217 protein-coding genes and 4 pseudogenes (2 of these 221 cut by a window edge) are annotated in these 227,757 nt (G+C 71.7%); 123 read left to right on the top strand and 98 right to left on the bottom strand.

Annotated features, from left to right (window positions below; translation table 11 throughout):
• The 4 genes from OU416_RS15655 to OU416_RS15670 form a co-directional block, all read right to left on the bottom strand.
• A protein-coding gene (locus OU416_RS15655) for an AraC family transcriptional regulator (RefSeq protein WP_270927690.1) crosses the window boundary here: on the bottom strand, positions 1-566 show its 5' portion. 304 nt of this gene lie to the left of the window's left edge; the window shows 566 of its 870 coding nt (coding positions 1-566); it begins with the start codon at positions 564-566; the stop codon falls past the left edge of the window.
• 142 nt (positions 567-708) lie between these two features.
• Positions 709-1,788: an SPFH domain-containing protein gene (locus OU416_RS15660; RefSeq protein WP_372907203.1), complete on the bottom strand. Its 1,080-nt coding sequence runs from the start codon at positions 1,786-1,788 to the stop codon at positions 709-711.
• Positions 1,789-1,870: 82 nt separating this feature from the next.
• On the bottom strand, positions 1,871-2,302 hold the full coding sequence (locus tag OU416_RS15665; protein ID WP_093146083.1) for an NfeD family protein: 432 nt from the start codon (positions 2,300-2,302) through the stop codon (positions 1,871-1,873).
• Positions 2,303-2,378: 76 nt separating this feature from the next.
• A complete protein-coding gene (locus tag OU416_RS15670; protein ID WP_270927691.1) occupies positions 2,379-3,194 on the bottom strand; it encodes a DUF3097 domain-containing protein in 816 nt (271 codons plus the stop codon).
• Positions 3,195-3,334: 140 nt separating this feature from the next.
• Here OU416_RS15670 and OU416_RS15675 point away from each other — a divergent pair, with 140 nt between their 5' ends.
• A complete protein-coding gene (locus OU416_RS15675; protein ID WP_270927692.1) occupies positions 3,335-4,108 on the top strand; it encodes a hypothetical protein in 774 nt (257 codons plus the stop codon).
• A gap of 64 nt (positions 4,109-4,172) precedes the next feature.
• Here the strand turns inward: OU416_RS15675 and ilvA are convergent, their stop codons facing one another.
• On the bottom strand, positions 4,173-5,423 hold the full coding sequence (ilvA, locus tag OU416_RS15680) for a threonine ammonia-lyase IlvA (protein WP_270927693.1): 1,251 nt from the start codon (positions 5,421-5,423) through the stop codon (positions 4,173-4,175).
• A 95-nt stretch (positions 5,424-5,518) separates the two neighbouring features.
• On the opposite strand from ilvA, the gene OU416_RS15685 reads away from it, so the two are divergent.
• Positions 5,519-6,322: a universal stress protein gene (locus OU416_RS15685; protein ID WP_270927694.1), complete on the top strand. Its 804-nt coding sequence runs from the start codon at positions 5,519-5,521 to the stop codon at positions 6,320-6,322.
• A 4-nt stretch (positions 6,323-6,326) separates the two neighbouring features.
• Here the strand turns inward: OU416_RS15685 and OU416_RS15690 are convergent, their stop codons facing one another.
• Complete coding sequence (locus tag OU416_RS15690; protein WP_270927695.1) at positions 6,327-6,725, bottom strand: DUF5313 family protein; 399 nt, start codon at positions 6,723-6,725, stop codon at positions 6,327-6,329.
• Positions 6,726-6,870: 145 nt separating this feature from the next.
• Here OU416_RS15690 and OU416_RS15695 point away from each other — a divergent pair, with 145 nt between their 5' ends.
• The 7 genes from OU416_RS15695 to OU416_RS15725 all read left to right on the top strand — a co-directional run bounded on the left by OU416_RS15695 (position 6,871) and on the right by OU416_RS15725 (position 15,632).
• Positions 6,871-8,157 carry a nickel pincer cofactor-dependent isomerase, group 22 gene (locus OU416_RS15695; RefSeq protein WP_270927696.1) on the top strand — a complete coding sequence of 429 codons (1,287 nt, stop codon included), beginning with the start codon at positions 6,871-6,873 and terminating at the stop codon, positions 8,155-8,157.
• 162 nt (positions 8,158-8,319) lie between these two features.
• Positions 8,320-8,859 carry a GNAT family N-acetyltransferase gene (locus tag OU416_RS15700; RefSeq protein ID WP_270927697.1) on the top strand — a complete coding sequence of 180 codons (540 nt, stop codon included), beginning with the start codon at positions 8,320-8,322 and terminating at the stop codon, positions 8,857-8,859.
• Between the two features lie 221 nt (positions 8,860-9,080).
• Positions 9,081-10,487 carry an LCP family protein gene (locus OU416_RS15705; RefSeq protein WP_270927698.1) on the top strand — a complete coding sequence of 469 codons (1,407 nt, stop codon included), beginning with the start codon at positions 9,081-9,083 and terminating at the stop codon, positions 10,485-10,487.
• A 441-nt stretch (positions 10,488-10,928) separates the two neighbouring features.
• The gene (locus OU416_RS15710; protein WP_270927699.1) at positions 10,929-11,558 is read left to right on the top strand and encodes a carbonic anhydrase; all 630 of its coding nucleotides are present in this window, start codon (positions 10,929-10,931) and stop codon (positions 11,556-11,558) included.
• Between the two features lie 86 nt (positions 11,559-11,644).
• Positions 11,645-14,005: an MGDG synthase family glycosyltransferase gene (locus OU416_RS15715; protein ID WP_270927700.1), complete on the top strand. Its 2,361-nt coding sequence runs from the start codon at positions 11,645-11,647 to the stop codon at positions 14,003-14,005.
• Positions 14,002-14,919: a DMT family transporter gene (locus OU416_RS15720; RefSeq protein ID WP_270927701.1), complete on the top strand. Its 918-nt coding sequence runs from the start codon at positions 14,002-14,004 to the stop codon at positions 14,917-14,919. The genes OU416_RS15715 and OU416_RS15720 overlap by 4 nt, the downstream gene beginning before the upstream one ends.
• Positions 14,916-15,632 carry an SDR family NAD(P)-dependent oxidoreductase gene (locus OU416_RS15725; RefSeq protein WP_270927947.1) on the top strand — a complete coding sequence of 239 codons (717 nt, stop codon included), beginning with the start codon at positions 14,916-14,918 and terminating at the stop codon, positions 15,630-15,632. The genes OU416_RS15720 and OU416_RS15725 overlap by 4 nt, the downstream gene beginning before the upstream one ends.
• On the opposite strand, the gene hpnH is transcribed toward OU416_RS15725, so the two are convergent.
• Genes hpnH through hpnC form a run of 7 tightly spaced genes read right to left on the bottom strand, consistent with a single transcriptional unit; the run spans position 15,629 to position 23,270 of the window.
• The gene (gene hpnH / locus OU416_RS15730) at positions 15,629-16,630 is read right to left on the bottom strand and encodes an adenosyl-hopene transferase HpnH (RefSeq protein ID WP_270927702.1); all 1,002 of its coding nucleotides are present in this window, start codon (positions 16,628-16,630) and stop codon (positions 15,629-15,631) included. The two genes, OU416_RS15725 and hpnH, sit on opposite strands and share 4 nt — an antisense overlap.
• Position 16,631: 1 nt before the next feature.
• A complete protein-coding gene (locus OU416_RS15735) occupies positions 16,632-17,225 on the bottom strand; it encodes a phosphorylase family protein (RefSeq protein WP_270927703.1) in 594 nt (197 codons plus the stop codon).
• 1 nt (position 17,226) lies between these two features.
• Complete coding sequence (gene shc, locus OU416_RS15740) at positions 17,227-19,137, bottom strand: squalene--hopene cyclase (RefSeq protein WP_372907199.1); 1,911 nt, start codon at positions 19,135-19,137, stop codon at positions 17,227-17,229.
• On the bottom strand, positions 19,134-20,147 hold the full coding sequence (locus OU416_RS15745) for a polyprenyl synthetase family protein (RefSeq protein ID WP_270927704.1): 1,014 nt from the start codon (positions 20,145-20,147) through the stop codon (positions 19,134-19,136). Before OU416_RS15745 ends, shc begins: the two co-directional genes overlap by 4 nt.
• Entirely contained in the window at positions 20,144-21,505 is a 1,362-nt protein-coding gene (gene hpnE, locus OU416_RS15750) for a hydroxysqualene dehydroxylase HpnE (protein ID WP_270927705.1), read from the bottom strand. The genes OU416_RS15745 and hpnE overlap by 4 nt, the downstream gene beginning before the upstream one ends.
• Positions 21,502-22,398: a presqualene diphosphate synthase HpnD gene (gene hpnD, locus OU416_RS15755; RefSeq protein ID WP_372907198.1), complete on the bottom strand. Its 897-nt coding sequence runs from the start codon at positions 22,396-22,398 to the stop codon at positions 21,502-21,504. The genes hpnE and hpnD overlap by 4 nt, the downstream gene beginning before the upstream one ends.
• Entirely contained in the window at positions 22,362-23,270 is a 909-nt protein-coding gene (gene hpnC / locus OU416_RS15760; protein WP_270927707.1) for a squalene synthase HpnC, read from the bottom strand. The genes hpnD and hpnC overlap by 37 nt, the downstream gene beginning before the upstream one ends.
• 405 nt (positions 23,271-23,675) lie before the next feature.
• Here hpnC and OU416_RS15765 point away from each other — a divergent pair, with 405 nt between their 5' ends.
• Genes OU416_RS15765 through OU416_RS15805 form a run of 9 tightly spaced genes read left to right on the top strand, consistent with a single transcriptional unit; the run spans position 23,676 to position 32,213 of the window.
• Entirely contained in the window at positions 23,676-24,485 is an 810-nt protein-coding gene (locus OU416_RS15765; RefSeq protein WP_270927708.1) for an ABC transporter permease, read from the top strand.
• Entirely contained in the window at positions 24,485-25,309 is an 825-nt protein-coding gene (locus OU416_RS15770) for an MlaE family ABC transporter permease (RefSeq protein ID WP_270927709.1), read from the top strand. Before OU416_RS15765 ends, OU416_RS15770 begins: the two co-directional genes overlap by 1 nt.
• A 1-nt stretch (position 25,310) precedes the next feature.
• The gene (locus OU416_RS15775; RefSeq protein ID WP_270927710.1) at positions 25,311-26,471 is read left to right on the top strand and encodes an MCE family protein; all 1,161 of its coding nucleotides are present in this window, start codon (positions 25,311-25,313) and stop codon (positions 26,469-26,471) included.
• Positions 26,468-27,457 (top strand): MCE family protein, encoded by a 990-nt coding sequence (locus tag OU416_RS15780; protein WP_270927711.1) that lies wholly within the window; start codon positions 26,468-26,470, stop codon positions 27,455-27,457. Before OU416_RS15775 ends, OU416_RS15780 begins: the two co-directional genes overlap by 4 nt.
• Positions 27,454-28,431, top strand: a complete 978-nt coding sequence (locus OU416_RS15785; RefSeq protein WP_270927712.1) for an MCE family protein — start codon at positions 27,454-27,456, stop codon at positions 28,429-28,431. The genes OU416_RS15780 and OU416_RS15785 overlap by 4 nt, the downstream gene beginning before the upstream one ends.
• On the top strand, positions 28,428-29,501 hold the full coding sequence (locus OU416_RS15790; RefSeq protein ID WP_270927713.1) for an MCE family protein: 1,074 nt from the start codon (positions 28,428-28,430) through the stop codon (positions 29,499-29,501). The genes OU416_RS15785 and OU416_RS15790 overlap by 4 nt, the downstream gene beginning before the upstream one ends.
• Positions 29,498-30,514, top strand: coding sequence for an MCE family protein (locus OU416_RS15795; protein WP_270927714.1), 1,017 nt, complete (start codon positions 29,498-29,500; stop codon positions 30,512-30,514). The genes OU416_RS15790 and OU416_RS15795 overlap by 4 nt, the downstream gene beginning before the upstream one ends.
• Complete coding sequence (locus tag OU416_RS15800; RefSeq protein ID WP_270927715.1) at positions 30,511-31,710, top strand: MlaD family protein; 1,200 nt, start codon at positions 30,511-30,513, stop codon at positions 31,708-31,710. Before OU416_RS15795 ends, OU416_RS15800 begins: the two co-directional genes overlap by 4 nt.
• Positions 31,710-32,213: a hypothetical protein gene (locus OU416_RS15805; protein WP_270927716.1), complete on the top strand. Its 504-nt coding sequence runs from the start codon at positions 31,710-31,712 to the stop codon at positions 32,211-32,213. Before OU416_RS15800 ends, OU416_RS15805 begins: the two co-directional genes overlap by 1 nt.
• Here the strand turns inward: OU416_RS15805 and OU416_RS15810 are convergent.
• Positions 32,210-33,532 carry a carboxypeptidase regulatory-like domain-containing protein gene (locus OU416_RS15810; protein WP_270927717.1) on the bottom strand — a complete coding sequence of 441 codons (1,323 nt, stop codon included), beginning with the start codon at positions 33,530-33,532 and terminating at the stop codon, positions 32,210-32,212. The two genes, OU416_RS15805 and OU416_RS15810, sit on opposite strands and share 4 nt — an antisense overlap.
• Positions 33,533-33,703: 171 nt before the next feature.
• Between OU416_RS15810 and OU416_RS15815 the strand changes: the two genes are divergently transcribed.
• The 13 genes from OU416_RS15815 (at position 33,704) to OU416_RS15875 (ending at position 44,308) form a co-directional block, all read left to right on the top strand.
• Positions 33,704-34,312 (top strand): NUDIX hydrolase, encoded by a 609-nt coding sequence (locus OU416_RS15815; protein WP_270927718.1) that lies wholly within the window; start codon positions 33,704-33,706, stop codon positions 34,310-34,312.
• A 34-nt stretch (positions 34,313-34,346) separates the two neighbouring features.
• Positions 34,347-35,246, top strand: a complete 900-nt coding sequence (locus tag OU416_RS15820; protein WP_270927719.1) for a DUF3048 domain-containing protein — start codon at positions 34,347-34,349, stop codon at positions 35,244-35,246.
• Entirely contained in the window at positions 35,243-36,334 is a 1,092-nt protein-coding gene (locus tag OU416_RS15825) for a CapA family protein (RefSeq protein ID WP_270927720.1), read from the top strand. Before OU416_RS15820 ends, OU416_RS15825 begins: the two co-directional genes overlap by 4 nt.
• A gap of 91 nt (positions 36,335-36,425) precedes the next feature.
• Entirely contained in the window at positions 36,426-36,872 is a 447-nt protein-coding gene (locus OU416_RS15830) for a TSCPD domain-containing protein (protein ID WP_270927721.1), read from the top strand.
• 230 nt (positions 36,873-37,102) lie between these two features.
• The gene (locus tag OU416_RS15835) at positions 37,103-37,588 is read left to right on the top strand and encodes an NUDIX domain-containing protein (protein WP_270927722.1); all 486 of its coding nucleotides are present in this window, start codon (positions 37,103-37,105) and stop codon (positions 37,586-37,588) included.
• 176 nt (positions 37,589-37,764) lie between these two features.
• Positions 37,765-38,583 carry a CoA transferase subunit A gene (locus OU416_RS15840; RefSeq protein ID WP_270927723.1) on the top strand — a complete coding sequence of 273 codons (819 nt, stop codon included), beginning with the start codon at positions 37,765-37,767 and terminating at the stop codon, positions 38,581-38,583.
• The gene (locus OU416_RS15845) at positions 38,580-39,338 is read left to right on the top strand and encodes a CoA-transferase subunit beta (RefSeq protein ID WP_270927724.1); all 759 of its coding nucleotides are present in this window, start codon (positions 38,580-38,582) and stop codon (positions 39,336-39,338) included. Before OU416_RS15840 ends, OU416_RS15845 begins: the two co-directional genes overlap by 4 nt.
• A gap of 160 nt (positions 39,339-39,498) precedes the next feature.
• A complete protein-coding gene (gene pcaH / locus OU416_RS15850; protein ID WP_270927725.1) occupies positions 39,499-40,251 on the top strand; it encodes a protocatechuate 3,4-dioxygenase subunit beta in 753 nt (250 codons plus the stop codon).
• Positions 40,252-40,461: 210 nt separating this feature from the next.
• Complete coding sequence (gene pcaG / locus OU416_RS15855) at positions 40,462-41,022, top strand: protocatechuate 3,4-dioxygenase subunit alpha (RefSeq protein ID WP_270927726.1); 561 nt, start codon at positions 40,462-40,464, stop codon at positions 41,020-41,022.
• On the top strand, positions 40,994-42,352 hold the full coding sequence (gene pcaB / locus OU416_RS15860) for a 3-carboxy-cis,cis-muconate cycloisomerase (protein WP_270927727.1): 1,359 nt from the start codon (positions 40,994-40,996) through the stop codon (positions 42,350-42,352). Before pcaG ends, pcaB begins: the two co-directional genes overlap by 29 nt.
• Positions 42,349-43,110 carry a 3-oxoadipate enol-lactonase gene (gene pcaD / locus OU416_RS15865; protein WP_270927728.1) on the top strand — a complete coding sequence of 254 codons (762 nt, stop codon included), beginning with the start codon at positions 42,349-42,351 and terminating at the stop codon, positions 43,108-43,110. Before pcaB ends, pcaD begins: the two co-directional genes overlap by 4 nt.
• Positions 43,110-43,496: a 4-carboxymuconolactone decarboxylase gene (pcaC, locus tag OU416_RS15870; protein ID WP_270927729.1), complete on the top strand. Its 387-nt coding sequence runs from the start codon at positions 43,110-43,112 to the stop codon at positions 43,494-43,496. Before pcaD ends, pcaC begins: the two co-directional genes overlap by 1 nt.
• 14 nt (positions 43,497-43,510) lie before the next feature.
• The gene (locus tag OU416_RS15875; RefSeq protein ID WP_270927730.1) at positions 43,511-44,308 is read left to right on the top strand and encodes an IclR family transcriptional regulator; all 798 of its coding nucleotides are present in this window, start codon (positions 43,511-43,513) and stop codon (positions 44,306-44,308) included.
• A 3-nt stretch (positions 44,309-44,311) separates the two neighbouring features.
• Here the strand turns inward: OU416_RS15875 and OU416_RS15880 are convergent, their stop codons facing one another.
• Positions 44,312-45,064, bottom strand: a complete 753-nt coding sequence (locus OU416_RS15880) for a FadR/GntR family transcriptional regulator (RefSeq protein ID WP_270927731.1) — start codon at positions 45,062-45,064, stop codon at positions 44,312-44,314.
• A gap of 96 nt (positions 45,065-45,160) precedes the next feature.
• On the opposite strand from OU416_RS15880, the gene OU416_RS15885 reads away from it, so the two are divergent.
• From OU416_RS15885 to OU416_RS15910, 6 genes are all read left to right on the top strand, one after another.
• Positions 45,161-46,792 (top strand): L-lactate permease, encoded by a 1,632-nt coding sequence (locus tag OU416_RS15885; RefSeq protein ID WP_270927732.1) that lies wholly within the window; start codon positions 45,161-45,163, stop codon positions 46,790-46,792.
• A 25-nt stretch (positions 46,793-46,817) separates the two neighbouring features.
• Positions 46,818-47,552 carry a (Fe-S)-binding protein gene (locus OU416_RS15890; RefSeq protein WP_270927733.1) on the top strand — a complete coding sequence of 245 codons (735 nt, stop codon included), beginning with the start codon at positions 46,818-46,820 and terminating at the stop codon, positions 47,550-47,552.
• Positions 47,553-47,569: 17 nt separating this feature from the next.
• Positions 47,570-49,000 carry a LutB/LldF family L-lactate oxidation iron-sulfur protein gene (locus OU416_RS15895; RefSeq protein ID WP_270927949.1) on the top strand — a complete coding sequence of 477 codons (1,431 nt, stop codon included), beginning with the start codon at positions 47,570-47,572 and terminating at the stop codon, positions 48,998-49,000.
• Positions 48,997-49,644 carry a LutC/YkgG family protein gene (locus tag OU416_RS15900; RefSeq protein WP_270927734.1) on the top strand — a complete coding sequence of 216 codons (648 nt, stop codon included), beginning with the start codon at positions 48,997-48,999 and terminating at the stop codon, positions 49,642-49,644. The genes OU416_RS15895 and OU416_RS15900 overlap by 4 nt, the downstream gene beginning before the upstream one ends.
• A gap of 73 nt (positions 49,645-49,717) precedes the next feature.
• Positions 49,718-50,896 (top strand): acyl-CoA dehydrogenase family protein, encoded by a 1,179-nt coding sequence (locus OU416_RS15905; RefSeq protein WP_270927735.1) that lies wholly within the window; start codon positions 49,718-49,720, stop codon positions 50,894-50,896.
• A gap of 94 nt (positions 50,897-50,990) precedes the next feature.
• Positions 50,991-51,203, top strand: coding sequence for a hypothetical protein (locus OU416_RS15910; RefSeq protein WP_270927736.1), 213 nt, complete (start codon positions 50,991-50,993; stop codon positions 51,201-51,203).
• Here OU416_RS15910 and OU416_RS15915 read toward each other — a convergent pair.
• The 3 genes from OU416_RS15915 to OU416_RS15925 are packed head-to-tail and all read right to left on the bottom strand — an operon-like array spanning position 51,200 to position 53,946.
• Complete coding sequence (locus tag OU416_RS15915; RefSeq protein WP_270927737.1) at positions 51,200-51,757, bottom strand: GNAT family N-acetyltransferase; 558 nt, start codon at positions 51,755-51,757, stop codon at positions 51,200-51,202. The genes OU416_RS15910 and OU416_RS15915 overlap by 4 nt on opposite strands.
• Complete coding sequence (locus OU416_RS15920; RefSeq protein WP_270927738.1) at positions 51,747-53,225, bottom strand: APC family permease; 1,479 nt, start codon at positions 53,223-53,225, stop codon at positions 51,747-51,749. The genes OU416_RS15915 and OU416_RS15920 overlap by 11 nt, the downstream gene beginning before the upstream one ends.
• 22 nt (positions 53,226-53,247) lie before the next feature.
• Positions 53,248-53,946 (bottom strand): GPP34 family phosphoprotein, encoded by a 699-nt coding sequence (locus OU416_RS15925; RefSeq protein WP_270927739.1) that lies wholly within the window; start codon positions 53,944-53,946, stop codon positions 53,248-53,250.
• A gap of 272 nt (positions 53,947-54,218) precedes the next feature.
• Here OU416_RS15925 and OU416_RS15930 point away from each other — a divergent pair, with 272 nt between their 5' ends.
• Positions 54,219-56,096, top strand: coding sequence for an ABC transporter ATP-binding protein (locus OU416_RS15930; RefSeq protein WP_270927740.1), 1,878 nt, complete (start codon positions 54,219-54,221; stop codon positions 56,094-56,096).
• A 17-nt stretch (positions 56,097-56,113) separates the two neighbouring features.
• Here OU416_RS15930 and OU416_RS15935 read toward each other — a convergent pair whose 3' ends face one another.
• The 3 genes from OU416_RS15935 to OU416_RS15945 all read right to left on the bottom strand — a co-directional run bounded on the left by OU416_RS15935 (position 56,114) and on the right by OU416_RS15945 (position 58,977).
• Complete coding sequence (locus OU416_RS15935; protein ID WP_270927741.1) at positions 56,114-56,605, bottom strand: MarR family winged helix-turn-helix transcriptional regulator; 492 nt, start codon at positions 56,603-56,605, stop codon at positions 56,114-56,116.
• Between the two features lie 51 nt (positions 56,606-56,656).
• Positions 56,657-57,838, bottom strand: a complete 1,182-nt coding sequence (locus tag OU416_RS15940) for an MFS transporter (RefSeq protein ID WP_270927742.1) — start codon at positions 57,836-57,838, stop codon at positions 56,657-56,659.
• A gap of 146 nt (positions 57,839-57,984) precedes the next feature.
• On the bottom strand, positions 57,985-58,977 hold the full coding sequence (locus tag OU416_RS15945; RefSeq protein ID WP_270927743.1) for a PHP domain-containing protein: 993 nt from the start codon (positions 58,975-58,977) through the stop codon (positions 57,985-57,987).
• Positions 58,978-59,101: 124 nt separating this feature from the next.
• Here OU416_RS15945 and OU416_RS15950 point away from each other — a divergent pair, with 124 nt between their 5' ends.
• A complete protein-coding gene (locus tag OU416_RS15950) occupies positions 59,102-60,169 on the top strand; it encodes a tartrate dehydrogenase (RefSeq protein ID WP_270927744.1) in 1,068 nt (355 codons plus the stop codon).
• 30 nt (positions 60,170-60,199) lie between these two features.
• Here OU416_RS15950 and OU416_RS15955 read toward each other — a convergent pair whose 3' ends face one another.
• From OU416_RS15955 to OU416_RS16000, 10 genes are all read right to left on the bottom strand, one after another.
• On the bottom strand, positions 60,200-61,519 hold the full coding sequence (locus tag OU416_RS15955) for an amidase (RefSeq protein ID WP_270927745.1): 1,320 nt from the start codon (positions 61,517-61,519) through the stop codon (positions 60,200-60,202).
• Complete coding sequence (gene cydC, locus OU416_RS15960; protein ID WP_270927746.1) at positions 61,516-63,297, bottom strand: thiol reductant ABC exporter subunit CydC; 1,782 nt, start codon at positions 63,295-63,297, stop codon at positions 61,516-61,518. The genes OU416_RS15955 and cydC overlap by 4 nt, the downstream gene beginning before the upstream one ends.
• On the bottom strand, positions 63,294-64,886 hold the full coding sequence (gene cydD / locus OU416_RS15965; protein ID WP_270927747.1) for a thiol reductant ABC exporter subunit CydD: 1,593 nt from the start codon (positions 64,884-64,886) through the stop codon (positions 63,294-63,296). Before cydD ends, cydC begins: the two co-directional genes overlap by 4 nt.
• The gene (locus OU416_RS15970) at positions 64,883-65,659 is read right to left on the bottom strand and encodes a cytochrome d ubiquinol oxidase subunit II (RefSeq protein WP_270927748.1); all 777 of its coding nucleotides are present in this window, start codon (positions 65,657-65,659) and stop codon (positions 64,883-64,885) included. The genes cydD and OU416_RS15970 overlap by 4 nt, the downstream gene beginning before the upstream one ends.
• 10 nt (positions 65,660-65,669) lie before the next feature.
• Entirely contained in the window at positions 65,670-66,926 is a 1,257-nt protein-coding gene (locus OU416_RS15975) for a cytochrome ubiquinol oxidase subunit I (RefSeq protein WP_270927749.1), read from the bottom strand.
• Positions 66,927-67,039: 113 nt separating this feature from the next.
• Positions 67,040-67,705 carry a response regulator gene (locus tag OU416_RS15980; RefSeq protein WP_270927950.1) on the bottom strand — a complete coding sequence of 222 codons (666 nt, stop codon included), beginning with the start codon at positions 67,703-67,705 and terminating at the stop codon, positions 67,040-67,042.
• Positions 67,702-68,832 (bottom strand): sensor histidine kinase, encoded by a 1,131-nt coding sequence (locus tag OU416_RS15985; protein WP_270927750.1) that lies wholly within the window; start codon positions 68,830-68,832, stop codon positions 67,702-67,704. The genes OU416_RS15980 and OU416_RS15985 overlap by 4 nt, the downstream gene beginning before the upstream one ends.
• Complete coding sequence (locus OU416_RS15990; RefSeq protein ID WP_270927751.1) at positions 68,829-69,596, bottom strand: ABC transporter permease; 768 nt, start codon at positions 69,594-69,596, stop codon at positions 68,829-68,831. Before OU416_RS15990 ends, OU416_RS15985 begins: the two co-directional genes overlap by 4 nt.
• Positions 69,597-69,633: 37 nt before the next feature.
• A complete protein-coding gene (locus tag OU416_RS15995) occupies positions 69,634-70,587 on the bottom strand; it encodes a S1C family serine protease (RefSeq protein ID WP_270927752.1) in 954 nt (317 codons plus the stop codon).
• Between the two features lie 84 nt (positions 70,588-70,671).
• Entirely contained in the window at positions 70,672-71,454 is a 783-nt protein-coding gene (locus OU416_RS16000; protein WP_270927753.1) for a hypothetical protein, read from the bottom strand.
• Between the two features lie 229 nt (positions 71,455-71,683).
• Here OU416_RS16000 and OU416_RS16005 point away from each other — a divergent pair, with 229 nt between their 5' ends.
• The 3 genes from OU416_RS16005 to OU416_RS16015 all read left to right on the top strand — a co-directional run bounded on the left by OU416_RS16005 (position 71,684) and on the right by OU416_RS16015 (position 74,782).
• A complete protein-coding gene (locus OU416_RS16005) occupies positions 71,684-72,367 on the top strand; it encodes a GntR family transcriptional regulator (protein ID WP_270927754.1) in 684 nt (227 codons plus the stop codon).
• A gap of 45 nt (positions 72,368-72,412) precedes the next feature.
• Positions 72,413-72,976 carry a GNAT family N-acetyltransferase gene (locus OU416_RS16010; RefSeq protein ID WP_270927755.1) on the top strand — a complete coding sequence of 188 codons (564 nt, stop codon included), beginning with the start codon at positions 72,413-72,415 and terminating at the stop codon, positions 72,974-72,976.
• A 108-nt stretch (positions 72,977-73,084) separates the two neighbouring features.
• Complete coding sequence (locus OU416_RS16015; RefSeq protein ID WP_270927756.1) at positions 73,085-74,782, top strand: multicopper oxidase family protein; 1,698 nt, start codon at positions 73,085-73,087, stop codon at positions 74,780-74,782.
• A gap of 4 nt (positions 74,783-74,786) precedes the next feature.
• Here the strand turns inward: OU416_RS16015 and OU416_RS16020 are convergent, their stop codons facing one another.
• From OU416_RS16020 to OU416_RS16035, 4 genes are all read right to left on the bottom strand, one after another.
• Positions 74,787-75,917, bottom strand: a complete 1,131-nt coding sequence (locus OU416_RS16020; protein ID WP_270927757.1) for an acyl-CoA dehydrogenase family protein — start codon at positions 75,915-75,917, stop codon at positions 74,787-74,789.
• Entirely contained in the window at positions 75,914-76,846 is a 933-nt protein-coding gene (locus OU416_RS16025) for a 2Fe-2S iron-sulfur cluster-binding protein (protein WP_270927758.1), read from the bottom strand. Before OU416_RS16025 ends, OU416_RS16020 begins: the two co-directional genes overlap by 4 nt.
• On the bottom strand, positions 76,843-78,669 hold the full coding sequence (locus OU416_RS16030) for an NADH-ubiquinone oxidoreductase-F iron-sulfur binding region domain-containing protein (RefSeq protein WP_270927759.1): 1,827 nt from the start codon (positions 78,667-78,669) through the stop codon (positions 76,843-76,845). Before OU416_RS16030 ends, OU416_RS16025 begins: the two co-directional genes overlap by 4 nt.
• Positions 78,670-78,779: 110 nt before the next feature.
• The gene (locus tag OU416_RS16035; RefSeq protein WP_270927760.1) at positions 78,780-80,687 is read right to left on the bottom strand and encodes a molybdopterin oxidoreductase family protein; all 1,908 of its coding nucleotides are present in this window, start codon (positions 80,685-80,687) and stop codon (positions 78,780-78,782) included.
• A 476-nt stretch (positions 80,688-81,163) separates the two neighbouring features.
• Here OU416_RS16035 and OU416_RS16040 point away from each other — a divergent pair, with 476 nt between their 5' ends.
• The 7 genes from OU416_RS16040 to OU416_RS16070 all read left to right on the top strand — a co-directional run bounded on the left by OU416_RS16040 (position 81,164) and on the right by OU416_RS16070 (position 90,627).
• Positions 81,164-82,864, top strand: a complete 1,701-nt coding sequence (locus OU416_RS16040; protein WP_270927762.1) for a thiamine pyrophosphate-binding protein — start codon at positions 81,164-81,166, stop codon at positions 82,862-82,864.
• A 210-nt stretch (positions 82,865-83,074) separates the two neighbouring features.
• Positions 83,075-84,301, top strand: a complete 1,227-nt coding sequence (gene frc / locus OU416_RS16045) for a formyl-CoA transferase (protein ID WP_270927763.1) — start codon at positions 83,075-83,077, stop codon at positions 84,299-84,301.
• A 2-nt stretch (positions 84,302-84,303) separates the two neighbouring features.
• Entirely contained in the window at positions 84,304-86,433 is a 2,130-nt protein-coding gene (locus tag OU416_RS16050) for an acetate--CoA ligase family protein (RefSeq protein WP_270927764.1), read from the top strand.
• Positions 86,434-86,591: 158 nt separating this feature from the next.
• Positions 86,592-88,079: an Nramp family divalent metal transporter gene (locus tag OU416_RS16055; RefSeq protein ID WP_270927766.1), complete on the top strand. Its 1,488-nt coding sequence runs from the start codon at positions 86,592-86,594 to the stop codon at positions 88,077-88,079.
• The gene (locus OU416_RS16060) at positions 88,079-88,480 is read left to right on the top strand and encodes a hypothetical protein (protein WP_270927767.1); all 402 of its coding nucleotides are present in this window, start codon (positions 88,079-88,081) and stop codon (positions 88,478-88,480) included. The genes OU416_RS16055 and OU416_RS16060 overlap by 1 nt, the downstream gene beginning before the upstream one ends.
• Before the next feature lie 6 nt (positions 88,481-88,486).
• Positions 88,487-89,326, top strand: coding sequence for a formate dehydrogenase accessory sulfurtransferase FdhD (gene fdhD, locus OU416_RS16065; protein WP_270927768.1), 840 nt, complete (start codon positions 88,487-88,489; stop codon positions 89,324-89,326).
• Positions 89,323-90,627 (top strand): MFS transporter, encoded by a 1,305-nt coding sequence (locus OU416_RS16070; protein WP_270927769.1) that lies wholly within the window; start codon positions 89,323-89,325, stop codon positions 90,625-90,627. Before fdhD ends, OU416_RS16070 begins: the two co-directional genes overlap by 4 nt.
• Here the strand turns inward: OU416_RS16070 and OU416_RS16075 are convergent.
• A complete protein-coding gene (locus OU416_RS16075) occupies positions 90,586-91,284 on the bottom strand; it encodes an IclR family transcriptional regulator (protein WP_270927770.1) in 699 nt (232 codons plus the stop codon). The genes OU416_RS16070 and OU416_RS16075 overlap by 42 nt on opposite strands.
• Before the next feature lie 100 nt (positions 91,285-91,384).
• Between OU416_RS16075 and OU416_RS16080 the strand changes: the two genes are divergently transcribed.
• From OU416_RS16080 to OU416_RS16090, 3 genes are all read left to right on the top strand, one after another.
• On the top strand, positions 91,385-91,897 hold the full coding sequence (locus tag OU416_RS16080) for a flavin reductase family protein (protein ID WP_270927771.1): 513 nt from the start codon (positions 91,385-91,387) through the stop codon (positions 91,895-91,897).
• Positions 91,898-91,913: 16 nt separating this feature from the next.
• Complete coding sequence (gene hpaB, locus OU416_RS16085) at positions 91,914-93,362, top strand: 4-hydroxyphenylacetate 3-monooxygenase, oxygenase component (RefSeq protein WP_270927772.1); 1,449 nt, start codon at positions 91,914-91,916, stop codon at positions 93,360-93,362.
• 666 nt (positions 93,363-94,028) lie between these two features.
• Complete coding sequence (locus OU416_RS16090) at positions 94,029-95,474, top strand: HNH endonuclease signature motif containing protein (RefSeq protein ID WP_270927773.1); 1,446 nt, start codon at positions 94,029-94,031, stop codon at positions 95,472-95,474.
• A 723-nt stretch (positions 95,475-96,197) separates the two neighbouring features.
• Here the strand turns inward: OU416_RS16090 and OU416_RS16095 are convergent.
• A complete protein-coding gene (locus OU416_RS16095; RefSeq protein WP_270927774.1) occupies positions 96,198-97,376 on the bottom strand; it encodes a four-carbon acid sugar kinase family protein in 1,179 nt (392 codons plus the stop codon).
• A gap of 431 nt (positions 97,377-97,807) precedes the next feature.
• Between OU416_RS16095 and OU416_RS16100 the strand changes: the two genes are divergently transcribed.
• Both OU416_RS16100 and OU416_RS16105 read left to right on the top strand, forming a co-directional pair.
• Positions 97,808-99,376, top strand: coding sequence for a BCCT family transporter (locus OU416_RS16100; protein WP_270927775.1), 1,569 nt, complete (start codon positions 97,808-97,810; stop codon positions 99,374-99,376).
• Positions 99,377-99,538: 162 nt separating this feature from the next.
• Positions 99,539-99,670, top strand: a complete 132-nt coding sequence (locus OU416_RS16105; protein ID WP_270927776.1) for a hypothetical protein — start codon at positions 99,539-99,541, stop codon at positions 99,668-99,670.
• Here the strand turns inward: OU416_RS16105 and OU416_RS16110 are convergent, their stop codons facing one another.
• From OU416_RS16110 to OU416_RS16140, 7 genes are all read right to left on the bottom strand, one after another.
• Positions 99,671-103,603 (bottom strand): HAMP domain-containing protein, encoded by a 3,933-nt coding sequence (locus OU416_RS16110; RefSeq protein ID WP_270927777.1) that lies wholly within the window; start codon positions 103,601-103,603, stop codon positions 99,671-99,673.
• Between the two features lie 22 nt (positions 103,604-103,625).
• Entirely contained in the window at positions 103,626-104,282 is a 657-nt protein-coding gene (locus OU416_RS16115; protein WP_270927778.1) for a response regulator, read from the bottom strand.
• A gap of 129 nt (positions 104,283-104,411) precedes the next feature.
• Entirely contained in the window at positions 104,412-104,831 is a 420-nt protein-coding gene (locus tag OU416_RS16120) for a CBS domain-containing protein (protein ID WP_270927779.1), read from the bottom strand.
• A gap of 93 nt (positions 104,832-104,924) precedes the next feature.
• Complete coding sequence (gene solA, locus OU416_RS16125) at positions 104,925-106,058, bottom strand: N-methyl-L-tryptophan oxidase (RefSeq protein WP_270927780.1); 1,134 nt, start codon at positions 106,056-106,058, stop codon at positions 104,925-104,927.
• 98 nt (positions 106,059-106,156) lie between these two features.
• Positions 106,157-106,393 carry a hypothetical protein gene (locus OU416_RS16130; protein WP_270927781.1) on the bottom strand — a complete coding sequence of 79 codons (237 nt, stop codon included), beginning with the start codon at positions 106,391-106,393 and terminating at the stop codon, positions 106,157-106,159.
• Positions 106,394-106,452: 59 nt separating this feature from the next.
• Complete coding sequence (locus tag OU416_RS16135) at positions 106,453-108,720, bottom strand: heavy metal translocating P-type ATPase (protein ID WP_270927782.1); 2,268 nt, start codon at positions 108,718-108,720, stop codon at positions 106,453-106,455.
• 37 nt (positions 108,721-108,757) lie between these two features.
• Positions 108,758-108,964, bottom strand: coding sequence for a heavy-metal-associated domain-containing protein (locus OU416_RS16140; protein ID WP_093161087.1), 207 nt, complete (start codon positions 108,962-108,964; stop codon positions 108,758-108,760).
• Positions 108,965-109,227: 263 nt separating this feature from the next.
• Between OU416_RS16140 and OU416_RS16145 the strand changes: the two genes are divergently transcribed.
• Positions 109,228-109,383 (top strand): hypothetical protein, encoded by a 156-nt coding sequence (locus tag OU416_RS16145; RefSeq protein WP_093161061.1) that lies wholly within the window; start codon positions 109,228-109,230, stop codon positions 109,381-109,383.
• A gap of 37 nt (positions 109,384-109,420) precedes the next feature.
• Here OU416_RS16145 and OU416_RS16150 read toward each other — a convergent pair whose 3' ends face one another.
• The gene (locus OU416_RS16150) at positions 109,421-109,813 is read right to left on the bottom strand and encodes a cold-shock protein (protein WP_270927784.1); all 393 of its coding nucleotides are present in this window, start codon (positions 109,811-109,813) and stop codon (positions 109,421-109,423) included.
• 187 nt (positions 109,814-110,000) lie between these two features.
• Here OU416_RS16150 and OU416_RS16155 point away from each other — a divergent pair, with 187 nt between their 5' ends.
• Complete coding sequence (locus OU416_RS16155) at positions 110,001-111,302, top strand: flavin monoamine oxidase family protein (RefSeq protein WP_270927785.1); 1,302 nt, start codon at positions 110,001-110,003, stop codon at positions 111,300-111,302.
• 5 nt (positions 111,303-111,307) lie between these two features.
• On the opposite strand, the gene OU416_RS16160 is transcribed toward OU416_RS16155, so the two are convergent.
• Entirely contained in the window at positions 111,308-111,502 is a 195-nt protein-coding gene (locus OU416_RS16160; protein WP_093161066.1) for a hypothetical protein, read from the bottom strand.
• Between the two features lie 289 nt (positions 111,503-111,791).
• Here OU416_RS16160 and OU416_RS16165 point away from each other — a divergent pair, with 289 nt between their 5' ends.
• The 5 genes from OU416_RS16165 to OU416_RS16185 all read left to right on the top strand — a co-directional run bounded on the left by OU416_RS16165 (position 111,792) and on the right by OU416_RS16185 (position 118,440).
• The gene (locus tag OU416_RS16165) at positions 111,792-112,553 is read left to right on the top strand and encodes an enoyl-CoA hydratase/isomerase family protein (RefSeq protein WP_270927786.1); all 762 of its coding nucleotides are present in this window, start codon (positions 111,792-111,794) and stop codon (positions 112,551-112,553) included.
• A 117-nt stretch (positions 112,554-112,670) separates the two neighbouring features.
• Positions 112,671-113,774, top strand: a complete 1,104-nt coding sequence (locus OU416_RS16170) for a sensor histidine kinase (RefSeq protein WP_270927787.1) — start codon at positions 112,671-112,673, stop codon at positions 113,772-113,774.
• Positions 113,771-114,424, top strand: a complete 654-nt coding sequence (locus tag OU416_RS16175) for a response regulator (RefSeq protein WP_270927788.1) — start codon at positions 113,771-113,773, stop codon at positions 114,422-114,424. Before OU416_RS16170 ends, OU416_RS16175 begins: the two co-directional genes overlap by 4 nt.
• A gap of 78 nt (positions 114,425-114,502) precedes the next feature.
• Complete coding sequence (locus OU416_RS16180) at positions 114,503-115,906, top strand: 3' terminal RNA ribose 2'-O-methyltransferase Hen1 (RefSeq protein WP_270927789.1); 1,404 nt, start codon at positions 114,503-114,505, stop codon at positions 115,904-115,906.
• Complete coding sequence (locus tag OU416_RS16185; RefSeq protein ID WP_270927790.1) at positions 115,903-118,440, top strand: polynucleotide kinase-phosphatase; 2,538 nt, start codon at positions 115,903-115,905, stop codon at positions 118,438-118,440. Before OU416_RS16180 ends, OU416_RS16185 begins: the two co-directional genes overlap by 4 nt.
• 4 nt (positions 118,441-118,444) lie before the next feature.
• On the opposite strand, the gene OU416_RS16190 is transcribed toward OU416_RS16185, so the two are convergent.
• Together OU416_RS16190 and OU416_RS16195 are read right to left on the bottom strand one after the other, a co-directional pair.
• Positions 118,445-120,022 carry a FadD3 family acyl-CoA ligase gene (locus OU416_RS16190; RefSeq protein ID WP_270927791.1) on the bottom strand — a complete coding sequence of 526 codons (1,578 nt, stop codon included), beginning with the start codon at positions 120,020-120,022 and terminating at the stop codon, positions 118,445-118,447.
• A gap of 88 nt (positions 120,023-120,110) precedes the next feature.
• The gene (locus tag OU416_RS16195; RefSeq protein WP_270927792.1) at positions 120,111-121,538 is read right to left on the bottom strand and encodes a serine/threonine-protein kinase; all 1,428 of its coding nucleotides are present in this window, start codon (positions 121,536-121,538) and stop codon (positions 120,111-120,113) included.
• Between the two features lie 205 nt (positions 121,539-121,743).
• On the opposite strand from OU416_RS16195, the gene OU416_RS16200 reads away from it, so the two are divergent.
• Positions 121,744-122,931 carry a cytochrome P450 gene (locus OU416_RS16200; protein WP_270927793.1) on the top strand — a complete coding sequence of 396 codons (1,188 nt, stop codon included), beginning with the start codon at positions 121,744-121,746 and terminating at the stop codon, positions 122,929-122,931.
• Positions 122,932-122,976: 45 nt separating this feature from the next.
• Here OU416_RS16200 and OU416_RS16205 read toward each other — a convergent pair whose 3' ends face one another.
• The 7 genes from OU416_RS16205 to OU416_RS16235 form a co-directional block, all read right to left on the bottom strand.
• A complete protein-coding gene (locus OU416_RS16205; protein ID WP_270927794.1) occupies positions 122,977-123,225 on the bottom strand; it encodes a hypothetical protein in 249 nt (82 codons plus the stop codon).
• Positions 123,226-123,239: 14 nt separating this feature from the next.
• Positions 123,240-124,922 carry a sodium:solute symporter family protein gene (locus tag OU416_RS16210; protein ID WP_270927951.1) on the bottom strand — a complete coding sequence of 561 codons (1,683 nt, stop codon included), beginning with the start codon at positions 124,920-124,922 and terminating at the stop codon, positions 123,240-123,242.
• Positions 124,923-125,162: 240 nt separating this feature from the next.
• Complete coding sequence (locus OU416_RS16215; protein ID WP_270927795.1) at positions 125,163-126,341, bottom strand: ROK family transcriptional regulator; 1,179 nt, start codon at positions 126,339-126,341, stop codon at positions 125,163-125,165.
• 87 nt (positions 126,342-126,428) lie between these two features.
• Positions 126,429-127,841 (bottom strand): sugar ABC transporter permease, encoded by a 1,413-nt coding sequence (locus OU416_RS16220; protein WP_270927796.1) that lies wholly within the window; start codon positions 127,839-127,841, stop codon positions 126,429-126,431.
• A gap of 9 nt (positions 127,842-127,850) precedes the next feature.
• A complete protein-coding gene (locus OU416_RS16225; protein ID WP_270927797.1) occupies positions 127,851-128,615 on the bottom strand; it encodes an ATP-binding cassette domain-containing protein in 765 nt (254 codons plus the stop codon).
• 14 nt (positions 128,616-128,629) lie between these two features.
• On the bottom strand, positions 128,630-129,745 hold the full coding sequence (locus OU416_RS16230; RefSeq protein WP_270927798.1) for a sugar ABC transporter substrate-binding protein: 1,116 nt from the start codon (positions 129,743-129,745) through the stop codon (positions 128,630-128,632).
• A 250-nt stretch (positions 129,746-129,995) separates the two neighbouring features.
• A complete protein-coding gene (locus OU416_RS16235; RefSeq protein WP_270927799.1) occupies positions 129,996-130,310 on the bottom strand; it encodes a hypothetical protein in 315 nt (104 codons plus the stop codon).
• 107 nt (positions 130,311-130,417) lie between these two features.
• On the opposite strand from OU416_RS16235, the gene OU416_RS16240 reads away from it, so the two are divergent.
• Positions 130,418-130,681, top strand: coding sequence for a hypothetical protein (locus OU416_RS16240; RefSeq protein ID WP_270927800.1), 264 nt, complete (start codon positions 130,418-130,420; stop codon positions 130,679-130,681).
• Here the strand turns inward: OU416_RS16240 and OU416_RS16245 are convergent.
• From OU416_RS16245 to OU416_RS16255, 3 genes are read right to left on the bottom strand one after another with little or no spacing between them, the layout of a single operon-like run.
• The gene (locus tag OU416_RS16245; RefSeq protein ID WP_270927801.1) at positions 130,660-130,986 is read right to left on the bottom strand and encodes an antibiotic biosynthesis monooxygenase family protein; all 327 of its coding nucleotides are present in this window, start codon (positions 130,984-130,986) and stop codon (positions 130,660-130,662) included. The genes OU416_RS16240 and OU416_RS16245 overlap by 22 nt on opposite strands.
• A gap of 47 nt (positions 130,987-131,033) precedes the next feature.
• Positions 131,034-132,200, bottom strand: coding sequence for a fumarylacetoacetase (fahA, locus tag OU416_RS16250; protein WP_270927802.1), 1,167 nt, complete (start codon positions 132,198-132,200; stop codon positions 131,034-131,036).
• A gap of 7 nt (positions 132,201-132,207) precedes the next feature.
• A complete protein-coding gene (locus OU416_RS16255; protein ID WP_270927803.1) occupies positions 132,208-133,407 on the bottom strand; it encodes a homogentisate 1,2-dioxygenase in 1,200 nt (399 codons plus the stop codon).
• A gap of 175 nt (positions 133,408-133,582) precedes the next feature.
• On the opposite strand from OU416_RS16255, the gene OU416_RS16260 reads away from it, so the two are divergent.
• From OU416_RS16260 to OU416_RS16275, 4 genes are all read left to right on the top strand, one after another.
• On the top strand, positions 133,583-134,599 hold the full coding sequence (locus OU416_RS16260; RefSeq protein ID WP_270927804.1) for a LolA family protein: 1,017 nt from the start codon (positions 133,583-133,585) through the stop codon (positions 134,597-134,599).
• Complete coding sequence (locus OU416_RS16265) at positions 134,596-135,558, top strand: ABC transporter ATP-binding protein (RefSeq protein ID WP_270927805.1); 963 nt, start codon at positions 134,596-134,598, stop codon at positions 135,556-135,558. The genes OU416_RS16260 and OU416_RS16265 overlap by 4 nt, the downstream gene beginning before the upstream one ends.
• Positions 135,555-136,397 (top strand): ABC transporter permease, encoded by an 843-nt coding sequence (locus OU416_RS16270; protein ID WP_270927806.1) that lies wholly within the window; start codon positions 135,555-135,557, stop codon positions 136,395-136,397. The genes OU416_RS16265 and OU416_RS16270 overlap by 4 nt, the downstream gene beginning before the upstream one ends.
• 522 nt (positions 136,398-136,919) lie before the next feature.
• Positions 136,920-137,654 (top strand): class I SAM-dependent methyltransferase, encoded by a 735-nt coding sequence (locus OU416_RS16275; RefSeq protein ID WP_270927807.1) that lies wholly within the window; start codon positions 136,920-136,922, stop codon positions 137,652-137,654.
• 6 nt (positions 137,655-137,660) lie between these two features.
• Here the strand turns inward: OU416_RS16275 and OU416_RS16280 are convergent, their stop codons facing one another.
• Positions 137,661-138,032 carry a MerR family transcriptional regulator gene (locus tag OU416_RS16280; RefSeq protein ID WP_270927808.1) on the bottom strand — a complete coding sequence of 124 codons (372 nt, stop codon included), beginning with the start codon at positions 138,030-138,032 and terminating at the stop codon, positions 137,661-137,663.
• Between the two features lie 102 nt (positions 138,033-138,134).
• Between OU416_RS16280 and OU416_RS16285 the strand changes: the two genes are divergently transcribed.
• A complete protein-coding gene (locus OU416_RS16285) occupies positions 138,135-139,319 on the top strand; it encodes an MFS transporter (RefSeq protein WP_270927809.1) in 1,185 nt (394 codons plus the stop codon).
• Here the strand turns inward: OU416_RS16285 and OU416_RS16290 are convergent.
• Genes OU416_RS16290 through OU416_RS16300 form a run of 3 tightly spaced genes read right to left on the bottom strand, consistent with a single transcriptional unit; the run spans position 139,291 to position 140,875 of the window.
• Positions 139,291-140,133 (bottom strand): helix-turn-helix domain-containing protein, encoded by an 843-nt coding sequence (locus OU416_RS16290; protein ID WP_270927810.1) that lies wholly within the window; start codon positions 140,131-140,133, stop codon positions 139,291-139,293. The genes OU416_RS16285 and OU416_RS16290 overlap by 29 nt on opposite strands.
• The gene (locus OU416_RS16295) at positions 140,130-140,666 is read right to left on the bottom strand and encodes a DUF6879 family protein (protein ID WP_270927811.1); all 537 of its coding nucleotides are present in this window, start codon (positions 140,664-140,666) and stop codon (positions 140,130-140,132) included. The genes OU416_RS16290 and OU416_RS16295 overlap by 4 nt, the downstream gene beginning before the upstream one ends.
• A complete protein-coding gene (locus OU416_RS16300; protein ID WP_235863867.1) occupies positions 140,663-140,875 on the bottom strand; it encodes a hypothetical protein in 213 nt (70 codons plus the stop codon). The genes OU416_RS16295 and OU416_RS16300 overlap by 4 nt, the downstream gene beginning before the upstream one ends.
• 309 nt (positions 140,876-141,184) lie before the next feature.
• On the opposite strand from OU416_RS16300, the gene OU416_RS16305 reads away from it, so the two are divergent.
• Entirely contained in the window at positions 141,185-141,418 is a 234-nt protein-coding gene (locus OU416_RS16305) for a hypothetical protein (protein WP_270927812.1), read from the top strand.
• Positions 141,419-141,599: 181 nt separating this feature from the next.
• Positions 141,600-142,700 (top strand): carboxylate-amine ligase, encoded by a 1,101-nt coding sequence (locus tag OU416_RS16310; RefSeq protein ID WP_270927813.1) that lies wholly within the window; start codon positions 141,600-141,602, stop codon positions 142,698-142,700.
• Here OU416_RS16310 and OU416_RS16315 read toward each other — a convergent pair.
• Complete coding sequence (locus tag OU416_RS16315; protein ID WP_270927814.1) at positions 142,637-143,185, bottom strand: hypothetical protein; 549 nt, start codon at positions 143,183-143,185, stop codon at positions 142,637-142,639. The genes OU416_RS16310 and OU416_RS16315 overlap by 64 nt on opposite strands.
• 176 nt (positions 143,186-143,361) lie before the next feature.
• Here OU416_RS16315 and OU416_RS16320 point away from each other — a divergent pair, with 176 nt between their 5' ends.
• Together OU416_RS16320 and OU416_RS16325 are read left to right on the top strand one after the other, a co-directional pair.
• Positions 143,362-143,943: a CGNR zinc finger domain-containing protein gene (locus OU416_RS16320; protein ID WP_270927815.1), complete on the top strand. Its 582-nt coding sequence runs from the start codon at positions 143,362-143,364 to the stop codon at positions 143,941-143,943.
• Positions 143,944-144,067: 124 nt separating this feature from the next.
• Positions 144,068-145,570, top strand: a complete 1,503-nt coding sequence (locus tag OU416_RS16325; RefSeq protein WP_270927816.1) for an ArnT family glycosyltransferase — start codon at positions 144,068-144,070, stop codon at positions 145,568-145,570.
• Positions 145,571-145,573: 3 nt separating this feature from the next.
• On the opposite strand, the gene OU416_RS16330 is transcribed toward OU416_RS16325, so the two are convergent.
• From OU416_RS16330 to OU416_RS16355, 6 genes are all read right to left on the bottom strand, one after another.
• Positions 145,574-147,064: a PrsW family intramembrane metalloprotease gene (locus OU416_RS16330; protein WP_270927817.1), complete on the bottom strand. Its 1,491-nt coding sequence runs from the start codon at positions 147,062-147,064 to the stop codon at positions 145,574-145,576.
• A gap of 100 nt (positions 147,065-147,164) precedes the next feature.
• Positions 147,165-147,374, bottom strand: coding sequence for a hypothetical protein (locus OU416_RS16335; RefSeq protein ID WP_270927818.1), 210 nt, complete (start codon positions 147,372-147,374; stop codon positions 147,165-147,167).
• Positions 147,375-147,505: 131 nt separating this feature from the next.
• Complete coding sequence (locus OU416_RS16340) at positions 147,506-147,706, bottom strand: hypothetical protein (protein ID WP_270927819.1); 201 nt, start codon at positions 147,704-147,706, stop codon at positions 147,506-147,508.
• Positions 147,707-147,785: 79 nt separating this feature from the next.
• Positions 147,786-148,313, bottom strand: coding sequence for a GNAT family N-acetyltransferase (locus OU416_RS16345; protein ID WP_270927820.1), 528 nt, complete (start codon positions 148,311-148,313; stop codon positions 147,786-147,788).
• A 79-nt stretch (positions 148,314-148,392) separates the two neighbouring features.
• Positions 148,393-149,886 (bottom strand): CoA-acylating methylmalonate-semialdehyde dehydrogenase, encoded by a 1,494-nt coding sequence (locus OU416_RS16350; protein WP_270927821.1) that lies wholly within the window; start codon positions 149,884-149,886, stop codon positions 148,393-148,395.
• Entirely contained in the window at positions 149,883-151,184 is a 1,302-nt protein-coding gene (locus tag OU416_RS16355) for an aspartate aminotransferase family protein (RefSeq protein ID WP_270927822.1), read from the bottom strand. The genes OU416_RS16350 and OU416_RS16355 overlap by 4 nt, the downstream gene beginning before the upstream one ends.
• 120 nt (positions 151,185-151,304) lie before the next feature.
• Between OU416_RS16355 and OU416_RS16360 the strand changes: the two genes are divergently transcribed.
• The 5 genes from OU416_RS16360 (at position 151,305) to OU416_RS16380 (ending at position 155,611) form a co-directional block, all read left to right on the top strand.
• Complete coding sequence (locus OU416_RS16360; protein ID WP_270927823.1) at positions 151,305-152,915, top strand: PucR family transcriptional regulator; 1,611 nt, start codon at positions 151,305-151,307, stop codon at positions 152,913-152,915.
• Positions 152,916-153,078: 163 nt separating this feature from the next.
• Entirely contained in the window at positions 153,079-153,825 is a 747-nt protein-coding gene (locus tag OU416_RS16365) for a transglycosylase SLT domain-containing protein (protein WP_270927824.1), read from the top strand.
• A gap of 15 nt (positions 153,826-153,840) precedes the next feature.
• Positions 153,841-154,914 (top strand): CHAP domain-containing protein, encoded by a 1,074-nt coding sequence (locus tag OU416_RS16370; RefSeq protein ID WP_270927825.1) that lies wholly within the window; start codon positions 153,841-153,843, stop codon positions 154,912-154,914.
• Entirely contained in the window at positions 154,911-155,186 is a 276-nt protein-coding gene (locus tag OU416_RS16375; protein WP_270927826.1) for a YbaB/EbfC family DNA-binding protein, read from the top strand. The genes OU416_RS16370 and OU416_RS16375 overlap by 4 nt, the downstream gene beginning before the upstream one ends.
• Positions 155,186-155,611, top strand: a complete 426-nt coding sequence (locus tag OU416_RS16380) for a hypothetical protein (RefSeq protein ID WP_270927827.1) — start codon at positions 155,186-155,188, stop codon at positions 155,609-155,611. The genes OU416_RS16375 and OU416_RS16380 overlap by 1 nt, the downstream gene beginning before the upstream one ends.
• A gap of 2 nt (positions 155,612-155,613) precedes the next feature.
• On the opposite strand, the gene OU416_RS16385 is transcribed toward OU416_RS16380, so the two are convergent.
• Positions 155,614-157,020: an aminotransferase-like domain-containing protein gene (locus OU416_RS16385; RefSeq protein ID WP_270927828.1), complete on the bottom strand. Its 1,407-nt coding sequence runs from the start codon at positions 157,018-157,020 to the stop codon at positions 155,614-155,616.
• A 25-nt stretch (positions 157,021-157,045) separates the two neighbouring features.
• Here OU416_RS16385 and OU416_RS16390 point away from each other — a divergent pair, with 25 nt between their 5' ends.
• The gene (locus tag OU416_RS16390) at positions 157,046-157,948 is read left to right on the top strand and encodes a DMT family transporter (RefSeq protein ID WP_270927829.1); all 903 of its coding nucleotides are present in this window, start codon (positions 157,046-157,048) and stop codon (positions 157,946-157,948) included.
• A gap of 43 nt (positions 157,949-157,991) precedes the next feature.
• Positions 157,992-158,711: a gamma-glutamylcyclotransferase gene (locus OU416_RS16395; protein WP_270927830.1), complete on the top strand. Its 720-nt coding sequence runs from the start codon at positions 157,992-157,994 to the stop codon at positions 158,709-158,711.
• Here the strand turns inward: OU416_RS16395 and OU416_RS16400 are convergent, their stop codons facing one another.
• Positions 158,712-160,349 (bottom strand): AMP-binding protein, encoded by a 1,638-nt coding sequence (locus OU416_RS16400; protein WP_270927831.1) that lies wholly within the window; start codon positions 160,347-160,349, stop codon positions 158,712-158,714.
• 95 nt (positions 160,350-160,444) lie between these two features.
• Between OU416_RS16400 and OU416_RS16405 the strand changes: the two genes are divergently transcribed.
• From OU416_RS16405 to OU416_RS16415, 3 genes are all read left to right on the top strand, one after another.
• Entirely contained in the window at positions 160,445-161,302 is an 858-nt protein-coding gene (locus OU416_RS16405; RefSeq protein ID WP_270927832.1) for a LuxR C-terminal-related transcriptional regulator, read from the top strand.
• Between the two features lie 91 nt (positions 161,303-161,393).
• The gene (locus OU416_RS16410) at positions 161,394-161,972 is read left to right on the top strand and encodes a TetR/AcrR family transcriptional regulator (RefSeq protein WP_270927833.1); all 579 of its coding nucleotides are present in this window, start codon (positions 161,394-161,396) and stop codon (positions 161,970-161,972) included.
• Entirely contained in the window at positions 161,969-162,808 is an 840-nt protein-coding gene (locus tag OU416_RS16415; RefSeq protein WP_270927834.1) for an alpha/beta fold hydrolase, read from the top strand. The genes OU416_RS16410 and OU416_RS16415 overlap by 4 nt, the downstream gene beginning before the upstream one ends.
• Before the next feature lie 46 nt (positions 162,809-162,854).
• Here OU416_RS16415 and OU416_RS16420 read toward each other — a convergent pair whose 3' ends face one another.
• Positions 162,855-163,688, bottom strand: a complete 834-nt coding sequence (locus OU416_RS16420; RefSeq protein ID WP_270927836.1) for an NAD(P)H-binding protein — start codon at positions 163,686-163,688, stop codon at positions 162,855-162,857.
• 423 nt (positions 163,689-164,111) lie between these two features.
• Here OU416_RS16420 and OU416_RS16425 point away from each other — a divergent pair, with 423 nt between their 5' ends.
• Positions 164,112-164,480: a hypothetical protein gene (locus OU416_RS16425; RefSeq protein ID WP_270927838.1), complete on the top strand. Its 369-nt coding sequence runs from the start codon at positions 164,112-164,114 to the stop codon at positions 164,478-164,480.
• 108 nt (positions 164,481-164,588) lie between these two features.
• Here the strand turns inward: OU416_RS16425 and OU416_RS16430 are convergent, their stop codons facing one another.
• From OU416_RS16430 to OU416_RS16440, 3 genes are all read right to left on the bottom strand, one after another.
• Positions 164,589-165,737, bottom strand: coding sequence for a methyltransferase domain-containing protein (locus tag OU416_RS16430; RefSeq protein WP_270927839.1), 1,149 nt, complete (start codon positions 165,735-165,737; stop codon positions 164,589-164,591).
• The gene (gene tgmB, locus OU416_RS16435) at positions 165,697-166,704 is read right to left on the bottom strand and encodes an ATP-grasp ribosomal peptide maturase (protein WP_270927840.1); all 1,008 of its coding nucleotides are present in this window, start codon (positions 166,702-166,704) and stop codon (positions 165,697-165,699) included. The genes OU416_RS16430 and tgmB overlap by 41 nt, the downstream gene beginning before the upstream one ends.
• 283 nt (positions 166,705-166,987) lie before the next feature.
• Positions 166,988-167,404, bottom strand: a complete 417-nt coding sequence (locus OU416_RS16440; RefSeq protein WP_270927841.1) for a hypothetical protein — start codon at positions 167,402-167,404, stop codon at positions 166,988-166,990.
• Positions 167,405-167,538: 134 nt separating this feature from the next.
• On the opposite strand from OU416_RS16440, the gene OU416_RS16445 reads away from it, so the two are divergent.
• Both OU416_RS16445 and OU416_RS16450 read left to right on the top strand, forming a co-directional pair.
• Positions 167,539-167,958 (top strand): HMG-box domain-containing protein, encoded by a 420-nt coding sequence (locus tag OU416_RS16445; RefSeq protein WP_270927842.1) that lies wholly within the window; start codon positions 167,539-167,541, stop codon positions 167,956-167,958.
• An 11-nt stretch (positions 167,959-167,969) separates the two neighbouring features.
• Positions 167,970-168,344 (top strand): hypothetical protein, encoded by a 375-nt coding sequence (locus OU416_RS16450; protein WP_270927843.1) that lies wholly within the window; start codon positions 167,970-167,972, stop codon positions 168,342-168,344.
• Positions 168,345-168,416: 72 nt separating this feature from the next.
• Here OU416_RS16450 and OU416_RS16455 read toward each other — a convergent pair whose 3' ends face one another.
• The gene (locus tag OU416_RS16455) at positions 168,417-169,790 is read right to left on the bottom strand and encodes a Gfo/Idh/MocA family protein (RefSeq protein ID WP_270927844.1); all 1,374 of its coding nucleotides are present in this window, start codon (positions 169,788-169,790) and stop codon (positions 168,417-168,419) included.
• Positions 169,791-170,013: 223 nt separating this feature from the next.
• Positions 170,014-170,382, bottom strand: a complete 369-nt coding sequence (locus tag OU416_RS16460; RefSeq protein ID WP_270927845.1) for a cupin domain-containing protein — start codon at positions 170,380-170,382, stop codon at positions 170,014-170,016.
• 150 nt (positions 170,383-170,532) lie between these two features.
• On the opposite strand from OU416_RS16460, the gene OU416_RS16465 reads away from it, so the two are divergent.
• Positions 170,533-171,315, top strand: coding sequence for a DeoR/GlpR family DNA-binding transcription regulator (locus tag OU416_RS16465; protein WP_270927846.1), 783 nt, complete (start codon positions 170,533-170,535; stop codon positions 171,313-171,315).
• A gap of 256 nt (positions 171,316-171,571) precedes the next feature.
• Positions 171,572-172,954 (top strand): sugar porter family MFS transporter, encoded by a 1,383-nt coding sequence (locus OU416_RS16470; RefSeq protein WP_270927847.1) that lies wholly within the window; start codon positions 171,572-171,574, stop codon positions 172,952-172,954.
• A gap of 41 nt (positions 172,955-172,995) precedes the next feature.
• Here OU416_RS16470 and OU416_RS16475 read toward each other — a convergent pair whose 3' ends face one another.
• Together OU416_RS16475 and OU416_RS16480 are read right to left on the bottom strand one after the other, a co-directional pair.
• On the bottom strand, positions 172,996-173,757 hold the full coding sequence (locus OU416_RS16475; RefSeq protein ID WP_270927848.1) for an SDR family NAD(P)-dependent oxidoreductase: 762 nt from the start codon (positions 173,755-173,757) through the stop codon (positions 172,996-172,998).
• 106 nt (positions 173,758-173,863) lie between these two features.
• Positions 173,864-174,442 (bottom strand): TetR/AcrR family transcriptional regulator, encoded by a 579-nt coding sequence (locus OU416_RS16480; protein ID WP_270927849.1) that lies wholly within the window; start codon positions 174,440-174,442, stop codon positions 173,864-173,866.
• A gap of 144 nt (positions 174,443-174,586) precedes the next feature.
• On the opposite strand from OU416_RS16480, the gene OU416_RS16485 reads away from it, so the two are divergent.
• The 8 genes from OU416_RS16485 (at position 174,587) to OU416_RS16520 (ending at position 181,147) form a co-directional block, all read left to right on the top strand.
• Positions 174,587-175,132, top strand: a complete 546-nt coding sequence (locus OU416_RS16485) for a type 1 glutamine amidotransferase domain-containing protein (RefSeq protein ID WP_270927850.1) — start codon at positions 174,587-174,589, stop codon at positions 175,130-175,132.
• Between the two features lie 119 nt (positions 175,133-175,251).
• Complete coding sequence (locus OU416_RS16490; RefSeq protein ID WP_270927952.1) at positions 175,252-176,157, top strand: bile acid:sodium symporter; 906 nt, start codon at positions 175,252-175,254, stop codon at positions 176,155-176,157.
• A 65-nt stretch (positions 176,158-176,222) separates the two neighbouring features.
• Positions 176,223-176,762 (top strand): hypothetical protein, encoded by a 540-nt coding sequence (locus OU416_RS16495; RefSeq protein WP_270927851.1) that lies wholly within the window; start codon positions 176,223-176,225, stop codon positions 176,760-176,762.
• A gap of 136 nt (positions 176,763-176,898) precedes the next feature.
• A complete protein-coding gene (locus OU416_RS16500; protein ID WP_270927852.1) occupies positions 176,899-177,585 on the top strand; it encodes a phosphatase PAP2 family protein in 687 nt (228 codons plus the stop codon).
• A gap of 254 nt (positions 177,586-177,839) precedes the next feature.
• Positions 177,840-178,733 (top strand): MIP/aquaporin family protein, encoded by an 894-nt coding sequence (locus OU416_RS16505; protein ID WP_270927853.1) that lies wholly within the window; start codon positions 177,840-177,842, stop codon positions 178,731-178,733.
• A gap of 70 nt (positions 178,734-178,803) precedes the next feature.
• Positions 178,804-179,211: an Hsp20/alpha crystallin family protein gene (locus tag OU416_RS16510; protein ID WP_270927854.1), complete on the top strand. Its 408-nt coding sequence runs from the start codon at positions 178,804-178,806 to the stop codon at positions 179,209-179,211.
• 537 nt (positions 179,212-179,748) lie between these two features.
• On the top strand, positions 179,749-180,156 hold the full coding sequence (locus OU416_RS16515) for a winged helix-turn-helix transcriptional regulator (RefSeq protein ID WP_270927855.1): 408 nt from the start codon (positions 179,749-179,751) through the stop codon (positions 180,154-180,156).
• A gap of 169 nt (positions 180,157-180,325) precedes the next feature.
• Positions 180,326-181,147, top strand: a complete 822-nt coding sequence (locus OU416_RS16520) for a bifunctional allantoicase/(S)-ureidoglycine aminohydrolase (protein WP_270927856.1) — start codon at positions 180,326-180,328, stop codon at positions 181,145-181,147.
• A 39-nt stretch (positions 181,148-181,186) separates the two neighbouring features.
• On the opposite strand, the gene OU416_RS16525 is transcribed toward OU416_RS16520, so the two are convergent.
• The gene (locus OU416_RS16525) at positions 181,187-182,077 is read right to left on the bottom strand and encodes a phosphotransferase family protein (protein WP_270927857.1); all 891 of its coding nucleotides are present in this window, start codon (positions 182,075-182,077) and stop codon (positions 181,187-181,189) included.
• Positions 182,078-182,206: 129 nt separating this feature from the next.
• Here OU416_RS16525 and OU416_RS16530 point away from each other — a divergent pair, with 129 nt between their 5' ends.
• From OU416_RS16530 to OU416_RS16540, 3 genes are all read left to right on the top strand, one after another.
• Positions 182,207-183,133: a GNAT family N-acetyltransferase gene (locus tag OU416_RS16530; RefSeq protein WP_270927858.1), complete on the top strand. Its 927-nt coding sequence runs from the start codon at positions 182,207-182,209 to the stop codon at positions 183,131-183,133.
• Between the two features lie 75 nt (positions 183,134-183,208).
• Positions 183,209-183,901, top strand: a complete 693-nt coding sequence (locus OU416_RS16535; RefSeq protein WP_270927859.1) for a TetR/AcrR family transcriptional regulator — start codon at positions 183,209-183,211, stop codon at positions 183,899-183,901.
• Complete coding sequence (locus tag OU416_RS16540; protein WP_270927860.1) at positions 183,898-184,752, top strand: GNAT family N-acetyltransferase; 855 nt, start codon at positions 183,898-183,900, stop codon at positions 184,750-184,752. The genes OU416_RS16535 and OU416_RS16540 overlap by 4 nt, the downstream gene beginning before the upstream one ends.
• Before the next feature lie 65 nt (positions 184,753-184,817).
• On the opposite strand, the gene mca is transcribed toward OU416_RS16540, so the two are convergent.
• Complete coding sequence (gene mca / locus OU416_RS16545; RefSeq protein ID WP_270927861.1) at positions 184,818-185,678, bottom strand: mycothiol conjugate amidase Mca; 861 nt, start codon at positions 185,676-185,678, stop codon at positions 184,818-184,820.
• Positions 185,675-187,072 carry a DHA2 family efflux MFS transporter permease subunit gene (locus tag OU416_RS16550; RefSeq protein ID WP_270927862.1) on the bottom strand — a complete coding sequence of 466 codons (1,398 nt, stop codon included), beginning with the start codon at positions 187,070-187,072 and terminating at the stop codon, positions 185,675-185,677. The genes mca and OU416_RS16550 overlap by 4 nt, the downstream gene beginning before the upstream one ends.
• A 91-nt stretch (positions 187,073-187,163) precedes the next feature.
• Between OU416_RS16550 and OU416_RS16555 the strand changes: the two genes are divergently transcribed.
• Complete coding sequence (locus OU416_RS16555; protein WP_270927863.1) at positions 187,164-187,763, top strand: TetR/AcrR family transcriptional regulator; 600 nt, start codon at positions 187,164-187,166, stop codon at positions 187,761-187,763.
• Here OU416_RS16555 and OU416_RS16560 read toward each other — a convergent pair.
• The 3 genes from OU416_RS16560 to OU416_RS16570 form a co-directional block, all read right to left on the bottom strand.
• Positions 187,760-188,692 (bottom strand): DivIVA domain-containing protein, encoded by a 933-nt coding sequence (locus OU416_RS16560; RefSeq protein ID WP_270927864.1) that lies wholly within the window; start codon positions 188,690-188,692, stop codon positions 187,760-187,762. The genes OU416_RS16555 and OU416_RS16560 overlap by 4 nt on opposite strands.
• A gap of 160 nt (positions 188,693-188,852) precedes the next feature.
• Entirely contained in the window at positions 188,853-189,566 is a 714-nt protein-coding gene (locus OU416_RS16565; RefSeq protein ID WP_270927865.1) for a zf-HC2 domain-containing protein, read from the bottom strand.
• 34 nt (positions 189,567-189,600) lie between these two features.
• Entirely contained in the window at positions 189,601-190,149 is a 549-nt protein-coding gene (locus OU416_RS16570) for a sigma-70 family RNA polymerase sigma factor (RefSeq protein WP_270927866.1), read from the bottom strand.
• 177 nt (positions 190,150-190,326) lie between these two features.
• On the opposite strand from OU416_RS16570, the gene OU416_RS16575 reads away from it, so the two are divergent.
• Together OU416_RS16575 and OU416_RS16580 are read left to right on the top strand one after the other, a co-directional pair.
• Complete coding sequence (locus tag OU416_RS16575) at positions 190,327-191,664, top strand: PepSY-associated TM helix domain-containing protein (RefSeq protein ID WP_270927867.1); 1,338 nt, start codon at positions 190,327-190,329, stop codon at positions 191,662-191,664.
• 2 nt (positions 191,665-191,666) lie between these two features.
• Positions 191,667-192,344, top strand: a complete 678-nt coding sequence (locus OU416_RS16580; protein WP_270927868.1) for a DUF5134 domain-containing protein — start codon at positions 191,667-191,669, stop codon at positions 192,342-192,344.
• 81 nt (positions 192,345-192,425) lie between these two features.
• Here OU416_RS16580 and OU416_RS16585 read toward each other — a convergent pair whose 3' ends face one another.
• Positions 192,426-193,301 carry a universal stress protein gene (locus OU416_RS16585; protein WP_270927869.1) on the bottom strand — a complete coding sequence of 292 codons (876 nt, stop codon included), beginning with the start codon at positions 193,299-193,301 and terminating at the stop codon, positions 192,426-192,428.
• A gap of 160 nt (positions 193,302-193,461) precedes the next feature.
• On the opposite strand from OU416_RS16585, the gene OU416_RS16590 reads away from it, so the two are divergent.
• The 4 genes and pseudogenes from OU416_RS16590 to OU416_RS16605 all read left to right on the top strand — a co-directional run bounded on the left by OU416_RS16590 (position 193,462) and on the right by OU416_RS16605 (position 199,408).
• Positions 193,462-194,472: an Acg family FMN-binding oxidoreductase gene (locus tag OU416_RS16590; protein ID WP_270927870.1), complete on the top strand. Its 1,011-nt coding sequence runs from the start codon at positions 193,462-193,464 to the stop codon at positions 194,470-194,472.
• A 137-nt stretch (positions 194,473-194,609) separates the two neighbouring features.
• Positions 194,610-196,421, top strand: a complete 1,812-nt coding sequence (locus OU416_RS16595) for a flavin-containing monooxygenase (RefSeq protein ID WP_270927871.1) — start codon at positions 194,610-194,612, stop codon at positions 196,419-196,421.
• Positions 196,369-198,006: pseudogene (locus OU416_RS16600) on the top strand (SMP-30/gluconolactonase/LRE family protein); the annotation flags it as partial. The gene OU416_RS16595 and the pseudogene OU416_RS16600, both read left to right, overlap by 53 nt.
• Positions 198,007-198,187: 181 nt before the next feature.
• On the top strand, positions 198,188-199,408 hold the full coding sequence (locus tag OU416_RS16605; protein ID WP_270927873.1) for a phosphodiester glycosidase family protein: 1,221 nt from the start codon (positions 198,188-198,190) through the stop codon (positions 199,406-199,408).
• A 35-nt stretch (positions 199,409-199,443) separates the two neighbouring features.
• On the opposite strand, the gene OU416_RS16610 is transcribed toward OU416_RS16605, so the two are convergent.
• Positions 199,444-200,244 carry a crotonase/enoyl-CoA hydratase family protein gene (locus OU416_RS16610; protein ID WP_270927874.1) on the bottom strand — a complete coding sequence of 267 codons (801 nt, stop codon included), beginning with the start codon at positions 200,242-200,244 and terminating at the stop codon, positions 199,444-199,446.
• A gap of 227 nt (positions 200,245-200,471) precedes the next feature.
• Between OU416_RS16610 and OU416_RS16615 the strand changes: the two genes are divergently transcribed.
• From OU416_RS16615 to ykgO, 5 genes are all read left to right on the top strand, one after another.
• Positions 200,472-201,119, top strand: a complete 648-nt coding sequence (locus tag OU416_RS16615) for a FadR/GntR family transcriptional regulator (RefSeq protein WP_270927953.1) — start codon at positions 200,472-200,474, stop codon at positions 201,117-201,119.
• Positions 201,120-201,146: 27 nt separating this feature from the next.
• Positions 201,147-202,112, top strand: a complete 966-nt coding sequence (locus OU416_RS16620) for an asparaginase (protein ID WP_270927875.1) — start codon at positions 201,147-201,149, stop codon at positions 202,110-202,112.
• A 119-nt stretch (positions 202,113-202,231) separates the two neighbouring features.
• Positions 202,232-203,422, top strand: coding sequence for an RtcB family protein (locus OU416_RS16625; RefSeq protein ID WP_270927876.1), 1,191 nt, complete (start codon positions 202,232-202,234; stop codon positions 203,420-203,422).
• 111 nt (positions 203,423-203,533) lie between these two features.
• Entirely contained in the window at positions 203,534-204,574 is a 1,041-nt protein-coding gene (locus OU416_RS16630; protein ID WP_270927877.1) for a flavin-containing monooxygenase, read from the top strand.
• An 84-nt stretch (positions 204,575-204,658) separates the two neighbouring features.
• Complete coding sequence (gene ykgO / locus OU416_RS16635; RefSeq protein WP_093146885.1) at positions 204,659-204,781, top strand: type B 50S ribosomal protein L36; 123 nt, start codon at positions 204,659-204,661, stop codon at positions 204,779-204,781.
• Between the two features lie 40 nt (positions 204,782-204,821).
• Here ykgO and OU416_RS16640 read toward each other — a convergent pair.
• Positions 204,822-205,469: pseudogene (locus tag OU416_RS16640) on the bottom strand (aldo/keto reductase); the annotation flags it as partial.
• A 70-nt stretch (positions 205,470-205,539) separates the two neighbouring features.
• Complete coding sequence (locus tag OU416_RS16645; RefSeq protein ID WP_270927878.1) at positions 205,540-206,739, bottom strand: RNA-guided endonuclease InsQ/TnpB family protein; 1,200 nt, start codon at positions 206,737-206,739, stop codon at positions 205,540-205,542.
• A gap of 4 nt (positions 206,740-206,743) precedes the next feature.
• On the opposite strand from OU416_RS16645, the pseudogene OU416_RS16650 reads away from it, so the two are divergent.
• Positions 206,744-206,993, top strand: a pseudogene (locus OU416_RS16650) (IS200/IS605 family transposase); the annotation flags it as partial.
• A 170-nt stretch (positions 206,994-207,163) separates the two neighbouring features.
• Here the strand turns inward: OU416_RS16650 and OU416_RS16655 are convergent.
• Positions 207,164-207,349: an MmyB family transcriptional regulator gene (locus tag OU416_RS16655; RefSeq protein ID WP_408642285.1), complete on the bottom strand. Its 186-nt coding sequence runs from the start codon at positions 207,347-207,349 to the stop codon at positions 207,164-207,166.
• Positions 207,350-207,356: 7 nt separating this feature from the next.
• Here OU416_RS16655 and OU416_RS16660 point away from each other — a divergent pair.
• Positions 207,357-207,470, top strand: a pseudogene (locus OU416_RS16660) (SDR family oxidoreductase); the annotation flags it as partial.
• Positions 207,471-207,578: 108 nt separating this feature from the next.
• Here the strand turns inward: OU416_RS16660 and OU416_RS16665 are convergent.
• The 3 genes from OU416_RS16665 to OU416_RS16675 all read right to left on the bottom strand — a co-directional run bounded on the left by OU416_RS16665 (position 207,579) and on the right by OU416_RS16675 (position 210,013).
• Entirely contained in the window at positions 207,579-208,388 is an 810-nt protein-coding gene (locus tag OU416_RS16665) for a lipase family protein (protein ID WP_270927879.1), read from the bottom strand.
• A 137-nt stretch (positions 208,389-208,525) separates the two neighbouring features.
• Complete coding sequence (locus OU416_RS16670; protein ID WP_270927880.1) at positions 208,526-209,479, bottom strand: nucleoside hydrolase; 954 nt, start codon at positions 209,477-209,479, stop codon at positions 208,526-208,528.
• Between the two features lie 99 nt (positions 209,480-209,578).
• Complete coding sequence (locus OU416_RS16675; protein WP_270927882.1) at positions 209,579-210,013, bottom strand: phosphatase domain-containing protein; 435 nt, start codon at positions 210,011-210,013, stop codon at positions 209,579-209,581.
• Between the two features lie 98 nt (positions 210,014-210,111).
• On the opposite strand from OU416_RS16675, the gene OU416_RS16680 reads away from it, so the two are divergent.
• Together OU416_RS16680 and OU416_RS16685 are read left to right on the top strand one after the other, a co-directional pair.
• A complete protein-coding gene (locus tag OU416_RS16680; RefSeq protein WP_270927883.1) occupies positions 210,112-210,879 on the top strand; it encodes an SDR family NAD(P)-dependent oxidoreductase in 768 nt (255 codons plus the stop codon).
• 13 nt (positions 210,880-210,892) lie between these two features.
• A complete protein-coding gene (locus OU416_RS16685) occupies positions 210,893-211,489 on the top strand; it encodes a cupin domain-containing protein (RefSeq protein WP_270927884.1) in 597 nt (198 codons plus the stop codon).
• A gap of 56 nt (positions 211,490-211,545) precedes the next feature.
• On the opposite strand, the gene OU416_RS16690 is transcribed toward OU416_RS16685, so the two are convergent.
• Positions 211,546-212,388 carry a PhzF family phenazine biosynthesis protein gene (locus tag OU416_RS16690; protein WP_270927885.1) on the bottom strand — a complete coding sequence of 281 codons (843 nt, stop codon included), beginning with the start codon at positions 212,386-212,388 and terminating at the stop codon, positions 211,546-211,548.
• Between the two features lie 100 nt (positions 212,389-212,488).
• Between OU416_RS16690 and OU416_RS16695 the strand changes: the two genes are divergently transcribed.
• Together OU416_RS16695 and OU416_RS16700 are read left to right on the top strand one after the other, a co-directional pair.
• On the top strand, positions 212,489-213,373 hold the full coding sequence (locus tag OU416_RS16695) for a class I SAM-dependent methyltransferase (protein ID WP_270927886.1): 885 nt from the start codon (positions 212,489-212,491) through the stop codon (positions 213,371-213,373).
• 70 nt (positions 213,374-213,443) lie between these two features.
• The gene (locus OU416_RS16700; protein ID WP_270927887.1) at positions 213,444-214,538 is read left to right on the top strand and encodes an AI-2E family transporter; all 1,095 of its coding nucleotides are present in this window, start codon (positions 213,444-213,446) and stop codon (positions 214,536-214,538) included.
• A 38-nt stretch (positions 214,539-214,576) separates the two neighbouring features.
• Here the strand turns inward: OU416_RS16700 and OU416_RS16705 are convergent, their stop codons facing one another.
• Entirely contained in the window at positions 214,577-214,981 is a 405-nt protein-coding gene (locus OU416_RS16705) for a DUF6292 family protein (protein WP_270927888.1), read from the bottom strand.
• 580 nt (positions 214,982-215,561) lie between these two features.
• Here OU416_RS16705 and OU416_RS16710 point away from each other — a divergent pair.
• Positions 215,562-216,626, top strand: coding sequence for a hypothetical protein (locus OU416_RS16710; protein WP_270927889.1), 1,065 nt, complete (start codon positions 215,562-215,564; stop codon positions 216,624-216,626).
• Here OU416_RS16710 and OU416_RS16715 read toward each other — a convergent pair.
• Positions 216,619-218,034 (bottom strand): aromatic amino acid ammonia-lyase, encoded by a 1,416-nt coding sequence (locus OU416_RS16715; protein ID WP_270927890.1) that lies wholly within the window; start codon positions 218,032-218,034, stop codon positions 216,619-216,621. The genes OU416_RS16710 and OU416_RS16715 overlap by 8 nt on opposite strands.
• 54 nt (positions 218,035-218,088) lie before the next feature.
• Positions 218,089-218,661, bottom strand: coding sequence for a cysteine dioxygenase (locus OU416_RS16720; protein ID WP_270927891.1), 573 nt, complete (start codon positions 218,659-218,661; stop codon positions 218,089-218,091).
• Between the two features lie 157 nt (positions 218,662-218,818).
• On the opposite strand from OU416_RS16720, the gene OU416_RS16725 reads away from it, so the two are divergent.
• The 6 genes from OU416_RS16725 (at position 218,819) to OU416_RS16750 (ending at position 227,673) form a co-directional block, all read left to right on the top strand.
• Entirely contained in the window at positions 218,819-219,838 is a 1,020-nt protein-coding gene (locus OU416_RS16725) for a LacI family DNA-binding transcriptional regulator (RefSeq protein ID WP_270927892.1), read from the top strand.
• A 103-nt stretch (positions 219,839-219,941) separates the two neighbouring features.
• Positions 219,942-221,483: an alkaline phosphatase D family protein gene (locus tag OU416_RS16730; RefSeq protein WP_270927893.1), complete on the top strand. Its 1,542-nt coding sequence runs from the start codon at positions 219,942-219,944 to the stop codon at positions 221,481-221,483.
• 6 nt (positions 221,484-221,489) lie between these two features.
• Complete coding sequence (locus OU416_RS16735) at positions 221,490-222,329, top strand: polysaccharide lyase family protein (protein ID WP_270927894.1); 840 nt, start codon at positions 221,490-221,492, stop codon at positions 222,327-222,329.
• A gap of 26 nt (positions 222,330-222,355) precedes the next feature.
• Complete coding sequence (locus tag OU416_RS16740; RefSeq protein WP_270927895.1) at positions 222,356-222,931, top strand: GNAT family N-acetyltransferase; 576 nt, start codon at positions 222,356-222,358, stop codon at positions 222,929-222,931.
• An 84-nt stretch (positions 222,932-223,015) separates the two neighbouring features.
• Positions 223,016-224,347, top strand: coding sequence for a pyroglutamyl peptidase (locus OU416_RS16745; RefSeq protein WP_270927897.1), 1,332 nt, complete (start codon positions 223,016-223,018; stop codon positions 224,345-224,347).
• 131 nt (positions 224,348-224,478) lie between these two features.
• The gene (locus tag OU416_RS16750) at positions 224,479-227,673 is read left to right on the top strand and encodes an ATP-binding protein (RefSeq protein ID WP_270927898.1); all 3,195 of its coding nucleotides are present in this window, start codon (positions 224,479-224,481) and stop codon (positions 227,671-227,673) included.
• A gap of 30 nt (positions 227,674-227,703) precedes the next feature.
• Here OU416_RS16750 and OU416_RS16755 read toward each other — a convergent pair whose 3' ends face one another.
• Positions 227,704-227,757 carry the 3' portion of an ABC transporter permease gene (locus tag OU416_RS16755; protein ID WP_270927899.1) on the bottom strand. 789 nt of this gene lie beyond the right edge of the window, so 54 of the gene's 843 nt are visible here — the last part of the coding sequence; the start codon falls outside the window, past its right edge — the gene reads right to left on this strand; it ends in the stop codon at positions 227,704-227,706.

Genomic DNA, 227,757 nt, shown 5'->3' on the forward strand with positions numbered 1-227,757 from the left:
AGGGAATCGCAGACCTGCAGCAGGCCTCCCGGTTCGGCGTCCCCGAGGGCCTTCAGCCGCGCGTGCTCCTCCTGCGGCAGCGCGGCGATGTGCCGCTGGATGTGCGGGTTGACGCCCCGGTGGATGAGCGGAACCCGGGCTGCGTGCCCGGCGAGCCGGAAGGCGGGGCGGTCGACGATGCGGGTGTCCATGGGGATGCTCCCTTCGACGGTCAGGCGGAACCTGAGCTGCGGTTGTGCGCGAAGGGGACCTCCATCGCGGCGCACGTCGCCGGGACGGACACCGTGGACCGCCCGGAACGCCCGCCCGAACGCCTCCGCCGACCCGTACCCGTGCCGGACGGCGACGCCGAGCAGATCGTCCTCGCCCCGGACGAGGTCGGCGGCGGCGACGGTCATGCGACGCCGCCGCACGTACTCCGACAGCGGCATGCCTGCCAACGACGAGAACATCCGGCGCAGGTGGTGCTCGGTCGTGCCGAGGGTTCTGGCCGCCGCGGCCACGTCGAACTCCTCGGTGAGGTGTTCCTCGACGAGATCGACGAGCCGGTTGAGCGCCGAGATCATGCGGTCCCCCTTCCACATCAACCCTGCCGGAACCCACCCCGGCCGCGCCCGACCATCGCGGTCCGATCCGATCAGCTCCGGCACCCCGGAAACGAGTTGAGGGCACCCGCCGGCGGCGGGTGCCCTCAACGAACTGCAGCTGTCAGCTGGGCTGCTCCGGCGGCGGGAGCTGCCCGGTGCCGAGCGTCGGGCTCGGCACCTCCTTGCGGGCCACCGCCTCAGCGGCGCGCACCGCCTCGGCGACCTCCGGCGTGGTCGAGGTGTCGAACCAGGCCTTGACCGACTCCTCTTCCTCCTCCGGAACGTGGGTCGGCGGCTCCTCCTTCGGCGGCTCGTAGCGGAACACGCCGTCGTCGCCGGGCGCACCGAGCATCCGCGCGAAGCCCTCCAGGGACTTGCCGAACTCGCTGGGCACCACCCACACCTTGTTCGCGTCGCCCTGCGCCATCTGCGGCAGCGTCTGCAGGTACTGGTAGGCCAGCAGCTCCGGAGTGGGCTTGCCGCGCTTGACCGCCGCGAAGACCTTCTCGATCGCCTTGGCCTGCCCCTGCGCCTGCAGGTACCGGCTGGCCCGCTCGCCCTGCGCCCGCAGGATGCTGGACTGCCGGTCCGCCTCCGCGGCCAGGATCGCCGCCTGCTTCTGCCCCTCCGCCGCCAGGATCGCGGCCTGCTTCTGACCTTCCGCCGTCTTGATCGACGACTCCCGGGCACCCTCGGCGTTGAGGATCATCGCGCGCTTCTCCCGGTCGGCGCGCATCTGCTTCTCCATCGAGTCCTGGATCGACGGCGGCGGATCGATCGCCTTCAGCTCGACCCGGGCGACCCGGATGCCCCACCGGCCGGTCTCCTGGTCCAGCACCCCGCGCAGCTGCGTGTTGATCGCATCGCGCGAGGTCAGCGTCTCCTCCAGGCTCATCGCACCGACCACGTTGCGCAGCGTCGTGGTGGTCAGCTGCTCCACCGCGACGATGTAGTTGGAGATCTCGTAGACCGCCGAACGCGAATCCGTGACCTGGAAGTAGACCACGGTGTCGATCGACACCGTCAGGTTGTCCTGGGTGATCACCGGCTGCGGCGGGAACGACACCACCTGCTCGCGCAGGTCGATCTTGGCGCGCACCCGGTCCAGGAACGGCACCAGGAACGTCAGCCCCGGCTCGGCCACCGACCGGAACTTGCCGAGGCGTTCGATCACGGCCGACTGGGCCTGCGGCACCACCATCACCGATTTCACCGCGATGATCAGCACCAGCAGTACGACGACCACCAGTACGATCAGTCCGCCAAACTCCACCCTCATCTCCTCACAGCTCGGCCGACACCACTGCCGTCGCGCCCGCGATCTCGATCACCGTGACGGTCTGACCCGCCTCGATGACCTGCGTCTCGTCCAACGCCCGCGCCGACCACACCGCACCGTCGATGCGCACCTGCCCACCATGGACGTCCACAGTGGATTCCGCCACCGCTCGCTTGCCCACCAGCGCATCCACATTGGTCTTGAGCTCCAGCGGGTTGTGCAACCGCCGCTTGAGCGCCGGGCGCGCGATGAAGATCAACCCCAGTCCCAGGACCGCGAAGACCACCGCGTCCACCGGCAGCGGTGCTCCCAACGCGGAAGAACCGGCAGCGGCCAGCGCCGCGGCGCCGAGCATCACCAGGACGAACTCACCGGAGAGGACCTCAGCGGCGATCAGCAGCACCCCGGCGATCAACCACAGCAGCGCGGGCGTCATACCCCCATGGTGTCAGACCGCGCAGCACCTCGACGCGACATCCGGACGGCGTGATCAACGTGTGACTTTGTCCGGTTCACCGACCTGGCGCATCCGCCGTCACGAAGTCGATCAGCTGCTCCACCGCCGCCAGCAGCGGCGCCTCCACATCGCGGAAGCCCGACACCGCGGCCAGCACCCGCCGCCACCCGTCGGCGGGCTCGCCCCAGCCCAGCTCCGCGCACACGCCCTGTTTCCAGTCCGTACCGCGCGGCACCCGCGGCCACGCCGCGATCCCCACCGCCCGCGGCTTCACCGCCTCCCAGATGTCCACGAACGGGTGACCGGTGATGAGCACGTGCGGATCGTCGATGCCCGCGACCAGCCGCGACTCCTTGCTGCCGGACACCAGGTGGTCCACCAGCACCCCCACCCGCTGCCCCGGGCCCGGACCGAACTCGGCGAGCAGGCCGGGCAGGTCGTCGACACCGTGCAGCGGTTCCACCACCACACCCTCCACCCGCAGGTCATGACCCCAGATCCGCTCCACCAGCTCCGCGTCGTGCAAGCCCTCCACCCAGATCCGGCTGCCCCGCGCGGTGCGCGCCCGCAGCCCCTCCACGCGCACCGAACCCGACGCCGACCGCCCGGGCTTGCCCGCCGCCGCGGCGCGCACCGGCACCAGCGTCACCGGCTTGCCCTCGTGCAGGAACGCCGCCGGGCGCAGCGGGAACAACCGCTGCTTGCCGTGCCGGTCCTCCAGCACCACGTTGTTCTTCTCCACCCGCAGCACCGCACCGCAGAACCCGCTGGCCGGGTCTTCCACCACCAGCCCGGGCTCGGCGGGGACCTCGGGCACCTTCTTGCGGCGCGGGCCCGCGAGGACGTCCCTGCCGTAGTCAACCGAACGCACGAGACCTGACGTTAATCCGATCGGGCGGCCCGCGGTGGGCGGCGCGCCGGGCCGAGCAGATCACACTCCCCCGCCCCCCTGGCGCGCATTCCGCGACCGGGTCCGTACCCTTTCTCGACGTGCCTTGCCCAAGCGCCACGATGGTTGTCTGGACGTCCGCCTGGCTGCACGGTGCAGCCGCCTCGGACGACGTGCTCGACGCCCTGCAGACCTGGGCCGAATCGCAGGAAGTCCGCGCCGCCGACGACGAGCTCGCCGCGCGGCTGGACCTCCCCGGCCCGCACGACACCCCCGCCGGTCCCGCGCTGCTGCTGGCCGCGCTGCGCAAGGCGGGCGCCGCCAACGGCGAACTGGTCCTGCCGGTCCCCGGCGACGCCCGCGGACTGGGCGGATCCAGCCCCTTCGCCAAGCTCGCCATGCGCATCGGCGAAGCCGCAGTGCTGCCCGAAGCCGGCCTCGGCCTGGTCCCCGAACGCGTCGCCGACGGCATCCTGCGCTGGACGGTCTTCGGCATCGGCGAGCTGCCCCCGGCCGAACACCTCCCGATCGGCGAAGCCGAGCACGGCATGGCCTCGGCCATGCGCGAAGCCGCCACCGCGCTGATCGAACTCGGCGTCGCCAAGCAGCGCCCCGGCGTGCGCGAGGAGATCGCCGCCACCGTCGCCTCCCGCCCGGCCCCCGACTGGCCCGAGGACATCCCCCAGCGCACCCTGCGGATCCTGCAGCGCGCCGCGGAGGTCGAAGCGATCCTGTGGGTGGCCACCGACGACTCCCCCGGCGGCGCCCTGTCGGCCTCGGCGATCCGCGCCCGCACCGACGCGCTGCGCCCGCTGTTCGACGCGGTCCGCACGGCACGCCGCGCCTCGATCGCCGAAATGGTCCGCGCCCTCTCCGACCGCGCGACCCAGTCCTGACCGAACGACGAGAGCGCCTCCCGCCCGTCCGGCGAGAGGCGCTCTCGTCAGTTCAACCCCCGGTTCACACCAGGAACGAGAACAGCGGCGAGCCCGGGGAGACCTGCTCGATCTGCAGCGGGGACTCCTTCATCCGCCGCAGCAGCCCGTCCAGCTCGTCGGCTCGGTCCAGCTCGATGCCCACCAGCGCCGGGCCGGTCTCGCGGTTGTTCTTCTTGACGTACTCGAAGGCCACGATGTCCTGGCCGTCGTCGAGCACGTCGTCCAGGAAGTGCCGCAGCGCACCCGGCTCCTGCGGGAACGTGACCAGGAAGTAGTGCCGCAACCCCTCGTGCACCAGCGAGCGCTCCACGACCTCCCCGTAGCGGCTCAGGTCGTTGTTGCCGCCCGAGATCACGCACACCACCGGCCCCTGCACCGGGCGCTCCAGCGGAAGCCGGGCCGCCGCGCTGGCCAGCGCACCGGCGGGCTCGGCGATGATCCCCTCGGTCTGGTACAGCTCGATCATCTCGGTGCACACCGCGCCCTCGGGCACCGCCACGACCTCGTCGACGAGCTCCCGCACCACCTGGAAGCCCAGCTCACCGACACGACCGACCGCCGCACCGTCGACGAAGGTGTCCACCCCGGGCAGCGCCACCGGAGCGCCGTGCTCCAGCGCCGCGCGCATGCTGGCGGCCCCGGCCGGCTCGGCCCCCACCACCCGGACCTCCGGGAAGTGCTCCTTGAGCCACAGCACCACGCCCGCCAGCAGCCCACCACCGCCGACCGGCACGATCACCGTGTCCACCGGGCCGTCGTGCTGCTCGGCGATCTCCAGGCCGACGGTGCCCTGCCCGGCGATGGTGCGCGGGTCGTCGAACGGGTGCACGTAGACGGCACCGGTGCGCTCGCTGTCCTGCCGGGACGCCTCGCTGGCCTCGTCGAAGGAGCTGCCGACGATCACCGGCTGCACCCACTCGCCACCGATCTCGGCGATCCGGCGCCGCTTCTGCCGCGGCGTGTTCGCCGGGAGGTACACCCGGCCCTCGATCTTCAGCTCACGGCACGCGAAGGCCACGCCCTGCGCGTGGTTGCCCGCGCTCGCGCACACCACACCGCGCTCGCGTTCCTCAGGCCCCAGCGAGGAGATCAGGTTGTAGGCACCGCGGACCTTGTAGGAGCGGCAGACCTGCATGTCCTCGCGCTTGAAGCGCACCGGGAAACCGAGCTCGCCGCTCAGCCGGCCGCTGAGCTCCAGCGGCGTGCGCCGGACCACCTGGCGCAGGCGGGTACCGGCTCGGAAGATCGCTGCGGGACTCAACTCTTCGGCCACCTAACGATACTAAAGCCGCAGGTCGACCCGACTGCGCTCGGGTGCTGCCCCAGCACGGAGCGCGCACACTGGACCGCAGGTTTCCAGGGGGTGCGATGGCCAGGAGCAGACCCGTCGTGGTGGGCGTCGACGGCTCACCGCCGTCGGTGCGAGCGGCGCTGTGGGCCGGTGCCGAAGCCGTGCGAACCGGCCTGCCGCTGCACCTGGTGCTGGTCGACGGCACCCAGGCCGATCACACGGTCGACGAGCTGACCAGGCGCTGCCGCAAAGCGGTCCCCGAGCTCGTCGTCACCGGCGAGGTCACCGCCGGGCACCCGGCCCGGGAACTGGTGCGCCGCAGCACCGACGCGCAGCTCCTGGTCGTCGGATCGCACGGGCACGGCGCGTTCCGGGAGGTGCTGCTCGGATCGACCAGCACGTCCCTGGCCGCGCACGCCCGATGCCCCGTCGTGGTGGTGCGCGGCGAACCCCGCACAACCGGTCCGGTGGTCGTCGGCGTCGACGACTCCCCCGGCAGCCGGGCCGCGCTGCGGCACGCCTTCGACCACGCGTCCCACCGGCGCGCCGAGCTCATCGCGGTGCAGGCCCTGCCGGACGCGCACTTCGCCGCCAACGCCTACCCCACGCCGGATCCGCGCGAGGTCCGCACCCGCGCCGATCTGCACCTGGCCGAACAGCTCGCCGGCTGGTGCGCCGACTACCCCGACGTCGCGGTCCACCGCGACGTGGCCAACCAGCACCCGGTCACCGCGCTGTGCCGAGCGGCGGAATCCGCCCAGCTGCTGGTCGTGGGACACCGCGGGCGCGGCGGCTTCACCGGACTGCTGCTCGGTTCCGTCGCTCACGGCGTCCTGCACCACGCGCCCTGCCCGGTCGCCGTCGTGCGCACCACGAGCTGACCGGTCACTGCGGGGGCTGCTGCCGCCAGACCGCCTTGTACCGCTCGGCGGCATCGGCATCGCGCTGCCTGCGCACCGCGGAACCGTGGCCGGGCGGGAAGCCGTAGTCGAGCAGCCGCGAGTTGACGCTGTCCACCGAGTTGGTCAGCACGATGCGGACCACCACCAGCAGGCCCAGCAGCAGTGCTCCGGCCGCGATCGGCCACGCTCCGCCGAAGGCGCCCAGCGCCACGAACAGCACCGCCCCCAGCGGCGCGATCTGGATCAGCCCCCGGACGAGCACCCGCAGCACCCAGGTCCGGCAGGTCGCGTCGTGCAGCACCCACTCGCGGTACTGCTCGGGGAGCCTGCCGCCGAACTGGTAGTACAACCACCGCGCGGGGCCGGGACGCTTGACGGACACCCGCCCAGCTTACGCCGCGGCCCACCACCCGGGAATCGAGCATCCACAGTGGACTCCCAAAGGCGCGGGCGAGGCCTTCCGCAGGCCTGTTCGGCGTGGCACCATCGCGCGGTCGATCGATCCGGCCGGAGGAAGGATCTGCCGCATGTTCAACGTCGAAGCGGTCCGGTTGACCGGAGCCGGCACCGAGCTGCCCAGGATGATCCCGGTCGAGCAGCGCTTCACCGCGACGGCCGTGGCGGACCTGGAGGGCACCATCCGCGCCCAGGTCGCCGGACACGACCGCACCAACCCGGTCAGCGGCAAGCGGATCGCGATCACCGCGGGCAGCCGCGGCATCGCCCGGATCGACCGCATCGTGGCCACCCTGGTCGACGCACTGGCCGGCTGCGGCGCCAAGCCGTTCGTGGTGCCCGCGATGGGCAGCCACGGCGGCGGCACCGCGGACGGCCAGCGGCGGGTGCTCGCCGAGTACGGCATCACCGAGGAGCGCATCGGCGCACCGATCGTCTCGTCCATGGACACCGCGGTGGTCGCCGAACTCCCCGACGGCACGCCGGTGCACTTCGACGCCGAAGCCGCCCGCGCCGACGGCGTCGTCGTGCTCGGCCGGGTCAAACCGCACACCGACTTCCGCGGCACCCACGAGAGCGGCCTGGCCAAGATGATCGCCATCGGGCTGGGCAAGCACCGCGGTGCGACCACCCTGCACACCCACGGTTTCGGGGCCTTCCACTCCCTCATCCCGGCGGTGGCCGAGGCGGTGCTGCGGGTGGTGCCGATCGAGTTCGGGCTGGCCGTGGTGGAGAACGCCTACGAGCACGTCGCCCGGCTCGAGCTCGTGCCGCCGGGCGCACTGCTGGAGCGCGAGGCCGAGCTGCTGGTCGAGGCCAAGCGGTTGATGCCGAAGCTGCTGATGTCCGACATCGACGTGCTGGTCGTCGACGAGATCGGCAAGGACATCAGCGGCGCCGGGATGGATCCCAACATCACCGGTCGCTCCCCCGTCAGCGCCGCGGACTTCCGCGCCGTGCCGATCAAGCGGGTGGTGGTGCTCGGGCTGACCGAGCACACCGGCGGCAACGCCTGCGGACTCGGCATGGCCGACGTGACCACCCAGCGGTGCCTGGACCAGATCGAGTTCGGGTCGTTCTACACCAACTCGCTGACCTCCGGCGTGCCCGAAGGAGCCCGCATCCCGATGGCGCTGGCCACCGACCGCGACGCGATCGCGGCCGCGCTGCACATGTCCCGCGGCCCGCACGACCGCCCGGCGAAGGTGGTGCGCATCCGCAACACGCTGTCGATGCCGCACGTCGAGGTCTCCGAGGCCTACGCGCAGGAGGTCGCCGAACACCCGGACCTGACGGCCGTCGGCGACCCGCACGACTGGGCCTTCGACGCCAACGGCACCCTCCCACCCCTGGACTGACCCGTCGCCTCCTCAGCTGGTGTCGAGTCCGTTGACGAGACTTAATTTCACTCAACACTGAAAGGATAGACTTAAGAAAAATTCTATCGCTCCCGGGCCGCCGCGGCGTGGTGGCCGAACTAAAATCGGATGGTTCTCCCCAGCGCGAAGGCGAGGGACGCCATGCAGCCTCCCCTGACCACCGAACGACTGATCGTGCGCGACTGGACCGACAGCGACGCCGACGTGCAGGCCGCGCTGGCGCTCTACGGCCGCCCCGAGGTGACCGAGTGGCTCACCCCGGTGATCGCCAACGTCGCCGACCTCGCCGCGATGCGCGCCGTGGTGCACTCCTGGATCGAGTCGCAGCCCAACCTGGTGCCGCCGACCGGCAGGTGGGCCATGCAGCGCCGCTCCGACGACGTGGTGGTCGGCGGACTGGTGCTGCGCATGCTGCCGCCCTACGACCACGACCTCGAGCTGACCTGGCAGCTGCGCCCCGAGGCGTGGGGGTCCGGCTACGCCACCGAGGCCGCGATCGCGCTGCTGCACTGGGCGTTCAGCTTCGACATCGACGCGGTGTTCGCGCTGGCCCGCCCGGACAACACGCGGGCGATGTCCACCGCGCGACGGATCGGCATGGAGTGGGTCGGCGAGACGACGAAGTACTACGACACCGCGCTGCAGGTCTACCGCGTCCGGCAGGGCGACCTGCCCGACTGAATCCACAGTGGACCACCACGGTGATCACCCTGCGTCGCGAAAGTCCCCGCTATCGGATGATCCGCGTCGAGGCCCGATGAGTGCGATCCTGGAACGGGTTTTCGACCCTCGCAGCACCGCACCCCGCCGGAGAGATCTTGCCGCCCCAGACCAGGACGACGAACCGACACCCCACTCCCCCGCGCCGGCCGTCCCCGCCCCGGCCGAACACCGCGGCGCGCGTGGCGGTGACGATGCTGTCCGTGCTGGTGCTGGTGGTGACCGGCTACAGCTGGAGCAACTACCGCGACCTGCTCAACGGGCTGGCCACCAGCGACGTCACCGACGGCGCCGGGGCCGACGGGGCCATCGACATCCTGCTCGTCGGCATGGACAGCCGCACCGACGCGCACGGCAACCCGCTGCCCGCCGAGGTGCTGCGCGAGCTGCGCGCCGGCGAGAACGACGCGGCGCTGACCGACACCATCATCCTGCTGCACATCCCCAACGACGGCTCCAGCGCGACCGGCTTCTCCTTCCCGCGCGACTCCTACGTGCCCATGCCCGGCCACGGCAAGCACAAGATCAATTCCGCGTACTCGCGCGGCCGGGAGACCGCGGTCGCCGCGGAGACCAAGCGCGGCGCCACCGACCCGGCCCACCTGGCGCGCACCGGCGGCGACGCCGGGCGCAAGCTGCTGGTCCGCACCGTGGAGCAGCTGACCGGGGTCTCCGTCGACCACTACGCCGAGGTCAACCTGCTCGGCTTCGCCCGCATCACCGAGGCCGTCGGCGGTGTTCCGGTGTGCCTGGTGGCGGCGACCAAGGACAGCTACTCGGGGGCGAACTTCCGCGCCGGACCGCAGACCATCTCCGGCCCGGACGCGCTCGCGTTCGTCCGGCAGCGGCACGGGCTGCCGCGCGGCGACCTCGACCGCGTGGTGCGCCAGCAGGCCTTCCTGTCCGGCCTGACGCAGTCGATGCTCTCCGGCGGGGTGCTGGCCAACCCGGCGCGGCTGCGGGACCTGATCGGCTCGGTGCAGGACTCGGTGGTGCTGGACCGCGACTGGGACGTGCTCGCCTTCGCCGAGCGGATGCGCGGGCTGGCGGGCGGCGCCGTCCGGTTCACCACCATCCCGATCGAGAACCCCGACTACGACACCCCCGACGACGGCCAGGCGATCCTGGTGGACCCGCGCGCGGTCCGCGCGGCCGTCAACCAGACCATCGACCCATCGGCCCCGCCGCCACCGGACGAGGAGACCGGCGCGGCCACGGTGGACGTGCTGAACGCGACGCGAACCGCCGGCCTGGCGCAGCGGGTCCGCTCGGAGCTGTCCGACCGCGGTGTCGACGTCGGCAAGGTCGGCAACACCGGCTCCCGCGACACCTCCGTCGTCCGGTACGCGCCGGACGCCGCCACCACCGCCGCGCAGGTGGCTTCGCTGCTCGGCGGGCTGCCGACCGAGGAGAGCGGATCCCTGTCGCGCGGTCGCGTCCAGGTGCTCATCGGCAGCGACTACCGCGGCCCGGCCGCACCGCGCTTCGCCCCGCCGCAGGCCGTTTCGCTCGACGGCCCGGCCCGGCAGCAGAGCAGCGCACCGGAGCCCGCGACGATCACCGCGGACGGCATTCCCTGCGTCAACTGAGCACTCGGTTCCGCTGAGCCGTTCTCATCTTGGCGATTCCGACACGCAGAACGAGCCCGGAAACCTCGCTGAGACTGATCGGTGGTGAGGCAGCCCCCTCGTCCGTCTCACCACCGACCGCTGGTGGCCACCCCGCTGAGGGTTCGCCCAGACCTCTGCGCCGGTGGTGCGTCGGCGGCCATCTCGTGAACCGGCGGCTGAAAGCTCAAGGCAGCCCCAGCATCGTCGAGAGCCGGGTCTGGAACGGGTCCACCGCTGGTTGAGATTACGCCGAGGTCCAGACCGCCGCGCGCCACGCGGTGCGCGGCCGCGCACGCAGGATCACCGTTCCGGGGCGGCGGTTTTCACCCGATGCGCGGAATGGAGTGGCACTGATCTCAGATGTCCGGTTCGCCGCATCTGGGCGAGACAGTTCGAAACTGAGTGCGTTAGCTTTTTCGCATGTCCAACGCACCGCTCTCCCCCGCGCACGCCTACGAAGAACTGCGGGCGGGCAACCGCAGGTTCGTCGAGAACACTCCTCGGCACCCGAACCAGGACGCCGACCACCGCGCTTCGCTGGCGCCGGGACAGCGCCCCTTCGCCGTGCTGTTCGGCTGCTCCGACTCCCGGCTCGCCGCCGAGATCATCTTCGACCAGGGACTGGGCGACCTGTTCGTGGTGCGCACCGCCGGTCAGGTCACCGGCCCCGAGGTGCTGGGCAGCATCGAGTACGGCGTCAGCGTGCTGGGCGCACCGCTGGTGATCGTGCTCGGCCACGACTCGTGCGGCGCGGTGACCGCGGCGCGGCAGACCGTCATCGAGGGTTCCGCGCCGCCCGGGTTCCTGCGCGACATCGTCGAGCGGGTGACGCCGAGCGTGCTGTCCGCCCGCGCGGACGGCAAGACCGAGGTCGACGAGATCGTCGACGTGCACGTGCAGCGCACCACCGATCTGCTGCTGGAGCGCTCCACCGTGCTGTCCAAGGAGGTCGAGGCGGGCCGCTGCGCGATCGTCGGCCTGTGCTACCACCTCACCGACGGAACGGTCCGCGAGGTCGGCAGCCGCGGACCGGTTTCGCAGCAGGCCTAGCGCGGGCCGGGAGCGCTTCGAGCGGCTGGAACGCGCTGGTCACGTTAGCCTGCGGTGGCACGATCCGGGTGAAGGGATCCAGCCGCGTGACCGTCCAGCCGCGTCGAGTGCTACTGGTCAGCGCGACCATCGGCGAGGGGCACAATGCGACCGGCCGGGCCGTGGCGGAGGCCGTCGGCCGGGTGTGGCCCGGGTGCGAGGTCGGCTGGCTGGACGCGCTGCGCTCGATGGGCCGCTGGGTGCCCGCCGCGTTCAACTGGATCTACGTCACCAACGTCGAGTCCACGCCGTGGCTGTACGACTTCTTCTACGCGTCGCTGTGGCGCTACCGCTGGTTCGCCAACGCCTCCCGCCGCTTCGTCGGGGCGTGGAGCGGACGGCGGCTGCGCCGCGCGATCGCCGAAGCCGGGCCGGACCTGATCGTCTCGACCTACCCGCTGGGCACCGCCGGGCTGGACTGGCTGCGGCGCCGGGGCGAGCTGGGCGTCCCGGTGGCGGCGGTGGTCTCGGACTTCTCCCCGCACCCGTTCTGGGTCTACCCCGAGGCCGACCTGCACTACGTGATGAGCGAGGCGAGCCTGCGGGAGATGCGGCGGGCCGAGCCGGACGCGGTCGGCGCGGTGTGCGTTCCTCCGGTGGTCTCGGCCTTCCGGCCTCGTGACCGGCGTGCGGCCCGGCGCGGGTTCGGCCTGCCGGATTCGGGGTTCGCGGTGCTGATCTCGTGCGGCTCGCTCGGGTTCGGCTCGGTGGAGCGCGCGGTGGACGCCGCGCTGCGCGCCGAGGGGGTGGCGCGGGTCGTGGTCGTCTGCGGCCGCAACGACGCGTTGCGGAAGCGGTTGGACGCTCGCGCCGAGGACCGGCTGGTCGCCTTGGGCTGGGTGGAGGACATGCCGGGGCTGGTGGCGTGCGCGGACGTCGTGGTGACCAACGCCGGTGGGGCCACTGCGCTGGAAGCGCTCGCCTGCGGGCGGGCGGTGGTCATGTTCGAGCCGATCGCCGGGCACGGGCGGGCCAACGCCGAGCTGATGGCCGAAGCCGGGCTGGCCGAGCTGTGCCCGGGCGCCGCCGAGCTGACCGCGACGCTGCGCCGCTGGATCGCGGAACCGGACGAGCTCGCCCAGCGGGAGCAGCGGGCGCTCGAGCACAGCTCGGCCGGGGACTTCACCGATCAGGTCGCCGCGCTGGCGCAGCTCCCCCGGCACTTCGGGCGCCGTCCGCTGCGGCCGCAGGACGCCTTCTTCGTCCACGCCACCACTCGGGTGGTCGCGCAGCAGACCGGCGCGGTTCTGCGGCTCGACGGGCCGCCTCGGAGCACCGCCGAATGGCACGAGGAGGTCAGCGGGCGGATCGAGCGCCGCGCCGGCCGGTTGCCGATGCTCACGCGGCGCCTGGTGCTGCGGCGGGCCAGGCGACCGCAGTGGATCCACGACGCAGCCATCGATCCCGGTGCTCACCTGCACTGCCGGGAGGTCCGCGGTGCGCAGGCCGCGGAGCGGGCGCGCGAGGAGTTCTTCGGCTCCGCCGTGGCCACCGACCGGCCGCCGTGGGAGCTCATGCTGCTGCACGAGACCGGTTCCGGTGAGGTGTCGTTGCTGGCGAAGCTGCACCACGCTCTCGGTGATGGTGTGGCGGTGACCGGCACGCTGCTCCGGTTGCTGACCGACGGCCCGCACCCCACCTCCGCCCCCGGCTCGGGGCCGAGGTGGCATCCGGTGGAAATCGCGCGCGGGCTGCGGAGCCTGGCGGGCGCGGGCCTGGCACCGGGCAACGCCTGGGCGGGGCGCAGCACGGCGAACCGGTCGTTCGGCGGACTCGAACTCCCGGCCGCCGAGGTGCGCGGCTGCGCGCGGGAGCTGGGTGTGAGCAGCACGGCGCTGCTGCTCGGCATGGTCGCCGAAGCGCTGCACCGGGCGTTGCCCGCTCCCGCAGCTGGTCAGCGTTTCCGGGTGATGGTGCCGCGCACCGCGCGAAGTGGTGCGGGCGCCGAAACGCCCGGCAACCACACGGCGTCGGTGTCGCTGGACCTGCCCGTCGGCCCGATGCCCGTCGCGCGGCGGCTCAGCGCGGTGTCCGCTGAGCTGGGCGAACCGGACAGGGCCGGGCAGGCCGCTGCGTCGAGTGCCGTGCTGGCCGCGCTCGGGGCGCTGCCCGCGCCGCTGCACGCGTGGGTCGTGCGGCGGATCTACCAGCGCCGATTCTTCGGCGCGGTGGTGTCGGTGCTGCCCGGGCGACGTCGTCCCGCGCGGATCGGGCAGGCGCGGATCTCCGGAGTGCTGCCGGTGCTGTCGCTGGCCGACGGGGTGGGCATCGCCGTGGGGGCGATCAGCTGGGGCGACCACGTCGGGTTCGGCGTCACCACCGACACCGGGCTCGCCCCGGACGCCGCAGTGCTGACCGGGCACCTGCGCGACGCGTTCGCCGACCTGCGGGGAGGTGACCGGCGGTGAGCTCCAACGGCACGGTGCTGGTGATCGCCGTTCCCGCCGCGGTCGTCGGCGCGGCCAGCTTCGGCTTGGCCAGCGCCATCCAGCACCGCGTCACCAAGCAGGTGCCGAAGGTGCGCACCTTCAGCCCTCGCATGCTGTTCGACCTGGTGCGCAAACCCGTCTGGGTGCTGAGCATCCTCACCGTGATCGTCGGGCTGTCGCTGCAGGTGGTGGCGCTGGCCTTCGGGCCGCTGGTGCTGGTGCAACCGCTGCTGGTGACCTCGGTGCTGTTCGGTGCCGCCTTCGCCGCGTGGATGGCGCACCGCAAGATGGACCTGGTGCTGGCGCTGGGCGGGCTGGCCTGCGTCGGCGGGCTCTCGGCGTTCCTGGTGCTGGCGCGGCCTTCCGGGCAGGGCAGCGAGTTCACCGGTGCTTCGGTCCTGCCGCTGGCGCTGGGGCTCGGGCTGCTGGTGCTGGTGTCGCTGGCAGCGGCGCGGCTGGTGCCCGGCGAGGCCGGGGTGCTCGGCATGGCGGTGGCCACCGGTGTGCTCTACGGGGTGACCGCGGGGCTGATCAAGGTGGTGGCCGGGCAGTTCCGCGCCGGTGGCCCGGCCGAGCCGTTCCAGCACTGGACGCTCTACGCGGTGTGCGTGATCGGACCGATGGGTTTCCTGCTCAGCCAGCAGACCTTCCAGCGCGGCCGGTTGATGTCGCCGGCGCTGGCGGTGATCACCACGGTGGACCCGCTGGTGGCGGCGGCGATCGGGGTGAGCTGGCTGGGTGAGCGCATCGAGTCCTCCCCCGCCATCCTCGCCGGCGAGATGATCGCGGTGGTGGTCATCATCATCGGCATCGTGATCCTGACCCGCCGCGGTGAGCAGCTGCGCCGAGCGCTCGAGAGCGCCGACAGCGGTTCGGAGTCGACGTGGGGCTGACGTTGCGCGGGCGGACCGCGCTGGTCACGGGTGCTTCCTCCGGCATCGGAGCGGCCACCGCGGCCGAGCTCGCGGCCGCCGGGTGCGAGCTGGTGCTCGTCGGCCGCGACGGGCCGCGGCTCGCCGAGGTGGCCGAGGAGGTCGGTGGTCGAGCGCTGGCCGCCGAGCTGACCGACCCGGCCGGGCTCGACGCCGTGGTCGCCGCGGCTCGGCAGGTGGACCTGCTGGTGCACTGCGCCGGGGTCGGCTGGGCCGGAGAGCTGGCGTCGATGCCCGCCGAGCGGGTGGCGGAGCTGACGGCGGTGAACCTGACCGCGCCGATGCTGATGACCAGCGCGGTGCTGCCGGAGCTGCGGCGCAGGCGCGGTCACGTCGTCTTCGTCTCCTCCATCGCGGTCGTCGGGGTGCGCGGCGAGGAGGTCTACGCGGCGACGAAGGCCGGTGTGCGGGCGTTCGCGGAGAGCCTCCGCCGCGACGGCATCGGCGTGACCACGGTGTTGCCCGGTGCCGTGCGCACGCCGTTCTTCGCGGGCCGCCGCTACGAGCGGCGCTTCCCGCGGATGCTGACCGCGCAGGAGGTCGCTGCGGCGCTGGTCAGAGGCGTCCAGCGCGGCCGAGCCGAGGTGTTCGTGCCCGCCTGGCTCGCGGTGCCGGCCCGGTTGCAGGGCGCGGCCCCCGGTGTGTTCCGCCGCCTGGCCCGCCGGTTCGGCTAACCGCGCAGCGCCCGGATCGATTCGCGGAGCGAGCCCATGGTGGCCAGCACCGCCGTCGGCTCGTAGCCGCAGTGCGCCATGCAGTTGGCGCAGCGCGGGTCGTTGCCCCGCCCGTAGCGCGACCAGTCGGTGTCCTCCAGCAGTTCGCGGTAGGTCGCCGCGTAGCCGTCGTTCATCAGGTAGCACGGCCGCTGCCAGCCGTAGAGCGAGTAGGACGGGATGGCCCACGCCGTGCAGCGGAAGTCGACCTCGCCGGCCAGGAAGTCCAGGAACAGCGGCGAGTGGTTGAACCGCCACCGGCTGCGCCTGCCGTCGGCGAAGACCTTGCCGAACAGCTCGCGCGTCTCGGCCACGCCCAGGAAGTGCTCCTGGTCGGGCGCCTTGTCGTAGGCGTAGGCCGGCGAGAGCATCATCTGGTCGACCTTCAGGTCGTCGTTGAGGTAGTCGAGCACCTCGATCACCGACTGCGGCGTGTCGGAGGTGAAGAAGGTGGAGTTCGTGGTCACCCGGAATCCGCGCGCCTGGACGTCCTTGACGTTGTCCACCGCCTGCGCGAACACGCCCTGCTTGCACACCGAGGCGTCGTGCCGCTCCTCCAGGCCGTCGATGTGCACGGCCCACGCGAAGTACGGCGACGGGCGGAACCGGTCGATCTTGCGGGGCAGCAGCAGCGCGTTGGTGCACAGGTAGACGAACTTCTTGCGCTTGAGCAGCTCCTCGACGATGACCTCGATCTCCGGGTGCATCAGCGGTTCACCACCGGCGATCGAGACCACCGGCGCCCCGCACTCCTCCACCGCGGCGATGGCCTGCTCCACCGGCATCCGCTGCTTGAGCACGTTCGCCGGGTGCTGGATCTTGCCGCAGCCCGCGCACTTGAGGTTGCAGGCGAACAGCGGTTCCAGCTCCAGCGTCAGGGCGAACTTGGTGCGGCGGGCCAGCTTCTGCTTGACCAGGTAGGCGCCGACGCGGACGGCCTGGCGCACCGGTATACCCATTTCAGAACACCTCCTCAGGTGCGTGCGGTACCGCGGTGGGGCTCCACCGCGACAGGCTGGAACCGACGGCGTGCAGCCGGGCGAGCGCGGCCAGCGCCCGGCGCGGTGTCCCCCACCGCAGCAGCGGTTCCGCCGCGGTGTCGAGCACGACCCGCACCACCGCGATCTCCCGGGCGGCTCGCGCGAGCACTGCGGACTCCATGTCGACCGCGAGCGCCCCGGTGCGGGCCAGCTCGGCCCGCTGCGCGCCGCGCACGAGGTGCCGGGTGGTGCGGATCGGCCCGCAGTGCACGGGGAATCCCGCGCGGCGCAGTTCCGCGGCCAACTCAGGCGCGGCGCGGCAGCGCACCGAGCAATCCGGCCCGCGGACTTCATCGGCCACGACCACATCGCCGCTGCGGACGCCCTCGCCGATGCCGCCGCCGAGACCGGCGACGACGAGCAGGTCGAAGTCCGCGCCGTTGAGCGCGGTCGCGCTGCGGGCGCTGCGCCGCGGACCGAATCCCGTGCGGCGAACGGAGTTGCGGCCGAGCGCCGCTCGCAGCGCCTGGGCTTCCAGGCCCAGGGGTGCGCAGATCAGCAGCCGTGCGGGCATCTCACTGCCCGGCCCGGTGGTACCTGCCGAGGGCGGTCAGCGGGAAGATCACCCGGTACAGGTGGTAGTTGATGTAGAAGTCGCCGGGGAAGCCGGTACCGGTGAACTGCGGCTCGTCCCAACCGCCGTCCGCGCGCTGAGTGCGGGCCAGGTACTGCACGCCGCGCTGGACCGCGTCGGTCTCGTGCCGTCCCAGGGCCAGCAGCGCGATCAGCGCCCACCCGGTCTGCGAAGCGGTGGAGTCACCGCGGCCGATCCACTCCGGGTCGACGTAGGAGCGCATGTCCTCGCCCCAGCCGCCGTCGGCGTTCTGGTGCTCCTCCAGCCACTTCGCCGCGCGCCGCAGGACCCGGTGCTCGGGTTTGAACCCGGCGCGCACCAGCGCCGGGACCGCCGCGCCGGTGCCGTAGACGTGGTTGGCGCCCCAGCGGCCGAACCAGGAACCGTCCTTCTCCTGGTTGCGCAGCAGCCACTTCACGCCGCGCCGGACGACCTCGTCGTCGTGCCCCAGCGCCGCCAGCGCCTCCACCACGTGCGCCGTGACGTCGGCCGACGGCGGGTCGATCACCTCGCCGAAGTCGCAGAACGGCAGCTTGCGGACCAGCTGCCGGGTGTTGTCGGCGTCGAAGGCGCCCCACCCGCCGTCGGCCGACTGCATGCCGCGCAGCCAGCGCGCGCCGCGCTCGATCGCGCCCCGCACCGCGACCTGGTCCGGGTGATCCATGCGGTCGAGGGCCAGCAGCACCTCGGCGGTGTCGTCGATGTCCGGGTAGCCGTCGTTGTCGAACTCGAACGCCCAGCCACCGCCCGCGGGCAGGTCCGGGCGGCGGACCGACCAGTCGCCCTTGACGCGGATCTCCTCCGCCAGCAGGTAGTCGGTCGCCCGGCGCAGCGCCGGGTGCGCGCTGGGCACACCGGCGTCGTGCAGCGCCTGCACGCCGAGCACCGTGTCCCACACCGGGGACTGGCAGGCCTCCAGCCGCCGCACCACGCCGTCGGAGGTCTGCTCCCGGATCAGGAACCGCTCCAGCCCGGCCAGGCCCTGCCGCAGCACCGGGTGGTCCATCGGATAGCCGAGCAGGTGCAGCGCCAGCAGCGAGTACACCCACGGCGGCTGGATACCGCCCCAGGACCCGTCGGCCTCCTGGCGCGCCACGATCCACTCCGCGGCGCGGTGCATCGCGTGCTTGCGCAACGTCCGCAGCGGGCGCTTCTGGTACCGGTGCAGGACCCGGTCCAGCAGGTGGAACCCGTAGCTCCAGGACCACTCGGCGCGAGCGGGCTCGGGGCGGCGGCCGGTGCGCAGCTCCCGGACGGTGATGCCCAGCTCCCGCCTCGGGCGCAGCGTGCACACCACGGTCAGCGGCACCACGGTCTGGCGGGCCCAGCACGCCCAGTCCGCCACGTTCAGCGGGAACCAGCTGGGCAGCAGCACGACCTCGGGCGGCATCGCGGGCAGCTCGTCCCAGGACCACTCGCCGAACAGCGCCAGCCAGATCCGGGTGAACACCCGGGTGGCTTCCAGCCCGCCCTGCGCCAGGATCCAGTCGCGCGCGGCCCTCATGTGCTCGGCGTCGACGTCGTCGCCGGCCAGCTTGAGCGCGGTGTAGGCCTCCGCGGTGGTGGACAGGTCGCCCGGCCCGCCGTGGAAGTTGGCCCAGGTGCCGTCGGAGCGCTGCTGGGAGCGGATCCAGCGGGCCGCCTGCTCGGTCTCCACCGCGGTGCGGATGCCGAGGAACTGCCGCAGCAGCAGGTCCTCGACGTCCATGGTCACGTTGGTCTCCAGCTCGCCCTTCCACCAGCCGTCCGGGTGCTGCCGGGACAGCAGGTGGTCGCGGGCGGCGACCAGCGCGGTCCGCGGGTCGGGGATCACCAGCGCGCGGGTGGCCTGCTTCTGCAGCTGATCGGTCAAAGCTTCCTCCGTACGATGAACGTGGCGAGTTCGGTCAGGGCCTCGGCGACGTCCTGCGGGCCGCGCGGCAGGTGGTCGCCCGCGGCGGTCAGCCGGCGCTGGCACTCCTGACGGGTCCACTCCGCCGATCCGGCGCGCTGCACCATCTCGGCGGCTTCGCGCAGCTGCTGCTCGGTGAGCGGTTCGGGCCGCGCGTACAGCTCGCGCAGGCGATCGCCCGCGGTGGTGCCCGAGTTGAGCGCGTGCACCACGGGCACGGTCTTCTTGCGGGCGCGCAGGTCCGACAGCACCGGTTTGCCGGTGACCTCCGGGTCTCCCCACAGGCCCAGCAGGTCGTCCACCAGCTGGAAGGCCATCCCGAGCTCGGTGCCGAAGGTGTGCAGGCCGAACACCGCCTCCTGCGGCGCCCCGGCGCTGAGCGCCCCGATCGAGGCCGCGCAGGCCAGCAGCGCGGCGGTCTTGTCGTGCGCCATGCGCAGGCACTCGTCGAGGGTCACGTCGTGGCGCTGCTCGAAGTCCAGGTCCGCGGCCTGCCCGGCGATCAGCACGCGGGTGGTGACCGCCAGCGAGCGGGCCGCGGCTGCGGCGTGCGGTGAGGTCGAGTCCAGCAGCACCTCGGTGGCCAGCGACAGCAGCGCGTCGCCCGCCAGCAGCGCCGCGGGCCTGCCGAAGACGGTCCAGGCGGTGGCCCGGTGGCGGCGGGAGGTGTCGCCGTCCATCACGTCGTCGTGCAGCAGCGAGAAGTTGTGCACCAGCTCGACCGCCGCGGCGGCGGCGACGGCCTGATCGGGCGCCCCCGGTGGGCGGGTGGACTGCGCCGACAGCAGCACCATCGCCGGGCGCAGCGCTTTGCCGCCACCGCCTTCGGGGGAACCGTCGACGCCCCGCCAGCCGAAGTGGTACTCGCACACGCGGCGGGTGCCCGGGTCGAGCTGGGCGACCGCGCGGCGCAGCACCGGGTCGACGGATTCCCGCGCGGTGAGCAGTGCCGACGGCAGGACTGTCGTCATGCGGTCACCTCCACGCCGTGGTGCCGACGCTGGTCGGCGGTCACCACCTGGGCCGCGCGCGCACCGCTGCGCACCGCGCCTTCCGTGGTGTCGGGCCAGCCGGTGCCCGTCCACGCACCGGCCAGCACCAGGCCCGGCACCGGGGTTCGCGCGTCCGGGCGGATCGCCGCGGTGCCGGGTGCCTGCCGGAAGGTGGCGCTGGGTTCGCGGGTGACGAAGAAGTCGAGCAGCCGCGCCTGCCGGGCGCGCGGGAACAGCTGCTGCAGGGCCGGGACGAACAGCGCGCGCAGGTCCTCGGTGCGCCGGTCGACGTACTCCTCGGCCGCCGACAGGGAGATCGCCAGGTACTGGCCGTGCGGCGCGCCGGAGATCGCGCTGCGGTCGAAGACCCACTGCACCGGCGAATCCAGGACAGCGGCCATCGGGAGCCCGGTGACCTGCCGGTCGTAGTGCAGGTGCACGTTGACGATCGGTGCGGCCGACAGCCGCGCCCACTGCGCGGCGCCGGGCACCGGCAGGTCCGCGAGCAGCCCGGCGGCCACCTGGTGCGGCACCGCCAGGACCACCGCGTCCGCCGAGAACTCGCAGCTGGTGGCGCCTTCCTTGGCGAACACGTGAAAACCCGCACCAGCGCGCCGGATCGCCCGCGCCCGGCAGCGCACCCGGACTTCGGCACCGGCGGCCAGCAGGGCGCGCTGGGCGGCGTCGCCGTGCAGCTGCGCCAGCGGGACCCGCGGGATCCCGATGTCGGCGCTGTCGCTGCGATCCAGCACGCCGGTGCGGAAGACCTTGGCGGCCAGCAACATCGAGGCCTCGTCGGGGACCGCGTTGAGCGCGGCCACCGCGAGCAGTCCCCACAGCGCTGTCACCGCGCGCGGCGATTCGCCGTGCTGGCGCAGCCATTCGCCGAGGCTGACCTCGTCCAGCGCGGGATCGTCCGGGTCGAGCTTCCTGAGCGCCAGCGACGTTCGCGCCACCCTTGCGCGTTCGGCCGCGGTCAGCTGCCGGTACGCCAGCAACGCGGGCAGCAGGTGGCCCGGTGCCGGGAGGTTCCAGCGGTGCAGCAGCGACGCGCGGCCGGACGGGCTGAGCACCGGGACCTGGAACCGGCGCTGGACGCTGATCGCCTCCTGAGCCCCAAGCCGCCGCAGCAGGTCGAGGTAGGCGGTGTAGCAGCGCAGGAAGACGTGCTGGCCGGTGTCGACGACCAGGTCACCGCGCTGGAAGGAGTACGTGGCGCCGCCGAGCCGCGACCGGGTCTCCAGCAGCTCGACCGCGAAACCCGCCTCGGCCAGGTCCAGCGCCGCGGTCACCCCGGCCAGGCCGCCGCCGACCACCACCACGCGCCCGCGGCTCACGGCGCCATCCCCGCCAGGGACCGCGCCGCGACGCCTGCCTTGCGCCAGCCCGACAGCGAAGTCCGGTGGCTCAGGGCGGTGCCCGGGTCGGCGGCGATGCGCGAGAGCAGCTCGTGGTAGATGCCGGCCATCGACGCGCAGCACGCCCGGCTGCGCCGGTCGAGCATGGGCAGCAGGCGCAGCCCGTCGCCGTACCACTGCTCGGCCCGCGCGGCTTCGAAGCGGATCAGCGAGGCCCACCGCTGCTCGTCCTCGGTCAGCCCGCCGCCCGGCTCCAGCCTGACCCCGAAGCGCACCAGGTCCTCGGCGGGCAGGTACACCCGCCCGTCGAGGTGGTCCTCGCGGACGTCGCGCAGGATGTTGGTCAGCTGCAGGGCGACGCCGAGCGCGTCGGCGCGGCGTTCGCCGGTGACCTCGTCGAGGACGCCGAACACGCTCAGCGACAGGCGCCCGATCGATCCGGCCACGCACCGGCAGTAGTGCAGCAGCTCGTCGAACGTCCGGTACCGCGCACCGCGCACGTCCGCCTCGCAGCCGTCGATCAGCTCGTCGAACGGCCCCAGCGGGACCTGGAGGCGTTCGGCCGCGTCAGCGAGCGCGACCAGCACCGGGTCCACCGAATCGGTGCTGGTCGCGTGAACGTCCTCGCGCGCCAGCGCGAGCAGGCGCAGCTTCTCCTCGCTGGGCAGCTGCCCGTCGCCGATGTCGTCGACGCGGCGGGCGAAGGCGTAGACCGCCGACAGCGCCCGCCGCTTCGGGCCGGGCAGCAGGCGGATCCCGTAGGAGAAGTTCCGCGCCTGCTCCCGGGTGATCCGCTCGCACTCCAGATAGGCGTCGTGGACTCGCGTCGTTTCGGTCACCGCGCCCCTCCCAACACGTACAACCGCCCCCATTCGGCGAACGTGCGCGCCCGGCTCGGCCGCACGTCACGTCCCAGCGGGTCGTGATCGGCCCGGGCGAAGGCCGCCGCGGTCGCCCGGCCCCCGGCCAGGTAGCCGGCGACGGCCACCCGGGCCGTGCCGGACAAGCAGCCGACCAGGGGCGCACCGGTTTCGAGCATCCGCCGCGCGCGGTCCACCTCGTGCTTGACCAGTCCGCGCAGCCGGGTCGGGGCGCGCACCGCGGCCAGGTCCGGTTCCTGGCAGCCGAACCGCCGCATGTCCTCGGTCGGCAGGTAGACCCGGTCCTGGCGGTAGTCCTCGGCGATGTCCTGGCAGTGCTCCAGGATCTGCAGCGCGCTGCAGATCCGGTCGGACAGCGCCACCAGCGGTGGTTCGGCCCGGCCGAAGACGTGCAGCACCGCTTCGCCGACCGGGTTGGCCGACAGCGCGCAGTAGTCGAGCAGGTCGTCGAAGGTCCGGTAGCGGCGCACCTGCTGGTCCTGGCGGTTGGCCTCGATCAACTTGACCAGCACGTCGTACGGGATGGCACACTCGGCGACCGTGGTGGTCAGGGCGCGCAGGATGGGAATGCGGGCCGCGTCCTGGTAGGCGCGGCGGAGATCGACCTCCAGGAAGTCCAGCAGCGCCTCGCGGTTGCCCGGCGCCTCGTCCCCGGCGAAGTCGACCAGCCGGAAGAACCCGTAGAGCGCGTGCAGGTGCCGTCGCAGGCCGTGCGGCAGGATCCGGGACGCGACCGGGAAGTTCTCCGAGCGCATCCGCGCGAGCACCGCCGCACTGCGCGGAAAATCACCCGAACGTGCGACGCTGTTCGGGTGGCCGGAATCCTCCCCGGATGTCGTGCCTTCGGGCGGCGACAGGACCATCGACTCTCCTCCTATCCCCTGGTCAGGAGGCGCAACCGGAATCGTATGAGCAGCGCAGCGGCACCGCAGGACGAGCCGCATATCGCCGTTTTCCCTGCGTCGAGCCGGTGTTCGAACCCGAACGGAAGCCACTAGATCCACATTGGACAAATGATCTGAACATCCACAGTGGACTTATTTGAGGAGCGCGGAACCCGGTTCGCGGGCCGCTGATCCCGGTCCGACCGGGCGCGCGGCATTCGGGTGGCGGGCATTGACATCCGGGCGACGGACCCCAGAACGTGGTCCGCACGGCCACCTCGACCGGACTCGGCCGAACGGGTCCGCTCCGACCACCACCCGCAACAACTCCAGCCGTGCGCTCGTTCCAGGTCCTGCAGGCACCTCGACGGGGAGGAGTGCCGGATGCACCGGGGATTGCCCACCACTCGCGGTCCGATCGCCGACGCTCTGCTGCAGGCCGGCCTGCTCCTGGACTTCGCGGTGCGCACCGCCGCGGCCGCCTTCCGGGCCGCGCGGCGGGCCCGGTTCAACTTCGCCGAATTCCTGCGGCAGGCCGCGTTCCTGGCCTCGGTCACCACCCTCCCCGCGCTGCTGGTGACGATCCCGCTGGGCGTCGTGGTGGCGCTCAACGTCGGTTCGCTGGCCGGTCAGCTCGGCGCGCAGGGCTACGGCGGCGCGGTGGTGGCCTTCGTGATCGTCGGCCAGGCCGCGCCGCTGATCTGCGCGCTGATGATCTCCGGTGTCGGCGGCTCGGCGATGTGCGCGGACCTGGGCGCGCGCAAGATCCGCGACGAGGTCGACGCCCTGGAGGTGATGGGCCTGCCGGTGGTGGAACGGCTGGTGGTGCCCAGGGTGGTGGCCGCGATGGTGGTCAACGCGCTGCTCGCGTGCATCGTGCTGCTGGTCGGCATCACCACGACGTTCCTGTTCCAGGTCCTGGTGCTCGGCGACGCGCCGGGTGCGTTCCTGCGCACCCTGACGCAGTTCTCCCGGGTGCCGGACTTCGTCGTGGCGCTGCTGAAGGCCGCGGTGTTCGCGGTGCTGGCCGCGCTGGTGTCCTGCTTCAAGGGCCTGACCGCCAGAGGCGGGCCGGGCGGGGTGGCCAACGCCGTCAACGAGGCCGTGGTGATCTCGTTCATCCTGGTCTTCGTCGCCAACGCGGTGATCACCGAGCTCTACCCGCTGCTGGTGCCCGCGAAGGGCGAGTACTGATGGCGGCCCCGCGGCGCAGGTCCGCGGTCGACCTGCTGGCCGCCGCGGGCCTGCACTTCACCTGCTACCTCAAGGCGATCGCGGCCATCCCGCACGTGCTGGCCCGCTACCGGCGCGACGTGGCCCGGCTGGTCGGCGAGATCAGCCTCGGCTCGGCCTCGCTGCTGGCAGGCGGCGGCACGATCGGCGTGGTGTTCGCGATGTCGTTCGTCTCCAGCACCCAGGTCGGGCTGGAGGGCTACCGCGGGCTGGACCTGCTGGGGCTCTCGCCGATGACCGGGCTGGCCGCCGCCGTGGTCAACACCCGCGAGATCGCGCCGCTGGTGGCCAGCATCGCGCTCGCCGCCAAGGTCGGCACCGGGTTCACCGCGCAGCTGGGCGCGATGCGCATCTCCGAGGAGATCGACGCGCTGGAGGCGATGTCGGTGCGCTCGCTGCCGTACCTGGTCAGCACCCGGATGATGGCGGCGTTCCTGTCGGTGATCCCGCTCTACCTGGTGGGCCTGTTCGCCTCCTACCTGGCCACCGGGATCGCCGTGGTGCAGCTCAACGGCGTCTCCGAAGGCACCTACAACTACTACTTCCGGCTCGTGCTCACCGCCGACGACGTGTTCTTCTCGCTGGTCAAGGCCGTGGCGTTCGCGATCGTGGTGACGCTGGTGCACTGCGCCCACGGCTACTACGCCAGCGGCGGCCCGGAAGGCGTCGGCAAGGCCGCCGGGCGCGCGCTGCGCACCAGCATCGTGACGATCACCGTCGCCGACGTGCTGCTGAGCATCGCCTTCTGGGGCGTGCGGCCGACGTTGCCGGTGCTGGGGATATGACATGACCGAGCACGCGCGCCGGACGCTCGCCGCCCGAGGGGCGGTGGGGCTGCTCCTGCTGTTGCTGGTGGCGGTGCTGGTGGTGCTCGGCGGCGCGGGCGCGCTGCGCGCGAAACCCGAAGTCACCACGGCGCTTCCGGCCGCCGCCGGGCTGATCCGGCCGGAAACGCCCGTCCAGTACCGCGGAGTGCGGGTCGGCAGGCTGGCCGCCATCGAGCCCGGGCCGTTCGGTTCCCGGCTGACGTTGCGGATGGAACCCGGCAGCTTCGCCGACATCCCCGGCGACGTCCGGGTCCGGCTGATGCCGCGCACCGTGTTCGGCGACCAGTACCTCGACCTCCTCGCGCCCGAGAGCTCCACCGGCGCGGAGCTGGCTCCCGGTGCCGAGCTCGCCGCCGACGACTCGCGGCCGACCATGCAGCTCTACCACTCCTACAGCCGCCTCTACCAGCTGGTCGATTCGCTGAAACCGGCGCAGCTGCAGGTCTCGCTCGCCGCGCTCGCCGAGGCGCTGCGCGGCCGGGGCGAGCAGCTGGGCGGACTGCTCGACGACGCCTCCCAGCTGACCGCCGACCCGCCGCTGACCGGCGAAGACCTCACCGACATCGCCGCGCTCGCCGACGACATCGCCGCAGCCGCACCGGAGGCGGTGCGCGCGTTGGACGACGCCGTCGCCCTGTCGGGCACCGTCGTGCGGCGCGAGCAGGACATCGGCGATCTGCTCGGGGCCGGACTGGCGCTCACCGATCAGTCGCGGCGGTTCGTCGATGCGAACTCGCAGCGGATCATCCACCTCGTGCGCTCGGCCGACCCGGTCGCAGACGTGCTGGGGCGTCATCCGGGCGCGGTGCGCGAGAGCGTGGACGGCCTGAACGCCTTCCTCGACGGCGCGAACCGCTCGCTGTCCACCGGCTTCTTCAAGATCCGCATGTCGGTGACGCTGCACCGCCCCCATCCCTACGGCCCCGAGGACTGCCCTCGCTATCCGGGGATGTCCGGGCCGAACTGCGCGCGCGGCCCGATCGGCCCGGTGGGCGGTCCGCAGGAGCGCGACGCGCTGCGCCGGCTCGCGCCGCTGCTGCCCGGGCAGCCGCCCGCCAACGATTCGCTGGGCCTGCTGCTGGGCCCGCTGGTGCGCGGAACGGAGGTCCTCACGCCGTGAAACCCGCACTCCGCTTCACCGCCTTCGTCGTCGTGTCGCTGTTCTGCGGTGTCGTCGTGGTGAACACGCTGACGAATCCGCTGACCGGCCCGACGGTGCCCTACCGAGCGGTGTTCACCGACGTGGCAGGTCTGCAGCCGGGCAGCGACGTCACCGTCGCCGGGGTGCGGGTCGGGACGGTGACCGCGGTCGCCGCGCGCAACGGGCTCGCCGAAGTGGACTTCGAAGTCCGCACCGGGCAACCCGTTCCGGCCACCGGGCTCGTCGTGGTCCGCTACGCCGACCTCACCGGCGCCCGCTCGCTGGCGCTGACCCCGGGCCATGGCGGACCACCGCTGCCGCCGGGCGCGACGATCCCGGTGCAGCGCACCCGGCCCGCGCTGGATCTCACCGTGCTGCTCAACGGCTTCAAACCGCTCTTCGAAGCGCTGGAGCCCGCGCAGGTCAACCAGCTGGCGCGCGAGATCGTCGCGGTCTTCCAGGGCGAGGGCGGCACCGTGACCGCGCTGCTGACGCGGATCGTGTCGCTGACCGGCACCCTGGCCGCCCGCGACGAGATCCTCGGCGAGGTGATCGACAACCTCAACACCGTGCTGGCCGCGGTGCAGCAGCGGCGCGAGGACCTGCGCGGGCTCGTCGACGGACTCGGGCGGCTGGCGGCGGAGACCGCAGCCAGCCGGGAGACCATCGCCGCGGCCGTCGACAGCGGCGCGGAAGTCGCCGGCTCGCTGGCCCGGTTGCTCGACGGCCTCGGCCCGCAGCTGGCCCGCGACGTGCGCTCGGTGCGGGAGATCACCGCGATGCTGGTGCGCGACCAGGCGCGGATCGACGGTGCCGTGCAGGAGATGCCCGCGTTCCTGAACACCCTCGACCGCGCGACGAGCTACGGGTCCTGGGTCAACGTCTACCTCTGCAACCTGAGCATCGCCGTCGACGACGTCCAGGTGGACGTCGGGGCAGGCCCGCACACGGAGGTGTGCCGATGAGGAAGGTCCTGGTCAACGGCGCGATCGGTGCGGTCGTGGTGCTGCTGGTGCTCGCCGCGTCGGTGGCCGCGCCCAGGGTGCTGTTCGCGCTGCGAACCGACGAGTACCACGCCGAGTTCGGCAACGCCGCCGGACTCACCGAGGGCACCCAGGTCATGCTGGCCGGGGTGCCCTCGGGCCGGGTGACCGGTGTGGCGCTGGCCGGGGACCGGGTGCGCGTGTCGTTCCGGCTGGACGGCGAGCAGGTCCTCGGCGGGAGCACGGGCGCCTCGATCAAGCTCCGCACGGTGCTCGGAACCCGGTACCTGAGCGTGGATTCCGCCGGGCCGGGACAGCTGTCCCCCGGCGCGACGATCCCGCTGAGCCGGACCTCGGTGCCCTACGGCCTCGACGAGCTCCAGTCCGACGCGAAAGCCACCGCCGAAGGCCTCGACCTGCCCCAGCTGCGCCGCATGATCGGGACCTTGGAGGAGGTGACGCCGCAGGATCCGGAGCTGCTCGGCGACGCGCTCGACGGAGTGGCCACGGCTTCGGCGGTCATCGGCCAGCGCGGTGCGCAACTTCAGGAACTGCTGCGCAGCACCCGGACCCTGACCACGACCCTCATCGAGCAGCAGGACACCCTGGTGGCGCTGCTGGGCGACGCGCAGCTGGTCGTGGACACGCTGCAGCAGCGCCGGACCGTGGTCCGCCAGCTGATCACCGACGTGCACACCGTCGTCGACCACCTGCACCGGCTGGTCGTGGACAACCGCGACGTGCTGGATCCGCTGCTGGCGGACCTGCACGCGCTCACCGACTCGCTGGCGCGCAACGACCAGGCCATCGGCGAGAGCCTGCGGCGGCTCGGGCCCGCCGGCCGGTACCTGGCCAACGCCACCGGGAACGGGCCGTGGGCCGACGTCTCGGCACCGCTGGGACCGGTGCCGGACAACGTGCTCTGCGCGGCCGGGCTGTTCGAGGGGTGCCGATGAGCCGGAAGCTGCTGATCGTCTGCTGCGTGCTGGCCGTCCTGGTCACCGGCGCCTGGTTCACCCTGCTGGCGCCGCGCCCGCAGCTGCGGGTGACCGCCGACTTCACCTTCGCCGACGGCATCTTCCCCGGCAGCCGGGTGGCGATCCTCGGCGTCGCGGTGGGCCGGGTGGACTCCGTCGAGCCGCAGGGCGCGACGGTGCGGGTGCGGATGAGCATGCCCGCCGACACCGCGCTGCCCGTCGACGCACGCGCCTACATCATGAGCCCGGCGATCATCAGCGATCGCTACGTCGAGCTGGGCCCGGCGCACACCGGTGGCCCGCGGCTGGCCGATGGCGCGCTGATCCCGGTGCACCGCACCCGTTCCCCGATCCGGTTCGACCAGCTGGCGGCGTCGCTGGACTCGCTGCTGGCCGCCTTCGGCCCCTCCGGTGCCGACCCCGGTGTGCTGGACGGCCTGCTGCGCAGCAGCGCGGCCGCGCTCGACGGCCGCGGTCCGCAGATCCGCGATGCGATCACCGAGCTGTCGCGGGCCAGCGAGGTGCTGGCCGCGGGCAGCGGCGACCTCGGCGCGGTGGTGGACGACCTCGACCGGCTGGTCCAGCTGCTGCTGCAGCACCGCGACACGGTCGATTCGCTCGCCGCTTCCACCGCCCAGGCCGGGGCGGATCTCCAAGCGCAGCAAGGCGAGATCGGCGATGCCCTCGCGAAGCTGTCCGACGTGCTGCTGGCCGTCGACGAGCTCGTGCGGGGCCACGGCGAGCAGCTCGACGGCGATCTGGGGCAGCTGGCCCGGTTCGCGGGCACGCTGGCCGACCGGCAGCGGGAGCTGGCCGAAACGCTGGACACGATGCCGCTGACGATGGACAACTTCACCCGCGCCATCACCCCGGACCAGCGGCTGCGGCTGCGGCTGGACCTCTCCACCAACCTCAGCCAGTTCGACACCACCGCGCGCCTGTGCCGCGAGTTGCCGCTGCCGCTGTGCACCGGGGCGGGCATCACCAACCCGGTGCCGTTCCCGCCCGATCTGGAGCCGCTGCGCGCGGTGCTGGGAGGTGACCGGTGAAACGCCTCGCGCTCGCTTCGGTGCTGCTGACCACGTCCTGCGGGCTCAGCCTGCAGAACGCGCCCATCGGAACCGGTGGCTCGGGTTACCAGGTCACCGCGGTGTTCAGCGACGTCGGCAGGCTGCCGATGGGCGGCGCGGTGCGGCTGGGCCAGGCCGTGGTGGGCAGCGTGTCGGACATCGGCACCGAGAACTTCCGCGCGCTCGTCGAGCTCGACCTCGAACCCGGGGTGCGGCTGCCGGCCGGCACCACCGCGCGCCTCGAACTCGCCTCGCCGCTGGGCGAGGAGTTCGTCGTCCTGCAACCACCGCCCGCGCCGGGCGGGCCGGTGCTCACCGACGGCTCGGTGATCCCGCTCGAGCAGACCTCCCGGGGCCCGGACGTGGAGAACGCGCTCGCCGCGGCCAGCACCCTGCTCAACGGCGCGGGCCTCGACCAGGCGCGAACCGTGATCACCGAGCTCAACACCGCGCTCAGCGGCCGCGAGCAGCAGGTCCGGGGCCTGCTGGGCGATCTGGAGCGAACCCTGGCCTCCCTGGACGAGCACCGAGCAGAGCTCACCCGGCTGATCGACTCGGTGCACGCGACCTCGCAGCACCTGGCGGGCGAGCAGGCCACGCTGGAGGCCGCCCTGACCGAGGTGCGGCCCGCGGTCGACGTGCTGCTGGCCGAGCGCGAGCGGTTCACGACGCTGCTGGACAGCACCGCCGCGTTGAGCGCCACCACCGCCTCGCTGGTGGAGCGGACCGACGAGTCGCTGATCAGGCAGGTCGAGGAGTTCCGGCCGGTGCTGGCCGACCTGCGCTCGCTCGACGGCGGGCTGGCGACCACGGTGGACTCGCTGCGCCGCTTCTTCGCCCTGATCCAGCAGGCCACGCCCGGTGACTACGTGCTGTTCAACGGGACGCTCGACGTGCCGGGCACCGTGGTGCAGCTGCTCGCTCCCGGAGCACCGATGCCACCGCCCGCCGCGGGCGGCGTCGACGCGATCCTGCGCGGAGGTGCCCGGTGAACCGCCGCCTCGTCCTGGCCCAGCTCGCGCTGTTCCTGGTGATCAGCATCGCGTGCACCTACTACGTGATCACCAACGTGGCCGGGACGGGGGCGCTGCGCGATCCGGTCCTGGTGACCGTGCGCCTGCCCGACGCGGCGTCGATCACCCCGAGCTCGCAGGTCACCTACCGGGGCGTGGTCGTCGGCACCGTTGCCGATGTCCGCATCGACCCCGGTGGGAACGGGGTTTCGGTGCAGCTCGTGCTGCACCCCGGCACGCTCGTCCCGGCCGACAGCGACGCGGTGATCAGCATGGCCACCCCGCTGGCGGTGCAGACCGTGGACCTGCAGCCCGCCAGCGACTCCGGGCCCCACCTCCGCGACGGCAGCGTCATCGAAGCTGAGCGCACGCGGCGCCCGATCCCGCTGGACACCCTGCTGGTGCACTTCACCGAGCTCACCGAGCAGCTGCGGCCGGAGGACGTCTCCGCGGTCACCGAAGCGCTGGCCACCGGACTGGCGGGCAAGGGCCCCGAGCTGACCCGCATCCTGGACAACTCCGCGATCCTGCTGAGAACCGCGCGCGAGCACCGGCCCCAGCTCGACCGCCTGGTCACCGGCAGCCGCCAGCTGACCGGCCCCAGCGGCGACCGGATCCGCGACCTGGCCGCCGGTCTGCGCTCGCTGACCGCGCAGATCCGCGGTCACCAGCCGCAGCTCGACCGGCTCCTGGACACCGCGCCCGCCGCCACCCAGCGGCTCGCGGAGCTGTTCGCGCGCAACGACCCCGCCACGACCGCGCTGCTGGGCAACCTGGTCACCACCGGCCAGATCGTCGCGGTCCGCGCCCCGGCCCTGGACCAGCTGCTCATCTCGCTGCCGGAGGCGCTGTCCGGGCTCGGTTCAGTGGTGCACGGCGACACCGCGGACCTCTACCTGATCGGCACCCAGGGCCCGATCTGCGCCACCGCGACCGAACGCCGCTCCCCCACCGCGGTCCAGCCCCGCGAAGCGGACCTGGACCGGCACTGCCCGGGCGATCAACCCGACCTCGGCCAGCGCGGCGCGGCGAACGCCCCGCGCCCGGCGATGACCACCTACGACCCGGCCACCGGTCAGACCCCGGCCGGTTTCCGGCTCGGCACCGCGGGCGGCCAGGCGGCCGTCCTCGGCCCGCGGTCCTGGTATTCCGTCCCGCTGCAAGGAGTTCGCTGATGACCGACACCTCCGGAGAACCGAAGCGGATCCGCCGGCCGAAGGTCCTGCTGGCCATCGCCCTGCTCGTCGCCGTCCTCGCGCTGCTGGGCACTTTCGGGCTCCAGCTGCACCAGGCGCGCGCCGTCGAAGACGCCCGCCGCACCGCGCTGGAAGCGGCGCGCACCTACGCCTCGGACCTGTCCACTTACGACTTCACGCACCTGGACCGCAACTTCGCCGCCATCACCGCGAACTCGCACGGTCAGTTCGCCGAGCAGTACCGGGAGATCAGCGCCAGCCTGACCGAGCTGATCAGGCAGAACCGCGCGGTGTCGAAGGGCTCGGTGCTCTCCGCCGGGATCGCCGAGGCCGATCTCCAGCGAGCCGTGGTGACGCTGTTCGTCGACCAGGAGATCACCAACGTCAACAACCCCCAGCCCCGCATCGACCGCAACCGGATGCAGATGACGCTCCTGCGCGTCGAAGAGCGCTGGCTCATCGACGACATCAAGCTGCTCTAGACGCGCACCTGCTCCTCGGCGGCCAGCACGAAGTCGCACCCGTCGATCCGCCCGGCCCGGACCATGATCCGGTCCACAGCAGGCCGCATCCCCGCCGCCGAAGCGACGACGGTCACGTGCTGCCCGGGCAGGTCGTGCACCTCGTACTCGCCCGCGCCGCTGGTCACCAGATGCGCCAGCTGCACACCGCTGGCATCGGTCACGGTCACGATCGCTCCGGGCACGCCTCGCCCGTCAACGCCGCGAACGGTTCCCGCCAGCGTGCGGTGGTGCCGGGGCTTCGGCGCCTCCAGCACCGGATCCACGACGACATCGCCGTCGTCCTCGTACTCGTAGGTGCCCGCGGTGGTCACCACCTCGGGATCGGCTGCCCGCTTCCGCTTGGCCCGCACCTGGTTGAAGGCCACCAGCGCCGCGCCCACCGCGAACCACGCGCACAGGCCGAGAACCGCGGGCAGCGCACCTGCCCCGTCGAAGTACAGGATCCCGCGCATGGAGTCGACCGCCTGCCCGAGCGGCAGGAACCGGTGCAGCGACTGGAAGAACTCCGGCACCAGCTCCTTCGGGATGGCCCCGCTGCTGGAGGGCATGCTCAGCAGCACGAACAGGCCCATCGCCACGCCGGGGATGAACTGCTTGACATAGGGCACCAAGCCGAACGTCGGCCAGGCGACCGCCTGCGTGAGCAGGAAGCCGATGAGGATCAGGGCGGGCTCGGGGTGGACGACGTCCATGGACAGCGCCGCGAAGTAGCAGACGACCGACCCGAAAGCGCCCACCCCGACGAGCGCGAGCAGCTTCTGCCGGGTGCTCAGCGCGGCCCGCAGCAGCATCATCACCGTGATGTAAGGCGGGATGTTCAGCGCGAGCAAGCAGTAGAACAGCCCGGTGCCCATCACATCGCCCGGTGCCGATGGCGCCAGGTCGGTCAGCACCAGGTGGTGCCCGGTGGCGGAGGCGACCGGGGTGAACATCTGCTGCAGCACCATCTGCAACGCCGAACCATTCGCCTTGGCGTAGAACAGCTCGCCGTGCGCCGGATCGTAGGCGGCGACGGCGTCGCGCTGCGTGATCGCCTCTCGCGCCGCTTGCACGTCGGGCACGGCCGAGACGTCGACACCGCCCGGCATCTTCTGCTCGAAGGACGCTGCGAGCTGCTGCGCGGCCTGGTCGCCGACCACCGCGATCGGCATGTCGTGCGGTGCCGGGGCGTGGAACGGCAACAAGTAACAGACCATGAACCCGACGATGAAGAACATCGGGAACCACAGCGCCGATGCCAGGGTGCGCACCAGCGAGCTCGGCTGTGCCTCGGTCAAGGGAACTCCTCGCGAGCAGGTCGGGGGTGCGGCGCTGCACTCGGTTCGAATCGCCCGGCGCGATCGGCGCCGCGGACGAGAACTGCCCCGGTTGACGGTTAGCGAGACTAACTTATTTCGCAATTCCGTGCAAAAATGCAGGTGCGCACGCTCCAGGCGAGAGGAACCCCGATGCCAGACCCCGGTGCAGCCCGCCGCCACATCGCCGCGCGCCTGAGCCGGTTCCCCGCCACGCACATCCCGCTGCACGACCGCCGGGCCGCGGCGGTGACCATCGCGCTGGCCAGCGAGAACGGTGAGCTCGGCGTCTGGGTCACGCGGCGGGCCGCGACGCTGCGCGCGCACGCGGGCCAGTTCGCGCTGCCCGGCGGCCGGGTGGACCCGGGCGAGGACGCACCGCAGGCCGCGCTGCGCGAACTGCGCGAAGAGCTCGGCGTGAGCGCACCCGAGCACGACGTGCTCGGCAGGCTGGACGACTACGCGACCCGCTCCGGCTACGTCATCACGCCGATCGTGGTGTGGATCGGCGAGGCGCCGCGGCTGGCGCCCAATCCCGCCGAGGTGGCCGGCGTCGACCTGGTGCCGCTGACCGACCTCGACGTGGCGCCGCGGTTCGTGCGAATCGCCGAATCGGACCGCCCGGTGATCCAGCTGCCGATGCTGGACACCCTCGTGCACGCCCCGACGGCGGCCGTGCTGCACCAGTTCCGCGAGGTCGTGCTGCACGACCGGCACACCAGGGTCGCCGACCTGGAGCAGCCGGTCTTCGCCTGGCGCTGACCGGCGTAACCTGGGTTCCGGAGAGGACCTTTCGATGCGGCGCGGATTGCTGCGCGCGTTGTACGCCGCAGCGCTGATCCTGCTCGTGGTGCTCGGCGGCGTCGCGTGCGAGCCACCGCGGGCGGAATCCGCCATGCCGGTGCTGGCGGTCAAGATCGACAACGTGGCGGCCGCGCGCCCACCGGTCGGCATCGGCGCGGCGAACCTCATCTACGTCGAGCCGGTCGAAGGCGGCTACAGCCGGTTGCTGGCGATCTTCGCCGGGCAGCTGCCGCCCCGGATCGGCCCGGTGCGCAGCGCGCGGGAGACCGACGCCGAGCTGCTGCCCCAGTTCGGCCACCCGACCCTGGCCTACTCCGGCGCGGCACCCGAACTGCTCCCCCGGATCGCCGCGGCCCCGCTGACCGATGCCTCCGACGCCAACGAGCCCGGTGCCTACTCCCGCGACAGCACGCGCCCGGTGCCGCACAACCTGTTCCTCGACCCCGCCGAGCTGCCGCCCGGTGCCGACTGGCCGCTCCAGAACCGGCTGGTCACCGGGCCGGTCCCGGCAGGCGGCACCCCGACCGACCACTACGAGGTCCACTTCCCGTCCGCCGCGGTGGAGTTCTCCTGGTCGCAGCCGGACCAGCGGTGGCAGGTCTCGATGGACGGCGAGCCCTACGCGGCGGCCGACACCGGTCGCCTCAGCCCGCCGACCGTGGTGATCCAGCAGGTGCGGGAACGCGAATCCGCCATCCGCGACGCGGCGGGCAACCCCTCGCCGATCGCCGAGACGGTGGGCACCGGTGCGGTGGTGCTGCTGCGCGACGGCCGCGCCTTCGAGGGCACCTGGTCCCGCCCGGCCCCGGACGCCGCGGCCACCTACACCGGTCCGTCCGGCGAGCCCCTGCCGGTCGGCCCCGGCCAGGTCTGGATCGTGCTGGCGCCGTGAAGCTGTTCCTGTGCGGCGATGTGATGCCCGGTCGCGGCGTCGACCAGATCCTGCCGCACCCCGGCGATCCCGCGCTGCACGAGCACTACCTGCAAGACGCGCGCAGCTACGTCGCGGCCGCCGAGGAGCACAGCGGCCCGATCCGCTGCCCGGTCGGCTACTCCTGGCCCTGGGGCCGTGCGCTGCGGATCATCGAGGAGTTCGCGCCGGACGTGCGGGTGATCAACCTGGAGTCCAGCATCACCCGCGGCGACCACTTCGCCGCGGACAAGGGCCTGCACTACCGGATGAGCCCGGCCAACGTGGGCTGCTTGCGCGTGGCCCGCCCGGACGTGTGCAACCTGGCGAACAACCACGTGCTCGACTTCGGCCGCCAGGGACTGGCCGACACGCTCGACGCGCTGTCCCGCGCCGGACTGCGCTGGGCGGGTGCCGGGCGCGATGCCGCCGAAGCGCACCGCCCGGTGCTCGTCGGCACGCCGCACGGGCGGGTGGCGGTGTTCGGCTGCGGGGCCGCCTCGAGCGGGATCCCCGGCGGCTGGGCGGCGACCTCGCAGCGCTCGGGCGTCAACTTCCTGCCGGATCTCTCCGACCGGCGGGCCGACCAGCTCACCGCCGAGATCCGCGAGCAGACCAGGCCCGGGGACCTCGTGGTCGTCTCGCTGCACTGGGGCACCAACTGGCAGTACCCCGCGACCGCGGAGCAGATCGGCTTCGCGCACCGGCTGATCGACGGCGGGGTGCACGTGGTGCACGGGCACTCCTCGCACCACCCGCGGCCGATCGAGGTCTACCGCGGGCGGCTGGTGCTCTACGGCTGCGGCGATCTCATCGACGACTACGAGGGGATCCCCGGCTACGAGCGCTACCGGGACGACCTCCGCCTGCTGTTCTTCGCCTCGCTGGAGCCGACCGGCGAACTGGCCGAGCTGCGCATGGTGCCGATGCAGGCGAGGCGGATGCGCCTGCACCAGGCCTCGGCCGCCGACACCGAATGGCTGCGCGCCACGCTCACCCGGATCAGCACCGAGTTCGGTACCGACGTCGCGTTGTCGGACGGAGCGCTGCTCGCGCGTCGGCGGCGTTGAAGCGACAACCCGAACGAGGCCGCGCCGCACCGCTGCGGTACGGTCCGTGATCGTCCATAAAGGACGACCGATCCGAAGGAGCCCTCCCGGCATGGCCCGCACCGACGTCGCCTCGGCGCAGCGCAGGCGCCAGCTCATCCGGATGGATCAGGGCGCCGCCCGGAAGCACCCGCCGCGGCGCCGTCGCGGCTACACCGTCCGGTTCGACATCGGCGGCGTCGCCGGTCACCTGACCACCAACGCCTACCCGGACGGGACGCTCGGCGAGATCTGGGTGAGCATCGACCAGCAGGGCAGTCCGCTCAGCGGCTTCCTGGACAGCCTGTTCGCCGCGGTTTCGCTGGGCCTGCAGCACGGCGTGCCGCTGGAGTCCTACGTGGCCAAGTACGCAGGCGCGCAGTTCGAGCCGCGCGGCCCGGTGCCCGACCCGGACATCGGCTACGCCCACTCGCTGCCGGACTACGTCTTCCGCCGCCTCGCCCTCGACTACCTCGACGCCAAGACCTGCGCACGACTCGGCATCCGCAGCGAGGCCTGACACCAGGGGCGGTCACCCGCTTCCCGCGGTGGCGAACGGCGGAACCCGCCCGCACGTCCGCGAAGTCCTCCGGATGGAGCAAGCCGATCGAGTCCGAGCGGACCTGGCAACCCCCGCCTCAGCAGGCAAGACGGATCTCGACTTCCGCCGAACGGAGCGCGGCGATCGCGCGGTTGGCGGGTGTTCTCAGCTAAGGTGATCTTTCTCAGCGTCGTGGGAGGGATGCGCCGATGCCCAGGTTCAGCTGGCACACCTGCTCCGTGCCCGAGGGTCTGCCGGTGCGGCAGGTGTACGGGTTCCTTTTCGTTCCCGACGGCCGGGTGCTGCTGCGGGTGGACGGCAGCAAGCACACGCTGCCCGGCGGCCGTCCCGAGCCGGGCGAGGTCGAGTACCGCGACATCCTGCGGCGGGAGACCATGGAAGAGGTCACCGTCGACATCGACGAGCCGCACTACCTGGGCTACCAGTGCGTGGACGACGGCATCGCGCCGTACGCGCAGGTGCGGATGGCCGCCGTGATCAGCCTGGTGCACCCGGCCGCGCCGGACCCGGACAGCGGCCGCACCTACCGGCGGCTGCTGGTGCACCCCGGCAAGGTCGGCGACCTGCTCTCCTGGGGCGAGACCGGATACCTGCAGGCGACCGCGGCCGCGGAGGCCGCCATCGCCGTCTTCGGACTCCCCTCCGACGGCCTGCCGGAGACCGGCGACCTCTGACCCACCGCTCCTGACCCACAGGTCCGCACCGCGACGGAACGTCCGTTCGCGGTGCTTTTTCATGCCCTCAACGCGCCGAGATCCGGGGCCGCGTCCTTGACCTGGGTCGAACCGCGCGCATATCGTTCGCAGAAAGCACACGTGTTCACTATGCGCACAAGCGAGGAGTGGTCGGGGTGGCACGCATCCTGCAGCTCGACGAAGCGATCGCGGAGCTCGTCCACGACGGGGACGCCATCGCCCTGGAGGGCTTCACCCACCTGATCCCGGTCGCCGCCGGGCACGAGATCATCCGGCAGGGCCGCAAGGACCTCACGCTGATCCGGATGACGCCCGACATCGTCTACGACCAGCTCATCGGCGCCGGCTGCGCGCGCAAGCTGGTGTTCTCCTGGGGCGGCAACCCCGGCGTCGGCTCGCTGCACCGGTTCCGCGACGCCATCCAGAACTCCTGGCCGGTCCCGCTGGAGATCGAGGAGCACAGCCACGCCGGGATGGCCAACCGCTACACCGCAGGCGCCTCCGGGCTGCCCTTCGCGGTGCTGCGCGGCTACCGGGGCACCGACCTGCCCGCGCAGACCGACACGATCAAGCCGATCGAGTGCCCGTTCACCGGTGAGCAGCTGACCGCCGTGCCCGCGCTCAACCCGGACGTCGGCATCATCCACGCGCAGCAGGCCGACCGGGCGGGCAACGTGCAGATGTGGGGCATCACCGGCGTGCAGAAGGAGACCGTGCTCGCCGCGAAGCGCTCGCTGGTGACCGTCGAGGAGATCGTCGACGAGCTGACCCCGCGGCCCGGCGCGGTGGTGCTGCCGCAGTGGGTCGTCACCGCCGTCGCCGAGGTCCCGGGTGGCGCGCACCCGTCCTACGCGCAGGGTTATTACGAGCGCGACAACGCCTACTACCAGCAGTGGGATCCGATCGGCCGGGACCGGGAGAGGTTCGCCGACTGGCTGGAGACCGTGGTCGAGCCGGAGAGGAGCGCGCGATGACGACCGAGTTCACCGCGGACGAGATGATGACCGTCGGCGCGGCGCGGTCGCTGCGCGACGGGGCGGCCTGCTTCGTCGGCATCGGCCTGCCCAGCACCGCGGCCAACCTGGCGCGGCGCACGCACGCCCCCGACCTGGTGCTGATCTACGAGTCGGGCACGCTGGGCGCCAAGCCCGACCGGCTGCCGCTGTCCATCGGCGACGGCGTGCTCGCCGACACCGCCGATTCGGTGATCAGCGTGCCGGAGATCTTCAACTACTGGCTGCAGCCCGGCCGCATCGACATCGGTTTCCTCGGTGGCGCGCAGGTCGACCGGTTCGGCAACATCAACACCACCGTCATCGGCGGCGACTACGCCGACCCGAAGGTCCGGCTGCCCGGTGCCGGTGGCGCTCCGGAGATCGCCGCGTCCTGCCGGGAGGTGCTCATCGTGATGCGGATGAGCCCGCGCAGCTTCGTCGACCGGCTCGACTTCGTCACCTCCGTCGGCTACGGCACCGGCAAGGGCGACCGGGAGGCGCTCGGGCTGCGCGGCCGCGGACCGGTCAAGGTGATCACCGACCTGGGCGTGCTGGAACCCGATCCGGACACCTGCGAGCTCACCCTCACCCAGCTCAGCCCCGGCGCCACCGTCGAGCAGGCGCGCGCCGCCGTCGGGTGGCCGCTGAAGGCCGTCGACGTGCCCACCGAGCTGGCGCCGCCGACCGAGACCGAGCTGGCGGTCCTGCGGGAGCTGAAGGCCACCATCGAATGAGCAGAGCACGAGAAGCTGCCCGACACCCCTCGTGTCAACCGGAGTCGCGCTCAACCGCACCCCAGGGGACCGTGACGCGACCCAGCCACAAGAAACCTCCACAACGCAAGATCACTCCCCAACTCAACCACCACTGTGAATCTCGGAGAGGCGGGACAGCATGATCGCTCACGAATCCCGGTCGCCAGCCGGGCTGATCCTGCCGGAGTACCAGCGCGACGAGCCGTCCCACCCGGCGCTGGACACCCCCGAGTACCGCTCGTCGGCGCTGCGCCACCCCAAGCAGCCGCTGCAGTACCTGCCGCACTACCTCACCGAGATCACCGGCCCGCTGCTGGGCCAGGACCGCTGCGGCGAGCACGACCACGACCTCACCGTCCAGCACGACGGGGAGCCGCTGGGCGAGCGGATCGTCGTCAGCGGCCGGGTGCTGGACTCCGGCGGCAAGCCGGTGCCCAACGCGCTGGTGGAGATCTGGCAGGCGAACTCGGCGGGCCGCTACCTGCACCAGGGCGACCGGCACCCGGCACCGCTGGACCCGAACTTCTCCGGCACCGGCCGGTGCATGACCGACGCCGACGGCAACTACCGGTTCGTCACCATCAAGCCCGGCGCCTACCCGTGGCGCAACCACGACAACGCCTGGCGCCCGGCGCACATCCACTTCTCGCTGTTCGGGCAGGCGTTCACCCAGCGCCTGATCACCCAGATGTACTTCCCCGGCGACCCGCTGTTCGGCCAGGACCCGATCTTCAACTCGGTGCGCGACGAGCAGGCCCGCGAGCGGATGATCTCCCGCTTCGACCTGGACACGACGGTGCCGGAGTGGGCGCTGAGCTACAAGTGGGACATCGTGCTGCGCGGCTCGCAGGCCACCGTGTTCGAGGACGAAGAAGACGAGGACGACGACTGAACCACCATGTCGCTTCCGCTCGTTCGCCGACCGGATGCGCCGCAATACTCCGGAGGAGTGCAGATGAGCAAACCTGTGCCAACCCCAGACCCACTCAACCGCGCCCCAGGGGAACGTGACGCAACCCAGCCACAAGAAACCGCCGAACGCGAGGTCAACGCGAAACGCGACCACCACTGTGAATCGCGGAGAGGCGGAAAGGGACGACTGATGAGCGCTTCCACCACTCCGTCGCAGACCGTCGGCCCGTTCTACGCCCTGCCCGGCGGGATCCTGTGGGCCGACGGCCCGGAGGTCGTCGCCGACGGCGCGCCCGGCTCGTTCCTGCTGCGCGGCAGGCTTCTCGACGGCGCGGGAGACCCGATCCCGGACGGCGTGGTCGAGATCTGGCAGGCCGATGCGCAGGGCCGCTTCGACCACCCGGACGATCCGCGCCCGGAGTCCTCGTCCTGGCAGGGCTTCGGCCGCTGCCCGACCGAAGCCGACGGCGGGTTCTGGTTCCGCACCGTCAAGCCGGGGCCGCTGCCCGCGCCGGGCGGGGCGACCGAGGCACCGCACATCAACGTGACCGTGCTGGCCCGCGGCATGCTCAACCGGGTGGTGACCCGCGTCTACTTCCCGGACGAGGAGCGGGCCAACGCCGCCGACCCGGTGCTGTCTACAGTGGATCCAGCACGCCGGGGCACGCTGCTGGCGACCCCGGACGACCAGGGCTACCGCTTCGACATCCGGATCCAGGGCGATGACGAAACCGTATTCTTCGCGATCTGACGGCCTGTTCGGGCCGATGTTCGGCACCCCGGCGGCTGCTGAGCGGACCTCCGCCGCGGCGTGGTTGCAGGCGATGCTGGACTTCGAGTCGGCGCTGGCCACCGCGCAGGCCCGGGCCGGGGTCATCCCGCTCCCGGCGGCGGCGGAGATCGCCCGGCGCTGCCGGGTGGAGCTGTTCGACGTCGACTCGATCGCCGAGCGCGCGGTGTCCTCGGCGACTCCGGTGATCGCGCTGGTGCGCGACCTGACCGCGCTGCTGGACGACGACGCCAAACCGCACCTGCACAAGGGCGCCACCAGCCAGGACGTGATCGACACCGCGGCGATGCTGATCGCCCGCGACGTCCTGGGCCTGATCATCGACGACCTGCGCGCGGCGGCGGACGAGTGCGCACGCCTGGCCGAGCAGCACCGCGACACGGTGATGATCGCCCGCTCGCTGCTGCAACAAGCGCTGCCCACCACGTTCGGCAGCCGCTGCGCCACCTGGCTGACCTCGCTCGACGAGTCGGTCACCGCGCTGGAGCGGATCCGCGGCGAGCGGTTGGCCGTGCAGTTCGGCGGAGCCGCGGGCACGCTCGCCGCTCTCGGTCCCGACGGCGTCGAGGTCCTCGCGCTGCTGGCCACCGAGCTGGGCCTGGCCGAGCCGGTGACCCCGTGGCACACCGACCGCACCCGCATCGCCGAACTCGCCGGCGCGCTGGGCACCGCCGCAGGCGCGCTCGGCAAGATCGCCCTGGACGTCGAGCTGCACGCGCAGACCGAGGTCGGCGAGCTCGCCGACGGCCAGGCCGGTGGCTCGTCGGCCATGCCGCACAAGCAGAACCCGGTGTCGGCGGTGCTGGTGACCGCCGCGACCCGTCGGGTGCCGGGCCTGGTCGCGACGCTGCTGTCGGCGATGCCCCAGGAGTACGAGCGCGCCGCCGGGGCCTGGCAGTCCGAGTGGGAACCGCTGACCGAACTGCTGCGGCTGGTCGCCGCCGCGGCGGCGCAGACCCGGCAGCTGCTCACCGGGCTGCGGGTGCACCCCGGGAAGATGATCGCCAACCTCGACCTGACCCGCGGCCTGGTGATGGCCGAGAGCGCGGCGGGCCGCTTGATGGATTCGCTCGGCCGCACCGAAGCGCAAGAGCTGGTCGGCGGGTTGTGCCGCCGCGCGGTGCAGGAGGGCACGACGCTGCGCGCCGAGCTGCTGGCCGACCAGCAGGTGCGGGCCGTGCTCTCCGAGGCCGAGGTGGTCGCGGCCACCGAACCGGGCGGCTACCTCGGCTCCGCGCCCGCCTTCATCGACCGCGCACTGACCGCACACGCCGAATTGGAGAAGCGGTGAACGTCAACTACGAACTGACCGGGCCCGACGGCGCCCCGGTGGTGGTGCTGTCCAACTCGCTGGGCACCGACCTGACCCTGTGGGACGCGCAGGTCCCCGCGCTGGCGCAGGAGTTCCAGGTGCTGCGCTACGACCAGCGCGGCCACGGCGCGTCGCCGGGCAAGCCCGGCCCGTACAGCCTCAAGCAGCTCAGCGGGGACGTGCTCGCGCTGCTGGACACCCTGGGCATCCGCAAGGCGCACTTCGCCGGGGTGTCGCTGGGCGGCATGACCGGCATGTGGCTGGCCGAGCACGCACCCGAGCGCGTCGACCGGCTCGCGCTGATCTGCACCTCCGCCGATCTCGGCCCGGCATCGATGTGGCGCGACCGCGCCGCGCTGGTGCGGGAGAAGGGCACCGCGGCGATGGTCGAGCCGTCGCTGCCGAAGTGGTTCACCCCCGAACTGGCCGGCCGGGAGGACGTCGTCGCGAAGTTCGGCGGCATGCTCGCCGCGGCCGACGCCGAGGGCTACGCGGGGTGCTGCGAGGCCATCGCGGACATGGACCTGCTGGACGGGCTCGGCCGGATCAGCGCCCCGACGCTGGTGATCGCCGGTGCCGAGGACCCGGCCACTCCCCCGGCGCACGCCGAGCAGATCGCCGCCGCCGTCGCGTGCGCCCGCCTGGAGGTGCTCTCGCCCGCCGCGCACCTGGCCAACGCCGAGCAGCCCGAAGCGGTCAACCGGCTGCTGCTGGAGCACTTCACGAGGAGCCTGTGATGTCCGACGACGCAACCCGCCGCGCGCAGGGCATGGGCGTGCGCCGCGAGGTGCTCGGCGACGAGCACGTGGACCGCGCCAACGCCAAGACCACCCCCTTCACCGAGGGCTTCCAGGACTTCATCACCCGCTACGCCTGGGGTGAGCTGTGGAGCGGCGACGGCGTGGACCGGCGGACCCGCAGCATGCTGACGCTGGCGATCCTGGCCGCGGTGGGCTGCGAGGACGAGTTCGCCATGCACGTCAAGGCCGCGCGCCGCAACGGCGTGCCGCCCGAGCACATCCGCGAGGTCCTGATGCACGTCGCGGTCTACGCCGGGGTACCCCGCGCCAACAGCGCCTTCGCGATCGCCAATACGATCCTGGGCGACGAGCAGTCCGACTGAGCTAGGAGATCGCCATGGAGTCCGCCGAGCCGACCAGCGGTTACGTGCAGTCGCTGGCGCGCGGGCTCATGGTGATCCGCGCGTTCGACGAGTCGCGGCCCGAGATGACGCTGTCCGAGGTCGCCCGCGCGACGGATCTGTCGCGCGCGGCGGCCCGGCGGTTCCTGCACACCCTGGTGCACCTGGGCTACGTGTGGACCGACGGCCGGGTGTTCGCGCTGACGCCGCGGGTGCTGGAGCTCGGTTTCGCCTACCTGTCCAGCATCTCGCTGCCGGAGATCGCCCAGCCCTACCTGGAGCGGCTGGTCGCCGAGGTGCACGAGTCGGCGTCGGTGTCGGTGCTGGACGGCCCGGACATCGTCTACGTGGCCCGGGTTCCCACCTCCCGGATCATGACGGTGTCGATCAACATCGGCACCCGCTTCCCCGCCTACGCCACCTCGATGGGCCGGGTCCTGCTGGCCGACCTGCCCGCGGCCGGCCTGGACACCTACCTGTCCGAAGTGGACCTGGCACCGCTGGGCCCGCACACCATCACCACGCCCGCGCAGTTCCGCGAGGAGCTGGCGCGCATCCGCGAGCAGGGCTGGGCGCTGGTGGACCAGGAGCTGGAGGCGGGACTGCGCTCGATCGCCGCACCGATCCGGGACCGGTCGGGCAAGGTGGTGGCGGCGGTGAACATCTCCTCGCACGCCTCCCGCACCAGCCCGGAGGACGCTCGCCGGGACTTCCTGTCCCCGCTGCGCGACACCGCGGCGCGCATCGCCGCCGACCTCGCGGTGGCCCCGGCCTCCCGCGCGATCTCCCGCTGAAGCTCAGCCGAGGTCTTGCAGCCAGGCGCTGCGGTAGAAGCTGCGGATGTGGCGTTCCACCTGTTCTTCAGCGGCTTTGGAATCCCGCGCGACCAGCGCCTGGTGGATCTGGCGGTGGTCGTGGCGCAGGCCGTCGGCGATCGGATCCCACTCGTCGCCGAGCTCGTCGAAGGCCGCCAGCAGCGGGCGGCGCAGCGACTCGCGGATGGCGATCGTCATGTCCGCGACCAGCCGGTTTCCGCCCGCTTCGGCGATGGCGACGTGGAAGCGGGTGTCCAGGTCGTTGAACCGCTCCCGGTCGCAGTCCGGTGAGTCCATCTCCGCCAGCAGGGCGCGCAGCTCGTCGAGCTCGGCCTCGGTGGCGCGCTGCGCGGCGTTGCGGGCGCTCTCCCGCTCCAGCATGATCCGCGCCCGCACCACGTCGGCCATCGGGAAGTTCGCCAGCGCCACGTGGAACCGCAGCAGCCTGGTCAGGGCCTGGCTGGGCAGCGCGGCGATCGTGGTGCCGGACTCCGGACCCGTGCCCACCGCCATCCGCAGCACGCCCTGGGCTTCCAGCGCGCGGAACGCCTCGCGCACCGCCGCGCGGCTCACGCCGAGCATCTGCGCCAGGTCGCGTTCCGGCGGCAGGCGGTCGCCGACACCGAGCTGACCGCTGACGATCTGCTCCTCGATGCGGTCGATGACCAGCTCGTAGGTGCGCGCCCGGGCGACCGGCCGCCAACCCGCGCGATCGTCCGTCTCCGAATCGGCCACCGATCCCCCTTTACAAACCCCACCACCGATCTTTATGGTACCGCCAGCTCTTGGTCTGACCATAGAAAGGTCAACGACACAGAGAGGTGTCGCCTCGTGTACCAACCGCTCATCGCCCCCGTCGCGGACAGCCTGGGACTGTCCGCGCTGCTCGCCGCCGTGCCACTGCTCGTCGTGTTCGTGCTGCTCGGAGTGCTGCGCGTCAAAGCGCACTGGGCCGGACTCGCCGGGCTCGGCACCGCACTGCTGATCGCCGTCATCGCCTACGGGATGCCTGCCGATCTCGCACTGCTCTCCGCAGGTCAAGGCGCCGCCTTCGGCGTGCTGCCGATCCTGTGGATCGTCATCACCGCCATCTGGCTCTACCAGCTGACCGTGCGCAGCGGCCGCTTCGAGGACCTGCGGGCGACCTTCGCGCTGCTCTCCCCTGACCCGCGGATCCAGGCCGTGGTGATCGCCTTCTGCTTCGGCGGCCTGCTGGAAGCCCTCGCCGGGTTCGGCGCCCCGGTCGCGATCACCGGCATGATGCTCGTCGCCATCGGCTTCCCGCCGCTGCGCGCCGCCGTGACGGTGCTGCTGGCCAACACCGCTCCCGTTGCCTTCGGCGCGTTGAGCACGCCGATCATCACCGCGGGTGAGCTCACCGGGATCCCATACGAGCACATCGGCGCCGTCGTCGGGCGGCAGACGCCGCTGCTGGCGGTGATCGTCCCGGTGCTGCTGGTGCTCGTGGTGGACGGGCGGCGCGGCGTGCGGCAGACCTGGCCCGCCGCGCTGGTGACCGGTGTGGCGTTCGCGGCCGCGCAGTTCGTGTGCGCCAACTACATCTCCGTGCCGCTGACCGACATCGTCTCGGCCCTCGTCGGCGCGGTGGCGCTGGTCGTGCTGCTGCGGTTCTGGCAGCCCGCGGGCGGCGACGAGGCGCGCACGCGGATCATCGGTGCCGCCGAGATCGGCGAGAACGCCGACCGGCAGCTGAGCGCCGGGCGGATCGCCCTCGCCCTGTTCCCGTACCTGCTGGTGATCGCGGTGTTCTCGGTGGTCAAGCTGTGGAAGCCCGCCGGTGCGGCGCTGGCCGCGACGGACGTCGAGATCCCCTGGCCCGGGCTGCACGACTCGCTGCTGACCGCTTCCGGCGAACCGGCCGGAAGTGCGGTGTTCACGCTGAGCTGGCTGTCCACGCCGGGCACTCTGCTGCTCCTGTGCGGGTTCGGGGTGGCGCTGGTCTACCGGATCAAGCTGCTGGAAGCCGTCGCCGAGCTCGGCCGCACCGTGGTCTCGATGCGCTGGTCGGGGCTGACCATCGTCAGCGTGCTGGCGCTGGCCTACGTGATGAACCAGTCCGGGCAGACCACCACGATCGGCACCGCCATCGCCGGGATCGGCTCCGCGTTCGCGTTCTTCTCCCCCGTGCTCGGCTGGATCGGCGTCGCGGTCACCGGCTCGGACACCAGTGCCAACGCGCTGTTCGCGAGCCTGCAGCAGGTCGCCGCGCAACGCATCGGGGTGGACCCGGCGCTGCTGGTCGCGGCCAACACCTCCGGCGGCGTCATGGGCAAGATGGTCAGCCCGCAGAACCTGACCATCGTGGCCACCGCGGTCGGCATGGCCGGTTCGGAGGCCAAGATCCTGCGGGACGTTCTCAAGTGGAGCATCGGGCTGCTGCTCGCACTGTGCGCGCTCGTATTCCTGCAGGCCGGAGTCTTGTCGTGGATGCTGCCACGATGAACGGATCAGAACGAGGTGATGTGGCATGAGGGTGGCGCTGTTCGCGACCTGCCTCGGCGACACGATGTTCCCGGCAGCGCCGAAGGCGACCGTGCAGGTCCTGGAGCGGCTCGGCTGCGAGGTGGAGTTCCCAGCCGCGCAGACCTGCTGCGGGCAGATGCACACCAACACCGGGTACCGCAAGCAGGCGAAGTCCTCGGTGCGGACCTTCGTGGACGCCTTCGCCGGCTACGACGCCGTCGTCGCCCCGTCCGGGTCGTGCGTGGCCTCGGTGCGCCACCAGCACGCGATGGTCGCCGACGGCGACCGCAAGCTCAGCCGCGCGGTCGCGCAGGTGGCGCCGCAGGTGCACGAGCTGTCGGAGTTCCTGGTGGACGTGCTCGGGGTGACCGACGTCGGCGCGTACTTCCCGCACCGGGTCACCTACCACCCGACCTGCCACTCCGCCCGGTTGCTGCGGGTCGGCGACCGCCCGCTGCGGTTGCTGCGCGCGGTGCGCTCGCTGGAGCTGGTCGAGCTGCCCGCCGCCGAGCAGTGCTGCGGTTTCGGCGGCACCTTCGCGCTGAAGAACCCGGACGTGTCGGTGGCGATGGGCGCCGACAAGGCCCGGCACGTCCGGGAGACCGACGCCGAAGTGCTCTGCGCCGGGGACAACTCGTGCCTGATGCACATCGGAGGCCTGCTGTCCCGGCAGCGCTCCGGAATCCGGGTCATGCACCTGGCCGAGATCCTGGCCAGCGCGGAAGGAGCCGACCGGTGACCGACACCTACCTGGGCATGCCCGCGTTCCCGCAGGCTGCCAAGCAGGAGCTGGCCAACTCGCAGCTGCGGCACAACCTGGCCAACGCCACCTCGACGATCCGGCACAAGCGCGCCGAGGTGGTCGGCGAGCTGGACGACTGGGCGCAGCTGCGCGAGGCGGGCGCGGCGATCAAGAGCCACACGCTGTCCAACCTGGACACCTACCTGGAGCGCTTCGAGGCGGCGGTCACCGCTGCCGGCGGCACCGTGCACTGGGCGCGTGACGCGGCGGAGGCCAACCGCATCGTGGTGGACCTGGTGCGCGCCACCGGGGAGCGCGAGGTGGTCAAGGTCAAGTCGATGGCCACCCAGGAGATCGAGCTCAACGAGGCGTTGCAGGACGCCGGGATCGACGCCTGGGAGACCGACCTGGCGGAGCTGATCGTCCAGCTCGGACACGACACGCCCAGTCACATCCTGGTACCCGCGATCCACCGCAACCGCGCGGAGATCAAGGAGATCTTCCAGCAGGAGATGGGCAAGGTCGGCACACCGGCACCCGCCGACCTCACCGACGAACCCGCGCGGCTGGCCGAAGCGGCGCGGCGCCACCTGCGGGAGAAGTTCCTGCGCGCCAAGGTCGCCGTCTCCGGCGCGAACTTCGCGGTCGCCGAGACCGGCACGCTGGTCGTGGTGGAGTCCGAGGGCAACGGCCGGATGTGCTTGACGCTGCCGGAAACGCTGATCAGCGTCGTCGGCATCGAGAAGCTGGTGCCGCGCTGGCAGGACCTGGAGGTCTTCCTGCAGCTGCTGCCGCGGTCGAGCACCGGCGAGCGGATGAACCCCTACACCTCGACCTGGACCGGCGTCACGCCCGGCGACGGGCCGCAGTCGTTCCACGTGGTGCTGCTGGACAACGGCCGCACCAACGCCCTCGCCGACGAGATCGGCAGGCAGGCGCTGCGCTGCATCCGCTGCTCGGCCTGCTTGAACGTGTGCCCGGTGTACGAGCGCACCGGCGGGCACGCCTACGGCTCGGTCTACCCCGGACCGATCGGGGCGGTGCTGACGCCGCAGCTGCGCGGCACCGCGTCCGAAGTGGACAAGGCGCTGCCCTACGCCTCCTCGCTGTGCGGGGCCTGCTACGACGTCTGCCCGGTGGCGATCAACATCCCGGACCTGCTGGTGCACCTGCGCACCCGGGTGGTCGAGGAGCACCGCGGCTGGCGGTCCAAGCCGATGGACGCGCTGATGAGCATGGCGTCCTGGGTGCTCGGCGACTCCAGGCGGCTGGCCGCGGCGCAGAAGGTGGCGTCGTTGAGCCGACGGGTGATCGGCCGCAAGGGCACCATCGGCCGACTGCCCCCGCCGCTGTCCCGGTGGACCGATGCGCGCGACGCACCGGCGCCGGCCGAGGAGACGTTCCGGACGTGGTGGGAGCGCAACCGAGGGGGAGATTCGCGATGAGCGCGAGCATTTCGGCACGTGAGGCGATCCTGAGCCGGGTTCGCTCGGCCATCGCGGGCGCCGAGCGGACGTCGTTGGACGACGTCGCGCGGGACTACCGGCAGCAGCGGCCGGCGGACGACCTCGTCGGCCTGTTCTGCGAGCGGGTCGCCGACTACCGGGCCACTGTGCAGCGGGTCGCGCCCGGTGGCCTGAACGCCGCGATCGTGGCCGCCGCGCGCGCCGCCGGAGCCCGGCGGGTGCTCACCCCAGCTGGGGTACCACATGCGTGGTATGAGGCCTTGACCAGCAAGTTCGAGCACGTGGAGGACGGGACGGGCATCGACACGGCCGGTTTGGAGCACGTCGACGCGGTGATCACCACGGCCGTGGTGGGCATCGCTTCCACCGGCACCATCGTGCTCGACCACGGACCCGGGCAGGGACACCGCGCGGTGACCCTGGTGCCGGACGTGCACATCTGCGTGGTCGCCGAATCGCAGGTGGCCGACGACGTCCCGGAGGGACTGCGGCGGCTCGACCCGGCGCGGCCGATGACGTTCATCAGCGGCCCGTCCGCCACCAGCGACATCGAGCTCGACCGCGTCGAGGGCGTGCACGGTCCTCGGACCCTGCACGTCCTGGTCACGCCGGAAGAGCCATGACCACCTAGCGCTCCCCCACCACGGTGCAGGCACACTGGATCACCAGAACGTGTGATCGGGTGAGGAGTTCGACGTGGAGGCCCACGCGCCGTTGGAGCCGCAGCCGGAGGTCGTCGCGCGAGCGGTGGCGTTGCGCGATCAGCTGGCGTCGCACCGCGACGACGGCGAGCGGCTGCGTCGGCTGCCCGATGCGACGATCGCCGCGCTCGACGCCGCCGGGCTGTTCCGCGCGTGGGTGCCGCGCCGCTTCGGCGGCGCCGAGCTCGGCCTGCGCACGATGGTGGACGCCACCGCCGAGATCACCAAGGGCGATGCCTCGGCGGGCTGGCTGGTGATGATCCTCGGCTGCGGCGACTGGCTGACCGGGCTGTTCCCGGACAAGGCCCAGCAGGAGGTCTTCGGCCCCGACCCGGACACCAAGATCTGCCAGGTGCTCACGCCGAAGGCGGCCGCCCGCCGGGTCGACGGCGGCTGGCTGGTCAGCGGCCGGTGGGCACCGGCTTCCGGCTGCCTGCACTCGGAGTGGGCGATGCTCGGCATGTCGTTACCGGCCGACGGCGGTGCCGCGTTCGCCCTGGTCCCGATGCGCGAGCTGGGCGTCGAGGACACCTGGTTCACCCTCGGCATGCGCGCCACCGGCAGCAACATGCTCGTCGGCGAGGACCTGTTCGTCCCGGACCACCGGGTGATGCACCGCGGTCCCGCCACGCGCGGCGAGTTCCCCACCACCGAGAACGACTCGCCGCGGTACCGGACCGCGCTGGTGCCCACGCTGGCCACCTTCCTGATCGCCCCGGTGCTCGGCCTGGCCGAGCACGCCTTGGAGCACGTGCTCGCGCAGGCCGGCCGGAAGGGCATCGCGTTCACCAGCTACGCGCACCAGCGCGACTCGACCGGTTTCCAGCTGGCAGTGGCCGAAGCGGCCACCAAGATCGACGTGGCACGGCTGATCATGCACCGGTCGGCCGCAACCGTCGACGGGCACGCGCACGCCGGAACGCACCCCGACCTGCTGGAGCGCACCCGGCTCCGCCAGCACTCCAGCTACGCGCTGCAGCAGTGCCGGGAAGCCGTCGACGTGCTGGTGAACGCCTACGGCGCAGGAGCGATGTCGGAGCGGGATCCGCTGCACGCCGTCGTGCGCGACGTCCAGACGGCGGCCCGGCACGCGCTCGCCCACCCGGTGGCCAACGCCGAGATCTTCGGCCGCGCGCTGCTCGACGTGGAACCGGGCATCACCGAAATGATCTGAGCCCCTCCTCGGCCACACGATCAAGTGACACCTGGAACCGGGTTCCGGGCGCACCGGTCGTAGTGGTGTCGATCACTCTGGAGGGAGTTCCGCGTTGCCAGACATCAGGGTTCGGCTGCGGGGCGGCCCGCAGGACGGGAACGAGGTCAGCGCGCCCGCGGACGGTTCGGGAAAACCGGTCCCGCGGCTCACGCTGCCCGCGCGCGCCCGCAACGCACAGGCCGTACCGCCCCAGCTGGTCTACGAGCGCGGTCGCCGCGGTCCCGACGGCACCTGGGTGTTCGACTACGTCGGCGCCGAGACCTAGGCCGCGTCGCGCCACATCGGGTACATGGTGGGGCCGTCGTGCGGCAGGACCAGCGGCGCACCGATGTCGCGGAACCCCAGGCGCAGGTACAGGTTCCGGCTGCGGGCGCTGCTGGCCTCCAGGTAGGACGGCACGTCCCACCGCTGCAGCGCCCGTCGCAGCTCGCGGCCGCCGATGCCGGTGGACTGCACCGACGGGTCGACCGCGATCATCGCCAGGTACTGGTGCGGTTCGGCGGGGTGCTGGGCGGCGGTGAGCTCGCCGAACTCGCGGAAGCGCACCATGCGCGGGCCGGCGAGTTCGGCCAGGCGCCGCCCGCCGGCCTCGTCGAGCATCTCCGGCGGCCCGCCGTGGCCGGAGAGCCAGACCTGCACCGCTAGCCCGTCGGCACCGGCGATCACCTCGCCGTGCTGTTCGGCGCGCTGGACGACCATGCCGAACCACTCGCGGTACACCCGGTGGCGGTGCTCCTGCTCCGGCAGCAGCCACCGGGCGAACTCGTCGTCGGCGAAGGCACGCATCAGGGTCCGGACGCGTAAGTCGTCATCGGACACCGGCGGTCTCCTTCCCCGGCTGCACCGTCGCCGCGCGCGCTCCCAAGCCGATGCGCGCGTAGGCCCACGGACGGATCCGCTTCAGGGTCGCGCCCCAGAGCGCGCCGAGCACGAACACCACCAGGAAGCCCAGCGGGAGCAGCCACGCCGCCGGGTCGCCCTCCGCCACGCCGAGCACGGTGCCGAACGAGAGCACGGTCAGCAGCAGGACCACGCCCAGCACCAGCGCGGCGATCGCGGGCGCGATCAGGGTCCGCCACCGGCTGTGCCCGTGGTCCCGGTTGGCCAGGAAGTAGCCCAGCACCGCCACCGAGGTCAGCATCACCAGCGACAGCACGCCGAGCGCGCCGGCCGAGGCACCCCAGAAGAACAGGTAGGTGATCGGGTCGATCCCGCTCACCGCCACCAGCGCCACCACGACGATCGAGATCGCGGTGGTGGTCACCGAGCCCGCCGCCGGGGCCGCGGTGCGCGAACTCGTGGTGCCCCACCAGCTCAGGCCGACGCCCTCGCGGCCCAGCGCGAAGAAGTAGCGGGAGCAGACGTGGTGGAACGACAGCATCGCGGCGAACAGGCTGGTGACGTACAGCGCCGACCCGGTGGTGACCAGCACTCCCGGCAGCCGTTCCCCGGCGAGCACGAAAAGCAGCTCCGTGGAGTGCATCTCGGCCTGCGAGACGATGGCGCCCGGGCCGGTGGCCACGGTCATCGCCCACGTCGACAGCGAGTACAGGCCGCCGATGACCACCAGCGAGATGTAGGTCGCGTAGATCACCGTGCGCGGGTTCTTGGCCTCCTCGGCCAGCACGGTGGAGTTCTCGAACCCGATGAAGCCGGTGAAGGCGATCACCAGGATGACCCCGGCCGCGCTGGTCATCAGCTGCGACGGGTTGAGCGTGTCGAGCACGACGCCCTCCGCCGAGGGCGCGGAGACGAACGCGGCGTCGTAGGTCAGGATGATCGCCACCTCGGCCAGCAGCAGCACGCCCAGCACCCGGCCGTTGACGTCGATGCGCAGCACGCCCAGCACCGCGACCGCGGCCAGGCCCAGGCCGGCGAACACCCACCACGGCACGGTGCTGCCGCTGACCTGCCGCAGGAAGTCCGCCGCTCCGACGCCGAGACCGCCCGCCAGGCTGACCAGGATCAGCAGGTAGGACACCAGCGCGACCGCGCCGGCCCCGGTGCCGGTCACCCGGCCCAGCCCCTTGGCGATGTAGGCGTAGAAGGCGCCCGCGTTCTCCACGTGCCGCGACATCGTGACGTAGCCGACGGCGAACAGTCCGAGCACCAGGGCGATCGCCAGGTAGCCGAGCGGGATGCCGGTCACGCCGGAAACCGCGAAGCCGCTGACCGCACCGCCGCCGACGACCGTTTCCGGGGCCGCGGCGGCGACGGTGAAGAAGACGATCGACATCACGCCCAGGCGAGCTCGGGCCAGTGCGGCGGACACTTTGGACGGTGGCAACAGCTCGCTCCTTCGCAGTGCTTCAGTGTCTGGGTGTTATCGCCGACTGGCCGCGCGCGGCGGCGACCTCGGCGATCAGGTTCCGCAGCGGCCCGGGGATGCGCTTCTGCCAGGACTTCATCCGGAAGTCGCCCTGCCGCGCGACGTTCTTGGCCAGCCGCACGTTGCGGATCACGCCGGTCTCGCGCGCCAGCAGCGCGAAGGTGATCTCCGCGATGCGCTCCGGGACCGTGATCATGCCGTTCCCGGTGGCCGTCTCGGCGCTGGTGAACAGCAGCTCCAGCACGGATTCCGGGCTGGCCACGCCGAGGTCGGAGAACCGCCAGGCCGAGGCCGCCCCGCCGCGCCACCCGGCCGACACCGGCACCTCGCGCAGCACGTCGATGATGACCAGCCGGGCGCGGACCTTCTCGGTGGCGGTCTGGCCGAGGTAGTCCAGCCAGGTGCGCAGGTCGTGGCCGGGTTCCTCGCGGATCTCCCGCAGGACCGCCCAGGACAGGAAGTCCGGGCAGCGCCCCCGGCCGCTGGGCCGGACGCTCGGGGTGACCGCGATCTCCTCCTCCAGGATCAGCTCGGCCAGCAGGCCCGCGGCGCAGCCCAGGGACACCAGCGCGCTGTCCACCCGGGGCGTTATCCGCTGTCCACCGGTGTGCGCGGCCAGGAAGAACCGATCCGCCACCCGCAGCGGGATGCGGGTGGCATCCAGCTCGGAAACCGTCACCGGCCACCCCCGGCCGACGTGCCGATCAACACCCAGTCGCTCCCATCCGAGCCGTAGCCGCCCCCGAACCGATCACCCGCCGCGTTCGGAAAGTGCCCGAGACAGCGCACAGAGTAACGTACGCGAAGGTTTGTTCAAGGTCGTTTCCGGCGTGCGCCGTTGCGGCAGCCGGGTGATCCCCGGACCGCGCGCGGCGGGGTTGACTTCGACTTAACACGAGGTTCGAGGATGACTTCGTTCGCTCGACGCACATCCGAACGGGGGCTGCGAACATGACGGTGACCTGGGAGACCATGCGCTCCTTCGCCAGCGACGGATCGGTGACCAGACAACGGCTCTCGCCCGGACTGGCCCGGCGGATCCTGCGCTACGCCCGGCCGTACCTGCGCGACATCATCCCGTTCCTGGTGCTGGTGATGCTCGCCGCGGTGCTCGGGATCGTCAACCCGCTGCTGTTCAAGGCCATCATCGACGACGGCATCGTGCCGCAGAACATGTCGCTGATCGTCTGGTTGGCGGTTGCGGTGGCCGGGGTCGCGCTGCTCGACGCCGCGTTCTCGCTGCTGCAGCGCTGGTACTCCGCGCGGCTCGGCGAGGGCCTGATCTACGACCTGCGCTCGGAGGTCTTCGACCACGTGCAGCGGATGCCGGTCGCGTTCTTCGTGCGGGCCCAGACCGGGGCGCTGGTCAGCAGGCTCAACAACGACGTCATCGGGGCGCAGCGGGCGCTGACCAGCACCCTGTCCTCGGTGGTGTCCAACGTGCTGAGCCTGGTGCTGGTGCTGGCCACCATGTTCACGCTGTCCTGGCAGATCACCCTGATCGCGCTGGCGCTGCTGCCGCTGTTCCTGCTGCCGGTGCGCTGGATCGGTCGGCGGCTGCAGCGGATCACCCGGGAGCAGATGAAGGTCGACGCCGAGATGAGCTCGCTGATGACCGAGCGCTTCGGCGTGGCCGGGGCGATGCTGGCCAAGCTGTACGGCCGCGCCGACGAGGAGGCCGCGCAGTTCGCCGCGCGGGCCGCGCGGGTGCGCGACATGGGCGTGGTCTCGGCGATGTACAGCCGGATCTTCTTCGTCGCCCTGACGCTGCTGGCCGCGCTGGCCACCGCGGTGGTCTACGGGCTCGGCGGTGGGCTGGTGCTCACCGGCGCGCTCCAGCTCGGCACCCTGGTCGCGCTGGCCACGCTGCTCACCCGGCTCTACGGGCCGCTGACCGCGCTGTCCAACGTGCACGTGGACGTCATGACGGCGCTGGTCAGCTTCGACCGCGTCTTCGAGGTGCTGGACCTGCGCCCGATGATCGAGGAGAAGCCCGGCGCCGCCGAGCTGCCCGCCGGTGCCGCCGACGTCGAGTTCGACCGGGTCTCGTTCCGCTACCCGGCCTCCAGCGAGGTCTCGCTGGCCTCGCTGGAATCGGTGGCCCGGCAGGACAACTCGCCCGCGCAGGAGGTGCTGCACGACATCTCCTTCCGCGCCGCACCGGGGCAGACGATCGCGCTGGTCGGCCACTCCGGCGCGGGCAAGACGACGATCACCAACCTGGCCGGGCGGCTCTACGACGTCGACGGCGGCGCGGTGCGCATCGGCGGCACCGACGTCCGCGACGTCACGCTGGCCTCGCTGTACCGCTCCGTCGGCGTGGTCACCCAGGACCCGCACATGTTCCACGACACGATCCGCGCCAACCTGACCTTCGCCCGCCCCGGCGCCACCGACGAGGAGATCATCGAGGCGCTGCGCACCGCGCAGCTGGGCCACCTCGTCTCGGCGCTGCCGGAAGGGCTGGACACCGTGGTCGGCGACCGCGGTTACCGGCTCTCCGGCGGGGAGAAGCAGCGGCTGGCGATCGCCCGGCTGCTGCTCAAGGCACCGCCGATCGTGGTGCTGGACGAGGCGACCGCGCACCTGGACTCGGAATCGGAGGCCGCGGTTCAGGAGGCGCTGCGGACCGCGCTGTCCGGGCGGACCGCACTGGTCATCGCGCACCGGCTGTCGACCATCCGCGAAGCGGACCGCATCCTGGTCATCTCCGGGGGCAGCATCGCCGAGGACGGCACGCACGCCGACCTGCTGGCCCGCGACGGCCTCTACGCCGAGCTCTACCGGACCCAGTTCGCCCAGCAGAACACCGAGGAAGAAGCCGCGTGATCAGCGCCCCGCTCCGGTCACTCCGGCTGGGGCGGGGCGGTGGTGATGGTGCCCTCGGGGTCGAGGTGCGCCAGCACCGCCGCGCAGAGCTCGTCGAGCTGGCGCACCTGGTCGTCGGTGAGCCCGTCGAAGACCAGGTCGCGGACCTTCTCCACGTGTCCCGGCGCGGTCGCCACGACCTTGTCGTGGCCGGCGTCGGTGAGCTCGGCGACGTTGCCGCGGCCGTCGCCGCTGGCGCGCTGCCTGCGCACCCAGCCCTGCTGCTCCAGCCGGGCGACCACGTGCGAGACCCGCGAGGGCGAGGCGTTGGCCCGCGCCGCCAGGTCGCTCATCCGCAGCGCCCGGTCGGGAGCCTCGGAGAGCATGGCCAGCACCCAGTAGCCGAAGTGGGTCAGCCCGGAGTCCCGTTGCAGCTGCGCGTCGAGCTTCGCGGGGACGACCGTCATCAGCGCGGCGAACTTGCGCCAGGCGCACTGCTGTTCATCGCTGAGCCATCTGGGTTCGGACACCGCCCCAGGATACGCCGACATACTTGACATTTCACATATTTCCCACGCCGGTCATCGTCCGGCAACGCTGCGCGACTTCTTCGAGGCACCGATGGCGAGCGACAGCAGGATCAAGGAGCTCAGGCCGAGAACCGCCGCGACGACCGGCAGCACGCCCGCCCCCGGACCGCTCAAGGTCAACCCCCCGACGGCACCGCCCAGTGAAACGCCGAGGTAGGTGCCCGACGTGTTGAGCGCCAGCGCCTGGGCGGCGACGGGTCCGGCGAGCTGGTGGAGGCGCGCCTGGATCGCCGGGGAGTTCCAGAAGGCCATGCCGCCCCAGATCGCGCCCACCGCGGCGAGCACCGCGAAGGGCACGGGCCGGACGAACCAGAACGCCCCCATGATCACCATGATGCCGGTGAAGGCGCCGATCCCGGCGACCAGGGCGCGATCCGCACCCCACCGATCCGCGGCCTTCCCACCCGCCCAGATGCAGACGATGCCGGTCAGCCCGGACAGGCTGAACGCGAGCGCGCGCTGGTCCACGTCGGCCTCGCTCACCGCGTGGAGGTACGGCACCGTGTAGGTGAGCATCATCATCGACCCGGTCATGAGCACGCAGTTCGCCAGGAGCCCGAGCGACACCGGCGCGCTGGCCAGGACCCGCAGCTGCTCGGGGATGCTCGGCACCACGCCCGTCCGCTCCGGTTCCCGGGGCAGGGTCACCAGCAGGAAGGCCAGCGCCACGACTCCGGCCACCGCCATCGAGGCGAACGTCATCCGCCAGCCGTGGTGGCCGCCGATCCAGGTGCCGATCGGGACACCGGCCGCGATCGAGCCGGTGACGCCGAGCGCCACGACCGCGACGTACCTGCCGACGTGGGTCTCCGGAGCTCGTTCGGCGGCGTGGGCGAACACCGCCGGGGTCGAGGCCGCCGCCGCGGTCGCCGCCACGACCCGCAGCACGAGCAGGAAGCCGAAGCTGGTCGCCGCGGCCGCCAGGACGTTGGCCACGACGAAGACGACGAACGCGGCGGTGAGCAGCCGACGGCGGGAGATCCGCGCCAGTGCGACGCCCGCGATCGGCGCGACCAGCGCGACGGTGAGCGAGAACACGGTCACCAGCTGCCCGGCGTGCGCCTCGCTCACCGCGAGGTCCCGCGCGATCTCCGGCAGGACACCCGCGATCACGTAGTCATCGGTGTAGAGGACGAAAGCCGCGACGAGCAGCGCGAACAGCCAAGCGGGCACAGCTGGTCCCCTCCTGCGCCTCGACATCATCCGATGGGCGCGCGGCAACGACGAGTTCGGGCAGGCCGCCCAGCCGGAAACTATCACAGGTGTGATAGTCGCGGCGCGCGGGATTCCCGCCGGTTCTCCCGGCGCGGTGCGGCAGGTCAGCGCGGTGCGGTGAGCTCGTCGGCGGTGCGCGTGTTGATCACCCGCTCGGCGGGCACACCGCACTCCTCGGCGCGGGCGCAGCCGTGGGCCAGCCAGTCCAGCTGCCCGGGTGCGTGCGCGTCGGAGTCGATGCTGAACAGGCAGCCGATGTCGCGGGCGAGGCGGATCAGCTCGCGGGGCGGGTCCAGCCGGTCCGGCCGCGAGTTGATCTCGACGGCGACGCCGTGGTCGCGGCAGGCCTGGAACACCGCGGTCGCGTCGAAGGCCGACTGCGGGCGCTTCTTGCCCGCGCCGATCAGGCGGCCGGTGCAGTGCCCGAGCACGTCCACGTGCGGGTCGGCCACCGCGGCGCACATCCGGCGGGTCATCTCAGCGGCGGGCATCCGCAGCTCGGAGTGCACGCTGGCCACCACGACGTCGAGCTGCGCCAGCAGTTCCGCCTCCTGGTCAAGCGAACCGTCGGAGAGGATGTCGACCTCGATGCCGGTCAGGATGCGGAACGGCGCGAGGCGCTGGTTGAGCTCGTCGACGACGCGCAGCTGCTCGCGCAGCCGCTCCGCCGACAGGCCGCGGGCCACCTTCAGCCGCGGCGAGTGGTCGGTGAGCGCGATCCACTCGTGCCCGAGGTCGCGGGCGGTGGTGGCCATCTCGGCGATCGGGCTGCCGCCGTCGGACCAGTCCGAGTGCGTGTGGCAGTCGCCGCGCAGCGCGGCCCGCAGCTGCGCGCCGCGCTCCGGCACGTCCACTTCGGACCGGAGCCGGGCCAGGTACTCCGGTGTCCGCCCGCGATGCGCTTGCTCGATCACCGCGGCGGTCGTCCGGCCGATGCCCTCCAGCGCGGTCAGCCGCCCCGAGGCCACCCGTTCGTCGAGGTCCGGCAGCTCGTCGACGATCGCGGCGGCCCGCCGGAACGCCCTGACCCGGTAGGTCGGCGCATCGGCCCGTTCCAGCCGGAAGGCGATCTCGCGCAGTGCCCGTGCCGCATCCACGCGGTCATTCGTAGTCGCTGCGCGGCCGCGGCGCCAGGTGATTGCCGCCGGGGGCTTGGCTCCCGGCGGGTGCGGCGCGTTAGATGACCACCGGGAACGTCGTGACCGAGAGGTGAGGTGGAGAGTGCAGCAGTACGAACTCGCGGTGCTGCCCGGTGACGGGATCGGCAACGAGGTCATGCCCGAGGCGTTGCGCGTGCTCGACGTGGTCGGCGCGAAGTACGGGGTGCGGTTCGGCTACCGGCACTTCGACTGGAGCTGCGAGACCTACAAGAGCACCGGTGCGATGATGCCCGCCGACGGGCTGGACAGGCTGCGCGACCACGACGCGATCCTGCTCGGCGCGGTCGGCTGGCCCGGCGTGCCCGACCACATCTCGCTGTGGGGGCTGCTGCTGCCGATCCGCCGCGAGTTCGACCAGTACGTCAACCTGCGGCCGGTGCGGCTGCTGCCGGGCGTGACGCCGCCGGTGCGCGACAAGCGGCCGGGCGACATCGACTTCTGGGTGGTGCGGGAGAACACCGAGGGCGAGTACTCGCAGCTGGGCGGCAGGCAGGGCGAGGGCACTCCGACCGAGATGGTGCTGCAGACCGCGGCGTTCACCCGGCGCGGCACCGACCGGATCATGCGCTACGCCTTCGAGCTGGCGCGCGAGCTGGGCAAGCCGCACGTGACCTCGGCGACCAAGTCCAACGGCATCTACCACTCGATGCCGTACTGGGACGAGCGGTTCGCCGCGATCGCCGCGGAGTACCCGGAGGTCACCGTCGACCAGGACCACATCGACATCCTGTGCGCCCGGTTCGTGATGTCGCCGGAGCGCTTCGACGTGGTCGTGGCCAGCAACCTCTTCGGCGACATCCTCTCCGACCTGGGTCCGGGCGTGACCGGCACGATCGGGGTGGCCCCGTCGGGCAACATCAACCCGGAGCGCGTCCACCCGTCGACGTTCGAGCCGGTGCACGGTTCGGCCCCGGACATCGCCGGGCGGGGCATCGCCAACCCGATCGGCCAGATCTGGTCGGCGGCGATGATGCTGGACCACCTCGGGCTGGCGGAGGCCGGTGCCGACGTGGTCGGCGCGATCGAGCGCGTCCTCGCCGACGCCTCGGCCCCGCGCACGCCGGACCTCGGCGGGAAGGCGACCACCGAGGAGCTGGGCAAGGCCATCGCCGAGGCGGTCGCGGGCTGATCGAGCGGGGCGCGGTGCCGCCGCGCCCCGTCAGCCGCCGATCCGGGCGGCGACGGCCAGCAGGACGTCCTCCTGCCCGGGCCTGCCGACGAGCTGGAGCCCCACCGGGAGCCCGCCGAGCGTGCCCACCGGAACCGACACCGCGGGCACTCCGGCGACGTTCCACGGGCTGGTCAGCCCGAGCAGCGCGGTGAGCACCCGCGTTCCGGTGCCGCCGACGGTGGTCTCGCGCTGCCCGATCTCGGTGGCAGTCACGCAGGTCGTCGGCAGGGCCAGCAGGTCGACCCGGGTCAGCAGCTCACCGACCTCGCGGCGCCACCGGTCGCGCGCGGCCAGCGCCCGCACGTGCTGCCAGCCCGCGATCCGCGCCGATTCCCGCAGCCGGTCCCGGACGTCGCCGGTGTAGAGCTCCGGGTGCTCGGCGAGGCGCTCCGCGTGGTTGGCGCAGGCCTCGCTGGCCTGGATGCCCAGGTAGGCCCCTCGCACCAGCTCCGGATCGCCGATCTCGGCGTCCCGCACGGTCAGCCCGTCCAGCGCGGCGCGGGCGATCCGGGTGATCTCCGGGTCCGTCGGGTGCAGCGAGTCCGGGTCGAGCCAGCCGATGCTCGCGGTCTCGCCGCGCTCCCGGCTCGGTTCGTCGCGCAGTCCGGCCAGGACGCGGTAGGCGGTGCGGCAGTCCTGCGGGCTGCGGGCCAGCACTCCGACGTGGTCCAGCGACTGCGCCAGCGGGAACACGCCGTCGACCGGGATCGCGCCGAAGGCCGGTTTGAACCCCACCACCCCGCACAGCGCGGCCGGGATGCGCACCGATCCGCCGGTGTCGGTGCCCAGCGCCAGCGGCACCATCCCGGCGGCGACCGCGGCGCCGCTGCCACCGCTGGAGCCGCCGGTGATGCGGGTGGGGTCGTGCGGGTTGCGGGACGGGCCGCGGTGCGCGCTGTCGCCGGTCGGGCCGAAGGCGAACTCGTGGGTGGTGGTCTTGCCGACCAGCACCGCGCCGCCCGCTCGCAACCGCCGCACGCATTCGGCGTCCGATGTGGACACGTGGTCGGCGAAGTGCGCCGAGCCCATCGTGGTGGGCAGGCCGGCGACTTCGATGATGTCCTTGACCGCCACCGGGATGCCGTGCAGCGGCCCGCGGTCCAGGCCTTCGGCCAGTTCGGCGTCGGCCTTCTCCGCGGCCTTCACCGCGCCGTCGCGGTCGACCGCGGTGAAGGCGTTGAGCTCGCCGTCGAGCTCCGCGATGGCCCGCAGCGCGGCCTTGGTGAGCTCGACGGCGCTGGTCTCACCCGCGCGCAGCCGTCCGGCGAGTCCGGTGGTGGTCAGCTCGGCGAAGAACCCCTGGGTCAACGGTCGCGCACCCCTCTCCCGGTGAGCGCCGCGGCGCGGCGACGGAGATCATCCTGCGGCCGGATCGCCGGGTCCGTCAACGCTTCGGCTTCCCACAGGTCGCGGAACGGTCCCGGCTGCGCGAGGAGTTCCCGGTGCGGGCCGCGCTGCACGATCCGGCCGGCGTCGAGCACCAGGATCTCGTCGAACTCGGCGAGGCGGGCCAGCCGGTGCGTCACGACGATGGTCGTCCGCCCGGTCCTGGTGCGCAGGAGGCGGCTCAGGATCTCGTCGGCCAGTTCCGGTTCCAGCGCCTCGGTCGGCTCGTCGAGCAGCAGCACGCCCGGCTCGGCCAGCAGCGCCCGCGCCAGCAGCAGGCGTTGCCGCTGGCCGCCGGAGAGCGGTTGCCCGGACTCGCCGACGAGCGTGTCGAAACCCGCGGGCTGCCGGCGGATCCAGTCGAGCAGTCCGGCCTGCTCGGCCGCTCGTTCCAGCTCGGACTCGGCGGCCTCCGGTGCCGCCAGCAGCAGGTTGTCCCTGATGGTGGTGCTGAAGACGTGCGCGTCCTGGGTGACCGCACGGGTTTCCGGCCGCTCGACGCGGCCTGCCGTCACCGGCACGAGTCCGGCCAGAACACCGAGCAGCGTGCTCTTGCCCGCTCCGCTGGCGCCGACGACGGCCACCGCTCGGCCAGGTCCGACGGTCAGGTCCACGTTGTTCAGGGCTGGCCGGTCGTAGTGCACCGAAACGTCGTGCAGCGCCAGGTTCTCGGCATTCGCCTGCGGCAGCGGGATCGGAGGTGCGGCGAGCAGCTCCGTGATCCGCCGCAGCGCCGGGACGTGCTCGGTCCAGCGGCGCGCGGCGTCGGTCAGCGGGAGAACGGTTTCGAACGCCGCCAGCGCCAGGAAACCCACCACTGCCGCGCTCGTCTGCGGCTGACCGGCGAGCAGCGCGGTCCCGGTCACGGCCACCGCCGTCATGCCCTGCACCACGACACCACCCGCCAGCAGCGCGCTCCGGGACGGTTCGCCATCACGCCGCCGCATCCGCGCTGCGTGCTGCTCGGCGCGCGACACCGCCGCGGGCACCGCGCCGAAGGCGGCGAGTTCGCGAGCTCCGTCCACGAGATCGGCGGCGGCGACGGCCAGTTCGGCCCGATCCGCGGCGCTCCGGTCGCGGCGGTGGGTCAGCACGGCGAAGGCGGGTAGCACCACCGCAGCGACCAGCAGACCACCGGCCAGCACCGGCCCGGCGGCCGGAACCACGACGGCGCAGGCCAGCACCGATCCGGTGGCGACGACCAGTGCGATCAACGCCGGGGACAGGCAGCGCAGCAGCAGTTCCTGAACGCTGTCGACGTCGGACACCAAGCGGGACAGGGCATCTCCGTCGCGCAGCGCCGGACGCCCCAGCCTGGCCCGGAACACCTCGGGACGCAGCCGCGCGACCGCCCGCAGCGCGGCGTCGTGCCCGGCCAGGCGCTCCAGGTAGCGGAACGCGCCGCGAGCCAGCGCGCACGCGCGAACCCCGACGATGGCCAGGCTCAACGCCGACAGCGCGGGCTGCTCGGCGGCGCGGGTGATGAGCCAGGCAGCCAGCGCCATCAGCCCCACAGCGCACAGCTCGGCGGCCACCCCGGCTGCCACTGCGGCCAGCAAGCGCGGCTGTTCCGCCTCTCCGCGATTCACAGTGGTGGTTGCGTTCGGGATCGACCTCACGTTGTGCGGTTTCTTGTGGCTGGGTTGCGTCACGTTCCCCTGAGGTGCGGTCGAGCACTGGGTCGACACAGATCTGCTCATGCCGCCACCTCCATCGAGCCGCTGCGCAGGCGGATCACCCGGTCCGCGGCCGCCAGCAGCGCCGGTCGGTGGGCCACTACGATCGCGGTCTTGCCTTTCAGCACTTCCGCGGCCGAGGTCGTCAGCACTGCTTCGGAGTGCAGGTCCAGCCGCGCCGTGGGTTCGTCGAGCAGCACGATCGGCGCGTTCTTCAGGTAGGCGCGGGCGATCGCCACGCGCTGCCGCTGGCCTGCGGAGAGTTCGGCGCCGCGCTCGCCCAGCAGGGCCCGGTAGCCGTCCGGGTGCTGCTCGATGAACTCCGCCGCGTGCGCCGCGCGGGCAGCAGCGCGCACCTCCGGCATCGGGGCGTCGGGCGCGCCGAGGCGGATGTTGTCGGCGATCGTCCCGGCGAACAGGTGCGGGTGCTGCGGAACCCACGCCAGTTGGCGGCGCCAGTCCGCCACGTCGAGTTCGCGCAGGTCGACGCCGTCCACCAGCACCCGGCCGGAGGTCGGCCGGACGAATCCGAGCAGCAGGTGCAGGACGGTGGACTTGCCCGCGCCGCTGGGCCCGACCAGTGCCACCCGCTCCCCCGGGCTGATGACGAACGACACCCGGTCCAGCACCGGGGCCTCGTCACCCGGGAAGTGCACGCTCACCTCTTCGAAGCGGATCTCACCCGCGATGGCTCCGCGCCGCGTCCCGCCCTGTTCGGCGCTCGGGGCGTCCAGAACGTCGAAGACCTGCTCCGCCGCCGCCATGCCCTCTTCGGCGGCGTGAAACCTGGTGCCGAGCGCCCGCAGCGGCAGCAGCGCCTCCGGCGTCAGCAGCAGCACCACCAGCGCCGTGGTCAGATCCATCCCGCCGGACAGCAACCGCAGGCCGACCGGCACCGCGACCAGCGCGACCGCCAGCGACGACACCAGCTCCAGAGCGAAGCCCGACAGGAAGGCAACCCGCAGCGCCCGCATCGTCGCCGTGCGGTGCTCATCGGCCATCCGGCCGATCACCGCCGACTGGTGCTCGGCGCGCCCGAACACGCGCAGCGTGCTCAACCCGGCCAGCACGTCCCGGAAGTGCCCGCCGAGCCGCTGCAGGTGGGTCCACTGGTTCGCCGTCACGTCCCGGGTACGCAGGCCGATCAGGGCGCCGAACAGCGGGATCAGCGGAATCGTCAACGCCACGATCAGCGCCGACGACCAGTCGGCCAGCCCCAGCCGCACCAGCACGACCGGCGGCACGAGCACCGCGACCGCCAACTGCGGCAGCACCCCGGTGATCACTGGTTCCAGCGCGTCGATCCCCTTCGTGATCAACGTGCTGAACGCCCCGCTGGACCGCTGCCCCGCAGCCCGGGCGAACAGCGAGCCGCGCAGATCGGCCTTGAGATCGGCCGCCGCTCGCTGCACGAGGGCGTTGCCGCACCACGTCGTCCCCGCGCGCAGCACGACGGCACCGGCGAGCCACGGCAGCTGACCGGCGTCGAGCTGCGCGATGGCGCGCGCGAGCAGGTCCGCCTGCGCGATGATCAGCCCGGCCTGCACCAGCGCGAGCACCGCCACCGCGATCCGGGTTCGGCGGGGCACCAGGCCCAGGAGTCGCTTGTTCACAGGTACAGCGGCCTTTCCACCCGGGCCCGGAACGTCCACCACACCAGGGCCTGGGCGGCGATCAGCAACGGCATGAGCACGAGCACGGCGGGCAGCAGCAGACCGAGCGTGCCCGGATCGGCGGCGTTCTCCAGCAGCGGGAGGCGGAATCCGACCGCCAGGCACAGCAGCACCAGCGCGGCGGAGGTCAGCGCGAGCCCCGCCCGCTCCCCGCAGCGCCCGAACAGCGCGCTCGCGCGCTGGTGCGGTGGTCCGGACAGCCGGAGGCGGGCGAAGGCCAGGCCGTGCACGGCGAACAGCATCGCGATCGCGACCGCCGCCAGCAGCGCCCCGGGGCCGGTGGCCACCTCGTGGATCTGGCCCGCGAGCAGCCCCGCGAACATCCAGCCCCAGCTCAGCGCCACGCCCCAGCTGCCGCCGGTGATCGCCGCGTCGCATCCCGCGCACCACGCGCGGCCATCGGCCCGAGCCCGCAACCACAGCCCCATGTCGCGCACGATCCAGCCGACCAGCAGCAGCACCACGGCGGGGAACAACCCGGTCAGCAGCTCGCCTTCGAGCACGGGGAAGAAGCCGACCAGGATTCCCGCGGTGGCCACCAGCCACACCTCGTTGCCGAGGAAGAACGGCGCGATGGCGGTGACCACCAGCCTGCGCTGCCGCGCGTCGCGCCCGAGCGCGGGCAGCAGCATGCCGACTCCGACGTCCGCACCGCCCAGCAGGAAGTATCCGAGGGCGAACACGCCCAGCACCGCGATAGCCAGCAGTTCCACTGTTCGCTCCTCAGAAGGTGGCGGTCATCGGACGGGGTTCTTCGGGCATGCGCCCCAGCGCGACCGCGTCGGGGCCGCGGACCGCTTGGCGCAGCAGCAGGAACCAGTTCAGCGCCAGCAGCAGTCCGAACAGGACGGTGAAGACCAGCAGGGAGGTGCGCATCGCCGCCGCGGGGACGTCGGAGACCGCGTCCTCGACGCGCAGGACGCCGTCGATCACCCACGGCTGGCGGCCCATCTCGCGGAACACCCAGCCCGAGATCATCGCCAGGAAGGGCAGCGGGATCGCCGCCACCAGCACCAGGTGCCACAGCCGGAACCGCCGCACCACCGGTGTGAAGAAGGCGAGCAGCACGCTCGGCACCAGCAGGTAGAGCAGCAGCGCGAAGGCGAGCAGCATCACGATCCCGCCCGACCTGGTCCAGGCCTCCGGCGGCACGTAGTCACCCGGGCCGAAGCGCGTGACCTGCTCGGCCTGCAGCTCCGCGATCTCCGCGCTGTTCTGGTTGAACACCGCGAGCTTCATCGGCTGGAGGTGGCCGAACTGCATCCCACCGCCCACCACCGTCACGAACAGCGCGGGCAGCGCGGTGAACAGGCCGATGCGCAGCGACTTGGTGAACAGCTCCACATCGGCGGTCCGGCGGAACAGGTGCAGCGCGCTGATGCCCGCCACGAAAACCCCTGCGGTGACCAGCGATCCGCTCAGGATGTGCCAGAACGCGTTCGTCGCCGCCGGATTGCTCAGCACCGCCCACGCGTCGGTCAGCCGCAGCTCCGCACCGGCCCGCTCGTAGCCCACCGGGTTCTGCAGGAATCCGTTGGTCACCAGGATCCAGTACGCCGAGGCGTACGCGGTGAGCGCGACGACCCAGATCAGCCCGAGGTGCACCCAGCGGTTCAGCCGTCCCCAGCCGAAGATCCACAGGCCCAGGAACGTCGATTCGACGAAGAACGCGACCAGCGCCTCCATCGCCAGCGAGGCGCCGATGACGTTGCCCGCCAGGTGCATCAGCCCGCTCCAGGCCATCCCGAACTGGAACTCCATCACCAGCCCGGTGACGATGCCCACCGCGTAGTTGATCACGTAGAGCTGGCCCCAGAACCGGGTCATCCGCTCGTGCACCGGGTTCCGCGAGAACGTCGCCCTGGTCTGCACGCACGCCACGAGCGTCGCCAGCCCGATGGTCAGCGCGACGAACAGGAAGTGGCCGCCGGCGGTCAGGGCGAACTGCAGACGCGCCAGGTCGAGGGTTTCCGGATCCATGCCCTCAGCCTGCCGCCGCGGCGGGCACCGGGCGTCGGGCCGCGGAGGACACTTCGGATACCGCGCCGGTCGTCCCCTAGGGGCGCTCCCCTACACCTGGAGTTGTGCCCGCATCACGTCAGCCAGCCCGGCGTGATCAACGCCGATTCGTAGGCCAGCACGACCAGTTGTGCCCGGTCGCGCACGCCGAGCTTGCTCATGATCCGGCTGACGTGGGTCTTGGCCGTGGCCGGGCTGAGCACCAGGCGCTCGGCGATCGCGTCGTTGGGCAGCCCGCGCGCCACCAGCACCAGCACCTCCCGCTCGCGGTCGGTCAGCGAGCTCAGCCGCGGGCTGGGCGCGGGCCGGTCGCTGCGCGCGGCGAACTCCGCGATCAGCCGCCGGGTGATGGCCGGTGCCAGCAGCGCATCGCCGCGGGCCACCACGCGCACCGCGTGGATCAGCTCGGTCGGTTCGGTGTCCTTGACGAGGAATCCGCTCGCCCCGGCCCGCAGCGCCCCGTAGACGTGGTCGTCCACGTCGAAGGTGGTCAGGATGAGCACCTTCACCGCCGCCAGGGCCGGGTCGGCGCAGATCCGCCGGGTCGCCTCCAGCCCGTCGAGCTGCGGCATCCGGATGTCCATCAGCACCACGTCGGGGCGCAGCTCGGCGGCGCGGCGCACCGCCTCGGCGCCGTCGGCGGCCTCGCCGGTCACCTCGACGTCGGCCTCGCCCTCCAGGATGGACCGGAAACCCGCGCGCACCAGCGTCTGGTCGTCGGCCAGCAGCACCCGGATCACAGCGCGGACCGCCACGGCAGGACGGCCCGCACCCGGAAGCCGCCGTCCGGCCCGGAACCGGCGGTGAACTCCCCGCCCAGCGCCCGGGCGCGCTCCTCCATGCCGCGAATCCCGTTGCCCCGCTCCACGTCCGGCACCGCGCTCCCGTCGTCGTCGATCTGCACCCGGACATCCTGGCCGGTGTACCCGATGCGCACGAAAGCCGTGCGCGCGTCGGCGTGTCTGGTCACGTTGGTCAGCGCCTCCTGCACGATCCGGTACCCGGCGAGGTCCACCTCCGGTGGCAGCGGCCGGACTTCGCCGTCGACCTCGACGCGCACCGCCAGCCCGGTGGCGCCGGCCTGCGCGACCAGGTCGTCCACCCGGGCCAGTCCCGGCGGCGGGCCGGCCTCGTCGACCTGGCGCAGCACGCCGAGCGTAGCGCGCAGCTCGCGCAGCGCGTCCTTGCTGGCCTGCTTGATCGACGTCAGGGCCGGGGCGGGATCGGTGTCGCTGCGGTGCAGCGCGGCACCGGCCTGCACGTTGATCAGCGAGAGGTGGTGGCCGAGCGCGTCGTGCAGCTCCCGCGCGATGCGCAGCCGCTCCTCGCTGGCCCGCGAACGCGCTTCCTCCTCCTTCTCCCGCTCCACCGCGCGCATCCGCTGCTCCGCCTCGTTCAGGTAAGCACGCCGGTTGTGGACCAGGCCGCCGATCGCGACCGCCGCGACCAGCCACCCGGCGAACAGGTACAGCGAGGTGTCGTCGAGGTGCCGCTGCCCGCTGCTCACCTCGCCGTAGCCGACGAACAGCATCGCCGCCACCGCCAGGAGCACCGCCACGGCCGTGCGCCCTTCAGCGGCGACCGTGCACAACGCGACCGCGAACGCCAGCAGCAGCGGGCCATCGGCAGTGCTGAGCGGGTAGTAGACGACGCAACCCGCGAGCGTCGCCAGCGCGACGGGAACGGGAAAGCGCCGCCGGAGCACCAGCACGGCGCAGGTGCCGAGGATCATCAGCACGTCGAACAGCCGGAAGCCGCTCTGGTCGACCGCGAAGTTCAGCAGCGCGGAGAGCAGCACCGCGGCTGCGATGAGCACCGCCAGCGCCAGGTCGACCACGATGGCCGGCAACCTCCGCAGAACCGTCATGCCCGGAAGGATAGGCGCTGACCGGATCTGGTCAGCCGACCGCGCGCGACGATCTCCAGCACCACCAGGATCGCCACCGCCTCCACCGCCAGCAGCGCCACCAGCACGTAGAGCTGCACGACCCCGGCCTGGACCGGTGTGGCGCCGCCGAGGAGCATCCCGACGAACGCCCCGGGCAGCGTCACCGTTCCCACCGTGCGGGTCTGGTCGAGCGCGGGGACCAGCGCGGTGCCCGCCGCCGGCCGGGCGATCTCCAGCCGGGCGAGCCGCTCGGTCATGCCCAGCGCCAGGGCTGCCTCCACCTCACCGCGCCGGTGCTGCAGCTCGTCCAGCAACCGCCGCCCGGCCAGCGCGGTGGCCACCATCGCGCCACCGATGAGCTGCCCGACCAGCGGGATCAGCACCATCCCGGTGAGCGGCACCGCTCCGGTGACCACCAGCAGCCCCACCGCCGGGGCGACGCCCGCGGCGATCGCCGGTCCCGCCCAGGGCCAGCTGCGGTCATCGGTGATCCGCCGCCCGGCGGTGTGCGCGGCGATGGCGAACATCAGCACGATGAACAGCGCCGCCAGCGCGGTCGAGCGCACCAGGTAGGCGATCAGCAGCGACACCGCGGCCAGCTGCACCGCGCCGCGCACCCCCGCCAGCAGCACGTCGCGGTAGCGGGCCAGCCCGCCGAGGCCGGCGACGGCAGCGGCGGCGATCAGCAGCAGCGCGATGGCCACGCCGAGCGCGGGCGTGACCGGGACGGATCCGGACGGCACCGCCCGACTCTAGGCCGGTCCGCGTCCGCTGCGCCGGTCAGCGCGGGCTGTCCAGCAGTTCCACCGGTTCGGCGATCACGTCCACGAGCGCTCCGTTGCGGGTCACGGTGATCGGCAGCGGGCGGCCGATGGCCTCGGCGAACATCAGCCGCTGCAATCCCTGGGCGTCGCGCACCGGGTTGCCGCCCGCGGTGAGCACGAGGTCACCGCGGTGCAGCCCGGCGCGCGCGGCGGGGCTGTGCCGGACCACGTCCACCACGCGCAGCCCGGTCCGCTGCCCGGTGCGTTCGACCAGTTCGTGGGGAAGCGGTGCCGGGGTGGTCACCAGGCCCAGGTAGGCGCGCCGGACGCGGCCGTGGCGGACCAGCGAATCGATGATGCGGCGGGTGGTGGCGTTGATCGGGATCGCCAGCCCGAGCCCCACTCCGGCGACCGCGGTGTTGATCCCCACCACGAGGCCGCGCGAATCGGCCAGCGCCCCACCGGAGTTGCCGGGGTTGAGCGCGGCGTCGGTCTGGATGACGTCCTCGATGATGCGGGCGGCCTGGCCGCTGCGCGCGGGCAGCGATCGCCCGAGCCCGCTGACCACGCCCGCGGTGACCGAACCGGCCAGGCCGAGCGGGTTGCCGACCGCGACCACGAGCTGGCCGACCACCAGCCGGTCGCTGTCGCCCAGCCGCACCGGTGGCGGTGTTCCGCCCACCGCGCGGACCACCGCCAGATCCGACAGCGGATCGGCGCCGACCACGGAGAACGGCGCGTCGGAGCCGTCGGCGAAGCGCGCGGTGCCGCCATCGGCCCGGCCGAGGACGTGCGCGTTGGTGAGCAGGAAGCCGTCCCCGGTGAACACCACCGCCGAACCGGTGCCCTCGCCCCGCTCACCTGCCGAGTGCAGGCTCGCCACGCTGGGCGTGATCGTGCGGGCGACCTGGGCCACCGTGCGGGAGTAGCCGTCCAGCGCGTCGAACGGATCTTGCGGGGTGCCGGCCATCACGACCTCCAACCGGAGCTGTGTGCCTGCGCAACGCCGCGCGGAACCGCCGGATTCCCGCTCCCGCGCCCGTTCGCCCTCGGCTTAGCCCGTGTTCGACCGGCGCGCCGCTGTGATGGCTCCCAGCGCGGCCACGGCCCCGACCATGCCGAGCGTCAGCAGCACGACCCGCGCGTCGTGCTCGGGCCCGGCTCCGCTCATCCCGGCCAGCACCGATTTCACCCCGATGAACACCAGCACCACCGCCAACCCCACCTGGGCGTCCGGCACCCGTGCCAGCAAGCCGCGCAGCAGCCCGAACACGTGCCGGAACCCGACCAGCGCGAGCACGCCCGCCAGCAGCACCAGAGGGTCCGAACCGGTCATCTCGCGGGTGGCAGCGGCCGACAGCAGCGCGAGGACGAGCGCGGCGAGCACCGAGACGGCCGTGGCCAGGTGCGGCGCGAGCGGCCGGGGTGGATCGCCTTCGCCGCGGAAGGCCCGCCAGGCGGCCCACAGGACAGCAGCGCCGAACACGACCGAGACGACGCCGATCAGGGGCGCATCGGTGAACGCCAGCGCACCTCGGGCCAGCACACCGGCGACCACGACCACCGCGACGGTCTCCATCCCGGCCGCCACCGACAGCAGCACGGCGAGCAGATCCACCGTCGCGGCCAGCGAGGTCGCCCACCCGGCGAAGAACTGCCCGGCGGCGTCGGTCCCGTCAGCGCCGAGCAGCATCGCGCCGACCAGCGCGGCCACCAAGAGCTGTGCGACGAGCAGCAGGGCGCAGCGGCGCAGCGGCCCGGCCCGTCCAGCAGCGATCAGATCCCAGGCGACGAGCGCGAGCAGGATCCCCGCCGCCGACCACGAAATCGCAGGCACGCCCACAAGCGCCTCCGGTTCGGGAGCGATCGGCACCCCGATGGCCGACATCGGCCCCGCACTGCCGTTCTAGACCTGCCGGACCGGAGATGTCCAGCGCTCCCAAGGCGATCCATCCGTTCGGCGCAGCGACTGTCCTCTGTGGATCGTTGCTGATCCGGGGATGACATACTGTATGCTAAAACCATCGGGCAAAACACCCGCACCCCGACCGACCCCGGAGCTGCGCATGTCGTTGACCTCGAAACCGCAGGGCCTGGCCGCGCGCCAGGTCGCGCGTCCGGTGCCGCTGCGCGACACCGTCTACGAGGCCATCCTGGAGCTGATCGTCACCGGTGAGCTCAAACCCGGCCAGCACCTGGTGGAGAAGGAGCTCGCCGAACTGCTCGGGGTGTCGCGGCAACCGGTGCGCGAAGCGCTGCAGTGGCTCAAGAAGGACGAGTGGGTGGACCTGCGGCCCGGCTTCGGCGCGTTCGTGCACAGCCCGACCCCGGAGGAGGCCGATCAGCTGCTGGGCGTGCGCACCCTGCTGGAGGCCGAATCCGCCCGGCTGGCGGCGCTGAACTCCACCAAGGAGGGCATCGCCGAGCTCAAGCAGATCTACAAGCGCGGAGTTCAGGCGCTCAAGGCCGACGACGTGGAGGCGGTGGTCGCGGCCAACGCCGAGCTGCACGCCCGGATCACCGAGATGTCCGGCAACAAGGTGCTCGGCGAGCTGGCGGCGCGGATCAACCGCCGGGTCCGCTGGTACCACACCCCGGTGGCCAAGTCGCGCGGCAAGAAGTCGTGGGACGAGCACGCCGCCCTGATCGAGGCGATCGGCAAGAAGGACGCCGAGCGCGCCGCGCAGCTGATGCGCGAGCACACCGAGCACACCCGCGAGTCCTACCTCGCGCAGAACTCCGAGAGCTGAGCCGAATCCGCTGGGGCCGGGCGCTCCAGCGGATAGGGTCGCACCGTGTTCACGGTTACCGCGCCGATCGCCACCGACCGGCTGCTGCTGCGCCCGTTCACCTCCGACGACGTCGACGACGTCTGGGCCTACCAGCGGCAGCCCGAGGTCGCCCGGCACCTGCTGTGGGAGGCCCGCGACCGGGCGCAGACCGAAGCGGCGGTCGAGCAGATGGCCCGGGAGACGGCCCTGGTCGACGACGGCGACTGCCTGAGCCTGGCCGTCGTGCTGCCGGAGACCGACCAGATCGCGGGCCAGGTGGAACTCGTCTGGCGCAGCCGGGAGGACCGTCAGGGCGAGGTGGGCTACGTGTTCAACCCCGACTTCCAGGGCAAGGGCCTGGCCACCGAGGCCACCAGCGCACTGCTGCGGCTCGGCTTCGAAGGGCTGGACCTGCACCGCATCATCGGCCGCTGCTCGGCGCACAACCTCGCCTCGGCCAAGCTGATGGAGCGCCTGGGGATGCGCCGCGAAGCGCACTTCGTCGACAGCATGCGCATCAGGGGCTCCTGGCGCGAAGAACTGGTCTACGCGATGCTCCAGCGCGAATGGGCGGCCACCGCGAGCTGACGTGCTTCCCCGTCACCCCACCGGCTGGCAGCGCGCACCACGCCTTCAGCCCCGGGCCGGAACCTGCCGAAACTCCCGGCGACGGACACCACGACCCCGGGACCGGACATGTGCGGCAGGAGTGCGGAACACCAGCAGTTCCCCGGGCGAACCCGGATGCTCGGCCTGGGCGCGGCGCTCGCGATCAGCGCCGGGCTGCTCGCCCCGCCCGGTGCGGCGGAACCGGCGCGGTGCGGGCCTTCCCCGGTGCCCGCGTTCTTCACCGACGAAGCCCGCCAACCCCCGGTCGCGGCACCGGACGCTCCGGGCCACTACACCCTGACCGCGCGCGTCGGCAGGCACTCGTTCCACAGCGAATGGCCCGCCGTGCCGACGCTGGGCTACCAGGCGCCCGGCGCGCCGGTGCAGTACCTCGGCCCCACGATCGTGACCGAACGCGGGAAGCCGATCGACGTGACGGTGGTCAACGGCCTCCCCGAGGCCGGTACCCCGATCTTCCCGTTCGACCAGCCCGACGACGACAACACCATCACCGCGCACCGGCACGGCGGTCTGCAAGCGCCGGAGAGCGACGGCCTGCCCGTTCCGCTCCAGCCGGAGGTCCCGCCCGGTGGTTCGCAGACCAACCACTACCCGAACGACCAGGCCGCAGCGCCGCTCTGGTACCACGACCACGTCCACCACCACACCTCCTACCACGTGTACGAGGGCCTGGCCGGGTTCATCCCGCACACCGACGAGATCGAAGCCGCGCTCCCGCTGCCGAAGGGCGAGTTCGCCCAGCGGTTCCTCCTCCAGGACAAGAAGTTCAACGCCGACGGCACGCTGTGCTACAGCCACGCCGATCCGGTCTTCGTCGGCGACCTGCCGGTGGTCAACGGCACCGTGGCACCGAAGCTGTCCGTCGAACCCCGGCGCTACACCTTCACCCTGCTCAACGCCTCGGACACCCGCTCCTACCGCATCGGCCTCCGGCAGGCGGGCGGAGGATCGGCGGACCGCCCGTCGATGACGGTGGTGGGCAGCGACTCCGGCTACCTGCCGCGCCCGGTCCCGGTCGACGAGCTGCTCATCGCCCCGGCCGAGCGCTACGTGGTCGTCGTCGACTTCACCGGTCACGAGGCGCAGAACTGGGTGCTGACCAACGGCGCGCCATCGCTGCTGGCAGCGATGGACGAGGTCGATCCCGGCGGTGGTGGCATCCCGCAGCTGATGCGGTTCGACGTCGGCACCACCACCAGCTCACCGGACCGCTCCACGATCCCGCCCGTGCTCACCGACGCCGCGGAGCGACCGCTGCTCGCCGGTGCCCGGCTGCGGACCGTGCAGACCGCCGAGGAGATGGCCGGTCACCCGATGCTCGGCGACCGGGACCGACTTCTGGACTACCACGACCCGGTGAGCGAGACCCCGCAGCTGAACTCCACCGAGATCTGGGCGATGCGCAACCGCTCGCCCAACTCCCACCCCATCCACCTGCACAGCGTCGAGCTCCGGCTGATCGGGCGCTGGCGCGTCGGGCGGTGGGACGCCGACGGCAAACCGGTGCCCGGCACCATCGGGCCGTTCGAACCACCGGCGGCGCACGAATCAGGGCCGAAGGACACGTTCGTCTCCCCGCCGGATCAGATCACCGCCTGGGCAGGCCGGTTCGCCGTCGCCGGTACCGCGGTGTGGCACTGCCACATCCTCTCCCACGAGGACGCCGCGATGATGCGGCCGCTGGCGGTCGGCGACGACCCGCAGACGCAGCTGCCGATCGTGCGCGACCTGGCCGAACTCGACCGGCTGGTGCGCGAACCGTGACCGCTCAACCCAGCAGTGGCAGGTCGCAGAGCAGCCGGCCCAGGTGGTCCAGCGCCGTGTCGGCGGGGAACTGGCCGTAGGTCGCGGCGTGCGCGTCGCGGAAGCGGCGTTCGACGCCGAAGTCCTTGCGGAAGGCGAACTGGCCGCAGACCTTCATGCCGAGCTCGGCGACCCGCACCGCACCCTCCCCCGCCGTCGCCCGCAGTTGCAGCAATCGCCGCTGCGCCTCGGCCGGTTCCTGCCAGGTGGCCCGCACCGCGTCGGCGAGCAGCAGCCGGACGACGTCGACCTGGGTCTGCATCCGCGCCAGGTCGGCCCGCACCTCCGGCTGCCGCGGCGGTGGTTCCTGCCAGCGCGCCCACGACGGCTGCGGGCCGTTGACGCACTCCAGCGAGCGTTGCACGACCGATTCCGCCAGGCCCAGCGCCAGCGCCGCGTTCAACGCGCACAGCCACGGCAGGACCGTGCTCAGCACCGCCTCCACCCCGCCGCCGTCCGCGCCGAGCACCGCCGAAGCGGGCACCTGCACGGGATCCGCGGTGATCGCGGCCGTCGCGCTCCCCCGCAGGCCGACGCCGTCCGGGCGCGCCGGAATGCAGATGCCCGGCGCGGAAGCCGGCACCAGCCACAACGTGCTGGCGCCCGACGGTCCCACCGCGCGGCTGGACCACACGTAGCTGTCGGCTTCGCCCGCCGCCGTCACCCAGTTCTTGCGGGCGTGCAGGTCCACCACCCCGCCGTGCTCCCGCGGCCGCGCCACTGGCGCGAACGGCCGTCCTTCCTCGGCCAGCGCCAACGTGCTCAAGTGCCGGCCCGCCGCGATCTCGCGCAGCAGGTCGGGTTCCGCGTGTTCGGCGAGCACCGCCACCGCGGCGTAGTGCGACTGCAGCACGGCCGCGGTCGAGCCGCAGACGCGGGCGACCTGCGTGACGACCTGTGCGGCTTCGGCCAGGCCGTGCCCACCACCGCCGCATCTGATCGGCAGCGTCAGGCCGAGGATTCCCGCCCGGCCGAGGGCGTTGATCATCGGGCGGGGGAACCGGCCCAGGTCGTCGGCGTCGCGGCTGGCCGGTCCGGCCAGCGTGCGCAGGACGCGGTCGACGCCGCTGAGGTGGTTGCCCGCCCGGCCCGTCACGGCCGCGGTTCCCTGTTCTGCACGTGCTGCCAGCCGAAGCGGCCCTTGATGCACAGGTTCCCGTGCCCGACCGAGCTGTCGTGCGGCGAGGTCACCCGCACGATCTCGTTGTCCTGGGTGTGCAGCGTGACGTTGCAGCCCACGCCGCAGTAGGTGCACACCGTGGTGGTCTGCTGCTGCCTGGACTCGTCCCAGGTGCCCTCGGCGCGCATGTCGAACTCCGTCTTGAAGCTCAACGCGCCGGTCGGGCAGACCTCGATGCAGTTGCCGCAGTAGACGCAGGCCGATTCCGGCAGCGCAGCGGCGAACTCGGTGGAGATCCGCGCGTCGAAGCCGCGGCCCGCGACCGCGATGGCGAAGGAGTTCTGCCACTGCTCACCGCAGGCGTCCACGCACTTGTAGCACAGGATGCACTTGCCGTAGTCGCGCACGTAGAGGTCGTTGTCGACCTTGGCGGGCTGGTGCACGGTCGCCGCGACCGAGCCGTCCGGTGCCTCGTGCTCGCCCGGAGGACGCTCGTCGCGGTCCTCGGCCGGGCCCGGCGGGCCGAACCGCGAGGGATCGGCGCCGTACTCGGCCATCCAGCCCGCGACCTGCGGCGTGCTCGACAGATCGGCGGAGGAGCCGAGCAGTTCCAGCACGAGCTTCCGGCTGTGCCGGGTGCGCTCGGAGTCGGTGCGCACCACCATCCCGTCGGTGATCCGCCGGGAACAGGCGGGCACCAGGGTTCGCGAGCCCTCGACCTCCACCATGCACATCCGGCAGGCGTTGCGCGGGCGCAGCGTGTCACCCCAGCACAGCGTCGGGACCTCGATGCCCAGCGCGGTGCACGCGTCGAGGATGGTCGCGCCCTCCGGCACGCTGACCAGCTGGTCGTCCAGGGTGAACTCGACCAGTCGGCGCGGGAGTCCGAGATCAACGGCGGTCATGTGGTGCCCTCCCGGTTCTGCGGAACGCCCGCTGAACGGGCGGTGAACGTGCCGAGCCGGTCTATTGCTGATTCCACCGCGTTCCAGGCGGTCTGCCCCAGCCCGCAAATGGAGGAATCGCGCATCGCCCGGCCGACTTCGCGCAACAGCGCCAGATCGTCGGCGCCATCGCCGCGGTCGCGCACGAGCCGCTGCAGCGCTTCCTCCTGGCGCACCGTGCCCACCCGGCACGGCACGCACTGACCGCAGGACTCGTCGCGGAAGAACGCGGCGATGCGCAGCAGCAGCGCGGGCAGGTCGGCGGTGTCGTCGAAGACCAGCACCACGCCCGACCCGAGCGTGGCACCGGCTTCCCGCACCGCTTCCAGGCTCAGCGGCAGGTCGAGCTGGTCGGGGCCGACGAACCCGCCCGCGGCGCCGCCGAGCAGCACCGCGCGCAGCTGCCGGTTCTGCTCGACACCACCGGCGAGGTCGAGCAGCTGCCGCAACGTGGTGCCGAAGGGGACTTCGTACACGCCGGGCCGCCGCACGTTGCCGGACAGGCAGAACAGCCGCGTGCCGGTGGAATCCGCGGTGCCGGTGCGGGCGTACTCCGCGCCTCCTCCGGTGAGGATCAGCGGCACGTTGATCAGCGTCTCGACGTTGTTGACCACCGTGGGCTTGCCGAACAGGCCCTGCTCCACCGGGAACGGCGGTTTGCTGCGCGGTTCGCCGCGGTAGCCCTCGATCGAGTTGAAGATCGCGGTCTCCTCACCGCAGATGTAGGCGCCCGCGCCGCGGCGGATCTCCACGTCGAAGTCGAAGCCCTCCCGGCCGAGGATGCTGCGCCCCAGCAGGCCGCGCTCGCGCGCCTGGTCGATGGCGTTGCGCAGCCGGCGCACCGCCCTCGGGTACTCGCCGCGGATGTAGAGGTAGCCGCGGCGGCAGCCGGTGGCGAACCCGGCGATGGTCATCGCCTCGATCACCGCGAACGGATCGCCCTCCATGACCACGCGGTCCTTGAAGGTGCCCGGCTCGCTCTCGTCGGCGTTGCACACCAGGTAGTGCGGCTGGGCAGGTTGCCCGGCGGTGGCCTCCCACTTGCGGCCGGTCGGGAACGCCGCACCGCCCCGCCCGGTCAGCTTCGCATCGCCGACCTGCCGGACGACCTCGGCCGCGCCGATCTCCAGCGCCCGGCGCAGCGCGAGATAACCGCCGTGCGCGCGGTAGTCGTCGAGGCTTTCCGGATCCACCTCGCCGATCCGCCGCAGCAGCCGCAGCGAGGGATCACCGGCCTGCGGCACCGAATCGCGCGCCGACGGCTCCTGATCCCCGTCGACCGGGCCGGAAACCACCATGTCCACAGTGGTCTCAACGGATGCCGGTGCGAGCAGCTGCGCCCGCGCCGGATCACCGGCCTGCAACGCCAGCGCCGCGGGAGCCCGCTCGCACACCCCGAGGCACGGGCTGCGCAGCCACATCACGTCCCCGCCCGCTTCAACCGATTCCAGTGCCGCGCACAGCTGCGCCGAACCACGAGCCCGGCACGCCAGGTCGTCGCAGACGTGCACCACGCGCGGCGGCCGCGGCCGCAAGGCGAACAAGGCGTAGAAGCTGGCCACGCCGTAGGCCTCGGCCGGCGGGACGGACAACCGTTCGCAGATGTGGTTCAACGCGCCACGGCTGATCCAGCCCACCCGGTCGTTCACCGCGTGCAGCGCGGGTAGCAGCTGGTCGCGCCCATGACCCGGTCCGCGCCCGTTGCCTCCGGGCGGGCCCAGCAGCGCGTCCACCGCAGCCCTCTCGACATCCGTCGGTGTGTCGTTGAGCAAGTGCAGATCCACCGCGCCTCCTCGCGCCCGAGATCGGAGAACCACCATCACCCGGCACCGCACGAACTCGACGTTCACCCGGGTGATGGTCAATTTCGTACGAAATTGACCGCTCCCCCGCCTCAGACGGCGGATTCGGCGGGGAGCTTGTCGACGCGGATCGCCGAGGCCTTGTACTCGGCGGTGCCCGCCACCGGGTCGGTGGCCTCGATGGTGATCAGGTTGACGTCCACCTCGTCCGGGAAGTGGAAGGTCATGAACGCCAGCCCCGGCCGCAGCCCGTCGTCCAGCCGCACCGGTGCCACGATCGAGCCGCGCCGCGAGGAGATCTGCACCTTCTCCCCCGCCACCACGCCGAGCCGCTCGGCGTCGGCCGGGCAGAGGTCGATGGTCTCCCCGCGCCGCATCGGCGAGCTGAAACCGCCCGACTGCACACCGGTGTTGTAGGAGTCCAGCCGACGCCCGGTGGTCAGGCGCAGCGGGTACTCCTCGCTGAGCTCGTCGACCGGCGGGCTGTGCGGCACCGGCGCGAACGCCGCGGGCTCGCCGCGCTCGGCGGGGTCCTCCGCCCACAACCGGCCGTGCAGGTAGGTCGGTTCCAGCTCGTCCTCGGAGTAGCACGGCCACTGGATGCCGCCGAGGTCGGCGAGCCGCTGGTAGCTCATCCCCCGGTGCATCGGCGAGAGCGCGCGCATCTCGTCCCACACCTGCTCGGCGGATTCGTAGTGCCAGTCGTGGCCCAGCCGCCGCGCGATCTCGCAGATGATGTCGATGTCGTCGCGCGCCTGCCCCGGCGGGTCCAGCGCCTTGCGCACCCGCTGGACGCGCCGCTCGCTGTTGGTGAACGTGCCGTCGCTCTCGCACCAGGCGGCCGAGGCGGGCAGCACCACGTGCGCCTGCTGCGCGGTCTTGGTCAGGAAGATGTCCTGCACCACCAGGTGCTCCAGGTTCTGCATCCGCTTGAGGGTGCGGCCGGAATCGGCCTCGGACTGCACCGGGTTCTCCCCGATGGCGTACACCGCCGTCAGCTCGCCGCGGTCCATGGCCTCGAACATCTGCGTCAGGTGCCAGCCGTAGCGGGGCTGGATGCTCGATCCCCACGCCGCGTCGAACTTGGCCCGCACCTCCGGCAGCAGGATGTCCTGGAACCCCGGCAGCCGGTTCGGGATCGCGCCCATGTCGCCGCCGCCCTGCACGTTGTTCTGCCCGCGCAGCGGGTTCAGCCCGGCGCCGTAGCGGCCGACGTGCCCGGTCAGCAGCGAGAGGTTGATCAGCGACAGCACGTTGTCGGTGCCGTTGTGGTGCTCGGTGATGCCCAGCGTCCAGCACAGCTGCGCGCGATCGGCCCGGGCGTAGGCCTGCGCGAGCTCCTCGATGAGTTCGGCGGGCACCCCGGTCTCCAGCGCGGCGACCTCCGGCGTCCACTGCTCGACCTCGGCGGCGTAGGCCTCGAAGCCGCTGGTGGCCCGGTCGATGAACGACCGGTTGACCAGCCCGGCGCTGATGATCTCGCGGCCGATGGCGTGCGCCAGCGCGATGTCGGTGCCGACGTCGAGCTGCAACCACCGGTGCGCCCACCGGGCGGTGCTGGTGCGCCGGGGGTCCACGACGTAGAGCTCGGCACCGCGGTGCACCGCTTTGAGCACGTGGTGGAAGAAGATCGGGTGCGCCTCGCGGGCGTTGGAGCCCCACATCACGATGACGTCGGCGTCCTCGATCTCCTGGTAGGAGGAGGTGCCGCCACCGCTGCCGAAGACCTGGGCCAGTCCCGCCACGCTCGGCGCGTGGCAGGTCCGGTTGCAGGAGTCGACGTTGTTGGTCCCGATGACGGCGCGGGCGAACTTCTGCGCCACGTAGTTCATCTCGTTGGTGGAACGGGCGCAGGAGAACACGCCGAAGGCGTCCGGGCCGCGGGATTCGACGGTCCGCGCGATCCCTTCGGCCGCGCGGTCCAGAGCTTCCTCCCACGACGCGGGGCGCAGCTCGCCGCCGTCACGCACCAGGGGCTCGGTCAACCGCGTGTAGCTCATTGCTGCCTCCTCGGTTCGGAGATCGCAGATCCGCTCGTGTTGCGATGCCGGCGTTGTCGCGCGAAATCGGCGCGTGCCGGGACGATCTCGCGCGAACTCGCCACCCGGCCGGACCACCGACGCCATCGGTCTAGGACTCGCTCGTGCAGGTCTCGCAGCGCGGGAGTCCCATGCTCGCCCGCCGGTCGGCCCCCGGCCATCCGCCGTTCGATGGCAATGTCGGCGGCGCTCCAACGCGGCTGAGCAGGCCGGAACCATCCCGGACACCTGCCGGAGCATGCAGTATACAGTATGTCACAAACCCGGAAAACCTCCGGAGGATCAGCCTTTGCGTCCACTTAGGACGTTCAGGACTGCATCCGGGCGACCGGGTATGGACAACCGGCCACCCGCTGCGGTATCCCTGACATTGCCTCATACGGTATGCAGTATGGAGCCGACCGCAGCCCTTTCCCTCTGAGAGGACGAGAGCGCTCATGGCCCAGACATCACCCGATCAAACAGGCGGAGCAGAGCTGATCTCCGGCGGTCACCTGGTCGCCAAAGCGCTCCGAGCAGAAGGCGTGGACACCATCTTCACGCTCTGCGGCGGGCACATCATCGACATCTACGACGGCTGCGCGGACGAGGGCATCGACGTCATCGACGTCCGCCACGAGCAGGTCGCCGCGCACGCCGCCGACGGCTACGCCCGCGTCACCGGCAAACCCGGCTGCGCCGTGGTGACCGCGGGGCCGGGCACCACCGATGCGGTCACCGGCGTGGCCAACGCCTTCCGCGCGGAGAGCCCGATGCTGCTCATCGGCGGCCAGGGCGCGCTGTCGCAGCACAAGATGGGATCGCTGCAAGACCTCCCGCACGTCGACATGATGGCGCCGATCACCAAGTTCGCCGCCACCGTCCCGCACACCGAGCGGGTCGCCGACATGGTGTCGATGGCCTTCCGGGAGTGCTTCCACGGCTCGCCCGGCCCGTCGTTCCTGGAGATCCCGCGCGACATCCTCGACGCCAAGGTGCCGGTGGACCGCGCGCGCATCCCGCTGGCCGGCGGCTACCGGGCCTCCACCCGCTCGGCGGGCGATCCCGACGCCGTGGAGAAGCTGGCCGACCTGCTGGTCAAGGCGGAGAAGCCGTGCATCCTGCTGGGCAGCCAGACCTGGACGTGCCGGGCCACCGACTCGGCGGTCAAGCTGGTGCGCGAGCTCAACCTGCCCGCGTTCATGAACGGCGCCGGACGCGGCACCCTGCCGCCTGCCGACCCGCTGCACTTCCAGCTCGCCCGCAGGCACGCCTTCGGCAACGCGGACCTGATCATCATCGTCGGCACCCCGTTCGACTTCCGGATGGGCTACGGCCGCCGCCTGTCCCCCGACGCCACCGTGGTGCAGATCGACCTCGACTACCGCACGGTCGGCCGCAACCGGGACATCGACCTGGGCATCGTCGGCGACGCCGACGCGGTGCTCACCGCCCTCGCCCAGGCCACCTCCGGCAGGCTCGACAACGGCGCGAGCAAGCGGCAGAGCTGGATCCGCGAACTGCGCGAGGTGGAGACCGCGGCCTACGAGAAGCGGTTGCCGCGCCAGCTCTCCGAGGCCTCCCCCATCGACCCGTACCGGCTGGTGCACGAGATCAACGAGTTCCTCACCGAGGACTCCCGCTACATCGGCGACGGCGGCGACATCGTCACCTTCTCCGGCCAGGTCATCCAGCCCAAGGCGCCGGGCCACTGGATGGACCCCGGCCCGCTGGGCACCCTCGGCGTCGGGCTGCCGTTCGCGATGGCCGCCAAGCACGCCCGCCCCGACGAGGAGGTGGTGTGCCTGTTCGGCGACGGCGCGTTCAGCCTCACCGGCTGGGACTTCGAGACCATGGTGCGCTTCGACCTGCCCTTCATCGGGATCGTGGGCAACAACTCCTCGATGAACCAGATCCGCTACGGCCAGATCGCCAAGTACGGCGCGGACCGCGGCCGGCTCGGCAACACCCTCGGCGACGTGGAGTACAGCAAGTTCGCCCAGATGCTCGGCGGCTACGGCGAAGAGGTCCGCGAGCCCGGCGAGATCGGCCCGGCCCTGCGCCGCGCCCGCGAATCCGGCAAACCGTCCCTGATCAACGTCTGGGTCGACCCCGAGGTCTACGCCCCGGGAACCATGAACCAGACGATGTACAAGTGAGAATTCTTCTTTTCCAGACTCGCCTTGCTCGGCGGTGCGGGTAGCGGAACCTCAGCGCCCGCCTGGACTCCGGGAGCCCGCTCTCGTGTATGCCCGACACACAGCGACCGGGCTGTCCTCGCCAGGCGAACGCTGAGAACCCGCGGCGGTGCGAGCGCCGAGGGTGGGCTAAGCGGCTACGCCGCTTCAAAGACAGAAGAGGTGCTTGAGATGAGCGCTTTGGAGGGTGTCCGGGTGCTGGACATGACGCACGTCCAGTCCGGGCCGTCCGCGACGCAGGTGCTGGCCTGGCTCGGCGCCGACGTGGTCAAGCTGGAAGCGCCGACCGGCGACATCACCCGCAGGCAGCTGCGCGACGTCGACGACGCCGACAGCCTGTACTTCACCATGCTCAACTGCAACAAGCGCAGCATCACGCTGAACATGAAGTCCGAGCGGGGCAAGGAGATCTTCACCCGGCTCGTCGCCGAGTCCGACGTGCTGGTGGAGAACTTCGGGCCGGGCACCGTGGACCGGATGGGCTTCCCGTGGGAACGGCTGCGCGAGATCAACCCGCGCCTGGTCTACGCCTCCATCAAGGGCTTCGGCGACGGTCCCTACACCCACTTCAAGGCCTACGAGGTGGTGGCCCAGGCGATGGGCGGCTCGATGAGCACCACCGGGCTGGAGGACGGGCCGCCGCTGGCCACCGGCGCGCAGATCGGCGACTCCGGCACCGGCATCCACACCGTCGCGGGGATCCTCGCCGCCCTCCTGCAGCGCGAGCGCACCGGCCGCGGTCAGCGGGTTTCGGTGGCGATGCAGCACGCGGTGCTCAACCTGTGCCGCGTCAAGCTGCGCGACCAGCAGCGGCTGGCGCACGGACCGCTGCGGGAGTACCCCAACGCCGCCTTCGGCGACGAGGTGCCGCGGTCGGGCAACGCCTCCGGCGGCGGGCAGCCCGGCTGGGCGGTGCGCTGCAAGCCGGGCGGGCCCAACGACTACCTCTACGTCATCGTCCAGCCGCAGGGCTGGGCGCCGATCGCGCGGCTGATCGGCAGGCCCGAGCTCGTCGAGGACCCGGAGTGGGCCACCCCGGAGGCCCGGCTGTCCAAACTGGACAAGATGTTCGGCCTGATCGAGGAGTGGACGCTCGGCCAGGACAAGTGGGCGGCGCTGGCCGCGCTCAACGAGCACAACGTGCCGTGCGGTCCGATCCTGTCCACCAGGGAGATCATCGAGGACAGCTCGCTGGCCGACAACGACATGATCGTCACCGTCGACCACCCGGAGCGCGGCACGTTCCGGACCGTCGGCTGCCCGATCAAGCTCTCGGACTCCCCGGTGCGGGTCGACCGCTCTCCGCTGCTCGGCGAGCACACCGCCGAGATCTTCCAGGAACGGCTGGGCATCGACGAAGCCGAGCTGGCCGAGCTCAAGGCGAACGGGGTGATCTGAGGATGGCACACGAGACAGCCCGCGTGCGGGAGGTGCTGGACGCGGTCCGGGCCGAGGGCCGCACCGCGCTCACCGCGCCCGAGGCCAAGCAGCTCTGCGACGCCTACGGCATCCCCACCGCCGGCGAAGGCCTGGCGACCAGTGCCGACGAGGCGGTGGCGCTGGCGGGCGAGATCGGCGGACCGGTGGCGCTGAAGATCGTCTCCCCGGACATCCTGCACAAGACCGACGCGGGTTGCGTGCTGGTGGGCGTCTCCGGTGACGAAGCGGTGCGCAGCGGCTACGCGGAGATCCTGGCCAACGCGCACGCCTTCACCGAGAACCCGGCCATCGCCGGGGTGCAGGTGCAGCAGATGGTCAGCGGCCTGGAGGTGATCGTCGGCGCGACCACCGATCCGACCTTCGGCAAGGTCGTCGCGTTCGGGCTCGGCGGGATCCTGGTGGAGGTGCTCAAGGACGTCACCTTCCGGCTCGCGCCGCTCTCCCCCGAGCAGGCGCTGTCGATGCTCGACGACATCGCCGCCGCCGAGGTGCTGCGCGGTGCGCGCGGTGGCGAACCGGTCGACGCGGCAGCGCTGGCCGGCGTGCTGCGCCGGGTCTCCGAGCTGGTCCACGACTTCCCGGAGATCAGCGAGCTCGACCTCAACCCGGTCTTCGCCACCGCTGCCGGGGCCACCGCGGCCGACGTGCGGATCGTGCTGGCCACCGAGCCGGACGAGGCACCGCCGCAGCACTCGCAGGAGGAGATCCTGCGGGCGATGCGGCGGTTGATGAACCCGGGCAGCGTTGCCGTGATCGGCGCCTCCAACGAGGACGGCAAGATCGGCAACTCGGTGATGAAGAACCTGATCAACGGCGGCTACGCGGGCGAGATCCACCCGGTCAACCCGAAGGCCGACGAGATCATGGGCCGCACCGCCTACCGGAGCATCACCGACGTGCCGGGACCGGTGGACGTCGCGGTGTTCACGGTGCCTGCGAAGTTCGTGGCGGCGGCGCTGGAGGACTGCGGGCGCAAGGGCGTCGCGGCCGCGGTGCTCATCCCCTCCGGCTTCGCCGAGACCGGCAACCAGGAGCTCCAGGACGAGGTCGTCGCGGTCGCCCGCAAGCACGGCATCCGGCTGCTGGGACCCAACATCTACGGCTACTACTACACGCCGCAGAACCTGTGCGCGACGTTCTGCACGCCCTACGACGTGCGCGGCGGAGTCGCGCTGACCTCGCAGAGCGGCGGCATCGGGATGGCCATCCTCGGCTTCAGCCGCACCACGAAGATGGGCGTGTCGGCGATCGTCGGGCTGGGCAACAAGTCCGATGTGGACGAGGACGACCTGCTGACCTTCTTCGAGCAGGACGACAACACGCACTGCGTGGCCATGCACCTGGAGGACCTCAAGGACGGCCGGGCCTTCGTCGAGGCCGCCCAGCGGGTGACCAAGAAGAAACCGGTGGTGGTGCTCAAAGCCGGGCGCACGGACCTGGGCGCGCGGGCGGCCAGCTCGCACACCGGCGCGCTGGCGGGCAACGACAAGGTCTACGACGACGTCCTGCGCCAGTCCGGGGTGGTCCGGGCGCCGGGGCTCAACGAGATGCTGGAGTACGCGCGCGGCATCCCGGTGCTGCCCACGCCGAAGGGCGAGAACGTCGTCATCATCACCGGCGCGGGCGGCTCCGGGGTGCTGCTGTCGGACGCCTGCGTGGCCAACGGCCTGCGGCTGATGGACATCCCGCCGGACCTGGACGCGGAGTTCCGCCGCTACATCCCGCCGTTCGGCGCCGCGGGCAACCCGATCGACATCACCGGCGGCGAACCGCCCAGCACCTACGAGGCCACCATCCGGCTCGGGCTGCGGGATCCGCGCATCCACGCGCTGATCCTCGGCTACTGGCACACCATCGTCACGCCGCCGATGGTGTTCGCCGAGCTGGCGGCGCGGGTCGCCGAGGAGGCGCGCGCCGAGGGCGTGGACAAACCGATCGTGGTGTCCCTGGCCGGGGACACCGAGGTGGAGAAGGCCGCCGACTACCTGTACGACCACGGCATCGTCGCCTTCCCCTACACCACCGAGAAGCCCGTCGCCGTCCTCGGCGCCAAGTACCAGTGGGCCAGAGCGGCCGGACTCCTCGACTGACGCCACCCGGGGCAGCGCGCCCCGGATGACGCCGAGCACCACCCGAAAGGCCTGATCGGGCACTTCCCGGTGCGCGGATCCACCTCGCGCCGGGAACGGGAGGCGCCTGATCACCACGTGTGAGCACAGCGAATCCCGAAGGGCGAGGAGGTCGGAGTGTGGACGCTGAGAAGGCGCCGGGGAGAGATTCAGAACCGGTCATAGGGAGCAAGGTCTGGAAGGCGGGCCGGCTGGAACCGATGCCGATCCGCGCGTTGCCCGAATCGCCGCCGTCGATCCACCTGCTCGGCCCGACCGTGTTCCTGGTCGCGCTCGGGGTCGGCATGGGCGAGTCCTACATGTGGCCCCGGCTGGTGCTGGTCTTCGGACCGGAGATCCGGTGGCTGTTCCTGATCGGCGTCACCCTGCAGGCCGTGGTGATGCTGGAGATGGCCCGCTACGCGATGGCGACCGGGGAGAGCATCTTCTCCGGGGCGGCGCGGGTGGCCAAACCGGTGATGTGGTTCTTCTTCGTCACCGCGATCGCCGTCTACATCTGGCCCGGGCACCTCTCGGCCGGAGCCGCGGCGCTGGAGGAGATCACCGGCGTGCCGTGGGTGGTCTCGGCGTGCATCGGGCTGCTGCTGGTGGGCGTCGTCTTCACGCTGGCGAAGGTGATCTACAACCTGCTGGAGAACGTGCTGTCGGTGCTGATCGGGCTGCTGGTGGTGGGCACCGCCGTGGTGGCCGCGATGGTCGGCAACCTCGCGGACCTGACCAGCACCCTCACCGGCATGTTCCACTTCGGCTACTTCCCCGCCGATGCGATGTCGCCGACCTGGTTCCCGATCGTCGTCGGCGCGGTCGCCTTCGCCGGGCCGTCGGGCATGCAGCAGATGTGGTACACGCTGCACCTGCGGGACAAGGGCGCCGGGATGGGCGCGCACATCCCGAGCATCCGCGGCCTGCGGCACGCCGGTGAGGAGGAGGCGATGCCCTCCCGGGGGTTCATGTTCGACACCGAGGACCCCGAGGAGCTGCGCAAGTGGCGGGGCTGGCGGCGCTGGGTCACCTTCGACGCGCTGCTGCTGTTCTGGGGCATCACCATGCTGGTGACGATCTCGTTCACCGTGCTGGCGCAGTCCGCGGCCCGGGAGAACCCCGACGTGCGCGGGCTGATCGAGTCCGGTGAGCGGGAAGCGTCGCTGACCGCGATGGCCGACGCCTTCACCTCCGCGGGCGGCCCGGTGCTGGGCTCGGTGTTCCTCGGGTTCATCGCGCTGATCGGGCTCAACGCCACGCTCGGCCTGTTCGACTCGTTCTCCCGCGGTCAGGCCGACATGACCTACCACTTCGTGCCCGGGGCGCGGCGGTTCCGGATGTCGCACCTGTACGCGGCGTTCCTGTGGGGCGTGATCCTGTTCGGCATCGCGATCCTGCTGTTCGGCCCGGCCGACGGGCCCGGCGCGATCCTCGACGTGCTGGCGTTCCTGTCCACCTTCGCGATGGGTGCCTACTGCGTGGTGCTGCTGCTGGTGAACAACCGGATGCTGCCGCGCCCGATCCGGCCGAGGTGGTGGAGCAACGCGATCATCGGCTTCGGCGCGGTGTTCTACCTGGGGCTGCTGTTCTACAGCCTGTTCGCCTTCGGCGTGGTCGTGAGCTGATGACCACCACGAAGCAGGTCCTCGCACCGGGGCTGGTGATCGGCACGGTCGGCGCGCTCTTCGCCGACGGGTTGGCGGTGCTCAGCGGCGTGCCGGCGAGCTGGGCCGTGGTCACCGCGGTCGCGCTCGGGCTGCCGCTGGCGGCGTTCGGAGCCGGGTGCAGCGCGCTGCGGGCGCGCGGGGTGCTGCGCGGCGGTGCGTTCGCGCCGGTGGCGTTGTACTGGCTGATCGCGTTCCCGCTGGCGCGGCTGGTGCAGGAGGTCGTCACCGGCCTGGTGCTGGCCGGGCGGCTCGCGCTGCCGCCGCAGCTGGCTGCGTTCCTGGTCTACCAGGCGCTGATCAGCGTCGGGTTCGCGATCGGGTTCGTGTGGGTGCAGGAGCGGATGTGGCGGAGCGGGTGAGCAGCGGTGGGACGAGTCACCAGCAGGCGGCGGGTGGTCAACCTGCGCGACGGGGCCCGGCGGATCCGGCCGGACACCCTCGTCACCGAGGAACCGCTGGAGATCCGGCTCGGCGGTCGGCCGCTGACGGTCACCATGCGCACTCCGGGCGATGATTTCGACCTGGCGGCGGGGTTCCTGGTCAGCGAAGGGGTGGTGCGCGGCACCGAGGAGATCGTGACGATCCGCTACTGCGCGGGCGCCACCGACGACGGGTCGAACACCTACAACGTGCTCGACGTCGCGCTGGCGCCAGGCGTGGCGCTGCCGGAGACCTCGTTGCAGCGCAACTTCTACACCACCTCGTCCTGCGGGGTGTGCGGGAAGGCCAGCCTCGACGCGGTGCGCACCGTGGCGAGCTGGCCGGTCCGCGACGACTCGACGACGCTGGAACCACGGCTGCTGAGCGCACTCCCGGACCGGTTGCGCGCCGCGCAGCGGGTCTTCGACCGCACCGGCGGCTTGCACGCCAGCGGCCTGTTCGGGCTCGACGGGGCGCTGCGCTGCGTGCGCGAGGACGTCGGCCGGCACAACGCGGTGGACAAGGTCGTGGGGTGGGCGCTGCGCTCCGGGCGGTTGCCGTTGTCCGGGAGCGTGCTCGTGGTCAGCGGGCGGGCGTCGTTCGAACTGGTGCAGAAGGCCGTGATGGCCGGGATCCCGGTGCTCGCCGCGGTCTCCGCGCCGTCGTCGCTGGCGGTGGACCTGGCTGCGGAATCCGGGCTGACGCTGGTCGGGTTCCTGCGCGGGAGCACCATGAACGTCTACACCGGGGCGCACCGGCTGGGGCTGGCGGAGGCGCGGGCGTGATCGGGCTGCACTCGCCGGGCCGGGAGGTCCGCGACCACCACGGCCGCCGCTACCGGCTCGGCGAGCACCCGAGCGAGCTCATCGGGCGCTCCCGCGGTGCGGTGCTGTGGTTGTGCTGGCTGCCGATGCTGCTCGTCGGCACCATGCAGTACGCCTACGGGTCGCTGGTACCGGGACTGGTCGCGGCCGGGCTCGCCCGCGAGGGGCTGTTCTGGGCGCTGGCGGGCTGGGCCGTGTGCCAGGCGGGCGCCGGGCTGCCGGTCGCCCACCTGCGCCAGCGCAACCGCATCGGTCCGCGAACCGTGCTGGTGGTGGGCGCTTTTCTGAGTGCGGGCGGGGTGCTGAGCCTCGCCCACTCGGCTTCCGCGCCTGGTCTGCTCGTCGGGTACTCGGTGCTGGGCGGCACCGGCGCGGGCCTGGTCTACGCGGCGTGCACGTCGACTGCGGGAAAGTGGTTCCCGGAGCGCGCTGCGGCGCGGGTCGGCTTCGTCACCGGGGCTTTCGCCTACGGTTCCGTACCGTTCGTGTTGTTGCTGCCGGTGGATGCGGTGGCGTTGGACGCCTTCGCGGTGGCGCTCTTCGTGGCGGTGCTCGGGTGCGGTCTGCTGCTGGGCGACCCTCCGCAGCACTGGTGGCCCGCGCACGTCGATCCGCGCCGGTGGGCGTTGACCAGGCCGAACCCGCCTGCCGTGCGGGAGTTCTCGACCGTCGAGGCGCTGCGCACGCCGACGCTGCCCGTGCTGGCGGTCTGCTTGTTCTGCGCAGCCACCGTCTCGCTGTTCGACGCGGCGTTCTTGGCGTTGTTCGCGGGCGTTCCGGTGGTGGCCGTGTTCATCGCGATCAACGGTGCGGGCCGGGCGCTGGCGATCCCGGTCGCCGACCGGATCGGCTGCCGCCGCACGCTGGGCTGGGTGGTGACCGTCCAGGCTGCTGGGCAGGTGGTGTTGCTGGTCGGTGTCGCGCAGGACTCGGCCGCGCTGCTGTTCACCGGAGCCGCTGCGGCAGGGATTGGTGGCGGGGCCTTCTACCCGCTGTCCGCTGCGCTGGCTCGCGAGTACTTCGGTGAGCGCAGCGTCGAGGTGCACGGGCTGGTCTACAGCGCTAAAGCCGCCAGCGGTGTGGTGGGGATCGGTGTGGGCGCGGTGGTCACCGCGCAGTGGGGCTTCCCCGTCGCGTTGCTGGGAGCTGCGGTGCTGGCGCTGTCCGGCGCTGTCCTCCGTGGAGCGTTGCGGCGGCCGGGGCTGCCGAGGACGCTGCCCTCACCCGATCTGCACGCCGATGGCGTTCGCGGCGGCCTGTAGCCGTTCAGCGACGTCTTCCGGCGAGCGGTCGGTGGAGACGTAGACGACGGCCACGGCGGCGCCGGTCAGTGCGCGCGAGGCGATCGGCACCGCCACCGACGACAGGCCCGGGATCACTTCGTCGTGGCTGGTCGCGTAGCCCTGCCGCCGTGCCTGCGCCACGCGCTCCACCACGTCCGCGCCCATGCCTTCAGTGCCCAGCAAGGTCAGCAGGGCGACTCCCGGTGCTCCGTGTTCCAATGGGTGACGGGTGCCGGGGTGCTCGGCGACGGTGCCTGCCGCGCGGCGGGGTTCGACGCTGGCGAGCGTGATGCACTCGCCGTGGTCGTGCACGACCACGAAGCACGTCATGCGCAGATCCGCCGCCACCGCGGCGAGTTCGGGGACCGCGACGCTCTGCAGGTCGCGCGAGACGCCGTGCGCCAGCACGGCCAGTCCCGCGCCCGGCGCGCAGCGGCCGGCGGAGTCCCTGGCGATCAGGCGGTGGTCCTCCAGAGTGCGCACGATCCGGTAGACGATCGAGCGGTGCACGCCGAGCTCGGCCGCCAGCTCGTCGATGGTGCGCGGCCGGTCCGCCGCGGCCAGCACCTCCAGGACCTGGATGCCGCGGGACAGCGTCTGCGATCGCGCCCCGTCGTTCTTCGCCCGTTCGACCATGTCGGCGAACATAGCCGCCCACCCCTTGTGTTGCCGCTCACAGCCCGTTAGCGTTCCCAAATAGAGCTTGCAGTTCGATTATAGAACTCAGGTGATCGAGATGGCACGTCCCCGCACGGCCCGCTCCCCGGCCGATGCCGAGCGCCGGCTCCGCTCCTGCCTCGGCAGGTTCGCCACCGGCGTCACCGTGATCACCTTCGACGGCCCGAGCGGGCGGCACGGGTTCACCGCGAACTCCTTCACCGGGGTGTCGATGGACCCGCCGCTGGTGCTGGTCAGCGTCGCCAACGCCGCCAAGGCGCACCGCGAGCTGCCGGAACGGCCGTTCACCGTCAACGTGCTCGGAGCCGAGCAGCAGGCGCTCGCCCTGCACTTCGCCGGACGCCCGCAGGCCGAACCCGCCTGGGACGACACCGGATCGGCCCCGAAGCTGGTGGGCGCGCTGGCGCACCTCGAATGCCGCCCGTGGCGCACCTGCGAAGCCGGCGACCACACGCTGCACATCGGCGAGGTCGTCGACTTCGACTACCGCGGCGGCGACCTGCTCGGCTTCGCCAACAGCCGCTTCACCACCATCGACGAACCCCTGCTCGGCATGGAGAACCTGCTCTGAACCTGGAGGAAGCACGATGGGCGCCCGCTCTGGACAGCAATACCTCGACGACCTCGCGCAGCGACGCATCCACGTCCAGATCGACGGCGAGACCGTCACCGGGAACACCCCGGAACACCCCGCTTTCGCCGGCGTGGCGCGCACCTACGCGGAACTGTTCGACATGCAGGTCAGCCCCGAGCACCGCGACGTGCTGACCTACGAGTCCCCGACCTCCGGCGACCGCGTCGCCACCTCGTTCCTGGTGCCGGACAACGACGACGACCTGCGACGCAGGCGGGAGTCGTTCCGCACCTGGGCCAACCACACCGGCGGCATGCTGGGCCGCACCGGCGACTACCTCAACAGCGCCCTCATGGCGCTCGGCCAGGCCAAGTCCTGGTTCGGCCAGGCCGACCCGGCCTTCGGCGACAACATCGAGCACTACTACCAGAAGGTCCGCGAAGAAGACCTCCTGTGCACCCACACGCTGATCCCGCCCCAGGTCAACCGCAGCGTCAGCGGCGGCCAGCAGGGCGGCGGAGCGCTGATGGCGCACGTGCTCCGCGAGGACGACAACGGAATCGTGGTCCGCGGCGCCCGCATGCTGGCCACCGTCGCCCCGATCGCCGACGAACTGCTGGTGTTCCCCTCCACGGTCCTGCGCGGAACCCCCGAGGACGAGCCCTACTCGTTCGCCTTCGCGATCCCCACCGACGCCCCCGGCCTGCGCTTCCTGGCCCGGCAGCCGCTGCACACCAACCGCAGCAAGTTCGACGAACCGCTGGCCGCGCGCTTCGAGGAGAGCGACTGCGTGGTCATCTTCGACGACGTCCACGTCCCGTACGAGCGCGTGTTCGTCCTGCGCGACACGGACCTGTGCAACGGCTTCTACACCCGCACCAGCGCGACGACCCACATGACCCACCAGGTCGTGACCCGCACGGTCGCCAAGAGCGAGTTCTTCCTCGGCCTGCTCACCGAACTCGCCGACGCCATCGGCATCGACGGCTTCCAGCACATCCAGCAGGACCTGGCGGAAGCGATCACCACGGTGGAGATCGGCAAGGCCCTCCTCCAGTCGGCGGAATCCCAGGCGGCCAAGAACGAGTTCGGGGTCCACACCCCGCTGTGGACCCCGCTGAACACGGCCCGGAACTGGTACCCGAAGGCCTCCCAGCGCCTCCCGGAGATCGTGCGCAAGTTCTCCGCGAGCGGCCTCATGGGCCTGCCTGCCGAACAGGACGTCTTCGGCGCCGCCCGCTCGGACGTGGAGACCTACCTGCAGGGCAAGTCGATCGACGGCCCCGACCGGGTGCGCCTGTTCAAGCTCGCCTTCGACGCGAGCACCTCCGCCTTCGCCGGGCGGCAGAACCTCTACGAGCACTTCTTCTTCGGCGACCCGGTTCGGATGGCCGGGGCGTTCGTCGGGTCCTACGACGACGGAGGCGTTCGGAAGCGGGTTCAGGACTTCTTGCAGCGGTGATCTCGGGCAGCGGCCGTCGTGCGTTCTTCGCTCGGCGGCCGCTGTTTTGGTTCGGGGGTGGTTGGGTTGTGGGTGTAGGGACGGGGGCGTTGTTAGCTGGTGGGTGGGTGGTTGGGGCTTTTATCGGTTGTGTTGTGGTGGGGGTCATCCCCGTGGTTTGTGGGATTGTGGGGGCTGTGGTCCGGATGTCAAGCCCGGCCTGGCGGCCGCCCCTTCGGGGTTTCAGGCTTGACATCCGGACCACAGCCCCGTTTTGGCTCTATGTCACGGGGATGACCCGGTATGGAACGGACCCCGAATCGTGCAGGTAGCTCGCCGGTCGTGGGTGGTCGGGGCCTTGCAGCGTTGGGTGGTGGGGTGTTTCGCCGCCGGTGGTTCGAGTGTCTGGTTGCTGTGTTCTGCGGGCTGGCGGTATGGCTCCCGAGGTCTGACTGTCAACAGGCCAAGCCTGCCGTTGTGAGACGCCTCATTTAGTCCTCATAGGACATTCGTGGTTTTCATGTTCACGTTTGGCCGCATGCCAACGACACGCCGACGAATACCCGTCGGATGTTGGCGGTTTTTGGTTCTAGGTAAGGGTTTTCGTGTTTGGTGGGTATGGTGATCACCCGTTTGTGGGACGGTTATGTGCTCGAATTCTCGTTCGATTGTTGAGAGAATTGATGCATGACACCGCTGATGACCACCCAGGACACGACCCCCGCCGCTGGCGCGGGCGTGATCGTGTCCGCCCTGCCCGCGTGGGATGCGCCCACGCCGGGCGGGCCGTGGGCGCCTGCGGTTGACTCCCTGACCGACGAAGAACTCACGGCCCGGATCGGAGAAGTAGAGCAGCAGATCCGCCAGGCCCGGATGGAACAGCTGCGGTTGATCGCTGAGGCCGACCGCCGACGCCTGCACGCTGTGCAGGGTGCGCGGTCGACGCAGGTGTGGTTGAAAACGCTGCTCAACATCGACGGCCAGGACGCCACGACCCGGGTCCGCATCGCCACCGCCACCACCGCCCCGGCTGTGGGCGATGACGCTGGCACGGACACCACCGCAGAGCCCACCACCGTCGACCTTCCGGCAACCGGAGAAGCCCTGGCAGAGGGCGTGATCAGCCTGGAACACGCACGGGTGATCTCCCGCTGCCTAACCAGGCTGCCCGAAAACACCCAGCACCGCGCGGCCGAAATCGAGCGACTGCTGGTCGAGAACGCCTGCCGCCAATGCCCCCGCGATCTGGCGAAACTCGCCGACCGGATCCGCTACATGATCGACACCGACGGCGCTGTGACCGATGAACGGGCGCAGTTCGAATCACGGGAGCTGCACTACGCCACCGCCCGAGACGGAATGCTGGTGATCAAGGCCCGCCTCGATCGGGAGACCGGGGCGAAGTTCGTCACGGCTTTGCGGCCGTTGGCGGCGCCGCGCCCGGAATCTGATGGGGTCAAGGACCCGCGCACGGTCGGGCAGCGCAACGCCGACGGCCTGTCGACCCTGCTCGATCTGGTGCTGGACACCGACGGGATGCCCCGCACTGGTGGTCAGAAGCCGCACCTGACGGTCACCATCGACTACACCGACCTCAAAAACCAGCTCCCCACCAGCAACGGCGGCGAGAACGCCGTTGGTGGTGCGGGGATGCTGGAGGGCACCGGCCAGTACCTGAGCCCGCAGACCATCCGCAGGATCGCTTGTGACTGCGAGGTTCTCCCGATGGTGATGGGCGGGGACAGCCTGCCTCTGGATGTGGGTGCCTCGCAGCGGACCGCGCCGACGCATATTCGTGCCGCACTGCTGGTCCGGGACGGGGTGTGCGCATTCCCGGAATGCGACCACCCGGCCGGAACGCCCCAAGCCCACCACATCGTGCACTGGGTCGACGGCGGCCCGACGAGCGTGGAGAACATGGTGATGCTGTGCGCCCACCACCACCGCACCATCCACAACCACCATTGGGACATCGAACTCCAGCGTGGTCGCCCGATGTTCACCCCACCGGCAAGTGTCGATCCGACACGCACACCACGACCTGGCGGGAAAGCCCAACCCGCCACACACCACCATGCCCTCGGCTTCCTGAAAACACCACCAGAGGACAGACCGCCAGCGAACACACGCTGACCCCACCCGACCCCGGGCGGGGCACCCCACCCTGCCCACCAACCGAAAGCTACACGCCGTCAGGCGACATCAACCCACCACCAACACACCAGCACCACACCCAGAAACCAAACAATCCAACTAGAAAGGAACATCCTGGCGATGACGAACCAACCCACCACCCAACCCGGAACGGCCACCATCCCCGTTCCCTGCCACAACCCCCTGTTCAACCGCCAGCCCGCAGAACCCCGCAACCCCGAACACCACCTGCCGGTTAACGGAGCACCCCACCACCCAACCCCGCAAGGCCCCGACCACCCACGACCGGCACCCCGCCAGCACGGCCCGGGGTCCGTTCCATACCGGGTCATCCCCGTGACATAGAGCCAAAACGGGGCTGTGGTCCGGATGTCAAGCCTGAAACCCCGAAGGGGCGGCCGCCAGGCCGGGCTTGACATCCGGACCACAGCCCCCACAATCCCACAAACCACGGGGATGACCCCCACCACAACACAACCGATACAAGTACCACGCACCTTGAAAACTCAAGAGTGGAAACAAGAAGCGCCCCACGGCGACCGGACTGAACCGTCCCGGGAGTGATGGAAGCCCCACTCAAACAGGGACGGTTCAAACTACCCAAACAACCACACATTCGGCGCCGCCTAACGCAAGAACGCTGCCTGCCCGACGACACTCGCTTACACCCCGGCCACCGATCAAGACAACGGCAACAGCCGGTCAGAAGTCACCACCGGAACGAACGGCGGTGACCGCCCGATGCAACGTCTCCGGCGTACCGAACCCACCTGCCTTGGTGATCACGTAACCAGGCTGAGGCTCGGTACGCGCGAGCACCACACCAGGTTCGAGTTCGTTCAGCAGACGCAAGCCGGTAACACCCCGGCGACTCAGCACCGCGCGGGCAGTCTCACCACCGGTCAGCACCAGCAGCGCCGCCCCACTGGTCGCGGGAGCACACACCTCGGCGAGTGCGGTGTTCAGCCTCCGGGCAACGGTGACGTCGACCGGGCCGTCCAAGGTGACCACTACATCGCCGGTCTTGAGTGCGTCGCGAACCTGATCGGACATCCGCGCGAGTGCAGCTGCGTTGGCGTCGAGGAGGTTGCGCACCGATAACCTGCGGATGTGCGGGAAGTGCTCGGCCAAGAACTCGGCCTGCTCTCGGGATACCCCGTTGGCGCTGCCGACCACGGCGAGCGCGTTCCCGTTCACCGGCGGGGGCGGATCCACTTCGCGCCCCGGGCGCAACTGCTCGGCCAGCGCGTCTGCCAAGCCCGCCGATCCCACCCAGCAGGGCTGGTTCGGGGCCGCCATCCCCGCCGTCACGACCGCTCGGAGGTCGCTTTCCGAAACCGCGTCGCAGACGACCACGTCGACCTCAGCGAGCAGTTCCGCCAGGCGGGCTCGCAGGGCTGCCGCATTCCCCCGGATCGAGGCCAGCGCCACGTGCTTCACCGCGAGGGGCTTGAGGGTCGAGGCGATGTCCGTCGGCGGATCGGCTGGTTCCGCCGCCCACGCCTCGGTGTGGTGCAAGGGAATTCCGTCGATGTGGACCACACCACCGAGGACAGTTCTCCCGGTCGCCGGCGAGGCAGGGCAGACCAGCACCCCCGCGCCATCGGCATGGTCCACGATCGCGCTGATCTCCGCCGCGAGGTTGCCGCGCAAGGTCGAGTCGATCTTCTTGAACACCACTCGCCCCGCGGCATGACCGCGCAGGGCCGCGGCCACCCGCTCCGCCGCGCGCTCGGGAGTCGCGTGCCTGCTGTCCGTGTCCGCGACGAACACCTCGGCGTCCCCGGTGTCATCCAGAGCAAGCAACGTGCGCATTTCGCGCAACGCGAAGGGAACACCCGAGTCACCTGCGCCACTGAGGTCGTCCGCCACAACCAGCACTCGCGATCCCATGGTCACCTGCTTTTCTGTTCGCCACAGCGCAATTCGGCCATCCGCCACTCCCCCGCCGGGGCGCCTCGATCACCATAGACAAGGCTGCGCGATCCGCGCAATGCTGCGCATTCCAGCGTTCGGAACACGCAACGACGTCAGGGGGCGCCCGCGCCCCCGAGCGGCTGCGGTATGCTCTTGAATTCGGCAGCGGGCTTTCCACGCGGCACCTGCTCGCACTGCCCAGTTCGAGGTTCCGCTGGACCTCCGGCCGCGATCGCCAACAGGAAGAGCTTCCACCAGTCCCCACTGCGCCCGCCGTCGACGCGCGTGACGCCGTCCGGCCCTGCGGCGCCGTTCCACCTGTCCTTCCTGTACGGACGCTGTGCGCCGCTGCGCGTGGTCGAAGCAGGGAGCCCGCTTCCACTGGAGTCCCGCTCATGGCGCAAGCCAACTCACCATCGTCCCCTCCTGATCGGCTGGGCACGGTCTTCTACACCTCGGTGGCGCTCTGCGCCCTGTTCGTGCTGTGGGCCACGCTGTTCACCGACAGCCTCGACACCGTCACCAAAACCGCGCTGAACTGGATCACCGGCTCCTTCGGCTGGGTCTACCTGGTGGCGAGCCTGGCCATGCTCGGCTTCCTGGCGCTGCTGGCGTTCAGCCGCTTCGGCCGCATCCGGCTAGGCGCGGACGACGACCGGCCGGAGTTCAGCACCATCAGCTGGCTGGCGATGATCCTGGCTGCCGTGATGGGCATCGGCCTGGTCTCCTACGGCGTGTCCGAACCCATCTCCCACTTCGCCGACCCGCCGCACGACCTGGCCCAACCGGGCACCAAGCACGCCGCCGTGGTCGCGATGCAGCACTCCTTCTTCGACTGGGGGCTGCACGCCTGGGCGATCTTCGCGGTGTTCGGCATCGCGCTGGGCTACTCGACCCACCGGAAGGGCCGCAAGGGCCTGATCAGCCCGATGCTGCGACCGCTGCTGGGCGATCGCGTGGAAGGCCCGCTCGGCAAGGCGATCGACGTCCTCGCGATCTTCGCGACGCTGTTCGGCACCACCACCTCGCTGGGCCTGGGCGCGCTGCAGATCAACGGCGGTCTGGCCCGGGTGTTCGGCGCCTCCGGCGGCACCGGCACGCAGATCGCGATCATCGCGGTCGTCACCTTGCTGTTCACGATCTCGGCGATCACCGGCCTGCACAAGGGCATCCGCTTCCTCAGCGAGACGAGCATGGGGCTGACGGTGGTGCTGTTCGGTTTCGTGCTGGTGCTCGGGCCGACCGGATTCGTGTTCAACCTGCTGGTCGAGTCGCTGGGCCAGTACGCGGGCGACTTCATCCCGATGAGCCTGCGCACCGGCACCTTCGGCGAACTGGAGTGGATGCAGAGCTGGACCTACTTCATGCTCGCCTGGTGGATCTCGTGGGGCGCCTTCGTCGGGGTGTTCCTGGCCCGCATCTCCAAGGGCCGCACGATCCGCGAGTTCGTGCTGGCCGTCCTCGGCGTGCCCAGCGCGGTGTTCTTCCTCTGGTTCACCGCCTTCGGCGGGTCGGCGATCTTCCACGACGCGTTCCGCGGCGGCCGCATCGCCGAAGCCGCGGCGGAGGACTCCAACAACGCGATCTTCGCCATGCTCGAAACGCTGCCGTGGCCCGCGGTGACCTCGGTGATCGCGATGGCGCTGGTCCTGCTGTTCTTCGTCTCCGGGGCCGACGCCAACACCTTCGTGCTGAGCATGCTGTCCTCCAACGGCACGCCCCGGCCGCGCGCGTCGGTGCTGACCCTGTGGGGCGCGCTGACCGGGCTGACCGCGATCGTGCTGCTGCTCGCGGGCGGCCTGGACGCCCTGCAGAACACGGTGATCGTCACAGCCGCACCGTTCGTGCTGGTCATGATCGCGCTGGCGGTATCGCTGTGGCGCGAGTTGCAGAAGGATCCGCTGTTCTCGCCCGAGGTCGAGCGGGAGCCGGTCGCGACAGGGGCGAAGGACCCGGAAATGTGATTTCCGCCGGCTCCGCGGTGCTGGGCGGGGCGTGCGACCGCCTCGTCCAGCACCGCCGCCACAGCAGCCCCAACTGTTGCCAGCACGCCCGAGTTACCCGCTTCCACCTGCGGTTATAGTGTTCCGACACGGCCTGCGAGCCATCGAACGTTGGGAGCCGCAATGGCTGAACCGCACGGCATCGACCACTTCGACGCGACCTTCGCCCGCGATCTCGTCTGGGCGCAGCGGTTCCGCGAACAGCTCGCAGACCTGCCGACCACCGCTTGCGAGGAGCCCGAGCAGGTCGACTGATCACCCCGGCCCGGTCGGGTCCTCGTCGGTGGCGAGACCGGCGGGGAGGTGCTCGGAGAGCAGTTCCAGCAGTGCGGTCGCGTCGACCGGTTTGGTCATGCACTCGGTGGCCCCGGCGGCGAGGCTCTGCTCCCGGTCGCCCTTCATCGCCTTGGCGGTCACGGCGATGATCGCCAGGTCCCGGTAGCGCGGCATCTGCCGGATGATCCGGATGGTGGCGTTGCCGTCCATCTCCGGCATCATCACGTCCATCAGCACGACCGCGACGTCCCCGTGCTGGTGCAGCGCGTTGAGCCCGGCCACCGCGTTGTCCGCGGACACCACCTGCAGGCCGTGCTGCTCCAGGAGCGCCCTGATCGCCTGGACGCTGCGGTCGTCGTCGTCGACCACCAGCACCTTCTCGCCGTTGAACCGCAGCGAGGTGTGCTGCTCGGGCTCGGCGGCGCGCCGCGCGCGCTGATCGCCTTCCTGCCTGCTCAGCTCGGTGGAGCGCAGCGGCGGATCGATGCCTTCGACGGACACGTCCAGACTGCTCTCCGCCTCGGTCGGCGGGTAGGTCCGGGCGATCGGCCGCTCCGGCTCGAGCGCTCTGGTCTCCACCGGCAGGTACAGGGTGAAGGTGCTGCCCTGGCCGGGTTCGCTGCGCACCTGCAGCTCGCCGCCGAGCAGAGCGGTCAGCTCGCGGCTGATCGACAGGCCCAGGCCGGTGCCGCCGTACTTGCGGACGGTGGTGCCGTCCACCTGCTGGAACGCCTCGAAGATCAGCGTCAGCTTGTCGGCCGGGATGCCGATGCCGGTGTCGCGAACCGAGAACGCCACCCGCAGGCCGGCCCGCCGCAGGCTCTGCGCGGTGACCTCGGTGGGCTGCGCCAAGCGGACCCGCAGTTCGACGCGTCCCTTGTCGGTGAACTTGACCGCGTTGGACAGCAGGTTGCGCACGATCTGCTCCAGCCGGTTGCGGTCGGTGCGCACCGTGGGCGGCACCGATTGCGCCACGATCACCTCGAAGTCCAGTCCCTTCTCCGCCGCCAGCGGCCGGTACAGCGACTCGACGTGCGCGGCCAGGTCGGCCAGCTCCACGTCTTCGGGCAGCAGGTGCATCTGCCCGGCTTCCACCTTGGACAGGTCGAGCACGTCGTTGATCAGCTGCAGCAGGTCGGTGCCCGCCTGGTGCACGGTCTTGGCCAGGTCGATCTGCTGCGAGGTGAGGTTGCCGTCCATGTTGTCGGCGAGCAGCTTGGCCAGGATCAGCACGCTGTTGAGCGGGGTTCGCAGCTCGTGCGACATGTTGGCCAGGAACTCCGACTTGTAGGCCGAGGCCTGGGACAGCTGCCGGGCCCGTTCCTCCAGTTCCTGCCGGGCCTGCTCGATCTCGATGTTCTTGAGCTCGATGTCGCGGTTGCGGCTGGCCAGCAGCGCGGCCTTCTCCTCCAGCTCGGTGTTGGAGCGCTGGAGCTCGGTCTGCTGCTGCTGCAACTGCTCGGAGCGGGCCTGCAGCTCCTTGGTCAGGTGCTGGGACTCGTCCAGCAGCGCTTCGGTGCGCGAGTTGGCCACGATGGTGTTGACGTCGACGCCGATGGTCTCCTTGAGCCGTTCCAGGAGGTCCAGGTGCACCGGGGTGAAGGTGGTGACGGAGGCCAGTTCGATGACCGCGAGCACCTCGCCTTCGAACAGCACCGGCACGATCGCCACGTTCGTCGGGGTCATCTCGCCGAGTCCGGTACCGATCCGGATGTGGCCCGGTGGTGCGTCGTTCACCACGATCGACCGGCGGTCGACGGCGGCCTGGCCGACGAGCGATTCGCCCGGTTCGAAGCGCAGCGCCCGGCCGTTGCCCGGCGGGCGGCCGTAGCCCGCGGTGCGCTCCAGGACGGTGCGGCCGTTCTCGTCGGTGCGGCGCAGGAAGAACGCGGCGTACTGCGCGGACACCAGCGGCGTCAGCTCGCTCATGATCAGCTGCGCGAGCGCGTCCAAGTCGTGCTGGCCCTGCATCAACGCCGACATCCGGGCCAGGTTGGTCTTGAGCCAGTCCTGCTCCTGGTTGTCCCGGGTGGTCTCCTTCAGGTTGTTGATCATGGCGTTGATGTTGTCCTTGAGCTCGGCCACCTCCCCGGAGGCGTCCACGGTGATCTGCCTGGTGAGGTCGCCTTCGGTGACCGCGGTGGCCACCTGCGCGATGGCGCGGACCTGGGTGGTGAGGTTGCCCGCGAGCCGGTTGACGCTGTCGGTGAGCCGCTGCCAGGTGCCGGAGACGTCGGCGACCTCGGCCTGGCCGCCGAGCTTGCCCTCGGTGCCGACCTCGCGGGCCACCCTGGTGACCTCGGAGGCGAAGGCGGAGAGCTGGTCGACCATCGTGTTGATGGTCTCCTTGAGCTCCAGGATCTCGCCGCGAGCGTCCACGTCGATCTTCTTCGACAGGTCACCGCGCGCCACCGCGGTCGTCACCTGGGCGATGTTGCGCACCTGGTTGGTCAGGTTGCGGGCCATGATGTTGACGTTGTCGGTCAGGTCCTTCCAGGTCCCCGCCACCCCGTGCACCCGCGCCTGACCACCGAGGATGCCCTCGGTGCCGACCTCGCGGGCCACCAGGGTGACCTGCTCGGCGAACGCGCGCAGCGTCTCGACCATCCCGTTGATCGTCCCGGCCAGCGCGGCGACCTCGCCCTTGGCCTCCACGGTGATCTTCTTCGACAGGTCTCCCCCGGCCACCGCGGTGGCCACCTGCGCGATGCTGCGCACCTGGTTGGTCAGGTTGTCGGCCATGATGTTGACGTTGTCGGTCAGGTCCTTCCAGGTCCCCGCCACCCCGTGCACCCGCGCCTGACCACCGAGCTTGCCCTCGGTGCCCACTTCGCGGGCCACCCTGGTGACCTCGTCGGCGAAGGCGGAGAGCTGGTCGACCATCGTGTTGATCGTGTTCTTGAGCTCCAGGATCTCGCCGCGGGCGTCCACGTCGATCTTCTTCGACAGGTCACCGCGCGCCACCGCGGTGGCCACCTGCGCGATGCTGCGCACCTGGTTGGTCAGGTTGCGGGCCATGAAGTTGACCGAGTCGGTCAGGTCGCGCCAGGTCCCGGCCGCACCGGGCACCTCCGCCTGACCGCCGAGCCGTCCTTCGTTGGCCACCTCGCGGGCCAGCCGGGTCACCTCGTCGGCGAAGGCCGAGAGCTGGTCGACCATCGTGTTGATGGTCTCCTTGAGCTCCCGGGTCTCGCCGGAGACCTCGACGGTGATCTTGCGGCTGAGGTCGCCTGCCGCGACGGCCTTCGCGACGTGGGAGATGTCGCGCAGCTGCCCGGTCAGGTCGGCGGCCATGCCGTTGACCGAATCGGCCAGGTCCCGCCAGGTGCCCAGCAGGCCGGGCACCTTCGCCTGGCCGCCGAGCTTGCCCTCGGTGCCGATCTCCCGCGCCACCCGGGTGATCTCCTCGGCGAACAGCGAGAGCTGGTCGAGCATCTCGTTGACCGCCGCGCTCAGCCCGGCCATCTCGCCGGGCAGCTGCCCGTCGGATTCGCGGCGCGGCATCCGCTGGGTGAGGTCGCCGCGGGTGAGCGCGTCCAGCACGCGGTTGAGCTCCGCCACCGGCGCCAGCAGGCTGCGCACCATGCCGTTGACGGCGTTCGCGGCGAGCGCCCACCCGCCTTGGCCGACGCCGTCGAAGTCGATGGGCGTGATCGGCCACTCGCCGCGGTCGGAGGCGGCGCTGATCCGCTGCAGTTCCCCGACCAGCAGCTGGTTGCGCTCGGCCAGTTCGTTGAACGCGGTGGCGATCTCGCCGACCAGGCCGCCGCCGGAGGACACCAGGCGACGCCGGAAGTTGCCGTCCCGCAGTTCCTGCAGCGCCATCGCAAGCCTGGTCAGCAGCGCGTCCTCGCTCATCCGCGGCGCAGCCACCAGTTCCGCGGCCGCGACGTCCGGCGGTCGTGACGACATGACGGCCTCCCGCCGCACCAGCTCAGCGCTTGTTTCGCGAATCCCGGTCGAGCCGCAGCTCGGTGGCCAGCACGGCTGCCTCGCTGCGGTGCCGCATGGCCAGCTTGGCCAGCATCTGGGACACGTAGTTCTTGATGGTCTTCTCGGCGAGGAACATGCGCTTGGCGACCTCCCGGTTGGTGAGGCCTTCACCGATCAGTTCCAGCACCTGCCGTTCGCGCGCGGTCAGCACGCGCAGCGGGTCGGCCTCCTCCTGCTCCTTGCGCAGCCAGGTCAGCATCGCCTCGGTCTTCTGCGGGCTCAGCAGCGACCGGCCGGCCCCGGCCGTGCGGATGGCGCTGACCAGCTCCTGGCTGACCACGCCTTTGAGCACGAAACCGGCGGCACCGGCCATGATCGCGTCCATCAGCGCTTCGTGGTCGTCGAAGGAGGTGAGCATCAGGCAGCGCAGCTCGGGCAGCTGGGACTGCAGTTCCCGGCACAGCTCGACGCCGTTGCCGTCGGGCAGCCGCACGTCGAGCACCGCGACGTGCGGCTCGGCTCTGGGCACCCAGGCCAGTGCTTCGGCAACGCTGGCGGCTTCCCCGACCAGTTCCAGGTCGTCCTCGGCGGCGACCAGCGCAGCGATGCCGCGGCGGATCACATCGTGGTCGTCGACCACGAACACCCGTGTCGTCATCCGGCTCCGCCCCCTTCACAGACTCCGCAGGGAGGGCATTGACCAGGATAGATAGCGCTCCGGGCAGCCGCTTCCCGGAGCGCAGCGCAGCGCACCCGGCGCTGGACCGGGTGCGCGGGGCGCCTGCTGTCACCTGGCCGCGTAGATGCTCTCCACGAAGTGCGCCAGCTGTTCATCGGTGAGGTGCCGGGCCAGGTCCGCTTCGCTGATCATGCCGACCAGCTTGTGGTCGGCGATCACCGGAACCCGGCGGATCTGGTGCTGCTCCATCATGCTCAGCACCTTGCTCATGTCGGAGTTCGCGTCGACCCAGTGCGGCTTGCCCTGGGCGAGTTCACCGGCCTTCACCTCGGCCGGGTCGCGTCCTTCCGCGCAGCAGCGCAGCACGATGTCCCGGTCGGTGATGATGCCGTGCAACCGGTTGTCCCGGCCGCAGATCGGCAGCGAGCCGACCTCCAGGTCGCGCATCATCTGCGCGGCCTTGTACAAGCTCTCGTCCTCGCCGATGCACTTGGCCCCCGCGTGCATGACGTCGCGCGCCGTGGTCATGACCAGTCCTTTCGACGGTGGTGCTGGATGTCCTGGCAATACCCAGCACGACCCGTGGCCGAAACCGCGCCGCAGAAGCTCAGGAGCAGGGCCTCAGAACCGGTCCGGCGACATGAACGCGTAGCGCGGATCACCGGCGCCGGAGAGCACGTCGGCCACCGCGGCGGCCATTCCCGGGGAGTACTTGAAGCCGCGCCCGGAGTGCCCGGTGGTCACCACGACCCGCTCCCCGACGCGTCCGACCAGCGGGCATTCGTCGGTGGTGTAGAGATCGGTGAAGGCGTCGGTGCGGACGGGTTCCGGGTGCAGACCGGGCAGGAGCTCGCCCACCGCATCGGAAACCCGGTGGATCTCGGTCATGCTGTGCCTGCGTTCGACGGCTTCCGGGGCGGGCACGGGGTGCGAGAGGACCGCTCCGGCCACCTTGACCATCACGCCGTCCACCGTCGGCATTCCGTAGAGGTGCTGGTCGCCGCGGTGGTGGATGAAGATCGGGAACGCCTCGGGCCGGTAGGCGTCGATGTCGTCGGCGCCGAACCAGGTCAGCAGCACTCGCCGCGACTGGACGGCGGCGGCCAGCCTCGCGGGCAGGAACCTGGCGGCCCACGACCCGGCGGCCACCACCACCTGGCCGACCCGGTGCGAGGTTCCGTCGGCGGTGCGCACCAGGACGCAGTCGCTCTCCTCGACGAGTTCGGTGACCTCGGTGTAGCGCAGCACCTCGGCCCCGGCCTGCTCGGCGACTCGGGTGGCGCTGAGCACCGCCTGTTCGCACCGCAGAAAACCCGCTTGTTCGTCGAGCACCGCGATCTCGCCGTCGAAGAGGCCGTGCTGCGGATAGCGCTCGGCGACTTCGGCCGCGGACAGGACGCTGACGGGCACCTCGGTGTCGCGCGCGCTGGTGAGCAGTCCGGAGATGTAGTCGCCGCCGGATTGCCCGATCGACAGCCCGCCGCACTGCGTCAGGACGTCAGCACCTGATTCGTCCTCCAGTTCGCGCCACAGCCGCAGCGATTCCCGCAGCAGCGGCACGTACTGGTTCCCCTCGGCGTAGGCCAGCCGGAACAGCCGCGTTTCGCCGCCGACCGCGCCTCGGTCGTGCCCTGGTGAGAACTGCTCGAAGGCCAGCACCCGCACACCGCGCCGGGCGAGTTGCCAGGCGAGCATGCTGCCCATCGTGCCGGTGCCGATGATGCCGACCTGGGCGTCCAGTCCCGCTGGTGCCATCTCCCTGCCCCCGTCCGGTGATCACAGCTGGCACCCCACTGTTACCGGAGGGGCGGGTGCGGGGCAAGGAGCAGATGTGTCCTCTGTGGACTTGCGGGTCAGAAGTCGTGCATGAACCGGTCGAATTCGGCGTTGGCCGCCGCCCACTCCTGGGTCAGCAGTTCGGTCGGCACGCCCGCGCTCGCCTCGGCGTCGACGGTGACGACGAACCCCGGCTCGGAGATCCGGCGGCGCAGCTGCACCAGGTGCCCGCCCGCCGAACGGCCCAGCCGCTCGCCGTTGTCCTTGGACTCGATCTGCCCCGGTTGCAGGTCAGATGCGTTGAACTCCGCCATGCCCCTGTTGTAACCCATTCAGCGTGCCGCGGCACCGCAGAACGCTCCGGGTGGCTGCACTACTCCGCTGGCGCGGTGGTGACCGAGCGGAAGGTGCGGAGTCGGAGGCTGTTGGTGACGACGAAGATGCTGCTGAAGGCCATGGCGGCTCCGGCGATCATGGGGTTGAGGAGTCCGGTGGCGGCGAGGGGGAGGGCGGCGATGTTGTAGGCGAAGGCCCAGAAGAGGTTGCCCTTGATGGTGCGGAGGGTGCGGCGGGAGAGTCGGATGGCGTCGGCCGCGGTGCGCAGGTCGCCGCGGACGAGGGTGAGGTCGCTGGCTTCGATGGCGACGTCGGTGCCGGTGCCCATGGCCAGGCCGAGGTCGGCTTGGGCGAGTGCGGCGGCGTCGTTGACGCCGTCGCCGATCATGGCGACGGTGTTGCCGTCTTGTTGGAGGCGGGTGATGACGTTGGCTTTGTCTTGGGGCAGGACTTCGGCGATGACGTCGGTGATGCCGACTTCGTCGGCGACGGTGCGGGCGACGGCTTCGTTGTCGCCGGTGAGCAGGATCGGGGTCAGTCCGAGCTCCCGCAGTTGTGCGATGGCTTCGGCGGAGGTGGGTTTGATGGTGTCGGCCACCACCAGCACTCCCCGCACCCGGCCGTCCCAGCCGATCACGACCGCGGTCTTGCCTTCGCCTTCAGCCGATTCCTTGGCGGCGGCCAGTTCCGCAGGAAGCCGCAGTCCCTGCTCGGCCAACAGCGCCGAGCGACCGACGGCCACCGCACGCCCGTCGACGACCCCCTGAACGCCGAGCCCTTCGACGTTGGTGAAGTCCTCGACCGCGGGCAGCTCACCGAGGCGCTCCCGCGCGCCGCGGGCGATGGCCTGAGCGATCGGGTGCTCGGAGGCGTTCTCCAGCGCCCCGGCCAGCCGCAGCACGTCCCCATCGCTGTCATCACCGACCACGTGCGCACCGACCAGCGCCATCTGCCCGGTCGTCACGGTGCCGGTCTTGTCCAGCACGACGGTGTCGACCCGCCGGGTGGATTCCAGCACCTCCGGCCCCTTGATCAGGATGCCCAGCTGAGCGCCGCGTCCGGTGCCCACCAGCAGCGCGGTGGGCGTGGCCAGCCCGAGCGCGCACGGGCAGGCGATGATCAGCACCGCCACCGCGGCGGTGAACGCCGCCGCGGCCCCGCCGCCGCTGCCGAGCCAGAAGGCCAGCGTGGCGACCGCCAGGACGATGACGACGGGCACGAACACCGCGGAGATCCGGTCGGCGAGCCGCTGCACGGCGGCCTTGCCGCTCTGGGCCTCCTCGACCAGCTTCGCCATCTGCGCCAGCTGGGTGTCCGACCCGACCCGGGTCGCCCGCACCACCAGCCGGCCACCCGCGTTCACCGTCGCGCCCACGACGCCGTCACCCGCACCGACCTCCACCGGCACGGACTCGCCGGTGAGCATGCTCGCGTCGACCGCCGAGACGCCCTCCTCGACCACCCCGTCGGTGGCGATCTTCTCACCGGGCCGCACCACGAACCGGTCACCGACGGCGAGCTCGGCGATGGGGATCCGCACCTCACCGCCACCACGCAGGACCGCGACGTCCTTGGCACCGAGATCCAGCAGCGCCCGCAGGGCCGCACCTGCACGGCGCTTGGACCGCGCCTCGAAGTACCGCCCGGCGAGGATGAACGTCGTGACACCCGCGGCGACTTCCAGGTAGATCGCCCCGTCACCGCTCATCCGCTGGATCGTCAGCTCGAACGGGTGCGTCATACCCGGCGCACCGGCCGAACCGAACAGCAACGCGTACAGCGACCACAGGAATGCCGCCAGCGTCCCCATCGACACCAACGTGTCCATGGTCGCCGCGCCGTGGCGCAGGTTCGTCCAGGCCGCCTGGTGGAACGGCAGCGCGCCCCACAGCACCACCGGAGCGGCGAGAGCCAGCGAGATCCACTGCCAGTAGGTGAACTGCAGCGCCGGGACCATCGCCATGACGATCACCGGCACCGACAGCGCCGCCGAGACCACCAGCCGCTGCCGCAGCGCACGCGTCGGATCGTCGGCCTCCTCGGCGGCGGCCTCGGGCTCCTCCGGCGCGGGCAGGCTCGCGCCGTAGCCGGCGGCTTCGACGGTCTCCACCAGCCGTTGCGGGTCGAGGCCGTCCGGGACGCTCACGCGGGCCTTCTCCGTCGCGTAGTTCACCGTCGCCGCGACACCGTCGAGCTTGTTCAGCTTCCGCTCGATCCGCGCCGCGCACGAAGCGCAGGTCATCCCGGAGATCGCCAGTTCGAGCTGCTGCCCGGCGACGGGGCTGGTGTCGTGCACGTCGGTCATCTCCGCAGGTCACATCCTCACGAGCGGCGGTCGTGGTTCAGGAGGCGAGCTGGTACCCGGCCTCTTCGACGGCGGCGCGGACCTGGTCGACGCCGATCTCCTGGTCGCTGGTGACGGTGACCGCCCCGGTCGGCAGGTCGACCCGGACACCGGTCACGCCGTCGATCTCACCGACCTCCTCGGTCACCGAGAGCACGCAGTGCTCGCAGGTCATACCGGTCACGGTGTAGGTCGCCTCGCTCATCTGCATCCACCTCTCCACGCTGCTGCGCGCCACCGGGGCGCTTCCACACCTCCCTTTATACCCTAGGGGGGTAGGGTGATCAAATCCGCGGTCGAGGCCCACCGGAAAGGTATTCCCCGCCGGGAGAACGACGGGGCGCGGGGTGTGACGCGAGTCTCGACCGGCACTACCGGCGAGCGCGGAACGCGGTTGGCATGCTGAGCTGAGGTCGACCAGCGATCGCCGACCGGCGACGCGCAACACCGGTCCACGGAGGAAGCACCTTGAGCACCGAATCCGAGCGCCCGACGACCGGCGACGCCGAGTCGGGCAGGCACCGCCACGCCGCGCAGGAAGGCGCCGGCGTGCACCCGCTGATCGACCTGTCCCGCGACCCGCACCCGGGCGTGCCGGACCACGCGAAGCCGGACGAGGACTGAGCGACCCCGGCACCTGCGCCCGGCGCGCGGGTGCCGGCTAGGCCTCCACCCAGCCGTGCCGGACGGCCACCTGGGTGAGCTTCTGGCGCACCTGCAGGATCTGCTCCGCGGTGATCGTCGGCGAAGCGCTCAGCAGCGATTCGGTGATCAGCTCGTGGAACTCCTTGGCCGAGAGCACGTCGAAGAGCTCCTCCTCGGGCAGCTGGGCGCCGGGCTCGGCCGACCCCTGCCGCACCATCCGCACGTTCGACGCCTTCGGCCCGCGGTCGCTCTCCTCCAGGTCGAACTCCACGACCGTCCCGGGCGCGACCAGCCGCTTGTCGAAGGTCAGGTCGTTGACGTGGATGAACACGTCCTCGCCACCCACCTCGGGAGCCACGAACCCGTAACCGCGGATCTCGTCGAACCGAACGACCTTGCCCGTAACCATCAACCCGTCCCCACCTATCACCACGAACCCGCACCCCATCCGCGGGGACCGGAATTGTACCGCCCCGCACCCGGCGGGCGCCAACCAGTCCACATAGGACGGGAGCAACCGCTCGATCGGCGGATACGCCGGGCGCCGAGGCCCGACACAATGCGCTACGAACCCATCGGGATGCGGGGAGCTGCGCATGGACTCCTACGACGTCGTCGTCATCGGTGCCGGATTCGCCGGGCTCGTCGCGGCCCGCGAATTGGCGCTGCGCGGGCACGCGGTGGTGGTGCTCGAAGCCCGGGACCGCATCGGCGGGCGGACCTGGACCGACGAGCGCCTGGGGCGCCGCCTGGAGATGGGCGGCACCTGGGTGCACTGGCTGCAACCGCACGTCTGGAGCGAGATCACCCGCTACGACCTGCGGGTCGAGGCGAGCCCGGTCGCGCGGACCATCCGCTGGATCGCCGACGGCCGCGCGCACGAGACCAGCCCGGCGGAGTTCAACGCCCTGATCTCCCCCGCCATGGACCGGCTGGCAGCCGACAGCCGCAGCTGGTTCCCGCTCCCCCACGAGCCCCTGCACCGGGCCGACCTGGACCGGATCGACCACCTCTCGGTCGCCGACTACTTCGCCGGGCTCGACCTGACCCCGGCCGAGCGGGAGGTGACCACCGGCGTGTGGGCCGAGCACTTCAACGGCCCGGCGGCGGTCTCCGGGCTGACCCAGGCCATGCGCTGGTGCGCGGTCGCCTCCGGGAACTGGCAGCTGCTGCACCAGGCCACCTCGGGCCACCGGCTCACCGACGGCACCGCGGCGCTGGCCGGGGCGATCGCCGCCGACAGCGACGCCGAGCTCCGGCTCGGCTCGGTGGTCACGAGCGTCGCGCAGGACGCTGGCGGCGCGACCGTCACGACGGCCGACGGCTCGCGGTTGACCGCCCGGCAGGTGATCTGCACGCTGCCGCTCAACGTGCTGGACACCATCGACTTCCGGCCCGCGCTACCGGCGGCCAAGCTGGCCGCCAACGCCGAGCGCACCGCCTCGCAGGGGTTGAAGACCTGGATCCGGGTGCGCGGCGAGATCACCCCGTTCACCGGCTACGCGCCCGACGACCACGATCTGACCTTCGTGCACACCGAGTACACAGTGGACGGCGACACCCTGCTGGTCGCCTTCGGCACCCGCGCCGCGGATCTGGCGCCCGACGACGTCGAGGGGGTGGCCCGCGCGCTGCGGGCCTGGCGCGAGGACCTGGAGGTGCTCGGCGTCGCCGGTCACGACTGGATGTCCGATGCGTTCTCCCGCGAGACCTGGCCGATGCAGCGGCCCGGCCAGCTGACCGCGCACCTGGCCGCTCTGCAGGAACCGCACGGCGCGGTGCGCTTCGCCGGTTCGGACGTCGCCACCGGCTGGGCGGGCTTCATCGACGGCGCGATCGAAAGCGGGTTGCGGGCCTCCCGCGCCGCGCGGAGCGCTCTGCGCGGCGCGGGAGGCTGAGCTGCTCACACCCGTGGGAGCGGGATGTCGGGGCGTTCCGAGCGAGCCGGTCCGTGCTCGACGTAGTCGGCGGCGAACCGCATGCCCGCCTGGTACGCCTCGATCCGCGCGCGGCCGATCTCGGCCTCGATGTCCCCGGGGTTGAGTTCCTCGGCCAACGAACGCACCTCCGCCAGGCGACGGTTGGTCACCTCGTCCATGTCCGCTCCTGTCCTTCCGCATCGGCTCACCCCTGATCCTCGCCACTCCGGGCCGGGTTTGCACGATCGGGTGGCTGAATACGCCCGGATCAGGCCCGATACCGCACCGAGCGCGACGACCGCACTGCGCTCGGTGACCACCGGACGGTCATCCCGCGCGAATCCGGTGAGCGGGGTCGGGTCGAGCACATCGTCTCGATCAGAACCGGGTGCTTCGGCGAGGATGGGCGCCGGACCTCATCCGGCACGCCGGCACCCGCGTGCCCACGAGCAACAGAGCGATCAGTCGATGAGCAATGCCAAGGGCAGGCTGGACCTGGACGTCGTCGGGCACACCGCGTGGATCACGATCGACAACCCGGACCGCCGCAACGCCATGACCGCGAGCATGTGGCGGCAGGTCCCGGAGTTGCTGGCCGCGGTCGCCGACGATCCCGCGGCGCGCGTCGTGGTGCTGACCGGTGCCGGCGGGGCGTTCAGCGCCGGGGCGGACATCTCCGAGCTGCACGCCATCGAGGGTGCGGCGGAGAACCCGACGGTGGCCGCCGAACGCGCCCTGGTCGACTTCCCGCTGCCCACCATCGCGCTGGTCAACGGGTTGTGCATCGGTGGTGGCTGCCAGCTCGCCGCGGCCTGCGACATCCGCGTCTCGGCGGCTTCGGCGACCTTCGGCATCACCCCGGCCAAGCTCGGCATCGTCTACCCGCCGTCGAGCATCGCCCGCCTCACCGAGCTCGTCGGCCCGTCGGCGGCCAAGCTGCTGCTGTTCTCGGCGGACTTCTTCGACGCCGCGCACGCGCTGCGGATGCGCTTGGTGGACGAGGTCGTCGAGGACCCGCGGACGCGGGTGGGCGAGCTGGCGGCGACCATCGCCTCGCGCTCCCAGCTCACGGTCCGCGCGTCGAAGGAGCTCGTCGACCTCGCCCAGCGCGGACTGCCCCTCGACGAGCGGGCCGGGCAGTGGCGGCAGCGGTCGGCCGAAGCCGGTGAGAGCGCCGAGGGAATCGCCGCCTTCCTCGAACGCCGCCAACCGGACTTCCCGCACCACTGAGGTCCACATCGGACAGCGGTACCTTGGTCGCGGACCGGCGGCTACGTCGAGGGGAGTAGGCGGATGTGCGCTTCCGGGCCGACTCCGCGCGGGGCCGGATCGGCGAGAATCCAGCGCATGCGGGCATTGCGATCGTGGAGCGCGGATGCGGCACTCGCCGTGGTGATCACGCTGGTCGGGCTGGTGGGCACCACCATCGTGAACCGGTGGTCGGACACCGCGATCCGGCCGCTGGACGCGCTCGGGCTGGCCTTGGTGGCCGCCGCGGGTCTGAGCCTGGTGCTGCGCCGCAGGCAGCCCGTGATCACCGCCGGTGCGGTCGCGCTGCTGACCTCGACCTACCTGGTGCTGGGCTACACCTACGGCCCGATCATGCTGTCGCTCGTGGTGGCGGTCTACTCGCTGGCCCGGCACCGGCCGCCGTCGACCTCGGTGCCGGTCGCGCTGGGCGCGCTCGCGGTGCTGCTGGTGCACGTCTTCACCACCGGTACCGGGCTGCCGAGCCTGCTCGGGGTGATTCCGGCCTCGGCGTGGGTGGCCGTGCCGTTCGCCATCGGCAGCGTCGTGCGCGTGCAGCGCGAGGCGGTGGCGCGGGACCGGGCCGAGCAGCTGCGCCAGCGGGTCGACGACGAGCGGTTGCGCATCGCGCAGGAGGTGCACGACGTCGTCGGCCACGGGCTGGCCGCGATCAAGATGCAGGCCGATGTCGCGCTGCACGTGCTGGCGAAGAAGCCTGAGCAGGCCGAGGTGGCGCTGGAGGCGATCAGCCGGACCAGCAGCGATGCGCTCGACGAGCTGCGCGCGACGCTGGCCGTGGTGCGCCGGTCGGATGCGCAGGCGCCGGGTCTGGCACGGCTGGAGGACCTGCTGCAGCGCATGCGCGAGGCCGGGGTGGCCGTCGAGCTGAGCACCGCCGGGCAGGCCCGGCAGCTGCCACCGGTGGTCGATCTGACCGCCTACCGGATCCTGCAGGAATCGCTGACCAACGTGCTGCGCCACAGCAGCGACATGCGCGCCGAGGTGACCGTCGAGTACACCGAGGACGCCGTGGTGCTGACCGTTGCCAACCCGCTGTCCGGTCCCGTCGGCGGTGGTGGTGGACTCGGGTTGCCCGGCATGCGGCAGCGGGTCGCATCGCTGGGCGGTGAGTTCACCGCCGGTCCCGCCGCGGACCGCAGGTTCACCGTCCACGCCCGCCTGCCCACCGGAGGAACCGGATGATCTCCGTGCTGATCGTCGACGACCAGGACCTGGTGCGCATCGGGTTGCGCACCCTGATCGACAGCGAGGACGACCTGACCTGCGCCGGGGAGGCCGCCGACGGGCTGGCCGCGGTGGCCGCGGCGCGCGAGCACCGGCCGGACGTGGTCCTGATGGACGTGCGGATGGCCGGGGTCGACGGCCTCGAAGCCACCCGGCGCATCACCGCCGATCCCGAGCTCGCCGCGACCAGGGTGATCGTGCTGACCACCTTCGAGATCGACGAGTACGTCTTCAGCGCGCTGCGGGCCGGGGCCAGCGGCTTCCTGCTCAAGGACACCAAGCCGGTCGACCTGCTGCGCGCGATCCGGCTGGTCGCCGCCGGCGATGCGCTGCTCGCGCCGTCGGCCACGCGCCAGCTGGTCCGCGAGTTCGTCTCGATGCAGCCGCGCACCCGCCGCCCGCACCCCCAGCTGCACACGCTGACCGAGCGCGAGCGGGAAGTGCTCGGGCTGGTCGCCGAGGGGCTCAACAACGAGGAGATCGCCGAGCGGCTGGTGGTCAGCCCGGCCACCGCCCGCACGCACGTGAGCCGCGCGATGATCAAGCTCGGCGCGCGGGACCGGGCGCAGCTCGTCGTGTTCGCCTACCAGTCCGGCCTCGCCGACTGAGCGTCCTCATAGGACTGTTCGGTTCCGGCCTCGCGAAAACCGCTTCGCCCGTGCGGGCAAATCGGTCAGAATAGGACTGTGTTCGTCACCGTCTCCACCACGCACGAGCCTGCGACCGATCTGGGCCACCTGCTGCACAAGCATCCGGGCAAGGCGCAGGAGTTCCCCGTCGCCGGCGGGACGGCGCACGTCTTCTACCCGGTCGCCGGGCCGGAGGAGTGCACCGCCGCGCTGCTGCTGGACGTCGACCCGGTCGGTTTGGTGCGCGGCAAGCACAACGATTCCTTCGCGCTGGGCCAGTACGTCAACGACCGGCCCTACGCGGCGGGCTCGCTGCTCGCGGTGGCGCTGGGCTCGGTGTTCCGGACGGCGCTGAACGGTCGCTGCGATGCGCGGCCGGAGCTGGCCGCCACCGCGATCCCGCTGCGGATCCGGATTCCCGCGCTGCCCTGCCGCGGCGGGGCCGAGCTGGTGGCCCGGTTGTTCGAGCCGCTGGGCTGGCGGGTGGAGGCCACGCCGGTCCCGCTGGACCCGCAGCTGCCGGACGCGGGCGACTCGCGGTACGTCGACCTGCGGCTGTCCGGGGACCTGCGGCTCTCCGATGCGCTCAAGCACCTGTACGTGCTGATCCCGGTGCTCGACGACGCCAAGCACTACTGGGTCACCGGCGACGAGGTGGACAAGCTGCTGCGCGCCGGCGACGGCTGGCTGGCCGAGCACCCGGAGCGGGAGCTGATCAGCCGCCGCTACCTCGCGCACCGCAGGACCTACGTCCGCTCCGCGCTGGCACAGCTCGCCGAAACCGGCGACGCCGAGGGCGAACTGGACAACGCGCTGGCCGAACCCGTGGTCTCCGAAGCCCCCGAGGCCGATGTGCCGCTGGCCGTGCAGCGGCGCGGCAGCGTGCTCGCGGTGCTCAAAGCCAGCGGCGCGCGGCGCGTGCTGGACCTGGGTTGCGGTAGCGGAGCGCTGCTGAGCGATCTGGTGAAGGAGTCCTCGTTCACCGAGATCGTCGGCGTGGACGTCTCGGCGCGAGCCCTGGAAATGGCGGAGCGGCGGTTCGAACGGCTCCCCGAGCGCCAGCGCGAGCGGCTCGTGCTGCGGCAGTCCGCGCTGACCTACGTCGATGCCGAGCTCGCCGGTTACGACGCCGCGGTGCTGATGGAGGTCGTCGAGCACGTCGACCCGAGCAGGCTGGCGGCGCTGGAGCACGCGGTGTTCGCCGCCGCCCGGCCGCGCACCGTCGTGGTGACCACCCCGAACGTGGAGTACAACGTGCGATTCGCCAACCTGCCCGCCGGACGGTTCCGGCACCCCGACCACCGCTTCGAGTGGACCCGGGCGCAGTTCCAGGAGTGGGCGGGCGCGGTCGCCGGGCGGCACGGCTGCTCCGTCGAGCACCTGCCGGTCGGACCGGTGGACCCGCAGGTCGGTGCGCCGACGCAGCTGGCCGTGTTCACCAGGGCGGAGGTGCCGGCATGAGACTGTCCATCCCGGACATGTCGCTGGTGGTGCTGATCGGCGCCTCCGGCTCGGGCAAGTCGACGTTCGCCCGCACCCACTTCGCACCGACCCAGGTGCTCTCCAGCGACTTCTTCCGCGGCCTGGTGGCCGACGACGAGAACGACCAGTCGGCCAGCGCCGCGGCCTTCGACGCGCTGCACTACGTCGCGGGCAAGCGGCTGGAAGCCGGCCGGCTGACCGTGATCGACGCGACGAACGTGCAGCGCAGCGCGCGGTCCTCCCTGGTCGGGCTGGCCAGGAAGCACCACGTGCTGCCGGTGGCGATCGTGCTCGACCTGCCCGAGTCGGTGTGCCGGGCGCGCAACGCCGAACGCCCCGACCGCGACTTCGGGCCAGGAGTGGTGCGCAAGCACCGGGCCGATCTGCGGGGTTCGCTGAAAACGCTGCAGCGCGAGGGTTTCCGGCGGGTGCACGTGCTGCGCAGCGTCGAGGAGGTGGCGGCCGCCGGCATCGAGGTGGAGCCGCTGCTCAACGACAAGCGCGCCGAGACCGGGCCGTTCGACGTGATCGGTGACGTGCACGGTTGCCGGGCCGAGCTGGAGCAGCTGCTCGGCGAGCTGGGCTACGCCGTCGAGCGCGACGCCGAGCAGCGGGCGATCGGTGCGCGCCACCCGGAGGGCAGGCGTGCGGTGTTCGTCGGTGACCTGGTCGACCGCGGCCCGGACACTCCCGGTGTGCTGCGGCTGGTCATGGGCATGGTGGCGGCGGGCACCGCGCTGGTGGTGTGCGGCAACCACGACGACAAGCTGACGCGCGCGCTGCGCGGGCGCAACGTCAAGGTCGCGCACGGGCTCGCCGAGTCGCTGGCGCAGCTGTCGGCCGAACCGGCGGAGTTCCGCAAGCAGGTCGAGGAGTTCTGCGGCGGGCTGGTCGCGCACTACGTGCTCGACGGCGGCAAGCTCGTGGTCGCCCACGCCGGGCTGCCCGAGCGCTTCCACCGCCGGGCGTCGGCCACCGTGCGCGGTTTCGCGCTCTACGGCGAGACCACCGGGGAGACCGACGAGTTCGGGCTGCCGGTGCGCCTCCCGTGGGCCGAGGAGTACCGGGGCCGGGCGATGGTGCTCTACGGCCACACGCCGACCCCCGAAGCGGAGTGGATCAACGGCACGATGTGCCTGGACACCGGCTGCGTGTTCGGCGGCAAGCTGACCGCGCTGCGCTACCCGGAGCGGGAGGTGGTGTCGGTGCCCGCGCAGCAGGTCTGGTACGAGCCGACGCGCCCGTTCCTGCCTTCCGCCGAGCCGCGGGTGCCGCGGCGCGATCCGGGTGTGCTCGACCTCGACGACGTCGCCGGGCGGCGGAGCGTGGAAACCCGGCACCACGGGCGGATCGCGATCCAGCCCGAGCGCGCGGCCGCGGCGCTGGAGGTGATGAGCCGGTTCGCGATCGACCCGCGGTGGCTGCTGTACCTGCCGCCGACGATGTCGCCGGTCGCCACCTCGAAGCGGCCCGATGTGCTGGAGCACCCGGAGGAGGCGTTCGCCGGCTACCGCGCGGCCGGGGTGCAGGAGGTGCTGTGCGAGGAGAAGCACATGGGCTCCCGCGCGGTCGTCCTGGTCCGCCGGGACGATTCGGCGGGGCGGTTCGGCATCGAGGGGCCCGGAGCGGTGCACACCCGGACCGGGCGGCCGTTCTTCGCCGCCGAGCAGGAGTCGCAGCTGCTCGCCGGAGTGCGCGCAGCGGTGACCTCGGCCGGGCTGTGGGACGAGCTGGAGAGCGACTGGCTGCTGCTGGACGCCGAGCTGATGCCGTGGAGCGCCAAGGCCGGTGCGCTGATCACCGAGCAGTACGCCGCGGTCGGGGCCGCTGCCGAAGCGGCGCTGCCGCCCGCGCTCGATGCGCTGACCGCTGCGACCGAGCGAGGTGTCGACGTGTCGGCCCTGCTGGCGAAGACCAGCGCCCGGGCGGACAACGCCAGCGCCTACCGGGACGCCTACCGCCGCTACTGCTGGCCCACCGAGGGCTTGCGCGGTGTGCGGCTGGCGCCGTTCCAGCTGCTGGCCACCGAGGGCCGGACCTACCACGACCGCGAGCACGGCTGGCACCTCGCGCTGGCCGACCGGCTGGTGCAGGCCGACCCGGAGCTGTTCGCCACGACCCGCCGCTTCGCGGTGGACACCACCGATCCGGCCTCCACCGCCGCAGGCACCGCCTGGTGGGAGGAGCTGACCGGAACCGGGGGTGAGGGCGTGGTCGTCAAACCGGCGGGCAACCTCACCAGGGGCAAGCGCGGTCTCGTGCAGCCGGGTGTGAAGGTGCGCGGGCGGGAGTACCTGCGGATCATCTACGGCCCCGACTACACCGAGCGGGCCAACCTCGACCGGCTGCGGCAGCGGGGCCTGGGCCGCAAGCGCGGCTTGGCGAGCCGCGAGTACGCCCTCGGGCTGGAAGCGCTGGAGCGGCTGGCCCGCGGTGAACCGCTGTGGCGGGTGCACGAGTGCGTCTTCGCGGTGCTGGCCCTGGAATCCGAGCCGGTGGATCCGCGGTTGTAGCGGCTCAGCGCAGGTCGCGCAGCAGGCGTTTGAGGATCTTGCCGGAGGGGTTGCGCGGCAGGTCGGTGCGGAACTCGACCTGCCGCGGCCGCTTGTAGTTGGCCAGGCGGTCCCGGCAGTGCGCCAGGACCTGCTCGGCGGACAGTTCCGCGCTGCCGACGACGAACGCCTTGCCGACCTCGCCGAGGCGTTCGTCGGGCACGCCCACCACGGCGACCTCCACGACGCCCTCCAGCCGGGCCAGCACCTGCTCGATCTCGGCCGGGTAGACGTTGAAGCCGCCGCAGATGTACATGTCCTTGAGGCGGTCGGTGATGGTCAGGTAGCCGCGCTCGTCCAGCGTTCCGACGTCGCCGGTGCGCAGCCAGCCGCCGGGGCCGATGGCCTGCTCGGTGGCCGCTTCGTCGTCGAGGTAGCCCAGCATGATGTTGTCCCCGCGCACCTGGACCTCCCCCGCCTCACCGGCGGGTTTCGCGGTGCCGTCCGGGCCGGCGATCCGGATCTCGAGGCCGGCCGCGGCGCGCCCGCAGGTGCGGGCCACGGTCTCGTCGTCGTCCTCCGGCCGGCACATCGTCGCCACGACCGCCTCGGTCAGCCCGTAGGCGGTGAGCACGGTGTCGAAGCTCAGCTCCCGCTGCATCCGCTCCACCAGCACCACCGGGACGGTGGCCGCACCGGTCACCGCCAGTCGCAGGCTCGACAGGTCGTGGTTGCCGCGGTCGGCGTGGTCGAGCATCGACTGGTAGATGGTCGGCGGCCCGGGCAGCACCGTGATCCGGTCGGACTCGACGCGCCGGAGCACCTCGGCGACGTCGAAGGTCGGTTGCGGCAGCAGCGCCGCGCCGCTGAGCAGGCAGGCCAGGATCCCGGCCTTGTACCCGAAGCTGTGGAAGAACGGGTTGATCACCAGGTAGCGGTCATCGCTGGTCAGCACGCCGTGCTCGACCCAGGTCCGCGCGACGCCGAGCGCCTGGCGGTGCGCGCTCATCGCGCCCTTGCTCCGCCCGGTCGTGCCCGAGGTGAACAGGATGTCGCTGACGTCGTCGGGCGTGACCGCGGCCGCCGTCTCATCGGCCCGCTCCGGCGGCACCGCGGCCGCCAGCTCGTCGAGGTCGCTCCAGCGGCGGGTGCCCGGCACCGGCTCCAGCTCGCCTTCGACCGGGATGCGGATGGTGGTGCGCAGCTGGTCGACCGGTCCGCCGTTGGCGGCGCGGATCTGCGCCAGCCGGTCGGTGCCCAGGAACTCCCCGGTGATCACCAGTGCCCGGGCCCGCGAGCGGCGGATCACCTCGAGGCTCTCGGCTCCGGTGAACCGGGTGTTGACCGGTACCAGCGTTGCGCCCGCGTACTGCGCGCCGAGCGCGGCCAGCACCCAGTGGTGGGTGTTGGGCGAGCACAGCGCGACCCGGTCGCCGGGCCGGATGCCTTCGGCGATGAGCGCACGCGCCACGGTCCGCACCCGTTCCAGCAGGTGCGCGAAGTCGAGCCGGACCGGCCCGTCGAACACCGCGGTCGAATCCGGGAAGCGCTGCGCGGCAACGGCGACCGCCGCGGGAATGGTGAACGGCTCGCTGCCGGGCACGGGACCACCTCCAAGCAAGTGCTTGGTAAGCTAACCTCCCGAGCGCTTGCTTGGCCAGAGGCGGCGGCCGATTTCCGCGCCGAACGCCCTACTGGCCGATCGGGACGTAGTCGGACCAGGCGGTATCGCTGAGCTTGACCTTGGCGTCCCAGAGCTCGACCTTGAAGCGCACCCGGCCCTTCTCGCTCAGGTCGAAGTTGCAGTCGACCGGATCACCCTTGGAGTTGGTGTCCTTGCACTCCACCACCCGGCCGTAGTCGGTCTCGGCGACCGTCTTGATCCACATGCCGTCCTTGTTGGAGTCGTGCGCGAAGACGTGGTCACCGATCGCCTCGAAGCAGCCGGTGCCGCGCACCTCGCCCTGGTAGCGGATCGACTGGCACCACTTGGTCTGCTTCGGCTCGGCGGGCTTGGTCTCCGGGTCCCCGCCCGGCTCGGTCTCCTCGAACACCGGTTGATCCACCGGCGGGAGCTCGGACGGCGGGGCCTCGGTGGGCGGCGCGGTCGTCTCGCCCGTCCCGCTCAGCGACGTCGGGGCCTCGACCGGGACGGCCCGGCCCGGTTCGGTGCGCATCGTGGTGGCGAAGGCGACCGCGCCCGCCACCACGACCAACGCCCCCACCCCCGCGGCGACGTACGGCCAGCGGGCCCGGCGGCTCGGTGCCGCGGGCGGCATCACGAACGCGGCGGGCATCGCGGTCACGCTGGTCAGCGCCTGGCGGGCGGCCCGGGCCAGCTCGCCGGCGCTGGCGTAGCGGTCGGCCGGGTTCTTCGCCATGCCGCGGGCGACGATGTGGTCGAACTCGCGCGGGATGTCCCCGCGGGCGGCCGTGGGCAGCGGCGGCTGGTGGTTGAGGTGCGCGTTGATCAGCGAGGCCGCCGTCTCGCCCTCGAACGGCTTGCCCCCGGTCAGGCACTGGTAGAGCACGCAGGCCAGCGAGTACACGTCCACCCGGTGGTCCACCGGGCCGTCGTCGAAGCGCTCCGGGGCCATGTAGGCCAGGGTGCCCACGGTGTAACCGGTGGAGGTCAGGCTCGCCGAGGCCCGCAGCGACGCGGCGATGCCGAAGTCGACGAGGTAGGCGAAGCCGTTCTCGCCGACCAGGATGTTGGACGGCTTGACGTCGCGGTGCACCAGGCCTTCGGCGTGCGCGGCGTCCAGCGCCTGCGCGATCTGCTCCAGGACGATCACCGCGTCGGCCGGGCGCATGGGACCGTTGGCCGCCAGCAGCGAGCCGACGTCGCTGCCCTCCACCAGCCGCATGTCCAGGTAGAGGCGGCCGTCGATCTCGCCGTAGGCGTGGATCGGGATGACGTGCGGCTCGCGCAGCCGGCCCGCCGCGTGCGCCTCCTGCTTGAACCGGTCGCGGAACTCCTCGTCGGCTGCGAGGTTCGCCGCCAGCAGCTTGAGGGCGACCACGCGGTCGTGACGGGTGTCGTAGGCGCGCAGGATCTCTCCCATGCCACCCCGCGCGATCAATCCCTCCACGCGGTACGGGCCGAACTGCCACTTCACGGTGCGCAACTCCTCTGACCGACGTCCGGGTCATCCTATTGGGCGACGTACGGCCCGCGGAACGCCCCGAAGTCCGGGCGATCCGGCCACCGACGGTGAACATTCCACTACGAAACCACCGCCCCCGCTTCATTCGCCGCACCGGGCCTGCTAGAAGAAGTGGATCATGCTGTGAGGCCCCGGCTGCGGAAAGGACGAGTCCCCGATGTCGACCGACACGACGGACGCACGCAAGATCGATCGCGGCGAGGAGCTGGGCGGCTGCCCGGTCAGCCGGGGCGCCGACGGGGTCTGGCTGGTCCGCGGCCACGCCGCCGCGCGCGCCGCGCTGCGCAGCACCGACACCGTCCAGGCGGGTCTCGGCGTGGAGACCGTCGAGAAGATGCCCGGCAAGATCCGCCGCCCGGTGCTCTACCGGGACGGACCCGAGCACCGCGAGCACCGGCGGCAGACCGCCAAGTACTTCACGCCGCGCCGGGTCGACGAGGCCTACCGGGGCATCATGGAGCGGGTCAGCGACGAGCAGCTGGACAAGCTCCGCCACCAGGGCCACGCGCGGCTGTCGGAGCTGAGCTTCGCCCTGTCCATCGACGTGGCGTGCGCGGTGATCGGGCTGACCGAGAGCCGCCCCGGCCTGGCCCAGCGGTTGGAGCGGTTCTTCCCGGAGGAGTTCGGCGAACCGGGTTTCACCAGCATCAACGGCCTGTACTGGGTGTGGCGGCAGGCCCGGAACTGGTCGAGCATCTTCCTCAACGACGTCCGCCCGGCGGTGCGCGCGCGGCGCGCGCAGCGGCGCGACGACCTGATCTCGCACCTGCTCGACGAGGGCTGCTCGGCGGCGGAGATCCTCGGCGAGTGCATCACCTTCGCCGCCGCGGGCATGATCACCACGCGGGAGTTCATCAACCTCTCGGCCTGGCACCTGTTCACCGATGACGCGCTGCGCGAGCGCTACCAGGCCGCCGAGGAGCCCGAGCGGATCGCGATCCTGCACGAACTGCTGCGGCTGGAACCGGTGGTCGGGCACCTCAAGCGGCGCGCCACCGCGCCCGTCGAGCTGCCCGGCGAGGACGGCGAGACGGTCACCGTCCCGGCCGGCGAGGTGATCGACGTCCAGGTCAGCGCCACCAACACCGATCAGCGCGCGGTCGGCGAGCAGCCGCTGGCCGTGTGCCCCGCGCGCCCGCTCACCGACGCCACCGCCCCGGGGATGTCCTTCGGGGACGGCGCGCACAAGTGCCCGGGCTCGAACGTCGCGATCCTGGAGACCGACGTCTTCCTCAGCAAGCTGTTCGCGCTGCCCGGGGTCGGGATGCGGACGCCGCCGCGGGTCTCCATGAACGAGGCGATCGGCGGCTACGAGCTCCGCGACATGGTCGTCGAACTCCAGTGAGCAACTGGGCCGAGGGGCACCCGGTGCGGGTGCCCCTCGACCGCGTCAGGACTCTGGAGTCTCGTCGTCCGGGACCGCGATGGGGCGCAGCCGGGCCCAGGCGACGAACGCCGCGGCGAAGACGAGCATCCCGACGCCCGCCCACAGGTTGATGTTGACCCCGGCGGACTTCTCCACCGCTTCCGCGCTGGAGGTCGCACCGACGACGACGAGCACCGCGCCGTAGATGGCGAACAGCAGCGCGATCACCGTTCGGATGTCGAAAGCGCCCGCAGTGGGCTTGTTTTTCACCATTGTCGCTTCCTCGGTCAGGCGAAGATGATGTTGAGGGCGATGACCAGGACCAGGGCGATACCGGCCAGCAGTCCGGGCCGCCGGTACCAGCCGGCGTCCTCACCGCTGGTGGCCGCCTGCCGCGCCGACCGCGGCGTCAGCGAATACACCAGACCCGCCAGCTCGGCCTCCGGCTTCGGCCGCGTCACCAGGCTGACCACCACGCTCACGACGATGTCGACCACGAACGCCACACCCGCGCCCACGAAACTCGCGCCCTGACCCGGCAGGTCCAGCACCCCGGTCTCGGCCATCGCGAACACCACCACCGCCGACACCGTGCCCACAACCAGACCCGCCCACCCGGCGTGCGGAGTCATCCGCTTCCAGAACATCCCCAGGATGAACGTCGCGAACAACGGCGCGTTGAAGAACGAGAACAACTGCTGCAGATAATCCATCAGGTTCGCATAACCCGACGCGATGAACGCCGTCCCGACCGCCGCCACCGTCGCCCCGACGGTCACCCACCGCCCCATGTTCAGGTAATACCGGTCATCCCGGTCCCGCACCACGTAGGACTGCCAGATGTCGTAGGTGAACACCGTGTTGAACGACGACAGGTTCGCCGCCATCCCCGCCATGAACGACGCCAGCAACCCCGCCAGCGCGATCCCCAGAATCCCGTTCGGCAGCAGATCCCGCATCAACAACAAGATCGCATCGTTGTAGCTGACCCCCGCACCCTCCGGCGCACCCGCCTGCTTGTACGCGCCCAGCTCCGGAATCACCACCGCCGCGATCATCCCCGGAATGATCACGATGAACGGGATGAACATCTTCGGAAACGCCCCGATGATCGGCGTCCGCTGCGCCGCCGACATGCTCTTCGAAGCCATCGCCCGCTGCACCTCGACGAAATTCGTCGTCCAATACCCGAACGACAGCACGAACCCCAGCCCGAACACCAACCCCACCACGCTCCACACCGGATCGGCGAACCCCGTCAACTCCGTACCCGGCCACGCCGACAGCTGCTCCGCACCACCCGGCCCCGCCGAGATCTTGTCCACCAACCCCTGAACCCCACCGACCTTCACCAACCCCACGATCGTCAACGGCAACAACGCCGCCACGATCACGAAGAACTGCAACACCTCGTTGTAGATCGCCGCCGACAACCCGCCCAACGCCGTGTAGGACAACACGATCGCCGCCGCGCACAACACCGACACCCACAACGGCCACCCCAGCAACGCATTCACGATGCTGGCCAGCAAGAACAGGTTCACCCCCGCGATCAACACCTGCGCCACCGCGAACGACACACCATTCACCAAATGCGCCGCACGACCGAACCGCCGCAACATGAACTCCGGAACACTACGAACCTTCGACCCGTAGTAGAACGGCATCATCACCACACCCAAAAACAGCATGGCAGGCACCGCACCAACCCAGAAATAATGCATCGTCGGCATACCGTACTGCGCACCATTGGCCGACATACCAATGATCTCGATCGCACCCAGATTAGCCGAGATGAACGCCAACCCCGTCACCCACGCAGGCAACGCCCGACCCGACAAGAAAAAATCCAGACTCGTCGACACCGCACGCCGCGCCACATAACCAATACCCAGCACAAACACGAAGTACAACGCCAACAACACATAATCAACGGCATTCGCGTCCAACAGCCGACCCTGGGCCAGCACCGACGCGCCCGCCCATCCCTGAGCGTCCACAGTGGTCCCTCTTTCCAGCGCGATGACGGCACTGCGCCCGGAGGCCCGGACCCGGCCCCCGACCAGCACCGTGCGCAATATGTTGTCCGCGGCAACATACCACCGCCGAACAGCTCCGAGAAGCTTGCTGAATCGATCAATCAACCCCGCCGTGACCGCATCGCAATGCAACGTTTTCACGTGCGGTGCAACGACATTCCGCCGAACGGATCAGCGGCTGGCGAGCACCTGCTCGAAGGCCAGCTCGGCCGCGCCCAGCAGCTTGCCGTCGCCGCCCAGCGAGGAGGTGACGAGCTTGGTGCCGCCCATCGCGCGGCTGACCAGGCTGCGCTCCGCGAGCAGCCCGCCGACGTGGTCGAGCAGCGTGCGCGGCAGCGCGGTGAAGAGGTCACCCAGAACCACGAGCTGCGGGCTCAGAAGGTTCACCACGTTGCACAACCCGATGGTCAGCCACTCGGCGAACTCGCCCAGCCGCTTCAGCACCTCGTCCGGTTCCTGCGCCAGCGCGTGCAGTTCGGCGACGATCACGCCGCGCGCCGCGCCCTCCGGCAGCTCCAGCGCCCGGCTCAGCGCCCGCTCCCCCACCTCGGTCTCCCAGCAGCCCCGGCTCCCGCAGTAGCACTCGAGACCACCGGGCCGCACCACCATGTGCCCGAGCTCGCCGACGTAGCCGCCGCTTCCGCGCAGCGGCAGGCCGTCGGAGATCACGCCACCTCCGACCCCGACACCGGCGCTGACGAAGACCGCGTCCGTCGCGCCGCGAGCCGCGCCCCGCAGGTGTTCGGCGAGCACGCCGAGCTCGGCGTCGTTGCCGACCTCCACCCGCCTGCCGCCCAGCGCCTCGGACAACCACTGCCCCAGCGGCACGTCGCTCCAGTGCAGGTTCGGGGCCTCGCGCACCATGCCGTCCGCGCGCCGCACCACGCCGGGCGCCGAGACCCCGACCGCGGCGATCGCGACACCGGCCTCCTCGACGAGCACCGCGCTGCTGTCCACGATGCGGGTGAAGACCTCGCCGGGCGTGCGGGTTTCCGGGCGCAGGCTCCAGCTGCACCGGTTGAGGATCTCCCCGCCGAGCCCGATCAGCGCCATCGACACCTGCTCGACCCGCACGTCCACGGCCAGCGCCACCGCGGCGTGCGGCTGCGGCAGCACCAGCAGCGACGGCCGTCCCGCGCCGCTGCGCTGGGCGGGCAGCCGCTCGACCACCAGACCGTCGCCGACCAGCTCGTCGACCAGCGCCTTGATGGTGCTGCGGTTGAGACCCATCTCGGCGGCCAGCGCGGCCCTGGTGCACGGACCGCTGATGTGCAGCCGGCGCAGCAGCACGGCCCGGTTGTGCTGGCGCACCTCATCGGGCCGCGCTCCCGCGGTTGGCGTCGTACTCACCTGGGCTGCGTCCTCCGCCTGTTCTGGGTCACCGTCCGGGAAAAGCTCTAGCACAACCGCCGCTCGGCGATGCGGTGCGTGCCCCGTTCAGCGCTCGGGCGCGGCTGCCGAACGACGTCGTGACAGCGCGTCGGCACCAGCGGCGGCGACCAGCACCAGGCCGGTGATGATGTTGACCGGTGCGGCCTGGAAACCGAGCAGGTTCAGCCCGTTCTGGACGGTGGCCAGCACCGCTCCGCCGAGCACCGCGTCCGCCGGTCGCCCCTTGCCCCCGAACAGCGAGGTACCGCCGATCACCGCCGCGCCCACCGCGAACAGCACCAGGTTCCCGCCGCCCGCGCTGCCGTCGACCGAACCGGTCTTGGAGGTGTAGACGATCGCCCCGACGGCAGCGGCCGCGGAGCAGATCACGAACGCGGTCATCCGGACCCGGGCCACGTCCACGCCCGCCCGGTGCGCGGCGTCGCGGTTGCCGCCGATCGCGCGCAGGTGCCTGCCGTAGCGGGTGCGGTCCAGCACGTGGGTGCCGGCGACCAGCAGGACCAGGATGATCGGCACGACCAGCGGCACGCCGCGGATGGAGGCCAGTTCCGGGTGCGGTGAGCGGTCCAGCACCAGCAGGGCGGTGGCCAGTCCGCCGCATCCCAGCACCGCCAGGACCTTCGCGACGACCAGCGCGGTCGGCTGGGCGACCAGGCCCTGGCGCAGCCGGACCAGGTGCCGGTGGCCGACGACGGCCGCGTAGCCGGTTCCGGCGATGCCGAACAGCGCCCAGCTGGCCGCCGGGCCGAGGCTGCCGTTGGCGACGGCGAACAGCTCCGGGCTCTGCCGGACGGAGATCGTGCCGCCTGGCCCGACCAGCTGCAGCACCACGCCGGACCAGGTGATGAACAAGCCGAGGGTGACGATGAACGACGGGATCCGCACCTTCGACACCGCGAAACCGGTCACGCACCCGATCGCCGCGCCGGTGCTGATCGCGAGCAGCATCTCCAGCCACGGGTTCGCCCCGAACCCGCCCACCAGCAGCACCAGCGCCAGCGCGGAAAGCGCCGCGCCGAGCCAGATCCGCAGCAGCAGCGCGAGCAGCGCCGCACCGGCCAGGGCCAGCGCGAAGGCGGCGAACACCGCCGTGCCCATCGCCCCGAGCAGGTTCCCGTCGTGCTGGAAGTGCAGGGCGAGCAGCGATGCCGCCACGCCGGAGGCGGTGCCCGCGGACAGGTCGATCTCGCCGAGCAGCAGGACGTACACCAGGCCCATCGCGATGATGGTCTGCCCGGCGCCCTGCTGGAGCAGGTTGGCCAGGTTGTTGAGGGTGAGGAAGTCCTCCGACAGCGCGGTGAACAGCACCAGCAGCGCCACCAGCACGACCAGCGCGGGCAGTGCGCCGAGCTCGCCCCGGCGGAGCTTGCCCGCGTAGTCGCGCACCGCCTCACCGGTGCCGCGCGAGGTGGTGTCGATGCCGAAGTCCGCCACCGGGGTCGACACGCGTTCGGTCATCGTCGCTCCTCAGACCGCCGGCCGCGCCAGGCCGAGCTCACCGGAACGCCCGGCGGTCATCAGCTCGACCACCTGGCGGTGGGTCAGGTCGCCCGCGGGCAGTTCGGCGGCCATCCGGCCCAGGTGCAGGACCGCGACGCGGTCGGCGACCTCGAACACGTCGGACATGTTGTGGCTGATCAGCACCACGCCGAGGCCCTGCTCGGCCAGCCGGCGGATCAGGTCGAGCACCTGGCGGGTCTGCGCGACGCCGAGCGCGGCGGTGGGTTCGTCCAGCACGACGACCCGGCTGTTCCACAGCACGGCGCGCGCGATGGCCACCGCCTGCCGCTGACCGCCGGACAGCGAGCCGGCCTTCGCGCGCACCGACCCGACGGTGCGCACCGACAGGGAGCGCAGCGTGTCCCTGGCGGCCAGTTCCATCCCGGTCTCGTCGAGCAGCGCGCGCGGTCCGCGCTCGCGGCCGAGGAACATGTTCTGCACGACGTCGAGGTCGTCGCACAGCGCGAGGTCCTGGTGGACGGTTTCGATGCCGAGCTCGACGGCGTCGCGCGGGTGCCGGATCTGCACCGGACGGCCGGCGAAGCGCACCTCGCCGCCGTCGATGCGGTGCAGGCCCGCGACGCACTTGACCACTGTGGACTTCCCGGCGCCGTTGTCGCCGATGAGCGCGGTGACCTCGCCTGCGCGGACGGTGAGGTCCACGCCGCGCAGCGCGCGGACGGCGCCGAAGCTCTTGTCGACCCCGCGCAGGGCCAGGATCGGTTCGTGCATCCCCTGCGCTCCTCTCAGCTCGTGATGCCCAGCTGCCGGCACGTCCCGGCCAGCTCGCCGCGGCAGATCTCCTCGGCCCGGATGCGGCCGGGGCCGAGCACCGACTTGATGTCGTCCCGCGTGATCAGCCGCGGCGCCAGCAGCGCGGACTTGACCTCGCGCCCGGTCGCCGGGTCGCGAACGCGGTGCCCGGCGAGCGAATCCGCCGCCGCGCGGTCGTGCCGGACCAGCGCGGCGGCCAGTTCCGCGGTGACCGCGGCCTCCTGGTGGATCGGTTTGAACACCGTGGCCGCCTGGTAGCCCTGCAGGATCGCGCGCAGGCCGTCGACGGTCATGTCCTGGCCGGTGACCGGCACCGTTCCGGCCAGGCCGTACTTCTGCAGCACGGTGATCACCGAGGCGGCCAGGCCGTCGTTGGCCGCCAGGACGCCGTCCACCCGGCCGCCGTTGGCGGTCAGCAGCTGCTCGAAGACGCGGCCACCGGCCTGGTTGTCCCAGCCCTCGACGAACCTGCTGCTCACCAGCCGCAGCTCGCCCGAGTCGTAGCGGGGGCCGAGCTGCTCGGACTGGCCGCGGTGCACCAGTGCGGCGTTGTGGTCGGTGCCCGCCCCGCCGATCTCGATCACCTGCGCCCCGGGCCGCCCGCGCAGCGCGTCCGAGAGAGCACCGGCCTGGAGCGCTCCAACAGCTTCGTGGTCGAAGCTGACGTAGTAGTCCGCGCTGCCCCCGGCGTTGAGCCGGTCGTAGTCGATCACCGGCACGCCCAGCCGCTGGGCCCGCTGCTGCACGGTCGCGCCGACGTCGCCGCTGGGTGCGGCGATGATCAGCACCTGGACCCGCCTGCTGAGCATGCTGTCGGCGATCTGGGTGAACTTCTGCGCATCGCCCTGCGCGTTCTGCACGATCGGCACCAGTCCGCGCTCGCGCAGCGCCTCCCGCAGCAGCGGCTCGTCGGAGTGGGCCCACCGCGCGGAAGTCGCGGTATCGGGCAGGATCACGCCGACCCGCGGCGCACCAGCAGCGACGGGTGCGCCCGGCGCGGACGGCGGCGGCGCGTTGTTCCCGCAGGCCGCCAGCAGCAGCCCGAGGCAGCAGGCCACGGCGGTCAGCACCGCGGGCGTTCTCCGCATCGAGCAGCCTTCCCACTCCGAACTCAAGTCACCTGAAACGTTGCGGCTGACAACTTATGCCACAACACCCGGCACCCAGAAGTTGACCTGATCGGTACAGCGCCGAGATCTGCGGGTTCCGCCGTTGCCGACTACTCCCACGTAGTGATGTCCACCTTCTCCGACGACGGCCGCCTTCTCGCCGCCACCAGCGAGGACGGCGAACTGGTCGTCTACGACACGGGTGATTTGGTCCGAGCGGCTCCACACCTCACCGGCAGCGGCCGGGCGGGAGATCATGTGGGTACCGGGGCAGCACGTGATCACGCTCAAGGAGGACGAGGATGACGAGGTCCGCCCGCGGGCCTACGACCTCGACGCGGACACCGGCACCGACCTCCCCGTGCAGCCGGGCCGCGTGCGCTCCCGAACCGGCGCCTTCCGCGTCGAGCTCGGCGACGGCCGGGTGGACTTCGTCTCCGGGCAGTCCTCGCCCGATCGCACGGTGCGGCTCGGCGACGAGCGCTCCGGCATGGTCATGGACGTGGCGTTCAGCGCGGATGAAACCCGGATGTTCGTCGCCCACGACTCGAAGGTGTACGTCGTCGAGCCCGCTACCGGCACGATCCTGGACACCATCACCGTGACTGGCTCGGCGCACTGGCCGCGAGCCCGGACGGCGCATACCTGGCCGTGGCCGCGGAGGACTGGAACGACGAGTGGAGGTGCACGCCCGACATCTACCGGGTGGCCGACCGGGAGCTCGTCATGCGACGCCCGTCGAAAGACCTCTCGCAGGACGGGTTCAGCGCCCAGGCCCTCGCCTGGTCTCCCGACGGCGCTTGGCTGGCGGCCATCGTCGAGAACGAGATCCACCTCTTCCGCGTGGGGCTGCCCGAGGAGCCACCCGCCGGGCTGGAGCTCTCGACCGGGGATCAGGCGCGTTCGAAGCCGTAAACACGCTCGACCCTGGCGACCTCGATGCGGTAGTCGGCGTACCAGCGCTCCTTGCCGAGCCGCTGCGCTTCGAGGTGCTCGGCGTCCTGCTTCCAGGCCGCGATCGATTCCGCGTCGGTGTAGTAGATGACGAGCAGTTCCCGGCCGTCCGGTCCGGTCTGCGACTCCCGCCCCAGGTACCCGGGCTGGCGCGCACCGAGTTCGGCCATGCGCTCGGACATCGCGTCGTAGCCGTCCAGGTCGTCGGTCAGGGCGCTGCTGATGATGACCGCGTAGTACGGCGGCTCGGGTCGGGTGAAGGTCACCGGTCGAGCCTACGACCGCCGACCGCCGCACTTCGAGCGAATTTCCGTCAGGTCGCGGGCAGGACGCGGCCGGTCACCTCGCCGAAGCCGATCCGGCTGCCGTCGGCACCGGGGGCGGTGGCGGTGATGGTGACCTCGTCGCCGTCTTCGAGGAAGGTGCGCTCCTCGCCGCCGATGCGCACCGGTTGCGCGCCGCCCCAGGTGAGTTCGATGAACGCACCGCGCTGGTGCTCCTCCGGGCCGGAGACGGTGCCCGAGGCGTAGAGGTCGCCGGTGCGGCTGGCGGCGCCGTTGACCGTCAGGTGCGCCAGCATCTGGGCCGGTGACCAGTACATCTCGCGGTACGGCGGGCGGGAGACCTCGTGACCGTTCCAGAACACCGCGAAGTCGACGTCCAAGCCCCACGGCTCCGGTTCCTCGAGGTAGGGCAGCGGTTCGGGGATCTGCGCCGGGGTCGCCACCCGCGCCTGCTCCAGCGCGAGCAGCGGGACCACCCACGGCGAGACCGAGGTGGCGAAGCTCTTGCCCAGGAACGGGCCCAGCGGCACGTACTCCCAGGCCTGGATGTCGCGGGCCGACCAGTCGTTGACCAGCACCGCGCCGAACACCCTGGTGGCGAACTCCGCGATCGGCACCGCGGTGCCCAGTTCGGACCCGGTGCCGACGACGAACCCGAGCTCGGCCTCGACGTCCAGGCGGCGGCACGGGCCGAAGGACGGCGCGTCCTCGCCCGGTGCCTTGCGCTGCCCGCTGGGGCGGACGACGTCGGTGCCCGACACCACCACCGTTCCAGCGCGCCCGTGGTAGCCGACCGGCAGGTGCTTCCAGTTCGGCAGCAGCGGTTCGGAGTCCGGGCGGAACAGCCGTCCGAGGTTGGTCGCGTGGTGCTCGGAGGCGTAGAAGTCGACGTAGTCGGCGACCTCGAACGGCAGGTGCATGCGCACCTCGGACACCGGGTGCACCGCACCGCCCGGGACGTCGCCCGAGACCAGCTCGGTGATCTGCTGCCGCACCCGCACCCACCGGTCGTGGCCCTGGGCCATGAAGGCGTTCAGCGCCGGCCGCGCGAACACCTCGTCACCCAGCGCTGCCGCCAGGTCCACGACGGAGTCGCCCACCCGGACCCCGACCCGCGGTGCGCTCCCGGGAGCGGAGAAGACGCCGTAGGGCAGGTTGGCGAGCCCGAACAGCGAGCCGTCCGGAACGTCGATCACGAGATGCTCACCCCCGCGGCCCCCGCCCCGCCCAGGTCCAGGCGTAACCGGGATCCTCGGCGGCGCGGCCGCCTTCGCCCAGCTCCAGCGGGCGGAAGGTGTCGACCATGACCGCCAGCTCGTCGAAGAACTCCACGCCGATGCTGCGCTCGTAGGCACCCGGCTGCGGGCCGTGCGAGTGGCCGCCGGGGTGCAGCGAGATCGAGCCCTGCCCGATGCCGGAGCCCTTGCGCGCCTCGTAGTCCCCGCCGCAGTAGAACATCACCTCGTCGGAGTCCACATTGGAGTGGTAGTAGGGCACCGGGATGGACAGCGGGTGGTAGTCGACCTTGCGCGGCACGAAGTTGCAGATCACGAAGTTCTGGCCCTCGAAGACCTGGTGCACCGGCGGCGGCTGGTGCACCCGCCCGGTGATCGGCTCGAAATCCGCGACGTTGAACGCGTAGGGGTACAGGCAGCCGTCCCAGCCGACCACGTCGAAGGGGTGCTCGGGGTAGACGAACCGGGTGCCCACGATGCCGCGGCTGCCCCGGTGCTTGACCAGCACCTCCACGTCGCTGCCCGCGCCCAGCAGCGGTTCGGCGGGTCCGCGCAGATCCCGCTCGCAGTAGGGCGAGTGCTCCAGCAGCTGGCCGAACTTCGACAGGTAGCGGCGCGGCGGGGTGATGTGCGAATTGGCCTCGATGCAGTACGCGCGCACCGGCTCCTCGCCCTGCGGCACCCAGCGGTGCGTGGTCGCGCGCGGCAGGATCACGTAGTCGCCCTGCTGGAAGGGCAGCGCGCCGAACACCGTCTCGACCACGCCCGCACCGGACTCGACGTAGACGCACTCGTCGCCGATGCCGTTGCGGTACAGCGGGGAGACGGCGCCCGCGACGGCGTAGGAGATCCGCACGTCGGCGTTGCCCAGGACCAGCCGCCGCCCGGTGACCACGTCGTGCTGCTGCCACTCCTGGCCGCCGAAGAGCTCGTGCAGCTTCAGGTGCCGCGGGCGCAGCGGGTGGTTGGGCTCGGTCTCCAGGTCCGGCAGCTCCCAGACGGTGGAATCGACCAGCGCCGACGGCAGGTTGCGGTGGTACAGCAGGGAGGAGTCGCTGGAGAAGCCCTCCTCCCCCATCAGCTCCTCGTAGTAGAGGCCGCCGTCGGGCCTGCGGTGCTGGGTGTGCCGTTTCGGCGGAACGTCGCCGACCTGCCGGTAGTACGCCATCGACCCGTCTCCTCGCAGCGGCCCCGGAGCCCGGCTCGTCCGCCACCACCCCGGGAGCAAAACCAGTCACCGCACTTATTACCACGGGCCCCCTGGCTGAGCCCGCTCTCAGCGTCTCAGCGTTATCTCAGCGCACATCAGTCACGCTGGACGCAGGACTCGACAGGAGGACTCGATGAAGCGAAGAAGCGTGGTGCTCACCGCGACCGCGGGCACGGCGGCCGGAGTGCTGGGCCTGACCGTGCTGGCGCTGCCCGCCGGTGCCGGTGCGGCCCCGGAACTGCCGCCGGTGGCGCCGGAACAGCTCGTGGAGTCGGTGATGCGCGCCGAACCACCGGCGCTCACCGGCACCGTGGCGGTGGACAACGCACTCGGCCTGCCCGCGCTGCCGGGCGGCGAGGCGGCGCAGCTGCTCGCCGACGGGACCAGCCGGTTCCAGGTGTGGGCCGACGGCCAGGGCCGCCACCGGGTGTCGGTTCCCTCGCACAGCGGCGAGCTGACCGTGGTCGACGACGGCACGACCGCGTGGAAGTGGGATTCCGGCGAGCAGACCGCGACCCGCACCCAGCACCCGGAGCGCACCGGGCACGGTGCTCCCGCTGATCCGGCCGCCGCGGCGCGCGGGATCATCGGCGAGCTCCGCAAGACCAGCGAGGTCTCGGTGGACGGCACGGCCAGCGTCGCCGGCCGCGACGCCTACGAGCTCGTGCTCACCCCGAAGCCGACCGAACGCACGCTGCTGCGGCAGGTGCGGGTCGCGGTGGACGCCGAGAAGCGCGTTCCGCTGGAGCTCTCGGTGCTCACCAACGGTTCCGCCGACCCGGCGCTGAAGATCGGCTTCACCAGCGTCGACATGACCGCTCCCGATCCCGGCCTGTTCCGGTTCGACCCGCCGGCGGGCGCGAAGGTCGAGGACGGCTCCCAGCACGCGCCGGAGCCCGGCGACCACGCGGTGCCCGAGCACCGGGTCGTCGGTGAGGGCTGGGATTCGACGCTGGTCACCGAGGTGCCGGAGAACCAGCAGCTGCGCCAGGTCGCCGAGATGACCGGCAGGCCGGTCAGCGGGCCGTGGGGCAACGGCTGGGTCATCGGCACGGCGGCCGGCAACGTGCTGCTGACCTCCGACGGGCGGGTCGCCGCCGGTGCCGTGCCGGAGCAGGTGCTGGTCGCTGCGCTCGGCGAGGTCCGATGACCAGCGCGGTCGACCCGGCGAAGTCGTCGTCCGCGATCGCGGACGGCGGCTTCGCCGCCCGCACCACCGGCCTGCGCAAGACCTACGGCCGGACCGTCGCGGTGGCCGGCGTCGATCTCGCCGTCCCCCGGGGCGGGGTGGTCGGTGTGCTCGGCCCCAACGGTTCGGGCAAGACCACCACGATCCGGATGCTGCTCGGGCTCACCGCACCCAGTTCGGGCACCGTCGAACTGCTCGGGCACCAGCTGCCCGAGCACGCGGGGCGCGTGCTGCCCCGGGTCGGTGCGCTGGTCGAAGGGCCCGGTTTCCACCCGTTCCTGTCCGGCCGGGAGAACCTGCTGCGCGGCGCGGCGATGGAACCGGCGCTGCGCGGCCCGGAGATCCGCGAGGTCGTCGAGCAGGCCCTGGACCGGGTCGGGTTGAGCGCCGCGGCGGGCCGCCGGTACCGGGGCTACTCGCTGGGCATGAAGCAGCGGCTGGGCCTGGCCGCGGCGCTGCTGGTGCCGCGCGACCTGGTGGTGCTCGACGAGCCGACCAACGGGCTGGACCCGGCGGGCACCCGGGAGATCCGCCGGATCATCGCCGAGCTGCACACCTCGGGCACCACCGTGCTGGTCTCCTCCCACCTGCTGTCGGAGATCGAGGCGACCTGCACCCACGTCGCGGTCCTGCACCGCGGATCGCTGGTGGCGCAGGGCGAGCTCGCGGGCATGCTGGAAGCCGGCGCGCCGCACCTGCTGGTGTCCACTTCGGACACCGATGGCGCGGTGCGCGCGCTGCGCGACAAGGGCCTCAAGGCCCGCGAGGAGAGCGGGTGGATCCGGGTGGAGCTCACCGACGCCGAGTCCGACGAGGTGATCGCGATGCTCGTGCACTCCGGCGTCCCGGTGCGCGAGGCACGCCGCTCTCGGACCGGCCTGGAGGACCTCTTCGCACGACTGACGGAGGAAGAGCTGTGACCGCGATCGACCTGCCCGCGCGGACCTCCTCTCCCCTCGGGCGGCAGCTCCTGGCCGAGGCGCGGTGGGTGCTGCGCCGCCCGCGCAACCTGCTCGCGCTGCTGATGCTGGCCGCGCTCCCCGTGCTGCTGGGCACCGCGATCGCGCTCACCGGCGGTCCCGGCAGCCGGGGCGGGCCGTCGGTGCTCGCGGCGGTGGCGGGCAACGGGCTGGTGCTGCCGGTGGCCGCCATCGTGCTCGCCCAGTCGCTGCTGCTGCCGCTGGTGGTGGCGATGGTCGCGGCCGATGCGCTGGCGGGCGAATCGGCGCACGGCACGCTGCGCGGCCTGCTGCTGGCCCCGGTCGGGCGGGTGCGGCTGGTCGGCGTCAAGGCGTTCGGCGTGCTGGTGCTCGCCGTGCTCGCCGTGTCCGTCGTCGCGATCAGCGGAGTGCTCACCGGGCTGATCGTGGTCGGCGGCGGTGATCTGGTGACGTTGTCGGGCACCACGGTGTCGTTCGGCTCCGCGCTCGGCCGGGTGGCGCTGGCGGTGGCCTGGACGGCGGTGCAGATGGCGGCGGTCGGCGCGATCGCGCTGGCGCTGTCCTCGCTGACCGAGCACCCGCTGGTGGTCGTGGTCGCCACGATGGGCGGGCTGATCACCTTCGGCGTGCTGGGCACCATCCCGGCCCTGGACTGGCTGCAGCCGGTGCTGATCACCACCGACTGGTCGGCGGTGCTCGACGTGCTGCGCGATCCGGTCGGCTGGGACGCGATGACCACCGGTCTGCTGCGCGCCGGTTGCTACCTGGTGATCGGGTTGTCCGCGACCGTGGTCCGCATGGTCACCAAGGACGCCTGAGCGGCCCGGGGGTCAGCGCAGCACCGCGCAGAGCTCCAGCCAGGCGGCTTTCAGCAGCAGGCGGGTGGTGCTCGGTCGCTGCCACGAGGTCCGCGTCGACCGCGGCCGGTGTAGGCGCACGTGAAACCTTCCGTTGTCGGGTCGAGCGCTGCGGCGCTCGACCCGTTTCCCCGACGCCTGGCAAGACTCCGTTGTCCTGCCAGGCCGCACCCGGCCGGGAACGCGTCCCGCCCGTTTCGTGCGACCGATACCTTGCCCGCTACCGGCGGGTCGGGCAAGGAGGTTTTCGCCCGATCGGCCGAACCTGGCACGCGCATCGCCTCCTGCCCGGGGTTGTGCGATACCCCTTGTACCAACCCGGAGCCCTGCCCAACCGCAGCCCTGCCCAACCGCACCTCAGGGGACCGTGATGCAACCCAGCCACAAGAAACCGCACAACGCAAGAACGACACCAAACGCAACCACCACTGAAAAACGCGGAGAGGCGGAACCGGAGGCGGGACCGGAGGCGGGACAGCGCGCATGACCGACCGATCGACGCCGCCGGTGTTCACCCGCGTGCTGCCCCTGCTGACGTCCGTCCCGGACGACCCGGACTTCGAGCACGGCTACCTGGACCTGCTCGGCGGCGAGGCCGGGGAGCCGTCCGGGCCGATCCAGTCCTTCTGGGAGTCCGGGCCCGGTTCCGGGCTCTACGACCACGTGCAGTCCATCGCCCGCCGGGTGGCACCGGCCTGGTACCGGATCCCGGCCCGCAGCCGCCCGCCCGAAGGCGGCCGGGTGCTCGACATCGGCTGCGGCCCGGGCAACGCCACCGCCGCGCTGGGCCGCCAGGTCGGCCCGGCCGGGCTCGCCATCGGACTGGACATCTCCCGGCCCATGCTGGCGCGGGCGGCGCGCGGTGAAACCTCCGGCAACGTCGGGTTCATCCGCGCCGACGCGCGCGATCTGCCGTTCCCGGAGGGCACCTTCGACCTGGTCACCAGCTTCGCGGCGCTGCAGCTGATCCCGGCGCCGGAGGAGGTCCTGGCCGCGGCGTGCCGCACGCTCGTCCCGGGCGGCTGGCTGGCGGTCATGGTGCCGACGCCGCACGACGGGTTCCTGCACGTGGTCTCGCGGCTGGTCGGCGACCGCACCGGGCTGGCCTTCTTCGACCCGGACCAGATCGCCGAGCAGCTCGACGACGGCGGCATGCGCTCGGTGCACACCCACCGGACCGGCCCGGTGCTCTGGATCAACGCCCAGCGCCCCGGCTGACGGCGGTCAGGACCGGCGGAGGTTGGGCCGGGACTTGCTCAGGTAGTCGTCGATGGCCGAGAGGTTGTCGCTCAGCGCCTCGACGCGCTGCTGGATCTTCGCCCGCTCCCGCTCCAGGTTGGCCAGCATCTCCGGTGCGACGACGCGCATGTGGATCGCGCCCGGCCGGTCCAGGCACGGCAAGATGTCGCGGATGATGCGGGTCGGGATGCCGGAGTCCAGCAGGCCCCGGATCTTGCGCACCCGGTCCACCGAACCATCGCCGTAGACGCGGTGCCCGTGCTCGTCGCGCTCCGGGCGGATCAGGTCCTGCTCCTCGTAGTAGCGCAGCAACCGGACCGACACCCCGGTCCGCTCGGCCAGTTCACCGATCCGCACCCGTACCTCCTCGCGCCCGCACCCCGCCATTATCCGAACCTGGCGGAGTGCGCCAGATCACGCTTGCCCTCACACCCGTGTGAGGTGCGCAGGGTCGGGCGCATGGATCTCGCATCGAACCGCGCCCTACCGCTCGGCGCGCTGCTGGCGTTCGCCACGGTGGTGCTGCTGGGCTGCCTGACCGAAACGCTGCCCGCCGGTGTGCTGCTGCCGATGAGCGCCGACCTGCGGGTTTCGGAGTCGCAGGCCGGTCAGCTCGTCGCGGTCTACGCGATCAGCACCGCCGCGACCTCGGTCCCGCTGACCGCGCTGACCCGGCGGCTGCCGCGCCGCGCACTGCTGCTCGGGCTGATCCTCGGGTTCGCGGCGGTCAACGCCGTCACCGCGGTCTCGCCCTGGTACCCGCTGACGCTGGTGGCCCGCGTGCTCGCCGGTGCGGTGTCCGGCGTGATGTGGGCGATGATCGCCGGTTACGCCATGCGGATCGTGCCCGCCGAGCGCGCCGGGCGGGCGCTGGCGATCGCGATGGCGGGCACCCCGATCGGCTTCGCGATCGGCGTGCCCGCGGGGACGGTGCTGGGCGAAATCGTCGGCTGGCGCTACGCATTCGGCGTCATGGCGGTGCTCGCCGTCGCGCTGGTCGGCTGGGTGCTGTGGCAGGTCCCGCCGCTGGACGGGCAGTCGGCGCAGCAGCGCGGCGGTGCCGGAGACGTGCTCACCGCACCGGGCTTCCGCACGGTGCTCGTCATGACCTTCGCCCTGGCGCTCGGGCACAACGTCCTCTACACCTACGTCGGCCCGGTTCTCGCCGGCGCAGGCCGGATCGAGCTGCTCAGCACCGCGCTGCTGGTCTTCGGGCTCGCCTCCGTGCTGGGCCTGTGGATCACCGGATCGGTCGTCGACCGCCGGTTGCAGCTGCTGATCCGCTGCTCGACCTCGCTGGTCGCCGCGGCCGCGGCGCTGATCGGCGGTGCCGCGCAGTGGCCGGTGGCACTGCTGCTCGCCGCAGCGGTGTGGGGTGTCGCTTTCGGCGGTGCGCCAACGATGTTCCCCGCCGCGGCCGCGAGAATCGCCGGACGTGACGCCGACCTGGCGCAGTCGCTGACCATCACCGTCTGGAACGTCGCGATCGCGGCGGGCGCCTACCTCGGCGGAGCGGCGCTCGACCTCGCGGGCAGCGCGGCACCGCTGCCCTGGCTGGCGGCGGCCTTGGCCGCCACCGCGTTCGGGATCGCCGCCCGCTCCGGGACGGCCGAGCTCAGCCCAGCGCGCTGTACTGCTCTATGAGCCGGTGCAGCAGCGCCCGGGCCTCGGGGCCTTCGAGGGAGGCCGACAGCAGCACGTCGAAGAGCCGGTCGAAGCGCTCCAGGTCGTCGGGATCGGTGATGGTCATCTCCGTGTTCACCGTTTCCACCAGGGCCATCTCGTCGATGATGACGAAGCCGTGCTGCGGGACAGCGCTCAGCTGCACGTCCATCGGCAGCACCGCCAGCCGCAACGTCGACATGCCCGCCAGCGCCAGCAACCGGTCCAGCTGCCCGACCATCACCTGCGGCGGCGCGATCGGGTGCCGCAGGCCCGCTTCCGAGCACACGATCTGCACCTCGGTCCGCGGCCGGTAGAGGACCTCCTGCCGGGCCATCCGGCGCTCGACCGACTCGGCGACGTCCAGCCGGTTCTGGTGCAGCACCGCCACCGCCTCGAACATGTGCCGGGCGTACTCGGCGGTCTGCACCAGGCCGGGCACCATCGCGATCTCGAACAGCCGGATGCGCTCGGCGTCGTGCTCCAGCTGCTTGCCGTACTCCTGCCGGGCGCTGTTGCCGGTGCGCAGCTGGCGCTTCCAGCTCGCCGCCTCCAGGCGGATCTCGCGCAGCTCCTGCCGCAGCTCGGCCTCGACGGCATCGTCGGCGCCGGTCAGCCGGCAGTAGACGACCACGTCGGCGTCGGAGACCGACTGGTTGGCCGTCTCCATCCGCGAGACCTTCGACGCGGTCCACCCGGCTCGTTGCGCGAACTGCTTGCCGGACAGCCCCGCTTCCACGCGCAATCGCCGCAATGCGTCGCCGAACGCCAGGCGGCGGGTATCGGGATCACTCACCGGCGCCTCCCCAGATCGTGCCGGTAGACGAACAACGGCACCGCGTGCTCGCACGCGGCGCCCCACCAGTTCCGGTACTGGTTCACCTCCCCCGGGCTGGCGATGATCTCGGTGCCAGCGAACCGCTGGTCCTCGAAGTGCATCAGCGCAACCCGCGCCTCGTCGAAGAGCCAGAAGTCGTGGGCGGGCAGGCCCAGCGACCGCGCGCGGGACTCGGTGAGCACCCGCACGTCCTCGCCGGCGGCGACGTTGGCGCGGCCGACGTCGAGCTGCCACAACTGGTATTCGGTCGGCGGTTCCCGGTAGACGCGCACCCGGGCGATCAACCGCCCCGCCCGGGTCGCCGCCGCCACCTGGTCCAGCCAGGGGCGCAGCCAGGCCAGGTCATCGTGCTGACCGGCCCGCCAGCGCCGCCAGGGTTCGGCCTCGGCCGGCTGGCGGTAGGTGCCCTGGCACTCCCACCGCCACGCCCGGTGCCGGAACGAGCGCAGGAGTTCGTCGAACTCCGCGCCCGGTAATACCCAGGAACTCACGGCGCCGCCTTCGGCACGAAGACGTCCAGCAAGGCGGCGGGCACCTCGACCGCCGTCTCGTGGTCGGGCAGACCTCGTTCGCGCAACGCGGCCAGCGCCTCCGGATCGGTGACCTTGTAGCCCTGAACGACGTAAGTGCCCTGGTCGGTGCTGTAGAGCGTGGGGCAGGTTCCGGCGTGGGACGTCGTTCCCTGGAAGGTCAACTTCACCTGTTCCTCCTCTTTCGGAAGACTTTTGCATCGTCCGTGCAATACGTGCATTCGGTCAAGGCTCGGGGCACTCCGCAACTCGGACAGCCGAACCGGGTGACGGGCAGTTGCCGTGATCCACTCGGCCGTTCGGCTGGAATTCCAAGATGATTGCGCGGATTGCTTGAAATGCCGATGCGGCCGTTCCCATACTGGCGTTGGCCGGGGGACCACAGACCGAGAGGCGGGCGAGCACGTGAACATCAGCCGGTTCCCGATGGGCACGATCCCCCTCCCGCCCGCCTCTCGCCCGGCCCCGGGAGCGGCGGCGTGATCGGACTGCAGCAGACCGAGCGGCACTACTGGTTGCCCGCTCCGGATCCGGACACGGGCGTCTTCGCGCGGCACGCCTTCCACGGCCGCCGCTGGGAGGGCCAACCGGTGGACGTGGCCGCGTGCGGCGCCGAGGTCGCGATGGCCGTGCCCAGCGAGATGGACTGGCGGACGGCACCGACCTGCATGGCGTGCAACGAGTTCCTGAAGAGCAGGCAGACCGCGCCCTGACGCGGTCCCGAGAACCTCCGGCCCGGTGTTGAACCCCGACTCGCACCGGGCCGGACCCACCAACCTCCACAGTGGACTCCGATGGCGGTGGTGAGGCATCCGGGCGAATGACAAACCCGTCCTGGAGCCGGAAACTGGCTGCGGCCGACCCGATCGGGCCGGCCCCGCCAGAGGAGGTCCGATGCGTCGCGGCCGGCCGCCGACATTCGGCGTCGAGGAGGAATTCCTGCTGCTGCACCCGGGAACGGGCCATCCCGTCCCGCACGCACCCGAGATCCTGCGCCAGGTCGGCCGCTCCTTCACCGCCGAGCTGGCCGAGTTCCAGCTGGAGTCCAACACCCCGGTCTGCCGCACCGCCGAGGAGGCGCACCGCGAGCTGACCGCGGCGCGCCGGGAACTGGCCGCCGCCGCCGACCGGCGCGGTTCGCTGCTGGTGTCCACCGGGTTCGCCCCGCGCGGCCTGCCGGATTCGCTGCCGCTGACCGACAAGTCCCGCTACCGCACCATCCGCGACCGGTTCGGCCAGCTGCTCGACTCGCACACCGCGGCGGGCTGCCACGTGCACGTCGGGATGCCCGACCTGACCACCGCCCTCGCCGTGTCCGACCACCTGCGCCCGCACCTGCCCGCGCTGCTGGCGCTGACCGCGAACTCGCCGTTCTGCGGCGGGCGCGACACCGGGCACGCGAGCTGGCGGAGCGTGATGTGGTCGCGGTTGCCCTCCGCCGGACCGCCACCGCTGCACCGCAGCACCGGCTCCTACCGGCGATCGGTGCAGCTGCTGCTGAACAGCGGAGCGGCGCTGGACCGGGCGATGGTCTACTGGCTGGTCCGTCCGGCCGAACACCTGTCCACATTGGAGTTCCGGATCGCCGACGCGACCGGCACCGCCGAGGAGTCGCTGCTGCTGGCACTGCTGATCCGCGCCCTGGCGATGATCGCGCTGCAGGACGTCGCCGAGGGCCGCCCACCGGCCGAGCTCCCCGATCAGCGGTTGCGGCTCGCGCTCTGGCGGGCGGCGCACGACGGGCTGGAGGGCGACGGGCTCGACGCGGAGGGCGAACTGGTCCCCGCCCGCGCCCTGGTGGAAAAGCTGTGCAGGACGGCGCAACCGGCGCTGGAGGCCAGCGGTGACAGCGCCCGCGTCGACGACATCCTCAGCCGCCTGCTCCGCCACGGCAGCGGTGCGCACCGCCAGCGCCGGGCGCACGAGCGCCGTCACGACATGGCCGACGTCGTCGCGCTGCTCGCCGAGCAGACCCGCACGGCACTTCCGGACTGACCTCCGCAGAAGACGCACGCGCGGTACCACTCCAGCGGGCTCAGGACGCGGTGCTCGACGCAGGAGGCCGGGAGCACCTCCGGGTAGTCGGGGAAGTCGCCGGGAAACCGGGCCGGGGTCGCCATGTCGAACTCCAGCACCATCGCGCGGAAATCGCGCAGGTTGTCCGCCGCGAACGGCGGGTCGTAGCCGAGCTCGTCCCAGCGGTGCCGGGACAGGGCGAGGTCGACCGTGCGCAGCACGAACCGCCGGTTCTCCTCCTGCTCGTCCGCGCCGCCGCCCCAGTCGACGTCCTCCAGCCCGAAACCGACCGCACCCCGCCCCATCACGTTCTGGTCCAGCTTCGCGACCGCCGCGGCGAACCGGAAGTCCCACCGGCGCTCCGCCGTCGCCGCCACCGCGAGCGTCATGACCTCGGCGAACACTTCGGTGCCACCGTTGGACATGTAGATGTCCCGCTCGCCCGAGCTGATCCTGTTCCCCACGCGGCGAGCCTATGCACCGGCTTTCCCGCCCGGAACGCAGGAGGGCCGCGATCGCAGTGCGATCGCGGCCCGATCCCCCCTTGAATCCCCCAGTGGCGTTCTAATGGGTAGAACGCCTGCAAGGGATTAGACCAGCTGGGTTCGGCAGCGTCAAGAACTCCACTACCATCGGCAGCATGAAACCGCGCCTGCCGCTGATCGGCGAGCCGCTCGCCGTCGACCTGGTCAACACCAGGGTGTCCCTCGCGGGCGACCAGATCGACATGATGGGCACGCCCGCCGAGCTCTGGGAGTGGCTGGCGCGCCAAGCCGACCGGCTGACGACGCCCACCCGGGCGGATCACTCCTCGCTCGACGAGGCCGATCTGGCCGCCGTGCACGAAGTTCGCGAGCACACCGCGCGAACCCTCTCCTGCATCCGGCTCGGCAAGCGCCCGCCCGCCGACGCGCTGCGCGGTCTCAACGAGGCGCAGCGGGCCGCACCGGGCATCCGGAAGCTCAGCTGGCGCGGCGGTTCGGTGGTCGGCACCGTCGACCGGCCGGGGAGGCTGGGCGTCCGGGTGGCCGCCGACCTGGCCGAAGCCGCCGCCGAGCTGCTCACCGACCCGGTCATCGAGGCGCTCCGCGAGTGCGAGGAGCGCAACTGCGTGATGCTCTTCGTCGCGACCAACCCGCGACGCCGCTGGTGCTCCGCGGCGATCTGCGGGAACCGGGTGCGCGTCGCCCGCTACTACCAGCGGCACAAGACCTCCGCCTGACCCGCTCGTCCACTGTGGAAGCGGTGGTCGGGCGACGACCGCCGCGGCGCGAAAGGTCCTCGACCGCCTGTGACACCGCCGATCGGGAAGTAGGCTGCCCCGGACAGGCAGGACGGGGGAGCCGATGTCCAGGAGCAGCACCGCCGGTTCCGGCGACGAGATCACCGACCGGCTCCCCCGGCCCGCCCCGCCCTTCGCCCATGCCCCGGTGCTGGTGACCGCCGCGCTGGTGACCGCGCTGCTGGTGGCGTTGGCGCCGCGCTACGACCTGGTCACCGACGAGCTCTACTTCCTGGCCGCCGGGAAGTTCCACCCGGCCTGGGGCTACATGGACCAGCAGCCGCTGGTCCCGCTGCTGGCCGCCTTCCTGGACGCCGCGTTCCCCGGGTCGCTGGTGGCGTTCCGGCTGCCAGCGGCGCTGGTCACCGCGCTCGGGATCGTGCTCACCGCGCTGATCGCGCGCGAGTTCGGCGGCAACCGCAAGGCCCAGGTGCTCGCCGCGGTGGCCTACCCGCTCTCGCCGTGGCTGCTGGTCAACGGCCACTGGCTCACCGCGTCGACGATGGAACCGCTGCAGTGGACGGCGATGCTCTGGTTGCTGGTGCGGTGGGTGCGCCTGCACGGCCACGGCGTGCGCCGCGACCGGCTGCTCATCGGGATCGGGCTCGTCGCCGCGCTCGCCGTGCAGACGAAGTTCCAGGTGGTGGTGCTGTGCGCGGCGCTGCTGGTGGGCATCGCCGTCTCCGGCCCGCGAGCGCTGCTGGCCCGGCCGGCGCTGTGGGTCGCCGCCGCGATCCCCGCGGTGACCGCGGTTCCCACGCTGTGGTGGCAGGCCGCCAACGGCTGGCCGGCGCTGGAGATGGGCGCCGCCGTCGACGCCGAGAACGACCGGCTCCAGCTCCTGCCCGTCGCGCTGTTCTACGCCGGTGTCGTGCTCGGGGCGGTCCTCTGCTGCTACGGCCTGGTCGTGCTGCTGCGCTCCCCCGCCTTGCGGCCGTACCGGTTCCTGGGCTGGACGGTCCTGGTCGTGCTGGTGTTCTTCGTCGCCGCAGGCGGGCGCCCGAACTACCTGGCCGGGTTGTACGGCGTCCTGTTCGCCGCGGCCGCGACCGGACTTCAGCACCGCAGCGGCAAGCTCCTGTGGCCGGTGTCCGCGATCTCCGCGCTGCTGCCGCTGGCGATGCTGCCGGTCTACCCGCTGGACCTGCTGGCCCGCCACCCCGAGATCCCCAACTACCCGCGGCTCTACGAGACCGGCTGGCCGGAGCTGACCAGCGCGGTCGCCAGCGCCTACGAATCGCTGCCGCCCGAGCAGCGGCGCCGGGCGGTCATCGTCGCGGAGAACTACTACCTGGCGGGTGCGCTCGACGTGCGCGGGCGGGGGTCGGGTCTGCCCGCCGTCTACAGCCCGCACCGGGGCTACTGGTTCTTCGGCGCCCCGCCCGCCGACGCCGACGTCGTGCTCTACGTCGGCGAGCGGTCGCTGGCCGACCACTTCGGACGGTCGCAGGAGCTCGGGACGGTGCGCTCGGACCTGGTGAACATGGCCCGCGGCAACGAGATCACCCTCTACCAGGATCCCGTCCAGCCGTGGTCCGAGCTCTGGCCGCGGCTGCGCACCACCTGACGCTCAGCGCGGCGGCCAGGGGCCGCCCGGGCGAGGACCTTGCGGTCCCGGGGGCTGCGGCGGACGTCCCGGCGGCCGGTGCCCGAGCGGCGGCTGCTGCGGCGGCTGGCCCGCGGGCGGCTGCTGCGGTGGTCCAGCAGGCGGCTGCTGCCGGGGCGGCATGGCGGCGGGCGGCTGCGGTGGCTGCTGCGTCAGGCGCTGAGTGGCCCGCTCCTGCGGCGGGCGCTGCGCGGACCGCGCCTGCGGCGGACGCGGCCCGACGGGCGAGATCTGCGCGCGCAGCTTGTGCGTCGGCATCTCCTTCAGCTCCGCCGGGATCTTGAAGAAGCCGGAGGGCTGCTCGTGCGCCCACGGCGGCGGCGGTGGCTGCGGCATCCGCCGGAAGAACGCGTCGCGGGCCATCCGCATCAACGCCAGGATGGCCTCCCGCCGCGCGAAGAACTGGTGCGGCGCGATGGTGCCCTTCTCCGCGTGCGCGTGCAGCAGCGCCAGCTCGGTCGCCGCCAGCTGGTAGTCGCCCATCGCGCGCGATCCCGTGTTGCCCGCCTGGGCGCGCGCCCAGTGCCGCGCCTGCCTGCGCCCGGACATGTTGCCCAGCATCTGCACGTCGTTGGGCTGCACCAGCCCGCTCGGGATGTAGGCGGGCAGGTATCTGCCGATCAGCCGCACCAGCCGCCTGCGGTCCTTGATCAGCACGACCACCAGGACGATCAGCACCAGCAGCTCGACCAGGTACGCGATCACCATGCCCGGGAAGCCCAGCAGCGTCAGGCTGCCGTTCCACAGCGCGTGCAGCAGGATCCCGCCGATCCAGCCGCCGATCACGGCGAACACCCGGCCCGGCCCGCTGTGCGTCGCGGCGTAGGCCACGCCGAGGCCGATGATCGAGGTGTAGAGCGGGTGGCCGAGCGGCGAGATCACGCCGCGCAGCAGCACCATGAACGCCAGCGAGCCGTCGTCGATGCCGCGCATGTAGTAGAGGACGTTCTCCACCATCGCGAAGCCGAGCCCGCACATGCTGGCGTAGACGATCCCGTCGGTGGGCCCGTCGATCTCGTGCCGCCGCACCAGCAGCAGGTACAGCAGCAGCGATCCCTTGAAGCTCTCCTCGACCACCGGCGCCACCACCGAGGCGGTGATCCCGTCGGCCGCCACCTGGCCCACCGACGGGACCAGCAGCGCGCCGGTCACCGAGTTCACGATCAGGGCGCCGATGATGGCGACCCCGGCACCCCAGCCGAAGGACAGCACCAGGTTGACCCGCGGCTCGGGCTCCAGCCGGTCGACGAGCAGGATCAGCCCGACGAGCACGATCGCCGTGGGCAGCGCCAGCAGCGTGCCGACCCCGACGTTCACCGGCCCGCCCGTCAGCAGGTAGAAGGCCACCGCCAGCAGCAGGCAGACGCCGGAGACCACCAGCCCGACGATCAGCGGCACCGGTGTCCGGTTCGAGCTGTGGCCGTCCAGGACCGACTGAGGTTTGAGCACGGGCATGCGGGAGAGCGTATGAGATCGCCTCCGGCCGCATCGTCCGGTCAGGCCGATTCGTCGGCCGGATCACCCGGTGATGAGGCTCCCGGGTCCGTTCACCCGATCAGACCGGCGGCCGGATGCCGGTCAGGATGCCGTCGCCGCCGCACTGCGGGCAGCCGCGCCACTCCGCCAGCGTCATGCCGGTCGTCAGGTCCTCGGTCGCCTGGATCATGTACAGGCGGGGATCGCTGATCTTCTTGAACCCGCCGCAGGTGAAGCAGATCGCGTTCGGCCCGCGGTCGAACACCGGAGGCTGTCCTTCGTCGGTCATGCTGACCCGCCTCTCCGCGATTTTCAGTGGTGGTTGCGTTCGGGGTCGAACTCGCGTTGTGCGGTTTCTTGTGGCTGGGTTGCGTCACGGTCCCCTGAGGTGCGGTTGAGCAGGACTCCGCACAAGGGGTGTCATATGCCTCGATCGTCACCCCTCGGCGGCCACTGGTGCTGCTGGCGGCCCGGCGTCGCCCGGCAGTGCCTGCAGCGCGTCCAGCCCATGACGGTGTAGGCCTCCCCGGTCTCCGCCGAGAAGAACCCGCGCGGCACCCGGACCTGCCCCCGGCCCTTGCAACCCCGGCAGATACCGCCCGGTTCGGGCTCAGCGGTCACGTCCGCCTCCCGAACTCGCGAACCGAGCATGTCGCGGACATGCTATCGACCGCCGCGGTTCCCGGACCAGCGGGGCGGATCACGCCAGGTCGGTGAGGTCGACCTCGTCGCGGAGGATGCTGTAGCGCGCGCAGTCCCGCCAGCGGCCGCTCCGGAAGGTGTAGCCGCGCAGCACGCCTTCCCTGGTGAAGCCCGCTTTCTCCAGGGCCCGCTGCTCGGCGACGTTGTCCAGCTCGGTGCCCGCTTCGAGGCGGTTGACCTGGGTGTGCGCGAACAAGTACCGGACCAGCAGGCGCTGCGCCTCGGTGCCGTGGCCGCGCCCGCGCGCGTCCGGCTGCAGGTTGACGCCGATCTCGAAGCAGTGCGACGACGGTCCCGTCTCGACGCGGTGCCAGGAGACGAACCCGATCAGCTCCGCCCCGACGTCCACCAGCAGCACGCCCTGCTCCTCGCCGAGCAGGCCGGACTCCTCCCAGCGCCTGGTCATCCGGTCCGGTTTGCGCCAGCCCCACCAGTTGTGCGGAGCGGTGGTCTCCGGCTCGTTGATCAGCCACTCCAGGGCCGGCAGGTCGTCCTCCCGGACCGGTCTCAGCGCCACGTCTCCCATGGCGGGGAGCCTAGTCAGCGGTCTGACGATTCCCACCGGCCCGCGGTGGGCCCGGGGAGCGTCCCCGGGCCCACCGGTGTCAGGTGCTCTGCGGGAAACCGAGGTCGACGCCGCCGTGGGAGGGATCCGGCCAGCGCGTGGTGACCACCTTGGTGCGGGTGTAGAACTGGATGCCGTCCGGGCCGTAGGCGTGCGCGTCGCCGAACAGCGAGTCCTTCCAGCCGCCGAAGGAGTAGTACGACACCGGCACCGGGATCGGGACGTTCACCCCGACCATGCCGACCTCGACCTCCTCGCAGTACTGTCGGGCCGCGCCGCCGCTCTCGGTGAAGATCGCGGTGCCGTTGCCGTACGGGTTGTCGTTGAGCACCTCGATCGCCGCGTCGTAGCCGGGCACCCGCAGCACCGAGAGCACCGGCCCGAAGATCTCGTCGGTGTAGATGGACATGCCGGTGCCGACGTGGTCGAAGAGCGTGGGCCCGAGCCAGAAGCCGCCCTCGCCGCCGTCGACCTGGACGCCCCGGCCGTCCACCACCAGTTCCGCGCCCGCCGCGAGGCCCGCGTCCACGTAGGACGACACCCGGTCCCGGTGCGCCGCGGTGACCAGCGGCCCCATGTCGCAGCCGCGGCGGCCGTCGCCGACGTTGAGCTTGGCCATCCGCTCGGCGATCTTGGCGACCAGCTCGTCGCCGACCGGGTCGACGGCCACGACCGCGGAGATCGCCATGCACCGCTCCCCCGCCGAGCCGAACCCGGCCGAGACCGCGGCGTCGGCCGCCAGGTCCAGATCGGCGTCGGGCAGCACCACCATGTGGTTCTTGGCGCCGCCGAGGGCCTGCACCCGCTTGCCGCGGCCGGTGCCGGTCTCGTAGACGTGGCGCGCCACCGGGGTGGAGCCGACGAACGACACCGCCTTGACCACCGGGTGCGCCAGCAGGGCGTCGACGGCGACCTTGTCGCCGTGCACGACGTTGAGCACGCCGTCGGGCAGCCCCGCTTCCTTCCACAGCCCGGCGATGAAGTTGGCCGCCGACGGGTCCTTCTCGCTCGGCTTGAGCACCACGGTGTTGCCGCAGGCGATCGCGTTCGGCACGAACCACAGCGGGACCATGGCCGGGAAGTTGAACGGCGAGATCACCCCGACGACGCCCACCGGCTGGCGCACCGAGTGCACGTCGACGCTGGTCGAGGCGTTCTCGGAGAAGCCGCCGCGGAGCAGGTTGGGGATGCCGCAGGCGTACTCGGCGTTCTCCAGGCCGCGCTGGACCTCGCCCGCGGCGTCGGAGAGCACCTTGCCGTGCTCGGCGGTGATGATCTCGGCCAGCTCGGTCTTGTGCCGGTTGAGCAGCTCCCGGAAGGCGAACAGCACGTTCGACCGCTTCGCCAGCGAAGTGCGCCGCCAGGTCTTGAGCGCCTCGGCGGCCGCCGCCACCGCGGAGTCCACATCGGACTCCGCGGCGAACGCGACCCGCTTGGCCACCGCGCCCGTGGCCGGGTCGAAGACCTCGCCGGTGCGCTGCGGGGCCGCGTCGTCGAACTCGCCCGCGATCCAGTGCCTGATCAGTTCGGTCATCGGTGGAGCTCCTGCTCGGCCAGTGAGATGGTTTCGGTGAGGATCTGCAGCGCCTGCGCGGCCTCATCGTCGGTCAGCGTCATCGGCGGCGCCAGGCGCAGGACGCTGCCGTGCAGGCCGCCCTTGCCCACCAGCAGCCCGCGCTGCTTGGTCAGCTCCATCACCCGGGCGGCGGCCGCGGCGGCCGGGGTGCGGGTGCCGGGCTCGACCAGCTCGATGCCGATCATCAGGCCCTTGCCGCGCACGTCGCCGATCAGCGCGCAGCGCTCGGCGTGCGCGCGCAGCCCCTCCAGCAGCTGGCCGCCGAGCTTGGCGGCGTTGCCCTGCAGGTCGTTGTCCAGCAGGTACTCCAGCGCGGCCGCGGCTCCGCCGGTGGAGATCGGGTTGCCGCCGAAGGTGGAGATCGAGTTCGCGGTCAGGCAGTCCATCAGCCCGGCCTCGGCCACCACGCCGCCGATGGCCAGCCCGTTGCCCAGGCCCTTGGCGAAGGTCATCGCGGCCGGGGTGACGCCGTGCGCCTGGATGCCCCAGAAGTGCTCGCCGGTGCGGCCCCAGCCGGTCTGCACCTCGTCGGAGATCAGCAGGATGCCGTACTCGTCGAGCACTTCGGCGAACGCGCCGAACAGCCCGTCGGGCGGGGTGGCGAAGCCGCCGACGCCCTGGATCGGCTCGGCGATCATGCACGCCACGTCACCGGCGGTGGTCGTCTCGATCACCTCGCGCAGGTCGTCCACGCAGGCGGCGATGTAGTCGGCGTCGGACAGGTCGCGGAACGGGCTGCGGTAGCGGTAGCCGCCGTGCACGTAGCTGACCTTGACCGGTGACAGCGCGCTGGCCGACCAGCCGCGGTTGCCGGTGACGCCGAGGGTGCCGAAGGCCCGCCCGTGGTAGGAGTTGCGCAGCGCGAGCACCTGGTTGCTGCGCCGCTGCTGGGTGGCCAGCATCAGCGCGGTCTCGTTGGCCTCGGTGCCGGAGTTGGTGAAGAACACCTTGGGGTCGGCGATCCCGGACAGCTCGCCGATCCGCTCGGCCAGCTCCACCTGCTGCCGGATCAGGTACAGCGTGGAGGTGTGCAGGATGCCGGTGTCGACCTGGCGGCGGATCGCGTCGCTGATCTCGGCGATGTCGTAGCCGATCGCGTTGGTCAGGATCCCGGCGAAGAAGTCCAGGTAGGTGTTGCCCGCCGCGTCGGTGACGTGGCGTCCCCGGCCGCTGACGATCTCGATGGGTTCTTCGTAGTAGAGCGACAGCCAGCTGGGCAGGGCCGCGCGGTGGCGGGCCGACAAGGATTGCGACATGGCTCCCCGTTCCGTCGTGCCGATGTGCCCAGTCTCGCCCGCCGGCGGCGCGCACACCTACGGACAGGCTGTACAGATCTGCCCTCATCCGCCGTACGGTGTGTGCACCGAGGAGGTGCGATGGAGCTGATGTCGCCGGACGTGCTGGCGCTGCCGACCGTGTCGGAGGTCCTGGACCTGCCGGTGCTGCGGCGCGGCAAGCCGCGGGTGATCGCCGGGGCCTCGGGGCTCGACGGCCGGGTGCGGTGGGTGCACGTCGCCGAGATCGCCGAGATCGGTGCCCTGCTCAGCGGCGGCGAGCTGGTCCTGACCACGGGCATCGCGCTGTCCGACGAGCCTGCCGAGCTGGTCCGCTACGTCGACGAGCTCGCCGCCGCCGGGGCGTGCGGGCTGGTCGTGGAGCTCGTGCGGCGCTGGCGCGACCGGGTGCCGGACGCGCTCGTGGACGCGGCGCACCGGCACGACCTGCCGCTGGTGACGTTGTCGGAGGAGACCAGGTTCGTCAGCGTCACCGAAGCCGTGGTGGCGCTCATCCGGGACGCCCAGCTGGCCGAGCTGCGGGCCACCCACGCGATCCACGAGACCTTCACCGCCCTGACCACCTCGGGCGCCGAGCCGGCGTCCGTGCTGCGCGAGGCTTCGCGCATCCTCCAGCGACCGGTCGTGCTGGAGACGATGGCGCACCAGGTGCTGGCCTACGACGCGGCCGGGCAGGATCCGGTGGCGCTGCTGTCGGAGTGGTCGGAGCGGTCCCGCTCGGTGGTGCAGTCCGGGCGCACCGCCTACGACGCGGACCGGGCGTGGCTGACCACCGTGGTCGGGGCGCGCGGCGACGACTGGGGCCGACTGGTGGTGCTCGGGCCGGAGCCCGCGCACCGGCACGTCGTGGTGGCCGAGCGGGCGGCATCGGCGCTGGCGGTGAACCGGCTGGTGACGCGCGACCGGGAGAGCCTGGAGCGGCAGACGCACCGCACGCTGATCACCGAACTGCTCGCGGGCAGCGCCGGGACCGCCGATCTGGCCGCTCGCGCCGCCGGTGTCGGGGTGCCGCTGGACGGCCCGCTGGTGGGCATCGCGGTGCGACCGCACACCACCACCACTCCGGCGCCCGCGCTGGAAACCCAGCAGGCGCTGCGCGATCTGGCCGAGGCGACCGCGCTCGCCGCGCGCAAGGCCAAGCTGCCGGTGCTGGTCGGGGTGGTCGACGACCTCACCGTGCACGCGGTGGTCGCGCTGTCGGGAGCCGACGTGGATGCCGCGCTGCACCGGCTCGCGATCGACATCCGCCGGTCCGCCGCGCTGCCGCTGGTGGTGGCCGTCGGGACCGCGGTGGGGTCGATCTCCGGAGCCCGCCGGACGCTCACCGAAGCCGCTCAGGTCGCGGAGGCGGCGTTGCACGTCGACGACGGCACGCGCGACTTCCACCGGCTCGACGACGTGCGGCTGCGCGGTCTGCTGCACCTGCTGCGCGGCGATGAGCGGCTGACGGCCTTCGCCGAGCGGGAGCTGGGACCGATCCTCGACAACGCGCGGCTGCTCGAGGCCTTGCGCTCCTTGTGCCGCCACGGCGGCAACAAGTCCGCTGCCGCGTCCTCGGCGCACGTGTCCCGGACCGCGTACTACGGGCAGCTGGCCCGAGTCGAGCAGCTGCTCGGCGTTTCCCTCGACAGCCCGGAGTCGCTGGTGTCCCTGCACGTCGCGCTGCTGGCGTGGGACATGCACCGCCCGTGAGCACCTCACCCGGGAAAGCACGGCCGAACGGCCGAGGGAAGCGACACCATCGCAGTACCGATCCGGGCCGAATGGCCCACCCTCATCCACCCTTGATCGTCCGAACGGCCCAATGTAGCCGAAAATGCCGCTATGGCAGCAACTTTCGCGCCATACTCGTCCGGTGAGCAAGCTGACCGCTGAGCAGATCGCGCAGCACGCCTACGACGCGGGCTTCCGCGGCGAGAACCTGACCACCGCGGTGGCCGTGGCCATGGCCGAGTCGAGCGGGAACACCAAGTCGCACAACGACACCCCGCCGGACGACTCCTACGGCCTGTGGCAGATCAACATGCTCGGGGACATGGGGCCTGCCCGACGCAAGGAGTTCGGCCTCGACTCGAACAAGGACCTCTTCGACCCCGCCGAGAACGCCAAGGCCGCCTACGAGATCGCCGGTGACGGCAAGGACTTCGGCCCGTGGTCGACCTACACCAACGGCGCCTACAAGAAGCACCTGGACGAGGCCGAGAAGGCTGCCAAGAAGGCCGGGCAGGGCTCCGGGGGCGGTTCCGGCGGCGGCCAGGGCGGCGGAACCGGCGGTCAGGGCTCGGGCGGCGGCTTCTCCGCCAATCCCGAAGCGCTGCGCAAGTACGCCGAGCGGGCCGAGGGCATCGCCGACGCGCTCGAAGGCATCGGCAAGCGGACCGTGCACTCGGTGACGGGCATCGCCAAGGACAGCTTCGGCAAGGTCGGCGCGGAGACCGGGTTCTCCGACGCGCTGGGCGGTTTCAGCAAGGGCCTGGAGAAGCAGGTCCGGACGACGGGTTCCAACGCGCGCAAGCTCGGCGAGGGAGCCACCGACGCGGCCAAGACCTACCAGGAGATCGACGAACGTTCCGCCGCCGAGCTCAAGCGCATCATGGGTTGATCGGGAGAATCTCAAGTGGACCCACACGGAGTCGCAACGCGGTTCGCCAGCGAGCTGATGACCCACCAGGGCAAGCTCGAGGGCAAGGCGGGCGAGGTCCAGCGCGCCCAAGCCGCCCTCGAAGCCGCGGCCAGCGCCATCCAGGACCAGCGCGAAGCGCACGAGAAGGCCGCCGGTTCCCTGCTGGGCGACTGGAAGAGCGAGGCGACCGCGGGCTTCCAGAAGCGGTCGGCGAAGTTCGGCGACGACCTGGCGGTGACCGCGGAGGCCAGCGCCAAGGGTGCGCAGATCGTCGCCGAGGTCACCAAGGCGCTCGAGGGCAGGCACAGCAACGTCGGTGATCTCGTGACCGACTTCGTCGGCAAGGCCGGGCAGCTGGTGCAGGCCGGGCTCGCCGCGGCCGGGCTCGCCGCGCCCGCCGGGCTGATGAAGGCGGTGGCCCAGATCGCCGACCTCGCCGGCGGCTACATCAAGCAGTCCGGCGGCGAGCTCAAGGACGCCCGCGACGAGATGACCGAGGCGGCCAAGAAGCTCAAGGCGCTGCTCAAGGACCTCGACTCCGACGGCGTGGCCGACCCGGAGAAGGACAGCTCCGGCCAGCAGGGCGGTCCGGGCAAGGAGGAGAAGCCGAAGGACGAGGGCAAGGACTCCGGCAAGAACTCCGGCCGGACCGAGGAGATCCTGGACAACGCCCGCAAGCACCTGGGATTCAAGGAAGGCGCGAACAACCAGAACAAGTGGGGACCGACCGGGCAGCCGTGGTGCTCCTACTTCGCCACCTCGATGTGGCGGGAAGCGGGCGTGGACATCCCGAAGTACGGGTTCACCGGCGACGTCTACAAGTGGGGCCAGGAGCAGGGCACCGCCTACGACCGCGGAGACCTGGCCGAGAAGGCACGTCCCGGCGACGCGCTGCTGTTCGGCAGCGGCCCGAGCCAGGGCGCCAGCACGCACATCGGCATCATCGAGAAGGTCGACGGCAACAAGATCACCACGATCGAGGGCAACGCCAGTGATCAGGTCAAGCGGATCACGTACACGCTGCCCGACGATGCCGGCAAGTTCTACGGAGGGGTGCACCCGAAGTGAGCATCATCGGACGTGCGCAGCGGGACGGCGTCTCGGTCGCGGTGGCCCCCGGCGGCGCGCTCAGGAACGTGCAGCTGGAACCGGTGGCGCTCCAGCAGGGCGGCGCGAAGCTGGCGAGCACGATCCTGGCGCTGGTGCGGGAAGCGACCGGGCGCGCCAACCGGGAGGCCGAAGCGGCCATCCGGGAGCAGGCCGACGGGTTGTCCGATGCGGACTTCGCCGCGCTGGGGCTGGCTTCCGGCGACGAGACCTCCGACGCGGGGAGGCGCTGATGCGCGAGGACGACCGCACCATCGACGAGCTGATCGAGATCGCCGAGACGATCACGCCGCACACCGGGCTCTCGGCGGGGCTGGACGCGATCCGCGGCAGCGCGCGGGAATCGGGCATCGCCCTGGAGGTGGACCTGCAGGGCATGCTGGTCGGCCTGGAGATCGACGACCGGGCGCTCGCGCTCGGCCCGGACCGGCTGGCCGCGGAGATCACCCGGCTCACCGGCGAAGCGGGCATGGAGTCGCTGCAGCAGGGCGTGGTGGCGATCCAGGCCGGGTGCGGGGCCGAGGTGGCCGCGGCGATGGTGGAGTACCTCAACAGCGTCGAGGAGGAGCCCGACGAGCCCGAGCCGGCGTCCCGCCCGGAACCGGCGTGGGAGGACGCCGAGGTCACCGGGACCACCATGGAGCGCCGGGACTGGTGAGGCTACTGCCGCGCTAGCGCCTCGCCGATGGTGCGCGCGCCGTCGGGGAAGGCCCCGGGGTTCGGGCCCGCGTAGTTGATCCGGAGGTAGGGGCCGGTGGGCTCGGCGGGGAACCACCCGTCGCCCGGGGCGATGATGACCCCGGCCGCTTCGCAGTCCCTGGCCAGCCGCGGCAGGTCGGTCGCGTCCGGCAGCCGGACCCAGAGGTTCAGCCCGCCCTGCGGCACGGCTTCCAGGTGCGCGGCGGGCACGTGCTCCCGCAGCGCCGCGACGAGCAGGTCGCGGCGGGCGGCCAGCTGGTGGTGGAGGTTGCGCAGGTGCGTGCGCCAGGCGGGCTGGGTGACGACGTCGAGGGCCACGGCCTGCAGCACTCCGCTGATGTACATGGACTCGGCGTGGGCGTCGAGGAGGATCCGCTCGCGGGCGGGGCCGCGGGCGATGATCCCGGCGATGCGCACCGCCGGGGACACGCTCTTGGTCAGCGAGCGCAGGTAGACGACGTGCCCGCTGTCGTCGCGCGCGGCGATGGGCACCGGGTCGGTGTCGATGCCGAAGTCGTGCGCCGAGTCGTCCTCGATCAGGAACGCCCCGTGCCCGCGCACCACGTCCAGCACCTGCTCGGCGAGGGCGGGCGACCACTGCGCGCCGGTCGGGTTGGCGAAGTTCGGCTGGACGTAGCAGGCGCGCGCCCCGGTGCGCTCGAAGGCGCGGTCCAGCTCCGCCGGATCCGGTCCGCGGATGCCGCTGGGCACCGGGACCAGCTGCACACCCGCTTGCGCGGCCGCGAGGATCGCGCCCCAGTAGGTGGGCGATTCGACCAGCAGCGGCCGTCCGGCGCCGACCAGCGCGCGGAAGGCGGTGCTGAGCCCGCTCTGGATTCCCGGGAGGATCACCGCGTCGCTGGCGGCCGGTGGTGCGACTCCGATCGGCGCCGCCGTACCGAGCTCGGTGGCGAACCACGCCTGCAGTTCCGGCAGTCCCGCCGCCGGCGGCCGGGTGACCGCTGCCTCGCCGCGGGCCGCGCGGGTGAAGGCGGCGCGCACCAGGCGCTCCGGGAGCAGGTCCCGGTCCGGGTAGCCCGCGTGCAGTGCTACCGCGTCGTTGGGTGCCGTGCGCAGCGCGGTGGACAGCTCCCGCATGCGGTGCTGAGGCGCTCCGAGGGCCGCGGTCTGCCACCCGTAGTCGTTCGGGCGGGCGACGCGGACGGCTCGCACGAAGGTGCCGACGCCGGGACGGCTTTCCACCATTCCTTGCGAAGTCAGCGTTCGCAGCGCTTTCTGCACCGTCACCGGGCTCGCCGCGTACTGCGCCACGAGAGCGCGCGTCGACGGCAGCTTCGCTCCCGGCGGGGCGGTCGCGATCCACTCGCGGAGTCCCGCGACGATGCGCGAACTGCTATCGTTCGACATGAGAGACAAGAGTAGCGCTACTGTCATGAGCGCGCCAGCGCTATCGCCGTCCCGGGCCGGTCTCGGGTGGGGCCTGCTCGGCGTCGGCGCGTTCTCCTTCACCGTCCCGTTCACCCGCGTCGCGGTCGCGGGCGGCGGGATGTCGCCGCTGTTCATCGGCTCCGCCCGCGCCGTCATCGCCGCGCTGCTCGCGGCGGCGGCACTGGCGATCACCAGGCAGCGGCTGCCGCGCGGCGTCCAGTGGGCCCGCGTGGCGGTCGTCGCCGGCGGTGTCGTCGTGGGCTTCCCGGTGCTGACGTCCTTCGCCCTCACCACCGCGCCTGCCAGCCACGGCGCCGTGGTGATCGCCGTCCTGCCCGCCGCGACCGCGGTGGCGGCCGTGCTCCGCGGGCACGAACGTCCCCCGAAGTCGTTCTGGGTGATGGCCGCGGTGGGCGCGATCGCCGCCGTGGTGTTCGCCGCGCTGCAGGGCGGTGGGCTCAGCGGGCTGCACTGGTCCGACCTGCTGCTGTTCGGCGCCGTCGTGGCGGCTGCCATCGGCTACGCGGAAGGCGGGCTGCTCGCCCGCGAGCTGGGCGCCTGGCAGACCGTCTCCTGGGCGCTCGTGCTCGCCGCACCGCTGATGATCGCGCTCACCGGGTTCTCGGTGGCCCAGCAACCGCCGCGCGGCACCGCGGTGGAGTGGGCCGCGTTCGGCTACCTGGCCGTGGTGAGCATGTACCTGGGTTTCTTCGCCTGGTACCGCGGGCTGGCGATCGGCCCGATGGCGCAGGTCAGCCAGGTGCAGCTCGCCCAGCCGGTGATGACGATCTGCTGGGCGGCGCTGCTGCTGGGCGAACAGCTCACCTGGCCCACGCTGCTGGGCGGCATCGCCGTGGTCGCCTGCGCCGCCACCGCCGTGCGCACCCGTCTGGGGCCGACCGGGTAGGAACCGTAGCGTCGTGATCGCCGGGGCGGAATGCTGGACGGCGATGCCTGAACGAACCGCGGTCCGCTCCCCGTTCACCGACGCCGACTACCCCGCGCACCCCTACCCCGGTGCTCGCCCCGGCTGCTCGTTCGTCCACTCCGACGGCGTCGGCCGGGTGCTGAGACCGGACTCCTCGGCACCCTCCGGTTGGCGCGTCGGCGACGGAGGCTGCCTGGACGACTGGCTCGCCGAGCGCGGCGCGGAGCCGATGCGCGGGCGGCAGCTCGTGCTGGCCTACGGGTCGAACGCCTGCCCGGCCAAGATCACCTGGCTCCGCGCCGAGCTCGGGCTCACCGGTCCGGTGGTGGCGCTCAGCGCCCGCTGCACCGGCCTTTCCGCCGTTTGGGCCGCGGGCTTGCGGATCCACGACGGGCAACGCCCAGCCGTCCTGACCGCCGCGCCCGGCGTCGTGGAGGACCACGCGCTGTGGTTCGCCACGCCCGAACAACGCCAGGTGCTCGACGTCTGCGAGGGACGTGGCGTGCGCTACCGGCTGGTCCACCTGCACGGCCCCGAGCGGATCCAGCTCGCCGACGGCAGCGCGCCGCAGCGCGTGCTGGCCTACGCCGCCGCAGGCCCGCAGCGCGCTCCGCTGCTGGTCGACGGCCGTCCGGTCCGCTGCACGGACGTCGACCAGCTGGCCGCGCGGGCGCTGACCGGTACGCCCGCCACCGGCGACGGGCTCACCTGCACCGAGATCGCCGGCGAGCCCGTCTGGTGATCACCCGCGCCGCTGCCCGCGGAGCACGAAGCGCTGGATCTTGCCGCTCGGCGTCTTCGGCAGCTGCTCGACGAAGTGCACCGACCGCGGGTAGGCGTGCGCGGCGAACTTGCGCTTGACCAGCTGCTGCAGCTCGGTGACCAGCGCGTCGTCGCCGTCCACCGACGGGCGCAGCACGACGAAGGCCTCCAGCACCTCGCCGCGCAGCTCGTCGGGAACGCCGATCACGGCCGCTTCGGCGACCGCCTCGTGCTGGACCAGCACGCTCTCCACGTCGAACGGCCCGATCCGGTAGCCGGCCATGATGATCACGTCGTCGTCGCGCGAGGAGAAGAAGAACGACCCGTCGGCGTCGCGGGAACCGGCGTCACCGGTGACGTACCAGCGGCCGTCGGCGGTGAACCGCTCGGCGGTCTTCTCCGGCGCGTCGGTGTAGCCGGTGAACCACATCAGCGGGCTGGTCGCGGCCTCGATCGCGATCCGCCCGGCGGTGCCCGCGGGCGCCGGTTCGTCGCGGTCGTCCTCGAGCACCTCGGCGGACCAGCCGGGCAGCGCCGCGCCCATCGAACCCGGCTTGATCTCGTCGCGGATCCCGTCGGCCCAGGCGTTGACGATCATCATGCCGTGCTCGGTCTGCCCGTAGTGGTCGCGCACGGTCACGCCCAGCTCGCGCTCGGACCAGGACACCACCTCCGGGGTCAGCGGCTCCCCCGCCGAGGAGGCGCGGCGCAGCCGGATCCCGGCGGGATCGGCCGAGGAGTCGGTGCGCAGGCTGCGGTAGACCGTCGGCGCGGCGGCGAAGTTGGTGACCCCGAACCGGCGCATCAGCTGCCAGGTCAGCCCCGCGGAGAACCCGGCGTGCAGCAGGATGCTGCGGCGGCCTGCGGCCAGCGGGCCGAGGATCGCGTAGTACAGGCCGTAGGCCCAGCCCGGGTCGGCGGCGTTCCAGAACACGTCGTCGGCCCGGACGTCCAGCCCGAACTCCAGGTACGCCTGGAAGGAGGCCAGCGCGCGGATCGGCACCGGAACGCCCTTCGGGGTGCCGGTGGTGCCCGAGGTGAACAGCTGCACCAGCAGTCCGTCACCGCCCAGCGACACGGCCTGCCCGCCCGGCTCGTCACCGGTGTAGCGGTCCAGCAGCTCGGCGAAGGCTTCACCGGCGACGATGGTCCGCCACGGCGCGTCGGCCGGGATGTCCTCGCCCGGCGCGAGCTTCGCGCGCTGGTCGGCGTCCACCACCACGACCTTCGCGCCGCTGGCGCGCAGCCGCAGCGCGATGGCCGGTGGCGCGAAGGCGGTGAACAGCGGCACGTGCACCGCGCCGCGGCGCCAGATCCCCAGCAGCGCCACCACCAGGTCGGCGGACTTGCCCATCAGCACGGCCACCGCGTCACCGGGCGCCACGCCCAGGTCGGCCAGCGCGGCGGCGAACCGCGCCGAGTCGCGCCGCAGCCGACCGTAGGTGATGTCCTGACTGGACAGATCCGCCTCGACGACGGTGAACGCGACCGCATCGGCCGGATGCCGGTCGCACAGCAGGTCCGCCGCGCAGGCCTCCGCCGCGCCGAACCGGTCGAGCAGTTCGGCCACGCGGGCCTCTGGTGCGGTGTCCGTCGTCTCGCTCAGCTCTGCGCTCACAATCGGCCCCTTTCGCGGCTCCTTTGCCCCGGCGCTGCCGGGAGCTATGCTCCGCGCCACACGGCAATCCCGGATACCCCCGGAAAGGGGTGCATGTGCGAACCGGCGGTGACGCGCTCTTGCGCCCGGACGACGGCGACGCCTTCCGCCAGGCCGTCCGCGCGGTGCGGCGGGGCGCCGGCATGCCCGTGTCCTTCGGCGGACAGGCCGCCGAAGGCGCGCTGCGCCTGTCGGAACTGGCCGGTGTGCGCACGAACATGCTGAAGGGCCTCCAGGTCCGGGCCGCGGCGGGCCTCGGCGGCCGGGTGCTGACGCGCGGCAGGCCCGCCGCGGTGAGCGACTACGCGACTTCGCTGACGATCAGCCACGACTACGACGCCCCGGTGCTCGCCGAGGGGATCAGCTCGGTGGTCGCCGCACCCGTGCTGGTCGGCGGAGCGGTGCGCGGCGTGCTCTACGGCGCGGCGCGCGGGGCGGCCCGGCTGGGCGACCGCGCGATCGACGTCGTGGTGGGCGCTACCCGCCACCTGGCCGACGAGCTCGCGGTGCGCGACGAGGTCGACCGCAGGCTGCGGCTCCTGCGCGCGGCGGAGACCACCGGTCCTCGCGAGCAGGTGGCGCTGGAGGAGGTGCGGGAACTGCACGCGGAGTTCCGCGCCATCGCGCAGGGACTCGACGACCCGGCCCTGCGCGACCGCCTGCACCACGCCTGCGACCGGCTGGCGGGCCTCGCCTCGCCGTCCGAGGAGGCCAGGACGGCGAGCCTGACGCCGCGCGAGCTCGACGTCCTCTCCCAGGTCGCTCTGGGCTGCACGAACGCCGAGGCGGGAAAACGCCTGTCGCTGCGGCCGGAGACGGCCAAGGCCTACCTCCGCAGCGCGATGCACAAGCTGGACGTCCACAACCGCCACGAAGCGGTGGTGGCAGCCCGCCGCCAAGGCCTGCTCCCCTGACCTGCCCGTTCCGCGGAAAAGGGGTCGCGCACGCCCACCATTCCTAATTAACCTAGGCTCGAACCTAGAAGGCTTAGGTATTGGAGGGCGGATGGCACGCGCGGGGCTGACCGCGGAGCGGATCACCGAAGCCGCGGCCGAGATGGCCGACACCACCGGCTTCACCGGCGTCACGATTTCGGCGCTGGCACGGCACTTCGGCGTCAAGGACGCGAGCCTGTACTCGCACGTGCGGAACCTGGCGGAGCTGCGGGCGCGGGTCGCGGTGCTGGCCGCGGGCGAGCTGTCCGACCGGATCGGCTCGGCGATCGCCGGCCGGGCGGGCCGGGATGCGCTCGTCGCGTTCGCCGACGCCTACCGGGCGTACGCGCTCGAGCACCCCGGCCGCTACGCGGCGACCCAGCTCCAGCTGGACCCCGAGATCATCGCCGGGTCCAGCGGGCACCGGCGCTGCATGGAGCTGCCGTACTCGCTGCTGCGCGGATACGGCCTGAGCGAACCGGACATCACCGACGCGGTCCGCTTGCTGCGCAGCACCTTCCACGGCTACGCCCACCTCGAAGCCGGTGGCGGCTTCGGGCACCCGCGCGAGGTGCGGGCGTCCTGGGAACGAGCCGTCCACGCCCTCCACATCGCTCTGGAGAACTGGCCCGGATTGGACGACGCATGAACGACATCAGGACCGGCACCGCCGAGGTGCCGGGCGCGACCCTGCACTACGAGACCCGCGGCACCGGACCGGTGCTGCTGCTGATCCCGGGCGGTTCGGGCGATGCGGGCATCTTCGACGGGATGGCCGCCGAACTCGCCGACCGGTACACGGTGGTCAGCTACGACCCGCGGTGCTTCTCCCGCAGCCGCGCGGATTCCGCGCCGAGCGGTCAGCGCGTCGAGGTGCACAGCGGCGATGCGCGGCGGATCCTCGACCTGGTCGCCCGCCCCGGCGAACCCACCGCCGTGCTCGGCACCAGCTCGGGGGCGATCGTCGCCATGGACCTGCTGACCCGCTTCCCGGACCCGCCCCGGCTGGTGATCGCCCACGAACCGCCGTCGGTCGAACTGCTCCCCGACGCGGCCCAGCACCGAGCGATGTTCCGCGAGGTGCGCGAGACCTACCTGCGCGATGGTGTGGCCGCGGCCGTGGGCGTCCTGGCAGCCGGAACCTCCGACGGCGACAGCACCTCGGAGCCCGCCGAACCACCGCCGCACACCGAGGCGGTGGACCGGATGGTGGCGAACATGCCGATCTTCCTGGAGCACATCCTCGCCCAGTTCACCGCCCACGTCCCCGACCTGGACGCCCTGAGCTCCAGGGCAGATCGCCTGGTCCTGGCCGCGGGCCGCGAGTCGGCGGGCCAGCTGCTGCGCCGACCGGCCGAGCTCATCGCGCAGCGCACCGGTGCGGGATTCGCGGAGTTCCCCGGAGGCCACGTCGGCGCGACCGAGCGCCCGGCTGAATTCGCCGCCGCCCTGCACCGAACTCTCGACGCGCAGCCGGCCCGGTGACCACGCGGTGGGCGGTCCACTCCGGACCGCTCACCGCGTTCGACGGTCAGCGGAAGGCGTCGGCGTTCTCCGCCGCCCAGCTCGCGAACGTCCGGGCCGGACGTCCGGTGACGTCCTGCACGGTGGGCAGCACGGTCCGGCCGTCGATCGGCGGGTTCCGGTGCAGCTCCAGGAAGAAGTCGACGTCCTCCGCGGTGAACCCGGCCGCCCGCCACTGCTCGACGGCCTCGGCCTCCGACAGCTCCACGCAGCGGAGTTCGCGCCCGAGCGCCTCGCCCAGCACCCGGACCTTCTCCGGCACGGTCAGCGCTTCCGGCCCGGTCAACCAGTACTCCCGCCCCGCGTGCCCGTCGGTGGTCAGCGCGGTCATCGCCACGGCGGCGATGTCGGCCGGGTGGATCATCGCGCTGAACGCCTCCGGGTGCGGCTCGCGGATCACGCCACCGGCGCGCACCGAATCCGCCCACCACAGGGCGTTCGACATGAACTCGACCGGGAGCAGCTGCGTCCACTCCAGGCCGCTGGCCTCCACCGCCTCGTCCAGGCGGGTCTTGCGCACGTCGCCGCGCAGCACGGTCACCTTGCCGACTCCGGCCTGCTGCGCCAGCGACACGATCTCCGGACCGGTGGACAACTCGGGCTCGTCGTCGCCGAAGGAGATCAGGTGCGCACCGGCGACCCCGGTGAACACCTCCGCCAGGCTCGCCACGTCCGTCAGGTTCCCGGCGACCACCTCGGCACCGGCCGGGAGGTTCGCCGAAGCCGGGTCGCGGCTGAGCGCCCGGACCCGGTGACCGGCGGCGAGCAGCTGCTCGACGAGCGGGCGGCCGACGTTGCCGGTAGCACCGGCCACGAGGAACGTTCGGTTCTCATCTGCCATGCCGCCGGACGCTACGAGCGGTCGAGGACACCTGACGTCCGCCACCGGCGGTGACCGCCGAACGTAGTTGCGAAGACACCCTCCGCGACGAAAAATGTGGCGCTCGATACGCCCGAAATCGCCGGACACCCCCTTGCACAACGGCGGCGCAACCCGCACTCTCTTAACAGCACAGCGTTGACCTGCGAAGACAGCGAGCGTGCACGCCGGGTGGAGCGTCGGGGGTTGCACCCGGCATTCGGGGAACGGGTGGGCGGCGGTCGGGGCCGCCCACCCTCCGGAAATCGGTTGCTCAGGGCCGCCGATCAACGACAGCACAGCGCCGAGCGGTGCGGCGCGATCTCGCCGGGCAAACCGAGCGGAACCACCGGGCACCAGCCCGGGCTCCCCCATCCTCACAACCGCCTGTGGCAGGCTTGCCGCATGCTCGACGTGCTGGACAAGCTCGGCTCGGTGTCCTCGGCCGTGATCGGCTTGATCGGCCTGGCACTGACCGTCTTCGCGCTCTGGCGTGCGCGCAAAGCCTCCGGCGCCGCAGACTCCGCACCACCGATCGAGAACGCCCAGAAGGAGTCGGACGAGACGTCTCCACGTCTCATCGTCCCCCCGCGTTCGAAGTGGGTACCTTCTTCCGACAACCTCCCGGAAAGGGAAACGCGCAACGATTCGTACGGCGACTCGTCCGTGCAGATCGGCCAGGGGTTCAAACCTTCGACACCGCGGTGGCTCCTCGTGGCGTCGCTCGGAGTCATCCTCATAGCCACAGCCGTCGTGCTGAACATGCAGCCGTAGCCACTGCGACGACGGCAATTCCACGAACCCCGTTGCAGCAACACGACCTCTTCCCGGGTCCTATCCGGCCGACCTCGTGGCGGAGATGCGCGTTCGTCGTTTCCGGGGTCAGGCGGGGATCTGCCAGCGGCGCGGGCTGCTGGGGTCGTCGATCCACACCCATTGACCGCAGCGGGTCACGGTGAGCCCGAACCGGTCCCATCCGGGCTGTTCAAGCCGTACCCACGTGTCGTGGGCGGTCTCGACAGCTCGCCACAGGGACCGCGGCCCGCCTTCACGTACCCGGTACGTTGCGCCGTCGGGTTGCAGGTCGATCTCGGCCCACGACCGATCGGCCGTGGCGATCCACGCAGCGGTCGGGGTCTGCGTCGGATCGCTTCCGGTGTAGCCGCTTGACGCTCCGGCTCCGAGATCGAGCGCCGCGAGGAACCAGACGACGAGGTTCTGCAACGTCCCCGGCGGAACGTCGGTGGTGCGCTCCACCGCGTTGGAGCGGTCGCGGGGCCGGGCAATGCTGGTGTAGGCCGCGCCCGGTTTCCGCAGTCCCATGAACGCCGCGTAGGTGCGGTCGAACCGCCCCTCGGCGCCCTCGTCCGCGCGCCGCAGCAACACGAGACTTCCCGCGTTGACGGCGGGTTTGACGTCCGTGAGGATCAGGCCACCCGGACGGGTCTGCTCGATCCAGGACCACGGCACTGCGGGAACCGAGCACGTCGCGATGATCCGGTCGAACGGTGCGTGCCCTGGCAGCCCGCCAGCCCCGTCGACGGTGGCCAACGTCGGGTGGTGGCCGATCGCCGCCAAGCGAGTGCGGGCGGTCTCCACCAGGTCCTCCTCAACATCGACGCTGAACACCTGGTCGCCGCCCAGCCGGTGGGACAGAAGCGCGGCGTTGTAGCCGGTGCCGGTTCCGATTTCGAGCACGCGCTGCCCGTCGTGCACGTCGAGCGCTTCGAGCATCCGCACCATCAACCCGGGCTGTGACGACGACGAGCGCACCACCTGCCCGGAATCGCCGTTGGACAGCGCAGTGATCAGCACCGTGTTCGAGTACACCCGGCGCAACCACTCGTCGCGACCGGCCGATGAACTGGTATCCGCCAGCTGCCAGCGGCCCGCCTCGTGGATGTAGTAGGCCGGGACGAACTCATGGCGTGGGGTGGCCTCCACCGCTGCCCGCCACTCCGGGTCCGTGAGCTTGCCCAGCTCCACCAGCTCACCTGCGAGGCTGCACGCCTTCGACTTCCAGTCGATCACGGGTCATGCCCTCCATTCCCGCCTGGAGCAGGTCGGCGAGTGCTTCGGTGATCGGCGCACCGGTCTGATTCGCCAGCCAGCCGTACCGGCCGGCGCCGTTGGATTCGAGGAAAACCCAGCGCCCGGCGTGGTCCACGCTGAAGTCGAACGCCGCGTAGGCCAAACCGAAGGCGTCCATGTAGGCGCGCACCCCGCGGCGCACCTCGGCCGGTGTGGGAATCCACTCGTACCGCAGCGCATCGAAATCGGCCCGCCAGTCCACACGCGCGGCCGCGGAATGCGCGTGGATGGCGATGGTGAACACCTGCTCGCCGACCACGACCACCCGCGCCTCGTAGTCCTTGTCGACCCACTGCTGGATCTGGTGCGCGGTCAACCCGATGCCGTCGAGATCCCGCAACACCGAATCGTCGAGCCTGCGGGTAAAGGCGATCTTGAGCTTGTCGTCCTCGGTAAGGATGTTCGCCGCGAACGACTTCTGCACCACACCGGACTCGACGGCCTCGGCGAACCGGCGCACCGCGGCCGGCGCATTCGTCACCAACGTGTCCGGCACCGTCAGCCCGCACGCGGCGGCCATGACCAGTTGCAGCGGCTTGTACACGGCGTCGGCGGCCCGGTTCGGGTGGTTGACCCACCGCACCGGGAGCGCTGACAGCACGCCGCCGAAACCGAACTTCGCTTCCCGCGCCGCGTGCGTCCGCCACTGCGGCGCCATCCCCGCCGGGAACCGGAACGGTGTCGGCGAGCAGTACCAGATCGAGCGGATGTCTTCCAACGCCACGCTGCGGTGCTCGGTGGCCAGCGTCCCCACCCAGCGGGAGGCGCGGAGTTCCGCGTCGAGCACGAGCCGGTCCGGGAACCAGCTCGTGTCGGCGCGGAACACCGGCGCCCCTCGCCGCGTGAGGGCTCGCACCACGGCATCCACCGGGGCGTCTGCCTCAGCAGCGAAGATGACGACGGTCATCGATTACAGCTCTTCCCAGTCGTAGTGCTCTTCCGGCCCCTCATCACCGTCGCTGCTGGCCTTGGTCCGTCGACCAAGCGCCCAAAGCTGGCGGCGAACTGCTCACTCGCTTCGACCGTGTCGTTGCGGAGGAGAAGCGGATCAGGATTGCCGAGCTGCAGGGCACACCGGTACGAAGAAGTGACTCAACAGGACCACCGCGGTTTCCCGGCTCGCCGCACGACGACGATTGGCAACGTGACGACGTGAACTACTCCGTCTGGTGACGGCCACGGGAAGCTTGCTAGCCATCCCCTCGATCGATGTCGACCGGGTTCGGCACGCCGCCGAGCACCCCCGCCACCTCGACCCCGCAACCATGGACACCTACGAGCGGTTGAACGCCGAGCTGTGGACGAAGTTCGCCGAGTCGCGATCCAAACGCGAAGTCCTCCCGGCAGCACGGCACCAGCTCGCCGCGCTCAACGCCAGCCTGAACGAAGCGCAGACCTCCGACGTGCGTCGCCGGTTGTGCGCCCTCGTCGGTGACCTGTTCCAGCTCTGCGGCGAAATCTTCTTCGACAGCGACAACTACGCAGACGCCGCACACTGCTACGCCGAAGCGGCCCATGTCAGCAAGGAAGCTCACGAGTTCGATCTCTGGGCGTGCGCGATGACCCGACACGCCTGCATCAACATCTACGAACGCCAGTATCGGCACGCCTCTCCGCTACTCGACGGTGCCGCGCAGCTCGCGGTCAGGGGAAACCCCACTCGCACCACCCGGTATTGGGTCTCCGCCGTCCAGGCGCAGACCTTCGCCGGACTCGGAAACCTGTCCGCCTGCCACGCGCGTTGGACAAGGCCGAGCAGGTCGCCAACGTCGACAACAAGGCCCCGGCCACCGGCTGGCTCCGCTTCGAGGGATCGCGACTGGAGGAGGAACGCGGAGCGTGCTTCGTGACGCTTCACCGCCCAGAGCTGGCCGAGCCCGCACTCACCAAGGCACTGGGGCAAGCCACCTCGGCACGGCGCCGCGGAAGCGTACTCGTCGATCTCGCCACCGTCGGTGCCCAGCACGGCGACGTCGACCAGCTCGTCATGCGTGGCGCGGCGGCCGTGGACAGCGCCCGGCAGACGGCGTCGGTCGGCTACCTCGGCCGCAAGCTGACAGACCTGCGGGAGAACTTGGTGCCGTTCCTCGACGATCGGCATGTGCGGCACCTGGAATCGCAGATCAAGGATGTTGTGACCGCATCTGGCCCAACACCGTGAGGAGAGGTTCAGTGTCAGACGAGAAGGGGCGCATCTTCCGCGAGGCGTGGATCGCGGGGGTGACCAAGCACTACCCCGGCGAGCCCAAGCCCGGCTACATCGCCCCGTGGGACGAAACGCCCGACTGGGAGCGCGCCAGCGCCGCAGCCGTGTACCAGCAGGTGCACGACTTCATCCATGCCACCGAGGGCAGCGCGGCCAAGCTCACCCGCGAGCAGAAGGGCCGTTTCGTCGCGCTGTGCTGGATCGGGCAGATCTTCAAACACTTCGACGATCCCAAGCCCGCCTACGTCGCGGACTGGGACGCCATGCCCGAATGGCAGAGGGAAACCGACGCCGACATCTTCGAGCGCATCGAGCGAGATGTGACGGCCCGTACGTCCTGACGATCTGCAGCGGCGGCGGTGGCGCCCGCCCGGCGACTCGGGCGGGCTCCGCTTCATTCCAACCCGAGGCGGTCAGGGTTTCGGGGAGTCGGTGCCGGGGTGCGGGGTTTTCCAGCGACCTCGGGTGAAGTCCGGGAAGTCGACCGGGGCGCTGCCGTCCTCGATGGACTGGGCGCTGAGCGCGAACGGGGCGCTCCAAGTGGCCGAGTCGTAGACGTCGATGTCCGGGGGCAGGCCCAGGCGCATGGTCTGCGCGAGGCGGTAGAGCATCAGGTAGTCCATGCCGCCGTGGCCGCCCGGCCCGGGGCCGACCTCCTTCCACAGCCAGTGGTCGTACTCGGCGTGGTCGTCCCAGTTCCCCCACTCGTGCGGGGTGCCGGTCGGCTCCAGATAGATGCGCGGCGGGTAGTCCTCGAACACGCCTCTGGTGCCCTGCAACTGGTTCAGCCTGCTGTACGGGCGCCCGTTGGACACGTCGTGGACGAGGTGGATGACGCGGCCCTGCTCGGTCTGGATCAGGCTCATCGTCGCGTCGCCCTTGGCGTAGTTCTCCTGCCAGGCCGGGTCGTCCGGCGGCAGGTGCTCCTGCCGGTAGGCCGCCAGGCCGAGTGCCGGGGTGCTCATCGAGGTGATCCGCACCAGCCGGTCGCCGCGGTTGACGTCCAGGTAGGCCGCGACCGGGCCGAGGCCGTGGGTCGGGTACAGGTCTCCGTCGAGCTTGGTGTGCCAGGCGCGCCGCCACTGCCCCGCGTAGTAGGTCTTGGAGAACAGCAGTTCGCGCAGGTCGTGCAGGTAGGCGCCGGCGCCGTAGAGCAGGTCGCCGAACATGCCGTCGTGGGCCATGCGCAGGACGCGCAATTCGTTCTGGCCGTAGCAGCAGTTCTCCAGCTGGATGCAGTGCCGCCGCGTCTGCTCGGAGACGTCGACGAGCTCCCACAGCTCGTCGACCGTGACGCCCAACGGGCATTCCACGCCGACGTGCTTGCCGTTGCGCATGGCCGCCACGGCCATCGGCGCGTGCCACTCCCACGGCGTGGCGATGTAGACGAAGTCCACGTCGTCCCTGGCCAGCAGGTTCTCGAAATCGTGCTCGCCGGCGCTGTACTTGGCCGGTTCCGGCCGCCCCAGGTCGACCACGGCGCGTGCCGCGCGCTCGACGGCTTCGGCGTTGGTGTCGCAGACGGCGGTGATCGCGACGCCGTCCAGTTCCAGGAACAGCGGCAGCATGCTCGCACCGCGGTTGCCGACGCCGATGATGCCGACGCGGACCGCTTCGTGCGCCTCGAACGGCACGCCCATCATGGTTTCGCCCTTGGCCGCGGGCCACGCGTTCTGCGCCGCTGCCGCGCCGGGAGCCAGCCCGGCGAGTCCGAATCCGGCGCCTGCTGCCGCGCCGGTGCGCAGCAGGGTCCGCCGGGACAGAGCACTGCGAGGAAGCTCGACCATCAGTCCTCCTGCGTGAAACTGCGTGTATTCACGTCAATTCACGCACAATCGCACACCGATCATCGGGCTGATACCGGCACGCGGAGGCTTCGCGGCTGATCCGTTCGGCGGCAGCCGCAGCTCCGGCCCGGTCACCGCTGAAACGCGCTCCGCACCCCTCACCGGGTGCGGAGCGCGCTCGCAGCTCCTCGGGCCAGCGGCTGCGTGCGTTCGGCGCGCTCGCTCAGGCCTGCTTGGCGTAGTCGGTGGCTCCGTACCAGTCGACGAGGACGACGTCCTCGTCACCGACGACCCACGCGTCGTGTCCCTGCGGCAGGGACGTGACCGACCCCGGCCCCGACTCGAACTCGCCGCCGTCGGACATAGCGACGTGGAGCCGACCGGAGATCTGGTACTGGAAGTGCGGTGCCTCGCACCACTCGGTCCCCGCGACGGGCCGCACGTGACGGCTCCACTGCCACCCTGGGCGGAGGATCAGACGCCCCACAGTTCCGCCCGCCATGTTCAGCAGTTCCAGCCGCCCGTTCTCGAACTCCCGCACCTCGTCCGGCCGGTCGAAAGCCCGGTGCTCGACGACCTGCTCCGCGACCATCTCGGCCTCCTCGCCTCGACACGGCGAGTCTCCCGGGGACCCGGCTCCGCGAACCAGGGGCTTTCGACCCCGCGCCACGACGCGACGCCTGCGCGGACCGCGCCCGCCGCCGTAGTAGGTTGCCTGCGGACTTCGCGGAGGGGACGGGCAATGAACCGGCACGAACGGCTGAGCAAACTGCTGGACATCGTCGGGCAGCGCGAACGCGCCGACGTCGAGGAGCTGGCCGCCGAGCTCGACGTCTCCGCCGCCACCATCCGCCGCGACCTCGACCACCTGGCCGAGCAGCAGCTGCTGGCCCGCACCCGCGGCGGCGCGGTGGCCACCAGCATCGCCTACGACCTGCCGCTGCGGCACAAAGCCGCCCGGCACGCACCCGAGAAGCAGCGGATCAGCGCGGCGGCCGCGCGCCTGGTGCAGCCCGGCATGGTGATCGGGCTCAACGGCGGTACGACGACCACCGAGGTCGCGCGCAGCCTGGCCACCCGGCCGGATCTCGGCGAGCACGGGGACCCGGGGATCACCGTGGTCACCAACGCGCTCAACATCGCCAACGAGCTGGTCGTGCGCCCGCACGTCAAGATCGTGGTCACCGGTGGCGTGGCGCGCCAGCAGTCGTTCGAGCTCACCGGCCCGCTGGCCACGCACATCCTCCGGGAGATCAGCCTGGACCTGCTGTTCCTCGGCGTCGACGCGATCGACCCGGACAACGGCGCCTTCGCGCACCACGAGGGCGAGGCCAGCATCAACCGGCTGATGGCCTCCCGCGCGGCGCGGGTGGTCGTGGTCGCCGACAGCTCCAAGCTCAACCGCCGGGCGTTCGCCCAGATCTGCGCCACCGACGCCATCGACACGCTGATCACCAACACCGGGGTCGACGCCGAGGTGCGCGAAGCCTTCGAGGCGGCGGGAACGACCGTGCTGACTGCTTGATTCTGATCGAATGGAGCATTGCTCGGACAAATTCGAGCACCTTAAGCTCGCGCTGTTTCACCCACCGATGACTTTCGGAGGAACGCGCGATGACATCCGCCTGCGCTGACGCATCGCCGCGCAGCCGTACCGCCGAGCCGCAGGGCACCACGCCTGACCGGCCGCGCGACCACGGCCGGCCCGTCGCGCCTCCTCGAAAAGGGTTCTAAGGCACCACTTCTCGCGAAGCGGCACAGACCGCACCTAGGAGGACGTCATGTCCGGAGCCTCCCCCGCACTGGGCACCACCTCGCCCACGGCGCGCCGGATCGCCATCGCCGCGGCGACGATCGGCGTGATCTACGGCTACGACATCGGCAACATCTCCGGTGCGCTGCTGTTCATCACCGAGGAGATGAAGCTCTCGCCCGCGCTGCAGGGCAGCGTGACCACCGTGCTGGTCGCAGGCAACATCGTCGGTGCGCTGCTCGCGGGCAAGCTGGCCACCGCCATCGGGCGGAAGGCGACCATGCTGCTCGTGGTCGCCGGGTACGCGGTGTTCGCCGTGTGGTCCGGGCTGGTCTCCGACATCCTGTGGCTGGACGTCTCGCGGTTCTTCCTCGGCATCAGCATCGGGTTGTCGCTGGTGGTGACGCCGATCTTCCTGGCGGAGTCGGCACCGGCGGCGATCCGCGGCGCGCTGGTCGTCGGCTACCAGGTCGCCACCGTGACCGGCATCCTCATCGCCTACCTCGTGGACTGGAGCCTGGCCGATTCCGGGAACTGGCGGCTGATGCTCGCGCTGTCGGCGGTGCCGTCGGTGCTGGTGCTGTTCCTGCTGGTGAAACTTCCCGACACCGCGCGCTGGTACGTCCTCAAAGGACGCCACGAGGAGGCGCGCCGCACCTTGCGGCTGGTCGACCCGGGCGCCGACGCCGACCGGGAGCTGGCCGAGATCCGCGCGGACATCGAGAGTCGGCACGGCGGCCGGCTGGCCGAGATGTTCCGCAAGCCCTACGCGACGGCCACCATGTTCGTGCTGGTCCTCGGCTTCCTGGTGCAGATCACCGGGATCAACGCGATCACCTACTACAGCCCGATCATCTTCAAGGAGATGGGTTTCCAGGGCAACGCCACGGTGATCGGGCTGCCCGCGATCGTGCAGGGCGCGGCGCTGCTGGCCACCATCGGCTCGCTGTTCATCGTGGACCGGGTGGGGCGCAGGCCGATCCTGCTGGGCGGGATCGCCACGATGGCCGGCTCCAGCCTGGCGATGATCCTGGTGTTCGCCACCGGTTCGCTGGACGGTGGCGGCTCGTGGTGGGGTTTCGCGGCGATCCTGGTGTTCACCGCCGGGTTCAACTTCGGCTTCGGCTCGCTGGTGTGGGTGTTCGCCTCGGAGAGCTTCCCGGCGCGGCTGCGCGCGCTGGGCGCTTCGCTGATGCTGACCGCCGACCTGGTGGCGAACCTGATCGTGGCGCAGTTCTTCCTGCCGATCATGGACGGCCTGGGCGGGGCCACCACGTTCGCCATCTTCCTCGCGCTGGCGGCGATCTCCTGGGTGTTCGTGCTCCGGTTCGCCCCGGAGACCAAGGGCCGTTCGCTGGAGAGCATCCGCACCTACTGGGAGAACGGCGCCCGCTGGCCCTCCGGGAGCTGATCGAGCGGCCGCCCCGCCGCGGGGCGGCCGCCGCGGGTTCCTCAGGCGGTGGCCCCGCCGTCGATCACCAGCTCGTGCCCGACGATGTGAGCCGAGTCGTCGGAAGCCAGCCACAGCACGGCGGCGGCGACCTCGGCCGGGGTGCTGACGCGCCCGGACGGCACCGATGCCGCGAACCGCGCATCACGCGCCGCGCGGTCCTCTCCCGGGCGGTAGGACATCGGGGTGTCGGTGCCGCCCGGGCTGACGACGTTGACGCGCACCCCGTCGGCGATGTGCTCGCGCGCCGCGGCGCGGCTCAGCACGCTGACCCCGGCCTTGCTGGCCGCGTACGCACCGACGCCGGGCAGTCGCTGCTGCACGCCGATGTTGGAGCCGATGTTGACCACGGCGCCGCCGCCGTGCTCGCGCATGTGCGCGATCTCGTGCTTCATCGACAGGAACACCCCGGTCAGGTTCACCGCCAGCACCTGAGACCAGGTCTCGACCGGCACGTCGGCCAGCGGGGCGGCCTCGCCGAGGATTCCGGCGGCGTTGCACGCCACGTGCAGGCCGCCGTGCCGCTCGACCACCGTGGCGACCATCCGCGCGGCCGACTCGGGATCGGACACGTCGGCCACGACGTGGTCGGCCCGGCCACCGGCGTCGGTGATCTCCCGCACCACCTCGGTCAGCGCGTCGGCGTTGCGCCCGCTGACCACCACCAGCGCACCTTCCCGGGCGAACGCCGCGGCGGTGACGCGGGCGATGCCACCCGCTCCTCCGGTGACCAACACGACCTTGCCGTCGAACCGGGCGACCATGAACAACTCCTGAATCTAGACCGATCGATCTCGTATCGGGGCAAAGCTCCCCGATGTCACGGCGAGACGCTAGCTCATTCGAGATCGATCGGTCAAATATCGACTCTCAGCCCAGCAGAGCGCGCATCTGCGCGGCGGCGTCGCGGATCCGGTCGGCGTCCACCGGCGCGCGCCCCATCACCTGGATGCCCTGGAAGAACACCAGCAGCATCCGGGCGAGAGCGCGCGGCTCGCGGTCCGCGGGGAGATCACCTTCGGCGCGGGCGCGCGCCAGCGCCGAGGTCAGCGACGCTTCCAGGAACGACCAGCTCGACTCCACCAGCCGGTGCACCTCCGCGTCCCGGGCCGAGGACTCCACCGCCGCGTTCACGACCATGCAGCCGATCCGCTCGGCGGCCGCGGCGGCCTTCTCCGCGTACTGGTCGACGAGGCGGTGCACACCGGCCAGCGCGGGCCCCTCGGAGAGCACTTCGACGACGGATTCGTCGGTGATCCGAAGGTAGCGCTCCAGCGCCTTGAGGTAGAGCTGGTGCTTGTCGCCGAAGGTGGCGTAGATGCTCGCCCGCGCGACACCCAGGTGCGATACCAGTTCCGCGGTCGAAGTGGCCTCGTAGCCGCGTTCCCAGAACAGCTCCAGAGCGCGCTGCAGCGCCACCTCCGGATCGAACTCCTTGGTCCTGGCCATGCCCGGACGGTACCGCTTTCCAGACCACCCGATCAAATATCCGCCGCAGCCGCCGACTTGCACCACCGAACCGGAAGCGGACGCTGGGGCCCGGGATCGCACCGGCCGCCGACCGGTGCTTGCCAGTGAGAGGGGTGATCGACGATGACCGGAGAGCTGAGCGGGCGCCGGGTGGCCATCCTCGCCGCCGACGGCGTCGAGCAGGCCGAGCTGGACCAGCCGCGCGCGGCGCTGGAAGACGCCGGGGCGCGCGTGGAACTGCTCTCGACGCACGGCGGCGAGATCCAGGCGATGAACCACGACATCGACAAGGGCGACCGGTTCCCCGTCGAGCGCGAGGTCGCGGGCGCCGCCGTGGCGGACTACGACGCGCTGGTCCTGCCGGGCGGCACGATCAACCCGGACAAGCTGCGCCGCGATGCCGGGGCGGTGGCGTTCGTGCGGGACTTCGTCGGCTCCGGCAAGCCGGTCGGAGCGATCTGCCACGGCCCGTGGACGCTGGTGGAGGCCGACGTGGTGCGCGGCCGCCGGCTCACCTCGTTCACCAGCATCCGCACCGACATCCGCAACGCGGGCGGCGAGGTGCTCGACGAGGAGGTGGTGGTCGACCGGAACCTGGTGACCAGCAGGCAACCGCGGGACCTGCCCGCCTTCAACGCGAAGCTGGTCGAGTCGATCGCGCGCACCTGATCCGCTCGCCGTTCCCGGCACCCGTCAGAATCGGGCGGTCGGGAGGAGAGCACGTGCACGAGGACCGAGGCGCGGTGGCCGCGCTGGAGCGGCACCAGGTCGTGATCTACCTCGCCGCGATGGTGCTCGGCGGCGCCCTGGGCTGGGCTGCGCCCGGCGTGGGCAACGGGCTCGAGCCGCTGATCAACCCGGTCCTCGGTGCTCTGCTGTACGTGACGTTCCTGCAGGTCCCGGCCGCGGATCTGGCGCGGTCGCTGCGCGCCGGGCGGTTCCTCGCCGCGGTGCTGGTGGTGAACTTCGTCGTGGTGCCGCTGGTCGTCGCGGTGCTGTTCGCCTTCCTGCCCGATGACCGGGCCGTGCAGCTGGGCGTGCTGCTGGTGCTGCTCACGCCGTGCGTCGACTACGTGATCGTCTTCTCCGGTCTGGCCGGGGGCAGCAGCCAGCGGCTGCTGGCCGCCACTCCCCTGCTGCTGATCGCCCAGATGCTCCTGCTGCCGGTGTTCCTGCTGGTGTTCCTGGGGCGCGGGCTGGTGGACGTGGTGGCCGTCGGGCCGTTCCTCGAGGCGTTCCTGGTGCTGATCGTCATCCCGCTCGCGCTGGCCTGGGCCACGCAGGCATGGGCGGCGCGGCGCCCGGCCGGGCGGAAGGTCGCGGGTACCGCGGGCGCGGCGATGGTCCCGCTGATGGCGCTGACGCTGATGACCGTGGTCGCCTCTCAGGTCCCGGCGCTCGACGGCCGGATCGGGGACGTGCTGCAGGTCGTGCCGCACTACGTCGCATTCCTGGTGGTGATGCCGTTCGCCGGGCTGGCGGTGGCCCGGCTGCTGCGACTGGACACTTCGGACGGTCGCGCGGTGGTGTTCACCGGGGCGACGCGGAATTCGCTGGTGGTGCTGCCGCTGGCGCTGGCGTTGCCGGACCACCTGGCCGTCGCCGCGGTCGTCGTGGTCACCCAGACCCTGGTCGAGGTCATCGGCATGGTGCTCTACGTGCGAGCGGTTCCGCGCCTGCTGCCCGCCCGCTGACCGCTGCGCGGGGCCCGCACCGGACGCATCCTGGTGGCAGCACGTCCGATCCGACGGGGCCGCACATGTCGCACCGCACCTGTTCGCGCCGGGAGTTCCTCGCCGTCGCCGCCGCACTGCCGCTGCTCACCGCGTGCGAGCCGCCACCACCGCTGCCCGACTGGATGCTCACGCCCGAGGACGCGGCCGATCGAGGCCTGCGGCGCGACGCGCTGGTCATCGGGGATCTCCTGGTCCGCCACCGGGAGATCCGGCGCGAGGTCGAGCACTTCTCGTCCGGGATCCGAGCCACCACCACGAGCGCGGCCCCCGACCTCGCCGAGCGGATCCGGGTGCACGTGGCGCAGATGCAGTCCCGCCTGCGGCGCGGTGCGCCGATCCGGCAGGACGATCCGCTGTTCGCCGCGCTCTTCGCGCACCACCGGGAGGTGCAGCTGCAGGTGGAACGGCTCGCCGACGGAGTCCGGGTGACCGAGAGCTCGGCGGACCCGGTGGCGGTGATGCTGCTGCGGCAGCACGCGGTTCACGCGGTGTCGGAGTTCGTCGCGGGCGGCGTTGAGCGCGCACGAAGATCGACTCCGCTGCCGCCCGGCTATCCTGGCTGAGACGACCCCGGCGGATTCGACCTGTTCCAGGAACCCCCGCGGAAGGTGCACCGCAGTGCCCCCGCCACCGCCGCCCTGGTGTCGTCATCGCCCCTCCACGAGGGTTTTCGAGTCGAAATGGATGGCAGGTCAACACGTGTTCGAACACCGATCGGCAGCAATGGTGCAGGCCGGGCGGACAGCGGCGGAAGCAGGCACTCCGGACGCCGGAGGCGTACCCGGCATCAGCGCGGAGCTCTACCGCGACGTCGTGGACTTCGCGAGCGGCGTTCCCGGCTGGGTGCAGTCCTTCGCCGCTTTCTTCACCGAGGCAGCGCTGGTGCTGCTCTTCGGCTTCTTGCTGCTCGCCTGCTGGCGAGCACGACGGATGCCCGCGCGATCGCTGGCGGTCGCGCTGCTCGGCGTGGTGGGCGTGGGGGTCGCCTACTCGTTGAGCGAACTGGTCAAGTTACTCGTCGAGGAGGACCGGCCCTGCCGCGCGATGGCGGTGACGACCATCACCGAGTGCCCGGCGCTGGGTGACTGGTCGTTCCCCAGCAACCACTCGGTGATCGCCGGTGCGACCGCGTTCGGCGTGTTCGCCGCGTGGCGGGCGCTCGGCATCCCGGCACTGGTCCTCGCGGCGGCCACGGCGTTCTCCCGGGTGTTCCTCGGAGTCCACTACCCGCACGACGTGCTGGTCGGCTTCCTCTTCGGCGTGGTCATGGTGGCGTTGCTGGTGCGCCTGCTCTCGAAGACGGCGACCCAGCTGGTCCTGAAGCTGCCGTCGCACCGGCCGCACGACATCGACGAGCAGCCGACGGTGCAGCTCCCGCGCATCTGAGAGCGCCGTGCGGAGGGGCGGGTTCCGGCGCCCCTCCCCCGTGCGTGCTTTGGGGTGCCATGACGCCCCAAAGCACTCACGGGGACTGAACAGCGGAACCGCAGCGGTGACGGTCTCGCACCGCGCTCGGCCGGGAGGAGCGCTCGCCGTGACCCGGCGGGCGGCTCTCGCCGGACCTACACTCCATTGGAGCGGTGGGGGTTTCGGCTCGGGTGGTGCTCGGCAGCGAAGACCTACTCGTTTCTGGAGCGACGATGGCTGAGCAGACGAAGCGCCGTCACGGCTATCGAGAAGGGCTCGGCGGCGAGCTGCTCGCCGAGTTCCTGGGCACGTTCGTGCTGATCCTGCTGGGCTGCGCGTCGGTCGCGGTCGCGGTGGCCGGGCTGCCCGGTTCCGGGCGCCAGTCCGATGCGTTCGGGCCCGCCAACTGGCTGATCATCGCCTTCGGCTGGGGTTTCGCGGTGGTGTTCGGCGTCTACGTCGCGGGCGGGGTGAGCGGCGCGCACATCAACCCGGCGGTGACGCTGGCCTTCGCGGTGCGGCGGGCCTTCCCATGGCGGAAGGTCGTGCCCTACGTCTTCGCGCAGCTGGTCGGCGCGTTCCTCGCCGCGGCCCTGGTGTTCGCCACCTACAGCTGGGCGATCAACGCGTTCAACGCCGAGGCCGGGTTGCCCAGGGATCGGTCGCTGGACACCTTCGCGATCTTCGCCACGTTCCCCGCCGAGTACTTCGGCGGATCGTGGTGGGGCCCGCTGCTGGACCAGATCGTGGGCACCGCGGTGCTGGTGCTGCTCATCTTCGCGCTCATCGACGCGCGCAACACCGCACCAGCGGCCAACCTGGGCCCGTTCCTGATCGGCATGGTGGTCACCGTCATCGGCCTGACCTTCGGCCCCAACGCCGGCTACGCGATCAACCCGGCCCGCGACTTCGGCCCCCGCCTGTGGACCTATCTCAGCGGCTGGGGCGACATCGCGCTGCCCGGCAGCTACCAGTGGTTCAGCTGGTACTTCTGGGTTCCCATCGTCGGCCCGCTGGTCGGCGGGGTGATCGGCGCGGTGGTCTACGACCTGTTCATCGGCCACGTGGTCGCGGCCCGAACCGCCCCGGAGCCGGGCCGCACGACCGACCAGCCGCCCGCGGGCTGATCGGGTTTGCCATGGGCACGACCGGGTATCCGCGCGGGTGCGTCCGAGTCACTTCGCCGAGGAGGACACCATGACCAGCTTGCAGCCCAGGTCGGGCATGGGGTTGGCAGACATCTTCCGGATGTTCGAGGGCGAATGGCCCTTCGGCGAGCACCACGCGATGCGCGCGGAGACCTTCACCGAGGGCGACGAGTTCGTGATCCGCTGCGAACTGCCGGGGATGAACCCGGACGAGGACATCCACATCAACGTCGAGGCCAACCAGCTCAAGATCAACGCCGAGCGCAAGCACGAGGAGCACGCCGACCGGCACAGCGAGTTCTACTACGGCAACTACAGCCGGACGATGCTGCTCCCGATGAGCTGCAACACCGACGAGATCAAGGCCGAGTACGAAGCGGGCATCCTCACCATCCGCATGCCCCGCCGGGAAACCCAGATCAGCAAGGAGATCCCGGTGGCCCGCAAGGGCAAGTGACCACCACCCGGAGCCCGCGAGATCGCCTGAGACCACGCGGGCTCCGGACGATGGCCGCTCACCCTTGAGCGGCCAGCCACCCGAACCGCTGCAACGCGCGAGCCAGCTGCTCGGTATCCGCAGCCAGGTCCCCGATCCGTCCCCTGTGGACTTCCGAGCACGAGATCCGCTCGGCCTCGAACGCCAGATCCCGCTGCACCACCCGCATCGCCGAGGCCATCTGCTCCGGCGTGTCGACCCGGGCTGGAACAGCGGACGCCCGGGCAGGACCGGAATTCCGGAACGCGAAGTGCACCACGCACGAGGTGCACGACTGAACCGCTTCCGGCAGGCGGAGGGCTCGTGATCCTCTCGTTCGATTCGAGGTGGTTGCCCGACATGACCCGTTCCAGCAGGTGTTGGACGGTGCGGCGTCCCAGCTTTCCGGACGCTCCGGTCACTACCAGCATGCAGAACTCCTGTTTTCGAGATCATCGGGTTCGCGGCCGCTGATCGGATTGTTCTGGGCCGTTCCACTTCGCGGAAGGAGGCACATTCATGTCACCTGCGGATGCGCCCAGCATCGTCAGCGCGGACATCCCGCTGCCGGTGGCGCTGGCCGACCACCAGGACTGCCCGGCCACCTCGGTGCTGCGGCGGATCGGCGACCGGTGGAGCGTGATCCTGCTGATGCTGCTCGGCAGGCGCGACCACCGGTTCAACGAGCTGCTGCGCTCCGTGGAGGGCATCAGCCAGCGGATGCTCACGCTCACCCTGAGGTCGTTGGAGCGCGATGGGCTCGTGGTGCGGACGGTGCGTCCCACCGTGCCGCCGGGCGTGGAGTACTCGCTGTCCGCGCTCGGGCGCGGGCTGCTGGTCCCGCTCTCCGCGGTGGCTGACTGGGCTGACCAGCACGCTCTCGAGATCGACGCCGCCAGGGCTCGCCACGAGGGCTGGACGGGGTGATCAGCCAAACCGATTAGTTGCGGGTCACGGGCTTGTGATTGTGACGTCCCGATGCTGTCCTTTCCGGGCTCCGGGGCTTACGCTGGGGCCGTCTCGAACGCTCTGGGCCCGCGCTCCGGCACGCATCGCCCGGCGGCGTTCGAACGCCGATCAGGACAGGAGTTGCAACTTGAGCGAGCCGTCGTACTACGCACCCGAGGGTGGCCTGCCGTCGCAGATGACGCTGCTGACCGACCGCGCCGTCGTGAAGGAGGCCTACACCGTCATCCCGCGCGGCGTCCTCCGCGACATCGTCACCAGCAACCTGCCGGGGTGGGACAACACCCGCTCGTGGATCCTCGCCCGGCCCATCGCCGGGTTCGCCACCACGTTCGCGCAGTACATCGTCGAGGTCGGGCCGGGCGGCGGCAGCGCGAAGCCGGAGCCGGAGAGCGGCGTGGAGTCGGTGCTGTTCCTGCTCACCGGCGACCTCGAGGTGACCATCGAGGGCGAGAAGCACCAGCTCACCGCAGGCGGGTACGCCTACCTGCCCGCGGGCGCGAGCTGGTCGGTGGCCAACTCCTCCGACGCGGTGGCGACCTTCCAGTGGGTGCGCAAGGCCTACGAGGCCGTCGAAGGCATCCCGGCGCCGAAGGCGTTCGCGGTGCAGGAGCAGGACATCGAGCCGACGCCGATGCCCGACACCGACGGTGCTTGGGCGACCACGCGGTTCGTAGACCCCAACGACCTCTCGCACGACATGCACGTCAACATCGTGACGTTCGAGCCGGGCGCGGCGATCCCGTTCGCCGAGACGCACGTGATGGAGCACGGCCTCTACGTCCTGGAGGGCAAGGCCGTCTACCGGCTCAACGACGACTGGGTCGAGGTCGAGGCCGGTGACTTCATGTGGCTGCGCGCCTTCTGCCCGCAGGCCTGCTACGCGGGCGGCCCCGGCAAGTTCCGCTACCTGCTGTACAAGGACGTCAACCGCCAGATCAAGCTGACCTGATCCGCCGATCCCGGCCCGGCGCGCCCGCCCGGGCCGGGGTCAGCGGTCCGCTCGTGCCAGGAGACCGGCCAGCGCGGTGCGAGCGGGAGCCGCGTAGCGCTCCGGGTACAGGTGGGCCATGCTCAGGTACCACACGACGGCTTCGAGCTCCCGAGCCCGGTGGAACGGGGCGAGATCCGTTTCTGTGCGCGGTGTTTCGCCGAACACCTCGGCGTACGCGCGCAGCGCTGCGGGAGCTTCGGAGGCCAGGCTCCCGGCCAGCACTGCGAGATCCCACTCCCGGGGCCCGCGGCAGGTCTCCTCGAAGTCCGTCCACCGCCACCGCCCGTCGGCCAGCGGCAGGTTCCCCGGGTGGGCGTCGCCGTGCAGGACCGCTGCGGCACCGCCGGCACCGTCGAGTTCGGCCAGCACGGCTTCGTGGCGCGCCCGCAGGACTTTCAGCTCGCCGGCGCCGAGGACGTCCGCGCGTTCCAAAGCCGCGAGAGCGTCGTAGATCTGGTCGTGGACCGGGGTCAGCCACGGCATGTCCGCCGGGTGGTCGGCGAGTGCGATGTGCAGCCGGGCCAGAGCTTCTCCGCTGGTCGCGGCGTCTGCCCGCTCCGGTGAGCACGGCAGGTAGTTCCACAGGCTCACCCAGAACCCGTCGCGCGGGTGCGGTCCCGATATCGGCGGGATGACCGCTGCTCCGCGCCCGGCCGCATGCGCGGCGACGGAGACCTCCCTGGCCAACCACGCCGAAGGATCGCTGCGCGTCCACGCGGTCAGGGTGGCGACCCGGGCGACGACGGGCTCCGGTGCCAGGTGCACGACCAGGTTGCCCCGGTCGGACACCACCTGCGGATCCCCGGTCGAGAGGCCGAGGTCGCGCGCGACGGCCAGCGCCGCGGCCAGTCCCGCGCGCGAGCGGGTTGCGTGGTCGTCCGAGCTCATCGCTCCAGTATCGAGGGGCGAGCGATCCGGAAAACCAGCGGACCGGCCGAGAACGGGCAGCTATGCTCCCCACGATCATCGTGCTCGCTTCCTCCCGGGGCGCACGGCGCCCTTTCGACGGAGAGTGCATTGATTCCCGACGTCACCATGCGTCCCCTCACCGGCCCCGACGAGCTCGACCTGTTCTGCGGGCTGCCCTACGTCCTCAACGACGAGCTGGCCGACGACCTCGCCACCGGCCGCAGGCGTCCGGACCGGATGTGGGTCGCGCTGCGCGGCGGTGAGCTGCTGGCCCGGGTGGCCTGGTGGAACCGGCCGGGCGACGAGGCGCCGCGGATCCTGGACGTCGTCGACGTCGAAGCCGACTGCGTGGACATCGGCGTCCAGCTGCTGCGCACCGCGATGGCCGCCGTCGTGCCCGGCGGTTCGCTCCCGCCGCTGTACAGCCGCTTCGTCCCGCCGGACTGGCGCGAGGACCCGGCGAGCAAGCAGGTCGTCGACGACCGCGTGGCGGTGCTGGAGCAGCTCGGCGCCGAACTCTTCGTGGAGCGGTTGCGCCTGGTGTGGCAGCCCGGGTCCGCGCTTCCCGAGCCCAGCGGGCGGCTGCGGTTCCAGCCGGTCGGCGACACCGAGGCGTTCCTCGACCTGCTGGCCGCAGTTCTGGACGGAACGCTGGACGCGCACTCCCGCGACGATCTGACCCGGATGTCCGCGCGCGAGGTGGCCGTCGAGCAGTACGAGAGCGAGTTCGCCCGCTTCAGCAGCCCGCGGGAGTGGTGGCGGATCGCGACGCTGCCGAGCGGTGAACCGGTGGGCTTCGTCATCCCGGCCCACAACGGCTACAACGCCACGATCGCCTACATCGCGGTCCTGCCCGCGCACCGCGGCAACGGCTACGTCGACGACATCCTCGCGGAGGGCACCCGGGTGCTCGCCGAGCAGGACGTCCCGCGCATCCGGGCGGCCACCGACCTCGGCAACGTCCCGATGGCGAAGGCCTTCGGGCGCGCCGGGTTCGTCAACTTCCAGCGCGAGATCACCATGACCTGGAGCTGATCCCGGCGAGCACGGCACAGGCGGTGTGACCGGCGACCTCTTGTAGTGGAGCACGTGCTCCACTACGTTGCAGTCATGCCTCGACCGCGCGTGCACGACCTCGACCAGGTGCTGGACGTCGCCGAACGGCTCGTCGTGGAAGCCGGACCGGAACGGCTCACCGTGCGCAGGCTCTCGGCGGAGAGCGGCGTGCCCAACGGTGCGATCTACCACGCCTTCGGCTCGCTGCCCGCGCTGCGCGGGCGGATGTGGCTGCGGGCCGCCGATGAGTTCTTGGCTCTGCAGGCGGAACTCATCGATGAGGCGCTGGGCTCCGCACCGGTGCCTGGCGTCGAGGCAGCGGTGAGCGCGGTGGTCGCCGCCGCCGATGCGCCAGCGGTCTTCGCGGACCGGCGGTCAGCAGCCGCTCGGATGCTGATGACGGTGCGCCGGGAGCAGCTGCTCGGGCCCGACCTCCCCGAGGAGCTCGCCGACGCGCTGCTCGCGTTGGACCGGAGGCTGGTGTCCGAGGTGCTGTGCCGCTTGGCATCGGCGTTGTGGGGCCGCCGGGACGGCCCGAGCGTCGAAGTGATCACGACGTGCGTGGTCGATCTGCCGACCGCTCTGCTGCGCCGTGCTTTCGGCCAGATCACCGCGGACGGCTCGGTGCAGATCACCGCGGACGTGCGCGAACGCCTCGCAGCTGCCGTGCGCGCGATCCTCGATCGCGAGCCGCCCAGACGCGGACAGGCCTCGCAGAAGACGCCCCGATCTGAAGGACAGAGATGAGCACCACCGACCCCACTTCCCGGCACTGCCCGCCCGAGCTCCTCGCCGGAGCGAAGGAGATCTCCGTCGGCCCCGGGTTCACCGGGCTGTTGTGGACCGACGTGAGAACCCGGCTCTCCGGGCCCGCCCGGCAGTACCTGCGCAGCACCTTCCCGGCCGTGGCGGTGCAGGCGTTCAGCGCGACGACCGAGCAGTACTGGGCGGACTGGCTGTCCGACGGCAAGCTGGACCAGCTGTCCGGCCTCGTCGTCGTCCTCGACGCCGCGGGTCTACCGGTGGCGTGGGTGGCCAGCAACGACCGCCGGTTCGGCGGGCACCGGTGCTTCTACGCCAACTCCGCCGGCGTGCACCCGGATCACCAGGGAACCGGCATCTCCAGCACGATCTGGCGCGCCCTGCTGCGCGCGGCGATCGTCAAAGCCGCACCGCGCAGCCTGTACGCGGTGATGCGCACGGGCAATCCGCTCGTGTACGGCGCGTGGTCGGCGGCCACGGGCCGGTCCGACACCACGTGGCCTGCCCCGGGCAGCGCCGTTCCGGAGCACGTCCAGCGCATCGCGGCGGACGCGGCCGCCGACCTCGGCCAGGCCGATCGGCTGGACCCCCGCACCTTGGTCATCACCGATGCCTACGACGACACCGGAGCCGGGCTGTGGACGCAGCGCCCCACGTCCGACCGCACGGACGTCGACGAGTGGTTCGCCACGCTCCTCGGGCCGCGCGACGCGATCGTGCTCGTCGTGGCGTTCCACCCGATCCGGGTCATGTTCGACGAAGCCCTGCGCCAGGCGCGACGCGCCCTGGGGCTGCGCAGCAGCCGATCCGCACGCAGCTCACGAGCGCGCGGCTAGTTCCACGACAGGATCGTCACCGCGCTCGAACGCCTTGCCGTACAAGGACGTTTTCCAGCGCGAGATCACCATGACCTGGAGCTGATCCCGGCGAACAGGTCGTGCTCGGGGATGCTGGTGGGCACCGCCGACCGGGTCAGGTGGTAGTCCTCGGTGGGCCAGACCTCGCGCTCGATGTCCCTGGGGTGGGCGAAGAACGGGTTGTCCGGCCCCATCTGGGTGGCGTGCGCGAGGGCCGCCCGGTCCCGGGTCGCGAAGTGCTCCGGGCAGTGCACCCGGGTGGTGACCTCCAGTTCCGGTGCGTCGTCGGGCCAGTCGGCGAGGACCGGGCCGATCAGCGAGGGCACACCGCGGTGCAGCATCGCGTCGTGCAGGGCCTGGAACCACTTCCGGGACAGCGCGAGCTGGTAGTAGAGCTTGAGCGGGCGCCACGGCGTCCCGGCGTCCGGGTAGCGCTGCGGATCTCCTGCCGCGTCGAAGGCCGCGACGGTCACCTCGTGGGTCTTGATGTGGTCCGGGTGCGGGTAGCCGCCGGACTCGTCGTAGGTGATGATCACGTGCGGCCGGAACTCGCGGATGAGCGCCACCAGGGCCGCGGCGGCCACCTCGGTCCGCTCCAGCGCGAAGCAGCCTTCGGGCAACGGCTCGCCCTCGGCGGGCAGCCCGGAGTCGGTGAACCCGAGGAACCGCTGCCGCACTCCGAGGATTTCCGCCGCTGCCGCCATTTCCCGCCTGCGGACGGCGGCGATGTCCTCCCGGATCTCGGGCCGGTCCAGCGCCGCGTTGAGCACGTCGCCGCGTTCGCCGCCGGTGCAGGTGACGACGAGGACCTCCGCTCCTGCGGCCGCGTAGTGCGCCAGCGTCGCCGCGCCCTTGCTGGACTCGTCATCGGGGTGGGCGTGGACGCTCATCAGGCGCGGGGTCATGCGAACGCTCCTTCTCGGGGCGGGAACAGGAAAGCGGGGACGAGGCTCAGCGCGGTGAGGCCGAACGCCCACCAGAACGCGTCGCCGAACCCCACCGGGCCCGGATCGCCGTTCTGCAGGACGACGACGAGCACAGCCGTGCCGAGCGAACCGCCGACCCGGTTGAGCACGTTCAGCGCGCTCGCCGCTCGCGGCGCTTCGTGCCGGGCCACGCTGCGGTAGACCGCGGCCATGCCGGGCGCCATCGTCAGACCCATCCCGATGCCGCGCAGCACCAGGGATGCGGTCAGCAGCCAGTCCGGGGGCTGGGCGGCGAGCTGGGTGAAGGCCAGCGTGCCCAGCAGGGACGCGGCGATGCCGGTGAGCAGCAGCGGGCGCGGGCCGAACCGGTCGGCCAGCCGCCCGGCCAGGTACGTGGTGAGCGCGGTGCCCAGCGCCTGCGGCGCCAGCAGCAGTCCGGCCGCGAGCGCGCTGACGTGCTGAACCTGCTGGTAGTACAGCGGAATCAGCAGCATCGAGCTGTACAGCGAGGCGCCGAGCAGGAACGAGTTGCCGGTCGCCGCGGCGAATCCCCGCCGGGCGAAGAATCGCAGGTCGATCAGCGGTGTGCCGCTGCCGCGCAGGGCGTGGACCGCGTAGGCGATCAGCAGCGCAGCGCCGAGCAGCAGGGGCAGAAGCGCGCCCGGCGCGGCGAAACCGCCTGCCTCCCCCACCGCCGCGAAGCCGTAGACCACGGCGGCCAGGCCGGGCGAGATCAGCAGCAGGCCGCGCAGGTCCAGCCGGTTCTGCGGCATCCGGGCACCGGTGGAGGGCAGCGATCGCGCCGCCACGGCCAGCACTGCCGCGCCGATCGGCAGGTTGACCAGGAACATCCACCGCCAGTCGAGGCCGTGCACGATCAGCCCGCCGAGCACCGGGCCGAGCACCGGCGCGAACATCACCGGCACCGAGGTCACCGCCATGACCCGCCCCATCCGGGAGGGGCCGGCGGCCTGGGCGACCATCGCCTGGCCGATCGGCTGCATCATCCCGCCGCCGATGCCCTGCACCACGCGGAAGGCGATCAGCGCCGGGGCCGACCACGCCAGCCCGCACAACGCCGAGCCGCCGATGAACAGCGCCACCGCGCACAGCCACATCCGCTTGGCGCCGAAGCGCTCCGACGCCCAGCCCGAGATCGGCATCACCACCGACACCGCGAGCAGGTAGCCCGTCATCACCCACTGCACGGTGCTCAGCGGCGCACCCAGATCGCGCGCGACCGCGTCGATGCCGACGTTGACGATCGTCGCGTCCAGTCCCGCCAGGACCGCTGCGCAGAGCAGGACGCCCGCCGTGCGCCACAGCTCGGCGTCCGTCCGCTCGGCCGGGCGAGCGGCGGTCTGAGCCGTCATGGTCACCTCCTCAGTTCGGCCGGACACAACTTAGGTTGGACCCATTAATTAGGTCAAGCCTAATTCCTGGGTCTGGTCTAGGCTGGGCGCCATGGGACTGCGGGACCGGCGCAAGCGGCAGACGCGGCAGGAGATCTCCGACATCGCCACCCGGCTGTTCACCGAGCACGGCTTCGACGAGGTGACGATCGCGCAGGTGGCGGCGGCCGCCGGGGTGGCGAAGATGACCGTCACCAACCACTTCCCGCGCAAGGAGGACCTGGTCCTCGACATCCACGAGGAGTTCATCGCCCGCCTCGGCGAGGTCGTCGCCGGGCGCGACTCCGGCGAATCACCGCTGGCGGCGCTGCGGCGCGCCTGCTTCGAGGACCTGGCCCGGCGCGATGCGATGCTCGGGTTCTCCAGCCCGTCCTTCGCCCGCCTGATCACCGGGAGCCCCACGTTGCTGGCCAGGCTGCGGGAGATCCACGAAGAGCGGGAAGCCGCTCTGGCCGCCGTCCTGGTGCGCGAGACCGACGAGTTCACCGCGGCTCTCACCGCGGCGCACACCGTCGCCGTGCACCGGACGTTGTTCCGCGAAGTGCAGCAGCGCACGCTCGCCGGGCACAACGCAGACGAGATCGCCACCGCGCTCGAACCCCTCGCGGTGCGAGCGTTCGACTCGTTGCAGCGGCTCTTCGACGCGGACTAGGCGCGGTTCGGCGCGGGTGCGGTGTCCAGGTGCTCGGCGATCAGGTCGAGCAGCGAGTCGACTTCCTCCGGGTCGTAGCCACCTGCTTCCACCGCGGTGAACTCCACGTCGCGCACCTCGGCGGCGGTGAGCGCGGCGGCTCCGCGCAGGGTCGCCACCGCGCGGTCGAGCAGGTCGTCGACCTCGGCCGCGGCGTAGCCGTGCTCCCCCGCAGGTGCTTCGCTGAACACCACGCTGCCGACCGCTTCCGCGGTCAGCTTGGGACCGCCGCGCATCCGGCGGAAGGCCTGGGCGATCGGCATGCGCTGCGCCGGGATGGCGCGCTCGCGCGGCGCCAGGTGCTTGATGCTGGTCGACACCATCACCAGGAACGCGACCACGCTCGCCTCCTGGTAGCCGGGGTGGCCCGGCTTCGGCGGGTTGAACCGGGCGGTCAGCAGGTCCTGGGCGGTCAGGGTGTCGTCCCCGCGCAGCGTCGCCGCGACGCGGTCCACGAACGCGTCCACCTCGGCCTTGTCCAGCGCGGGCTGCTGCGGTCCGGCCTGGTCGAAACCGCCGCGGGGCACCAGGTCGGCGGGTTCCGGCTCCGGCTCCGCCGGCTTCTCCACCCGTCGCACGATCTTGCGCTCCGGCTCGGCGCGCCGCTCCGGCGCGCCCGCTCGCCGGGACGCGCGGACCTCGCGCTTCAGCAAGGTGAGCGCGATCTGGTCCAGGAAGGCGTCGACCTGCGTCTTCTTGTAGGCGCGCGAACCGCGCTTGCGCGGGCTGAACTCGACGGTGAGCACATCGCGCGCGGTCAGCACCCGCTTGCCCGACAGCGTCGCCACGACGCGGTTCAGGAACGCGTCGACCTCGGCTTCGTCGTATCCGCGTTCGCGGCGCCAGGCCCTGGCGAAGACAACGTCGCGCACGTCGTCGGGGGTGAGCATCGGCGTGCCTCCAGGCGAGCTTCGTCCACCGGACGCTTACCCGGCCACCACGCCGGGCCCCGACTCGCCCGTTCTGCGCCGCACAGCTTGCCCAAATCGGACCGCGAGATCAAGACCTCGGTCCATCGGCATCAGTGCCGTTGCGCTGATCGGCCCAGCATCACGCGGCGTGATGGCTGACCGGGCGGAGGTGGTGCCGCTCGGTGCCGCCGTCCTCCTCCGGCGGTTCGGCCGCGCGACCGGTGCTCACCTGGTGCTCGGGTGGCTCGGCCGCGTCCGGTTTCGGGGCGTCGCGGTGGTGCCGGCGCACCACGATCAGCAGCACCAGGCCCGCGACGAGGAAGCCGTGCGAGAGCAGCCGCGTCGCCGGGACCGCGTCGTTGAGCAGGTCCACGACGCTGAAGCCCGTCAGCACCACCAGGAACGCCGAGAGCACCGGGAGCAGACCCGCGGCTGTCCGGGGCCGCATCGCGCTGAGCAGCAGGCCGACGCCCAGAGCCAGGTTCCACGCCGTGCTCTCGTTGAACAGGTGCGAGCTCATCGAACCGGCGTGACCGCCGTGGCCGAGGTCGACCAGCCCGGTCACCTGCACCAGCCCGAGCAGCAGCTGGCACACCGCCACGACACCGAGCAGCAGCCTCGGCCAGCGCGGCCGGACCGCCCGCGCCGCGAGCACCTCGCCGACGAGGTCGGGCACCGGTTCGGCCGGGCGGACGCGCAGCCGCCGGGTCAGGTCGAGGACACCGCGCTGCCACTCCCGGCAGTCCGCGCAGCGAGCCAGGTGCTCGTCGAGCCGCGCCGCCGGGACCGGCGACTCCTCGCCGTCGACCCGTGCGGAGATCCCCTCGCGAATGTGCGAACAGTCCACGTCCATCCAGTCGTCGCCCGCGTTCCCGTAGTTCCCGGTCTCACCCGATTTCCGCTGACCGGCGTCGGCGAGCGCCCAGCAGGTCCTCCCGCGCTCGCGCGACTCTGGAACGCACGGTACCGATCGGGCAGCCGCAGACGTCGGCGGTCTCCTGGTAGGACAGGCCCAGCACCTGGGTGAGCAGCAGCGCCTCGCGCCGTTCCGGGTCCAGGCCGTCGAGCATCACGTTGAGCTCGACGACGTCCTCGAACCCGCCCGGCTGCGGGCGCTCCACCGCTGCCGCGTCGACCGGGGACACCGGCCGCGCGCGCTCGTAGCGCACCTGGTCGGCGGCCACCCGGCGGGCGATCGACAGCAGCCAGGTCCGCGCCGAGGAGCGGCCCTCGAAGCGGGGGAGGCTGCGCAGCGCCCGGAGGTAGGTCTCCTGCGCCAGGTCGTCGGCGCCGCGGGTGCCGGACAGGTGCGCCAGGAAGCGCCACACGTCGCGCTGCGTGGCGCGGACGAACGCCTCCAGCGCCGCCCGGTCGCCGCGCCCCGCTGCCAGCGCGAGGTCGGTCAGCCGGGTGTCGTCGACCGCGGAGTGGTTCATGATCACGGAGGTTACCGCCGGAGCGCGGCGGCGAGAACGCTTGCGCGCCCGGCCCTTCCGCTCGCTGCGGGCAATCCGGTGAAATCCCGGAATTCCCGGTGTCGCGCCGGATCGCCGGGAACTGGACAGCGGTCCCGCACGACTGGTAGTCGGACGGGCCGATCAGCGAGGAGCAGCATGTCAGTCGAGGAGTCCACCGCCCGGGAACCGGCGGCGCCACCGCAGCGGGCCGACGAGCCGTGGTGGCCCGCGCTGCGACCACTGGTGCGGCGCCTGCACTTCTACGCCGGGATCTTCATCGGGCCGTTCCTGGTCGTCACCGCGCTCACCGGCCTGCTCTACATCTTCACCCCGCAGCTGGAGCGGGCGATCTACGACCACGAGCTGCGGGTGCCGCCGGGCCCGGTCACGCAGTCGCTGACGGCCCAGATCGCCGTCGCCCGCGAGGCGCTGCCCGGCGCGGAGCTGACCGCCGTGCGCCCGGCACCGACGCCCACCGACACCACGCGGGTCATCTTCGACGACCCGGACGTGGTGGGCAGCTACTACCGCACGGTGTTCGTCGACCCGCACACCACCGAGGTCCGCGGCGTGCTGGAGACCTACGGCAGCAGCCAGTCGCTGCCGGTGCGCACCTGGCTCGCCCAGCTGCACCGCAACCTGCACCTCGGCGAGGCCGGCCGGGTCTACAGCGAGCTGGCCGCCAGCTGGTTGTGGGTGGTGGCGCTCGGCGGGCTGCTGATGTGGGTGCGCCGCAAGCGCAGCAGCGCCCGGTCGGTGGTCGCGCCGCAGGTGCGCGGCAAGGGGCGGCGGCGGGTCCTGTCCTGGCACGGCTCGTTCGGCCTGTGGGCGTGCGCGGGCATGTTCTTCCTGTCCGCGACCGGCCTGACCTGGTCGCTGTTCGCGGGTGAGAACGTCACGGCGATGCGTTCGGCGCTGTCGTGGGAAACCCCGGCGGTGTCCACCGAACTGCCGCGGCAGCCCGCGGGCGATGTCGGCTTCGACCAGGTGCACGCCGCGGCGATCGCGCACGGCATCACCGGGGCGGTGGAGATCACCGCGCCCGGCGGCGGCGCGTACAAGGTCGAGCAGACCGAGCGCCGCTGGCCGACGCAGCTGGACGCGGTGGCCGTCGACCCGGCGGGCGGCAACGTCGTGGAAGAGCTGCGCTTCGCCGACTTCTCGCTGATCGCCAAGCTCGCCCGGTGGGGCGTCGACGCGCACATGGGGCTGCTGTTCGGGCTGCCCAACCAGCTCGTGCTCGCCGCGCTGACGATCGGGCTGGCCAGCACGGTGTTCTGGGCCTACCGAATGTGGTGGCTGCGCAGGCCGACTCGCGGTTTCGGCGCACCACCGGAGCGCGGTGCATGGCGCCGGGTGCCCGGCCGGGTGCTGGCCCCGATCATCCTCGCCGCCGCGTTCATCGGGTACGCGCTGCCGCTGCTCGGCGCTTCGCTGCTGCTGTTCCTGGCCGTCGACGCCGTGCTCGGCGCGCGCCGCGAGACGGGAGTCTGACCGTGGTGGAACCCCTGCTGCTCCGCTGGATCCTGACCGTCGCGTTCGCCGCCGCGGCGTTGTGGGGCCTGCACCGGCTGATCCGGGCGGAGCCGATCGCGACGGTGTCCGGCCGGCTCGTCCGGACCGGCCAGGGCCAGGACGTGCCCGGGAGCCCGGTGGTGCGGATCAGCGCCGCCTGGCAGGTCGTGATGAGCGCCGCGATGATCGCGATGTGCTGGCCGTGGGGCATGGCGATCCCGGTGAACCCGCAGCTGGTGGTGTTCGGCGCCATGGCGGCGTGGTTCCTGGTGCTGGCCGCCGGCGTCCGCTGGTGCACCGGGCACCGCCGGTGGCAGCAGCTGCACCACGCGGCGATGGCGGCCGGGATGTGCTGGATGCTCGCCGCGATGCCCGCGCTGATGTCGCACGCCCCGGTCGAGTCTGGTCACACCCACCACCACTCGCTGGGTGCCGGGGTGCTGGCCGCCGCCCCTGCCCCCGCTCCGGTGAACGCGGTGGTGGTCGTGTTCCTGGTGCTGGGCGTCTGCTTCGTGCTGACCGCGCTGCCGTGGCTGTCCGCGGCGGTCGACATCGGCCGCAGCGCCCGCACCCGGCCGCAGCGCGCGGCCGCCTACGAGGCGATCTGCAACGCCGCGATGAGCACCGGCATGGGCGCGATGTTCCTGGCCGTGCTGTGAGGGCCGTGAGCGCTTTGGGGCGCTTGAGCACCCCAAAGCGCTCACGTCAGCTCCCGGCCTCACGAGGTCCGATGTGGACGGTCAGGCGGCGCGCAGGACCGCGACCGGGCAGGGCGCGCGGTTGACCACCGCGTGGCTCACCGAACCGAGGAAGCTGCGCCGGAACCGCCCCCGGCCGTGACTGCCCACGACCAGCAGGCTCGCCCCCTCCGCCTCCCGCAGCAGTGCCTCGGTGGGCTTCTCCGGCGTGACCACGCGCCGGACCGCCACGTCCGGGTACTGCTCGGCCCAGCCCGCCACCGATTCCGCGAGCACCTCCGCCGCCTCCTCGCGGACCTCCGCCCACGCCAGCTCCCAGTGCGAGACCCACTGGAACGGGTCCAGCGGCAGATCGCTCCAGGCGTGCGCGGTGACCAGCTCGCAGCGGTTGCGGGAGGCGAAGTCGAAGGCGAAGCCGATCGCGGCCCGGCTGGCGGCCGAACCGTCCACGCCCACCACGACCGGCCCCGGACCCGGCTCGCCGGCGCCGCCCCGGACCACCACGACCGGCGCGCCACCGCGCCTGGCCAGCAGTTCCGCCGAGGTCGCGCCGATCCCGACCGACGGCTCCAGCCGCGGCCCGCCGAGCACCAGCAGGTCGGCGTCCGCGGCCATCGCGGCGAGCACCTCGGCCGGGTCGCCGAACGGCAGTTCGCTGCGCACCGGCAGGTCGGCGTCGATCCGGCGGCATTCCTCCACGAGCTCGGCGAGCTCGTGCCGCAGCGCCTGCTGCAGCGGCTCCGCCACGTCGCCCTCCCCCGGCACCCGGATCGCCGTGTGCTCCTCGAAGGGCCAGGTCAGCGCGTGCACCAGCAGCAGCGGGCGACCGCGCCCGGCCGCCTCCCGCGCCGCCCACCGCACCGCCCGCCTGGACGACTCCCCCAGGTCGAACCCGACCACGACAGCCTTCTCGGACATACCTCCCCCTCCGCCGGACCCGGCTCCAGGTTGCGCCACCGCGGCGCCCGGTGGTCAGAGCAATTCGTCATCACCCCGGCCGGGCAGTGACCATCGGCTCTACCTCGCCGCCCGAGCCCGCCGACAGGCTGGAGGAGCAGTGGGCGACGGAGGGGCCACGATGAACACGACCATCACGCCAGTGGGCAGCCTGACCGCCGGAGAGGTCCGCGAGGTCCTGACCGCGGCCACCGCCGCACCGTCGCTGCACAACACCCAGCCCTGGCGCTTCCACTGCACGCCCGGCGCGATCGAACTGCACGCCGACACCTCGCGCGCCCTGGAGGCCGCCGATCCCGAGCACCGCGAGCTCGTGCTGGCCTGCGGCGCGGCGCTGCTGAACCTGCGGCTGGCCATCCGCGCCAGCGGAACCGTCCCGGACGTCCGGACGTTCCCCGAGCCGGGGCGGCCCGACCTGCTGGCGACCGTGCGCCCGGCCGCCCGACGACCCGCGACACCGGCCGAGCGGGAACTGGCCGCGGCGATCCCGCGGCGCCGGACCAACCGCAGGCCCTTCCACCACGACCCGGTTCCCGCCGTGCTGCAGGCATCGCTGCGGCAGGCCGCCGAGGCCGAGCGGGGCTGGCTCGCCGTCCTGGATCCGCCGCAGCGCCTGGTGCTGTGCGGGCTGAGCAGGCAAGCGCACCAGGAGCAGCTCGACGACCCGGAGTTCGTGGCCGAGTGGCAGCGCTGGACCGGGCGCACCGGCGACGTCGGGGAAGGAGTCCCGGCGCGCAGCAGCGGCCCGGTCCCGGAGCCGCAGGACGAGTTCGTGCTGCGCGACTTCGGCGGTGGCGGCGCGCGCACCCGGGTGGCGGGCAAGGACTTCGAGCCCGAGCCGCTGATCTGCGTGCTCGGCTCCTTCCAGGACTCCCGGCACGCGCAGCTGCAGGCGGGGATGGCCATGCAGCGGGTGCTGCTGACCGCGACGGCCAACGGGCTGGCCAGCTCGTTCCTCTCCCAGGTGGTGGAGGTCGCCAACACCCGGCGGGAACTGCGCGCCCTCATCGGGAGCGGCCTGTGGCCGCAGATCGTGCTGCGCATCGGCTACGGCTCCCCCGTGCCCGCCACGCCGCGGCGTCCCCTCGACGAGGTCGTGACCGGCGAACTCGCGCCGAACCGCAGCAGCTGACCCGATCCACTGTCCTGAGTGGACTTCCCGGGAGCACCGGATCACCCGTGCTGGCGAACGGTGGGCGATCACTGGTAGCGTCTTAAGTCAGTCAATTGATTTAAACGCCTTCGATCGCCACCGTGAGAAAGGCCCGCATGCCCACGCTCCCGCCGCGGATCCCCGACGCCCTCGACTTCGACCCCGACGCCCTGCGCGAGCGGTACCGGGCGGAACGCCTGCGCCGGATCCGCCCCGACGGCAGCGAGCAGTACCAGCGCGCCGAAGGCCGGTTCGGCTACTACGCCGAAGACCCCTACGCGGAGCCGGGCTTCACCAGGGAGCCGATCCGCGACCGGGTGGACGCCGTGGTGGTCGGCGGCGGCTTCGGCGGGCTGCTGGCCGCCGCGCGACTGCGCCAGGCCGGGCTGGCGCGGATCCGGGTCGTGGAGAAGGCCGCCGACTTCGGCGGCACCTGGTACTGGAACCGCTACCCGGGCGTGCACTGCGACATCGAGTCCTACGTCTACCTCCCGCTGCTGGAGGAGGTCGGGCACGTCCCGGCGTGGAAGTACTCGCCGGGCGAGGAGATCCGCCAGCACGCGATGGCGATCGGCCGCGCCTTCGACCTCTACCGCGACGCCTGCTTCCAGACCGCGGTGCGCGAGCTGCGCTGGGACGACGGCGAGTGGATCGTGCGCACCGACCGCGACGACGAGGTGCGGGCGAGCTACGTCGTGGTGTCCAACGGCACGCTGGAGCACCCCAAGCTGCCCCGCATCCCCGGCATCGAGACCTTCACCGGCCACACCTTCCACACCAGCCGGTGGGACTACGGCTACACCGGCGGCAGCCCGGACGGCGGCCTCACCGGACTCGCGGACAAGCGGGTCGCGGTGATCGGCACCGGCGCCACGGCCGTCCAGGTGATCCCGCACGTGGGTCGCGACGCCCAGCACCTGCACGTCTTCCAGCGCACTCCGTCCGCTGTGGACTTTCGCGCCAACCGGCCCACCGATCCGGAGTGGGCGGCCGCCCTGAAACCCGGCTGGCACGCCCGCAGGCGGGAGAACTTCCTCGCCGCCGTCACCGCGCACGACCTCGACGAGGACCTGGTGGCCGACGCGTGGACCGCCAGCGGCCACGTGCTCGGCAAGATCACCGCCACCGACGCCCACGACCACCTCCCGCGCGAGGAGTGGGAGCGGATCGAGGAGATCCTCGACTTCCAGAAGATGAACCAGCTGCGCGACCGCGTCGAGGCGATCGTCGACGATCCGGCCACCGCGGAGCTGCTCAAGCCCTGGTACCGCTACGGCTGCAAGCGCCCCACCTTCAGCGACGAGTACCTGCAGACCTTCAACCGCCCCGACGTGACCCTCGTGGACACCGCCGACCACGGCGGCGTCGAGCGGATCACCGAACGCGCGCTGGTGGTCGGCGGTACCGAGTACGAGGTGGACTGCATCATCTTCGCCACCGGTTTCGAGGTCGGGAAGTCCGACGCGCTGACCGGGCGGCTCCCGGTGCGCGGCAGGGACGGCATCGGGCTGCTGGAGTCGTGGGCCGCCGCCGGCGGCGCGCGCACGCTGCACGGGTTCTGCAGCAACGGCTTTCCCAACCTGTTCCTCCTCGGTGCGCTGCAGAGCGCCCCGCTGGTGAACTTCGTGCACGTGCTCGACGAGCAGGCGATCCACATCGGCGCGATCGTCGCCGAAGCGCGCAGGCGCGGCGTCAAGCACGTCGAGCCGACACCGCAGGCCGAGAACGCCTGGGTCGAGACGCTCCGGGCCACCGCGCGGGACCAGGAGAAGTTCGCCGAGGAGTGCACGCCCGGCTACTACAACAACGAGGGCGGCGCTCGCGGCCCCCGCGAGCTCTACGCGCCCGGCCCGGCGGCCTTCCACCGGCTGCTGCGCGAATGGCGCGAAGGCGATGGCATCGACGAGGTGCTCGGCGATGACCGCTGACCCGGGGAGCACTCGTTACGGACACGCCGGACGGCCGGACAGCGAGCGCTGGCGGATCGAGCGGCTCACCGCGGCCAATCCGCTGTGGGGCTCCAACGGCATCGCGTTCGGGCCGGACGGCAGGCTCTACGTGGCGCAGTACGTGGCGGGCCGGATCAGCGCCGTGGACCTCGGTTCCGGTGAGGTCGAGGTGGTGGTGGACCTCGACGGTCCGGTCCAGTCGCCGGACGACCTGGCCTTCGGCGCCGACGGCTCGATGTACATCACCGACCTCGCGCCCGGACGGGTCTGGCGGCGCGCTCCGGACGGGACGTTCACGCTGATCTCGGACGACGTCGCGATGGCCAACGGCATCGCGTGCGTGGGTGATCGCGTGTTCGTCAACGAGATGCGCCCGGGCGGCCGCTTGCTCGAGGTGACGCCCGGCACCGAACCGGTGGAGCTCGCCGGCGGGCTGGCGATGGGCAACGCGATGCAGCTCGGCCCGGACGGGTGCCTGTACTACCCGCACATGATCACCGGTGAGGTCCACCGCGTCCCGCTGGACGGCGGCGAGCCGGAGCTGGTCGCCGAGGACGTGCACGCGCCGGTGGCGGTCCGGTTCGACCGGGGCGGCGTGCTGACCGTGCTCTCGCGCGGCGCCGAGGGCATCGTCACCCGGATCGACGTGTTCGGCTCGGGTGACCGCTCGGTCGCACCGGGCGAGGTGTCCGCAATGGACAACGCCGCCTTCGACGCCGAGAACCGGATGTTCGTGTCCAGCTTCGCGGCGGGCGGGATCGCCGAACTCGCACCCGACGGCAGGGCCCGCGAGGTGGTGCCGACCGGGCTGGTCGGCCCGTTCGGCGTGGCGGTGCACCGCTCCGGCACCGTGTTCACCGGCGACAACTACCGGTTGGCGAGCCTCGACGACGGCGCGGTGAGCACGCGCGAACTGCTCGTGTTCAGCCACGGCGTCGCCACCGACGAACGAGGACGGGTGCACGTCACATCGCAGTTCGGCGAAGTGCGCACCTACGAGCCCGATGACCGCGTGCTGACGACTCGCGCGCGAGGACTGGCGCGGCCCACCGGCATCGCCGCACGCGCGGACGGCAGCCTCGTGGTGGCCGAGACCGGCGGCGGCCGCGTGGTCGCCATCGCCGACGACGACACCTTGACCGTCCTGGCCGACGGCTTGGACTCCCCGGTCGACGTCGCCGTCGACGCGGAGGACCGCTGCTACGTCAGCGACGACCAGCGCGGCGCGGTGTCGCTGATCGTCGATGGCGGGATCGCGGTCGTCGCCGACGGACTCGACGCACCGCAGGGCGTCGTCGTGCTCGGCGCGGAGCTGTTCGTCGTGGAGACGGGTCGGCGCAGGTTGCTCGCGATCGACCTGGTGACCGGCGAGCAGCGCGTCGAAGCGCACCACCTCGCCGTCGGGCTTCCGCCGGGAACGACGCGCGCGCAGCCGGAGCTGTTCCACCACGGCCTGCCGGGCGTGCCGGTGCCCTTCGCCGGTGCGGCCGCGGGCAGCGACGGCTCGCTCTACGTCTCCGCCAACGGCGAAGGCAGCGTGCTGCGACTGCATCGCCGCAGCTAGCGGGCGCGAAATCGACTGCGTCGGCCCGCATTCCTGCTCCCTTCGGCCCAGCGCCCCTGGTGCTTGCGCACCGAACGTCTCCTCGCAGGCAGGCGCAGTTCGGATCTAGCACACCGGGTGTTCATCACCGGATGATTCGGTGATCGAAAACCGGGCGCAGGATTTCCGAGGAAGGCGGTCGATGATGGCCCTTGCCGAGCGTGGGCGCCGGAGGGCGCTGAGCACCGCGGTCGCGATCAGCGCGCTGCTGCTGTCCACACCCGCCGCGACCGCCACCGAATCGCTGCGCGCCGACACGCAGCTGGCGCCCGGCGTGACCTACCGGTCCTTCGAGATGTCCACCGCGCACGGCCCGGTGGTCGCCTACCTGATCACCGCCGATCTGCGGGTCCCGAGCGTCGAGCTCGGCCTGCTGCACCCGGAAGTCGTCGCCGCGCGCGACGAGATCCCCGACATGGCCAACGCCCAGGGCGCGATCGCCGGCGTCAACGGCGACTTCTTCCACATCAGCGAGTCCCACGAGGGCATCGAGGTCACCGGGTCCTCGGTGGGCCCGGCGATCGCCGACGGCGCGGACCTCAAGGCCGCGGTGCCCGGCGGACAGCGCTTCGGCCCCGCGCTGCCCGCCGGGACCTCCACCGAGGACGTCTTCGGGGTCGGCGTCGACCGGCGGGCTCGGGTGTCCAGCCTCGAACTCGACGGCATGCTCCGCAGCGGCGGCCGCACCGCCGAGATCTCCGGGCTGAACCAGTACGCGCTGCGGGTGGACGGCATCGGCGTCTACAACGCCGACTGGGGCCGGGTTTCGCGAGCGCGGGCGGTGTGCGGGACCGACACCGACCGCTCGGCGCCGTGCAGCGAGCAGACCGAGGAGGTCGTCGTCCGCGACGGCGTGGTCACCAGCACGCAGGACCGTCCCGGCGCCGGCGACATCCCGGCCGGAACCGTGGTCCTGGTGGGCCGCGAGGGCGGTGCGGCCGAGCTGGAGAAGCTCGAGGTCGGTGACCGCGTCGTGGTCGAGACCCACCTGTCGGCGGTCGACGTTCCACCGCTGGACTTCGCCGTCGGCGGTTTCCCCATCCTCCGCGGTGGAGAACCGCTGTCCGGCCTGGACACCGAGGAGCTCGCGCCGCGCACGGCGGCCGGGGTCAGCGCGGACGGCCGCACCGCCTACCTGCTGACCGTGGACGGGCGGTCGGCGGCCAGCACCGGACTGAGCGTGCTCGAAACGGCCGAGCTCCTGCGCTCCGCCGGAGCGGTCGACGGGATGAACCTCGACGGCGGCGGCTCATCGACCATCGCGGCGCGCGAACCGGGTCAGGACCTGGCGACGGTGCGGAACGTGCCGTCCGACGGCGTGCCGCGACCGGTGGCCAACGGAGTCGGCGTCTTCTCCCGCTGATCCCAGGCGCCCCGATGGGCCTGCCGGGCGGCGCGCTAGCGGATCGCCCGCTCGGCGAACTCGGCGACCTCGCCGCCGGCGTTGGCCTTGCGGGCGATCTTGTGGTTGGTGCCGAGCAGGAGGCGCAGCTGGTAGCAGCTCTCCAGCCGGAACGCCTGCCACGGGGCGACGTGCCAGGTCCGCTGGAACATGCGCTTGGTCGTGGCCACCGCGTCCGGCGAGCGGGTCGCGAGCTGCTCCGCCAGCTCCAGCGCCGCCGCGTGCGGATCATCGCTCACCTCGGTGACCAGGCCGAGCTCGTGCGCCTTGACGCCGTCGAAGACCTCGGCGGTCATGGCCAGCCGCTTGGCGACGTCCATCGGCAGCAGCTCGCGCAACGTCACGGTGCCGCTCATGTCCGGCACCAACCCCCACTTCGCCTCCATCACGGAGAACTGCGCGTCGGGCGCGGCGAACCGGAAGTCCGCGCCCAGGGCGAGCTGGAGCCCGCCGCCGAAGCAGTGCCCGCGGACCACCGCCAGCACCGGGACCGGCAGCCGCCGCCAGGCCCAGCAGACCTCCTGGTAGAGGTTGGTCGAGCGCCACGGGGGCCGGAGGAAGTTGAGCACCATGCGCCGCGGGTCCTTGCCCACCGAGGCGAAGTCGAGCCCCGCCGAGAACGAGCGCCCCGCGCCGCTGAGCACGACCGCCCGCACCGACCGGTCCGCGCGCACCTGCGCGGCGGCGTCGATCAGCGCCCGCAGCATGTCCATGTCGAGCCCGTTGAGCCGGTCCTCCCGGGTCATGGTGACGTGGGCCAGCGGCCCGTCGATCTCGACCGACACGCGCTCGGACATCTGCGACTCCTCGGGTTCAGCGGTGGAGCACCGATCCTACTGATCGGTAACATATTCGGCCAGAGCCTCTCGCTCATCAACTCGCAGTGACGCCGACGTGTTCTGCATCCCTCTTCCGCCGCAGCCGCGCCGGGACATTGACAACGGAACGTGTCCGATTCACGATTCCTGTCGTGAACCTGTCTGACAGCCGGACAGCCGGTCCCGGGATCCAGCGGGTCAGCGCGATGGAAGCCGTGCTGGCCCACCTCCGCGGTGCCATCGAGCGCGGCGAGCACCCGGTCGGCGCCAAGCTGCCGTCCGAAGCCGCGCTCGGCAAGGAGTTCGCGGTGAGCCGCTCGGTCGTGCGCGAGGCGCTGCGCGGTCTGCAGGCCCTCGGGCTCACCGAGTCCCGGACCGGCAAGGGCACCTTCGTCCTGGCCGCCCAGCCGGTCGACGACCCGAGGTTCGGCTCCTACTCGGCGCGCGACCTGCTCGAGGTGCGCCGCCACGTCGAGATCCCGGCCGCGGGCTACGCCGCCCTGCGGCACACCGCCGACGACCTCGGCCTGCTCACCGACCTGCTGGAGCGGATGGCCCGCGAGACCGACGGCACCGCGTGGGTGGCGCTGGACTCGCTGTTCCACATCACCGTCGCCCAGGCCTCCGGCAACCCGGTGTTCGGCAAGGTCATCGAGGAGATCCGGGACGCCCTGGCCAGGCAGTCCGCCTTCCTGAACCAGCGCGGCGACCGCCGCGCGGAGTCCGACGCCGAGCACCGCAGGCTCGTCGAGGCCATCGCGGCCGGCCGGCGCGGCGCCGCCACCGAGGCGATGGCCCACCACCTGACCAACGTCGAGCACGCGCTCAGCGACATCGTCGGCCGCCCCCGCTGACCCGCACCCCCACGAGGAGGTCCACGAATGCACCCCGCTCCCCCGACCGGCGCGCCCGCGCACGCACCGCTGGTGCACGTCCTGCGCGACGGCCTGGTCGAAAGCGTGCACCACGGCTCGGTCGTCGTGCTCGCTCCGGACGGATCGGTGCTGTTCCAGGCCGGTGACGCCGACACCGCCTGCTACCCGCGCTCGGCGGCCAAGCCGATGCAAGCGGTGGCGATGACCCGGCTCGGCCTGTCGCTGCCACCGGACCTGCTCGCGCTGACCGCCGCCAGCCACTCCGGCGAGCAGATCCACCTCGACGGGGCGCAGCGCGTGCTCGCCGCGAGCGGGTCCACCGAGGACGACCTCGGCAACCCCGCGGACCTCCCCTTCGACCCGGTCGAGCGGGACCGCTGGATCGCGGCGGGCGAACCGGCCCGCAAACTGGCGCACAACTGCTCGGGCAAGCACGCGTCGATGCTGTGGACCGCGCGCGAGAACGGCTGGCCGACCGAGAGCTACCTGGACCCCGAGCACCCGCTCCAGCGCGAGATCGCCGCCACCGTCGAGGAGCTCACCGGGCAGCAGATCGCGCACGTGGCAGCCGACGGCTGCGGCGCACCGCTGTTCGCCGTCTCGCTGCGCGGCCTCGCCACCGCGGCCGGGCGGATCGCCAGCGCACCGGCCGGAACACCGGAAAGCGTTGTCGCCCAAGCGATCCGGATGCACCCGGAGATGGTCGCCGGGACGCGGCGCGATGCCACCGCGCTGATGCGGGCCGTGCCAGGGCTGATCGCCAAGGACGGCTTCGAGGCGGTGCAGATCGCCGCGCTGCCCGACGGGACCGCGATCGCCGCGAAGATCGCCGACGGCACCGATCGCGCCAGGCTGCCCGTCGCGCTCGCGGCCCTGATCCGGGCGGGCGTCGACCCGCAGGCGCTGGAGCCGTTCGCCGACCCGCGGCTGGCCGTGGCCGGGGAACTGGTGGCCGAGCTGAGCGCCGCCTGAGCTCTCGTCCACATCGGACGCGCGATCGGCCGTCAGGTGTGCGCCAGGTTAATTCGGTGGCATCGCACGGAGAAAAGGGCGATCATCGACGGGTCACGCACACCAGAGGAAGGACGACCATGCACACGGCAGTCGACGGCGCCAGGGTGCCGATCCGGATGTGGGCGGATCCGCAGTCCGTTGAGGACGCCGCGATGCGCCAACTGCACAACGTCGCGAACCTGCCGTGGGTGCACGGCCTGGCCGTGATGCCCGACGTGCACTACGGCAAGGGCGCCACGGTCGGCAGCGTCATCGCCATGCGCGAGGCGGTGTCCCCGGCCGCGGTGGGCGTCGACATCGGCTGCGGCATGAGCGCGGTGCGCACCTCGCTGACCGCCACCGACCTGCCGGACGACCTGGGCGTCCTGCGGCGGCGGATCGAGTCGGCCGTGCCGGTCGGCTTCGCCATGCACCGCACGCCGGTCAACCCGGCCCGCGTACCGGGCACCGGCGGCTGGCAGCAGTTCTGGGCCGGTTTCCGCGAGCTGCACCCGGGCGTGCAGAACCTGCAGGACCGGGCGCGGGCGCAGGTGGGCACCCTCGGCGGCGGCAACCACTTCATCGAGGTCTGCCTGGAGCAGGGCGGTCCCGATGCCGGCCGCGTGTGGCTGATGCTGCACTCCGGTTCCCGCGGCATCGGCAACGAGCTGGCCAAGCGGCACATCGACATCGCCCGCAAGCTCCCGCACAACGCCGACCTGCCGGATCCCGACCTCGCCGTGTTCGTGGCGGGCACCCCGGAGATGCAGGCCTACCGGCGGGACCTGTTCTGGGCGCAGGACTACGCGGCGCGCAACCGCGCGACGATGCTGTCCCTGGTCCAGCTGGCGCTGGCCGACACCGTCCCCGGCACCCGCTTCGACACGCCGATCTCATGTCATCACAACTACGTGGCGGAGGAGGTCCACGACGGGGTCGAGGTGCTGGTGACGCGCAAGGGCGCGATCCGCGCCGGGTCGGGTGACATGGGCATCATCCCGGGCAGCATGGGCACCGGTTCCTACATCGTGCGCGGCCTGGGCAACACCGGGTCCTTCGAGTCGGCCTCGCACGGCGCGGGCCGCCGGATGTCGCGGACGAAGGCTCGCAAGACCTTCACCGAGGCGGACCTCGCGGCGCAGACCGAGGGCGTCGAGTGCCGCAAGGACGGCGGTGTGGTCGACGAGATCCCGGCCGCCTACAAGGACATCGAGTCGGTGATCGCAGCGCAGACCGACCTCGTCGAGGTCGTCACGCACCTCAAGCAGGTCATCTGCGTCAAGGGCTGAGACGAGCGCGAGTGCTCCGCGGTTGCGGCCGCGGAGCGCTCGCGCGTCCGGGCACGCGCCGGACGGAAAACCGGTTGCCCGGATAGTTCCCCTTGTCCAGAATCCCGAGTCATGTCAAGAGTGATCGTGATCGGTGGCGGGCAGTCCGGGATCGCCGCGGCGGAGGCCCTGCTGGCGCGCGGAGCGCGGCCGGTCCTGCTGGAAGCCGGTCCGGAGGCGACCGGTTCCTGGCCGCGCTACTACGACAGCCTCACGCTGTTCACCCCGGCCTGGTTCAACGCACTTCCCGGCGCGCCGCTGCCCGGCGACCCGAACCGGTACCCGACCGGCGCCGAGGTCGCCGACTACCTGCGCGGTCGCGCCGAGAGCCTGGACTGCGAGATCCGCACCGGCCACCGGGTCACCTCGGTGACGCCCGATCCGGCGGGATTCCTCGTGCGCACCGAGCACGGAGCCGAGCTGACCGGCACCGCTGTCGTGGCCGCCACCGGCATCTTCGGCAACCCGCACCGACCGGAGCTGCCCGCGCTCGACGGCTACACCGGCGTGGTCCGGCACGCCGCCGACTACCGCTCGCCGCAGCAGTTCGCCGGGCAACGGGTCGTCGTGGTGGGCGCGGGCAACTCCGCGGTGCAGATCGCCGTGGAGCTCGCCGAGCACGCCGAGGTCACGCTGGCCACCCGCAAACCGGTCCAGTACGCCACCAACCAGCCGATTCCCGGGGATTCCCGCTTCTGGTCGGTGCTTTCGGCAGCGGCCCGCCTCCCGCTCGGACCGCTGCTCGGCCACGGAGCGATCCCGGTGGTCGACATCGCCGGCTACAAGACCGCGATCGACGCGGGCAGGCCCGACCGCCGGGACATGTTCACCGCCGCGGAAGGCACCTCGCTGCGCTGGCCCGACGGCACCACCGAGCACGTCGACGCGGTCGTCCTGGCCACCGGCTACCGCCCGGCGCTGGACTACCTGCGCCCGCTGGGCGTCCTGGACGCATCGGGCAGGCCCCAGCAGCGCAACGGGATCTCCCGCACCCACCCGGGCCTGACCTTCGTCGGGCTGGAGTACCAGCGGAGCATCCTGTCCGGCACCATGCACGGCTGCGCCCACGACGCACGCCACGTGGCCCGCAGGCTCACCCCCGGCCGCAGCTGAACCCCCGACCTAATTGAGAATGATTATCGTTTCCGACTATGCTCGGGGCGGGTCCACCGCCACCGGACCCGGGAAGGAACGAACGTGAAGGTCCGAGCATCGATCAAGTCCCTGAAGAACAAGGAGGGCTCCCAGGTGGTCCGCCGCCGCGGCAAGCTCTACGTCGTCAACAAGCGGAACCCGCGCTGGAAGGCCCGGCAGGGCTGAGCCGGGAGGTGCCGCGGCCACCGTCCGCGGCACCTCCGCGCTACGCCCTGGCCTTCGGCGCGTTGGCCTTGGTCAGCGCCGGATCCCGGACCACGACCGGCTCCAGCACCTCGTCGACGGCGGCCAGCAGGTCGTCGTCGAGCCGCACTCCGGCGGCCTCGACGTTCTCGGTGACCTGCTCCGGGCGGGAAGCACCCATGATGGCCGCGGAGACAGCGGGGTTCTGCAACACCCACGCCACCGCCAGCTGGGCCTGCGAGAGCCCGGCCTGCCCGGCCAGCGGCCGGAGCTTCTCCACGCGCGTCAGGACGTCGTCGCGCAGCCAGTGGGCCACGAAGTTCGCCCCGTTGTCATCGGTCGCCCTGCTGCCCGCGGGCGGCGGCGTCCCCGGCCGGTACTTCCCGGTGAGCACGCCCTGCGCGATCGGCGACCACACGATCTGCCCGATCCCGAGCTCCGCGCTGGTGGGCACCACCTCGTCCTCGACGATCCGCCACAGCATCGAGTACTGCGGCTGGTTGGACACCAGCGGGATCCGCAGTTCGCGAGCGAGCCGGTGCGCGGCGCGGATCTGCTCGGCGGTCCACTCCGAAACCCCGATGTAGAGCGCCTTGCCCGCCCGGACCACGTCGGCGAAGGCCTCCATCGTCTCCTCCAGCGGCGTCTCCGGGTCGTACCGGTGCGCCTGTTGACTGCTCCCCTGTCTGAAGGCGGGGGTTCTTCATCCCGCCGCGTTCGGCGTAGTGGGGATTTCTGGCTCAGGCAGCCTTCCCGCGTTGCACGCGGGAAGGACTTCCACCATCAACACCAGCCGGGTACAGACCAGCCCGGACCAGCATCACGCGCGCGGAGTTCTTGTCCCTCGGGGACTCCGCTCCGCACGCGATGCAGGTGTAAGTACGTTCTGACAGCGGCAAGCGGTGCTTGGCTCTCACACCACACTGCGCGCAGTCCATCGTCGTGTACTTCGGATCGACAAGCCGCAGGTCTCGGCCGTGCTTGCGGGCCTGATCGATCAACGCGGCTTTGGTCGCGCCGATAGCAGCATCAGCAGCTTTACGGGCCATCGTGGTCTTAGCGAGGAACTTCGGGCGGAAATCCTCCACCGCGATCGCATCGTGGTCGCCCACCACGCGCTTAGCCCACTTCCGCGCGTCATCCTGTCGCTGCCGGGCGACTTTCTTCGCCAGCTTCGCCGCCCGCCGCTTCGCCGCACGGTAACCCTTGGTCTGCGGCTTGTTCTTCGGACGCACCCGGCGAGCCATCTGCCGCTGGTAGCGCGCGAGCTTCCTCGCCGCGTTCTTGCCGTGCTGCGCGTGCGGCAAGTCGTAGTCGCCGTCGGTGGTGGTAGCGGTCTCGGTCACACCCCAGTCGACACCGATCACACGGCCGGTTCCTGGCAGCGCCTCGACCTCGGTGGCGACAACGAACGAGCAGTACCAGTGCCCGATGTTGTCCTGGTAGACACGCACCGATGACGGTTCGCAAGGCAGGTCACGCGACCACACCACTGTGAGCTCAACACCGCCCGCCACCTGCAAGCGACCGTCCTTGATGCGGAAACTACGCTTGGTGTAATTCAAACTCGGCAGCGAACCGCGCCTTTTCTTCGATTTGGGCATCCCGGCGCGCCGCCCGACCGGCAAACGGGCCTTGATGTCCTTCAACGCCTTCGCGCGCGACTTGGCGAAGTCACGGATGATCTGCTGCTGCGGAACCGACGCGCCCTCGCGCAGCCACGAGTTGTGCGCGCGAGCCTCGGTCAGCATCCTGTCCAGCGCCGCCGGACCGCAGCTCTCGCCATCCCGGTGGGCCTTGCGGGACCGTGCGACGCATTCGTTCCAGATCCACCGACACCGACCCCACTCGGCAGCGAGCGCCTTCGCGGCGGTTACCGACACGCGCAGGCGATACGTGTACCGGGCGTTGCCGATTCTCGCACCCTGCCGTGCCGCCATGCCGATCACCGTATCGAAGCTGGCCAACAGCCTCAAAAGGAGTCTCGTCGCGGATGCTGCGCAAAGAGTTCGAAGAACTCCGGTTCGCCTACCGGAAAGTCCTCCGGCTCTGGTCCGGCTCGTACTTCGCCGGGCCAGCCGGAGGTGCACCGATCTCGGCGGTACGTCACTACATCAAGCAGCAAACCCGACCCATGGTGCAACCGCTGAGCGCAACAGGCAGGAAGTTGACGCGTTCCCTCCCCGCCCTATAGGACTGGGCATTCGCGCTACGTTCTTCCGGTAGTCCAGTTTCCGTACGCGATCTCACTGGTCACCAGACCGCTGCGGCCGAGATGGCGCAACTCCATGGTTGCTCCGTTCGACGAATCGTCCGCGGAACCGCCGATGCGGTCCCGCGGACGAGTATGGCCGTTCTCGCGAGTCACGTATCGATCGCGTCGATCGCGCGTGCGTGGTGCATGGTGGCGTGGAGGCTGCTCAGCAGCGCGAGGGCGTGAGCGCTGGGCGAGGCGGGCTCGGCGTGGTAGGTGATCAGTTGTTGGCTGGGGGTGCTGCGCACGTCGAATGCCTGGTAGATGAGGGTGAGCGGGCCGACGTCGGGGTGCACGAGGTGCCGCGCGGGCAACCCCGCCGAGATCGCTCCCGCGATGCTCTTCCTGGCCAGCGACGAATCCTCGTTCGTCACCGGGGCCGAGCTCGTCGTCGACGGCGGACTCACCGCGCACTGACGGCCCGGGAGGATCGCTCCCGGCACGGTTCGGTCGCCGAGAGCGATCCGCCGGTGTGGTGAGCAGACCGCTCGTCCCGCCCTGCGCGACGAGGGCCGGAACACGCGCTCAGGCGACGTTCTTCTCCAGCAGTTCGACGTAGCGGTCCAGCTGGTGGTCCCGGACGCCGTCGGCAGCGGGCGCGAACGGATCGCTGGTGGCCCCCTTGAAGCGGTCGACCAGCCCGCCGGCGACGGTCATCCGCTCGCGCAGCTTCCCGTCGGCGTCGAAGTAGCGGATGTCGGCCACGTGGTGGAACGGCTCGGGCGGCAGCTGCGCGACCACGTCGTTGTTGTTGACGAACCGGAACACCCGCGAGGGGAAGGCCTCGTCGTAGGGCCCGGCCAGGAACCGGTCGCAGGTGCGCGGCTGGCCGAAGGTGTACACGCCGTCCGGCAGCAGCTGCGGGTCTTCGAAGTACATCCGGGCCGAGGCGAGCATGGCCAGCGCCCCGCCGAGGCTGTGCCCGGTGAACCACAGGGTCTGCCCGGCGTCCCGGAACCGCTGCACCGCATCGCGCACCTGCGGGTAGACCGAGTCGAGCGCCCGGCTGAACCCCTGGTGGACCAGCCCCTTGCCCGCCGGGCCCGGGGCGACCAGCGCGTTGGCGTCGGACAGCCAGTCCTTGATCTTCGCGGGTTCGGTGCCGCGGAAGGCCACGACGATCATCCGGTCGCTGCCCGCCGCGTAGGCCTGGGTGTCCTCGATCGGGAAGGAGGCGTCGAGCTCGGCGTGGAAGTACTCGCACCGGTCGAAACCCCAATCCCGCGCGGTGTCGCGGATCGTCGCTTCGTCGGAGTAGGCGAGCTGGGCCGCCCTGGCCAGCCAGTACGCGTGCGGCAGCTGGTAATCGGTCACGGTGTGGTCGAACGCGGACATCGTGGGCCCTCCCGAACCGGTCGTGGGAATGGCGCTGCGGCGCCTTTCGCGACTATGGCAAGCAGCGCCGCAGCCCATCCGCCCGGTCACCGGAAGGGCGGTCCCCCACGACCTGTTCGGGGAACGCCTGCGAGGGGTCAGGAGGTGACGTCGCGGGCGAAGGTGCTCAGGAGGAGTTCGTTGAGCAGGTCCGCGTTCGCGTCGAGCGCGACGTGCGCGTTCGGCTCCAGCTCGGTGTCGGGGCGCGTGTCGATGACGGTCCGGCCCACGGTGAGCGGGCTCGCGGTCTCCACCGCGACGGGCAGGTGCCGGGTGGAGATCACCTCCGGCGCGACGAGGTAGGCGGTGCACACCACGTCGTGCACCGGTGCCGCGCCGACCGTGGTGTGCTCGTAGGCGCCGATCCGGCGCGTGATGAACCGCGCCGCGGCCGTTCCGGCCGGGGTGCCCAGGGCGTCGAGCGCGTCGCAGGTCCGCTGCGGGATCAGGGCCCGGTGGGTCGCGTCGAGCGTCACGAGGGTGCGGCGGGTGAACCCGGCGGAGAAGACGACGCTCGCCGCTTCCGGATCGGCCCAGATGTTGAACTCGGCGGACGCGGAGACGTTGCTGACGGCGTGGCCACCGCCCATCACGACCAGCTCGTCGACCGCGCCGGCCACCGACGGGTCGACGGCGAGCGCGGTGGCGATGTTGCTCAGCGGACCGACGGCCACCAGCGTGATCGGCTCGGTGGTCGCGCGCAGGGTCTCCACCAGGTACTCGATCGCTCCGGTGGCCTGCGCGGCGGTGCTCGGTTCCGGGATCGGCAGCGCGGTGCCGTGCGGGTCGTTGTCGTCGTCCTGCTCGAAGTGCTTGCCGCCGGGAAAGCCGAACCGGGCGATCGGGTGCGGTACGCCGGGGTGCACCGGTATGTCCGGGCGGCCGATCCAGTCCAGCACGCGCAGCGTGTTGTCCGTGGTGTTCGCCAGGGCGACGTTGCCGTTGACCGTGGTGATGCCGAGCAGGTCGAGCTCGGGGTGCAGCGCGGCGAACATGATCGCCACCGCGTCGTCGGTGCCGGTGTCGACGTCGAGGATGATCTTGCGGCCCATCCGGGGCTCCTCTCGCTCAGCGACCACCGGTGTCCTCAGTGGACATAGGTGGTCGCGGGATGTTCTCGTGCAGGCCGGTGCGTGCCGTCACCGGACCGATCAGATCGGCGCGTACCCGGCCGCGTAGCGCTTCTGCCAAGGCGTTTCGACCGCGTGGCGGTCGTAGTGGGCGCGGACGTAGGCGACCGCCTCCGCGGCCGGCACTCCGTCGATGACCGCCAGGCACGCCAGTGCCGTGCCCGTCCGGCCCCGGCCACCGCCGCAGGCGAGCTCCACCCGCTCGTGCTCGGCGCGCTCCCAAGCCTCGCGGAACACCTGGCGGGCGTTCTCCCGGTCGGCGGGCAGGCGGAAGTCCGGCCAGCGCAGCCACCGGCTCTCCCACGCCACCGCAGGCGGCTGCTTGCCGAGCAGGTAGACCCCGAAGTCCGGCTGCGGCCCAGCAGGCAGCGGCTTGCGCAGGGCGCGCCCGCGGACCGAACGACCGGACGGGAGCTGGAGCACGCCGGGCGCGGCCGGATCCCACAACTCGATCATGCCCTCAACCCTACGCGCGGGCGGAACCCGGTCGCGCGGCGCCGAACAGCGGTGGGGCACCCTGGGAGCGGACGATCCGGCGGTGAAGGGATGGCGGTATGGACCAGGACGGCCTCGCGGGCAAGGTCGCGCTGGTGACCGGCGCGAGCGGCGGCATCGGCAGCGGGATCGCCCGCCGGTTCGCTCAGGCCGGCGCCCAGGTGGTGGTCCAGTACCACCGGGACGAGGCGGGCGCGGACGAGGTCGTCGGCGCCGTCGAATCGGCGGGCGGCAGCGCCGTGGCCACCCAGGCCGACCTCCGCTCCCCCGAGGGCGCCGAGCACGTCGTGCGAGCCGCTCTCGACGCTTTCGGGCGCTTGGACGCCGCAGTGCTCAACGCGGGCGTCCAGCCGGTCCAGCCGCTGGCCGAGATGTCGCTCGCCGACTTCCGCGCGGTGCAGGAGTCCAATGTGGACGCCACCTTCCTCGTGCTGCAAGCGGCCCGCCGCGCGATGTCCGGGCAGCAGGACGGCGGCGCGGTGGTCGCCATCGGCTCGATCGTCGGGAACCAGCCCAAACCGGGCTCGGCGCACTACGCGGTGTCCAAAGCCGCGGTCGGCATGCTCGTGCGCTCGGCGGCGCTGGAGTTCGCGCCCGACGGGATCCGCGTCAACCTGGTCTCCCCCGGCCTGGTGGAACGGCCGGAGATCCGCTCGGCCTGGCCGGAAGGCGTGACGGCGTGGGAGACCGGCAACCCCATCGGCAGGCTCGGGCGGCCCACCGACGTCGCGGACGCCTGCCTGTTCCTCTGCGGCCCGGCCAGCAGCTGGATCACCGGGCAGGAACTGGTCGTCGACGGCGGCGCCTCGGTCCGCCCGACCTGGTGAGCGGGAGGAACCCATGAGCAGCAGCCCCGACCCCGACCGCACCTCAGGGGACCGAGACGCAACCCGGCCACGAGAAACCGCACAACGCGACATCGCCCCCGAACGCGACCACCACTGCGAACCGCGGAGAGGCGGTACCGGCCTGCCCGGCGGGGACGATCCTGCGGTCGGGCACGCCCTGATCGGGCGGCTCGGCCTGGAGCCGCTGGAGGGCGAGGGCGGGCACGTGCGGCGGATGTACGCCGACGACAACATGTCCTCGGCGATCTACCTGATGATCGCGCCCGACTTCTCCGCCCTGCACCGGCTCGACACCCCGGAGGTCTACCACTGGCAGGGCGGTGCACCGGTGCGGATGCTGGTGCTGGATCCGGACGGCAGCAGCCGCCGGGTGGTCCTGGGCCCGGACCTCGAAGCCGGTCAGGTGCTGCAGACCGTCGTCCCGGCCGGTTCCTGGCAGGGTTCCCGCCCGGAGGGCGCGTGGTCGCTGCTCGGCCTCACCCTCGCCCCGCCGTTCCGGTTCGACGGCTTCGCCCTGGGAACTCGCGCCGAACTCCGCGACGGCTGGCCCGGAGCCGCCGCCGAGATCGACGAGCTGACCCGCGGCTGACGACAGAGAGCCTGTCCGGCGCAGCCGTCCGCGCAAACCGGCCGCCAACAGGGCTTTCAGAGGTCTACTTCGCCCTGGATGCAGGTGACCGCTGTGCCGCCGACCCAGGTGGTGCCGTCCTCGTCGCGGTCGATCGACACCCGGCCGTCGGCCCCCACCACCGAGCCCTGCCTCGCGACGTAGTGCGCGGGTGCGCGGTCGGTGTCGATGAGCCACTGCGCGATGCCCGCGTTGAGGCTGCCCGTGACCGGGTCCTCGATCATCTGCCCGCCGCCGGGGAAGAACGCGCGCACTTCGAACTGGTGCGCCGCGCCCGGCGGGCAGGGCCCCACGACACCCAGCGGCGGGAGCGTCCCGGGCGGGGTGGGCGCTCGCAGCACCTCGTCCGAGCTGCCGAGCAGGACCGCCACCCAGCCCGGCCCGTTGTCGACCCACTGGGCGTCGCGCAGCTGCCCGGGCGCGAGTTCGAGCCCGCGCGCGAGCTGCTCGCGCAGCTCCTCCTCGACCGGGCCCTGGCGGATCAGCGGCGGTGCGGCGAAGGCGTACTGCCCGTCGTCCGCGCGCAGCTCGATGAGCCCGGCCGCGCACTCCTGGACGATCCGCGGCGCAGGCGGGCCCGGTTGCTGGGACAGCCAGGCGTGGCAGCTGCCGAGCGTGGGGTGCCCGGCGAACGGCAGCTCCTCCGATGCGGTGAAGATCCGCACCCGGTAGTCGGCCTCCGGCCGCGTCGGCGGCAGCAGGAACGTCGTCTCGGAGAGGTTCGTCCACCGCGCGAACCGCTGCATGACCTCGTCGCTCAGCCCTTCGGCCGCCAGCACCACGGCGAGCGCGTTGCCGCTGCACGAGCCCGATCCGAACACGTCGACCTGGGCGAAGGGACGGCGAATGGATGTCGTCACGGATCCATCGTCGCAAGTGCCCCGAGATCCGATCGCGACCGGGTGGGCACCGGCGGAAATTCGGTGGCCCGCCCACAGCCGCGGTCGCTAGCCTCCGGCCATGATCTACGAGCATCCGCTGGCCTACCTGCTGGGGCTTGAGGGCGTGGCGCTGCTGCGCAGCTTCACCGGGGAGCACGACCGGGAATTCGTGGCCGCGCGGATCGCCGAGATCCGGCGGTTGCTCGACGACGAGTCGCTGGCGGACGCCGCGGTGGAGGTCGAGCGGGTGGACTCGGTGACCGGCTACCGGGCCTGGTCGCGGACCTACGACGACGGTCGCAACTCGGCGTTCGACTTCGACGAGCCCGCGGTCGGCGCGATCCTCGACGAGCTGCCCGCCGGTGTCGCGGTGGACGCCGCGTGCGGGACCGGCCGGTTCGCCGAGATCCTGGCCGGGCGCGGCCACCGGGTGATCGGCGTGGACAGCTCGCCGGAGATGCTCGCGCGGGCGCGCGAGCGCGTCCCCGCGGGGGAGTTCTCCGTCGGCGAGCTCACCGGTCTGCCGGTCGGCGACGCCGCGGCGGACCTGGTCGTCTGCGCGCTGGCGCTGACGCACGTGCCGTCGCTGGAGCCGGTGCTCGCCGAGTTCGCCCGGGTGCTGCGCCCCGGAGGGCACCTGGTGATCTCGGACATGCACCCGGGCCGGGTGATGTTCGGCTCGATCCCGCCGGTGCGCGATGCGGAGGGCAGGCCGGGACGGCTGGTCAGCCACCGCCACGAGATCGGCGACTACCTGCGCACCGCGCTGCCGCTGGGCCTGCACCTGCGCGGCTACGACGAACCGGACCTGCCCGTCCAGCCCGCCCCGTCCGGCCCGGCGCCGACGGAGCCGGGGCCGTGGGACTTCTGGCCGTGGTCGCTGGCCGGGATGGTGCCGGAGGCGACCCGCGCGGCCAGCGCGGGCATGCCGGCGATGATGATCTGGCACTTCCAGCGGAGCTGACCAGGCCGACCACAGTGGACGGTTCGGGCCCGCGCGTTTGGCGATCAGCGCGGCGGGCCAACCACCAGCTGTGGGTGATTCCGGTGCGGACGGCGTCCCCCGCGGTCTGCGCGTCGCGGCCGCGGTCGGGTGGCGCCTGCTCGTGCTGGTCGCCGTGCTGTGGGTCGGGTGGCGGGTGTTCGACGCGCTCTACGGCGAGGTCATGGCGGTCGCGGTGGCCGCGCTGCTCACCGCGCTGATGGCCCCGGTGGTGAACTGGCTGGTGCGCAGGGGAGTCCCCCGCACGCTGGCCGCCGTGCTCGTGCTGGTCGGCGGGCTCTGCGCGCTCGGCGCGGTGCTGGCGGTGGTGATCAGCACGCTGGTGGCGGGGCTGTCCGGACTGTCCGAACAGCTGGCCGCCAGCATCGAGCAGATCCGCGGCTGGCTGATCCGCGGCCCGCTGAGCCTGAACCAGCAGCAGCTCAACGAGGTGTTCCAGCAGCTCACGCAGGCGCTGCGGATCGACCGGGGCGGGCTGCCCACGACCGCGCTGGCCACCACCGGCACGCTGCTGCGGTTCCTGGCCGGGATGCTGCTCGGGCTGTTCACCCTGTTCTTCTTCCTCCGCGACGGCGGCCGGATCTGGTCGTTCGCGGTCCGCGCGACGATGCCGCGCTCCGTCCGCGACCGGGTGCACGCCGCCGGGCGGCGCGGCTTCGCGACGCTCGTGGCCTACGTCCGGGCGACGGCTGCGGTGGCGTTCACCGACGCGGCGCTGATCGGCATCGGAGCCGTCGTCCTCGGCGTGCCGCTGCCGTTCGTGCTGGCCGTGGTGATCTTCCTGGGCGCCTTCGTGCCCTACGTCGGCGCGGTGGTCACCGGCGGCCTGGCGGTGCTGGTCGCGCTGGCCGCGAACGGGTTCGTCACGGCGCTGATCCTGCTGGCCGTGGTGGTGTGCGTGATGCAGCTGGAAGGCCACGTGCTGCAGCCGCTGCTGCTCGGGCACGCCGTGCGGCTGCACCCGCTGGCGGTGGTGCTCAGCGTGGCCTCGGGCTTCACCGTCGCCGGAGTGGGCGGGGCGGTGCTGGCCGTCCCGCTGGTGGCGACGGCGAACACCGTCGTGCGCTCGCTGGCCGCCGGGTCGCGCGTGCCACCGGGACGCAGCCCGAACGGGCAGCACCCGTGACCCGGGCTCAGCACCCGTTGGCGCGACCGGCCAGCTCCTCAGCCGCGGAACTGCGCCAGCCGGTGCTCCAGCTCGTCACCGGCGTTCGGCGTGCGGAACGCCGGGGGCAGCACCAGACCGGGGCTGCGGCCGCACACCGCGTCGCCCAGGAACTCCCGCACCACCTGCGGGTGCGGGAGGATGTCGCCGCCCAGGAACTCCAGCGCGGTGGTGTCCCCGGTCCCGTCGGTCTCCACCCGCAGCGCCCAGCCGCTGACCTCGTCCCACGTCAGCAGCAGCGGGAGCTCCAGCAGCGTCGGCACGTGCGAACGCACCAGGATGATCGCGGTGGCCAGCCCGTCGTCGAAGTCAACGTCCACTTCCGTCACGTCGTCCCCCAGCGCATCCGCCACGGACCGGATGTAGTCGACCAGGCCGCTGGCCGCCGGGCTCCTCGTGTCCATTCCCGTCCCCCCTCGGTGCTCGGACCTCGCTCCCCACGGGTATCCACGCCGAACGCGGCGCAGACGTACCGATGGCGTGAACCGTCCGCTGTGGACCCGCCGGCGCGGGGCGCGCCTCACCCGCAACACCAGCACCCCCGCATCCCATCCGCAACCGACGCGCCCGTCCGGGGCATGCGACGGGAGAACCGCGGGTAGTCAGTCCCTCCTCTCCGCGATTCACAGTGGTGGTCACGTTGAGGAGCGATCTCACGTTGCGCGGTTTCTCGTGGCTGGGTTGCACCACGGCCCCCTTGAGCGGGGCTGGGGTTGATTTCAGGGGAGGCTGCTCATGCGAACGCTGCTCACCAGGTCGGGTGGACCGGGGCATCGGCGGGTTCCTCCACGCCCGACCGACCTCCGCCGTCAGTCGAACGGGCGCAACGCCCCGGTCCCGGGAAGCGAAAACCTGCACCCCTGCGCGGGATCTGCCAGAGTTGGGCCACACGATCATCACCACCCGGTCGCGATCCGACCTGAGCCACGCGCGATGCCACCCCGTGCCGACCCCGCCAGGCCCCGACGCTTCCCGGAGATCCCCATGGCTCCCCCGTTCCCCCGTTCCGAATCCCGGCGCCGCGTGCACCTGGCCGGTTCGCTGCCGCGCAGCCTCGCCCCCGACGTCACCACAGGCATGCGCTGGGCGCTCGACCACGCCGGATCCGCCCAGCTCAGCGCACTGCCCTGCGACGTGGACCCGAACTGGATCATCGACTACCTGCTCTCGCGCGCCGCGGCCCCGGGGCTGGAGGTCGTCAAACCCGGTGACGGCAGCTGCTACGCCGAGATGCCGCTCCACCGGGTTCGCACCGGGCACCGGCTGACCGTCGGCGACATCGCGCTGGGCCGGCCGCGCGAGGCCGTCGCCGCCGTCGCCGCGCGCCGCGAGCTCGGCACCGACCTGCCCGTCCAGATCAGCGTTCCGTCCTCTTTGGACCTCGCGATCTTCACCGTGGGCATGGCGCAGATGCCGCGCGTGCACGCGGTTTTCGAACAGATGATCATTTCCGAGGTGCTGCGGATCGCGCAGCGGCACGGCAGCGAGGTGACCTTCCAGCTGGAGTCGCCGGCAGCCCTCTGCGCACTGCACCGGGTGCCGACCGCAGCCCGTCCGGCCACGGCACGGCTGCTCGCGCACCAGCTGGCCAGGATCATCACCGCCGCCCCGCGATCCGCCCGCTGGACGCTGCACCTGTGCTACGGGGACCTGGGCCACCGCGCGCTGTTCCGGCCCTCCGGGCTGCGCCCGGCGGTGCAGGTGATCAACGCGCTGGCGGCTCGGCTGCGAACGGTCGGGCACCCGGTGCCGGCCGTGCACATCCCGATGGCTCACGGCGACCAACCGCCCCCCGCCTCCGCCTCGGCATACGTGCCGCTGCGCGATCTGGCCCGCGGCGTCGAGGTGATCGCGGGCTGCGTCGACGAAGGAAACCCCGAGCTGTCCGCCCGAGCGCTGCGCCACACCGAGGCCGCGCTCGGCCAGACCGTGGCCGGTGTCGGCGCGGCGTGCGGCCACGGCCGCCGCACCGCGGAGCAAACGCGCCTCAACCTCGAACTCGCCGAACAGCTCGCGCAGGCGAGCCGCCTCCCGGCGGGTGTCAGATGACCTCGTCGAGCAGGGTCGCGGCGATCGCGACGTCCGCGGACAGCGGCCGGTCCCGCAGGTCCGGGTCCAACCGTCGGCACGCCCGTTCGCAGAACGTCCGGACCGGCGCGTCCAGACTCGTACCGAGCATCCGGTGCGCGCGCACCGCGGCGACCAGCTCGCACGCCAGCACCAGGCGGTACGCATCAGCCGCCCGCTTGGTCTGCCGCGCAGCCTGGGAGGCGAAGCCCGCGTGGTCCTCGGCCGCCCGGGACAGCACCGCGTTCCCCAAGGTCACCGGGAAGGCGGCCGCGCGCAGCTCGGCCAGGGCCGACGCCGCGCCGTGCTCCAGCAGCATGACGCCCGAACTCCCCTGCGGGCCCGCGGCGAGGAAGGGCCGGAGCCCGGTGCGGTCCGGTTCGTCGAGCATCGAGAGCCTGGCCGCGGACAGCTGAGCGGTGGCCAGCACGGCCAGTCGCAGCCGGTCCATGGCGAGGGCCGGCTGCGCGGTGTGGAAACCGCCGTGGTGGACGGCTCCACCCGGCGTGATCAGCGGGTTCTCCGCGGCGGAGTTGATCTCCACGGTCAGCACCGACTCGGCGTCGGCCGCCGCCTCGAGCGCCGGTCCGTGCACCTGCGGGAAGCAGCGCAGCCCGAACGCGTCCTGGATCCGCCGTCCCGGCGCCACCTCGCCGCCGAGCAGCGCGAGCACGTCGGCGGCCACCTGCGTCGATCCGGCGTGCGGGCGGTTGCGGTGCACTTCCGGCGCGAACGGTTCGGTCGAACCGCCGACCGCGCGCAGCGTCAGGGCGGTAACGCGCGCGGAGGCGTCCAGGAGCGTGCGGATGGCAGCCACCGCCGATGCGGCTTGGCCGATCGTGAGCGCATTGCTGCTGATCAACGCCAGCGCATCGCCCGCGCGGAAGACGACCGGGGGCGGTGGCGGCCCGTTCCACCGCCCCTCCCCGGCGAGGGCGAGCCCGGCCTCCGCCAGCGGACCGAGGTCGCCGGTGCCGACCGAACCGTGTTCGTGCACCTGCGGGTGGGCACCGCTGTTGAGCGCGGCCACCATCGCCTCGGCGATGGCCGGCTGGATTCCCGAGCCACCGCGCAGCACCTGGTTCACCCGAACCGCCAGCATCGCGCGGACCTCCCGCTCGGGCACCGGATCGCCGATCGCGCTCGCATGGCTGCGCAGCAGCCGCATCCCGTGCTCGTCGGGATCGGCCACGGCCTCGCCGCAGTTGCCCCCGACTCCGGTGGTGCGGCCGTACACCGGCTGCGCCAGCTTCCGGGCCACCAGCCAACTCCGCCGCAGGCGTTCGGCATCGCCGATCACGACCTGTGCCGCGCCGTCCGCGATCCGGCGGAGGTCCGCGATGGACAGCTCAGCGCCGCCGAGCGCCACCGGGGTGGTGTCCGCAGTCATCCTTCCTCCAGCGAGCCGCTCCGTCCGCGCACGGTGCCGGGCCGCCGCGAGGGCTCAGTGCGACGAGTTCGCGAAATCGCCCACCGGGCGCAGTTCGTCGGCGTAGGAGACGGAGATGCGCCGGAGCACGCCGCCGGTCATCGCGTACTGCCCCATCCGCCACAGCGGTGGCGAGTAGGCGTGGATCGAGACGCTCTCGCGGGCCTTGCCGGTCAGCCGGTGGATGTGCTCCGGCCCGGCGCCGTACACGTGCCCGGCCGCGACCTCGGTCCGCAGGCTGCGCCCGCCCGACGTCGGGTTGTGCTCGACCAGCACGCCTCGCACCACTGCGACGGCGAACGAGGAGACGTCGTGGTCGTGCCAGCCGGTGTCGTTGGCCGGGGTCCAGCACAGCAGCCACACGTCGACGTGGTCGTCGCGGTGCAGCGAGGCGTAGTGCCGCTTCTCGTCGCTGAACGCGACGCGCTGCTGCCACGGCTCCGGGCGAAGCGCCAGATCCGCGACCAGACCGCACAGCTCGGCCGGGCTCAAGAAGCGGCCGGGGAGCCCGCCGAGCGTCCAGGCACCGCGCGCTCGTTCCACCGGGATCATTCGCCGCGCGGGCACCGGAACCGGTTCGCTGAACACGGTTTCCTCCTCCTGCAGCGACGGCCCGGGTGGGCGCGCCGAACAGGGCCGTCGCCTTGTGAAGCGCTTCAGTGAACGGTTTCAGTGAACCGCATCAGCGAGGTCCTGGTCAAGGCGTTCGCGCGTCCGGAACGGTCTCGCGCGCTAGGCTTTTCCGGTGCCACGCCGCAAGCGCCCCACCATCAAGGACATAGCCGCCGAGACGGGGCTCTCCCCCGCTGCGGTCTCCTACGCGCTGCGCGGCCTGCAGGTACCGCCGGAGACCCAGCAGCGGGTGCGGGAGGTCGCCGACCGCCTCGGCTACGAGGCCGACCCGGTCGCCCGCGCGCTCGCCAGCGGCCGCACCGGCACGATCGGTGTCCTGTGCAGCTCGCTGGAGGACCTCTGGCAGCAGAAGTTCGCCACCACCCTCGGTCGCAGCTTCCTCGCCGCCGACCGGAACACGTTGTTCATGGACTCCGCCGCAGACCCGGAGCGGGAGGCCCTGCTGGCCAAGAACCTGCTGGACCAGCGGGTCGACGCGCTGGTCGCGATCCCGGTCGACCCGACCGCCCGGCACTGGGCGCAGGCGGCCGAGCACACCGTGCTGGTGGCCATCGGCGATCCGCTGCCCGGAGCACCGACCGCCGCCGAGGTCGTCTTCGACAACGCCCTGGGCGTCACCCACGCGCTGAGCACCCTCGCCGAGGCGGGCCACCGGGACGTCCTGGTGCTCACCCCGGGCCCTCGGCTGCTGCGGCAGCGCCCCGCCGAGAAGATCGTCCGGGACGTCGCGCACGACCTGGGCATGGCCCTGCGCGTGGTGCCGTGCCCGAACGACCTGACCGGCGCGGCCGGGACGGCACGCGAAGCGCTGGCCGACCGGCCCCGGCCGACGGCGGCCTTCTGCCTGACCGACTCGATGGCCTACGGCGTCTACGAAGCCGCTCGCGACCTCGGCCTGTCCATCCCCGCGGACCTCTCGGTGCTCGGCTACGACGACCACCCGGTGTCCCACCTGCTGACCCCGGCGCTGTCCACCTACCGCTGGGACGTGCAGGCGGTGGTGGACGCGGTGGTGCAGCGCGTGATCAAGGCGGTCGACGAGAACCGCCGCAGCCGCCGCAAGCTGATCGCCCCCGAACCGAAGGCCCGCGATTCGGTCACCAGGCCGCACCGCAGGTCCCGCAGGCGCTAGGAAGCCGCACGAGCTCTTCCTGCCCGCGCAACCTGATCTTCACCTGCCGGCCGCTCCGGTCGATCAAGCTGACGCGCGTTGTCGCACCTCTGATCGGAGCACCATGACCACGACGGACCGGCGCACGTTCCTGCAGCTCGCCGGGGTGACCTCGGCGGCGGTGGCCCTGGGCATCTCCGCCCCCGGGGCAGCCGGTGCCACGCCCGGCCGGCCGCTGCCCGACGGCACCTTCAGCCTCGGCGTGGCCTCGGGCGATCCGCGGCCGGACGCGGTCGTGCTCTGGACCCGGCTGGCCCCGCGACCGCTGGCCGCCGACGGGCACGGCGGCATGCCGCTGCGGCAGGTGCCGGTGCAGTACGAGGTCGCCGAGGACGAGCGGTTCAGCCGGATCGCCCGGCGCGGCACGGTGATCGCCTCGCCCGAGCTCGCGCACGCCGTGCACCCGGAGGTCGGCGGGCTCCAGCCGGGCCGCGAGTACTTCTACCGCTTCCGCGCGGGCAACCAGCTCAGCCCCACCGGCCGGACCCGGACGCTGCCCGCACCCGGTGCGCGGGTGGCCTCGTTCGACTTCGCGACGGCCTCCTGCCAGGCCTGGTACCACGGCCACTTCTCGGCGCACCGGCACATGGCGGGCGAAGGCCTGGACGCGGTGCTGTTCCTCGGCGACTACATCTACGAGTACGGAATCACCGCGGGCAACCTGCTGCGCCGCGGGGCGCCCGAGCTCGGCCCGGAGCACCAGGTCGAGATCGAGACCCTGGAGCAGTACCGGCTGCGCTACGCGCTGTTCAAGACCGACCCGCACCTGCAGGCCTCGCACGCCGCGGCGCCGTGGCTGGTGACCTGGTACGACCACGAGGTGCAGAACAACTACAACGCCGACCAGTCGGAGTACGGCATCTCCCCGGCGCACTTCCGGCACCGCCGCGCGGTCGCCTACCGCGCCTTCTACGAGCACCTGCCGCTGTCGCTGAGCGCGCTGCCGGAGGGCCCGGACAGCCGGGTGCACCGGCGCTTCGACGTCGGGTCGCTGGCGCGGTTCAACGTCCTGGACACCCGCCAGTACCGCGACCCGGTCCCCGCCGACTCCGCCGAGCAGCACGCCGAAGCGCGCACGATGCTGGGCCGCGAGCAGGAGAACTGGCTCCACGACGGGATGACGGGTTCCCCGGCGGCGTGGAACTTCATCGCCAACGGCGTCGCGGTCGCCGCGATCACCGAGGACCGCGTCGACCAGTGGGACGGCTACCCGGCGGCGCGGCGGCGGCTCGTCGAGGCGATGCGGCGCACCAGCAACCCGGTGGTGCTCACCGGCGACATCCACAAGCACGTCGCCGCCGAGCTCAAGGCCGACTTCGCCGATCCTGGATCGAGCACCGTCGGCGTGGAGCTGATCTGCACCTCGATCGCCTCCGACGGCGACGGCGCGCCCACCGACGGCTACACCGAGGACTGGCTGCAGCACCCCTACGTCAAGCTCTACGACGGCCGCCGCGGCTACGTGCGGTGCACCCTCACCCCGGACGAGCTGGTGTCCGACTTCAAGGTCGTGCCGTGGATCGAGGCCGACGCGAACGCGCCCGCCCAGAGCGTCGCCCGCTTCAGCACCCCGGCCGGCAACCCCGGTCTGCACAGGAAGGCCTGACCCGCGATGCCCACCGCACCTCCGCCCGCTGCCACCGGTTTGCGCGGCCGGGGCGAACTCGCCCGCATCGTCGTCGACTGGGAGCCCGCGCCGTGGCAGACCGTCGTCGACCACTACGCGGTGCACGGCGCGCCCGGCCCCGACGTCGCGGTGTCCCCGGAGACCTTGCTGACCAAGACCGTTTACCCGCACTTCCAGCACAACGGCCTCGGCGGCTCCGCGCAGCAGTGGACCTACCGGGTGGTGACCGTCGACGCCGCCGGTGCGCGGAGCCGGCCGAGCCGCGCGGTCACCGTCACCAGCCGCGAGTCGGTGAGCCGGTCGGGAATCCCGCTGGCCGTGGTCGGCGACTTCGACGGCAAGGGCCTGGAACTCGCCCTGTCCCCCGCCGGTTACGCCGACTACCCGGCGAAGTTCCCGAACGGCGTGGACTTCCGGGCCGGTGCCGACGACCCGCGCACCGGCTGGTGCTACCTCCAGCCCGGCCCGGCCGACGGCTGGGCCGGTCGCCGCGAGCACCGGTTCCGGCTGCGCTTCGAGCTCGCCGAGCTCCCGGTCAACGGTTCGGACCTCGCGGTGTGGCTCATCGACAGCCACGCGTCCAAGGCGGGTTCGGTGGTGCTGAGCGTCAACGGCACCCCGGTCGACCGGCTGCGCTTCGACAACGGGGCCACCAAGGGCTCCACCCAGGGCGACAGCACGCTGCCCGGCTCCCCGCTGAAGCCGTCCTACCTGGAAGTGCGCCTCCCGCAGGTCTTCCAGGTCGGGGAGAACACCATCGACCTGCACAAGGACGACGGCTCCTGGATCGCCTACGACGCGATCGGGGTGTTCGCCCGCCGGTGAGAACCGGTCTGGTTGGATCGATCGACATGGGATCGATCTGGATCGGTGACCGGGTTCGCCTCCGCGGGATCGAACCGGAGGACTGGCAGGCGTTCCAGCGCATCGACGGCGACACCTCGGACATGCGCGCGGTGGACATGATCCACCCACCGCGCTCCGCGGAGGGCTACCGCCGGTGGGCGGCCGAGCAGGCGGTGAAAGAGCCGGAGGGCGACGAGTTCCAGCTCGCCGTGCACTCGCGCGCCGAGGACGTGCTCGTCGGCGCGCTGTCGACCACCGAGACCGACCAGCGCGCGGGCCGCTTCGGCTACGGGATCGGCATCGGCCGCGAGCACCAGCGCCGCGGCTACGCGACCGAGGCCGTCGTCCTGCTGCTGCGCTACATGTTCGGCGAGCGGCGCTACCACAAGTGCTCGGTCGGCGTGTACGCGTTCAACGAGGCCTCGCTCGCGCTGCACCGCGCGCTCGGGTTCGAGGAGGAAGGACGGCTGCGCGAGCACGAGTTCTTCGCCGGTCGGCACCACGACGTGGTCGTGCTGGGCATGACGGCCGGTGAGTTCGCCGGTCGGCACGGACTCGGGCCGGAGTCCGGTGTGGACTGACGAGTTGGGGCCAAGGACTGGTATCCGGCAGGTGCGGTGCGGTCGAATGCTGTTCTTCGCACCAACCGCACCAAGGAGGACTCCGTGCGTCCAACGGTCCGTCGCAGCATCGCGTGCACGCTCGCCTCGGCAACTCTGGCGCTGTTCAGCCCCGTCGCATCGCAGGCGGCACCGAGCTGCACCGACCCGTCCCGCCCGCTGAGGGTCGAGGAGCAGCGGCTGTCCCAGCCGGTTCCGCAGGAACTGCTGGCCAGGAGCGGTTTCGCCGACATCGCCCCGGCGTTCGCCGCCGCGCTGTGCGAGGTGGGCGACCTGGCCGCCGCCGAGCGGCTGATCGGCTCCAGCGGCGACCAGGTGTGGGAGCGGGCGGTGGCGCGCTCCCAAGGCCGCGAAACCGCCGGTGATCTGCCTGCGGCCGACGACCGCCCGCTGTACTGGGCGAGGCTGGGCATGACCGCCGCGCTGCGCCAGTGGACACCGTCGTTCCCGCTCGACGACGCGCAGCGCGAGCAGCTGCTGTGGAGCCTGGAGCAGCACTCGCGCGGGCAGACCTCCGTGCAGTTCCCCCGCGGTGCGGGCATCAAGCGCGTGCTGGTCAGCGGTTTCGACCCGTTCCAGCTCAACGGCGACATCCGCCGCAGCAACCCCTCCGGCGCCGCCGCGCTGGCGCTGGACGGGCTCGTGCTGAACACCGCGTCCGGGCCGGTCCGCGTGGAGACGGCGATGTTCCCGGTGCTGTGGAAGCCCTTCGAGCGGGGCATGGTCGAGCAGACCTTCCTCCCGCACCTGCGGCCCGGCCGCGACCAGGTCGACCTGTTCGCCACCGTCAGCCAGGGCCGCCCGGAGCAGTTCGACGTCGAGCAGTGGAACGGCCGCTGGCACACCGGCGTGGACAACGACGACGAGCAGCGCGACGGCGTCGCCGAGATCCCGCCGGGCGTCCCGACGGTCGAACCGGCACCGGAGTTCGTGCCCTCCACCCAGCCCTACGCCGCCATCGTCAACGCCGACACCGGCCGCTACCCGGTCTTCCACAACACCGAGGTCACCGAGATCCCGGCAGGCGCGACCGAACCCGTGGTGCGCCCCGACGGCCCGACGCCGGGCTCGGCGGCCCGCGCGGGCGGCGGCGGCAGCTACCTGTCCAACGAGATCGCCTACCGCACGACCCTGCTGCGGGACGCCGTCGGCGCGGACCTGCGCGGCGGCCACGTCCACACGCCGGTGCTGACCTTCGCCCCGGACAACGCCGAGGACGTGGTGGACCCGGTCTTCACCCGGAACCTGCAGGACATCATCGCCCAGGTCAGGGCCATCGTCGAAGTCGCGGCCACGGCCGAGGACGGCGAACCGGCGGTGACCGTGGCGAAGACCCCGCGCGACCGCATCGGCCGCGTTCCCGCGCCGACCATGTGACGGGACCGGTGCCGGGCCGGCGCGCCGGCCCGGCACCACGCCAGGTCCACTGTGGACGCGGACCCGGCGGGAGCCCGAGCCGTGAACACCGGCCGGATGACTACGCAACCAAGCGGACTAGACTACGCACCGTGGCGTCAACGGGACTCATCGGACGGGATCATCCGGCAAAGGCACTACGCGGCGAGGTCGATCGGACGCTTGACAGCCACGGCGGTCTGGTGCTGGTGACGGGCGAAGCGGGAATCGGCAAGACGACCCTCGCCGCCGACGCCGCTGATCACGCCAAGCGCGAGGGTGCCACCACGTTCAGCAGCGCGTGCTGGGACGGCGAAGGCGCCCCCGGCTACTGGCCGTGGGTGCAGGTCGTGCGCCACCTCCGCCGGAACACGCCCGAGCCGGTGTGGGCCGAGGCGACCAGCAACGCGGGTTCCGCGCTGGCCGCGCTCCTCGGCGATGCCCGCAACGACGATGCCCGGTCGGCTCCGCACAGCCCGTTCCAGCTCTACGACGCCGTCACCACCCTGCTGGTGACGGCATCGCGCCACCGCCCCCTGGTGGTCGTGCTGGAGGACCTGCACTGGGCCGACGCGGCGTCGATCAAGCTGCTGGGTTTCGTCGCCCAGCACGCGTGGTTCGAGAACCTGCTGGTGATCGGCACGTACCGAGACGTCGAGATCGAGTTCGCCGATCCCCAGCTGGAGTCGCTGATGCGCCCGCTGGTGTCGCGGGCGACGACCATCGCGCTGGACGGGCTCAACCGCGACGAGGTCGCCGCACTCGTCACCCGCACCACCGGGCGCACGGCGGATCCGGACCTCATCGCCGAAATCCACCAGCGCACCGGGGGAAACCCGTTCTTCGTCGAGCAGACCGCGCGGCTGTGGCAGAGCGGCAACCCGGTCACCGCAGCGCCGCCCAGCGTCCGAGCCGCTCTCCAGCAGCGGCTCTCGCTGCTCCCGGAAGAAGTCGTCGAGCTGATGACCACCGCCACGGTGCTCGGCCGGGAGTTCCACCTGGAGCTGGTGGCCAAGGCGGCGGACACCAGCATCGGCCAGGTCGAGCGGCTGCTCGAGGTGGCGGTCCGGGCGCGCCTGATGCAGTGGCTGGACGCGGATCTGCTCACCTTCACCCATGATCTGGTGCGGGAACTGCTCTACCACGCGATCGACGACGACCAGCGGCGCCAGCGCCACGCCACCGTGGTGCGAGCCCTGACCTCCTCCCGCGCCCTGGCCGCGCAGGTGCTGCCTTCCGACCTCGCCCGCCACGCCTATCTCGCCACACCGCTGCTGGAGCCCGCGGAAGCCGTGGAGCACCTGCTCGCCGCAGCCCGCGTCGCGTCGGGCAAGCTCGCGCTGGAGGAAGCCGTCGGACACTACCGGCGCGCGCTCGAACTGGTCCCGGCCGGTGATCGCCGGAGATGGGCCATCATCGGCCTGGACCTCGGCACCGCCCAGTACTACGCCGACGACGTCGCCGGCGGGCAGCAGACGTTCGAGGACGTCGTCGCCATCGCCCGCGAGCTCGACGACGGCGAGCTGCTGGCGCGGGCCGCGCTGACCTTGCACGGGCTGAGCCACCCGACCAGGAAGCAGCAGCTGGAGATCGACCTCATCAACGAAGCGCACCGCAAGCTGCTGTCGGAGAGCACCCGGGCAGGTGGCCAGCGGCCGCGGTACGCAGCCGCCCGGAACCAGAGCGCGTTCGACCGCGCCGCCCAGGAGTTGAGCGCGCACACCGCGGTGCTCGCCCGGCAGGGCATGGACGACGAAGCGCTCGGGCGCAGTCTGCTGGCGCGCCACGACGCGATCCTCGGGCCGGGCACGGCGGCCGAGCGCTTGTCGATCATCGACGAGATGCGTGCGGTCGCGCAGCGCACCGCTGATCGCGAGCTCGGACTGCACGCGTCCCAGCTGCGCATCGGTGCGCTGCTGGAGCAGGGTGATCCGCGCTGCCTGGACGAGCTCAACGCCTTCGCCGCCGAGGCCGACCGCACCGGTCTCGCCCGCTTCTTCTTCGAATCCTGCTGGATCCGGGCGACCTTCGCCACGATGACCGGGCGCTTCGACGACGCCAGGTCGCTCATCGAGCGGGCCGCGAACCTCGACGAGCAGCCCTTCGTCAACAGCTCGCGGGTCGGCCGCCACCTCCGGTGGGCCTGCGAACTCCGGCAAGGCCGGTTCGCCGAGGTCGACACCCTGCTGGCCCAGTTGACCGACGACGACCACCCGGTCCTCCGGCTGATCAAGGCGACTTCCGCGGTGCAGATGGGTGATCTCGAATCGGCGCTGCGGCACCTCACCGAGATCACCGCGCGCAGCGAGACCTACCACGGCTGGTTCGCCCCGCTGTGGTTGCGGTTCCAGGCCCAGACCGCCGCTGCCTCCCGGGACCCGGAGCTGTGCGAACGCGCCCGGGAAGCGATCGCCCCGTACCGCGACCAGTGGGCGGTGACGGCGGGAGCGACCGTCGACGGCCCGATGGTCTTCTGGTCCGCGTCGTTGGACGCCGCGCAGCAGCGCTGGGACGACGCGGTGGCCGGATTCCGCACCGCGCGCCAGGCCGCCGATCGGCTGCGCGCCCGCCCCTGGTCGCTGGAGGCGCGCGCCCGGCTGGCCGAAGTCCTGCTCGCCAGGGGAAGCACCGGAGATGCCGCGGAAGCCGACCAGCTCCTGTCGGACGTGCGAGCTGAGGCGACCGAGCTGGGCATGGCGTACCTGGCCGAACAGGCCGCGAACCTCGGCCCGGTGGGCCCCGCACCCGTTGCCGTGCCCGCCGGAACCGCGTTCCGCTTCGACGGGGAGGTGTGGACGCTCAGCTACCACGGCACGACGGTGCACCTCCCGGACGCCAAGGGGCTGCGGGACCTGCACGTGCTGCTCGGTCGCCCCGGGACCGAGGTTCCGGCCGTCCAGCTGCTCAACCCGGCAGGCGGCGAGATCGTGGTCTCCGCGCGCAGCCTCGGCGGTGACGCCGTGCTGGACAAGGAGGCGAAGCTCCAGTACCGGCGGCGGCTCGCGCAGCTCGACGAGGAGATCGACCGCGCTGTCGACCTCGGCGACGACGAGCGCGCGGCGGCGCTGGACACCGAACGCCAGGCCCTGCTCGACGAGCTGCGCGCCGCGGCAGGTCTGGCCGGCCGGCCGCGGCGGCTCGGCGATGAGGCCGAGCGGGCGCGGAAAGCGGTCACCAACCGCATCCGCGACACGCTCCGGCGGCTCGACCAGCGCCACCCGGCGCTCGCCGAGCACCTGCGGGCGTCGGTCTCCACCGGCGCTACCTGCCGCTACCAGCCCAGCACCGAGATCGACTGGGCGCTGTGACGGTGCACCCCGCCACAGCGCCCGGCACCACTACATGCGGTTGTAGCGGCGCATGGTCAGGGTTCCGAAGACGACGACCAGCCC

Origin of the sequence: Saccharopolyspora indica (genome assembly GCF_027853965.1) — a bacterium.
Taxonomy (GTDB): domain Bacteria; phylum Actinomycetota; class Actinomycetes; order Mycobacteriales; family Pseudonocardiaceae; genus Saccharopolyspora; species Saccharopolyspora indica.

Coding starts and splice junctions, on each gene's coding strand:
- OU416_RS15660 (WP_372907203.1), bottom strand. CDS start 1,788: ATGGTGGTGCCGCAGGCCCAGTCGGCCGTGATCGAACGCCTCGGCAAG.
- OU416_RS15665 (WP_093146083.1), bottom strand. CDS start 2,302: ATGACGCCCGCGCTGCTGTGGTTGATCGCCGGGGTGCTGCTGATCGCC.
- OU416_RS15675 (WP_270927692.1), top strand. CDS start 3,335: ATGGTTGTCTGGACGTCCGCCTGGCTGCACGGTGCAGCCGCCTCGGAC.
- OU416_RS15685 (WP_270927694.1), top strand. CDS start 5,519: ATGGCCAGGAGCAGACCCGTCGTGGTGGGCGTCGACGGCTCACCGCCG.
- OU416_RS15695 (WP_270927696.1), top strand. CDS start 6,871: ATGTTCAACGTCGAAGCGGTCCGGTTGACCGGAGCCGGCACCGAGCTG.
- OU416_RS15700 (WP_270927697.1), top strand. CDS start 8,320: ATGCAGCCTCCCCTGACCACCGAACGACTGATCGTGCGCGACTGGACC.
- OU416_RS15710 (WP_270927699.1), top strand. CDS start 10,929: ATGTCCAACGCACCGCTCTCCCCCGCGCACGCCTACGAAGAACTGCGG.
- hpnH (WP_270927702.1), bottom strand. CDS start 16,630: ATGGGTATACCGGTGCGCCAGGCCGTCCGCGTCGGCGCCTACCTGGTC.
- OU416_RS15735 (WP_270927703.1), bottom strand. CDS start 17,225: ATGCCCGCACGGCTGCTGATCTGCGCACCCCTGGGCCTGGAAGCCCAG.
- OU416_RS15745 (WP_270927704.1), bottom strand. CDS start 20,147: ATGACGACAGTCCTGCCGTCGGCACTGCTCACCGCGCGGGAATCCGTC.
- hpnD (WP_372907198.1), bottom strand. CDS start 22,398: ATGGGGGCGGTTGTACGTGTTGGGAGGGGCGCGGTGACCGAAACGACG.
- hpnC (WP_270927707.1), bottom strand. CDS start 23,270: ATGGTCCTGTCGCCGCCCGAAGGCACGACATCCGGGGAGGATTCCGGC.
- OU416_RS15765 (WP_270927708.1), top strand. CDS start 23,676: ATGCACCGGGGATTGCCCACCACTCGCGGTCCGATCGCCGACGCTCTG.
- OU416_RS15770 (WP_270927709.1), top strand. CDS start 24,485: ATGGCGGCCCCGCGGCGCAGGTCCGCGGTCGACCTGCTGGCCGCCGCG.
- OU416_RS15775 (WP_270927710.1), top strand. CDS start 25,311: ATGACCGAGCACGCGCGCCGGACGCTCGCCGCCCGAGGGGCGGTGGGG.
- OU416_RS15785 (WP_270927712.1), top strand. CDS start 27,454: ATGAGGAAGGTCCTGGTCAACGGCGCGATCGGTGCGGTCGTGGTGCTG.
- OU416_RS15790 (WP_270927713.1), top strand. CDS start 28,428: ATGAGCCGGAAGCTGCTGATCGTCTGCTGCGTGCTGGCCGTCCTGGTC.
- OU416_RS15805 (WP_270927716.1), top strand. CDS start 31,710: ATGACCGACACCTCCGGAGAACCGAAGCGGATCCGCCGGCCGAAGGTC.
- OU416_RS15815 (WP_270927718.1), top strand. CDS start 33,704: ATGCCAGACCCCGGTGCAGCCCGCCGCCACATCGCCGCGCGCCTGAGC.
- OU416_RS15820 (WP_270927719.1), top strand. CDS start 34,347: ATGCGGCGCGGATTGCTGCGCGCGTTGTACGCCGCAGCGCTGATCCTG.
- OU416_RS15830 (WP_270927721.1), top strand. CDS start 36,426: ATGGCCCGCACCGACGTCGCCTCGGCGCAGCGCAGGCGCCAGCTCATC.
- OU416_RS15835 (WP_270927722.1), top strand. CDS start 37,103: ATGCCCAGGTTCAGCTGGCACACCTGCTCCGTGCCCGAGGGTCTGCCG.
- OU416_RS15845 (WP_270927724.1), top strand. CDS start 38,580: ATGACGACCGAGTTCACCGCGGACGAGATGATGACCGTCGGCGCGGCG.
- pcaH (WP_270927725.1), top strand. CDS start 39,499: ATGATCGCTCACGAATCCCGGTCGCCAGCCGGGCTGATCCTGCCGGAG.
- pcaG (WP_270927726.1), top strand. CDS start 40,462: ATGAGCGCTTCCACCACTCCGTCGCAGACCGTCGGCCCGTTCTACGCC.
- pcaB (WP_270927727.1), top strand. CDS start 40,994: ATGACGAAACCGTATTCTTCGCGATCTGACGGCCTGTTCGGGCCGATG.
- pcaC (WP_270927729.1), top strand. CDS start 43,110: ATGTCCGACGACGCAACCCGCCGCGCGCAGGGCATGGGCGTGCGCCGC.
- OU416_RS15875 (WP_270927730.1), top strand. CDS start 43,511: ATGGAGTCCGCCGAGCCGACCAGCGGTTACGTGCAGTCGCTGGCGCGC.
- OU416_RS15890 (WP_270927733.1), top strand. CDS start 46,818: ATGAGGGTGGCGCTGTTCGCGACCTGCCTCGGCGACACGATGTTCCCG.
- OU416_RS15895 (WP_270927949.1), top strand. CDS start 47,570: ATGCCCGCGTTCCCGCAGGCTGCCAAGCAGGAGCTGGCCAACTCGCAG.
- OU416_RS15900 (WP_270927734.1), top strand. CDS start 48,997: ATGAGCGCGAGCATTTCGGCACGTGAGGCGATCCTGAGCCGGGTTCGC.
- OU416_RS15930 (WP_270927740.1), top strand. CDS start 54,219: ATGACGGTGACCTGGGAGACCATGCGCTCCTTCGCCAGCGACGGATCG.
- cydC (WP_270927746.1), bottom strand. CDS start 63,297: ATGAGCAGATCTGTGTCGACCCAGTGCTCGACCGCACCTCAGGGGAAC.
- OU416_RS15975 (WP_270927749.1), bottom strand. CDS start 66,926: ATGGATCCGGAAACCCTCGACCTGGCGCGTCTGCAGTTCGCCCTGACC.
- OU416_RS15985 (WP_270927750.1), bottom strand. CDS start 68,832: ATGACGGTTCTGCGGAGGTTGCCGGCCATCGTGGTCGACCTGGCGCTG.
- OU416_RS15995 (WP_270927752.1), bottom strand. CDS start 70,587: ATGGCCGGCACCCCGCAAGATCCGTTCGACGCGCTGGACGGCTACTCC.
- OU416_RS16005 (WP_270927754.1), top strand. CDS start 71,684: ATGTCGTTGACCTCGAAACCGCAGGGCCTGGCCGCGCGCCAGGTCGCG.
- OU416_RS16015 (WP_270927756.1), top strand. CDS start 73,085: ATGTGCGGCAGGAGTGCGGAACACCAGCAGTTCCCCGGGCGAACCCGG.
- OU416_RS16025 (WP_270927758.1), bottom strand. CDS start 76,846: ATGACCGCCGTTGATCTCGGACTCCCGCGCCGACTGGTCGAGTTCACC.
- OU416_RS16035 (WP_270927760.1), bottom strand. CDS start 80,687: ATGAGCTACACGCGGTTGACCGAGCCCCTGGTGCGTGACGGCGGCGAG.
- OU416_RS16040 (WP_270927762.1), top strand. CDS start 81,164: ATGGCCCAGACATCACCCGATCAAACAGGCGGAGCAGAGCTGATCTCC.
- frc (WP_270927763.1), top strand. CDS start 83,075: ATGAGCGCTTTGGAGGGTGTCCGGGTGCTGGACATGACGCACGTCCAG.
- OU416_RS16050 (WP_270927764.1), top strand. CDS start 84,304: ATGGCACACGAGACAGCCCGCGTGCGGGAGGTGCTGGACGCGGTCCGG.
- OU416_RS16060 (WP_270927767.1), top strand. CDS start 88,079: ATGACCACCACGAAGCAGGTCCTCGCACCGGGGCTGGTGATCGGCACG.
- OU416_RS16075 (WP_270927770.1), bottom strand. CDS start 91,284: ATGGTCGAACGGGCGAAGAACGACGGGGCGCGATCGCAGACGCTGTCC.
- OU416_RS16080 (WP_270927771.1), top strand. CDS start 91,385: ATGGCACGTCCCCGCACGGCCCGCTCCCCGGCCGATGCCGAGCGCCGG.
- hpaB (WP_270927772.1), top strand. CDS start 91,914: ATGGGCGCCCGCTCTGGACAGCAATACCTCGACGACCTCGCGCAGCGA.
- OU416_RS16090 (WP_270927773.1), top strand. CDS start 94,029: ATGACACCGCTGATGACCACCCAGGACACGACCCCCGCCGCTGGCGCG.
- OU416_RS16100 (WP_270927775.1), top strand. CDS start 97,808: ATGGCGCAAGCCAACTCACCATCGTCCCCTCCTGATCGGCTGGGCACG.
- OU416_RS16105 (WP_270927776.1), top strand. CDS start 99,539: ATGGCTGAACCGCACGGCATCGACCACTTCGACGCGACCTTCGCCCGC.
- OU416_RS16110 (WP_270927777.1), bottom strand. CDS start 103,603: ATGTCGTCACGACCGCCGGACGTCGCGGCCGCGGAACTGGTGGCTGCG.
- OU416_RS16115 (WP_270927778.1), bottom strand. CDS start 104,282: ATGACGACACGGGTGTTCGTGGTCGACGACCACGATGTGATCCGCCGC.
- OU416_RS16120 (WP_270927779.1), bottom strand. CDS start 104,831: ATGACCACGGCGCGCGACGTCATGCACGCGGGGGCCAAGTGCATCGGC.
- solA (WP_270927780.1), bottom strand. CDS start 106,058: ATGGCACCAGCGGGACTGGACGCCCAGGTCGGCATCATCGGCACCGGC.
- OU416_RS16130 (WP_270927781.1), bottom strand. CDS start 106,393: ATGGCGGAGTTCAACGCATCTGACCTGCAACCGGGGCAGATCGAGTCC.
- OU416_RS16135 (WP_270927782.1), bottom strand. CDS start 108,720: ATGACCGACGTGCACGACACCAGCCCCGTCGCCGGGCAGCAGCTCGAA.
- OU416_RS16140 (WP_093161087.1), bottom strand. CDS start 108,964: ATGAGCGAGGCGACCTACACCGTGACCGGTATGACCTGCGAGCACTGC.
- OU416_RS16150 (WP_270927784.1), bottom strand. CDS start 109,813: ATGGTTACGGGCAAGGTCGTTCGGTTCGACGAGATCCGCGGTTACGGG.
- OU416_RS16155 (WP_270927785.1), top strand. CDS start 110,001: ATGGACTCCTACGACGTCGTCGTCATCGGTGCCGGATTCGCCGGGCTC.
- OU416_RS16160 (WP_093161066.1), bottom strand. CDS start 111,502: ATGGACGAGGTGACCAACCGTCGCCTGGCGGAGGTGCGTTCGTTGGCC.
- OU416_RS16165 (WP_270927786.1), top strand. CDS start 111,792: ATGAGCAATGCCAAGGGCAGGCTGGACCTGGACGTCGTCGGGCACACC.
- OU416_RS16170 (WP_270927787.1), top strand. CDS start 112,671: ATGCGGGCATTGCGATCGTGGAGCGCGGATGCGGCACTCGCCGTGGTG.
- OU416_RS16175 (WP_270927788.1), top strand. CDS start 113,771: ATGATCTCCGTGCTGATCGTCGACGACCAGGACCTGGTGCGCATCGGG.
- OU416_RS16185 (WP_270927790.1), top strand. CDS start 115,903: ATGAGACTGTCCATCCCGGACATGTCGCTGGTGGTGCTGATCGGCGCC.
- OU416_RS16200 (WP_270927793.1), top strand. CDS start 121,744: ATGTCGACCGACACGACGGACGCACGCAAGATCGATCGCGGCGAGGAG.
- OU416_RS16205 (WP_270927794.1), bottom strand. CDS start 123,225: ATGGTGAAAAACAAGCCCACTGCGGGCGCTTTCGACATCCGAACGGTG.
- OU416_RS16220 (WP_270927796.1), bottom strand. CDS start 127,841: ATGACCGAACGCGTGTCGACCCCGGTGGCGGACTTCGGCATCGACACC.
- OU416_RS16225 (WP_270927797.1), bottom strand. CDS start 128,615: ATGCACGAACCGATCCTGGCCCTGCGCGGGGTCGACAAGAGCTTCGGC.
- OU416_RS16230 (WP_270927798.1), bottom strand. CDS start 129,745: ATGCGGAGAACGCCCGCGGTGCTGACCGCCGTGGCCTGCTGCCTCGGG.
- OU416_RS16255 (WP_270927803.1), bottom strand. CDS start 133,407: ATGGCGTACTACCGGCAGGTCGGCGACGTTCCGCCGAAACGGCACACC.
- OU416_RS16260 (WP_270927804.1), top strand. CDS start 133,583: ATGAAGCGAAGAAGCGTGGTGCTCACCGCGACCGCGGGCACGGCGGCC.
- OU416_RS16265 (WP_270927805.1), top strand. CDS start 134,596: ATGACCAGCGCGGTCGACCCGGCGAAGTCGTCGTCCGCGATCGCGGAC.
- OU416_RS16275 (WP_270927807.1), top strand. CDS start 136,920: ATGACCGACCGATCGACGCCGCCGGTGTTCACCCGCGTGCTGCCCCTG.
- OU416_RS16285 (WP_270927809.1), top strand. CDS start 138,135: ATGGATCTCGCATCGAACCGCGCCCTACCGCTCGGCGCGCTGCTGGCG.
- OU416_RS16310 (WP_270927813.1), top strand. CDS start 141,600: ATGCGTCGCGGCCGGCCGCCGACATTCGGCGTCGAGGAGGAATTCCTG.
- OU416_RS16320 (WP_270927815.1), top strand. CDS start 143,362: ATGAAACCGCGCCTGCCGCTGATCGGCGAGCCGCTCGCCGTCGACCTG.
- OU416_RS16325 (WP_270927816.1), top strand. CDS start 144,068: ATGTCCAGGAGCAGCACCGCCGGTTCCGGCGACGAGATCACCGACCGG.
- OU416_RS16330 (WP_270927817.1), bottom strand. CDS start 147,064: ATGCCCGTGCTCAAACCTCAGTCGGTCCTGGACGGCCACAGCTCGAAC.
- OU416_RS16335 (WP_270927818.1), bottom strand. CDS start 147,374: ATGACCGACGAAGGACAGCCTCCGGTGTTCGACCGCGGGCCGAACGCG.
- OU416_RS16345 (WP_270927820.1), bottom strand. CDS start 148,313: ATGGGAGACGTGGCGCTGAGACCGGTCCGGGAGGACGACCTGCCGGCC.
- OU416_RS16350 (WP_270927821.1), bottom strand. CDS start 149,886: ATGACCGAACTGATCAGGCACTGGATCGCGGGCGAGTTCGACGACGCG.
- OU416_RS16355 (WP_270927822.1), bottom strand. CDS start 151,184: ATGTCGCAATCCTTGTCGGCCCGCCACCGCGCGGCCCTGCCCAGCTGG.
- OU416_RS16360 (WP_270927823.1), top strand. CDS start 151,305: ATGGAGCTGATGTCGCCGGACGTGCTGGCGCTGCCGACCGTGTCGGAG.
- OU416_RS16380 (WP_270927827.1), top strand. CDS start 155,186: ATGCGCGAGGACGACCGCACCATCGACGAGCTGATCGAGATCGCCGAG.
- OU416_RS16385 (WP_270927828.1), bottom strand. CDS start 157,020: ATGTCGAACGATAGCAGTTCGCGCATCGTCGCGGGACTCCGCGAGTGG.
- OU416_RS16390 (WP_270927829.1), top strand. CDS start 157,046: ATGAGCGCGCCAGCGCTATCGCCGTCCCGGGCCGGTCTCGGGTGGGGC.
- OU416_RS16395 (WP_270927830.1), top strand. CDS start 157,992: ATGCCTGAACGAACCGCGGTCCGCTCCCCGTTCACCGACGCCGACTAC.
- OU416_RS16410 (WP_270927833.1), top strand. CDS start 161,394: ATGGCACGCGCGGGGCTGACCGCGGAGCGGATCACCGAAGCCGCGGCC.
- OU416_RS16415 (WP_270927834.1), top strand. CDS start 161,969: ATGAACGACATCAGGACCGGCACCGCCGAGGTGCCGGGCGCGACCCTG.
- OU416_RS16420 (WP_270927836.1), bottom strand. CDS start 163,688: ATGGCAGATGAGAACCGAACGTTCCTCGTGGCCGGTGCTACCGGCAAC.
- OU416_RS16425 (WP_270927838.1), top strand. CDS start 164,112: ATGCTCGACGTGCTGGACAAGCTCGGCTCGGTGTCCTCGGCCGTGATC.
- tgmB (WP_270927840.1), bottom strand. CDS start 166,704: ATGACCGTCGTCATCTTCGCTGCTGAGGCAGACGCCCCGGTGGATGCC.
- OU416_RS16455 (WP_270927844.1), bottom strand. CDS start 169,790: ATGGTCGAGCTTCCTCGCAGTGCTCTGTCCCGGCGGACCCTGCTGCGC.
- OU416_RS16460 (WP_270927845.1), bottom strand. CDS start 170,382: ATGGTCGCGGAGCAGGTCGTCGAGCACCGGGCTTTCGACCGGCCGGAC.
- OU416_RS16465 (WP_270927846.1), top strand. CDS start 170,533: ATGAACCGGCACGAACGGCTGAGCAAACTGCTGGACATCGTCGGGCAG.
- OU416_RS16470 (WP_270927847.1), top strand. CDS start 171,572: ATGTCCGGAGCCTCCCCCGCACTGGGCACCACCTCGCCCACGGCGCGC.
- OU416_RS16475 (WP_270927848.1), bottom strand. CDS start 173,757: ATGGTCGCCCGGTTCGACGGCAAGGTCGTGTTGGTCACCGGAGGAGCG.
- OU416_RS16480 (WP_270927849.1), bottom strand. CDS start 174,442: ATGGCCAGGACCAAGGAGTTCGATCCGGAGGTGGCGCTGCAGCGCGCT.
- OU416_RS16485 (WP_270927850.1), top strand. CDS start 174,587: ATGACCGGAGAGCTGAGCGGGCGCCGGGTGGCCATCCTCGCCGCCGAC.
- OU416_RS16490 (WP_270927952.1), top strand. CDS start 175,252: ATGGTGCTCGGCGGCGCCCTGGGCTGGGCTGCGCCCGGCGTGGGCAAC.
- OU416_RS16495 (WP_270927851.1), top strand. CDS start 176,223: ATGTCGCACCGCACCTGTTCGCGCCGGGAGTTCCTCGCCGTCGCCGCC.
- OU416_RS16505 (WP_270927853.1), top strand. CDS start 177,840: ATGGCTGAGCAGACGAAGCGCCGTCACGGCTATCGAGAAGGGCTCGGC.
- OU416_RS16510 (WP_270927854.1), top strand. CDS start 178,804: ATGACCAGCTTGCAGCCCAGGTCGGGCATGGGGTTGGCAGACATCTTC.
- OU416_RS16515 (WP_270927855.1), top strand. CDS start 179,749: ATGTCACCTGCGGATGCGCCCAGCATCGTCAGCGCGGACATCCCGCTG.
- OU416_RS16525 (WP_270927857.1), bottom strand. CDS start 182,077: ATGAGCTCGGACGACCACGCAACCCGCTCGCGCGCGGGACTGGCCGCG.
- OU416_RS16535 (WP_270927859.1), top strand. CDS start 183,209: ATGCCTCGACCGCGCGTGCACGACCTCGACCAGGTGCTGGACGTCGCC.
- OU416_RS16540 (WP_270927860.1), top strand. CDS start 183,898: ATGAGCACCACCGACCCCACTTCCCGGCACTGCCCGCCCGAGCTCCTC.
- mca (WP_270927861.1), bottom strand. CDS start 185,678: ATGACCCCGCGCCTGATGAGCGTCCACGCCCACCCCGATGACGAGTCC.
- OU416_RS16550 (WP_270927862.1), bottom strand. CDS start 187,072: ATGACGGCTCAGACCGCCGCTCGCCCGGCCGAGCGGACGGACGCCGAG.
- OU416_RS16555 (WP_270927863.1), top strand. CDS start 187,164: ATGGGACTGCGGGACCGGCGCAAGCGGCAGACGCGGCAGGAGATCTCC.
- OU416_RS16560 (WP_270927864.1), bottom strand. CDS start 188,692: ATGCTCACCCCCGACGACGTGCGCGACGTTGTCTTCGCCAGGGCCTGG.
- OU416_RS16565 (WP_270927865.1), bottom strand. CDS start 189,566: ATGGACGTGGACTGTTCGCACATTCGCGAGGGGATCTCCGCACGGGTC.
- OU416_RS16570 (WP_270927866.1), bottom strand. CDS start 190,149: ATGAACCACTCCGCGGTCGACGACACCCGGCTGACCGACCTCGCGCTG.
- OU416_RS16575 (WP_270927867.1), top strand. CDS start 190,327: ATGTCAGTCGAGGAGTCCACCGCCCGGGAACCGGCGGCGCCACCGCAG.
- OU416_RS16585 (WP_270927869.1), bottom strand. CDS start 193,301: ATGTCCGAGAAGGCTGTCGTGGTCGGGTTCGACCTGGGGGAGTCGTCC.
- OU416_RS16590 (WP_270927870.1), top strand. CDS start 193,462: ATGAACACGACCATCACGCCAGTGGGCAGCCTGACCGCCGGAGAGGTC.
- OU416_RS16595 (WP_270927871.1), top strand. CDS start 194,610: ATGCCCACGCTCCCGCCGCGGATCCCCGACGCCCTCGACTTCGACCCC.
- OU416_RS16605 (WP_270927873.1), top strand. CDS start 198,188: ATGATGGCCCTTGCCGAGCGTGGGCGCCGGAGGGCGCTGAGCACCGCG.
- OU416_RS16610 (WP_270927874.1), bottom strand. CDS start 200,244: ATGTCCGAGCGCGTGTCGGTCGAGATCGACGGGCCGCTGGCCCACGTC.
- OU416_RS16615 (WP_270927953.1), top strand. CDS start 200,472: ATGGAAGCCGTGCTGGCCCACCTCCGCGGTGCCATCGAGCGCGGCGAG.
- OU416_RS16620 (WP_270927875.1), top strand. CDS start 201,147: ATGCACCCCGCTCCCCCGACCGGCGCGCCCGCGCACGCACCGCTGGTG.
- OU416_RS16625 (WP_270927876.1), top strand. CDS start 202,232: ATGCACACGGCAGTCGACGGCGCCAGGGTGCCGATCCGGATGTGGGCG.
- OU416_RS16630 (WP_270927877.1), top strand. CDS start 203,534: ATGTCAAGAGTGATCGTGATCGGTGGCGGGCAGTCCGGGATCGCCGCG.
- OU416_RS16645 (WP_270927878.1), bottom strand. CDS start 206,739: ATGGCGGCACGGCAGGGTGCGAGAATCGGCAACGCCCGGTACACGTAT.
- OU416_RS16665 (WP_270927879.1), bottom strand. CDS start 208,388: ATGTCCGCGTTCGACCACACCGTGACCGATTACCAGCTGCCGCACGCG.
- OU416_RS16670 (WP_270927880.1), bottom strand. CDS start 209,479: ATGGGCCGCAAGATCATCCTCGACGTCGACACCGGCACCGACGACGCG.
- OU416_RS16675 (WP_270927882.1), bottom strand. CDS start 210,013: ATGATCGAGTTGTGGGATCCGGCCGCGCCCGGCGTGCTCCAGCTCCCG.
- OU416_RS16680 (WP_270927883.1), top strand. CDS start 210,112: ATGGACCAGGACGGCCTCGCGGGCAAGGTCGCGCTGGTGACCGGCGCG.
- OU416_RS16685 (WP_270927884.1), top strand. CDS start 210,893: ATGAGCAGCAGCCCCGACCCCGACCGCACCTCAGGGGACCGAGACGCA.
- OU416_RS16695 (WP_270927886.1), top strand. CDS start 212,489: ATGATCTACGAGCATCCGCTGGCCTACCTGCTGGGGCTTGAGGGCGTG.
- OU416_RS16705 (WP_270927888.1), bottom strand. CDS start 214,981: ATGGACACGAGGAGCCCGGCGGCCAGCGGCCTGGTCGACTACATCCGG.
- OU416_RS16710 (WP_270927889.1), top strand. CDS start 215,562: ATGGCTCCCCCGTTCCCCCGTTCCGAATCCCGGCGCCGCGTGCACCTG.
- OU416_RS16715 (WP_270927890.1), bottom strand. CDS start 218,034: ATGACTGCGGACACCACCCCGGTGGCGCTCGGCGGCGCTGAGCTGTCC.
- OU416_RS16730 (WP_270927893.1), top strand. CDS start 219,942: ATGACCACGACGGACCGGCGCACGTTCCTGCAGCTCGCCGGGGTGACC.
- OU416_RS16735 (WP_270927894.1), top strand. CDS start 221,490: ATGCCCACCGCACCTCCGCCCGCTGCCACCGGTTTGCGCGGCCGGGGC.
- OU416_RS16740 (WP_270927895.1), top strand. CDS start 222,356: ATGGGATCGATCTGGATCGGTGACCGGGTTCGCCTCCGCGGGATCGAA.